This is a genomic window from Saccharothrix sp. (assembly GCF_031180885.1).
GTDB lineage: Bacteria > Actinomycetota > Actinomycetes > Mycobacteriales > Pseudonocardiaceae > Actinosynnema.
Genome location: NZ_JAPSLK010000008.1, coordinates 1 through 227,849 on the forward strand (window position 1 = coordinate 1; position 227,849 = coordinate 227,849).

Sequence of the window (227,849 nt, forward strand, 5' to 3'; positions counted from 1 at the left end):
GGCCTGGGCGCAGCCCAACCACGCTTCGGTCCTTTCCGCAACCACGCTTTACCGGTTGCGGAAAGGACCGAAGCGTGGTTGCCTCCGGCAGGCCGTACGGGGGACGAACCGACGCCCTTCCACCCCCGGGGGCCTGCCGCGCGGCGAGCGCCGCTTTTGATCTTTCAAGCTTTTGATCTTGAAAGCGCGCCAGCGCGTCCTTCTTACAAGCGCGAAGCACGTTCTAGAGCGCGAAGCGCGTTCCTCCTCCACGGGCCGGGGCCGTCGATAGCTGCCGTCCCGTCCGGGCCGGCGTGGCAGGGGCAGGTCGGTCAGGGCGTTGACCTCGGCCAACGACACGTTCGCCCGGTTTGCGAGGGGATGACCCTGCCCCGGTTACACCGCCACCGACCTCAACGGCTTCCGAGGCGTCCGCACGCCACGACAGGGGGCGGCCATCGCGATCCACCTCGCGACCCTGCCCGACGACGGACCGACCGGCGGTTTCTTCGACGACGCCGGACCAGTGCCCTGGTGGCACCACGCCGAAGAGTGAGCTGGGACACACCCCGGAACCCCGGCCGAACGCGGTGCGACCACATGGTGCGTCGGGTGCTTCCCCTTTCTGCCCGGCCACGTGCACGCGTGTCCACGCCGGGTCGGTCCGCCGACTCCGACCGGCCCACCGGCCCGGTGTCACACGCGGCGGCTCAGGGTTGGAAGCGGTAGCCGCGGCCCGGGTCGGTGAGCAGGTGTCTCGGGCGGGACGGTTCGGGTTCCAGCTTTCGGCGCAGTTGGGTCAGGTAGACGCGCAGGTAGTGGCCGGCGTCCTCGTGGCCCTCGCCCCACACCCGGCGCAACAGCTCTCGGCCGGCCACCGGCTTGCCGGCGGCCCGCACCAACACCTCCAGGAGCGCCCACTCCGTGGGGGTCAGGTGGACATCGCCGTCGGGACGGTGGATGCGTTTCGCGGTCAGGTCCACGGTGAAAGACGCCGTGCGCACGGGAGGTTCGCCGGTCAACCTGGGCCCGGTTCGCCGCACGGCGGCACGCACCCGCGCCAGGAACTCGTCCACCCCGAACGGCTTGGTCACGTAGTCGTCGGCGCCCGCGTCCAGCGCCGCCACCTTGTCCGCCGAATCCACCCGCGCGGACAGCACCACGATCGGCACCGTGGACAGCTCCCGCAGCGCCCCGATGACCGCCACCCCGTCCCGGTCCGGCAAACCAAGATCCAGTACCACCACATCGGGTGCGCCGGACGAGAAGACCTCCAACCCTGACGACCCGTCCTGAGCTGTCAGGACCTCGAACCCGTGCGCCGCCAGGGTGATGCGTAAGGAACGCAGGATGACCGGGTCGTCGTCCACGACCAGCACTGTGGTCATGCGACCGCCACCTCCGCGACGGGCAGCGAGATCACGATCGTCAGGCCGCCGCCCGGGGTGTCCTCCGCCGCGATCGAACCGCCCATGGCGTCCACGAAACCCTTGGCAACACTGAGACCCAGCCCGACGCCGGGCGTGTTGTCCCGGTCCCCCAACCGCTGGAACGGCGCGAACACCGCATCGGCCGTGTTCTTCGGCAGACCCCGGCCGTGGTCGACCACCCGCAGTTCGACGCGGTCGCCGTGGGCGCTGGCCCGCACGGCGATCTCCGGTTCATCCGCGCTGATGGCCCCATCACCGTCCACGTCGACCACGCGGCGCGGGGTGAGCCTGCCGTGGCGCAGGGCGTTGTCGATGACGTTGGCGACGACGCGTTCCAGCAGGCCGGAGTCGGCGAGCACCGCCGGCAGGTCCTCGGAGACGTCGACCGACACCGCCCGCCGGTCGTCGATGCCGGCCAACGCCCGCGCCACCACCTCGTCGAACGTCACCGCCCGCATCAACGGCGCAACAGCCCCGGTCGCCAACCTCGACGAGTCCAAGAGGTTGTCCACCAACCCCGCCAGCCGGTCCGCCGAGACCTCGATGGCCTCCAACAGCTCCGCGGTGTCCTCTTCGGACAGTTCGATGTCTCGCGCCCGCAGGCTCCCGATCGAAGCCTTGATCGACGTCAACGGCGTGCGCAGGTCGTGGCCGACGGCCGACAACAGAGCCGTGCGGAGTTCGGTGGTTTCGGCTCGGCGTTGAGCGTCGGCCGTCTCGGCGGCCATCCGTTGTTGCCGCAACGCCATCAGGGCCTGGCCGGCGGCGGCTTCCAGCGCGCGCTGGTCGCCGGCGGGCAGGGTCCGGCCGCGCAGTGCCAGGTGGACGTCCGGAGTCACCGGCACGTCCACGTCCGCCTCGTCGGGCTCGTCGCACGGGCGCGGTCCGACGCACGCCACCCGCTCCCACCCCCCGTTCCGGCGCTCCAGCAGGGCCACCGACTCCAGCCCGAAGTTCTCCCGCACCTTCTCCAACAGCCGGGCCAGCGGGAACGGGCTGGTCAGCACGGTCCGGGCGTAGGAGGCGAGCAGCGCGGCCTCGGTGCGCGCCCGCGCGCCCTGCTCGCCCAGCCGCGCGGCCCGGTCCACGACCAGCGCCACCAGCACCGCCACCACCAGCATCGCCACCAGCGTGACCAGGTTCTCCGGCGTGGCCACGGCAAGGCTGTAGTACGGCGGGGTGAAGAAGAAGTTGAGCAGGCCGGCGCCGAGCAGTGCCGCGCCGACCGCCGGGCCCAGGCCGCCGACCAGCGCCACCACCACCGTGGCCAGGAAGAACCCGACCAGGTCGGTGGAGAAGGTCAGCCCGTCGCGGGACAGCACCCCCACCCCGGTGACCGCGAACGGCAGCAGCACGGCCAGCGCCCAGCCCAGCAGCACCCGGCCCCGGGTCAGCGGGCTGCGGCCGACCCGCCAGCGGGGACCGCGCCGGGCCTCGTCGTGGGTGACCATGTGCACGTCGATCGGCCCGGACTCCTGGATCACCGCCGCGCCGATGCCCTCGTCGAACACCCGCGCCAGCCGCGCCCGCCGGGACGTCCCGAGCACCAGCTGGGTCGCGTTGACCCCGCGCGCGAACTCCAGCAGCGCGGTCGGGACGTCGTCGCCCACGACGGTGTGGAAGGTCGCGCCCACGTCGTCGGTCACCTTCCGGGCCCGGGCCAGCGACTCCGGCGACACCCCGGTCAGCCCGTCACCGCGCAGGACGTGCACGACCAGCAGCTCCGCGCCCGCCCGGGCGGCGATCCGCCGCGCCCGCCGGATCAGGGTCTCGCTCTCCGGACCGCCGCTGACCGACACGACGACCCGCTCCCTGGCCTCCCACGTGTCGGTGATGCGCTGCTCGGAGCGGTAGCGCAGGAGCGCGACGTCGACCTGGTCGGCCACCCACAGCAGGGCCAGCTCGCGCAACGCGGTCAGGTTGCCGACCCGGAAGTAGTTGCCCAGCGCCGCGTCGATCTTGTGGGCCGCGTAGACGTTGCCGTGGGCGAGCCGCCGCCGCAGCGCCTCGGGGGTGATGTCGACCAGTTCGACCTGCTCCGCCCGCCGGACCACCTCGTCGGGCACGGTCTCCCGCTGGCGGACCCCGGTGATGCGCTCGACGACGTCGTTCAGCGACTCCAGGTGCTGCACGTTCACCGTGGACAGCACGTCGATGCCCGCGTCCAGCAGTTCCTCGACGTCCTGCCAGCGCTTGGCGTTGCGCGAACCGGGGACGTTGGTGTGGGCGAGTTCGTCCACCACCGCCACCTCGGGCGCGCGGGCCAGGACGGCGTCCACGTCCATCTCGGTGAACTCAGCGCCCCGGTGGTGCAGGCCCCGGCGCGGCACGACCTCCAAGCCCGCGAGCAGCTCCGCGGTCTTCTCCCGGCCGTGCGTCTCGACCAGCCCGACGACCACGTCGGTGCCCCGCTCCCGGCGTCGGTGGGCCTCGCCGAGCATGGCGAAGGTCTTGCCCACGCCGGGCGCGGCCCCGAGGTAGATCCGCAGCTCACCGCGCTTGCGTTTGCCTTCCACGCCCCTCAGTGTGCTCGCCCCCCGAAAGCGGCTCAGCGCGACCATCACCACACGCAAAGACCCCGTGAAGGCGGAAGTGTTCACCTGGTGTTCGCGCTTCCACACCGCCGGGTGGGACGCCCGCTGACGAATACTCCTGCGCGGGCGCCGTCCGGCCGCGAACGGGGGAGTTTTCGCATGTCACACGACCACGACCACCACCACGAGCCCGTCGAGGGCAGTTGGCGCGACGGCGAGGACGACCGGCCGCTGTCGGTGGCCCGCCGCCGGTTCCTCGCCGGCCTGGGCATCGCCGTCGCCGGCACCGCCGCGCCGGCCGGCACCGCCGCCGCCCACGAGCCGGACGCGCCCCGCCGCCCGGTCAACCCGTGGGGCTCGCGGGACCGCTGGTACGGCGGCGACCACCACATCCACACCAAGTACTCCCCCGACGGCCAGTACGAGGTCGCCCAGCAGGTCGCCAAGGCCCGCGAGCACGGCCTGGACTGGGTGGTGATCACCGACCACGGCGGCGTGGCGCACCAGAAGTTCTCCGTCGACCTGGTCGCGCCGGACATCGAGAAGGCCCGCGCCGAGCACCGGGGCACCCTGGTCTACCAGGGCCTGGAGTGGAACATCCCGGGCGCCGAGCACGCCACCGTGTTCCTGCCGCCGGGCCGGTCCGCTGTGGACATCCTGCGCGCGTTCGAGGCCGCCTACGACGGCGGCGTGCTCTCCGCCCCGGTGGACCGCAGCGGCAAGGGCCTGATCGCCCGCGCGACCAGCGCCGACGGCGAGCCCTACGCGCTGGCGGCGCTGCGCTACCTGGAGGCCCAGGTGCTGTCCGGCCGCACCGAGATCGCCCTGATGTTCGCCAACCACCCGGCCCGGCGCGGCGTGGACAGCCCGCACGAGATCCGCGGCTGGCGGGACGCGGCCCCCGGCGTCGCGGTGGGCATGGAGGGCGCGCCCGGCCACCAGGCGGCGGGCCTGAAGTCCGGCCGCGCCGGCGCGCGCGGCTTCTACGAGGCCTCCCCCAACCAGGACAGCTTCCCCGGCTACGCCCCGACCGCCGCCGAGAACCCGTACCGCACCTACGGCGGCTTCGACTGGATGACCGCCAAGGTCGGCGGCCTGTGGGACTCGCTGCTGGCCGAGGGCCGGCCGTGGTGGGTCACCGCCACGTCCGACAGCCACCAGAACCACCTCGACACCCACACCCCCGGCACCGGTGACCACAACTCCACCGGCACCCGCGGCGCACCCGTCGACACCGGCAAGCCGCAGGTCTACGGCGACTACTGGCCCGGTGTCTACAGCTCCACCCTGGTCGGCGCCGGCTCGCGGTCCTATGTGGACGTCATGCGGGGCTTGCGGGCGGGCAAGGTGCTGGCGGTGCACGGCCGCCTGGTCGACGGCGTGGACGTGCGGGTCCGCTCGGACCTCGACGGGCGGGGCGTCACCACCGGCGGCCGGACGTTCGTCACGCGGGGTCGCGATGTCGAGGTCACGATCGAGGTGCGCCTGGCGCGCCGGCCCAACTTCGGCGGCGAGATCCCGCGCCTGGCCAAGGTCGACCTGATCGGCGGCCCGGTCACCGGCCCGGTGGCCGACCGCGACACCCTGTCCGCGCCGCACACCGAAGTCCTCAAGACCTTCGAGGTCGCCCGGACCGCGCGTGGCGCCATCCGCTTCACGCACACCTTCCGGAACGTGGAGAACGCCTTCTACCTGCGCCTGCGCGGCTCGGACGGCAACCGGCTGACCAGCGACGGCGGCCCGGTGATGGACGTGGTGGGCGACGCGGACCCGTGGACCGACCTGTGGTTCTACGCCAACCCGATCTTCATCGACGTCGTATGAGCCGCTGGCTGCACGCGGTGCCCGAAACCGACCCCGGGCACCGCGCCGCCCACACCGACGCCCTCCTCCTGGCGGCCTTGGCCCCACTGGCGGTGGAAAGCGCTTTCACCCACGTCGACCGCACCACCGTGGTGTCCCGCCTGGCCCTGACCGCACTGGTCACCGGCGAAGCCCCGACAACCGTCCTGGGCGGCCGGGTCGTCGAGGCCGCGGGCCCGCCCCCGGACGGCCGGTGCATCCGATTCCCCGGTCAGGACAGCCTGACCGGCGTCCACACCGCCGAGGCGATCGTCACCGGCTCGGCCATCGACGAGGTCGTGGGCGTCGGCACCGCCGTGTCACCCGATGACCTCGTTGACACCCAAGGCTTCCTCCGCCCGACGCTGACCAACGGCCGGCTGGTCCTGCTGGTCGAACCGGCCGCCGGCGGCGTCCTGCGCCCCATCGAATCCCGCGACCCGCACGAGTGCTGCGGCGGCCACTAAGGCACCAGAAAGGCGACCAGAGCCGCGACCGCCACCAGGGTCGCCACACCCCGACCCATCCGGTACCCGTACCCGGTCAGCCCGCGCACCACGGAACTCCACGCCGTCACCGCCGGCCCCGCCCACCCGGCCGACCGCGCCCGCTCCGCGTACCGCAACCGCTGCTTCTCCACCAGAACGGCCGCCGCCTCCGCCTCCCGCCCGTCCGCGCGCAGCACGGCGGCCAGCTGGTCGTAGGCGTCCGGCGTGAACCGGACCGCCGCCGTCCGCAACTGGAACAACCGGCGCTGCACGGCCACCCGGTCCTCCAGGCGGGGCTCCAACCGCCGGTAGCCGAACCCGGTCAACTCGACACCGCCGCGCGCGCTCCACAGGAACCCGTTGTCCAGCAAGGTCGCGCACCGCGCGTCCCGCAGGTCGACCCGACCCCGGGGCGGGCCCTCCACGGCCAGGTCCAACTCGCAGGTCACCAGGCCGCACGCGTCCAGCCGGGCGCCCAGGTGCGCCCCGCGCAGGTCCACCCGGCAGCGCACGGCCACGCCCGCCAGGCTGACCGCGCCCTCGACCGCGAGGCTCCCCAACCGCAGTTCCCCGCCGACCCGCAGACCGCTCAACTCCAGCGCCCCGGCCAGTTCCGCCCCGGACAGGTCGACCTGGCCCCCGACCTCGGAGCCGGTCAGCCGCACCGCACCGGCACCGCGCAACTGCTCCAGGTCGACGTCCCCGGTCACCCGCGCCCGCATGCCGACCAGGTCGTGCAGCTCCGCGCAGGACGCCCGCAGATCGCCGCCGATGCGGGCGTCGACGAGGCTCACCGCCGAGCGCACCAACGCGAACGCCAGGTGCACGTGCCCGGCCACCCGCGCGCGGTCCAACCCGAAGCTGTCCGCCGAAGCCATGCCCAGCACCAGCGAGCCCCCGACGAACCCGCCCACCAACGACAACGACCGCGCGGACGCCTCGGTCAGGTCCACGTCCCCGGCCAGCCGGACCCGGTCCGCGTCCACCACGCCGACCCGGGACTGGCGCAGGCACAGCGCCCCGCCCACCTTGGCGTCGGACAGCAGCAGCGAGCCCTCGGCGGTGACACCGATGCGGACCTCGTTCTCGCCCAGCACCCCGCCGGCGACACGCGCACCGCGCAGGTCCAGCGACACGCCGTCGACCTCGCCCAGCGCCGCGCCCGCCAGGCGCACGTCGCCGCCCACGGACAGCCGCCGGGCCAGGACCGCGCCGATCCGGCTGTCCTCCACCGACACCTCGCCGCCGACCTCGGCGTCGCCCAGCTCCACCGCGCCGCGCACCACCGTGCCCGCGAGCACCACGTCACCCCGGCACCGCAGCCGCCGCGCGTCCAGCCCCGGCAGCTCGCAGCCGTGGAACTCCAGCCCGCGCACCGCCGCCTCGCGCAGCACCGGCGCCTCGTCGAACGTGCACCGCACGAACCGCAACGTGCTCGGCGGCGCGTCGGTCAGGTCGAGCACACCGGTGACCCGGGCGCCGACGACCTCCACGTCCTCGCCCACGAGCTGTGCGGCCGGGACCTCCCCGGTCGTCATCCCCACCGTCCCCCTTCGGCCCCGGCGTCACCGGGGGTGGGGCGAATGCTAACGGTGCACATGCACCTTCCGCTCCGTTCCGATGCGGAACACGCCCGACACTTCCCTTTAACCCGCGCGCTATCCGCGGCTCGGTAGCGTTTGCGCCCGTGTCCGTTCCGGTACGGCTCAAACCCGCAACTCGGCTCTACCTCGCCGGCGAGTTCGCGGTGGTGTTCTTCGGCCTGGTGATCGCCTACACCCTGCTGTGGCGCGGCACGAGCCCGATCCCGGTGCTGCTGGTGCTGGGCGCGGCGGTGGTGTGGCACCTGCTGCGCACCGGGTTCGACCGGCGCTCGTTCTGGCGCCCGGAAGCCCTGCGGGGGCAATGGCGACCGATGCTCATGTTGTGGACGCTCACCGCGGCGGGCTGCGCGGCGGCGGTCGCGGTGCTCACGCCCGACGCGCTGCTGGTGCTGCCGCGCGAGCAACCCCTGCTGTGGGCGGCGATCGTGGTGCTCTACCCGCTGCTCAGCGTGTACCCGCAGGAACTGCTGTTCCGGGCGTTCCTGTTCCACCGCTACGAACCGGTGTTCGGCCCGGCGGGGACCGCGGTGGCCGGCGCGCTGGCGTTCGGGTTCGCGCACATCGCGTTCGGCAACTGGATCGCGGTCGCGCTGTCCGCGGCGGGCGGCTGGATCTTCGCCACCCGCTACCGCGAGACCCGGTCACTGCTTGTGGTGTCAGTGGAACACTCGTTGTACGGGCTGCTGATGTTCACCGTGGGCCTGGGCCAGTACTTCTACCACGGCACCGTCACAGCGAACTGATCAGCGCGCCCACCGCACCCGCGACCAGCAACGCCGACACCACGCCACGCTTGAGCAGCAACAACCACACCACCGCGCCCGCGAGCACCGCGAACTGCCACGGCTGGTGCAGCGACAGGGCCAGCGGGAGGGTCGAGCCGCCGATCGCGCCGACCGCCGCCGAGCCCGCGCCGGTCAGGAACGCCTGCGCCTTCCTGTTGTCCCGCAGGCGTTCCAGCTTCGGTCCACCGAAGACCACGAACAGGAACGACGGCGCGAACGCCACCACGCTCGCCAACAGCCCGCCGACCAGCCCGGCGGCGGCGTAGCCGACCACGGCGACGGTCTGCACCACCGGTCCGGGCGTGATCTGGCCCAGTGCCACCGCGTTGAGGAACTGCGCGTCGGTCATCCAGCCGTAGGTGTGGACGGCGTCGCGCTGCATCAGCGGGATGATCACGAACCCGCCGCCGTAGGACAGCGCACCGACCTTGGCCGCCACCCAGGCGACGCCGAGCAGCCCGCCGCCGGTCGCGGGCAGCGCGAGCACCACCGGCCACGACCGCCGCGACGAGGGCGCGTGCACGGACACCTCGACCAGTCCGGCGATCAGCAGCACGAGCACCAGCCACGGCCCGGTCACCGCCGCCGCCACCGACCCGGCCACCAGGTAGGCGATCCACCGCAGCCGCGCGGCCCTGTCCACCACCCGCTTCCAACTACCGGGCACCAACCCCCACGCCGCGTGCAACGCCACCGCCGGCACCGCCGCGCCCGCACCGGCCGCCGCACCCGTGACCCAGGCGGGCGGGTTGTCCGCCAGGAACAACGCGGCCAACGCCAGGATCACGATCAGCCCCGGCACGATGAAGCAGAACCCGCCCACCAGCGCGCCGGCCGTGCCGCGCAGCTTCCACGCGCACAGGATCGCCAACTGGGTCGAGGCGGGGCCGGGCAGCAGGTTGGTGGCCGCGATGCCGTGCTCGAACTCGGCTTCGTCCAGCCACTTCCGCCGCGTCACGCACAGGTCGCGCAGCAGCGAGATGTGCGCGGGCGGCCCACCGAACCCGATGCACCCGATCCGCCCCCACTCGCGGGCGATGGTGCCCAAGCCGACCTCGGTCACGCGGCGCTCGCGATCGCCGCGAGCCGGTCGACGCGCTCGGTGAGCTGCACCAAGACGTCCTCCAGGTCTTGTTCGGTGTGCGGGTCGGGGACCGACCAGTGCACCGCGCCGCCAAGCTCCTCATAGGCCTTGTCGCACACCGCGACCACGAGGTCGTCTTCCTCGACGACGTCCCGCACGTGCGCGGTGGTCTCCCGGTCCAGGCGCAGGCCGTGCCGGCGGGCGACGGCGAGCGCGCGCGGGTTGATCCCCGGCCCGGGGTGGGTGCCCGCGCTGGTGGCCGGGATGGTGCTGCGGGTGCGCCACACGGCGGCGGCCAGCGGCGAGCGGGCCCCGTTGCGGGTGCAGACGAACACCACCCGGGGCGCGGTGACCGACGGCGTGACGCGCAGGAGGTCCAGCGGGGCGGGCAGGAGCCGGACGTAGGCGCGCCGCCCGTCCGCGTGCGAGCGGGCGCGGTGCACCAGGCCGACGTCGCGCAGCACCTTCAGGTGGTGGGCGAGCAGGTTGGACGTGAGGTCGAAGGCGTGCGCCAACTCGCCGGGCGACCGGTCGCCCACGGCGAGCAGGTCCACGATCCCCAGTCGCACCGGATCGGACAACGCGTGGTGCAGCGCGGCCCGCACCCGAAGGTTGGTGTCAACTTCCATTGAGGCAATCCTCGCTGAGGTGCTTCGCTGACGCAACAGCCGCCACCGCACGCTCGTAAGTCGACGAAGCTCTGCCTAAAAACCTGCACGCCGTGCAGGTTCGTCGGTACTGTGGGTTACCAACACCCTGAGCAACGACCCGATCACGCACCGGGTCGGGAACAGGACTCGCGGATGACCAGCCCCACCGTGTCCCGTGGACCCAGCCAGGACCGCCTGGCCCTGCGCCTGCCGCCCGAGTACACCGAACGCGCCCCCGGATGCCCGTTCGACCCGTCGACCCGGCTCACCGACATGGGCGCCCAAGGCCCCGTGCACCAGGTGACCATGGGCGACGGCGACACCGCGTGGCTGGTCACCGGCCACGAGGAGGCCCGCGCCGTGCTGGCCGACCCCCGCTTCAGCTCCGACCGCTTCCGCAGCGAACGCGTCCTGCGCAAACTGCCCGAGCCGCTGCGGTCGCGGATGACCGACCCGGCGGTCCGGGCGGGCAACTTCATCACCATGGACGCCCCCGAGCACACCCGCTACCGGCGGCTGCTCACCGGCCAGTTCACCGTGCGGCGGATGCGCCGACTCACCCCGCGCATCCAGGAGATCGTCACCGAGCACCTGGACGCCATGCTCGCGTCCGGCAAGCGCGCGGACCTGGTGCAGGCGTTCGCCCTTCCGGTGCCGTCCCTGGTGATCTGCGAACTGCTCGGGGTCGCCTACGAGGACCGGGCGCAGTTCCAGGAGCGCTCGGGGACCCTGCTGAGCCTCAACGCCCCGCCGGAGAAGGTCGTGCAGGCGTCGGACGAACTGCGTGCCTTCATGCGGGGGTTGGTGCAGTCGAAGCGCGCCGAGCCGACCGACGACCTGTTGTCCGGCTTGATCACCTCCGCGCCGGACCTGACCGACGACGAACTGGTGGGCATTTCCCTGCTGTTGCTCATCGCCGGCCACGAGACGACCGCGAACATGCTGGCGCTGGGCACTTTCGCCCTGCTGGAGCACCCGGAGGAGCTGGAGAAGCTTCGCAACGACCCGTCCCTGATCGACGGCGCGGTGGAGGAACTGCTGCGCTACCTCGCGATCGTCCACCTCGGTCCGGTGCGGACGACGCTGGAGGAGGCCGAGATCGCCGGGGTGCGGGTGCCGGCCGACGAGACGGTGATCATCAACGTGCCGGTGGCCAACCGCGACCCGCGCGTGTACGGGGATCGCGTCCAGTTGGACGTGGGCCGGGGGCGGGTGTCCCACCTGGCGTTCGGGCACGGCATCCACCAGTGCCTGGGGCAGCAGTTGGCGCGGGTCGAGATGGCGGTCGGGTTCACCGAACTGCTGCGCCGACTCCCCGGGCTGCGCCTGGACCTGCCGGCATCGGAGGTGCCGCTGCGGTCGGACATGCTGGTGTTCGGCGTGCACAGCCTTCCGGTCGCCTGGGACTAGCGGCGGAAACCGGCGGCCAACTGGTCGATCATGGTGTTCACCAGGTCGACCAGCGGCCGCTGGTCCCCCGTGTCCAACCACTGGGTGACGACCACGCGCACCGACGCCATCACGGTGGCCGCGAACATCATCGGGTAGAGGTCGACGGCCGGGTCCACCCCGACCCGCTCCCCCACCACGCCCGCCAACGCCCGTTCCTGCGCGTGGAACGCCGCGAGTTGGGCGGGCAGCAGCGTCGGAGTCCGCCTGAGCAGCCGCAACTGCTCCAGCTTCGCCCGGTCCACGTGCTCGGGGAGGATGTCGACCAGCGCCCGCCGCAACGCCTCCAGGACCGGTTCCTCCTCCGGGCGGTCGGCGAAGGCGCGCACGAAGGCCTCGGCGGTGGCGACGTCGCCGGCCACCACCGCTTCCTCCTTCGACGAGAAGTAGTTGAAGAACGTGCGCAGCGAGACCCCGGCCTCGTGGGCCACCTGCTCGACGGTCACACCGTCGACGCCGCGCTCCAGGCACAGGCGGAGCGCGGCGTCGGCGAGGGCGGTGCGGGTGGCCAGCTTCTTGCGTTCCCGCAGTCCAGCAGGTCGGGTCATGGCGCATAACTTAGACCGCTGGTCAACGAGGTGCGGGGTCGGTGCGCGCCGGGTCGGTCGCGCACCGGGTCGGTCGCGCGCCGGGTCGGTCGCGCGCCGGGTCGGTCGCGCGCCGGGTCGCTGCGTGCCGGGTCGGTCGCGCGCCGGGGTCAGTGCGTGCCGGCCATCTCCGCGGCGAGGCGTTCGTCGCCGCTCTGGGTCTTGAGCGGCTTCTCCTTGATGAACAGGACCGCCACCAGGGCCAGCACGGCGATGGGCGCCCGATCAGAAACAGCTCGGCGGTGGCCGTCGCGCAGATGTCCTGGATGATCACCAGGGCCTCGCGGGGCAGCTTGGACAGGTCCGGGACCTCGTTCGAGCCGCCGGCCGGGGGGCCGAACTTCTCGGCGGACAGGCGGTCACCCGGTTGGCCAGCACCGCGCCCAGCACGCTCACGCCGATCGCGCCGCCCAGGGAGCGGAAGAACGTCAGCGTGGACGTGGTCGCGCCCAGGTCCTTGGCCGGCACGTCGTTCTGGGCCACCAGGACCAGGTTCTGCATCAGCACGCCGACGCCGACGCCCAGCACGGCCATGTGCACCGACACCATGAACACGCTGGTCCGGGCGTCGACGGTGGCCAGCAGCAGCATCCCGCCGACCATCACGACCCCGCCCGCGACCAGGAACACCTTCCAGCGCCCCCACTTGGTGATCAGACCGCCGGCCACGGCCGAGGACACCAGCAGGCCCAAGATCAGCGGCAGGCTCATCAGGCCCGCCTGGGTCGGCGTCTTGCCCAGGCCGACCTGGAAGTACTGCGACAGGAACACCGTGCCGCCGAACATCGCGACCCCCACCAGCGCGCTGGCCAGGGTGGTCAGCGACACCGTCCGGTTGGCGAAGATCGACAGCGGCACGATCGGGTCCGCCGCCCGCGACTCCACCCACACCGCCAGCGCCAGCAGCACCAGGCCGCCGACGACCATCAGCGCGGACCAGCCGGACAGCCACTCGAACTGGTTGCCCGCCAGCGTCGTCCACACCAGCAGCGTCGACACCCCGGACACGATCAGCGCCGCGCCCAACCAGTCGATCTCGACCTCCTGGCGGACCACCGGCAGGCGCAGGGTGCGCTGGAGCAGGAAGATCGACGCCAGGGTGAACGGCACGCCGATGAAGAAGCACCAGCGCCAGCCCAGCCACGACGTGTCGACCATGACACCGCCGATCAGCCGCCCGGCGACCGTGCCGACCCCGAACACCGCGCCGAACAGGCCCGCGTACTCGCCCATGTCGCGCGGCGGGATCCCGAAGTAGTTGAAGAACGTCCGCGCCGAGACGTCCGCCGCGGCACTGATGTCTTCGACCGTCACGTGGTCGAGGCCTCGCTCGGCGGCGAGCGTGACGGCGGCCCGTGAGAGCGCGTCCCGGGTCAACCGCTTCTTGCGGTCGCGCAGGCAGGGTTCGCTCTTCACTCGAACAGCGCACGAAGGAAGCTGCACAGACTGCAACTTTGCAGCATGTGCACCTTTGTGATCCTCGCGACTAGGGCAGTCGCGCACTCACTGCCGGGCCGGCAGCGTGTCGATCTCGGGATCGCCGGTCGGGGCCGTGTGCTGCGTGGGTGCGCCGGCCTCCAGGAGCAGGGCGACCGTGGCCGGGTAGTCGCCGTCGTCCGTGCGGTTGTTCAGCGAGCCCCAGATCGCGCAGTCCAGTGGGGTCGGGCCGTCCTCGTCGAACGCCTTGTCCGCCAGGTCCGCGCCGCGCGCCACCAGCAGGCGGACCGTGTCCACGCGGCCGTTCATGGCGGCCTGGTCGAGCGGGGTGAAGTTGCTCCAGCCGCGGGTGTCGACGGGGAGACCGGCGTCCAACAACGCTTCCACCACCGAAACCCGGCCCAGGCCGGCGAACTGGCCGAGGATCCAGCCGTAGTCGTCGCCCTCGGGCAGGCCCAGCGCGGGCGGGCGGGCGCGGGGCAGGGTGGTGGACTCGCCGCGGGCCACGGCGAGCACGGCGCGGTCGACGTCGTCCAGGTCGGCGGTGGCGCCGTGGGAGCGCAGCAGCTCGTACGCCTCCAGGTGACCGCACCGGGCGGCCAGGGCCAGCGGGCGGCGGCCCACGTCCCAGCGGTCCCACGGGAGGTTCACGTCGGCGCCGGCGTCGAGCAGCATGGTCAGGATCCGGGTGCCCCGGCCGCGCACGACGGCGTGGTGCAGGCAGCGGCACTCGTCGACGTCGACGCCCCGGTCCAGGAACCACCGCAGCCCCACCGCGTCCTCGAAGTCCAGCTTGTGGTTGACCATGCGCTCGAACCCGGGCCGGTGGTGCTCCTCCAGCAAGGCCGTGCCGGCGCTCTCGCAGGCGTGGTAGAAGGCGTCCTCGTCGGACAGGTGCGACGTCCCCATTCGCCCGATCGTAGGCCACCCGACCGTGTGACTGTCCACTTGAAACACAGCCGTCGCACGGGAACGCTAGGGTGCCGCCAGGCAGGGCAAGATCGACCAGCGAAGGAGGACGATGCTCCGCAGCACGCGCCTGTTCGGACCGAAACGCCGGGTGACCTTCTCGCTGCCGGCGGACGTCCCCGACGGCCCGGTCAGCGTCGTGGGGTCGTTCAACGACTGGACACCGGGCATCCACGAGCTCGTCCCGCGCCGCGACGGGACGCGCACGGTGACCGTGATCCTGCCGCCGGGCACGCACCGCTTCCGCTACCTCGGCCCGGACGGCTACTGGTTCGACGACGACCACGCCCAGCGGCTCGACGGCGACAGCGCCATCACGATCTAACCCGGCTCGGCGGCGGAACGCGCGACACGGACGGTTGACCCGGCTGTTCGCCGGCTCAACGGGCGAGCGCTCGTCCGGGCATCCCGAGCAGGTCGGCCACCGACCGCAGCTCCGCCTCGAACAGCTCCCCCGCCCGGTCGCCCAGGAACCGCAACTGCCCCATGACCTCCATGCAGATCACCCCGTACAGCCGCACCCAGCAGCGCAGGAACAGGGCGATCGCGGCGTCCGGCACCGGCAGCTCCACCCGCCGCCGGAACTCCGCGATCGTCTCGGGCAGCAGCGCGGCGGAGCCCTCCGGCAACGGCTCCCCGCGCTCCCCGAGGAACCGCGCGACCAGCTCGGCGAACACCTTGCCGAACCGGTAGCGCGCGTCGGACAACCGCGGCTTGGCGGCCTCGGCGGTGGCCGGCGTGACCATCGTCAGCTGGAACTCGAACGCGTGGTCCAACGCCCACGCCCGCAGCGCCCGGCCGGCCAGCACGATGCGCCGCGCGGTCTCCTCGCCGTCCGCCTGCTCCACCACCGCGTCGAGCATGGCGGTCATCTCGTCCAGCACGTCGAGCACGATCGCGTCGGTGAGGTCTTCGAGGCTGCGGACGTGCCGGTACATCGCCGGGCTGCTCATCCCCAGGTCCCGCGCCACCGCCCGGATGGTCAGTCCCTCGACGCCGTCGACGGCGACCCGCCGCCGCGCCGCGAGCACGATGTCCCTGGTCACGCCACGGCAACGCGAATTGTTGTCGCGTCTGTGGTTCGGGACGCCGTACTTCGACACACCGCAACCAAAACACCGTTTCGATCAGTCGTCAAACGCGGCCACCTCGTCGCCGTGGTCCAGACCCCACCGCCCCATCGCGTCGATCGGGCCGAGCAGGCTCTCGCCCAGCGGGGTCAGCGAGTACTCCACGCGGTCCGTGCCGACCTCCCGGGCGACCAGCCCGTAGCCCTCCAACCGGCGCAACGACTCGGTGAGCACCTTCGGCCGGATGCCGCCGATCATCCGGCGCAGGTCGGCGGGCCGGCGCGCCCCGTCGCGCAGCGCGAACACCACCACCGGGTTCCACGTGTTGGCCATCAGGTCGAAGGCCACGCGGGCCTGGCAGTCGGCGAGGAAGCGGGTCATCATCCCCCCTTGCGCGGACACCGTTCGGTGCCCGTCGGGCTTTCTAGCGTTTCCAACAGGAAGCCTAGGCGGGAGGAACGGATGAAGATCGGCGTGCTGGGGACCGGCGGGATGGCGCGGGCCCTGGGCGGCAAGTGGGCGGCGCGCGGGCACGACGTGCTGGTCGGCGGGCGGTCGGCTGAGCGCGCGGCGGCATTGGCGTCGCGCATCATGGCGCGGGCCGGGTCGGTGCGCGAGGCCGTGGCGTTCGGGGACGCCCTGCTGGTGGCGGTGCCCGCGTCGGCGGCGGTCGAGGCGGTGGGCGACGCGCGCGGCAAGGTCGTCGTCGACTGCACGAACTCGATCGAGGACGGGTTCCTGCTGGGCCCGTCCGGGGCGGCGCGGCTGGCGGAGGCGTCAGGCGGGGACGTGGTGAAGGCGTTCAACCTGTGCCACGTCAGCGTGTGGGGCGAGCCGTCGCCGGTGTACGAGGGGCGGCCGTTGGGCGTGCCGGTGTGCGGTGATTCGCCGCGGGCGCTGGACGTCGTGCGGGAGTTGGTGCGCGACGCGGGGTGCGTGCCGGTGGACGGCGGCGGGCTGGCGCGGGCCGCGTTGCTGGAGGCCACGGCGGCGTTCGCGATCGGCGTGTGGGTCGGTGGCGGGGAGGACGTGCGGGCCATGTTCCCGGCGCTGGAGGCTGCGCTAGGGTGATGTAACAGCACTGTTGTATCTGCGGAGGGGGTTGGCGTTGTACCCGGAGATCGAGCCGTACGACCACGGCATGCTCGACGTCGGCGACGGGCACCACGTGTACTGGGAGGTGTGCGGCAACCCCGAGGGGAAGCCCGCCGTCGTGCTGCACGGCGGCCCCGGGTCCGGGTGCAGCACCAACGCCCGCCGCTACTTCGACCCGGACGCGTACCGGGTGGTCCTGTTCGACCAACGCGGGTGCGGCCGGTCCACGCCGCACGCGGGCGCGCCCGTGGTCGACCTGTCCACCAACACCACCGACCACTTGATCGCGGACATGGAGCTGTTGCGCGAGTTCCTGGGGATCGAGCGGTGGCAGTTGTTCGGCGCGTCCTGGGGTGCGGTGCTGGGCCTGGTCTACGCGGTGCGCCACCCCGAGCGGGTGTCCGAGCTGGTGCTGGCGGGCGTGGCGACCGGTCGGCAGGAAGAGGTGGACCTGCTGGTGACCGGCCTGGGGCCGATGTTCCCCGAGGCGCACGCCCGGTTCCGCACGTTCGCCGGGGACGCGGACGACCTGTGCGCGGCCTACGCGAAGCTGCTGCACGAGCCTTCCGTGCAGCAGCAGGCGGCCGACGAGTGGTGCGCGTGGGAGGACGCGATGCTGCCGTTGACGCCCAACGACCCGCGCTGGGACCCGCCGGCGTACCGGCTCGCGTTCGCCCGCCTGGTCACGCACTACTGGGCGAACGGCTCGTTCATCCCGGACGGGTACGTGCTGGCCAACGCCGACCGGTTGGCGGGCATCCCCGGCGTGATCGTGCAGGGCGAGCTGGACCTGGGCAACCTGGTCGGCACGCCGTGGCTGCTCGCGCACGCGTGGCCGGACGCGGAACTTGTCCTGATCCGCGACACCGCGCACGGTGGAAGTGCCAGCATGACCGAAGCCAGGATCGCCGCCACCGACCGGTTCCGGTGACCTCCTGGCCCTTCCGGCCGGGGGTGGGGCGATGCCCGCGACGTTCGACGACCACACGCGCCAAGCCGTCCGGCTCGCCCGGAGCCAGGCGAGACAGCTGCGGCACCAGCGGGTGGGCACCGAGCACCTGCTGGCCGGACTGGTCGAGGAGGACCTGAGCCTGGCCGCCCAGGTCCTCACCTCCGCCGGCCTGACCACCCCCGGCTGCGTCGACCACCTCGTCGAGATCGCCGGCCGGGGCGGCGCACCCTCCCCCGGCGACCCGCCCTTCACCGCACGCGCCGAGCAGGCGATGGAGCAGGCCCGCCACCACGCCGTCTCCCTCGGCCACCGCCGAGCCGGCACCGAACACCTGCTCATCGCCCTGCTGGACCAACCCGACAGCGGCGCCGTCCAACTCCTGACCCGAGCCCGGATCGAGGTCGAGGACGTCCGCGACCGCCTCCAGGCCGCCCTGCACGGCCTGGTCCTCCCACCGCACACCCGCCCCGCCGTGTACCTGAGCTACGCCCGCCCCGACGACCGGCACCTGGCGGGTCGACTGGCCGACCACTTGGCGGACCACGACATCGAGGTCGTCGAGACCGTCCACCGCGCCGACCACCTGCTGGCCCTGATCAGTCCTCTGTGGACTTTGCGCGAGCCGATGCCTGCCGAGTTCGAATCGGCCCTGCGGTACTACGTGCGCGTGGTGCCGGTGCTGGTGGACGACGCCCCGATGCCCGACGTGGAGCCGTTCAACCTGGCAACGTTCCGACAGGTGCTCGAACTGCACCACGAAACCTTCCGCCAGGACGTCGAGCACCTGGTCGAGGCCCTCTCGGAAGGTTTCTAGCGCTCTGACCACAAACGTTTCGGAGCACCGGTTCCGGGCGCGGTTCGTTCGCTACTCTGGCCCGATGGCCGGGAGCAAGCCGACCGACGCGCCGCCGCCCCCCGTGCTCGCCCGCGCGGCCCAGGCGAACCTCGGCGAGTTCGAGCGACGGGTGCGCCGCCGCCCCGGTGTCGGCGGGGCGTTGGCGTGCCTGGTGATCCTCGTCGTCGTGATGAACTTCGTGGTCAACGGACCGGAGAACGTCTGGGGCCGGGGCGTCGTGGTGGTCGGCCTGCTGGTCGTCGCCACCTGGGGCTATGTCTGGTTCCACCGCACGCGTGGTGGGCTCTACCTGTTCTCGGGCGGTTTCGTCGACGCCGCGGGCAGGCGCGTGTTCGCCCTGGCGTGGTCGGAAATCCGGTCGATCAAGGGCCAGATGACGCAGTTCGCCATCGGCTCGCTCCCGACGGGCAGCGCCTTCTCCTACGAGGTGGCGTTCAAGTCGCGGGTGACCGGCCGCGAAGGTGTGTGGACGTTCAACACCACGTACAACGACGTCCCTGCACTCGCCAGACTGATCTCCATGCGCTCCCGTGTCCGGGTGACCGGCCTCACCGACCCGTACCAACTGTGAAGCGGTGCTGCCAACTGTTCAGCCGGTGACCACGCCGCCGGACCCGTAGGCCCGGCGGCGTGTCATCCGGCACCGGGGCACCGACTACGCCTGCGCCCAACCCGGCATCGGGTAAGCGGCCATCAGCTCGGCCACTTCCGCCGCGATCCGGTCCAGCGTCCCCGCATCCCCCGCCGCCTGCACCGCCGCGTCGATCCACGCCGCGACCTGGGGCATCTGGTCCGGACCCAGGCCCCGGGTCGTGATCGCCGCCGTGCCCAGCCGGACGCCGGACGGGTCGAACGGCTTGCGCGGGTCGAAGGGCACGGTGTTGTAGTTCGCCTCGATGCCCGCGCGGTCCAGCGCCCGCGCCGCCGGCTTGCCGCCGATGGCCTTGTTGGTCAGGTCGAGCAGGATCAGGTGGTTGTCCGTGCCGCCGGACACCAGGTCGAAGCCGCGCTGGGTCAGCGCCGCGGCGAGGGCCTTGGCGTTGGCGACCACCGCGTGGGCGTAGGTGCGGAACTCCGGGGTCGCCGCCTCGCCCAGCGCCACGGCGATCGCGGCGGTGGTGTGGTTGTGCGGACCGCCCTGCAGGCCCGGGAAGACGGCCTTGTCGACGGCCTTCGCGTGCGCGGCGTCCGAGAGGATCATCGCGCCGCGCGGGCCGCGCAGGGTCTTGTGGGTGGTGGTCGTGATCACCTGGGCGTGGCCGACCGGCGACGGGTGCGCGCCGCCCGCGACCAGGCCGGCGATGTGGGCGATGTCGGCCACCAGCACCGCGCCGACCTCGTTCGCGATCTCGGCGAACGCCGGGAAGTCGATGGTGCGCGGGATGGCGGTGCCGCCGCAGAAGATCACCTTCGGGCGTTCCTTCCGCGCCAGGTCGCGGGCCTGGTCGAGGTCGACCCGGCCGGTCTCCTTGCGCACGCCGTACTGGACGCTGCGGAACCACTTGCCGGTCGCCGAAACGCCCCAGCCGTGGGTCAGGTGCCCGCCCGACGGCAGCGCCAGACCCATCACGGTGTCACCGGGCTCCAGGAACGCCATGTACACGGCCAGGTTCGCGGGCGAACCGGAGTACGGCTGGACGTTCGCGTGGTCCACGCCGAAGAGCGACTTGGCCCGTTCGACGGCCAGGGTCTCCACCGGGTCGACGACCTGCTGGCCCTCGTAGTAGCGGCGGCCTGCGTAGCCCTCGGAGTACTTGTTGGTCAGCACCGTGCCGGTGGCTTCGAGGACCGCGCGGGAGACGTAGTTCTCCGACGCGATCAGGCGGATCTTGTCGAACTGGCGGCGCGCCTCGGCCTGGACGAGGTCGGCGATCTCCGGGTCGGCCTGGGTGAGCGCGGGGATGGCGGGGTCGTGCACGGCAGCCTCCAGCGAGTGCCGGGCACCCAGGCGCGCGGTGCTCTGTCGGCTACTTCGCTCCCCGGTGGTCGATCCCACCCTCGGCACGCCAGTCGCGAACGCTGTTCATCCTAGCGCCGCCTGTTAGGGCTATTGCCCGCCGTATGGGCGTGATTACATACTGCGTCGGAAAAGTTCCAACAGAAAACGTACCACGTCAGATTTTCCCTGCTCTCCGAAAGGAGCTGACGTGCTCGATCGACGCACGTTCGTGCTCGGCGCCGCCGTGACGGCCGTGGCCGCCACGTCCGTCGGAACCGGAACCGCCAACGCCTCCACTCCCCCGTCCGGCGGCATCGGTGTCGCCACCCTCGACGGGGTTCCCGTGACTCTCGCACGCATCGACGGACGTTGGGCCCTGCTCAGCGACAACGGTTCGGTGCGCATCACCGCCGGCTTGGACAACGCCGACCTGGTCGACCTGTCCGACGACGGCACGCGGCTGGTCGCCGCCGGTTCGCTGGCCGGCGACCCGGTCGCCGCGCTGTGGACCTCGGCGGACGGCGTGACCTGGCGGGAAGCGCGTCGCCTGCACGGCACGCGCTCGGAGTTCACCGCCGTCACCGGCACCCTCGCGCTCGGGTCGGTGGTGCGGCACGAGCGCGCGCCCGAGGTCCGGGTCGCCGCCCGGCGCACGCCTTCGGGCTGGACCACCGCGCCGGTGCGCGGCCTGGCCGACGGGCTGCTCGCGTCCGCCCTGGCCACCACCGCGGGCGGGTTCGTGTGCGCGTCGGTGGACTCCGCCGGCACCCGCGTGCACACCTCGGCCGACGGGGTGGCGTGGAGCGAACTGCCGCGGGTCGACGGGGTCGCGGTGCGCGGCCTGGCGTCGGTGTCCGGTGTCGTGCGGTGGTTCGGCAACGAGATCGCCGGCTCCACACCGCTGACCGGTGTCGTCGGCGGCGCTTCGGGACCGGCGGCCGTGCCCGCCGACGCCAAGGCCCTCGGCGTGACCGGCGCCCGCGCCGCGTGGCTGTCCGCCGGCCGCCTCCTGACCACCGCGATCTGAGGGAGCCCACTGGTGATCACGTTCAGCCGGATCGACGGCACCCCGGTCTACTACTGGCGGTCCGACCGCGGCAACACGACCTTGCGCAACTGGCAGGCGACGCAGGGGTTCTACGACAGCCTGGTGCTGTGGATCCGGGACCTGCGGTCGCTGTCCTCGGCCTACGGCAGCATCACCTACCTGGTGTCGGCCGGGTTCTACGTGAACAAGCCCGGCCAGCACGGCGCCGGCACGGCCATGGACCTGGACTACGTCCGCTGGTCCGGCGGCCAGATCTCCTCCCCGCTGGACCGCCACCACGCCTCCACCACGCTGGCCACCCGCCGCCGGTATCTGGCGGTGGACGCGGTGTGCCGCAGGCGTTTCCGCTACGTCCTGGACGGCTGGTACAACGCCGACCACGCCGACCACATCCACGCCGACTTCGGCGGCCTGCCGGTGCGGTGCGTGAAGAGCTCGGAGTCGGACACGAAGTTCGTACAGGCCCTGTGCAACAACTTCATGGGTTCCGGGTTGGTGGTGGACGGCATCTGGGGCACCAACACCCAGAACGCCTTCAACACCGCCAAGTCCCGCCTGGGCATCACCGGCGACCCGCACACCACGACGTCGGTCTGGCAGTCCTTCCTCTCCGCCGCCGCCCGCAAGGGCTTCGCGAACCAGCCGTTCTAGCGCACGGGCGGGCGCGCCGGACCACCTCCCGCGCGCCCGCCGGTGCTGCCTCGTCGCCTTCCTGCCGGCACCCGGCCCGCCCGGCTGGTGGACTCGACGCCATGTCCGTGAGCACGGTCGAAGTCCGTCAGTGGAAGCGTTGGTACGCGGTGGTTTCCGTCGCCACCGGGATCTTCGCCGTCGTCACCACCGAGATCCTGCCGATCGGCCTGCTGACCTCGATCGGCGGCAGCTTCGCGGTCTCCGACGGCACCGCGGGGCTGCTGATGACCATGCCGGGCTTCCTCGCCGCCGTGGCCGCGCCGGTGGTCACCGCGGTCACCGCCCGGGTCGACCGGCGGATCATGTTGTGCGCCTTCATGGTCCTGCTCACCCTGGCCAACGTCGGCACCGCGCCGGCCCCCGACTACCGGGTGCTGCTCGCCGCGCGGGTGGTCGTGGAGGTGGTCATCGGGGGGTTCTGGTCGATCGGCGCGGGGTTGGGGGCGCGGCTGGTGCCGGGGGCCGGTGCCCGGGCCACCGCGGTGATCTTCGCCGCGGTGCCGCTGGGTTCCGTGCCTACGGAGCGGTGCCCGTGTGCTCGCAGGTGTTGTTCACCAAGGCGCTCCCCGACTCCCCCGAAGCCGCCTCCGTCCTGTTCACCGCGTCCTTCCAAGCCACCATCGGGATCGGCGCGCCGGCGGGCGGAGCTGTGCTGGACCACGCCTCGCCGTCCGCCGTGGTGCTGCTCGCCGCAGCCGTCGCGGCCCTCGCCTTGGTGGTGGTCAAGAGGTAGGTTCGCGCCGTGGGATACGACCTGCACATCACGCGAGCCGAAGCCTGGTACGACAGCGAATCCGCCCCGATCACCCGCGAAGAGTGGGAGGCCTTCGCACACGGCAGGCTGCCGGTCGGCGGCTGGGCCACGCTCCACGACGGCACCCGCCGGCCGATCTTCGCTTGCACGGCCGCCGGCGTGGAGGTCTCCCTGGACTGGCACGCCGGCGAGATCACGATCGCCGGCGCCACCCTCGAAGCGGCACAAGGCCTGCGCTGGATCGCGGACGCCCTCGACGCCCGCCTGGTCGGCGACGACGGCGAGGCCTACTGACCGGCCTCACAGCGGAACGTTGCCGTGCTTGCGAGCCGGAGCATGGCGGCGCTTGTCGCGGAGCATCGCCAACCCCCGCAGCACAGCCGACAGCGTCTGAGCCGGGTCGATCACGTCGTCCACCAAACCACGCTCAGCCGCGTAGTACGGGTGCACCAACTCGTCGGAATACCGGGCCATCAACGTGGCGCGCAGCTCGTCCGGGTCGGCGGAAGCGGCCAACTCCTTGCGGTGGACCACGTTCACCGCCGCCTCCGCACCCATCACGGCGATTTCGTTGGTGGGCCAGGCCAAAGACAGGTCACACCCGATGGACCGCGAGTCCATCACGATGTACGCCCCGCCATAAGCCTTGCGCAAGATCACCTGCACCCGCGGCGACGTCGAGCAGCAGCTCCAGCCGCTCCCGCGCGGTCCGCTTGCCCAACGAGTGCCGGCGCTCGACCGCGGCCCGGTTCCCCAGAGCGACCCGGCTGGTCAGTTCGTCGCGCCGGTCCCGCAACGACCGCATCGTGCGCGGCGGCGGAGTCGGCCGGACGGCGGGCCGGAAGTCCATCTCGGAGATGCTCATCCGACGCCTTTCGCTCCGCGGGCCACTCCACCCCGCATCGCGTCCACTGAGCGGAAAAACCCCTACCGCCCCACTTCGGGCGCTGAAGAACCCTGAAACGACCCCGCCCTACCGGGTGAACCGCCCGGTCGCCCACGCCCGGTCGCCCGGCTCTCCCACCACCTCCACCCGGCGTCCGTCCACGTGGTACTCGACCGGGTCCACCAGTCCCTCCTCGACGGCCGCCGTCCACGCCCGGTGCGGGCCGACGCCCCAGGGGTACCAGGGGATCACGTCGTCCACCACGACCACCGCGCCCGGCCGGGCCAGGCGGCGGGCGTTGACGATGTCGGCGTAGGCGATCTCGAAGGTGTGCCCGCCGTCGACGAACACCAGGTCCGGCCGCGCCCCGGAGTACGCGGGCACGGTCTCGGTGGAGTCGCCGACGACCAGTTCGTGCCGCCCAGGGTAGCGGACGTCCACGAACTCCTTGGCCAGCGCGACCGACCGCCGCTGGTCCAGCTCGAAGGACACCACCCGGGCGTCCGGCGCGCTCTCCAGGAACGCGATGCTGGAGAACCCGATGTTGAACCCGATCTCGGCGATGGTCCGGGCACCCGCGGCGCGGGCGAGCCCGGCCAGGTACTCGACCTCCGCGAGGCTCGCGAACCCCTCGGTGATCGGCCCTCCGCCGTCGCGCACGTGGCCGTAGACGTCCCACAGGAGCTGTTCGAGCGCGCTGGTCTGCTGCACGGCCGTCTCGCTTTCGTCGCCGGGGACCCGCAGCTTGGGCGACCCGCCCGAACGGGGGCAAGGGCGTCCGCGATTTTGCGCTGATCAGGCCGAACACGGCCGGCGAACCTCGCCGCGAGATGAATAGTTGACACTGACTAGTCATAACTGGATAGTTGTTTATGACTACAGGAGGACGGATGGCGAGCAAGCGCAAGGTCGGCAACCTGCTGGCCCTGGCCGTGCTGAGCTACCTGGTCAGGCAGCCCGCACACCCCTACGAGCTGAGCCGCATGCTGCGCGAGCACGGGGACGACCGCAGCATCAAGTTCACCCACGGCTCGCTCTACATGGTCGTCGGGCAGCTGGAGAAGGCCGGGTTCATCGCCCCGCGGGAGACCGTCCGCGACGGCCAGCGCCCCGAGCGCACCGTCTACGCGCTGACCGCCGAGGGGCGGGCCGAGCTGCGCGACTGGATGCGGGAGCTGGTGTCCGAGCCGCGGCACGAGTACCCGCACTTCGTGGCCGCCCTGTCGCTGATCGGGGCGCTGCCGCCGGACGAGGTCGTGCCGCTGCTGCGCGACCGGCTGGTGCGGCTGGCGGCGCAGCGGGCGGAGATCCGCGCGCTGGTCGACGGGGCCGACGTGCACCCGCTCTTCCTGGTCGAGGAGGAGTACCGGATCGCCCTGCTGGACGCCGAGGCGGCGTTCGTCCAGGGCTTCATCGACCGGATCGAGGACCCGGAGACCGGCTGGGGACCCATGTGGGCCGGTTTCCACCAGAGGCTGGAGGGGACATGAACGTGCTGGTGATCGGCGGTGGCATCGGCGGGCCGGTGGCCGCGTTGGCGCTGCGCCGGGCGGGGTTCGAGGCGACCGTCTACGAGGCGTACCCGCGCACGGCCGAGGGCGTCGGCGGCGGGTTGAGCATCGCGCCGAACGGGTTGCAGGCGTTGAGCGTGGTCGGGATGGACGAGGCGGTGCGGGCGATCGGCACGCCCATCACGTCCATGGCCATGCAGAGCTGGACGGGCAAGACGCTGGGCGCGTTCGCAAGCGAGCCGCCGCAGCTCATGGTGTGGCGCGACGAGCTGTACCGGGTGCTGCGCGAGGAGGCGTTGGCGCGCGGGGTGGAGTTCGTGCTGGGCAAGCGGTTGGTGGACGCGTCCTCGTCCGACGACGGGGTGGTGGCGCGGTTCGCGGACGGGTCGTCGGTGCGCGGCGACCTGCTGATCGGGGCCGACGGCATCCGGTCCACCGTGCGCGGCCTGATCGACCCGGCCGCGCCGCGCCCCCGGTACGCGGGCCTGCTCGGGTTCGGGGCGCGGGTGGCGGACACCGGGCTGCCGTCGACCGGTGGGCGGATGTACCTGGCGTTCGGGAAGCGGGCGTTCTTCGGGTACCAGGTGATGGACGACTCGTCCGGCGGGTGGTTCGTGAACCTGCCCAGCAAGACGCCGATGTCGGTGGCGGAGGCGCGGGCCGTGGGTGCGGCGGAGTGGTTGCGGCGGTTCCGGGAGGTGTTCGCGGAGGACCGGGTGCCGGCGGTGCCGATGCTGTCGCGGACGTCGCCGGAGGAGTTGGTGATCACGGGGCCGTTGGAGGACATCCCGTCGGTGCCGACGTGGAGCCGGGGGCGGATGGCGTTGATCGGTGACGCGGCGCACGCCACGTCCCCCAGTTCCGGGCAGGGTGCTTCGCTGGCGTTCGAGAGTGCCGTGGAGTTGGCTCGATGCTTGCGCCATTTGCCTTATGCGGAGGCGTTCGCGGCGTATGAGCGGCTGCGGCGGGACCGGGTGGAGCGGATCATCGCCATGGCGGCGCGGACCAACCAGGACAAGGCGGCCGGTCCGGTGGCGCGGGTGTTGCGCGACTTGATCATGCCGGTGGCGGTGAAGTTCGCGAAGCCGTCGAAGTTCACGTGGCAGTTCGACCACCGTATCGAGTGGGACGCACCGCTAACAACCGCATAGGAAGTGCACAGGCAACGCACAGGATTCGGGGTCACGCTGGATGGCATGACCCCGATCCACGACCGCGGCCTCACCTTCGACCTCGCCACCCTCACCCGCAGGAAGGCGCTTTCTCTGCTCGGTGGAGTCGGCCTCGCCTCGTTGGCGGCGTGCTCCGACAGCGGGTCGCCTTCCTCCGGCGCTTCGTCCGGTACTTCTTCTGCTTCGGCGGGTTCGTGTTCGGACCCGATCCCGCAGGAGACGGCCGGGCCGTACCCCGGTGACGGTTCCAACGGCCCGAACGTGCTGACGCAGAGCGGGATCGTGCGCAGCGATATCAGGACCAGCTTCGGCACGGGCTCGCGCACGGCGGAGGGCGTGCCGCTGACGATCACGTTGACCGTGCAGCGGGGTTGCGCGCCGTATGTCGGGGCGGCGGTGTACCTGTGGCACTGCGACATCGACGGGCGGTACTCGATGTACTCGGAGGGTGTGACCTCGGAGAACTACCTGCGCGGGGTGCAGGAGGCGGACGGCGCGGGCGTGGTGACGTTCACCAGCATCTTCCCGGCCGCGTACTCGGGGCGGTGGCCGCACATCCACTTCGAGGTGTACCCGAGCCTGGCGGAGGCGACCCGGGCCGGCACGAAGATCACCACTTCCCAGCTCGCGCTGCCGGAGGACGTGTGCAAGACGGTGTACGGGACGGCGGGGTACGTGCAGAGCGTGCGCAACATGTCCCGGACGTCGCTGAGCAACGACATGGTGTTCCGGGATGGTCACGACGAGCAGTTGGCCACGGTCACCGGTTCCGTCACTTCCGGTTACACCGCGTCCCTGACCGTGCCCGTATGAGGCCGCGGAAAGCACCTACCCGCCGCCGGTAGGTGCCCTACCATCCGCGCGTACTGCCTGGGTTATCGGCCGGTCGCCTCCTGTGTGCCGCCGTTTTCCTGCTCACCGCCTGTACGACTGTCGCGCCCACGCCGGTGTCGCCCAGTCGCTCACGGAAGTTGGTCCTCCCCCGTCTTCCAGCGGCTTAGGGGTGCATTCGGGCGCCTTTGAGGACTTTGTCGACCACGTTCCGACCGGCGTGGACGGCGAGGCCGACCAGGTCCAGGGCGTCCCGTGACACGGCTCGGACGGCGGCCCGGTTGTCCCGGTCGTTGCCGGTGGCGAAGAGGTCGGAGGTGAAGATCGCGATCGGCAGTTCGCGTGCGACGGCCCGGGTGTGAGCGGCGGTGAGGACTTCTTTGCTGCTGGCGAAGACGAGCACGGGTTGGCGGAACATGGCGAGGTAGGGGGTGGCGTCGGCGTCTTCGTAGGGTTCGCCGAGGAGGTCGGGGTGGGCTGCGGCGAGGGCGCCGGCGAGGAAGGCGCAGACGTTCAGGCCTTGCCAGGGCTGGAGGTCGTCGCGCAGGAGGACAGCGATCTTGGTGTCGAACCTTTCCACGCCGTCAGCGTCCCTGCGTTGAGGTCGGCGCGTCTTGTACGTTCCTTGCATGTCGACCGGTCCGGAGGTGACGGCGTGGCGGCCACCCGTGGCGGGTTTGGCCGAGGTCTTCCACGCCCGTTTCCTGGATCACGCGTACCCCATGCACACCCATGACGCATGGACGTTGCTGCTGATCGACGACGGCGCCGTCCGCTTCGCCCTGGACCGCCACGAACACGGCGCAGTTCAATCTCTGGTCACCCTGCTCCCCCCACACATCCCGCACGACGGCCGCTCAGCCACCCCGTCCGGCTTCCGCAAACGCGTCCTCTACCTGGACACCACCGTCCTGGACCCTTCCCTGGCGGGCCGAGCCGCCGACCACCCAGCCCTCCCCGACCCCCTGCTACGCCACCGAATCCACCAACTCCACAACACCCTGAGCCACCCGGAGGAGTCCCTTGAAGCCCAATCCCGCCTAGCTCTCATCACCACCCGCCTAACCCACCACCTGACCAACCTCCCGGCTCCACCCACCACCTCCCGCGACCCCCGCCTAGCCACCCGCCTACGCGACCTCCTCGACAGCAACATCCAGCAGGGCCTCTCCCTGACCACCGCCGCCCGGGAACTGAACGCCAACCCCACCCACCTGATCAGATCCTTCAGCCGCGAATACGGAATCCCACCCCACCAGTACCTGACCGGCCGCCGAGTGGACCTGGCCAGACGCCTACTCCTGGCCGGCATGCCCCCAGCAGAAGCCGCCACCACAGCAGGCTTCCACGACCAACCCCACCTGACCCGCCACTTCAAACGCCTAGTAGGCGTCCCTCCAGGCCACTACGCCCCCCGCCAAAAGCCCCACTAACCCCCTCCCCCTTGCGCACACCCCTCCGACTGGCACTCCATCCACACTTCGGCGATTCGGACTCCCGCGCCCGGGCGCCGTGGGGATGTGATGGCGCCCCCGCCCGGCGGGATGCGATGGCAACACCCCCAGCGGGGTGGCCCGAAGTGGCGGCACGACGGCTCCGGTGGGCGGCGGCAAGCAGCGGTGGACGGGCGGCGGCGGGTGGCGGCACCGGGCGGTCGCGGCGAGCGGCGGCTGGCGAGCGGCGGCAGCGGTGGGCGGCGGCAGCGGTGGACGGCGGTGGCAGCAGGCTGCGGTGGCAGCGGGCGGGCAGCGCCGGGGAGCGGCTGGGGCGATCGCGGCGACCAGCGGGCAGCGCCGGCGGGCAGCGCCGGCGGGCAGCCGCGGCGGCGAGTGGGCGGCGGGCGGCGGGGGCGAGAGGCAGGGGCGAGCGGCGGTGGGGAGGTTGGGGTGGGTGGTCCTGAGGGGGTGGGGGCCGTTGTCCGCGCTCCTTGTTTTACGGGACGCGTGAGGGGGCGGTTGGTCGCGGATTCTGTAAGTGCACGATCGGGTGATGTTGTTGAAGGCCGCTCGGAGCCACGAATCCGCAGCTCCGAGCGGCCCCGGTCATCGGGTCAGCGGACTCGGTGGGTTCGGGTGGTGGGTTGGTCCTGGGTCTTGATGCGGTGGCCCGGGAGGATCAGGTCCGGGTTGGTGAGGTGGTCGGGGTTCAGGGCCACCAAGGCCTGCCAACCGCCCGCGATGCCCTTCTCCGCGGCGATCGACGCCAGGGTGTCGCCCGACTTGATCGTGTAGTCACCCTTCGGGTTGTCCGACGACGGAGGGCGGATCGGCACCGCGGGCGCCACCGGGGCCTGTCGAACGGGGCGGGTGCCTGCTCGTGGGGGCGTGGTGCGGACCGGGGCGGCTCGGCGGCCGGCGCAGTTCGGCCACGCGCCCGGGCCCTGGGTGCGCAGGACGTTCTCCGCGACGCGGATCTGCTCTTCGCGACTGGCGTTGTGCGGCATACCGGTGCCGCCGTTGGACGTCCACGTGCCGGGGGTGAACTGCAGGCCACCGTAGTAGCCGTTCCCGGTGTTGATCGACCAGTTGCCCCCGGACTCGCAGCGCGCCACGGCGTCCCAGTCCAGACCGGGTTCCGCCGCCGCCACGCCGCTGCCCAAGCCGAGCAGGCAGGCGGTCAGCAGTGCTGCCCGGCCGAGGTGGTGGGTCGTACCGCTGCCGAAGGTGCCTCCGTGATCAGACATGAACCTCGCCGCACCGTCGCGCCGCGCCGGGTCCACAAAGGACGTCCGACCCTCCGTCCCACGGCTTGACCTTCCGTGAGGAGACTCGTCTCCGGGTGGCGCGGTGGACGGAGCGTGGCGCCCGGCCGCCCGGTCGTACCCGTACCCGGTCTGGGACCGGGTCACGAGCGGACCTTAGGAACAGGAGGCCGGAACGGCGCGGCGAGAACGACACCACCAGCCTCGTCACGCGTCAAGTCCACTCGAAACGGTGATCTCCAGCGGTAACGCGTTAATCCGGTCGGGAAATGCGTGACGGCCACCAGACACGCCCGCCGATGTCCACCGCCAACGCCGGCACGAGCAGCGACCGCACGATGATGGTGTCCAGCAACACCCCGAACGCCACGATGAACGCGATCTGCGCCAGGAACAGGATCGGCAGCACCGCCAACGCCGCGAACGTCGCCGCCAGCACCACACCCGCAGAGGTGATCACCCCACCGGTGATGGTCAACCCGCGCAGCACACCCTCCCGCGCCGACCCAGCACACGCGTCTCCTCGCGCACCCGGGTCATCAGGAAGATGTTGTAGTCGATCCCCAGCGCCACCAGGAACACGAACCCGAACAACGGCACCACCGGGTCCGCGCCCGGGAAGTCGAACACCCCGTTGAACACCAACGCCGAAACCCCCATCGTCGCGCCGAAGGACAGCGCAACGGTGGCGATCAGCAACAACGGCGCCACCAACGACCGCAGCAGCAGCGCCAACACCAAGAAGATCACCAACAGCACGATCGGGATGATCACCAGCCGATCCCGCTCGGAGGTGTCCCGCGTGTCGAGCTGGGTCGCGGTCGGCCCACCCACCTTGGCCTCGGCCGCCGGCACCTCCCGAACCGCCGAACGCAACCGCTGCACCGTCTCCAGCGCCGCCTCGCAGTCCGCGGGGTCCTTCAACACCACGTCCAACCGCACCGACCCGTCGACCGAACCCCGCCGCTCCACAGTGGACACGCCGTCCGCCTTCGCCGCCGCAAAGACCTCCTCGGCCGCACCCGCCCGCGCCAACACGATCGCGGGCGACCCGCTTACACTCGGGAAGTGCCGAGACAGCACCTCCTGCCCCACCGTGGATTCCACGTCGGCGAGAAACACGTCCGACTGCGCCACGGCCCCGGCCACGAGCAGCAGCAACCCGTCGATGCCGCCGAAGTCCTCCTTCAGGTCCGCGATCTGCGCGGCCGGCCCGGTGACCAGGACGGTGAGCCCGGCGGGCGGGTTGTCCAACGCGGCCCGCAGGTCCGCCACGGCGTCGGCCGGCTCGGCGGCGTCGATCGCGACCACCACCTGCGCGGCCTGGTCGTCCTGGCGCGACGGGATGACCGGCGAAGCCTTGCCCGGGTAGGCGATGCCGCCCAGGTAGGCGCGGTCGGCCTCGGTGATGCCCGAGGTGCGTTCCGCGACCACGATCGCGGGCAGGTTGCCCTGGTCCCCGAACGCCTTGACCCGCTCGGCGTGAGCCCTTCCGCCACCACCTCCGTCCCGGACCGCCTGGAGTCCTCCGGCCAGGTCGAGCGCACCCGCAGCACCGCCGACCGCCGCAAGGTCGAACTCCGCGTCAACGACAGGCCCTCGACCTGGGCCGCCGCTTCTTCGCCCCGCTCGACGGCGCCTACACCACGGCGTGGGAGTCGTTCAGCGACGACGAACGCACGACCATCGCCCGCTTCCTGACCGCGAGCATCGACGCGACGGTCGCCGCGCGCGGCGAAATCGCCGGCTCCCCCACCGACCGCTGAGCTACAGTCCAGCCGCACGGACGGCGTGTAGCTCAGCCAGTCAGAGCACCGGGCTTCGGACCCGGAGGGCGCGGGGGCGGAACCCGCCACGCCGGCGATGAACGAGTACGCCTTGGGGCGCGCCTTGCGGACGCCTTCGCCACCGCCACCACCCACTCCGACACCGCGACCCGCGAACGCGCCAAGGCACGGGTGCGGCAGTGGGTGGAAGTGCTGCGCGGCATGAGCGACGGCACCCTGCGCATCGGCTCGCGCACCCCGGTCGCCGACCTGCCCGCGTGGGTCACCCCGGAGGTCGTCCGCGGCGGGTTCGCGACCGGTCGCGCATCCGCCGGCGGACCGCTGCTGCCGCACGAAACCGACCGGCTCACCGACTTCGCGCGCGCCCTCACGCCCGAGGGGCAGGCCGAGTTGTGCACCCTGCTCGACAGCGGCGAGTACCGCGCGGACCTGCCGGAAGAGGCCGCGCTGCTGGTGCCGGCGTGGTTGGTGCGCCAGGAGGACTTCGACGCCGCCGAGGCGCTGCTGGGCGAGATCGGGCCGTTCGCCGACCGGCTGCGGTTCTTGCCCACGCCGGACCCGACGAAGCCGAACGGACTGCTGTGGCGGCAGACGGTCGGCGACGCGAGCGCGACGCTGGCCCGGCGTGCGCCCAACCCGCGGGTCGCGGCCATGAACGAGGCGTTGACCGTGTGGAACCCTTTCGCGGACGAGTTGCTGGAGCTGTGGCTGGACTCGTACGAGGACATCCGGATCGGCGCGCGGATCGACGCGGCGTGGCGGGCGCGGGCGGAGGCGCTGGTCGCCCGGTACGCCGAGCTGTCCGCCACCCACACGCTGACCACCAAGCACCGCAACCCCCGGCACAACCTGGCGGTCCTGTTCCGCTGCACGGCCATGTTCGTACGGCGGGAGGCGATCGGGCTGCGCGACCGGCGACTGCTGGAGCACACCATCGAGGCGATGGTGGCCAAGCGCGGACGACCGGGGTCGCCCCGGCACACCGCCCTGCGCGCCGCGCAGTCCGCCCAGGCCGCACGGCCGACGTTCCACGACGCCTGGCGGCAGATGCTGTTCTTCCTGTCCCTGAGCGGCGGGGCGGACGCCTTCGTGGCCGCTCGCTGGGACGACGCGCCGCCGGCGTTGTACATCGCGCTGAAAGGGCTGGAGCGCGTGGTGCGCGGCGGATCGGTGGACGAGTCGCGGCGGCTGCTGGGCTGGACCGTCGGACCGCACTGGATGTGGCGGTAAGCCGGGAGCGAAAATTCAGCGCTCGGCGAAAAAGCCGGCTAGAATCGAACCGGTGAAGATCCTCTTCTCGAGCCTCGGCTCGCACGGTCACACCTATCCCTTACTACCCCTGGCGAAGGCGGCGCGCGAGCACGGCCACGACGTCGTCTACGCCACCACCGCCGACTTCGCGGACGCCATCGGGCGGCTGGGCATCCGGCACGTCGCCGCGGGCATGGACATGCGGGAGGCGTTCGGCGCGCTGTTGGCGAAGCACGGGTCGCCGCAGCAGGTCGGGCAGGAGGAACCGCAGCTCATCGCCGAGGTGTTCGGGTCCACGCTGCCCCGCCGGTTCTACGCGGACCTGGCGCCGTTCGTCGACGAGTGGCGGCCCGACCTGGTCGTCCACGAGCTGGGCAACCCCGGCGCGGGCCTGGCGGCCAAGACCGCGGGCATCCCGGCGCTGTGCCACGGCTTCGGCCGGATGTGGGAGGCCGACGCCGCGCCGTTCGTGCTCGACACGCTGACCAGGTTCACCGATGAACTCGGCGTCGCCGTCTCCGACAAGGACCCGATGCTGCTGGGCAACCCGTACATCGACATCTGCCCGCCCACGGTGCAGGACAAGGCCTTCCTGTCCACCCACGACACCATCCCGCTGCGGCCGGTGCCCTTCGCCGAACCCGGCGAGCTGCCGGACTGGGTCGTCGCGCACGAGCAGCCGCTGGTGTACCTGACCCTGGGCACCGCGTTCGGCCACGCGGAGGTGCTGCGCAACGCGATCGCCAGCCTGGCGGCGTTGGAGGGCACGCGGGTGCTCGTCGCGGCCGGGCCGACGGTCGAGGTCTCGGCGCTGGGTGACGTGCCGGACAACGTGACCGTGCTGCCGTGGGTGCCGCAGGCGGACCTGTTGCCGCACACCGACCTCGTCGTGCACCACGGCGGCAGCGGCACGACCCTGGGGTCCTTCTCGGCCGGTGTGCCGCAGTTGCTGCTCCCGCAGGGCGCGGACCAGTTCAGCAACGCCGCGGCTGTCGTCGAGCACGGCCTGGGCGCGCAACTGCTCGGCGACGACGTGACCGCCGAGGCGGTGACCGCGCACGCGCGCGAGCTGCTGACCGACTCGGCCGTCCGGGACGCCGCCCAGGCGATCGCGGCCGAGGTCGCCGCGATGCCGTCGCCGGCCGAGGTCGCGGCGTCGCTGGCTGACCACGTGCGCTGAGCGTTTTGTCCGACCACGCGGCTCTTGGGGTGTTGTTCTTTCGCCGCGTGTTGAGTGAGTGGACGCGGGCACGGGAACCTTCCGGCCCGCGTTCTTTTCACCCGACCGCTTAACCGCTAAAGCTGACCACGACCGCTGTCCCGGGCGACCCGAGGACGTTGGACCTGGCCGACGGATGGCTCCTGCGCTGACGGCGAACGGACCTGACACCGACCCCCTCCCGGGCGCACGATGTAATCAAGTAATCCCGGGAGGGGTCGCGGTGGACGAGAGCCCGTTGGACGCCTACTCGCGGATCGTGGTCGCGGTCGCGCGGGACGTGACGCCGCACGTGGCGAGCGTGCGGATGCGCCGTGGCACGGGGTCGGCCGTGGTGTTCACCGACGACGGGTTCCTGCTGACCAACGCCCACGTCGTGGGGTCGGGACGGGACGGGACGGCGGTGTTCGCCGACGGCAGCGAGGCGCGGTTCGACGTGGTCGGGGCGGACCCGTTGTCGGACCTGGCGGTGCTCAAGGCCCCGGACGCCCCACCGGCGGCGGTGTTCGGCGACGCGGACGCGTTGCGGGTGGGCCAGTTGGTGATCGCCGTGGGCAACCCGCTGGGACTGGCGGGTTCGGTGACGGCGGGCGTGGTGAGCGCGTTGGGGCGGGCGGTGCCGGTGAGCAGCGGGCGGGTCGGCCGGGTGATCGAGGACGTGATCCAGACCGACGCGGCGCTCAACCCGGGCAACTCCGGCGGCGCGCTGGCCAACTCGCGCGGGGAGGTCGTCGGCATCAACACGGCGCTGGCGGGCATCGGGTTGGGCCTGGCGATCCCGATGAACAGCACCACCCAGCGCATCCTGTCGACGTTGATGGTCGAGGGCCGGGTGCGCCGGGCGTACCTGGGCGTGGTCGGCGTGCCCGCGCCCCTGCCCGACCCGGTGGCCGAGCGGACCGGGCAGAAGGCGGGCGTGCGCCTGGTGCAGGTGGTCCCGGGCGGCCCGGCCGACCGAGCGGGCCTGCACGACGGCGACCTGGTCCTGAGCGTGGCGCGCACGGAGGTCAAGGACGCCCAGGGGATCCAGCGACAGTTGTTCGCAGAGGCGATCGGGCTGCCGCTTCCGGTCACCGTCCTGCGCAACGGCGCGATGGTGGACGTGATCGCCACGCCCACCGAACTCACCGCTTAGATCACCAGGTCGGTCAGCAGCACGAGCGCCAGGCCGGTCACCGAGATCACCGTCTCCATCAGCGACCACGTCTTGACGTTCTGCCCCACCGACAGCCCGAAGTACCCCTTGACCAGCCAGAACCCGGCGTCGTTGACGTGCGAGAAGAACAGCGACCCGGCCCCGATCGCGAGCACCAGCAACGACGTCTCCCCCGGGCTCAACGTCGTCACCAGCGGCGCGAGGATGCCGGACGCCGTCACCGTCGCGACCGTCGCCGAGCCGGTGGCCAGGCGGATGAGCACGGCCACCAGCCACGCCAGCAGCAGCACGGACAGGCCGCTGCCCGCCACCCAGTCCGCGATCAGCTTGCCGATGCCGGTGTCGATCAGGGTCTGCTTGAACCCGCCACCGGCGGCCACGATGAGCAGGATGCCCGCGATCGGCGGCAGGCCCGACTCGACCGACTTCGCGACCTCGCGCACCGACATCCGCGCGCCCCGGCCCAGCGTCACCATCGACACGATCACCGCGATCAGCAGGGCGATCACGGGCGTGCCCAGGAAGTCCAGCACCGACCGGACGACGCTGCCCTTCGCGAGCACGATGTCCGCCAGCGCCTTGCCCATCATCAGCACGACCGGCAGCAGGACCGTGGCCAGCGTGACGCCGAAGCCCGGCTTGGGCCGGTTTGGGCGCTCGTCGGCCTCGAACAGCTCGGGCGCGGGCACGTCGACCCAGCGGGCGGCGTAGCGGGCGAACAGGGGGCCGGCGATGGCGACCGTGGGCAGGGCGATCAGGACGCCCAGGCCGAGGGTGATGCCGAGGTCGGCCTTGAGCGCGTTCACCGCGACCAGTGGGCCGGGGTGCGGCGGGACCAGGCCGTGCATCACGGACAGGCCCGCCAGGGCCGGGATTCCCAGGCGCATCAACGACATCCCGGACCGGCGGGAGATCAACAGGACCACCGGCATGATCAGGACCAGGCCGATCTCGAAGAACATCGGCAGGCCGATCAACGCGCCCACCCCGGCCATCGCCCACGGCAGCGCCCGCCGCGACGACCGGCTGATGATGGCGTCCACGATCGCGTCCGCGCCGCCGGTGTCGGCGAGCAGCTTGCCGATCATGGCGCCCAGCGCGATCAGGGTGCCGACGCCGGCGGCGGTGTCGCCGAAGCCCTTGCCGAAGCTCGCCACCGCCTGCTCCAGGGGCAGGCCCGCGATCAGCGCCACGACCAGCGACGAGATCGTCAGCCCGAGGAACGGGTTGAGCTTGAACCGGGTGATCAGCGCGACCAGCAGCGCGATGCCGACCAGGGCGGCCGGCAGCAGCCGCCCGGCGCTGAGAGCTTCCACGGCGAGGGTCATGTGGGCAGTCCTTCCGCGACGGCGAGGCAGGAGGTGACCAGCGCCTCGACCGGCTGGTCGAGGTCGAGCACGACGCCGGGCTCGTCGGCGTCGAGCGGTTCGAGGGCGGCGAACTGGGAGGCGACCAGGCTCACCGGCATGAAGTGGCCGGGGCGGCCGGCGACGCGGGCGCGCACCACGTCCGGGTCGCCCGAGAGGTGCACGAACACCGCCGGCGCGGCGGCGCGCAACTGATCGCGGAAAACCCGTTTCAACGCCGAGCAGGTGACCACGCCCCCGTCCGCGTGGTCGGCCAGCCACCTCGCGATGGCGGCCAGCCAGGGGGCGCGGTCGGCGTCGTCCAGGGGCGTGCCGGCGGCCATCTTGGCGATGTTGGCGGGCGGGTGGAAGTCGTCCGCGTCGGCGAACGGCACGCCCAGGCGGCGGGCGAGCGCGGAGCCCAGGGTCGTCTTGCCCGAGCCCGACACGCCCATGACCACGATCGGCTGCGACACGCGGCCTCCCTTCGTGTTCGGTGCCGCACAGCCTGAACTATTCATCTGCTTTTTACAACGGGCTGATGCCCAATGATCTGTTCTTTATCGTTCAGGTGGGCCTGACGAGCGCAATCGTGAGAGGATTCCGCGTCGTGGGGACCTCCAAACCGGGCCTGCACCAGACCGTCCTGGACGACCTGGGGCGGCTGATCACCTCCGGGACCATCGCGCCGGGCGACGTGCTGCGCATCGACGAGCTGGCCGAGCGCAACGGCGTGTCCCGGCCGGTGATCCGCGAGGTGGTGCGCGTGCTGGAGTCGATGGGGGTGCTCACGACGCGCCGGCGGGTCGGCGTGACGGTCGCCGAGCGGGCCGCGTGGAACGTGTTCGACCCGCGGATCATCCGGTGGCGGCTGGACGGCGCGGACCGCGAGGCGCAGCTGGAGTCGCTGGGCGAGCTGCGCGGCGGGGTGGAGCCGGTGGCGGCGGCGCTGGCGGCGGCGCGCGCGACGCCCGAGCAGTGCGGCGACATGACCCGGGCCGTGATGGACATGGCCGTGCACGGCAAGGCGGGCAACCTGGAGGCCTACCTGGAGGCCGACCTGCTGTTCCACCGGACCCTGCTGGCCGCGTCGGGCAACGAGATGCTCGCCGCGCTCACCGACGTGGTGTCGGAGGTGCTGATCGGCCGCACCCACCACGGCCTGATGCCCGCGCGACCGAACCCGGCCGCGATCCGCCTGCACGCCGACGTGGCGCAGGCGGTGCAGTCCGGCGACCCGGCCGCCGCCGAGCAGGCCATGCGCGACATCATCGCCGAGGCCTCCGACGCCCTGCGCGGCGCGTAACGGCGGGGCCGCCGGGCGCGACCCTGCGGTATGCGCATCCTGTTCGCCACCACGGCGAACATCGGCCACTTCGGACCGATGACGCCGTTCGCCCGAGCCTGCGCCGCCGCCGGGCACGAGGTCCGGGTCGCCGCGCCCGCGTCGTTCGCCGAGACCGTCACCCGCGCCGGCCTGGCGCACGTGCCGCTCGCCCAGCCCGCTCCCGGCGAGCACGGGCCGATCTTCGCGCGCCTGCCCGGCCTGCCGCGCCTGGAGGCCGACCGGGTCGTCGTCAACGAGGTGTTCGCGGGCATCGACGCCCGCGCCGCCCTGCCGACCATGGTGGCCGCGGTCGAGGAGTTCCGGCCGGACCTGGTGGTGCGGGAGTTCGCCGAGTTCTCGTCGTTCGCGGTCGCGAGCAAGCTGGGCGTGCCGCACGTCGAGGTCGCGATCGGGTTGGCCGAGGCGAGCGCCGTGGCGTGCGGGATGCTCGACAAAGCCACCCTGGACAAGCTCAGCTGCACAGACGACGGCCTGCTCACCGCGCCGCTGATGACGGTCGTGCCGCGGTCGATGGAGCCCGAGCCGACCGACCGGCCCGTGCACCGGTTCAGCTACCCGGTCCCCTCCACCACTCCCCCGCCCCCGGACGTCCCCGGCTCCGGACCGCTGGTGTACGCGAGCTTCGGCACCGTCGCCGCCGTGCTGCCGCCATTCGCCGGGGCCTACCGGGACCTGGTCGACGTCCTGTCCGCCCGCCGGGTCCGGGCACTGGTCACCGTCGGCGCGGCGGGCGACACGTCGCTGTCCACTGTGGATCATGTCCGGGTGGAGTCCTTCGTGCCACAACAGGACGTGATGCCCCACGTCGCCGCCGCGATCGGCCACGGCGGCTTCGGCACCACCATGAACGCCCTGGCCGCCGGGGTGCCGCAGGTCGTGGTGCCGCTGTTCTCGCTGGACCAGTTCCTCAACGCCGACGCCGTGACCCGGTCGGGCGCGGGCGTGGCGGTGTCGACGGTGCCCGAGGTCGGCGACGCCCTGGACCGCGTCCTGTCAGACCCGTCTTACGCCACCGCGGCCCGCCGCCTGGCCGACGAGATGGCCACCCTGCCACCGGTCTCGGACAGCCCGGAGGTGTTCACGCGCGCGGCTCGCTGACCCGCCACCGTAGCGTCCCGAGTATCCGCCGGGTAGCCGGATGGCCACTTCTCGTTGTCCCGTAACGGTTTCCCCCGGCTCGGCCGATGGACAGACCAAAGCGGACCGCGAAGGGGGCCGCGATGAGACTGCGCCCCGGGCTGAAGACAGCACTCCTCACCCTCGCCCTGCTGGCGCCCGCCGTCGTCGCGGTGCCGGCGGTCCACGCCGCGGTGCTGCCGCCGAATTTCAGCGACCGGGTGGTGCTCGGCGGGCTCACCAACCCCACGGCCGTGCGCTTCGCCGACGACGGTCGGGTGTTCGTCGCGCAGAAGAACCACTGATCCCGTTCTCCGGCCGGGCGACCGACACCCGGGACGGCACCGTGCCCGCGTCCGGCTTGAGCTGGACCCTGTTGGTGGGCCACTGCTTCACGACTGCGGACCGCCACGAACACGTCGTGCAGACCTTCAACCGAGTCTCAAGTGGACAGTTCACCGCGCCGGACCACCAGTACCCGTCCTCGCTGCGGCTGCGGTTGACCGCGACCGACTCACAGGGGTTGAGCACGTCGACCACGGTCCGGTTGGAGCCGCAGACCGTGCAGTTGACGTTCAAGACCAACCCGGGCGGGTTGCGGCTGTCGGGCTTGGGTTCAACGAGTCGACGCAATCGACGCCGTTCACGGTGACGGTGATCGTGGGTTCGGCCAACTCGGTGAGCGCGCCGGAGACCCAGGTGGTGAACCGGTCGACGTACACGTTCTCCAGGTGGTCGGACGGCGGACCGAAGGAACACACCATCATCGCTCCGGCGGTGAACACCACCTACACCGCCAATTACCGCAAACGCTTACCTACCAACAAGAATGGGGCCGCTCGCACCCGGCGAGCGGCCCATCTCACTGCGTTACAGGGTCAGGCTCCAGCTGTCGATGTTGCCCGTGTCGTACCGGGCGACGTCCTGGACCCGCAGGGACCACGTCCCGTTGCGCACTTCGGAGGACAGGTTGGTCGTGTACGTGGCGTCCACGTTGTCCGCGCTGTCGCTGCCGCTCGAGTTCTTCAGGCGGTAGGCGGTGCCGTCCGGGGCCACCAGGTCGATGACGAGGTCACCGCGCCAGGTGTGCTTGATGTGCACCTCCACCTTGGAGGTGGCCGAGGCGTTGCCGGCGCAGCCCGACACGGTGATCGTGCTGGTCACGGCCGCGCCCGCGTCCGGGATGGCGACGTCGTTGCCGTTGGTCAGGGTCGCGCAGCCCGCCGCGCCCACGGTCCAGGTGAACGTGGTGCTGCCGGAGCCGCCGGCGGACGCCGTGGCGGTCGCGGTCACCGTGTAGGTGCCGGCCGTGGTGGCGGTGCCGGTGATCTGGCCGGTCGACGAGCCGATGCTCAGGCCCGCCGGGAGGCCGGTGGCGGACCACGTGTACGGGGCGGTGCCGCCGGTCGCGGTCAACTGGAGGTTGGCGGTGCCGCCGACGGCCGTGGTCTGGTTGCCGGGGTTGGCGACCGAGACGCCCGTGGTGCCGCCGTTGACGCGCAGCAGGCGGTTCGGGGTGTTCGCGCCCGGGTTGGTGACCTTGTTCGGGGTCGCCTGGGCGAGGATCGCGCTGTGCACCTCGGCCGGGGTCTTGGTCGGGTTGTCCGCCAGGTACAGCGCGACCGCGCCGGCGACGTGCGGGGACGCCATCGACGTGCCGCTCATCGTGGCCGAGCCCGAGTTGTTCGAGTGCGACGCGGACACGATGTTGGAGCCGGGCGCGAAGATGTCGGTGCAGGTGCCGTAGCTGGAGAACGAGGACCGTGCGTCGGTGTTGGTGGTCGAGCCGACGTTGATGGTCTCGGTGACGCGCTGCGGCGAGTACTTGCAGGAGTCGTCGTTGAAGTTGCCCGCGGCGACGACGTAGGACACGCCCTTGGCGATCGAGGCGCGGACGGCGTCGTCGAGGACGCGGCTGGGCTCGTTCGCGGTGCCGGTGTAGAGGCTCATGTTGGCCACGGCCGGGAACACCGCGTTCGCGGTCACCCAGTCGACGCCCGCCGCCTCGGTGGACACCGAGCCGCCGCCCTGGCAGTTGAGCACGCGCACGGCCTTGAGGTTGACCTTCTTGGCCAGGCCGTAGGACGCGCCGCCGACGGTGCCCGCGACGTGCGTGCCGTGGCCCTGGCAGTCCTTGCCGTTCTGGCCGTCGTTGAACGCGTCGAAGCCGAACGTGGCGCGCCCGCCGAAGTCGCTGTGGTTGTAGTTGATGCCGGTGTCGATGATGTAGGCGGTGACGTTGGACGCCTCGGTGCCGTAGCTGTACTTCTGGTTCAGCGGCAGGTCCGCCTGGTCGACCCGGTCCAGGCCCCACGACGGCGGGTTGAGCTGGTCGGCGAGCACCTGGACGGTGCGGTCCTGCTCCACGTAGGACACGGCCGGGTCGGCGGCCAGGCGCTTGGCCTGCTTGGCCGACAGGGTGACCGAGAAGCCCTTCACGGCGGCGCGGTAGGTGAAGCCGACCTTGCCGCCGTAGCGGCCGGTGAGTTCGGCGACCTTGCCGCTGACGTCGGACTGGGCGAGCCCGTTGTCCTTGAGCACGACGATGTAGCTGTCCGCGACCGCGTTCGGCGCGCTCTCGGCGACGATCGGGCCTTCCGGCGCGGCGGTGGCCGCGCCGGGCAGGACGAACGCGGCGGCGACGGCGGTGGTGACCGCCAGCCCCAGGCCGAGTGTTCGTCCGGGCAGGGTTCGGTCTCGCATCACTGCTCCTCGATGCAGGGCGCCCGGGGAGCGGCCAGCCCTCGATGGCCCTTCGTGTCCCGGGCGGAATGAGGTGTCCTGGTCGGACGTCCCGAGTATTTGCGGCGGCCGGCGCGCCGGACAAGATACTTTCGTACGGTTCCGCCGCACCGGCCCCGGTCGTGAGGGCGGCCGCCCGCCGGCTTCGTCCGCCACCCACCGCTGCTTACCCGACCACCAACGCCGCCATCCACAGCCACGCCACCGCAGGCCGCCGATTGTCGGTCCCCCGTGGGAGAATGGAGACGGGGGCCGGAGGCCACGCCGGCCGCAACGCCGCCCAGCGCCCGCCGCCCACCGCCCGCCGCCCGCCGCAGCACCATCCGCCACAGCACCGCCCGCCGCATCAGCCGGCACGCCCACCCGGCCTGCCCGCCCGGCCTGCGGCGAAGACCTCGTCACTCATCGCCGCAGGATCGGCCCGCACGCCAAGCCCGCAACCGCCGCACCCCGACCGGGCGTACCGGCGCACCAGGTTGGTCGCCACCCCGTACAGCCACACGCGCGCACCCGCCCGCGCCGGTCGAACGTGTGACGCTGCTCCCACAGCACCAGGAACGCCTCGGCCACCAGGTCCTCGGCCACCGAAGAACCCACCCGCCGGGACAGGTACGCGTGCAGCGGCCGAGCGCACGCGTCGTGCAGTTCGGCCAGGTCATCGGGTGTGTCCAAGCGCTCGGTCACCGGACTCCCGAACCGCACGCACCCTTCTTTGCCCGCAACCCTGCCGGGCGTCCCGCGCGCGTCGAACCGCCGCCGACTAGGCTCCGCGCATGGCGAGGTACTTCGACGTGCACCCGGTCAACCCCCAGCGCAGGTCCATCGACCAGGCCGTGGAGCTGATCCGGTCCGACGGCCTGATCGCCTACCCCACGGACTCCTGCTACGCCCTGGGCTGCCAGTTGGGCAACAAGGAGGGCCTGGACCGCATCCGCCAGATCCGCCACCTCGACGACCGGCACCACTTCACCCTGATGTGCCGCGACTTCGCCCAACTGGGACAGTTCGTGCACGTCGACAACACCGTCTTCCGCGCGATCAAGGCCGCGACCCCCGGCAGCTACACGTTCATCCTCCCGGCCACCCGCGAGGTCCCCCGCCGCCTGCTGCACCCGAAGAAGAAGACCGTCGGCGCGCGCATCCCGGACCACCCGGTCGCCCAAGCCCTCCTGGAACAACTCGGCGAGCCGATGCTGTCCTCCACCCTCCTCCTGCCCGACCAGGACGAGCCGCTGGTGCACGGCTGGGAGATCAAGGACCACCTGGACAACGCGGTCGACGCGGTCCTGGACTCCGGCGACTGCGGCACCGAACCCACGACCGTCGTGGACTTCTCCAGCGGCGAGCCGGAGATCGTGCGGCGGGGCGCGGGTGACCCGAGCCGGTTCGAGTGACAGGTGACGGGTGACGCACCGGCCCGGGTCTGCGCCGCTGCTACGGGGCCAGGCCGAGACCGAAGAAGTGCATCCCGGAGTTGGCGGGCAACGTGACCGCGTCCACCGTCTTCGCCGGGTCGGTCGTGACCGAGTGGGCGAAGATCGTGTACCGGTAGGCGGTGTCGCCGTACCCGCTCTGCCGGTTGCGCCCGACGACCGTCGCCACCGCCGTGGCACCGCCCGCCGCCGGCTGCGTCCAGTTGGGGAACGCGATGGTGCCGCGCGCGGTCGTGCCATCGGTGTAGCGGACCACCAACTCACCGCTGGGCAGCGTCCCGATGCCGGAACCCAGCACCACCACCCTGCTTCCCTTGCCGGACAAGCGGATCACCTGTCCGGTCCCGGTGGCGTTGTTCTTCACGCCCACGCCGGTGGGCCACGTGATCGACGCTCCCAACGCCGTGACGGTGGCACCGGGCGCGAGGCCGGCGGCGGTCAGCTTGTCGGCGGAGAAGCTGTTGCCGTCGCCGTCGAAGTTGCCCGGGGTGGTGTTGTTCTCGTAGGTGGTGCCGACGTTGTCGAACGCCGCCGCCAGGTTGGGCAGCGGGGTCGAGCCGCCACCGCCGGGCATGTCGGTTTCGGGCGAGTCCAGGCCGGGGCGCGGGCGTGACCAGTCGCCGCGGGTGAAGTCCGGCACCGGCACCGCCGCGCCGCCGGCGTCCAGGGACAGCACGCTCAACGGGATCGGCGCGCACCACGCGGCCGAGTCGTAGACGTCGATGTCGGGCACCAGACCGGACCGCATGAGCTGCACCGTGCGCCACTGCATGATGCCGTCCATGCCGCCGTGCCCGCCGACCCCGTTGGGGAACTTCCGCCACAGCCAGTGCTTGTACTGCTCGCGGAACGTCCCGAAGTCGCGCCACGCGTGGTTTGTGTGGTCGGGCTCGAAGTAGACGCGCGCGCCTGAGGTGGTGCCCGCGTAGTCCTCGAAGATGCCGCGCGTGCCCGCGATGCTGTTGACGCGGCTGTACGGGCGGGGCGTGCTGACGTCGTGGGCGGTGCGGATGTCGTAGCCCTTGGACGTCTTGATGTGGCACGTGACCAGGTCGCCGTTGACGTAGGTCTCGTTCCACGACGGGTGCGTGCGCGGCACGAACCGCTCTCGGTAGTCCGCCAAGCCGCGCGCCGGGGTGGCGCTCGCGCTGACCGTGGTGAACCGGTCGCCGCGGTTGATGTCCATCGCGGCGGCGACCGGGGCCAGGCCGTGCATGTGGTAGAAGCTGGCCTTGCTGCGGGTGTGCCACAGCCTGCGCCACGAGTCGGTGTAGTAGGTGTCGCTGAACAGCTGTGCCCGCAGGTCGTGCAGGTAGCCGCCGTGGCCGTTGGTGACCTCACCGAACACGCCTGAGTGGGACATCCGCAGCACGGCGAGTTCGTTGTTGCCGTAGCAGCAGTTCTCGGCGAGCATCAGGTGCTTGCGGGTGCGTTCGGACGTGTCGACCAGGCTCCACAGCTCGGACAGCTCGGTCGCGATGGGCAGTTCCACCGACGCGTGCTTGCCGGCGAGCATCGCGTCTCGGCCCTGCGCGTAGTGGAACTCCCAGGGCGTCGCGATGTAGACGAGGTCGACGTCCGTGCGCGCGAGCAACTGCTTGTAGGAGTCGACCGAACCGCCGATAACAGCGGGCCGGGGGTACCCCTGGGCGACCAGCCGGTCGGCGGTGCTCTGCGCCCGGCTGGTGCGGATGTCGCACACCGCCGTGACCACCGCGCCGGGCACCGAAGCCCAGCCGGAAGCCATCGCGCCGCCCCGGTTCCCGAGGCCGATCAGTCCGATTCGGACGGTGTTGTGCGCGGGGAAGGGGACGTCGATCATGGTGGTTTGACCGGGCGGACGGGGCGGGTCGTCCGCGGCCGTGGCTGCCGGGGCGCCACCCAGCGCGACCACACCGGTCGCCATGACGCCGCCGAACAGGGACCGCCGCGTGATGTCGGTCATGAAGGCTCCTTGTGTCGCAGGGGTTATTTGACGGCGCCGAGCGTCATCCCTTCGACGATGCGCCGTCCGAGCCAGACGTAGAGCGCGAGCATGGGCAGGACGAGGATGCAGACCCCGGCGAACAGGGCGCCGTAGTCGGCTCCGGAGTACTGTTGTGTCTGCATGAAACCCAGCAGTGCCAACGGAAGCGTTTGGAGTTCGGTGTCCTGGACGAAGACCAGGGCGATGAACGTCTCGTTCCACAGGCCGATCGCGTTGAGGATCAACGCCGTGATCAGGCCGCCGCGGGCCAGCGGCAGCGAGATCTGGAGGAACGTCCGCAACGGCCCAGCGCCGTCGATGGCCGCCGCCTCCTCGACTTCCTCGGGCAGGGAGCCGAAGAACGCGGTGAGCAGGAAGACGGTGAAGGGCAGGGAGAGCGCGACGTAGAGGATGAACAGGCCGGTCAGGGAGTTGACCAGGCCGATGTTCTCCAGCATCACGAACAGCGGGATCACGATGACCTGCACCGGGATGCCGATGCCCAGCGCGAAGAACAACGCCATCGCCCCGGAGACCCGGGTCCCCGAGCGGGCCAGGGCGTAGGCGGCGGGCGCGGAGATCGCCACCAGCACCACCGCCGACCCGGTCACCAGCAGCACCGTGTTCAGCGCGGCGGCCCCGAAACCGCTGTCGGACCAGGCTTTCGCGAAGTTGCCGAACTCGCCGAAACTCGACAGCGACCAGGGTTCGGCGAAGATCGCGGTGTGGTCGCGCAGCGCGGCCAGGCCCATCCACGCCAGCACGCCGACGTTGAAGACCGCCAGCAGCCACACCAGGCCGACGCCACCCCGGTGGAGCAGCCCGTGACCGTGCCTAGAACTGGATTTGCGCACGGCGCATCACCCTCCGCAGCAGCACGACCAGGACACCGACCACGAGCAGCATCACCACCGCCGAGGCGGAGGCGTACCCGAACTGGTACTGCGGGTTGCGCCCACCGAAGGTGCTGCCGTAGATGAACAACGCGCTGTTCCACACGTCGACCGTGGGCATGTCGTTGGTGGTGCCGCCGAACGCGTAGATGAACTCGAAGATCTTCAGCGACGAGATCGTCCAGATGACCGCGGCGGTGGCGACCACGTCCCAGGTCAGGGGCAGCGTGATGTGCCGGAACCGTTGCCACGCGGTCGCTCCGGCCAGTGCCGAGTCCTCGTAGAGGTCGGCCGGGATGCGGTCGACGCCGGCCATGATGATCGTGGTGAAGAACCCGGTGTTGACCCAGATCAAGCCGATGCAGATGACGGTGAACAGGTTGTCGCCCAACCAGTTCGGGGTGTTCCCGGTGACCCCGGTCCAGAGGGTGGTGAGCAGGCCTTCCGGGGAGCGGAACAGGAAGCCCCACAGCACCGACAGCACCACCGGGGAGACGATGTAGGGGAAGAACAGCACCGCCCGCACGAACTTCCGCCCGCGCATCTCCCGCAGCACCATGGTCAACGCGAACGACACCGCGAACGTCGCCACTCCCACCACGACAAGGATCAGCATGGTGTTGGCGAACGAGTCCAGGAACGTCGAGTCGTCCAGCAGGATCTCGTAGTTCTGCACACCGCGGGGTTCCAGCGCGCCGACGCCGTCCCACCTGTGGAAGCTGATCCACACCGACGCCAGCACCGGACCCACGAAGAACACCAGGTACAGCGCGAGGGCGGGCGCGATGAACGGCCAGAACAGCGCTCGGCGGCGACGGGCCAGCGGCGTGAGCGGTGCGGCGGACGCCTGCGCCCGCCGCACCCGACGCCCGGCGACCGCGGTCGCGGACGCAACCGCCATCAGCCGTTCTTCTTCCAGTAGTTCGCCTGCTTCTCCGCCAGTTGGGACAGGAAGCCGTCGATGTCGGTCTTGCCCTTGATGAGCTGGTCGTTGACCGGGTAGAAGGCCTCCTCGGCGTAGCCGGGGATCTCGTCGATGCCGTCGATCGGGCGCGACACCGGCAGGCTCTCCAGCGCGGTGCCCAGGCCCTTCAGGTCGTCGGGCACGGGCAGGGCCGGGTTCGGGGTGAGGTTCTTGGCCGTGGTCGAGATCTTCGACAGGTGGGTGTCCTTGAGGAAGTAGGCGATGAACTTCTCCGCCGCCGCGGCCTTCTTGGCGGGCTTGGGGATCGCGAACCCGAGGTTGGACACCGGCACGGTGGTCTTCGCGCCCGGCAACGGGGCGAAGGTGAACTGGAAGCCCTGCGCGGCCTTCGGCCCGGTCTCGGACGGCGCCCACGAGCCCATCAGCAGGAAGTCCGCCTGGCGCTGCGCCCACTTCTCCTGCACCGCGGGCCACTTGGAGCCGTCGTAGCCGTCGATGAAGTACTTCTTGTCCACCAGGTCCTTGACCTTGGCCAGGGTGGCGCGGACCTCGGGGGCGTCCCACGCCTTGCCGGTCTTGTCCTTGGCCAGCTCGTCGACTTTGCCCGCGCCCAGCGCGCCGACGGTCCAGTAGGCGTTGTAGTACGGGATGTCGGCGTCCAGCGCGATCGGCGCGCGGCCCTCGCCCTTGGCCTTGGCGAACAGCCCGGCCAGCTCGTCCCACGACTTCGGGGCCGTGCCGGGCAGCTTCGAGCCGTCGAACCACAGGCCGTTGCCGATGATCTCGTAGGGGACCAGGAAGAACTTGCCGTCCTTCTTCAGCGTGCCGGTGTACTTGTCGGCGATGACGTCGGAGACCTTCTTGCCCGACCCGGGCACCTCGGCCCCGTAGACCGCGGTCAGGTCGCGGAACTGGTCGGAGGCGACCAGGTTCGCCCGCACGCCCGCTTCCTCCTGGTCCACCAGGTCCGGCACGTCACCGCCGCGCAGCGCGGGCACGACCTTCTTCAGCACGTCCCGGCCCTGCCATTGCACGGTGACGTCGATGCCGGTCTCCTTCTCGAAGTCGGCGACCGCCTGCGCCAGGACCTGCGCCTGCGGCTCGTTCTCCTTCCACATCGACCAGTAGGTGAACGACTTGCCGTCGTCGCTTGCGGCGTTCCCGCCGCTACAGGCGGTCAGGGCGAGCGCGGCGGCCGTGAGGGCGGCGGCGCGGGGTGGAGCAGCGGTCACGGGGCACTCCCTGAGGGGCTGTGTGGTGCACTGCACACCGCAGGCGCTGGTGAGCAATTGTGCACATACTTCCCCTCGAACGCGCACCGGTCAACAGCAAGTCGTCACCGTTTGAGCACGGTTCTAGCCAGAACAGGCTGTTGGAGATGCAAAATCATGCAGTATGTTCGTGGCTTGAGTGCAGAAATGCGCACTGTCTGGAGGAGAGCCCGTGAGCACCCACGTCGCTGTCGAGATCGCCACCCAGCCGGACTGCTGGCACCGGGCGTCCACCCTGGCCAAGGAGGTCGCGCCGGTCCTGCCCCGCCCCGGTGAGCGGGTGGCCGTGGTCGGCTGCGGCACCTCGTGGTTCATGGCGCAGTCCTACGCGTGGCTGCGCGAGGCCACCGGCCAGGGCTTCACCGACGCCTTCGCCGCCTCCGAGTTCCCCGGCGCGCGGGACTACGACCGCATCGTCGCGATCACCCGGTCGGGCACCACCTCGGAGGTGCTGGACCTGCTGGAGTCGGTCACCGTGCCCACGCTGGCCCTGACCGCCGACGGCACCACGCCGGTCGTCGACGCGGCTGACGACGTTGTCGTGCTCGACTTCGCCGACGAGGTGTCGGTCGTGCAGACCCGCTTCGCGACGAGCGCTTTGGCGTTGCTGCGGACGTCCCTGGGCGAGGACCTGACGCCCGCGATCGCCGACGCGTCGGCCGCGGTGGGGTTGGCGCTGCGCCCGGAGTGGACGTCGGCCACGCAGATCACGTTCCTGGGGCGGGGCTGGACGGTGGGGTTGGCGCACGAGGCGGCGCTGAAGATGCGTGAGGCGGCGGGGGCGTGGACCGAGTCGTACCCGGCGATGGACTACCGGCACGGGCCGATCAGCGTGACGGCGCCGGGGCGGCTGGCGTGGATGTTCGGCAGTGCGCCGGAGGGGTTGGCCGGGGATGTGGAGGCGACCGGGGGGACGTTCGTGACGAGCGGGCTGGACCCGATGGCGGGCTTGGTGGTGGCGCAGCGCTTGGCGGTGCACATCGCGGAGGCCGCGGGCCTCAACCCGGACCAGCCCCGCCACCTGACCCGCTCGGTGATCCTGTCGTAGGTGGTCTGAGCTGCGGGCATCTTCGTCAGGGTCGGCGGCCGCCCCACCAAGGCCGGCCTTCGGCCCCCTCCGCACAGCGGCGAAGGCTCAAGTCGGCCAGGCGCGGCGGTGTTCCACGTGGAGTTCGCGGGCGTTGCCCAAAGTTCCGTCGTTCGAGTGCAGCCTGGCGCACGCGTGATCCGGCCCATCAGGGGATGACGGCCCCTTCAGCGCCAGCTCGCGGAACAAGTGAGCGGTCTCGCGGAACAGGGGCGGGCTGCCGACCAGGAACACCGTCTCCGCATGCACGTGTTCGTCGAACCGATCGCGGTTCTCGCGGTAGTGGCGGCGGGCATATGAGATATCGGATGCCGGCGGGCGGAGGCGGACGGTGTGCGGCAGGCCCTGGCCCAGGCGGGCGCGTAGGGACTTCCACCGCGACGGCGGGAAGCCCAGCGAGTGGTGGAGCAGGACCAGGTCCAGCGGACGGCCCTCGACAGGAGAGGGGTTGGTGCGCATGGGCAGGTGGATCAGGGAGTGGCGGGAGTGCGCGGCCAGCTGCCACAGGGTCGCCAAGACCTGAGCCGCCTCGGTGTTGACGTAGCCGCTCAGCCAACGGTCGTGGTCCAGCAGGACCGCGCGCGTCGGCGGGTGCGCCGGGCGGACCACCCGGTACTCGTCACCGCCCAAGCGGGCGCGGTGGATCAGGACGCGCAGTCGCACCGCGGGAAAGTACCCGAGGGGAACCGCCGGGGTCGGCCTGGTTTCCCGGTGGCCGACGCCGGCGTGGGCGGCTGGAGGAGTCCCGGGGCGCGCCGCGCCGCCGACGGCGCACCCCGCCCTCTTAAGCCGGCCATGTCACGCACCCCGCTGCAGTCACGCCCCAAACGCTAGGCCGTTCAGGCGAAATCGGCTACGTGACGTCCCGCTTCCGGGTGACCGGGTCACAGCGTGCCCGGATCCACCACGTGCCAGGTCAGGGCGCTGTTGTCCCCCGTCGACCACCACACGAAAGTGACCCGCGCGAGCACCGTGCCGAAGCCCGTCGCCAGGTCCGCCGTCCGGTCGGTCCGCGTGTCGTACAGCGCCAGGACACCCCGGCCGTCGTCGACGACCACCGCGAACCGGTCCAACAGCACGACGTCCCCGATCGCCGAACGCACCTCCCGCCCGCCGACCCGCCGCCGCGACGACCCGTCGGGCCGCACCAGGTCCAGCCGCGCCGTCCCGCTCTGCCGCAACACCTGCACCCGGCACCACTCGGCCGTGCAGTCCACCAGCTCGACACCCTCCCCGCGCACGGTCCGCACCTCGCCGGTCCGCAGGTCCGCCAGCCGCGACGACCCCGCCGCCTCGACCTCCGCCGCCGTCGCCCACGGCCACGCGGTCAGCGAGTACCGACCCGCACTCGCAGCCCGGGAGCACCAGTCCCGTGGCGGCGGCCGCACCTTCTTGGCAACCACGCTTCACCGGTTGCCAAGAAGGGCGAAGGGTGGTTGCCTCCGGCAGGCCGTACGGGGGACGAACGACGCCCTTCCACCCCCCCGGGGGCCTGCCGCGCGGCGAGCGCCGCTTTTGATCTTTGGATTTTGAGAGCGCGAAGCGCGTTCATCTTGATAGCGCTGCGCGCACCCAAAGGCACGCGCAGCGCGGGTAGGTCAACGGGGCAAGTACGCGCGGTGGGACTTGGAGAACTCGAAGTTGTTGTGGCGGTCCCAGTTGACCGACCACGTCATCAAGCCGCGCAGGTTGGGGTAGGTCGCCTTGGGCTTGTACGTCCCGCAGTTCGTCCCCTTCATCAGGCAGTCCAGGGCCTTGTGGGTCTCGGCGACCGACGTGAAGCCGTTGCCCGCGTTGACGCTGGCCGGTAGCCCGATCGCCACCTGCTCCTGGCGCAGGCCGGTGAAGAACTTCGTGGCGTCGCCGCGCACCGGGAAGCCGGCCAGGACCATGTCGGCCATCGACACGTGGAAGTCGTGGCCGCCCATGAAGTGGTACCGGTTGTCCAGGCCCATGATCGGGCCCGAGTTGTAGTGCTGGACGTGCAACAGGGTCAGGTCGTCGCGCATGGCGTGGATGACCGGGAGGTACGCCCCGGCGCGCGGGTCGGCGCCGCTACCGCCGCCGTAGTGCTGGTAGCCGACCTGGACGAAGAAGGTCTCGGGGGCCATGGTCAGGACGAACTTGGCTCCGTAGCGGGACTTCAGGGTCTTCAACGCGGAGATCAGGTTGACGATCACCGGGGTCGTGGGGTTGCGGAAGTCGGTGTCGCCGGCGTTGAGGGACAAGGAGTGGCCCTCGAAGTCGACGTCGAGGCCGTCCAGGCCGTACTTGTCGATGATGGCACTGGCGCTGCGCACGAACGCGTCCCGGGCGGCGGTGGTGGTGAGTTGGACCTGGCCGTTCGCGCCGCCGATGGAGATCAGGACCTTGCGGCCCTGGGCCTGCTTCTCGCGGATGGCGGCGATGAACTCCGCCTCGGACTCGACGTTCGGGCACTCCGCCACGGGGCACTGCTGGAACCTCAGGTCACCGGACGTCGCGGAGGTGGGCTCGGCGAAGGACAGGTTGATGATGTCCCAGTCCGGGGAGACGTCCTTCATGCGGATGTACCCGGACCCGTTGGCGAAGCTGGCGTGCAGGTACCCGACCAACACACGCCGCGGCAGCCCAGTCTGGGGCGGAGTGGTGGTCGTCGTGGTGGTTGTACCAGTCGTTGTCGTAGTAGTTGTGGTCGTGGTGGTCGTGGTGGTCGGGGACCCCGTGCAGGGATTGCCGTTCAGCCTGCAATTGGCCGGTGCAGCCGTGCCGGAGGCGTTGAAGCCGAAGGTCACGGTCGCACCGGGCGCGACGGTGCCGTTGTACTCGCGGTTGGTGAAGGTGTAGTGGCCGGACGCATTGGTCTGGAGGGCGTCCCAGTACGCGCCGACCGCCGTCCCCGCCGGCAGGTCGAACTCGACCTTCCAGCTCGTGATCGCCGCGCTGGTCTCGTTCTTGATCGCGAACTGGCCGGTGTAGCCGCTCTCCCACGCCGACGTCTTGGTGAAGGTCGCCGTCACCGACGCGGCGTACGCCGGGGCGAAGCTCACCGCGACGGCGCCCACGACCAGGGCGCACACCGCCGCCACCCGGGCGAACAGGACTCCGCGGGACATCTCATCAACTCCTCGAGCGGGCGGCCTGAGGTGCTGAAATTGGACTAGACCATGCGGATCACTGTCAACACCCGGCCGGCCACCGCGCGCAACCATGCGAATTCCGCCCCACCGGGACCCTTCGGCAAGTTACTTTCACAACGTGCAGGTACCGTGGAGAGCCGCCCCGCGCGCCGCGTTGTCGAGTCCGCTGACGCTGCTGGTCAGCGTGATCACCGCGCTCCTCCTGAGCTTCGTCGTGGCCGCCGCCGTGATGCACTACTCGGCCTCGGGCAGCGCCGCCCTGGACTACCAGCAGAACCGGCTGTGCACCGAGTCGCTGCACCCGTCGCTGGAGACCACCCTCCCCGCCCACCAGGTCACGCCGCTGCTCGACGACGTCCGGGCCAACGCCAACGGCCGCTCCGTGCTGCCCGCGACCTACACCCGTGAGGCGCGCACCGACTTCGGCGGCAAGCAGACCTACGCCAAGTTCGGCTACCGCCCCGGCGCCACCGACCACCTGAAAGTCCTCGAAGGCGGCTCCAAGGACGGCCTGTGGGTGCCGCAGAGCATCGCCCGCACCACCGACCTGCAACTGGGCAAGCGGGGCATGGGTGGCGCGCTGCCGCCGGTCACCGCGATCTACGCCGACGTCCGCGACCCGCTGGAGCCCTACTGGTGCTCCGAGCGCACGTTCGTCATCCCGAACATCCTCAGCCGCAACGACCTGCTGACCTCCGTGGTGTGGATGCCCAGCGCGGAGTCGTTCGCGGCGCTGCCCCCGGAGTTGACCCGGCAGGTCGACGTGACGGTCCGCTTCCCCGCCGAGGTCCCCCGGACGGTGGACGAGGCCGAGCAGCTCATGGCGACCGGCACCGCACTGGTCGAGCCCTACGGCCGGCAGGGCATCCGGGTGGTGTCGCCGCTGGTGCTGCCGATCGAGAACGCCCGGGAGACGGCGGGCAACGTCCGGTCGGCGATCCTCCCCCTCACCCTGATCAGCCTGCTCATCGGCCTGGCCGGGGTCGCGACGGTGACCGCGCAGTGGGCGCAGCGCCGGCACGCCGAACTCCGCCTCCTGTGGGTGCGCGGGTCCGGTCCGGTGGCGCTGGGTGGGCGTGCGGTGCTGGAGTTGGGGTTGCCGCTGGTCGTGGGCGGGGCGCTGGGCCTGGGCGTCGGGTGGCTGCTCCTCCCGGTCTACGCGCCCTCGACCGCCTTGCCGGACGGGACGGTGCCGCGCGCGGTCCTCGCCGTGGTCACCGTGATCGTGCTCAGCCTGCTGGTGACGTGGGCGGCAGCGGCGTTCCGGGCGCATCGGGCGTTCCAGGCGGCGACGTCGGGCAGCGGGGTGCGGCGGGTGCTGACCGCGCTGCCGTGGGAGCTGGCGACCGGCGCGCTGGCGGTGTGGGCGTGGAACCGGGTGCAGCACAGCGGTCTGGCCACGCCGCTCAAGATCGGCGGCCTGCCCCGGATCGACGCGGCGGCACTGGCGTTCCCGCTGCTGGTGGTGCTGACGACGGCGCTGGTGGCGGCCCGGGTGGCGCGGTGGGCGCTGCGGGCCTCGCACCGGGCGTCGCTGTGGTCCAAGCCGGCGGCGCAACTCGCGATCCGCCGGTTGGCCGCCGCGGCGGGGCCGGTGACCGGGGTGCTGCTGGTGGGTGTGCTGGCGATCGGCACGATCGCGGTCGGCACGAGCATCGCCGGGTCGCAGAAGACCGCGCTGGACGTGAAGTCCGGCATGTACACCGGGGCGGAGAGCTACGCGCAGGTCTCGCCGGACGTCCAGTTGCCCGAGGCGTTGAAGGGCAACTCCACGATCGTGGGCCTGAGCGTGCTCGACGACCGGTCCGCGCTGGTGGTGGACCCGGAGACGTTCACCCGCGGCGCGTACCCCAGCGACATCGACCCAGCGCTGCTGATCCAGCCGCTGCGGGTCGGCGACGCCCCGCGCCGGGAGGTCACCCTGCCCGGCCTGCCGCCGATCAACCCGACCGCGCACGTGAAGTCGTTCCCCAGGCTCGGCACGTCCGGGTGGGTGGTGCCGCGGTCGGCGATCGAGGACCCCGGTGACGTCGGTTCCTGGTACGTGTGGTCGTCGCTGCCGCTGGGCGAGCTGACCACGGCGTTGGCGGACAACGGGATCAAGTACCGCAACGTCGGTGAGAAGTCGAAGGCGATCGTCGGGCTGGCGTTCCTGACCATCCAGTGGACGTTCGGGTTCGTCACGGCCATCGGCGCGGTGCTGGCGGTGGTGGCGGCCATCGCGCTGCTGCTGGCGATCGAGGTGCGGCGGCGGCAGAACGCGGTGTCGGGGGCGTTCAGCACGCGGATGGGGCTGCGGCCCTCGGCGCTGCTGTCCAGCCACCTGCTGGAGCTGGGCGCGCTGGCCCTGGTCGCGGTGGCGGTCGGGTTGACCGCGAGCGGGGTGAGCAGCGGGTTCGCCGTGCCCAGGCTGGACCCGGCGCCGCGGATGACGCCCGCGCCGGAGGTGCCGGACGTGGGGCCGCTGCTGGTGTCCACGGTCGCCGGGAGCGTGCTGGTGGTGCTGGTGGCGGCGTGGATCGCGGTGCGCGCGGTCCGGTCGGCGAGGATCGGGGAGCTGATTCGTGGCTGAGACGGTGTTGCGGCTGCGCGAGGTGGGCGTGGCGTACCGGACGCCCGCCGGGTCGGTGACGGCCGTGTCGGAGGTGTCCCTGGCGGTGCCCGCGGCCGGCATCACCGTGCTGGCCGGGCCGTCCGGGTCGGGCAAGTCGACGCTGCTGCGGGTGCTCAGCCTGGTCGAGCGGCCCACGCGGGGCGCGGTCGAGCTGCGCGGGCGCGGCACCACGGGGCTGTCCGCGCGGGCGCGGCGGGCGTTGCGGCGCACCGAGATCGCCCTGGTGTTCCAGAACCCCTCGGACAACCTGATCGGGCACCTGACCGTCGGCGACAACCTGCGCGCCGCAGCCCAGGCCGCGGGCCGCCCGGCCGCCGTGGACGAGGTGCTGGACCGGCTCGGGCTGCCCGGCACGGCCGGGTGGAAGGTCTCCGCGCTGTCCGGCGGCCAGCAGCAGCGGCTGGCGTTCGGGTGCGCCCTGGCCCGGGGCGCGTCGGTGGTGCTGGCCGACGAGCCGACCTCGCAGCTCGACGCGGCCTCGGCGGACCTCGTCCTGGACACCCTGCGCGACCTGGCCGACGGCGGCGTGCCGGTGGTCGTGGCCTCCCACGACCCTCGGCTGATCTCGTTGGCGCACACCCGGTTCGACCTGCGGAACGGAGCGTTGGCGGCATGAGCGCGCTGCGGGCGGTCGGGGTCAAGCGGTCCTTCGCGCACGCGGGCGGGCCGGTGCACGTGCTGCGCGGGGTGGACCTGGAGGTGGCGGCCGGCGAGTTGGTCACCCTTTCGGGGCCGTCCGGGTCGGGCAAGAGCGCGTTGCTGACCGTGCTGGCCGGGTTCGACAAGGCCGACGAGGGCACCGTGGAGCTGTGCGGGCAGGTGCTGACCGACCCGCCGACCTGGTCGGTGTGCGCGCTGCTCCCCCAGGCCCTGGGCCTGGCCGGTGAGTTGACGCTGGCCGAGAACGTGGCGCTGCCGGTGCGGCTGGGGTCGGGCGGGGACGTCTCGCGGGTCGCGGAACTGCTCGACGAGCTGGGCATCGGCGAGCTGGGCGACCGCTACCCGGGCGAGGTGTCGTTCGGGCAGCAGCAGCGGGCGGCGCTGGCGCGGGCCGTCATCGCCTCGCCGCGCGTGCTGCTGGCCGACGAACCCACCGCGCACCTGGACGACGCCAGCGCACCGGTCGCCGTGCGGGTCCTGCGGCGCGCCGCCGACGCCGGGTCGGCCGTGCTGATCGCGACCCACCACGACGAGGTGCACCGCGCGGCCGACCGCACGGTGGTCCTCGCGGGTGGACGGGTGTCCGTAGGATAGGTCGCGATGGTCCGCCGACTCGCCACTGCGCTCTTGGTGCTGCCGCTGGTGGCCCTGCTGGTGCTGGTCTCCGACACGGCGCAACCGCCGCTGGTCGGGCCGGGCCCCGACGCGCCGACCGCCGCCGTCGCGATGGGCGACAGCACGATGTCCGGCGAGGGCGCGGGCACCTACGAGCCCGGCACCGACGGCGAGAACGGCAACTGGTGCCACCGGTCGCTCAAGGCGTCCATCCATAGGGTGAAACTGCCCGTGCCCGTGGACAAGGTGTTCAACCTGGCGTGCTCGGGCGCGAACGCCGAACAGGTCGGGCTGACCGACCAGGTCCGCAACACCGAGGGGTCCCAGGCGCGGCAGCTCGGCAAGATCGCCCGCGAGTACCGGGTGACCACCGTGGTGGTGGCGGTGGGCGCGAACGACGACCCCCGGTTCGCCGACGTGCTCAACACGTGCCTGCAGGCGTGGTTCCAGCGGCGCACGGACTGCTCCAAGGCGCTGACCGAGGACTGGCGCGGGCGCGTGGAGCGCATGGTGCCCAAGGTGCAGAAGGCGCTGCTGGACATCCGCCGCGTCCTGCGCGAGGCCGGCTACACGCCCCGCTCCTACGCCCTGGTCCTCCAGTCCTACGCCGCTCCGGTGACCCCGGACCTGCCGTTCGACCTGCAGAACCTGGCCGGGTGTCCACTTCGGACCGGTGACCTGCGGTGGGTCCGCGACACCGCGGTCGGCGAGCTGTCCTCGGCTTTGCGGCGGGCGGCGTCGGCGGCGGGGGCGCGGTTCCTGGACCTGTCGAAGGCCGGGTTGAAGCACGAGGCGTGCTCCGGCGGGAAGAACCCGGACACCGAGTGGTTCACCCGGCTGACCGTGGACTTCGAGGGCCTGCGCGACGAGGCCCGGGCGCGGCACGCGCTCCAGGAGTCCTTCCACCCCAACGCCCGCGGGCACGAGCAGTTCGCGCGGTGCCTGGGCGAGTTCCTGGGGACCTCGGCCCGGTCGGCGTCGTGCGTGGTCAACGGCGAGGGGACGCTGTCGCCCGTGCCGGACCAGGATTGATCGTGTTGGACGCTCGGTGCGTTTTGGGATCGGAAATGTAGTGAGCGTCCGGGGTGGCCCTCGTGGTCGCCCAGGTGGAGCAGGGTTTCGTAGCGGCCCGGGCCTAGGGTGTGGCGTCCGGTGGTGAGGGTTTCTCGGAGGTCGAGGTCGTCGGCGGGGACGCGGTACATCTCCTGGGCGACCACGTCCGCGAACTGGCGTTCGGTGATCAGGTACGCGCGGGCGGCCGTGGTGCGCGGGAGGTCGGGGTCGTAGAAAGCCTGCCGCCGCCCCAAATGGGTGACTCGGTGGCGAAGTAGACGCCGCCGGGGACCGTGAGGGGTCTTGCGGTGGTGGGTGGGGTCGGGTCGCGGCACAGGGCGAGGTAGCGGGTGAACCGGTCGAGGTGCATGTTCGAGCCGTAGCTGACGTACCAGACCAGTGCCATGGGAGGATCTTCACCCGTGGCCGGGAACCTCAGCCACGCGGACGCGGTGAAGATCCTCGGGGCCAAGGAGAGCAAGCTCGTCTCGGCACTGGACCGGGTCCTGGGTGGCGCGCTGCTCGGTGGCGTGGCGCTGGGTGTGAGCGAGTTGCTGGGGTGGTTCGACGCGAAGGTCCCGCCCCCGCCGGGCTGCACATCCCCACGCTGGCCGACGCCTACATCGACCCCTGCTTCCAGGTCACGGCCGTCCGGGACCCGCAGCCGTCCGTGGCGGCGCGGCTGCCGGCCAGTGACTTCCTGACCGTGCGCGTCGAACTCCGCAGCACGCCGACCGAGGCCGATTTGCTGGACCAGATCGAGCACGGGCTGCGGGCCGCCTTGCAGGAGAACCTGAGCTGGGCGGAGCTGAGTCGGGCGGCCGGGGACGCGCTGCCGGTAGTGCTGTTGGACGGGCTGGACGAACTGTTGCAGGCGACCGGGGTCAGCCAGTCGCGGTACCTGCTGAAGATCGCGCAGTTCCAACAGGGCGCGGTGGGCCGGACCGCGAGCTGGTGGAACTCATCGGCGAGCACTGGGACAGGGTGGGCGTCCCGAACCTCGCGGCGGTGGCTGTGGTGGACGCGTGGTTGCGGTTGCACGAGAGCGGGTTCGTGTTTCGCGAGTCGAGGAACTGCCCGGACGTGGCGGGGCTGCTCGCCGAGGTCGATGTGGAGACCGTCGCGGCGCTCCGGCCGGACCTCGGCAAGCGGATCGGTCACGCCATGCGGGGCTGGGCGCGGACGACGTGTGGCCGCACGACAGCGATCAGGCGTTCATGACCTCGCGGCCCGCCACTCGTCCTCCAGGATCGCGTAGATGAACTCCTCGCCCCATTCGCCCTTGAAGATCTCGTTGTGGCGGAAGTGGGCTTCGCGGCGCATCCCGAGGCGTTCCATGACCCGCCACGACTTGTCGTTGTGGGCGTCGCAGGAGGCGACGATGCGGTGCAGGCCGAGGTTGACGAAACCCAGTTCCAGCATGGCTTTCGACGCTTCGGTGGCGAAGCCGCGGCCGTGGTGGTCGGGGTGGAAGGTGTAGCCGATCTCGCCTTGGCGGTGGGTCTCGCTGAGGTACTTGAGGACCGACTCGCCGATGACCAGCCCGTCGTGGACGACCGCGAGGGCGAGGTGTTCGCCTTCCTTTTCCGGCCAGGTGACGGACATCTTGAGCTTGAGGTTGTCGGTGGTCTCCTCGGGGGTGCGGGCTTCGCCGTAGAGGAAGCGCACCACGTCCGGTCGGGACTGGTAGGCGTGCAGGGCGGCGTGGTCGTCGGGGGTGAAGGGGCGCAGGGTGAGGCGCTCGGTGCGGATCGGGTAGTCGGGCGTGGTCACGTGGGTCAATCTATGGGGAACCCGGTCCTGGGGCGGACCGGGTTTCCCTCGATTTCGCTGTTCGCTTAAAGGTCGGCCAGTGCGGTGATCGGGTTCTCGACGCAGTCCGCGACGAACCGGAGGAAGCCGCCCGCCGTGCCGCCGTCGCACACGCGGTGGTCGAAGGCGAGGGTGAGCTGGGCGACCTTGCGGACGGCGAGTTGGCCGTCGACGGCCCAGGGTCGGTCGATGATGCGGCCGATGCCGAGGATCGCGGCTTCCGGGTGGTTGATGATCGCGGCCGAGCCGTCGACGCCGAAGACGCCGTAGTTGTTGACCGTGAAGGTGCCGCCGGTGAGGGCGGTCGGGGGGATGCGGCCTTCGCGGGCTTGGGTGGCGAGTTCGGTGATGCGGTGGGCGAGGGTGGACGTGGTGAGGGTGTGTGCGTCCTTGACGACGGGGACGACGAGGCCGCGGTCGGTTTGAGCGGCGAAGCCGAGGTGGATCTCGTCGAGGACGGCGACTTCGTCGTGCTCGACGCGGGAGTTGAGTTCGGGGAACTTGCGGAGGCCGAGGACGGTGAAGCGGGCCAGGAGGGCGAGGAGGGAGACGCCGGGGAGGGCGGCTCGGGCGTCGAGGAGGCCGGTGGCGTCGACGTCGACCCAGACGGTGGCTTCGGGGATTTCGCGGCGGGAGGTGGCGAGCTTCTCGGCAACCGCTCCACGCAGGCCGCGCAACGGGATCCGCCGAGCCACCGTGGCGGTGCTGGTCGCTGCCGGCGCTGCTGCCGAGCCTGCTGTAGCCGAGCCTGCTGTAGCCGAGCCTGCTGTGGCCGCCGACGCCGAGCCTGCCGCTGCCGGGGTTGCCGCTGCGGCGAGTTCGCGTTCGACGTCGACTCGGCGGATCACGCCGCCCGGACCGGTGCCTCGGATGGCGTTGAGAGACAGGCCGTGCTCGCGGGCCAACTGCCGGACGATCGGCGAGATGACAGCGGGCGCCAGGCCGGTCGAAGCAGGCTCGGCCGGCGCGGTCGGCGTTGTCGGAGCGGCCGGCGTTGTTGGCGTGGCCGGCGTTGTCGGAGCGGTTGTCGCGGTTGGAGCGGCGCGAGTTGGCGTGGGGCCGGCCTCCGGCCCCCGGTCACCATTGTCTCGCGGGGGTACGACAGTTTCAGGCGTGGCGGGTGTGGAGCGGCGGCGGGGGCGGCGGCGGGTGGGTTCTGAGGTGCCGTAGCCGATCAGGACGTTTCCGCTGTACTCCGACGAGACCTCGCCTACCGACAGGAGGACCGAGCCCACCGCCAGTTTTTCGCCCTCCTCGCCGTGGCGCGCCGTGATGACACCGGCGTAGGGGCAGGGGACCTCGACCACGGCCTTGGCGGTTTCGACCTCGACTACCGGCTGGTCGATGGTGACCGCGTCACCCACCTCGACCAGCCACGTCACGATCTCGCCCTCGGTCAGGCCCTCGCCCAGGTCCGGCAGGCGGAAGTCAGGCACCGCGCACCTCCACGACCTCGTCGTCCCACTGGAGCCTCGCGATCGCGTCCAGGATGCGGTCCACGTTCGGCAGGTGGTGTTCCTCCAGCTTCGGCGGCGGGTACGGGATGTCCCAGCCGGTCACGCGCAGGACCGGAGCGTGCAGGTGGTGGAAGCAGCGTTCGGTCACGCGGGCCGCCACCTCGGCGCCGTAGCCGCCGAAGCCCGAAGCCTCGTGGACCACGACCGCACGTCCCGTGCGGCGGACCGACGCGCACACCGTCTCGTCGTCGAAGGGAGCCAGGGAGCGCAGGTCCACCACCTCGACGTCCCAGCCCTCCTCCGTCGCCGCCTCGGCCGTTTCCAGTGCCGTGGCGACCATGGGGCCGTAGGCGATGAGGGTGACGTCCTTGCCTGGGCGGCGGATCAGGGCTCGGTTCATGGGGATCGGGTCTGACGTGACCTCGCCCTTGGACCAGTAGCGGCGCTTCGGCTCCATGAAGATCACGGGATCGGGTGAAGCGATGGCGTCGCGGAGGAGGCGGTAGGCGTCGTCGGGAGTGCCGGGGGTGACGACGGTCAGGCCGGGGGTGTGGGTGTAGTAGGCCTCGGAGGAGTCGCAGTGGTGCTCTACGCCGCCGATGCCGCCGCCGTAAGGGACGCGGATGACGACGGGCAGCGACACGCGGCCCCGGGTCCGGTTGCGGAGTTTGGCCAGGTGGCTGGTGATCTGTTCGAACGCCGGGTACGCGAAGGCGTCGAACTGCATCTCCACCACGGGGCGCAGGCCGTTCATGGCCATGCCGATCGCGGTGCCGACGATGCCCGACTCGGCCAGCGGGGTGTCGAAGACCCGGGTCGAACCGAAGCGGGCCTCCAGGCCGTCGGTCACCCGGAACACGCCGCCCAGCGCGCCGACGTCCTCGCCGAACACGAGCACGGTCGGGTCCTCGGCCAGCGCGTCGGCCAGCGCCCGGTTGAGCGCACCGGCCATCGAGACGGCGGTCATGCCAGTTCCTCCGCCAGGATCGCGGCCTGCTCGCGCAGGTGTCGGGTGGGGGTCGCGTAGACGTGCTCGAACAACGACATCGGGTCGTGCTCGTGGTCGGTGTTCAGCGCGGCGCGGACGCCGGCGGCGAACTCCTCGGCCTCGGCGGCGACGGCGGCGCGGCGCTCGGGGGTCAGCAGGCCGCGCGCGGTCAGGTACGCCTCGACGCGGTCCACCGGGTCGCGGTCCAGCCACGCGGCGACCTCGTCGGAGGTGCGGTAGCGGGTGGCGTCGTCGGCGTTGGTGTGGGCCTCGATGCGGTAGGTGATGGCCTCGATCAGGGTCGGGCCACCGGCTTCGACGGCTTCCTTGACCACGGCGTACACGGCCGCGGCGTCGTTGCCGTCGACCAGCACGGACGGCACGCCGTAGCCGATGCCCTTGTGCGCCAACGACGGGGCGGCGTTCTGCTTGGACATGGGCACGCTGATCGCGTAGCCGTTGTTCTGCACCAGGAACACGACGGGAGCCTTCCAGACCCCGGCGAAGTTCAGCGCCTCGTGGGTGTCGCCCTCGCTGGTGGCGCCGTCGCCGACGAGGACGAGCGCGGCGGTGTCCTCGCCCTTGAGGCGGGCGGCGTGCGCGAAGCCGACGGCGTGGAGGGTGTTGGTGGCCAGCGGGGTGCACTGCGGGCCCACGCGGTGCTCGTACGGGTCGTAGCCCAGGTGCCAGCCGCCCTGGAGCAGGGTCAGGGTCTCGGCGGGGTCCACTCCCCTGGTCACCAGGGCGACGCAGTCGCGGTAGGTGGGGAACAGCCAGTCCTGCTCGCGCAGCGCCAGCACCGACCCGACCTCGCACGCCTCCTGCCCGCGCGACGACGGGTAGACGGCGAGGCGGCCCTGCTTGGTCAGCGCGGTGGCCTGGGTGTCGAAGCGGCGGCCGACGACCATGCGGCGGTGCAGTTCGAGCAGGACGTCGTCGTCGGGCATCGCCAGCGGCGAGTCCTCGACCGGCGAGCCGTCCTTGCGCAGCAGCGACAGCGGTTCCGCTGTGGGCAGCAGTTCCCTCGTGGGGACCATGGGCTCCTCCGACCCTCATGTGACGAGTGGGGGCATGGTCCGCGTCACACCGGCCAAAGTTCCAGCTTTGGGCCGCACATCTGGACGAACGGTCGCGCAGCCGGGTTACAGTGCGCCACATGACGCCCAGGCCTGGACATTCGGCACCGCTCGACGCCACCGACCGCCGCATCGTGGAGGCGCTGCGGGCGGACGGCCGGCTGTCGATGCGGGCGCTGGCGGAGAAGCTGCACATCTCGCGGGCGAGCGCGTACTCGCGGGTGGAGCGGCTGCACCGGGACGGGGTGATCACCGGGTACACGGCGGTGGTGGACCCGGAGCGGTACGGGTTCGGGATCTCGGCGTACGTGTACCTGAAGATCAGCCAGCACTCGTGGAAGGCGGTGCGGCAGCGGGTGCTGGAGATCCCCGAGGTGTGGCACGGGGCGCTGGTGTCCGGGGACTACGACCTGGTGTTGCTGGTCCGGGCGCCGGACGCGCACAGCCTGCGGGACCTGGTGCTGTCGCGGTTGCAGACCATGCCGGACGTGACGTCGAGCCACACGGTGCTCATCCTCGACGAGCTGCCGACCGACGGCCACCAGCCCAAGCTCTAGAAGGGCCAGGTGGCGGCGCGGCCGGCTTCCAGGAGGCTGATCGCGTGGAACGAGTGGTCGCTGAGCCCGCCGAACGTGTGGCGGTGACGGGTGCCCGAAGTGCCGCGCGAGCGTGCCGCGCGCTCGGGGAGGTCACAACTGGTTTCCCCAGCTACCAACCAAAATTTTGCGTCCAGTACGTGCCATATGAACCGCCGCGGGCCATGCCGACGCCGAGGGTCTTCAGCTTGCAGTTGAGGATGTTGGCGCGGTGGCCCGGGGACTCCATCCAGCCCTTCACGACGGCTTCGGGCGTGCGCTGGCCGGCGGCGATGTTCTCCGCGCCCGGCGCCGGGTAGCCGGTGGCCTTGATGCGGTCGGCGAAGGTGCGGCCGTCCTTGGAGGTGTGGCTGAAGTAGTTCTGGGCGGCCATGTCCGCGCTGTGGCTTCGGGCGGCCTTGTCGAGGCGTTCGTCGACGCCCAGGGCGGGGCAGCCGTTGGCGGCGCGTTCGGCGTTGGTCAGGTTGAACACCTTGGCCTCGGCCGGTTCCACCTCGGTCTTGGTGGGCGAGGCCGGGGGTGTGGGCTGCTGCGGCGGGACCTCGGTGGTGGTCGCGGGCGGCTCGGGTGGGGTGGTGGTGGTGGTGGTTTCGGTGGTCGTCGTCGTGGTGGTGGGGGTGGTGGACGACGACGAGGGTGAGGGTGACGTGGCCGGGGTGCCGGTCTGGGACGTCGTGCGGACCGTCGTGGTGGCCGTGGCGGTCACCATGCCGATCTCCTCGGGGTCGTCGCAACCCGCCAGCGCCAAGCCGGCCAGCGCCACGACAACGGGCAGTGCACGTTTCGAGCGGAACACGCGGAAAACCTCATCTGCATTCGACGGCTTTTCGGGTGCGGCGACCGCACGAGCGCCTTTTCGCAGGGTAGGCACTGCGGTCGCCGCACCGAACGCGGATTGGGGCCACCGGGCAAGGGGGAGAGCGCTGCGGCCGACCTCAATTCCGGAAATGACCTTGCCAACCATTTCCCGGAATGTCAACCAGCGATTTATTTAAGGAACATTTAAAGGTGCCATCAGGTGCGCCAAAGAAAGCGCCGGCTAGCCTTGGTGCTCCGGCAGCCGGGTCAGCCGCAACTGCACCCGGGTGCCCCCGAGCGGGCCGCGGTCCACGACCAGCGAGCCCCCGGTGGACTCGGCCGCGCGGCGGGCGATGTCGAGTCCGAGACCGGTGGAGCCGGCGCTGCTGCTTCCACGGCGCAGCGCCGTCTCCAGGTCCGCGATCCCCGGCCCCGCGTCCTCGATGACGATCACCACCTGCTCGGGCCGGTGGAACAGCGCCACCACGAACCCGGTGCCCTCCGGCGTGTGCCGGAAGATGTTGCCCAGCACCACGTCCATCGCCGCGGCCAGGTCGCTGCGGGTCAGCGGCACGAACGCGCGCCGCTCGGTGCCGCGCAGGTTCCACAGCCGGTTCTGGTCGTCGGCCAGCGCCGACCAGAACACCAGCCGGTCGTGCACGACCTGCGCCGCGTCGCACCGCCCGCCGTCGGGGTCGGCCAACTCCTTGCGGGCGGCCCGGATCAGCTCGTTGACCTCCCGCTCCAGCGCGTGCACGGCCTGGCGGACCCGGTTCGCGGACGGGTCGGTGCCCAGCGTCTCGGAGTCCAGGCGCAGCGCGGTCAACGGGGTGCGCAGCCGGTGCGACAGGTCGGCCAGGATCTCCCGCTCGTTGGCCACCAACTGGCCGATCCGGTCGGCCATCCGGTTGAACGCGCCGCCCGCCTCGGCCAGCTCCGGCGGACCGCTCGGCGTCACGCGCGCGGTCAGGTCGCCCTGCTCCATCCGCCGCGCCCCGTCCGCCAGCGCCTGCGACGCCCGCACCACCCGCGCCCCCAACCGGTCCGCGACCAGCACCGACGCCAGCACCAGCGACACCGCCACCCCGGACAGCGCGAGCCACGCCGACGTGACGCCCCGGGACAACTCGGCCGACGGCACGAACGCCTCCACCACCGCGACCCGGGCCTCCCCCAGCACCACGGGTTGCAGGTGGACCCACCCCTCGGGCACCGGCGCGCTGAACGCCAACCCCTTCTCCCGCGCCTCCCGCAACTGGTCCCCGGTCGCCTTGACCTCGCCCACCACCTGACCGCCGGGCAGGTGCACCGCGACCCGCCCGGAGATCGACGCCAGCGCCTGCTGCACCGTCGCCGGGTCCTGGGTGATCACCAGCACCGGCGTCAGCGCCCCCGCCTGCCGCTCCGCGTCGGTCACCGCCCGGTCCTCGGCCAGCTGCCGCACCACCAGGGCCAGCGGGATCAGGAACGCCAGCGCCACCATCGACGTGACGGCCAGCGACACCAGGGCGAGCGAGCGACGCACGTCACTGCGCCGCGGTCAGCTTGAACCCGACACCGCGCACGGTGTGCAGGTAGCGCGGCTGCGCGGCCCGCTCCCCCAGCTTGCGGCGCAGCCACGACAGGTGCACGTCCAGGGTCTGGTCGTCGTGCCGGCCGGGCAGGTTCCACAGGTTCGCCAGCAGCTCCGCCCGCGGCACGACCTTGCCCTCCCGAGCCGCCAGGTAGGCCAGCAGGTCGAACTCCTTGCGCGTCAGGTTCAGCTCCCGCCCACCCAGCCGCGCCTCGCGGCGGTCCAGGTCGATGGTCAACTGCCCGATCCGGATCGGCTCCGGCCGGTCCTCCTTGCGCGCCCGGCGCAGCACCGCCGACAACCGCGCCGCCAGGTGCTCGCTGGAGAACGGCTTGACCAGGTAGTCGTCCGCGCCCGCGTTGAGCAGCCGCACGATCTCGGCCTCGTCGTCACGGGCGGTCGCCACGATCACCGGCACGTCGCACACCCCGCGCATCATCCGCAACGCGTCCGCGCCGTCCATGTCCGGCAACCCCAGGTCCAGCACGACGAGGTCGAACGTGGCACCCGCGACCTCCCGCAACGCCTCCAGCGCCGTGCCCACCGGCAGCACCGCGTGCCCCAGCCCGGTCAACGCGCGCGACACCGCCGACCGCACCACCGGGTCGTCCTCGACGAGCAGCACCGAGACCATGGCGGGCACCGTAACGCCCCTGGTCGCGACCGCCGGGAATACCCCGCGGATCAGCGGCCCAGTTGACGTATTCGGCACCACGAAGTGCCTGGTCCTTCCCCGCGTGCGCGGACCGGCGTACAGGTCAGGGGCACTGCTTTTCGCACACCGCACCACCGAGAGGGCCGTGATGACCGTTCTCGCTGCCGCGCCGCCGTCCCCGATCGGCGCGCACCAGATGCTCGTGTTCCTGCTCCAACTGGCCGTGCTGCTGGGCGCGGCGTTGGCGCTGGGCAAGCTCGCGGCCCGGTTCGGCTTACCCCAGGTGGTCGGCGAGCTGACGGCCGGCGTCCTGCTCGGCCCGTCGCTGCTGGCCCACGTCCTGCCCGGCCTGTCCGGCTGGCTGTTCCCGCCGGTGGACACCCAGATCCACCTGCTCGACGCGGTGGGACAGCTGGGTGTGCTGCTGCTGGTCGGGTTCACCGGGATGCACATCGACATGCCGATGGTCCGCAGGCGCGGCCGCACGGCGCTGTGGGTGTCGCTGGGCGGGTTGCTCATCCCGCTGGCGCTGGGGGTCGCGGTCGGGTTCGCCCTGCCCGCCTCCCTGCTGTCCGGCGGCAACGAGACCCTGGTGTTCGCGTTGTTCCTCGGCGTCGCGATGTGCGTGTCCGCCATCCCGGTCATCGCCAAGACCCTGGTGGAGCTGAACCTGTTGCACCGCAACATCGGCCAGCTCACCATCAGCGCCGCCGCCGTGGACGACATCGTCGGCTGGTCGCTGCTGTCGGTGGTGTCCGCGATGGCCACCACCGGGCTGCGCTTCGGCCACGTCGCCCTGACCATCGGCAGCCTCGTCGCCGCCCTGCTGGTCGCGGTCCTCATCGGACGCCCGGCGGTCAAGACCGCGCTGACCCTGGCGAACCGGTCCAACGACGCCGGACCGACCGTCGCCGCCGTGGTGCTGCTGCTGGTCGCCTGCGCCGCCGGCACCCACGCGCTGGGCCTCGAACCGATCCTGGGCACGTTCCTGTGCGGCATCCTGCTCGGCACCTCAGGCTTGTTGGGCCGCCGCAAGCTCGCGCCGCTGCGCACCATCACCATGGCCGTGCTGGCGCCGATCTTCTTCGCCACCGCGGGCCTGCGCATGGACCTCAGCCTGCTCGGCCAGTGGCCCGTGCTGGCCTCGGCGCTGGTGGTGCTGGCCATCGCGATCGGCGGCAAGTTCCTGGGGGCCTACCTGGGCGCGCGGCTGTCCAAGCTGACCCACTGGGAGGGTTTGGCGCTGGGGGCGGGGTTGAACGCGCGGGGCGTCATCGAGGTGATCGTGGCGATGGTCGGCCTGCGGGTCGGGGTGTTGACGACCGCCGGGTACACGATCGTCGTGCTGGTCGCGGTCGTGACTTCGTTGATGGCGCCGCCGATGCTGCGGTACGCGGTGAAGCACATCGAGACCACCGACGAGGAACGCCGGCGGGAGCAGACCTTCGCCGGCTGAGGTCACCGGACGCGGTGCAGGACCTCCGTGCGCAGGTCGTGGGCCGCGGTGGTGGCCGGGTCGTCCAGGTAGCGCTCGAAGACCGGCCCGGTCGGGTGGTGGCGGTGCTCGTGCAGCCAGCGGACCAGACCGTGGTAGGCGATGGGCAGCGCGTCGAGCGGACCCTCGTGGACGACCCGGGCGAACCGGCCACCCGGCCACGGCTCGACGCGCAGCCCACCCAACGGTCCGGCGGGAGGGTGGTCGACCTCCAGCCGGACCCGGACGGTGAAGCTGTCGACGAGCTTGAGCGGGTACTCGCCCACGACCGGCGCCCCGGTGTCCGCGCCCGCCCGCCCGGCCAGGTCGAGGAGCCGATCCACCAGCGCCGCCGCGTCGTGGCCGATCGTGTCGGCGTGCGCCGGGCCGGACAGCACCAGGGTCACGCGGTCGGGGCGCTCGGTGATGTCGGGCCGCACGTCCGGCAGGCGCGGGGCGTCCCGGAGCGCGTCGAGCAGGGCCAGGGCGCGTTCGGCCTGCGCCATCCGGCGGCGCAGGCGGACGCGTTCGGCGGCCAGGACCTCGTGCAGCGGGGTACCGCCCACCAGGTGCTCTTTGATGCGGTTCAACGGGGTTCCGAGATCGCGCAGGGTCGTCACGCACAGCACGTCGCCGAGCTGGTCCCACCGGTAGTAGCGGTAGTTCGTGGCGGGGTCGACCCGGGCGGGCACCACCACGCCGAGCGCGTGGTAGTGCCGCAGGGCCTTGACCGTGACGCGCGCGGCCTCGGCGAACACGCCGATCGGCACGAGGTCAGACATAGGAGTCCGCGTGCTCGGCGTCCGGCGGGATCGGCTTGATCACGTCCACCATCGTGCCGCTCGGGTCGAGCGTGATGAAGTGCCGCTGCCCCCAGGGCTCGTCACGCAGGTCCAGCAGCATGGTCAAACCGGCGGCCACCGCGTTCTTGTGGACGGTGTCGACGTCGTCGACCTCGATGGCGATCAGGGTGCCAGCAGGCCGGTTGCGGTGGCCTTCGGGGACGCTGCCGTGGTCGCGCTGGACGACGCCGATCTGGGGGTGCGGCGGTGTTGGCGCCTGGAGCTGCACGTACCAGTCGTTCTCGAAGACCGTGGTCATGCCGAACAGCAATGCGTAGAAGTCGCGGGTGGCCGCGATGTCGTCGGAGCAGATCGTCGGGAAGATGCCGGTGATCATCATGGCGGGAGCGTGGAGTCTCCCCTCGGGGGAGGGTCAACCCGCCGGCTGCCGGCAGGATGGCGCGCGTGATCCGGGGCCTCCAGTACTTCGCGGCGTGGACGGCGTCCACGGCCGTCGCGGTCGCCCTGTCCTGGCTGGGCATCCGGTTCGTGTTGGACGCGGGCGTCCCCGAACGGCCCCGCCTGGTCGCCGGCCCCACCCAGCAGTCCAGCGCGGTGCCCACCACCACGACGACGATTACCACCACGGTCACGACCACAACCACCGTCGTCACCACCACTCCCCCGACGACCACCACCACCGTCCCGCCGCTACCGCCGGAGAACGGGACGTGGAGCGAGCAGAACGGCGAATCCGTCTACCTGCGCAGCTTCCGGCTCCAGGGCGGCGTCGCGGCGATCCGCTTCTCCGCGTCCGAGATCGAACCCATCTCCGCCACCCCGCGCCAGGGCTTCGCCGCCAGCGTCGAACAGCCCGCCGACGCGGTCGTGGTGGAGTTCGTCAGCGCCGGGCACCGGTCGCGGCTGGAAGCGACGTGGATCAACGGGCCGCAGTGGCGCATCGTCGAATCCGGCTGAGGGTCAGCCGGCCAACGCCACGCGACACCCAGCAAAGCCCGTCTTAGCACCATGTCCGCCCCCACTCTTCCGGAGCACAACCGCCCGTGAAGTGGTTCGATCACGTCATGACGCATGCCGGCGAAGCCCACCACGACGACCTGTCCGGACGGCTCAACTGGCTGCGCGCCGGCGTTCTGGGCGCCAACGACGGCATCGTGTCCACGGCCGGTCTCGTGGTCGGCGTGGCCGGTGCGACCACCGACCGCACCACCGTCCTGGCGGCGGGGGTTGCGGGTCTGGTGGCGGGTGCGCTGTCCATGGCGGGCGGCGAGTACGTCTCCGTCAGCACCCAACGCGACACCGAACGCGCCGCGTTGCGGTTGGAGGCGCACGAGCTGCGTGAGATGCCGGAGGAGGAGGAACAGGAACTCGCCGACATCTACGAGGAGAAGGGGCTGTCCCCGGAACTCGCGGCCCAGGTGGCTCGGGAGCTGACGGAGCAGGACGCGTTGCGGGCGCATGCCGAGGCGGAGTTGCAGATCGATCCGGACAACTTGACGAGCCCGTGGCAGGCGGCGTGGGCGTCGCTGGCGTCGTTCGCGGTGGGGGCGCTGATCCCGCTGGTGGCGATCGTGCTGCCGCCGTTGTCGTGGCGGGTGTGGACGTGCGCGGTGGCGGTGATCGTGGGGTTGGTGCTGACGGGGATGATCAGTGCGCGGTTGGGCGGTAGTCCGGTGTGGCGGGCGGTGCGGCGGAACGTGGTGGTCGGGTCGTTGACGATGCTGGTGACCTACTACGTCGGCCTGCTCTTCGGCGTGACCGTCGGCTGAGCGGTTTTGTCGGGGGCCGGCCCCTGCCTGGGCGTTCCGTCAGCCGCCGGCCCCGCGATGTGACGGCCGTCACGCGCCGTGCCCACCGTCCGTCGACCCACGAAAAAAGTTGTCCCTCGGAGGTGTGAAGACCGCACGAAACGGGTAACCGCCCCGGGCTTGACGCCGTTGGGAGCGTCAAGACCAAGAGCGGAGGTGCCAGCCGTGACTCATCCCTCGACCATGCTCCTCGTGCCGCGCAGCGCGAAGGCCGAACGGCGGCTCTGGGTGTTGCTCGCACTGCTCTTCATCCTGGTGGCGGGAGTGAACGGGGTGATCGCGCTGACCGAGGCGCAGGTGTGGCAGGGCGCGCTGGCGGGGGTGTCGATCCTCGCGGCCGCCGGCTGCGGGAGAGTCGCCCAGCGCGTCCCGAGCACGTTTTAGTACACACTGAAGGAATCAAGTGGAATAAATTACTGGTCCGACCGGGCGTAACCTGTTGGTAGGAATGATGTCAACTAGGGGTGGGATTCACCACGACGCCCTGTCGGACTAGAGCCATAACCGCGAATTCACACTATCGTCACAAGACCCCGGCAACCCCGGTGCACCGCCCCGCGTGACCAACCGGCCCGATCAGGCCGCGCGGACACGCGCACAAGGAAGTGCAGTTTCCCGCACAACGGAGTGCGGCCCCACGCCCCCATCTCCCCCGGCGTGGACCCCCAAGCCAGCAGTCCTGCGAGGCCGAGCCGCCGCGCGTCGACGAAGCGCGCGAAGTGCAGCCCGGCCATGTCTGTTTGCCCGAAAACAGCCAAGACAGGCGATGCCACGGGAGGGCCCGTTGTGACCCACCACCACCAGCCGAAGCAAGGTCTTTACGACCCGCAGTTCGAGCACGACGCCTGCGGTGTCGCGTTCGTCGCCGACCTCGCCGGTCGGAGAAACCACGCGATCGTCGCCCAGGCGCTGGTCGCGTTGCGCAACCTGGAGCACCGGGGCGCGCGGGGCGCGGAGCCGGAGACCGGCGACGGCGCGGGCATCCTGATCCAGGTGCCCGACGCGTTCTTCCGCGAGGTCGTCGACTTCGACCTGCCCGAACCGGGCGCCTACGCGGTCGGCACCGCCTTCCTGCCGCACGAGGACGACGACGTCCGCAAGCAGATCGAGCAGATCGCCGAGGAAGAGGGCGCGACCGTCCTGGGGTGGCGCGACCTGCCGGTGGACACCGACCACGTCGGCCCCACCGCCAAGACCACCATGCCGCGCTTCCGCCAGCTGTTCATCGGCGGCGAAGAGGGCATGGAGCTGGAGCGCCTGGCGTTCGTCGTGCGCAAGCGCGCCGAGCACGCCACCGGCGTCTACTTCCCGAGCCTGTCCGGCCGGACCGTCGTCTACAAGGGCATGCTGACCGAGCCGCAGGTCGAGAAGTTCTTCCCCGACCTGACCGACGAGCGGGTCACCAGCTCGATCGGCCTGGTGCACTCCCGGTTCTCCACCAACACGTTCCCGTCGTGGCCGCTGGCCCACCCGTACCGGTACGTGGCGCACAACGGCGAGATCAACACGCTGCGCGGCAACCGCAACTGGATGGACGCGCGCGAGTCCGTGCTCGCCACCGACCTCATCCCGGGCGACCTGGAGCGGATCTTCCCGGTCATCACCCGCGACGCCAGCGACTCGGCGACCTTCGACGAGGTCCTGGAACTGCTGCACCTGGGCGGCCGGTCGCTGCCGCACGCCGTCCTGATGATGATCCCCGAGGCGTGGGAGAACCACGCCGAGATGGACCCGCAGCGGCGCGCGTTCTACGAGTTCCACTCCACCCTCATGGAACCGTGGGACGGCCCGGCGCTGGTGGCGTTCACCGACGGCACGCTCATCGGCGCGGTCCTGGACCGCAACGGCCTGCGCCCCGCCCGCTACTGGGTCACCGAGGACGGCCTGGTCGTGCTGGGCTCCGAGGCGGGCGTGCTCGACCTCGACCCGACCACCATCGTCCGCAAGGGCCGCCTCGAACCCGGCCGGATGTTCCTCGTCGACACCGCCCAGGGGCGGATCATCGACGACGAGGAGATCAAGGGCGAGCTGGCCGCCGAGCACCCGTACCAGGAGTGGGTGTCCGACGGCATCCTGCACCTGGCCGACCTGCCCGCGCGAGAGCGCGAAGTGCCGACGCACGCGTCCCTCGTGCGCCGTCAGCAGGTCTTCGGCTACACCGACGAAGAACTCACGCTGCTGCTGCGGCCGATGGCCAAGTCCGGCGCGGAGCCGATCGGCTCGATGGGCAACGACGCCCCGTTCGCGCCGCTGTCCGACCGGCCCCGGCAGCTGTTCGACTACTTCACCCAGCTTTTCGCGCAGGTCACCAACCCGCCGCTGGACGCGATCCGCGAGGAGCTGGTCACCTCGCTGCACGCGACCCTGGGCGCGGAACCCAACCTGCTGCAGGCCGACGCGTCCTCCTGCCGCCGGATCTCGCTGCCGTTCCCGGTGCTGGACAACGACGAACTCGCCAAGCTGGTGCACGTCGACGACGACGGCACGCTGCCCGAGTTCCGCACCTACACCGTGCGCGGCACCTACGACGTCAAGGGCGGCGGCGACGCGCTGGTCGGCCGGCTCGCGGAGATCAAGGTCGAGGTGTCGGCGGCGATCCGGGAGGGCGCGCGGCTGGTCGTGCTGTCCGACCGCGGGGTCGACGAGGACCACGCGCCGATCCCGTCGCTGCTGCTGACCGGCGCGGTGCACCACCACCTGGTGCGGGAGAAGACCCGGACCCAGGTGGACCTGATCGTGGAGTCCGGCGACGCCCGCGAGGTGCACCACATCGCGCTGCTCATCGGCTACGGCGCCAAGGCGGTCAACCCGTACCTGGCGATGGCGTCGGTCGAGGAGATGGCCGACCTCGACCCGAAGACCGCCACCCGCAACCTGATCAAGGCGCTGGGCAAGGGCGTGCGCAAGACGATGTCCAAGATGGGCGTCTCGACCGTCGCCTCCTACACCGGCGCGCAGATCTTCGAGGCCATCGGCCTGGGCGCGGAGGTCATCGACTCCTGCTTCACCGGCACCACCTCGCGCCTGGGCGGCATCGGGTTCGACGTGATCGCCGAGGAGGTCGCGCGCCGGCACCGGCTCGCGTTCCCGCCCGACGGCGTCCGCGCCCACCACCGGGAGCTGGAGGTCGGCGGCGAGTACCAGTGGCGCCGCGAGGGCGAGGCGCACCTGTTCAACCCGCAGACCGTGTTCAAGCTCCAGCACTCCACGAAGACCGGTCGCTACGACATCTTCAAGGAGTACACGAAGGCCGTGGACGACCAGTCCAAGCGGCTGATGACGCTGCGCGGCCTGTTCGAGTTCAAGGACGGCGTGCGCCCGCCGGTGCCGATCGACGAGGTCGAGCCGGTGTCGTCGATCGTGAAGCGGTTCGCCACCGGCGCGATCTCCTACGGCTCGATCTCCCAGGAGATGCACGAGACCCTGGCCATCGCGATGAACCGGTTGGGCGCCAAGTCCAACACCGGCGAGGGCGGCGAGGACCCGGAGCGGCTCTACGACCCGATCCGCCGTTCGGCGATCAAGCAGGTGGCCTCCGGCCGGTTCGGCGTGACCAGCGAGTACCTGGTCAACGCCGAGGACATCCAGATCAAGATGGCGCAGGGCGCGAAGCCCGGCGAGGGCGGCCAGCTGCCCGGCGCGAAGGTGTACCCGTGGATCGCCCGCACGCGGCACTCCACGCCCGGCGTCGGCCTGATCTCGCCGCCGCCGCACCACGACATCTACTCGATCGAGGACCTCGCCCAGCTCATCCACGACCTGAAGAACGCCAACCCGGCGGCCCGCATCCACGTGAAGCTGGTGTCCGAGGTCGGCGTGGGCACGGTCGCGGCGGGCGTGTCCAAGGCGCACGCGGACGTCGTGCTGATCTCCGGCCACGACGGCGGCACGGGCGCGTCCCCGCTGTCGTCGATCAAGCACGCCGGTGGTCCGTGGGAGCTGGGGCTGGCCGAGACGCAGCAGACGCTGCTGGCCAACCGGTTGCGCGACCGGATCGTGGTGCAGACCGACGGCCAGCTCAAGACCGGCCGGGACGTCGTCATCGCGGCCCTGCTGGGCGCGGAGGAGTTCGGTTTCGCCACCGCTCCCCTGGTCGTGTCGGGATGCATCATGATGCGGGTCTGCCACCTCGACACGTGTCCGGTGGGCGTGGCCACGCAGAACCCGGCACTGCGCGCGAAGTTCGCGGGCAAGGCCGAGTACGTGGTGAACTTCTTCGAGTTCGTGGCCCAGGAAGTGCGCGAGTTGTTGGCGCAGCTGGGTTTCCGGTCGCTGGAAGAGGCCGTGGGCCACGCCGAGCTGCTGGACACCCGCAAGGCCGTCGACCACTGGAAGGCCGCCGGGCTCGACCTGTCGCCGATCTTCCACGTGCCCGAGCTGCCGGAAGGCGCCCCGCGGCACCAGGTGGTGGAGCAGGACCACGGGCTGGAGAAGGCGTTGGACAACACGCTGATCCAGCTCGCCGAGGGCGCGATCGCCTCCGGTGACCGGGTGCGGCTGGAACTGCCGGTGCGCAACGTCAACCGCACCGTCGGCACCATGCTCGGCTCGGAGGTGACCAAGCGGTGGGGCGGCGAAGGTCTGCCCGACGACACCATCGACGTGACCTTCACCGGCACCGCCGGCCAGTCGTTCGGCGCGTTCCTGCCGCGCGGCATCACGTTGCGGCTCATCGGCGACGCCAACGACTACGTCGCCAAGGGCCTGTCCGGCGGGCGGATCACGGTGCGGCCGGTGGCCGACGCCCAGTTCACCGCCGAGCAGCACATCATCGCGGGCAACGTCATCGGCTACGGCGCGACCGGCGGCGAGATCTTCCTGCGCGGCAAGGTCGGCGAGCGGTTCTGCGTGCGCAACTCCGGCGCGCTGGCCGTCGTCGAGGGCGTGGGCGACCACGGCTGCGAGTACATGACCGGCGGCCGGGTGGTCGTGCTCGGGCCGACCGGGCGCAACTTCGCGGCCGGCATGTCCGGCGGTGTCGCCTACGTGCTGGACGCGCGCGAGCAGCGGGTCAACCAGGAGATGGTGGACCTGGACCCGCTGGACGACGCCGACCGCGACTTCCTGCGGACGGTCGTGGAGAAGCACTACGCGGAGACCGATTCCGCGGTGGCGCGCGGGCTGCTGGCGGACTGGGACCTCGCGGTCGACCGGTTCACCAAGGTCATGCCCAAGGACTACAAGCGGGTGCTGGCCGCGCGGGCGCGGGCCGAGCAGGAGGGCCGCGACGTGAACGAGGCGATCATGGAGGCCGCACATGGCTGACCCGCGCGGTTTTCTGACCACCGAGCGCGAGACCCCGCGCAGCCGGCCGGTGTTCCTGCGGCTGCGCGACTGGCGCGAGGTGTACGAGGAGTTCGAGCGGCCCAAGCTGGAGAAGCAGGCCGGGCGGTGCATGGACTGCGGCATCGCGTTCTGCCACCAGGGCTGCCCGCTGGGCAACCTGATCCCCGAGTGGAACAGCCTGGTGTGGCAGCAGGACTGGCGTGACGCGATCGAGAGGTTGCACGCCACCAACAACTTCCCGGAGTTCACCGGGACGTTGTGCCCCGCCCCGTGCGAGGCCGCTTGCGTGGTCGGGATCAACGGCGATCCCGTCACGATCAAGCGGGTCGAGATCTCGATCGTCGACCGCGCCTTCGACGAGGGGTGGGTCACGCCCCAGGAGCCCCGGACCCGCACCGGTTTCAAGGTGGCCGTGGTGGGTTCGGGGCCGGCGGGCCTGGCGGCGGCGCAGCAGCTGACCCGCGTGGGCCACGACGTGGTGGTGCTGGAGCGGGCGGACGCCATCGGCGGGCTGCTGCGGTACGGCATCCCCGAGTTCAAGATGGAGAAGTGGCGGCTGGACCGCCGGCTGGACCAGATGCGGGCCGAGGGCACGGAGTTCCGGACCAACGTGAACGTCGGCGTGGACGTCACGGTGGAGGAGCTGCGGGCAGGCTACGACGCGGTGGTGCTGGCCGGTGGCGCGACGGCGTGGCGGGACCTGCCGGTGCCCGGCCGCGAGCTGTCCGGGGTCCACCAGGCGATGGAGTACCTGCCGTGGGCCAACCGGGTGGCGCGCGGCGAACTGCCGGACTCGCCGATCTCGGCGGCGGGCAAGCACGTCGTGGTCATCGGCGGCGGCGACACCGGCGCGGACTGCGTCGGCACCGCCCACCGCCAGGGCGCGGCGTCGGTGACCCAGCTGGAGATCATGCCGCGGCCGGCGGAGACCCGGACCGACGCGCACCCGTGGCCGACCTACCCGATGCTGTACCGGGTGACCTCCGCGCACGAGGAGGGCGGCGAGCGGCTGTACTCGGTGTCCACGGTCGAGTTCCTGGGCGACGCCGACGGCGCCGTGCGGGCGTTGAAACTGGTCGAGGTGGACTCGAAGTTCCAGCCGGTGCCCGGCACCGAGCGGGAGCTGCCGGCGCAGTTGGTGACGCTCGCGATGGGCTTCCTCGGGCCGGAGAAAACCGGGCTGCTGGAGCAGTTGGGCGTCGAGCTGGACGCGCGCGGCAACGTGGTGCGCGACGAGCAGTTCAAGACGTCCGTGGACGGGGTGTTCGTCGCCGGCGACATGGGCCGCGGCCAGTCGCTGATCGTGTGGGCCATCGCGGAGGGCCGCTCGGCCGCCGCGGGCGTGGACGCGTTCCTCACCGGCCGGCAGGTCCTGCCGCGCCCGATCGAGCCGACCGACCGGCCGATCGCGTGAGCCGGTCCCGCGGTGGTCGGACAACGGAGTCCGGCCACCGCGGGGCCACCACGCTCAGCGGGTTTCCGCCACCGTCACCCCGGTCAGCAGGGCTGCCGCCGCGGCCAGCACGCCGATGTCCCCGAACCGCCGCTTCCGCTCCGGAGCGCTGGTCGCCGCCTCGGCGATGGCGGCCACGGTGGCGTCGTCGGGCTCGCGGTCCCAGTCGCGCCCGAGGGCGCGCAGTTCGTCCTCCAGCCGCTCAGCCACGGTCGTCCCCGCCTTCCAACTGCGCCCGCAGCCGCTTGAGCGCCCGGGCGGCCCGCGACTTCACCGTGCCCTTCGGCCACGCCGGCACCAGGGCGGTTTCCTCCTCCGACAGGTCCAGCACGTACCGGCAGCCCAGGACCTGCCGGTCCTTGTCGGATAATCGCCACAGCGCCGCCCACAGCGCTCCCTTGCGCTCGTCGGCCAGGACGAGGTCCTCGGGTTCCTCGGGCATGGGCGGCCGAGTGGTGGGCGCGCACCAGGTCCGCGAACGCCGTCGGATCGCCGTCCCGGGCGCGGATCACCAGCCGTGCCTCGTCCGTGGCGGTTGCCGTCATGCCCCCTCTACACCGCACAGGGGTCGAAGGTTCCACATCAGCCCACGGGGGCCAGCTCGATGTCGGCCACGCGCAGCGGCCGCCCCACGAACTCCCGCCCCGACCACTGCGCGTCCGAGCCGGTCCAGGACACCGAGCCGCAGGTCATCGTCACTGTGGTCCGCCCAGGCTCAGGCGTGCCCGGGAAGGCGAACGTCTTGCGAATCGTCCCGCCGCCCGGGACATCGAGGAAGAACGGCTCCCGCAGCACGTCGAACAACCCGTCGAGCCGAAACTCCGCCTGTCCCGCGATGAGCCGGCACGAGTCGACCACACTGACCTTGGCCGCGATGGCGCTCCGGTTGACGGCCGTGAACGTGACCTTGGTGAAGTTGTCGGTGACCTCGACCTTCTCCACCTTGGCCACCAACGGCCCCAGCGTCCCTTCCACCGGCGCCCCCAGCCGCTGTGCCCGCACGGTTTCGTCGCTGGTGATCCGATCAATGGTCCACGACAGCACGTAAGCCGTCCCACCACCCACCACAAGCAGCACAAACGCCGCCGCCGCAAACGGCCCCATGGTCGCCCCCCGCGCCCGGCGACGCTCAGGCAGTTCCCGCAACAGGTCGATGATCAACGGCACCGCCCCCAACGCCACCGCGAGCCCTGCGGTCAGCAGCGGGGTCATCGACGGCAGGAGGAGCTTGACCACGCCCCCCACCACCAGCGCGATCCCCACGAACAACACGGCGCGCCCCAGCGTCAGGAACCTCTTCCGCCGCCGCGGCGCAGGCCCCGTCCGCCGCACCGCCGCCCGCCGCTGGTCCCGCCGATCCTGCGAAGTGCCCACCCGCACCCCCACCCCGATGTCGAACGTCCACAGCAGACACCAGCGTGCGCTTCGATCATGCAATCGGCCTCCCGACGTGCGGAGAAACCACTCGGAAGGGGGTCAGCCGCCCCGCCACCTTCCGCCCGCCACCTTCCGCCCGCCACCTTCCGCCCCGCCGCATGCCCCCGCCGCATGCCGCACCTGCCCACCCGCCACCCGCCGGCCCGCCGCCCGCACCGCCCAGCCGGCCGCCCGCCGCACCTGCCCAGCCCCCCGCGCACCAGCCCGCCACCCGCGCCCGCCCGGCCGGCCACTCGCCGCCCGCCGGCTCGTCCCACCCGCCGGCTCTGCTCGCGGCGATGACCCACCCAGGCCGTTCCACCCGCTGTGGAAGAATCTCGATCATGACGGGCGGACAGACCGGGCGGTGGATCGACGTCAGTCGCCTGCCCCAAGACGTCGTGGCCGTGATCGAGGCCCTGGCCCCCCGGCGAGGACCTGCTGGTCAAGCGGGACGGCCGGCCCATCGCCACCATCACCGGCTCGATCGACCCCGTCGACACCGGCACCCCGGTCGAGTCGGCCGCCTACGACGACGTGACCGTCGTGGCGACCGCGATGAAGCTGTCCCCGTCCGCCCGCGCATCGCTGTCCGACCAACTGGGCCCCGACTACATCGTGCTGGACATGAACTCGGCCCCGGAGAGCGCCGAAGTCCTGCTGATCCCGCCGGTCAGCCCGCAGCTGATCGGGATCATGCGCGGCAAGTTCCCCAAGGCCCGGGTGGTCATCGCCGAGGTCGAGGACCGGGAACTCGGCATCACCTACCAGGGCCCGCTCGGCCGCCTGATCAACGCCGGCGCCGACGTCTACGTGCCACCCAGCACCATCCCGCGCCTGGCCCAGCAGCTCGACCGGGCCGTCACGCAGCTGAACCAGCTCACCGGCGACACCCCGGCGACACCACTGGTGATCGAGGCCGGCCCCTTGGAGTAGCAGATCAGCGGTCCGCCGCGTACCGGATGCCGCCCAGCAACAGGGACCGGAAGTCCGGGTCGGCGTAGATCTCCACCGTGTGACCACTGCCGGTGTAGAACGACCGCCCCTCCCCCACCGTCTTGCACCAGGTGTGCGGGTGATCAGGTCCCATCATGCCACCGGAATACGTCGATTCGTCCACTGTGGACAGAACGCGGACCGCGTCCCGGGGATTGGTGCGGTAGTCGTACCACTCGTCGGTGATGTCCCAGGTCGGACCCAGGTGGGCGGTGGCCGGGTGGGCGTGGTCGGTCACGCGGACGGTGGCCGGCTGGACCTCCGGGTGCGAGGCGAAGTACGCGCCCACGACCTCGCCGTAGAACGGCCAGTCGTACTCGGTGTCGGCCGCCGAGTGCACACCGACGAAACCGCCACCGCCCCGGATGTACGACTCGAAAGCGTCCTTCTGCGCGCCGTCCAGCACTTCGCCCGTCGTGTTGAGGAACACCACCGCGTCGTACCGCGCGAGGCTGTCGACCGTGAAGCGGGCCGAGTCCTCGGTGGCCGTGACCGAGAAGCCGTTGGCCGCCCCCAGCGCTTGGACGGCCTCGATGCCGGCCGGGATGGAGTCGTGCCGGTAGCCGGTGGTCTTGGAGAACACCAGCACATCCATGTCGTTCTCCTCCACGGTCAGTGTTGGTCGAACTGCACGTTCGTGCGCTGCACGACGTCCGGTTTGACCGCCAACGGGGCGATTTCCAGGCGCTGGCCGTAGATGTCGGTGACCGCGACCCCACCGCCACAACCGGCGCCGTCCTCGGACAGGAAGTAGTTGTATTCGGTGCGCGACAACGACTTCCAGCCGCTGGAGGTGCGAACCTCCAGCCGCGCCACCGGGTTGCGGTGGTCGATCACCTGGATCCCGCACCACCACTGGCTCGACCCGGTCTTGTAGCGCAGCGCAATCTTCGAGGAGAGCACGGGACTCACCAACTCCCAGGTGATCGGGATCTCGCCCCGGTTCGGCTCCGCCAGCATCGCGAACGCCTCAGCGCTCAGGTCGAGTTGCCCCACCCGGCACGGCTGCGGGCACAGGTTGGTGATCCGCACCGTGATGCTGGTGCCGTTGGCCGCCCGGACCAGGACGTACGCACCGCAGGCGTTGCTGTTGTCGTAGTCCGCCCAGTTCATCGCGGCGGTCAACGGGTCGGGGCTCGGGTCGTACAGGCACGCGCCGCCGCCGTCCGAGTCGTAGAACGTCGCCACGCCCTCGCGCGTCACCCCCGGCTTGATCCGCCCGGCGAGCGCGGCCTCAGCCGGCGGCGCGACCGACGAGGACACCGTCGTGGTCGTGGTCGTCGTGGTAGTGGTCTGCGTCGTCGTGCTCGAAGGCGTCTCCGTGGCCGAACCGACCTGCGTGGCCGAGCCGACCTGTGCGGCAGCCACGGCACGCCCCGTCTCCCCCGCCCGGCCCGGCAACACGACCACCACCGCACCCACCGCGACCAGCAACCCGGCCACCACCGAGGCAACCACCCACCGCTTGGGCACCAGGCACTCCACTTCAGCCGATCCGGAGGCGACAGTCCGGCATGTTAGCGCTCACAGCAGCTCCGGCACACGCTGCCGATCCCGCTGTTCGGGAATGTTCATTTCCCGCCCAATCCTTTCAACCACGCCACCACACCGTCCAAACTTCCGTTGCCCTGACCCACGATCCACCAGGAGCACGCGATGCGGTCCTTCCCCCAGAACGCCGAGACAGCCCCCGACTCACGTTTCCGGTGGTCCCGCAGGTGGTTCCTGGCGGCCAGTGGCACCGCCGCCGCGACGTCGTTGCTGCTCACCCCGCGGGCCGGCGCGGCAACCGGGTTCGAACACCTGCGCAAGAGGTGGCGCGACCTGATTCTGGGCACCGGTTTCGACGCCGCCGCGGAACCGTTCGCGACTCAACTCACCGCTCTCGGCACCACAGCCGCGCAATTGCGCACCACGATGAACCCATCCACCGGTTCACTGTGGCTCGACGCGGTGTTCGCCGACCCGGAACCCGACCTCGACACCGAGTCCTACCGCTTCTCCTCGGCCATCCAGACCAGCTACGGCCGACTGCTCACCATGGCCACCGCGTACGCGCAACCAGGCACGGGTCTCACCGGGGACACCGGGCTGCGCAACGACATCCTGACCGGCTTGGAGCACATGTACCGGCAGGTCTACAACGAGCGGCAGGCCCGCTACGGCAACTGGTACAACTGGCAGATCGGCGGTCCGCAGGCCCTGCTGGACGTGTGCGTCCTGCTGTACGACCACATCCCGGCCGACCGCCGAACCAGCTACCTGGCGGCGGTGGACCACTTCGTGCCCGACTCGGCGGTGGCGAACTACACCGGCACCAGCACCGGGGCCAACCGGGTCGACCTGTGCCGGGTGCTGGCCCTGCGCGGCGTGGTGGGCGATGACGCGGCGAAGCTGTCGCTGGCGCGCGATGCCCTGTCCCCGGTGTTCCCCTATGTGTCGCGTGGGGATGGCCTGTACCGGGACGGGTCGTTCGTGCAGCACCGGAACGTGGCGTACAGCGGGTCGTACGGCTCGGTGTTCCTCGGCGGGTTGGGGTTGTTGTTCGCGTTGCTGGCCGACTCGCCCTGGCAGGTCACCGACCCGAACCGGCAGATCGTGCTGGACTCGGTCGAACGGGCGTGGGCGCCGTGGCTGTTCAACGGTCTCATCGCCGACGCGGTGTGCGGCCGGGCGATCAGCCGGGGCGCTCCGGGTGCCGACGGCGAGGACGACCACTCGCGCGGCCACGCCGTCATCGCGTCCATCGCCCTGATGGCCCAGGGTGCGAGCGCCGCCGAGCGGTCCCGTTGGCAGCAGTTGGTCAAGGGCTGGATCGACCGCGACCACTACCGCCCGATCCTCACCGACCCGCTGCTCCGCGTCCCCGCACTGGCCCGCCTCAAGACCATCTGGGACGACGACTCGATCACTCCGGCCGCCGAACCCGTCGGCCACCGGCTGTTCGCCGCGATGGACCGCGCCGTGCACCGCAGGCCGGGCTGGGCGGCGACGCTGAGCATGGCGTCACGGCGGATCGCGCACTACGAGTACGGCAACCAGGAGAACGCCCGCGGGTGGCACACCGGGTCGGGGATGCTCCAGTGGTGGCGGGCCGAGGTCGACAACGGCCAGTACTCCGACGACTTCTGGCCGACCGTCGACCCGTACCGGCTGCCCGGGACCACCGTGTCCACCAAGCGGTTGGCCGACGGCGAGGGCGGCAACTGGGGTCAGCCGGCGCCGGCCGCGGACTGGGTCGGCGGCGTCACCGACGACACGTTCGCCGTTGTGGGGCAACACCTTCGCGGCATTTCCAGCACGCTCAGCGCTCGCAAGTCGTGGTTCTTCACCGACGAGGCCGTGATCTGCCTGGGCGCCGGCATCACCGCCCAGGACGGCACGACGGTCGAAACCGTCATCGACAACCGCAACCTGGGCGCCACCGGCACCGCACCGCTCACCGTGAACGGCAGCCGCAAACCCACCGCTTTCCCGTATTCCGCAAGCCTGACCGGCGTCCGCTGGGCCCACCTGACCGACCACGGCGGCTACCTGTTCCCCGACACCACGACCGTCCACTCCACCCGCGAAACCCGCACCGGCCGCTGGCGCGACATCAACGCCAACGGCTCCGAAGCCGAAATCACCCGCCGCTATCAAACCCTGCACCTGAACCACGGCACCAACCCCGTCGACGCCGGCTACCAATACGTCCTGCTCCCCGGCGCCACCATGGCCCGCACCGCGACCCTGTCCGCCACCGCCTCCCGCTGGCTCCGAATCCTGTCCAACACCGCAGACGCCCAAGCAGTCTCCCTACCCCACTTGGGTCTCACCGCAGTGAACTTCTGGGCCGCCGGCTCAGTCGCCCCGTTCCACGCCGGCGCCCCCTGCTCAGTCCTGCTCCACATCCGCCCCGACCACACCGCGACACTGTGCGTCTCCGACCCAACCCGCACCCTGCGCTCCCTGCACCTCACCTACAGCCGCCCGGTCGCCGCCGTGCTGTCCCAACCGGCCACCGTCACCGCCACCCGCACCGGTGCGGGCTTGGAGGTCGAGTTCGGCGACCTGACCGGCACCATCGGCACCACCCAACGCCTCGAACTCCTCCTCGCCTAACCCGCGCCGGAACCCCGGACGACCGGCATCCTGAACAGATGCCACACTCCCTCCCGCTGGAGGGCGTCCTGTCCACCAGCGAAGCCGACCTGGTGTGGGCGGCCCAGGACTTCGGCCGGGTCGTCCACCACCGTCCGCTGGCCGTCCTGCACGCCGCCTCACGACACGACGTCGCCGCCGTCCAACGCTTCGCCCAGACCCACGACCTCACGGTCGTCCCCCGCGCCCAAGGTCACTCCACGCACGGTCAAGCCCAGGCACCCGGCGGGATCGTGCTCAACCTCAACCACCTCGACACCGTCCACCACGTCTCCCCCGATCGGATGGTGGTCGACGCCGGGGCCACGTGGAGCAAGGTCGTCACCGCCGCGCTCGCCCACGGCGCCACTCCCCCGGTCCTCACCGACTACCTGGAACTCTCGGTCGGCGGCACGCTGTCCGTCGGCGGACTCGGCGGTGCCAGCCACCGCCGCGGCGCCCAGACCGACAACGTCCTGGAACTGGACGTCATCACCCCGGACGGCACCCTCCGCACCTGCTCGCCGGCCCTCCACCCCGACCTCTTCGACGCCGTCCGCGCCGGATACGGCCGGCACGGCGTCATCGTCCAAGCCGCCCTCCGCCTGGTCCCCGCCCCGACCCACGCCCGCACCTACCGACTGCGCTACCGGCACCTGCCCGACCTCCTGGCCGCCCAGCGCCGGCTGGTGACCGACCAGCGCTTCGACTACCTGGAGGGCCAGGCCAAACTCGAGGACGACGGCACCTGGACCCACCTCCTGGAGGCCGCCCACTTCTTCACCCCTCCGGCCCAGCCGGACGACACGCGGCTACTCGCCGGACTCCCGACCGCCGAGCCCGAGATCACCGACACCACGTACTGGGACTTCGCCAACCGCCTCGCCGACGACGTGGCCCTCCTCCGCCGGATCGGCCCGTGGCAACACCCCCACCCGTGGAACAACCTCCTGCTACCGGACAACGCCGTCGAAGAGGTCGTCACCACGGCATTGTCCGAAGTGGACCGCGAAGGCCTCGGCGACAGCGGCCTGGTCCTCCTCTACCCCATCCCCCGCGACCGACTCCGCACGCCGCAACTCCACGTGCCCAGCACACCGATCATCTTCCTACTAGCCGTACTCCGCACCGCCCCACCAGACTCACCTGCCACCCTCGGCCGGATGCTCGAACACAACCAGCGAACCCAGGACCTGGCCATCACGTCGGGCGGAACCATCTACCTCCGCTCGGTGGACGGGACTGGCGGCGGCAACGGGACGCCGGTCGCGGATCGTGCCGGCGATCGCTGACCGGCTCCGTCATGGCGTCACTCGCCCGCGCCGGGAAGTCGACCTCGTCGAGGCGGGCGCGGCCTCCGGCCCCCGTCTCCATTGTCCCACGGGCCACCGACACAACCGTGCGATGAGGGCTGCTGAGGCGGTCAGACGCCGCCGTCGCCGAGCGTGACCACCCGGAACACCTCGTCGAGGTCGGCGTACTGGGTCGGCGCGATGTCCCGCAGGGCCTGCACGGCCGTCGGGTCGCCCTTGCGGATGGCCGCGTCGACCAGGTCGTTCTTGCTCGCCGGGAACGCGACCTCCGCCAGCGCCTCGCGCAGCGCGTCCCGAGTCGTCGCGGCCATCGTCCCTCCAGTGGTTGGCACACCGAACCGTCGTACTGCGCAGCGGTACCCGCGTACCCCCGCCCGAAACCCATCGCCACCCGATGGTGTGAAGGTCGTCCGCGGTCCCCGGCGGTGCCGCGTTTCGTCGGACCTGCGTCGGGCACCCGACCACGGTGACGCACTCGATCCTGCGTGGTGCGGCGGCGGGCGCGGCCGGGACCACGGCGTTGAACGCGGTGACGTTCCTCGACATGCTCGTGCGCGGGCGACCGGCGAGCCGCACGCCCGAGGACAGCGTCCGCCGCATGTCCCGCAAAGCCGGGGTGGACATCCCCGGCACCCCGCGCCAACGGAAAGCCCGCGTGTCCGGGCTCGGGTCGCTGCTGGGCGCGGTGACCGGCGTGTCCGTCGGTGCCGCGTACGGGGCGCTGCGCGGGCTGGGTTGGCGTCCCGGTGCCCTGACCGCGACGTTGGCCACGACGGTCGGCGCGATGGCCGCGGCCGGGGTGCCCATGTCGGCGCTGGGCGTGTCGGACCCGCGCTCGTGGAGCGTGGGCGACTGGCTCAGCGACGTCCTGCCGCACCTGGCCTACGGCGTGGTCACCGTCGCCACCTACGCCGCCACCGACCACGGAGGACCACACGATGCCTGACCCCGAAAGCCGGCCCCCGCAGCACCAGGAACCGCCCGGCACCACCGCGGCCATGCGCCCGCAACCCCGGGACTCCATGGCGGACTACGTCGGCCGTGGCCTGCTCGACGGCCGAAAAGCGCTGGTCACCGGCGGTGACTCCGGGATCGGGCGGGCCGTGGCGATCGCGTTCGCCAAGGAAGGCGCCGACGTCGCCATCGCCTACCTCAGCGAACACGCCGACGCCGAGCACACCGCCCGCGAGGTCCGCGCGGCGGGCCGGGACTGCGTCACGCTGCCCGGCGACCTCGCGGACGGCGCCCACTGCCGGGGCGTGGTCGACCAGACCGTCGGCCAGTTCGGCGGCCTGGACCTGCTGGTCAACAACGTGGCCACGCAGAACCCGCTCGACTCCCCCGACGAGCTGACCGAAGAGCAGTGGCTGCGCACCTTCGAGGTCAACATGCACAGCTACTTCCGCGTCACCGCCGCCGCCCTGCCGCACCTGCGCGAAGGCAGCGCGATCATCAACACCTCCTCGGTGAACGGGTTGCGCGGCAACAAGTCCCTCATCGACTACTCCGCCACCAAGGGCGCGATCATCGCCTGGACCTACTCGATGGCCCAAGCCCTGGCCGACCGGGGCGTCCGCGTCAACTGCGTGGCACCGGGGCCGGTGTGGACGCCGCTGATCCCCTCCACCTTCGACCCCGAGCACGTGGAGAAGTTCGGCACCAACGTCCCCCTCGGCCGCCCCGCGCACCCCGACGAACTCGCGCCCACCTACGTCTTCCTGGCCGCCAACCAACTCTCCTCCTACTACACCGGCGAGGTCATCGCCGCCCTCGGCGGCGAAACCCTGCCCGGCTAGGCCAGGAGCCGTCAGGACCCACCGCGGCCGGCTCGCCGTCGATCTCGATCCGGCCCGCCGGCGCGCTGCCAACGGCTCGGCTCGACCCACCGAAGCGTCCCAGCCCCCGAATCCGAACCCGCCGATCTGGTCACCCCGGTGCGCGGGTTGCCCGGGGGCGCTAGTTTTGGCGTTCATGAGCGACTCCCCGGACATCAAGCCGCGCAGCCGCGACGTCACCGACGGACTGGAGCGCACCGCCGCGCGCGGGATGTTGCGGGCCGTGGGCATGGGGGACGAGGACTGGGCCAAGCCGCAGATCGGTGTCGCCTCGTCGTGGAACGAGATCACGCCGTGCAACCTGTCGTTGGACCGGCTGGCCAAGGCGAGCAAGGACGGTGTGCACGCGGCGGGCGGGTACCCGTTGGAGTTCGGCACGATCTCCGTGTCCGACGGCATCTCGATGGGTCACGAGGGCATGCACTTCTCGCTGGTGTCGCGGGAGGTGATCGCGGACAGCGTGGAGACCGTCATGCAGGCCGAGCGGCTGGACGGCTCGGTGCTGCTGGCCGGCTGCGACAAGTCCCTGCCCGGCATGCTGATGGCGGCGGCCCGGCTCGACCTGGCCAGCGTGTTCCTCTACGCGGGCTCGATCCTGCCCGGCCGGGTCACGCTGTCGGACGGCAGCGAGCGCGAGGTGACGATCATCGACGCGTTCGAGGCGGTCGGCGCGTGCGCGCGGGGGCTGATGAGCCAGGCCGACGTGGACCTGATCGAACGCGCGATCTGCCCCGGTGAGGGCGCCTGCGGCGGCATGTACACGGCGAACACGATGGCCAGCGCGGCCGAGGCGCTGGGGATGTCGCTGCCCGGCAGCGCCGCCCCGCCCGCCACGGACCGCCGGCGGGACACGTTCGCCCGGCGCTCGGGCCAGGCCGTGGTGGAGATGCTGCGGTCGGGCCTCACGGCCCGGCAGATCATGACCCGTGAGGCGTTCGAGAACGCGATCGCCGTGGTGATGGCGTTCGGCGGGTCGACCAACGCGGTGCTGCACCTGCTCGCCATCGCGCACGAGGCCGAGGTGGAACTCTCGCTCGACGACTTCGCCCGCATCGGCGCCCGCGTCCCGCACCTGGCCGACGTCAAGCCGTTCGGGCGGCACGTGATGACCGACGTGGACCGCATCGGCGGCGTGCCCGTGGTGATGAAGGCCCTGCTGGACGCGGGCCTGCTCCACGGCGACTGCCTGACGGTCACCGGCCGGACGGTGGCCGAGAACCTGGCCGACATCGCCCCACCCGACCCGGACGGCCGCGTGCTGCGCGCCCTCTCCTCGCCGATCCACCGCACCGGCGGCATCACGATCCTGCGCGGATCCCTGGCCCCCGAGGGCGCGGTGGTCAAGTCCGCGGGCTTCGACACGGAGGTGATCACCGGCACCGCCCGGGTGTTCGACCGGGAGCGCGCCGCGATGGACGCCCTGGAGAACGGCACCATCAAGGCCGGTGACGCCGTGGTGATCAGGTACGAGGGCCCCAAGGGCGGCCCCGGCATGCGCGAGATGCTCGCCATCACCGCCGCGATCAAGGGCGCGGGCCTGGGCAAGGACGTCCTGCTGATCACCGACGGCCGCTTCTCCGGCGGCACCACGGGGCTGTGCGTGGGGCACGTGGCCCCGGAGGCGGCGGACGGCGGGCCGATCGCGTTCGTCCGCGACGGCGACCCCATCACCCTCGACGTCGCGACCGGCACGCTGGACGTCGGGGTCGACGCCGCCGAACTGGCCGCCCGCCGAGAGGGCTGGGAGCCGCTCCCGGCCCGGTACACGCGCGGTGTCCTGGCGAAGTACTCGCGCCTGGTCGGCTCGGCCAGCGGAGGCGCGGTCTGCGGCTGAACCCCGAGCCTCTAGTGTGCGAGTCCCGGTGCGGCACGCACCTCTGGCCAACCGGTAGTTCGACCGTCACCCAGAGAATCCACCAGGTCTGCACGGAGACATCGGGTGCGCCAAGGCGATGACACCGCGACCCGCCGCGTCGAACTTCGCGCCGCCGTCCACCGCCCAGCTACCTGCTGCGCCGCAACACCCGTTCACCCAGACCGACGTCCCGCACCGCTTGGCCGCACCCGGTGGACCGCGTCGCGCGGTTCAGCTCAGCCGTGCTCCAGGGCTTCCCGGTCCCTGATCCGCGTCGCCGCCACACCCAGTTCCCTGGCCAGGCCCCGGGCCACGTCCCGCAGGTGCCGGCTGGGCCCGCGCCGCTCGACGTCGAAGAACTCGACCACCGCGACCAGCTCACCGTTGGCCCGCACCGGCAGGGCGAAGCACGACAACGCCTGGTCCCCCAGCAGGACCGTCGTGGTCGTCGGCTCGTCGGCCGGCTCGCCCCGGCGCACGCCGCCCGACGCGGTGGCGCCCCGCCAGGCTCCCGGACCCGACGCGCGCCAGACCCGCTCCACCGCCTCGCGCAGTGCCGCGCAACGGCTCTCGTCCAGGCAGTGCCACAGGTCGGTGGACACGAGGGTGTCGTCCCCGGGCCCGGCCGGGACGGCGATGTGACCGATGGGCCAGCCGTCGTGCTCGCACACGGCGGTGACGCACGCGCGCAGTGCCATGCGCAGGTCGGAGGCGTGGCGGGCCACCGACGCCACCCAGTTGTGCACCTCCACCGCGTGGGCGGAGCGCAGGTCCTCGAACCGCCGCTCGACCTGCAGGGCCACCGCCGCGAGCGCCCGGACGTCGGCGGGGAGGAACTCGCGGTAGCCGGTGTCGGCGACGAGCAGCACGCACACGCTCCGACCGTCGTCGAACCGGATCGGGACCCCGACGAAGCCGCGGACCCCGCGGCCGTCCGCGCCGCGGGGCCGGTTGAGCACGACCGGTTCGCCGGCCTCGGCCGTCTCCCGGCACATCTCGCGCAACTCACGCTCCAGGTGCCGTGCGTCCCCGTCCCCGCCCAGCAACGACAGCCGGCCCGGCCCGGTGGCGAACAGACCGGCCAGCGGCGCCCGGCACGCGGCGGCGGCGATCGGCAGCACGTCCGCGCACAGGTGCTCCGATGGGTCCCGCCACGGGGGCGGGCTCGTCGTGGTGCTCATCGCGCCACCGCCGACGGTTCCCTCGGCCGTGCCGCGGGGAACAGCAGCGACTCCTCGATCAGCCGCCACAGCCGCACCGCGTCGCGGTGCACGACCTTCAGCACCACGGACTGGCGCCGGGCCGGCGACCCGCGGGCGTCCAGCAGCACCCCCGCGTAACCGACCACGCTGGTCATCGGGGTCACAGCCTCGTGCCACGCCTCCCGGGAGGGGTCCGTCCCGAGGCTCATCTCCGCCGCTCCTCCCGGTCCGCCGCCGGTGTGGGTCGTGTCAACCGCCGTCGCCGCCCAGCACGACGCGACCCGGTGGTGGCGCGTGATGAAGTGGTGGCGGAGCGGGGTCGGGACGTCCTTCTCCGATTACCGGTGCTGTGGCCAAACGGCACCCCCTACGACGTCTCGCGGGCGGGATCGTGGCGACCTCCGGCGAACGTCGCCCACGGGCCGATGGTCGCATCGAACACGCCCGGGAAGCGCCGCCCGTGGTCCGATTTGGCCATGACCGGACGATGACCGCGCGGGAAGGCGATCCCGGTCGAACCGACAGCGGTCCACAGTGGACATCACACGATCGATGACGCCCGTTGGCCGCCTCGGCGCCAGGCAGCCGGCTCCCCACGAGCCGCAACCCTCGTGAGGTACAACCATGTCCGCCGGCACGCGGCAGTCCGACCCGGCGCACGGCCCGCGACCGTCCTCACCGGGGTGCGCCTTCCCCATTTTTTGCTACACGCCTTGGCTCCCCGCGCAGCCGCCGACCACCATCGGTGGCCGTGACGAAGCCCGGGAGCAAATCCACCCCCACCGGACGCCACGACGGGGGGCGGCCGACCTCCCCGCGCTGGACAGGCGCCCCGGAGGCGCCCAACGTCGCCAGGGTCCGCGACTACTGGCTGGGCGGTTCCCACCACGGCCCCCGTGACCGCAAGCTCGCCGAGCAGTTCACGGTCTGCGCACCGCACCTGCCCTACCTGGTCCGGACCCAGCGGGCGTTCCTGGCCCGCGCGGTGCGCTACCTCGTCGAAGCGGGGATACGCCAGTTCCTCGACCTCGGTTCCGGTCTGCCGACGATGGGCAACGTCCACCAGGTCGCGCAACGGCTCGACAGGTCCGCCCGCGTGGTGTACGTCGACATCGACCCCGTGGTGGCCGCGGAATCGGCGTTGCTGCTCGACGGGCTGGACAACACCGCCTACCTGTGCGCCGACCTCACCGAACCCGACGCGGTGCTCCAGGCCCCGGAAGTCCGCCGGCTGCTCGACCCGGACGAGCCGACCGCGGTGTTCCTGATCGACGTCCTGCACATGGTGCCCGACGCGCTCCAGCCCGCGGAGACGATCTCGACCTACGTGAACGCCTTCGGTCCCGGCAGCCACGTCGCCATCTCGCACATCTGCCGGGACGAGGGCCTGCTCGCCGCGGTGACGATGTTCCAGCAACTGTTCGGCATCCCGGTACCGGAGTTCACCTTCCGCTACCCCATGGACGTCGTGGACCTCCTGGCCGGTCTCGACATCGTCGAACCCGGCGTGGTCCCGATCCCCTTCTGGCGGCCCAACCGCGCGCCCGAGGAGGACCAGAACCCGGAGAACTTCCGCACCTGCGTGGCTGTGGCGCGCCGCGAGGCGTGATGACCGGGGATCAGGCGACGAGCGGGACCGCCGCCAACGCGACGTTCGCCAGCACCGCACGCACCATGTTGCCGGGTCTTCGCAACCCGGTCGGCATCATCGACCACAACCGCGGCCCGGAGGACCGGAGGAGGACCTGGTCGACGAGGACCAAGCCGCAGACCGCGGCGGCCACCAGCGCGGGCACCGCGCCCAGCCCGGCCCACACCCCGGCCACCACCAGCACGGCGCCGAGCGCGTTCGCCCACACGGCCGCGCCGACCGTCCACGAGGTGCCGCGCAGGACCGCCGGCGTGATGATCCCCGTGACGCGGTCGGCGCCCACGTCCGGCACCGACCACCACAACGCGCGGCTCACGGCCTGGGCGGCGAACCCCGCGGCGACCACCAGCGCCCAGCCGGCCACCTCGGGCACCGCCGCGTGGTGGGTCATGAGGAACGGCAAGGCCCCCAGTTGGACGCCCAGGGCGATCTGGCCGACCAAGCCCCGTCTCTTGAGGCGCAAGGGTTCGAGGTTGTACGCGACCTGGCCTGCGACGAGCAGCGCGGCGATGAGCACCAGCAGCGGTTTTCCGGTGGACACCGCCGCCCACGCCGCCAAGCCCAGGCACCCCGCGATCTCGACCGCGGCCCACCGCGACAGGCGTCTCCTGCCCAGCCGTCGGGCCGCGTGGGCGATGTGGCGCTTGTCGCCGCCGGCCGCGTCGGTGTCGACGTCGGCCCCGGAGTTGAGCAGGTTGCCCGCGACGATCCCGAGCAGGTTCGCGACCACCACGAGCACCAGGGACCCGTCCGGGCCGGATCGCGGGTCCAGGGCCGCGTAGCCCGCCCCCCAGGTCGCGTAGCACACATATTGCAGCAGCAACGGGTTTTCGAGCCGATGGCAGCGCAGCAGGTCGGACCAGCCCCACGCCGCGTGGCCGGTCAGGGGTGACATGCGGTCACCACCACCCTGAGCCCGTGCCCGGGCGCGCTCGTGTGCCCGCGCACGGAGGCCGCGGCCTCCGACACGTCGAGAAAGCGCAGGCGCGTGCGGCGCAGGACGGCGACGACGACCATCCGCAACTCCAGGGTCGCCAACTCGGCGCCCAGGCAGCGGCGCAGGCCGCCGCCGAACGGGAAGTAGCGGTCGCCGGGGATCGTGGTGCGGTGGAACCGCCCCGCGTCGAACCGCAGCGGGTCGGGGAACTGGCGCGGGTCGCGGTGCGCCAGGTGGATCGCGGGCGTCAGCACCGTGCCCGGCGTCACCCGCACGCCCAGGAACTCGTCCTCGTCGACCACCACCCGGTTGCCCGCCCACAGCGCGGGCGGGTTGAGCCGCAGCGCTTCGTGGACCACGGCGTCCAGCAGTGGCACCGCCTCCGCGTCCGCGCCGTCGTCCGCCGCCGCCTCCGCCTCGGCCCGGACCTCCGCCAGGAGAGCGGGATCGCGGTGCAGGTGGTACAGGACCCACGCCGCGGCCGAAGCCGTCGTCTCGTACCCGGCGAACAACAACGTGACCAGGTTGTCGCGCAGTTCCCGCTCGTCGCGCGCGACCTCCCGCAGCAGCGTCGCCAGCGCGGTGGAGCCCGTTCCCCCCGCCGCGGACGCCGCTTTCACCAGCTTCTCGTCCAGCCACGGGTCGCTGCGCGTCCGCCTGCCGCGCGACCGGCGGCGCACCAGGTTCCGCCAGCCGGAGACCAGTTCCCGGTGGATCCACGAGTCGAAGCGCGTGGCCAACGCCTCGTCGCCGGTTCCCAGCACCACCCGCACCATCACCCGCAGGGAGATCCTCCGCATCCACTGCGTCAGCGCGACGACCGACCCCACCACCAGCTCGTCCACCGCGGCCTGGACGACGCCGTCGATCGTGTCCCGGTAGCCGTCCAGTCGGGTGCCCCGCAGCACCGGCAAGAGCCCCCTGCGGTACGCCGCGTGGCGGGGGCCGTCGGCCCACACCAGGGACCGGCCGCCGAGGACCGCCGCCAGCGTGCGGCTGCCCGGGTGCGCGAAGCGCGCGTCACCGCGGAAGATCCACCGGATCGCCGCCGGGTCGCTCACCAGCAGGCGCCGGTGGGGGGTGGAACGCAGTTCCAGCACACCCGGCGAGCGGGCCGCGTGCCGGTCCAGGAAGGCCAGGGGACGCGCGGCGAGGTGGAGTTCGCGGAGGTTCACCGCGGCCCTCCCCCGAGGCCGCGAGCGGCCGGGAGAACACCGGTGGGGTCAGCGGTGCCGAACCGGACCCGGTCCGCGCCGCGGTGAAAACCCCCTTTGCCCGATCGGCGCGGGACAAAATCGGCAACGGCCGTGGTTAATCCTTCGTCCAAGTCGCACACGCAAACCTCCACAGCGACCTACCCGCCCCGGTGAAAAACGTGACACCATCAGGCGACGAGGTGCGAACCGGCACTGCGAAGGTAGGGTGCGGGTGAGCCGGGGGGCAAGAGCCTTACCCTTTTGGCGCACAGCGTGGACCCGGATGCCGGAATGGATCGCACGCGGAGTGTCGGGCTGATTCCGAGTGATCGGAAGTGCCCGGGCGGCGGAGCGGTGATTTCCACTCCGGCCGGAGCCGCACGAGTTCGCGGACATGGCAAAACTCCCCCGGCCGCCGCTGCGACCGGGGGAGTTCCACCGCCATCACCGACCGTTCCGGGAGGACTCCAGGAACCCCCGAATTCGCCACACCGCGCCCCCCGAAGAAGCGCGGCCGACACCGACCGGCCACGTGGCGGTCGGCGGTGATGAACGTCATCGCCACCCAGCCGGAGCGGGCGGGGTCGAGTCGACCACCGCGCCCGGAAGGGCGGATTCGACCTCGGTCACCCGCTTGCCGCGCGTGAGGGGTCGAAGGGTCGGGTGGCACCCCGTCGGACCAGCGGGGTGCCACCCGGGTCACCCGGTGGGGTCAGGGGCAGAGGTTCGCGCCCACCACCCCCAGCGCCAGGACGTCGAGGTCGACCGCCGCACCGAGGCCGACCACGACACCGGCGTCCAGGCCCGCGATCGCGAGCACGTCGAGGTCGGTGCCGTCGACGTCGGCCGAGGTGTCGTCGGCGCACACCGAGTCCACGTCGGCGGCGCAGTCCAGCGCGGAGATCCCGAGGCCCGCCACGGCGGTCAGCGCGGCGTCGACGTCGACGTCCACCGCCAGTGCGACAGCCGCGTCCAGGTCCACACCGGCGACGACCACACCGCCCAGCGCACCCGCTCCCTCATGGGTCGAGGTGGCCGTGGTGTGCGTGTCCTGCGTGTCCTGCGACTCCAGCACGTCCGGCGTCTCCTGCACGTCCGGCGTGTCGGTGTCCTGCGAGTCGACCGCCGTGCCGGCGTCGGAAGCCGAGGTACCGGCCTCGGGTGCCGCGGACGCCTCCTGCGGCGTGGGCGCGGCGGACGCGCTGTCCACCGCCTGCGCGTTCGCTACACCGAACCCGTTGGCGAGTACCGCGAGCCCCGTCGCGGCGGCCACCACGAGCCCGTTGACAAACTTGCGCTGCATTCTTGTCCTATACCTTCCGTTCGGTGAGTCACCGCGAACAGCCCACGCTCGAACCGCGCTCGACAGGCCGTAGCACCCATGCGGAGATTGCCGGCGCGCACACCCTCAATGGTTTCGAGCCCCGTGAACTCCCCGCTGAATTGAACGCTGGTGCCGGGCCGAACGCTAACCAGGACAACTCCGCGCGGACAACGAGAGTCGTCAACTTTGGGGAGCCCGAGCCGGTTTCAACCGATCAGTGGGCGATGTTTTCCGATCGCGCGTCGAACCCGTTCGAGCGAATAGCCCGACAACAGCCGGGAACGCCTTGACAGCGAACAGCGGGGCGGGGCAGAGTGCCGCGCAACACAAGACCACGCGGGAAAGCGGGACGGTTTGCGCATGGGCCGTCCCGCGTCCCTTGGGGCCGGCGGCCGATCCGGCGTCGTCGCGCCGACATGCGATCGGCCGCCGGGAGCGGGGCGTGGGGGGGCCCGCGGCGCGGGGGCGCGCCCCCCCCCCCCCCCCCCCGGGGCCGGGGGGGCGCCCCCCGCCCGGGGGGGGGCCGGGGGCCCGCCCCCGGGCCCCCCCCCCGGCCCGGGGGGGGGCGGGGGGGGGGGCCCGGGGGCGGGGGGGGCCCCCCGGCCCCCCGCCGCACAGCGGGTCGCCGGGAAAGCTCCCCGGCCGGCGGCGGACGCGGGTCGCGACCACCACGACGGACCTCGTGGGAGGCGGCGGCTCAGTCGAACACGCAGATCCCGCCGTGGACGACGACGGGCAGCCCGTCCGCTCCGCGCTGGACGTGGCCGACGATGCGCGCCTTGCGGTCGCCGAAGCTGGACGCGATGCCGACCTGGACGTCCATCGGCGTCCCGCGCCGGAGCAGGTCCCGCCACTCCTCGACGGTGGACAGCACGGACTCGAGCCGCGCCAGCGGGTCGGCCGGGGTGTCGGCGCCCGGCTCGACGCCGAACAGCCGGTGCAGCCCGGCGGAACCGACGAAGCGCCCGGTGAGCAGGTCCAGCGAGTACACGCCGACCCCGTCGTCCGCGAGCCCGTCGACCGCCGCCGCCAGGGCCAGCCGGTCCGCCACCGAGCCGGCGTCGCCGTGGGCCGGCGCACGGGTTCCCGCCAACCACCCTGGGAGCCAGGTGCACACGTACACCTCGCCGACGCGGGTGAGCCGCACCGCGATGGTCGCCGTGCGGCTCAGGTCGGTCAGGACGTCGGGCGCCGCGGCGGCCCGGTAGACCGGCTCTCCGGACTCCGCCGCCTCGGCGCACAGCCGCGTGAGCGCCGCGACGAGGTCGGCGGGCAGCAGATCGCCCAGCATGGCGCCGGTGAACCCGGCGGTGCGCAGGCCGAGGGCGTCACCCGCCGCGTCGTTGACGGCGATCACGGTGTAGCCGGGGCGGGCGTGCGGCCCGGTCACCTCGGTCCACACCAACGCGGGTTCCTGCATGAGCGCGATGGCATCGCGCGGATCGGACGAGCCGGGGGCCCCGCCGATCGGCACCATTCCGGATTCCCGCCCTGGCAAGGCCATCACTCCGCCTGACGGCACTGGTGACGGGCTGCCGGGCGCGTCGACTCTCCGCCGGTGGAGTCCTCGCCATCTCGCCGTTCCACTTGTCCAGACCTCCGCACAATGTTCCAGCCTGAGGCTTCGAGCGTAGGCCCTCCCGGGTGCTCAGCGCATCGATCGAAGGATATTTCGGACCGAAACGTGTGCCGGCCCAGCCACCTCGCCGCGCGACGACTGCACCCCGCAACCTCTCGCCCCACGACGCCCGGCGGGTGCGGAAACTTCACCCTCCGATGGATTAAATCTTTCGGGTGTAGAAGGCGACAATCCGTGGCCACTCGCGGACGGCCGCGCCGTCCGACCGGCGGCGTACGACTACGCCGGCGCCACGAGGTCGACGGCGACGGCGCGGGACGAGACACCCGGTCCCCCGCCGCGCGGGTCCGGAGCGGTCGACGGGCCCGCCGTCAGCGGCACGCCCCGCCTGAGCTGAGCCACGAGGTCCGTCGCCTCGCGAGCCGCCTCGGCGCACCGGCAACAGGTGGACACGTGCTCCTGGACGCGCCGGCGCGCGGCGCGGCCGAGCCGGCCGCACACCCACGCGGCGAGGTTCTCGGCGGACCCGCGGCAGCGTTCGTCGACACCGACTTTGACGTGCATCTGCACGTAGGCGACGCGAAGGGCCTCCCGGGCCCGGTAGGCCAGCGCGGAGACCGCGTTGGGCTGGATGTCCAGCGCCGCCGCGACTTCGGCGATCGGCCGCTTCTCGATCTCCAACTGCACCAGGACGGTGCGCCACCGCTCGGTGAGGGCGTCGAGCGCTCGTAATGCCAGGTCGGCGTCGAGCTTCTCGATCACCGGGTCGCCCGGGGCCACCTCCAGCGCCATCTCCGACGCCTGCGCCTGCCGGTCGACCAGGCGGTCCTCGGCGAGCTGCTTGTAGAAGGTCGTGCGGACCGTGGTGAGCAGGTACGAGCGGAAGGCGTTCGTCGGACCGCCGCCGGACAGGATGCGGTGCAGCACCTTGGTGAACGCTTCGGCCACCACGTCGTCGGCGCCCTGCGCGCCACCCAACAACCGGTAAGCCAGGTTGTAGGCCGACGTGTAGTGCATCCGGTACAACTCGCCGAACGCATCGCGGTCGCCGGATCTGACGGCCCTCACGAGCGAGGCGTCACGACGCCCATCGCGCTCATCGAGGTGATCGGTCATCTCATCAGCACCTTGGTCTCTCCCCACGAGCGGCGTGCCGGCCACCCGGGGGCTCACACCACCCGACGCCGTGCGTTGGACGGCCCTTGATCTCGCGTCACCAGTCGGCCACCGGAATGGCCTGCGCAACACTGCGAAGCAATTTCAGGTATACCTTCCCTAATCCGACGCCCGCCACCCGACGAACTGGCTTGGGACGCTACATCGGCGACCTGAGCCGACGCGCCCTCGGACACACGGTTTCACACTAATAGTGGAGTCGAATAGCGACAGGTGCGCCGCCCGCCCCGACATAAGGCGCCCGGCGCCATCCGATCGGGCGAATTCGACTCCAATGATCGACCGCTGGGCTAGACTCTCCGTGCACCAGCGGTATCGCCCATCAGCGATCGACATCGGACGAGCGCCCACCCAATACGAATTCGCCGACGCAATAGAGAGATGCCGGTCGCAATAGCTTCGGGGCGAGTGGGTGGCCGTGCGGAGGCAGCTCCCGCAATGCGGCTATCGCTTCGCGTATTTCGCCCGTGAACTCCCACAGGACCACGGGCCGTCCCCGGCGCACGACGCTGTCCTCCGTGCGCAGCCGCACCACGGTGACCGCCTCCGGCGACCGCAAGGTGATCGTCTCGGTGACGGGCGGATCCTCCTTCATGCCGTAAAGGCACTCCTCCTCGCCGATGACCGCCGTGATGAACCGCCAGCCGGGGTCCTCGCGGATCAGGTCCGCAAGGGCGTCCAGACTGGGATAGGCGGCCAGCGCCGCCGCAACGCGGGGGTGTGTCACGCTCCACTTCCCACACTCGACCCGATCCTCCACCGCGGTCCACGCGCCCGGGTCACCGCCGGCCGGGTCGGACTTCGACCAGCCGGCACCGAGCCCGCCCGCCGCGCACCGCGCTGACGGTGACGCTGTGGAGCACGTCGACCGCGACGGGGTCCAGGTGCCGCCGGCACCAGTCGACGAGGTGCTCGGTCAGCCTCGCGGGCGTCGGGTCGCCCTTGACGAGGTCGTTGAGGTGGGACCCCTCCAGCTCGCTGACGACGTAGTTCCGCAGCGGTTGCAGCATGACGGCGTCGGACGGCGCATCCGTCGGCGCCAGCTTCGACACCAGCAACACGACCTCGACCGACCACTTGTGCATGTGGACGCCGTGGCACGCGTGCGAAGCCGGCAGACCGGCGATCTCGTGCGTCGCGACGAAGTCGTGCTGTTCCATGATCTCGTAGACCATCGTCGCGATCAGCACGCCTCCAATGCGCGGGCGCGCCTGATGACCGCCGCCACGGTCTCCGGCTGGTACTCGTGCACGGCGACCACCTGCCGAGGCCGGGGCACGGCCGTGTTCGGCGCGGGTTCGGGGAACGCCGGGGGTGCGGTCTCCGCGAGCAGGTGGCCGCCGCCGAGCCGGTCGAGGTCGAACACCGCGTCCCGCAACGCGGCGCGCAGCCTGCCGACCTGGAGCGGTGAGAGGTACAGCAGTCCGATCGACGGGCACTCCAGCGTGACGTAGCCGGGGCCGAGCCTGACCTGCAGGAGCGAGTTGCGCCCCCGCTCGTCGAGGCATCTGGTGGCCGACTTGCTCGAGTCCCGCCGCCACCCCAGGCGCGACAGGACGGACAGCAGCGGAACGCCTCGACGATGACGACTCATGCACCAACTCCTCCTTGGGCCAATGCGGGAACGCGCGTGCCGAGCCGGCTCCGGGTCGCCGGCTCGCACCGCATGGGGCTGGGCAAGGTGCACCGGGCCGTGGTAGCGGAACTAGGGGGGACCGGAGACCACGGCCCGGTGCGCGACGGCAGCCCCCGGATCCCAAGGTCAGGTGGGAGTGTCCCCGTGGGGGTACCGTCGCCATGTCAGACCGTGCCGCGCCCCCTCCATTACGAGCGCTCCCCCACCATCACCCGGACGGGGCGCGATGGCCCGGGGTCAGCGAGGCGGCGGCCTCCGCGGGGAGCAGCGAGAACTCGTACGCCTTGGCGACGGCGTGGGCGCGGTCGCGCGCACCCAGCTTGCGCAGGATGTGGGTGACGTGGCTGCGGACGGTCTCCGCCGAGATCGCCAGGCGCGCCGCGATCTGCACGGCGGTGCGCCCCTCCGCGATCAGCCGCAGGACCTCCAGCTCGCGCCGCGACAGCGGTCGGCCCGCCTCCTTCACCGGCACACCGGGCACCGCCGCGTTGCGGAACACCGGATCCACGAAACTGCCGGTCTCGACGGTCCGCCGGATGGCGACGACCAGCCTGGCCGCGTCGGCCTCCACCGGGACGAGGGCACGTGCACCGTGCAGCCTCGCCCTGGCCGCCGCCTCGGGGGTCCTGCTCTCCGGCCCCAGCAGGGCCACCACGGTCAGGCGGCGGAACAGGTGGGTCAGCGTCTGGCAGATCCGCCACGACGGATCGCCCGCGGAGCAGATCAGCATGACGTCCGGGCGTGCCGACTCGCACAGGGCGATCGCGCCGCGCAGACCGTGCACGTGGTCGACCCACTCCAACACGGGATCGGCGGACACCACGCTCTGCACCCCGCAGGCGAGCAGGGGCAGCGTCCCCACCAGACCGACCCTGACCGTGGATTTGGCCGGGTCGTGCCACGCGCTCGTCGCCGGCTCGGGGATCGGCCTCACCGCCGCCTCCCCCGCGCCGCGCACCGCGGAAGCCCGCGGTGACCACCCCGTCCGGGCGCCGTCCGGCTGAGCTGGATCCGGGTCACCGTCCCGACACGCCCAGGTTCGCCGACACCGTCACGAGGACGCGGTCGTCCGCGGGCCGGACCGGAACGGACACCTCGACACCGTGCAGCGGCACCGGGGTCGTGGCCGCGGTCGACGTGGGCGCCGGGGTGGACGGGGCGGGCGCGGACGGCTGCCCCGCGGCCCGGCCGGCCACCGGCGGCGTGTGCTGGTCGGTGCAGGGCGCACCGACGAGGGTGCGAGGGCTGCTCGCGCTGCCGGCGGGGTTCGCGTCCGTCTTGGCGGTGAGCCCCGCGACGGCGCCCAGACCGCCGATCGCCTCCGGCGACGCGGGCCTGCGGTTCCAGTCGAACATCACGGAGCACGCGATCATCGCGACGGGCACGACGGTGAGCGTGGCGAGCGTGTGCCGGGTGCACCGGCGGCACGGCGTTCGGCCCCGCTTGTTCTCCAGTCGGTGCTTGCCCGTCTTGCGCAGCGACATCCTGGCTTCTCCCTAGGGTGGATCAAGACCGCGGTCGCCCGCACCACTTCGCCGGCACGACCGTTCGACAAAGTCGTCTGACCCGGGAACGGCTTCCGCTTACGCACCGCCGGGGAAGTTCGCCCGACCAGAGGAGTCCGACGTCGTCGGCGACCCGGCGCCCGCGCCGTGCCCACCCCCGTCCGGGTGAACTCGGTGTGCTCGCGCGTAAGCGCGCACGTGGTTGCGGATCTTCCGTCAGCGTCGCCGGTCCGGGCTCACGCCTCGCGACCGGCGTCGGCCGCGCGGGCACGCCGCCCGCGCCGACCCACCACCGGAAGGAACCTCCCTTGAGTGCTGCGCTACCACCCTCGTTGCGGGTGTCACTGGTGAGTGCGACCCCCGCGCTGGAGAAGGGCGTCGCCCAGGCCCTGTCCCGGACCACCGACCTGCACTGGGTCGGCGCGGCCCCGGACGGGAGGTCCGCGGTGGAGTTCTGCCAGTCGGTCCAACCCGATGTCGTGCTGGTCGACTCGGTGGTCGACGTCAAGTGGGACTTGTGCCTGCTGCTCACGTCGATGTTCCGCGACCTGGATGTCGTCGCCCTGTTGCGCCGGAGGTCGCTCAACCCGGTGTCGGCCGCGTGGGCTCGACTGCACGGCGCGAAGGGCGTCCTGGGCGTCGACGCGAAGCCGCACGACCTGCTCACCGCGATCCGCGCGACCGTGTCGGTCGGCCACTACGTGCATCCCGCGCTCGTGGCCGCGTCGCCCTCGGCGCCGCCACCGACGCCGGCTGCGCCGTCACCGACGCCGTTCCTCCGGTAGCCGTGCGGCGTCCCGCGCCCCGCCGCGCCGCTCGGAGCCGGGACGCCTCGGACGGGCGAGCACGACGAGCGCGACGCCCAGCGCCATCAGCCCCGAAGCCAGGACCGACACCGGCCCGGCGTTCGGCTCGGAAGGTCGCGGTGGCCCCGTGGCACCGGGGCCACCGCCCTTCACGCGGTACCGGGGCCGACCAACGCGACGCGGTCCGCCACCACGCGGTGCGGCGCGACGCGGTCCGGCGCGACGCGGTTCGCCACCACGCCGTCCGGCGCGACGCCGTCCGGCGCGGCGGCCACCGCGAACCGGGGCGTGGGGAACTCCGTGGCGGCGCGCACCGGCCCGGGGCCGACCAGGGGCGCCGCCAGGGCGGGCGCCACCGCCGTCGACCGCACCCCCGTCGTCCGCCGCACCGGTGCCATGGGCCTCTCCTCCCGCGAGCAGTGGGCGGGACATCGGTCGACCGAGACGAAAGAACATCGACGTGCTCGAAGTAGCCGAACCAGCCGATTTGACCGGAACGTTCGTGGTGGCGCTCGGCGAACGTCAGGGAACGCTGTTCGTGATCTTCTACGACACCGCGCGCGATCGGGAGATCCAACTGGACGTCGACTCGGATTGGCAGTTGCGCACCGACGCCGGCGAGGCGTGCGTCTACCTCCACGGGCCCGGTCAGTGGCGCATCTCGTTCGCCGACCACGACGTGCGGGGCCCGTACCGCCACCGCCACCGGCCCGACCACCACCTGGAGGTGCTGTCGCTGGTCCGCGGCCTGACCGTCGAGCAGGCGCGGCTCGACAGCGATCTGGCGCTGCGGATCGGTTTCACCGCCGTGGGCGCCGAGCGGATCAACCTGACCGTCCACGGGAAGTGCAAGCCGAACACCACCCACGTGCCCTGGCAGCTGACCTGGAACCAGCCCGCGTCCGCGACGAGCACGTTCGGCCGCGGCGGCCACGCGGACGTCCCGTGGTCCACCGCTCGGCACCGGACCGGTGGATGAGTTCACCGGTCCGGTGCCGAGCGCACCGGTTTTCATCGCCGCCCGGGAGCGGACGCCCGGTCACCCGGTGAGGAATTCCGACGACAAGGGCTCGCGACGGACGACAACGCAATTCGTCGAAAGCCCGGTCGTTACCGCCCGGCTTCGACTTCGCGGTCGATCGGGCGCGGACCCCGCGCACGGCCGGCGGTCGCCGGCCGGGGTTCACCCGGCGACGCGGTGGGCGATTTCCAGGACCCGATCGGCCACGTCCGCCACCGCCTCGTCCACCGGGATCGAGGGATCGACCACCAGCGTGCCGTCGGCGACGGCCACGGTGCCGTCCGGGGCGCCGACGACCACCACGACGTCGGGTGGGCGGACCGCCCGCTCGATCGCCCGGGCCGCGGGTGTTCCCGCGCGAGGCGCCGTCCGCGGGTCGGGCGGCCACCCGTCACTGATCACCACGCCGCCCAGCCACCGGTGCGCCGCGACGACCGTGACGTGGCGCCAGACGTGGCGGATCGCGTGGTTCGCGCCGAGCCGGCCACGCCCGCCCGGGGCGACCCGGCCCGCGGGGGTGACGGTGCGCCCGGCCGCCCCGGTGAAGCGGGCGGTCCGGGTTCGGCAGCCGTCGGCGACGAGGGTGGCGGCCAGCTCCGCCGCGACGCGCGCTCGGTCGTCGGCGTCGATGCCGACGACGGCGACGACGACGCCCCGGGTGTCCAGGTCCAACGGGCCGCGGCGAACAGGCCGCAGCAGCCGGTCCCCGAGCCCCGGAGGGGCCGGGTCCGCCGACCCGACCATGCCCGCCATGCCCGCCCGCGCCGCCCTGACCAGAGCCCGCCGCGGCTGATTCCAGCCGTCCAGCACCACCGCGAGGCCGGCGGAGAAGCGTCGGCCCAACTGCACGCGCATCCGCCACAGGAAGTCCTCCCTGGTGCGGATCGGGAGCGCACGCCATGCCCGTCGCCCCGCCGCCAGGCACCACCGGTCCGGCACCCGCCCTTCGACCAGCGGGCGCACCACCGCGTCGGCGACCGCGGCCTGGCCCGTCAGGGTGGCGGTGCGGTCGTCGACGGTGACCTCGGCGGCGGGAACGACGAGCACCGGCCCGACCATGAAGTCGCCGGTCGTGACGTCGACCAGGGCGAGGCCCTCGGTGACGCGCACGGCCAGCGCCACGTGGCGGCGCCGGTCGAACCGCGTGGCAGAGCCGACCACCGCACCGCCCAGGGCGGCGCGGAGCGCCGCGAGCACCCGCGCCGGATCGCCGTCGCACCACAGCCTCAGCGCTGTCGCGTCCCCCCGGGTCGCCGGCCCGGCGGAGCCGGGTTCGCCCCATCTGAGCCCCGCCTCGTCGAGCGCGGCGACCGCCGCCTCGGCCACCCGACAAGTGGTCATCCGCGACGAACCGGGACGAGTCGGCCGATCGGTCATGGTGTGGGCATCGGCCGCCCGGCGACCGCGCTTGATCCCCAAAACACGGGACGGGTGTCCTCGGACCGAACGTGACGACAGCCCCGCCGGCGAATTGCCGCCACCCGCGCGGCGCGCCCACCCCGAATGGCGGAAAAACAAGATCCGGTCGAGCGGGCGACAATCACGGGCGGTAGCGGTGACACACTACGCCGCATACCGGACCGCACCCGCGCGCGCGGCCTCACCGCCAGCATCGTGCCTGATAGGACCCATGCCCCACAGGTCACGCCACGATGATTGCAGCCAACGGCGCACCTGAACCAAAATGCCTGGTCAATTTTGACCAATGCATTTGCGGGAGCCGCCCACCCGGTGCCCGGAAGCGGCTGACCTACCGATGGCGCCGCCAATCCTCTGCTAGCCTCCCGGCTGCCTCGAGTCGCATTTCTTTCCACAACCCGGCCGAACGATGTCCGACCGGCACGAACGTGGGCAGGTACTCATGTCAACCACTCGTCCGGATTTCACGTCTGCGCGCGGGGCGATCGCGAGCCTGATCACGGCGCTGACCGTCGTACTGCTCGCCTTCGCCTCGGCGGCGGCAGCGCGGCACCCGTTGCGGGAAGGCGCTCTGTCGGCGTCCTCGGCAGACCTCACCGCGGGGTCCACGACAACGGTCGACGGTGCGGGGTTCGCGCCCGGCACCCCGGTCTCCCTCGACGTCCGCTTCAGGTCCCTCCACCTGGCGGAGGTCACGGCGAACGGAGCAGGTCGGATCACGGCGACCGTGACGCTCCCGGTGAGCCTGCCCCCGGGCCCGCACGAGCTGCGTGCCACCGGCACGACGCCCGACGGCGGCACGCTGGTGCTCAAGACGCGGTTCGACGCGGCAGGCGACGGCGGTGCCGCGAGCCCCGCCGAACCGCTCGCCGCGACGGGTGCCGGGGTGGGGTGGATCGCGGTGCTCGGCGCCGGACTCGTGATCGCCGGTGTGGTGGTGGTCCCGGCGGTGGTGAAGCGTCAGGACGTCGCACGACGTCGTAGCCGTGACTAGGCGACCCGCCTCGCCGACCGGGGCGTGCCGGCCCGCGCACGCGTCCGCCGCACGACCACGACGGCGGCCTGGCACCGCCCGTGCCGCCCACGCGCCCTCCCGCCACCGGTCACCACACCCGGACCCGCACCATCCCCCGGCCCGACGGCCCGACCCCGCTATCGCAGAGGTGTTCCAGTGCGAGTGCTCATGTTCAACCGGAAGTTCATCGACCACCCGGCAGCCGGTGGCGCCGAGGTCTACACCCGCGAGGTGACACGGCGCTGGGCAGCGGCCGGCCACGACGTCACGCTGTTCTGCTCGGCGCTCGGCGGCACCCCCGACGACCGGGTGGTCGACGGTGTCCGCGTGGTGCGCAGGGGTGGGCGGTTCGGCGTCTACCGGGAGGCGCGCCGGTTCTACCGCACCGAGGGCGTGGGCCGGTACGACCTGGTGGTCGACGGCGCGAACCCCCGTCCCTTCGGCTGCGCGGCGTGGGTGAAGGACGCCCGGGTCGTCGCGTTGTTCCACCAGGTGCGCCGGGAGATCTGGTTCCACGAGCTGCCGCTGCCCGTCGCGCTGCTCGGCCGGTACGTGCTGGAACCCCGGTGGTTGCGCCGGTACCAGGACGTGCCGGCGCTCACCGTGTCCCCGTCGAGCAGGGATTCCCTGTACGAGTACGGGTTGCGCAACGTCGTGGTGGTGCCGGTGGGACGCGACCGCGTCCCGCGTCCGGAGGTGCCGCGTGAACGGCTGCCCACCATCGTGTTCCTGGGCAGGCTCACCTGGAGCAAGCGGCCCGACCACGCCCTGGCCGCGGTCGAGACGTTGGCCAGGCAAGGGTTCTACGCCCAACTGTGGTACATCGGCGACGGCCCGCTGCGCCACGACCTGGAGAAGGCGGCCGACGACTGCGGTCTGCCGGTCCGCTTCTACGGCAGGGTGACCGACGGCATGCGCGACCTGCTGCTGGCACGGGCGCACGCGTTGGTCGTGACCTCGGTGCGCGAGGGGTGGGGCCTGGTCGTCGACGAGGCCGCCGCGATGGGCACGCCGACGGTCGCCTACGACTGCCCCGGCCTGCGGGACTCGGTGCCCGCGGCGGGCGGTGTCCTGGTCGACCCGCATCCGGCGGCCCTGGCCACGGGCCTGGCGAGGGTGCTGCCCGGCTGGGTCGCCGAGCCCAGCTCGCACGGGTGGCTCGGCGGCGCCGCAGACTGGGACGCGGTGGCCGACGCGGTGCTCGCCGCGGCGATCTTCCACACCACTCCCGCGACCGGGTACGTCGACTCCCCCGTGCGCGAGGCCGATTCCTGACGGCCACCCCGGGTGGGGACCGTTGTGGTCCCCACCCGGGACGACGAGCGCACACCCCACCGGTGCCCGGCCGGGCTGTCGCTGAGCGAGCCGGAGGCGGGCGCGATCCGCCTCGCCGCCACCGCGCACGCCGCATCCGTGCCGGCACCGGTCCGGTCGCCGCCGGATCGGGTTCGCGCACCTGACCACGTCGGGCGAACCGGCGCGGACGGCCTGTGGCGAGGAGGTTCTCCAGACCTGCGCCGCCGAGCCGGCAACCGGGCCGGACGCGCAACCGCAGGCGCACCCGGGCTTCGCCCGGATCGTGCCGGACACCCAGCGGCTCCGGCATTTCCTCCACCCCGACGGCGACCTGGTCACCTACCGCGACAGCGTGTGGAGCCGCCGCGCCGCCTCCCGGTCGCGTCACGGGGCGGGATGCGTCGAGCATTTCACACCCCGCCGGCAAAGAGGCGGCCGGACGGCACAGCAAGTGACGCCCGACACCGCAACGAGGTGTCCGCCGAGCAGACCGTCGCCGTGCGCCCGCGCGCCGGAGACGGCCGAAGACCGGTATGCGACGGGCACGACACTGTGGTTGGGTACTCGATCGTCGCGTGGACGATCGTTGCGTGCACGACTGCCGACTGGAGGGGCAGCGGCGCCCTCTGTCCGGAGGAGGCGATGTTGAGGAGTCCCGACGAACTTGCCGCCCGCACGATGTCTCACCTCATGAACGGTGTCGCCCAGGACGACTGGGGACGCATCAGCCCCTCGGTCTACGAGACCGCCCGCGTGCACCAGTGGGCTCCGCACCTGCCCGACGACGCGGTGCGCGCCGACTGGCTGCTGTCCCGTCAAGGACCCGACGGGCTGTGGGGCGAAGGCCCGTTGCCCTACCGGACGCTGCCCAGCCTGAGCGTGGTCGCGGCGTTCCTCGACCGGCTGGTCCACCACCGCGACACCCTGACCCCCGACACCGCCCTTCGGCTCACCCGGGCGGTCGACCGCGGACTGGCCGCCCTGGCGGCACTGCCCGGCGACGGCCCGCACCCCGACACCGCCGCCATCGAACTGCTCGTGCCGCTGCTCATGGCGTCGATCAACCGGATGCTGGGCACCACCGGCCGCCCAACCGGTCCTCGACTCGGCGTGATCCACGGGCTGCGCGCCGACGCCGCCGGGCACATCGCCCGCAGGATCGCGGACATGCCCAGCCTGCGCACCAAGTTCCACCACTGCTTCGAAGTGCTCGCCCCGCTGTGCCCACCGCGACTCCTGCCGGCCCCCTCAGGACTGCTGGGCGGTTCCCCGGCGGCGACCGCGGCCTGGCTGGCCACCACGCCCGCCGACGCCGACCGCGACGCGGCGGCCGAGGCACTGCGCGCCGTGAGCCGCCACTACCGCGGCCGGTTCCCGGAGACGGCGCCGTTGGCGGCGTTCGAACGGCTGTGGGTGCTGGCCGCCCTGCACCACGCCGGCCTGCTGACCGGCGCGAGGGACGTCGCGCGCAAGTGGTTGGCCGCGCTGGTCGAGCCCTGCGGCGTCCGCGGCGCGCCCGGCCTTGACCCGGACGCCGACGACACCGCCATCGCGGTGCACCTGGCCGTCGAACTCGGCGGGCACCACGGCCCCGACCTGCTGGCCCCGTTCCACACCGGCGACAACTACTCCTGCTACGTCGACGAGGACACCGCCTCGGTCACCACCAACGCGCACGTCCTCATCGCCCTGACCACCTGCCTGCCCCGGCACCCGGAGCAAGCCGACAACGCCACCCGCCTCGCCCGCTGGCTGGTGGAGCGGCAGCACCCCGAAGGTTGGTGGACCGACAAGTGGCACGCCTCCCCGCTGTACGCGACCAGTCGCGTCACCAGGGCCCTGGCCCGCTCCGCCGACCCCGTGGCCGTCGCCGCGGTGCGCCGCGCCGCCGCGTGGGCCACGTCCGCCCAACAGCCCGACGGGTCCTGGGGTGTCTGGGGTCCCACCGCCGAAGAAACCGCGTACGGGGCGCAGATCCTCTTGAACGCCCGACAACCCCGAGCCGAGGCGCTCGACCGCGCGAACTCCTACCTGCTCGACCGCACGGGCGACGGGGCGCACGACCACCCACCCCGCTGGCACGACAAGACGCTGTACGCGCCGGCGGCTGTCATCGTGGCCGAACTGACCGCCACCGCGCACCTCCTCGCGGCCAGGCACCGTGGTTGACGCACCGCACACCGCCGGACCGGCCGTCTCGCCCGTCGCCATGGTCGGCTCCCCGTCACGCTCGACGATGCGCGGCCTCGAACGCCGCGACGATGCCCGGTGCGATACGGCCGCGAGTGCCCACGACCAATCCGTTGCGCCAAGCCCACTCCCTGATCTCCTGGAACCGGGCCCGTTTCCCACTGCCCCGGGCAGACCGGCGGATTCGGCTCGGCTCGTCCCAGTCGACCAGTTTGCCGACCCTTCGCGCGTGCATGATGAAAGTCGACAGGCGCTCACGGAGCTCGGCCGCGTTCTCCGGGCACAGATCGATCTCGTAATGCACGCCGTCGAGGCCGAAACTGACGGTTTGACCATCCGCGGCGGGCCTGCCGTCGAGGTCGTCGACCAGTTGGACGTACAGCTTCCGTGCCATTGGCGGCGGACCCTCTCGACCTCTGTCCGGATGCAACCTGGCCGAGGCTAGCAATAACGCCGCCCCGAACGGCAGTTCCAGTCCCCAATATTGACCACGCCGACGACATCGGGGAAAAACACCGACCGCAATCGTCGTACCCGAAACACATGAATGCGGGTGGACCGTCGGCCCGACGACCGGGGTGAGCTGCCACCCGCCGACGTGGCCCTTGTCCGGGGCTCCGGTGCCCGGCGCGTTGCCGGTGAGGCCGGTGACGGTCAGCGGTCGACCGGCCGGCGCAGACCCACCGCACGGGACACCGGCAGTCCTTTGTGGACTGCCGGTGCGAGGTCGTCACGACCCGGGAAGAGCTCCGGGCCCGGTGTTCGATCGCCCGTGGCGAAGAACGAGCCGGGACGCCGGGATCAGAACTGGAAGACCACGCCGGTGTGCGCCAGCATCGAGCAGTTGTTGACGTAGGTCTCCTTGAACCTGACCGGCTTGCCACGCCACGTGCCCACCGCCGCGGCGGTGACAGGGGCGTACTCCATCGTGCAGATCACGTCGCGCGGGTCTTGCGCCAGGCGCCCTCCCCGCTCATTCAACTCTTGGCACGCCTTGACCTTCTGGGGATGGCTCCCTCGTGGCGGATGGCACTTCAACACCGCTGAACGGTCTCGTCCCGCGGTGGTGCCGCCGCCCGAGCGGCTGACGGTGAGTTTGAGCTCGGACCGGTCCGGCGGTGGCGCCACGGCCGCGCCGGGAGTCGCGAACAGGACCGAGAGGACCGCCCCGGCGAAGGTGGCGGTGAAGAGCTTGAGCACGTCTTCCCACTCCTATCATCCACAAAGGACTGACCGGCCGGCTCGGCCGACAGCGACCCACGCCGTTCCGGTTCGGCACTGCGCGCGGTGTCACCGGATCGAGCCCGGTGCCGCTTCCGCGGCGTGCACCTGGAATTGCCGCCAGAGCTGGTTGGCGCCGCCCCGGCAGTCCCACATGCCGACCCGCGCGCCGTTGTGCGGGTTGAACCGCAGCAAGTCGAGGCACTTGTGGTTCATGGAGCTGCGGATCTGCCCACCGTCCCGGTACCACATCTGGTTGGCGCCGCCCCAGCAGTCCCACATGCCGACCCGCGCGCCGTTGTCCGGGTTGAACCCCAGCACGTCGAGGCACTTGTGGTTCATGAAGCTGCGGATCTGCCCACCGTCCCAGTACCACGTCTGGTTGGCCCCACCCCAGCAGTCCCACACGCCGACCCGCGCGCCGTTGTCCGGGTTGAACCCCAGCACGTCGAGACACTTGTGGTTCATGGCGCTGACCACCTCGACCAGCGGGAACCTCTCACGCGACGAGTCGGCCAGTGCCGACGGCACGGACAACGACACAGACGCCGCGGTGGCGACGATCGCCGACACCGACATCCGCACAAGTCTTCCCGATGAACGCATACCACTCCCCTTTGACCGATTGCACAACGGAAACAGACGTCCCGCGACAAGTCACGTCCGATGTGGTGACAATGCCGCCGATCCGCCCCGGGCGAATCACCCGGTGGCGAAGAGCGCACCAGGGCGCACCCCGGTGCCGAAAAAGTCGTGCACCTCCGCCCGCGCGGCCGGCGCATGTTCGGGATGTGCGAGCCCGGGGACCTCACCTCTCAACCAGGAGCCCCTCGACGCTGGACGTACCAGCGGACCACGGTCGACGTGGCCGCGTACGGAGTCTGCCGCCCGCAAGGCAGTTGGACAATGCCCTGGAAGAGCCGGGGTTGCCATTTCGCCCGAAACGGTGAACAGCGGGCCGGGAAAATCACGACCACCGGACGATCGGCACACCAATCGCCCACCCTGACGGCCGATTCCGCGCACGGAAGCGCTATCAACAACATTGACTAGCACAATCTTGTGACGGCCACCGCCGTGCGGCCCGCGTCGCCGCCGAGAAGTCGTCCCCCGCGCCTCATCGCTTGGCGGCGCCACCGGACGCACACCGGGACCGTCGGCGCACCACGACCCTTCCCTGACCAGGCGCGACCCGTCGCGGCCCGCGGAGCGCACGGGCAGCGGTCACCCGGCGTCGCGGCCACGACGGCGGCACGGGCCGGGTCGTGCGCCCCGTCGGGCACCCCCATCCCCATTTTTTGGGGGTTTGCCGTCCACACTTCGCGACCGACTGTTTTCCGACGGGTGGTTCCGGCCACGCTTTTTAGCCACCGGGCCGTTGAACCGAATAGCTGTCACGCACCGTGGCGCGGCACTCGAACGAGTGCTCTTGCTGTCGTGTTCGCCACAACTGGTGCAGAGTGTGGTTCGGGGTCCGACGCGTTTCCGATGAGTTACGGCAAGCCTCGCGTCGCCCCCGAACAACCCCATGCGACTGTTCGCATGATTGTGGAACATCGGACAATCGACTCGATACACACAGAGAGAGCGAGCCATCAATGGCCGGCACGCAATACACGCTCCGCGTGGTCAACGACTCGACCAACCTCACGGACATGTGTGTGTACCAGCAAGACCCCAACATCGGCGCACCGAACGTCATGTCCCTCGCGTGGTTCACCAAGCCCGCATACCCGACCACGACCGTGGTGTTCCGATGGACCATCGACTACTCGTTCATCTGGTCCGAGACCGGACAGCTGAAGCCGGGTGTCTTCTTCGACGCCTCGCAGATCTGGCCGGCGGACCCGAGCATCATCGGCGTGGCGAGCGAGCGCAAGGCCGGTAACCAGATCGGGTTCTCCCACCCCTCGGAAGGCGCGTACACGTTCACGTCGACGCCCACGGCCAACGCCCAGCGCGGCACGCTCTACATCGACGAAAACGCGACCATCCCGCTGAAGGAGGCATCGGTCGGCATCGGCATGTCCGGTTCCGGCACGTTCGCCACCCAGGCGCAGCCGAACATCCACCTCAGCTTCACCCCCCACCCGACGTACTGGCTGACGGCGGGCACCTACCAGCAGGGCGAGGTTTTGGACGTCCAATCCATCACCAACCCGGTGGAGATCCACTTCCCGCCGAACGTCTACTCGATGACCGCGACCCTTCACGAGGACAACTCATGGACGGTGGACCAGACGAGCAAGTCCAGCGCGCTGAAGTACAAGCAGGTGATCGACGCCGGTCGCCGGCGCCTCGCGACGACGCGGTAGCGGCTCGCCGCGGAAAGGACGTCGACGATGACGAGTCCCGAAGGCCGGTACACGGATGTGAACGTGGTGCCGATCCAGGGCGGCCGGGGATCCCTGATCGGCGGTACCGGAACGATGTCGTCCTTCTTCATGTTCTCCGCCGGTGAGTTCACGGTGGGCGATCAACCGGAGGTCGGCGAGTACTACAACATCTCCGGCGTGCACAACGGACAGCGCTACGGGTTCCCCCGGTGGAAGTGCACGCACTCGGGCGGAACGAGCGACTTCTCCGAGGGCTGACCGGCGAGCTGGAGGTCGGCGACAACCGGGCGCACGGCCGTCGCCCGGTTGTCGCCGACCTCCGGTCGCCTCCCCCCGCAGCCGATGCGGCCCGCCGTCAGCCCGCCCCCGGCGGCGTGAAGCCCAGCACCTTGTGCAGGTACAGGGCCGACAGGAACACCCGCGAGGCCCCCGGTGACGAACCCCCGCGGACCCGCGAAGCCGCCCCCGCCGACGCTGCGGCGGCCCAGGACCGCCACCGGCACCAGCGGGCCGCGCGACACGCTTCCCCCCACTCAGAACGTGAGCAGCAGCAGGGCTGCCACCGCCGGCGAACGGCTACGCCACTCTGCCGTCGCGGTGCCGGCTGCCCGTCATCTCCGCATAGACCACGATGTTGTCCCGATAGCCTCCCGCTTCCCGGTCGAATCGCCCACCGCAGGTGACGAGCCGCAGCTCGGGGCTCTCGACATGGCCGTACACCGCTTGCGTGGGGAAACGGTCCTTCGGGTGCTGCTCGACCCGCCGGACCGTGAACGACGCGGCCCAGCCGTCCGCCCGTTCCACCACCACCTGATCGCCGGGCCTCACCTTGCGCAGATCGTAGAACTTGCCTTTCCGGCCCTGCCAATCGAGGTGTGCCGCGAGCAGGGCGGGCCCGCTCTCTCCCGGAGTCGGCGAGTTGGTGTACCAGCCAACGGTTTCGGCATCGGTCGGGACTTCCAGGGTGCGGTCGGCGCGCAGCCCCAGATCGGTGATGCCGGCGGCGTCGACGCCGATCGCCGGGATGGTCAGCCTCGTCGGGCGAGATGCGCCGAGCACCACCTTCCGCGGTGGGTTCCGCGGTGCGTTCGGCGTGGGCGCGAAGACCGTTCCGGCCGGGTCGGCTGGGTGGCCGGGGTCGGCCTGGTGGACGGTGTCGGTGTCCGTCAGAACCGCCAGGCACAGCACCGCCGCCATCCCCACCAGTACACGGGCTGCTGCCCGGCGGGCATGGCGGCGCGAGCGGTAGCGCATGGCGCTAGCTGGTCCTACGTGCACGCCGGGCCGCGACAGCAGCCGCTGCGGCACCGAACCCGGCCAGCCCGAGGAAGAGCGGCAGGGTACCCGAGTCGTCATCGGTCGGGACGTCGACGGTGGAGCCGTCACCTGTGTCGATCCAGCCAACGGGCGGCTCGTGGACATGGGTGTGATTGGGTGTCGGGACATGACTGGGTGCCGGAAGGTGCTCGCAAGCGATGCCGTCGTTGTCCGCGTCGAGCCCGTGGAGGTCGCGCGGGGCGGACTCGAAGAACCGCTGCGCCTCGGCTTGGTTGCTGAAGCTCTCGCAGTCGCGATCGCCGAGCGCGTTGGCAACTCCGACGATGGGCAGTGTCGCACTTGCCGCGAGAACAGCGGCGCCGGCCAACCTCGACAGCAGCATGGTGCACATTCCTCTCATGCGGGACGAAAGAACGTCTTTCGTGGTGAAACGGCTACGTCTGGCAGCCGCAAGATCTCCCGGTGACCCGATGCAGGGTCGGCGACTTCCATGACGGCCGCGCCACCTGATGTCCCCTGGCCGCTCACCTGTTCCTGGCCGGCGACGCCGAATCATCGAGGGTGGCCCGCACCGCGTCGGGGCGGGCGATGGCCGAGACCGTAGGCGCCGCCAGACTCACCTCACCTCACCTCACCTGATCGGGTTCGCCGGCTGGAGTCGGCTCGTACCCGTCGTGGGCGGGTGGCGCCACGAACCGGCGGCGCCGGCGGCGCAGGTCGACAGGAATTTCTCCGAACCGAGAACCCCGTGCGGCTGCTTCCCTCATCGCCACCATGACCGAGCCCGGCCCAGGTTCGACACGAGTACCGACCGATCGGCCCAGTGGAGCCGAGGTGCCGTGAGGTGGCGGGTGTCGCGGAACTCAGCCGCACACCGAGGCGACACAGACCTGGACGTCGCCCACGCTGATGTTGATGGCGGGGTTGAAGGACTGGTACGTCACCACGACGACGTTCTTGATGACCGCCGCGTCGACCCCGGCGTTGTTGAGGTTGTTCTTGAGGACGACGATCTCCTGATGAATCAGAGACCGCTTGCCGGTGATCTTCACAACGACTTTGTCAATGATGTCGTTGCAGGACACGACGTTGTTGACACCGTTTGAGCAACTGTACTTGCCGGCCGCCGCCGCCACTGCGCCGCTTCCGGTGGTCAGGGCTGCCACCAGGCCGAGCGTGGCGACAAAAGGCGTGAACCTCTTCATGGAACACCCGTCCTATCGTTTGACTGCACTTGACCGACATCGCCGGACGGCGACGCTTGCCGCACTTTTATGGGGCATGTCCGACGTGTATTTAACAGCAGCGGCGGTCGGCGCGTAAGGTTCACCGACCCGGACGAGCACCAAACCGCTCGTCCAGAGGACGACCATCCCCAAATATGGGTACCCATTCTTCGGGTCACTCAGGCGCGCAATCAGCTACCAGGGACGATGTCGTGTCCCCCGAAAGCTCCTGTGTTGGTGACGGACTGCAAGGAAGGGAAAGCCGGGTGGGACGTTCGTGATCCAGCGCGCCCGGTCCCCGAACAGGCGACCACTGGAAGCAGAAGGTCCGCGAGGCCATCCGTTCCGGGGCGCTGGTGTTCCCCGCACGCTCCCCGTGCAGGCGCGGGGCAGGCCGAGGTCGTACATGGACGAGGAACTCGACATCGCCGTCACCTCGGCGCCGGCCGAACGCCCAGCGACCTCGACCACGCTGACCTGTCCGGCGACAAGTGCGCACTGCGGGCTCATGGTCATCGGCGCGACGATCGGTAGCGCGTGTTCCGCGGTCGGTGGTCTCGGCGTCGGCCCCGCCTTCCGGCGGTACCCCTGCGTCGCGCGCGGCGACGACCGTCCTCGGATCATGTCGGCCTTCGCGTGGTGTTCGGTCGCCAGCGGTGTTCGCCGCGGACGACCGGCGTGGCCGTGGGATCGGTCGTCTACGCGGCTCTCTCGGGCGCGTCGTGGGGGTTGCCGCGACGACGTCTCAGGGCACGGACGGCGAGCACGGTTCGGCAACGGCATCCGGGCACCTGGAGTTCCTTCTTCCCATCGGGTCACTTGGCGGCTTCGCCGGAACAACCGGGCCGTCGACTCGGGGACTCGACCTGCCGCAGCACTCGGCGGCGCAAGAGGATCCAGGATGCGAACGACAGTCCTGTGTAGAGGAACACCGTCCCGACCGCCACGCCGGTGGCGCCGGCCAGGTTCGCCGACAGCAGGTGACACCCCACCGAGGCGACGCAACTCACCAGGCCGAACGCGCCGGCGGCCTTGGTCCACCCGCCGCCGAGCAGGCCGAGACTGGCGACTTCGTACGGCGCGAAGCACAGTTCAGCGACGGCGAGGATCAGCAGCAGGTCCCGCGCGGCGGCGAACTCCGGGCCGAAGACCGGCACGATCCACAACCACCCCGCCAGCACGACGACGAGGTTGGCAGCAGCCGTCACCAGCACGGACAGCAGCAACCACGGGGCCATTTGGCCACGTCTGTTCCGCAGCCTGACATCGCGCATGAACAGCTGCCCCATCGCATGCGGGAACAGGCGGGGTATCTCGGCCAGGCTCGCCGCGAGCGCGAACACACCGACCGCGGCGGCGTCGACCGTGGCGCCCAGGACGTACCGGTCCGCGCGCAGGGCGATGGCCATGCCCAGGCCGAACCCGAGGGTCGGCAGGCCGGTGACGGCAAGCGCGCGGATTTCGTGGAACCGGGGCCGCGACAGGGACAGCAGCGTCGCCGCCCGGCACTTGGGGGCCAGGAAGATCCAGGTGACGAGCACACCGGCACCCTGGGCACCGAGCAGCGCCGCCCCGGTGGGCCACGCCACCGCGGCGGCGAGGAGTCCGGCCAGCCCGCCTGCCGTCATGACGGCCCCGAAGCCGGCCGCGCGCCGGAAGCCGCCGTCGGCGTACCAACCGTCGATGGTCTGGAAGTTGACGACCTGCGCCGCGGTGAACACGCCGACCGCGGCGAGGAAGCCGAAATCGGCGAGCGCGGGATCGACGACCGTCGCGGAGATCGCGGACACCGCCGCCGCGGCCACCGCCGCGAGGCAGGCGGCACCGATCGTCCACCAGCTGTACGCGGACACGAGCCGGTGCCTGCCGGCGCCGGTGGCGGCCGGCAGGAGCAGTCGGAACGCCATCCTGGCACCGAAGCCGGCGACCAGCGCGACGACCGCCGCGATCGTCGTCCCCAGCACCATCACGCCTCGCTGCGCCGCTCCGAGGACGCACGTGGCCACCATCGCGGCGGCGGCGTTGGACACGAGTCGGAGCACGCCGGCGCCGGTCAGGTAGCCGATGTTGACCCGCCACCGGGAGCCCCCGACGTCCGGCAACCCGTTTGGTGCGGTCATCGGGTTCCCGCGCCGGAAACGCCGCCTGACGAACGCCGCGACGCCCACGCTCCCACATCCCTGATCCCTGTTCGTTGCCCGCGCATCCGGGGGACCACCGCGCTGGTGGCGACGCTCAGCCATCCGGCCCACCACAACCGCCGGACATCGACCGCCCGGGCCGGTCCGATCGTCGAACCGCCGCGACCTGACGATGACCCGGCGCAACGCGAGACCCGCCACGTCGGGCGCGGCCATCCGACCGAGGTGGCTCGGCCTCCGGTGTGACACCAACCGTCATCCGCTGTCCCCCGGGCCCGCGTCGCACCCGGCCGCCGACACCGAACCGCCCGTCCGGACACGGCCTGGCGAGGAACTGCCGACGCCCTGGACGCGAGTGCGGCAACGTTCACGCCGCTCGGACAGATTCCAGGTTCGGCGGGCGATCACCCGATCTCCATCTTCCCTTGACCTGTCGTGCTTGTCGGTGGACACCTCGCCGTAGGCGGCAGTGAACCGATCCGAATCCGGCGGAGACCCCGAGGTGCGCGAACTCGACAGCAGATGACAGACGGCGAAGAACGCCGCCCCATAAGCGATCACCTTCATGAGTTGGAGACTGTCCCCGCGCAACGAGTACATGAGCGTCGCCACGAACAGCACGTTGAGGTAGGTCCACCAGTCGGAACGATCCGACCGGTTGACGATGAACCGGTGCACGAGTGTGATCAGGAAGAACACCACCGGGATCGCGGGCAGCCCGAAGTTGAGGTACGCCTCCCCGGTGAGCGAAAAGCCGTAACCCCCGCCCGATCCGGGCGCGTGCAGGCTGACCAGCCACTCGCCGAGGGACGGCGCGCTCTTCACGCTCAGCCAACTCGGCAGGACACCGAGCAGGTTGTCGAGATAGGTCGCACCACTGTAATACGGCACGTAATGTGGCACGATATTCATGACGAAGGTGTCGACAAATGTGATGGACCCCTGGTTGAGCGCTTGTTCCATGCTGACGTCCTGGGACTGGCGAGCTGCCGCCAGAAAAGAGGCCAGGACGAAGAACCCCACGCCGGCGAGCACGATCCGCGTCGATCCGGCGCGGTTCTTCAGCAATTGGGCCTGAATCAGCAGGCTGAAGAAGATGAAGATGAAATCGCGCTCAGCCGTCGCCAGGCAGTACGCGAGGTACAGCCCGGCGTTCACCCAGTAGACGTTACGTGTCAGCCGGGTCCTCTTGGCGATGAAGTACATCGACAGGGCGAAAGCCTCCAGCAACAGGTAGCCCCCGTGCCACGGGCCCGCCAGCGCCAGCCGCTCCAACTTGTCGAGGTCGATCATGTCCGGGCCCTTGCTGACCACGACGAAGAGGGCGTACACGGCCAGGCCCGCCAACACCACGGGCAGCAGTTCGTACGCCTTCGCGGGCCGCGCGAGCCGCGCCTTGTCGAACGTCCGTCGTTGCGGCGCGACCAGGTCCCCGATCGCCATCGCGACGAGGGCGAGCGCGAACCCGGTCGACGCTCTCGGGATCTGCTCCGTCACGATTCCCTCGTACACGGAGGTGCCCACGACGAGGTTGATCAACGGGCCGAACGAGAAGAACACGAAGACGGCGGCGACGCTCACCAGGACGTTCCGCGTCCCGCCTCGCAGGTAGAGGCGGACAAGGACGGCCAGCGAAATGGCGAGGTTGATCAACACGACCGTCATGCCTTGTGTGGTCAACCGAACCTCTTGTACCCGTCCGTGGCCTCAACGGCAGAGGCGCATACCGACATGTGGTTACTCCGTGATCGTTCCTGCGATGAGGTGCGCATTGCGACGTGGTGGTCGATTCGGGGTGGAGCAGGGCCTGGCCGCGCTAGCGGACGCGGGCGGCCAGCGGCGCGGCGGGTGAGCCGATCACGACCACCTCGCCCGGCACATCGCGAGTCACCACGGCCCCCGCACCCACCACGGCGCCCACGCCGACCGTGCGGCCTTGCAGTACGACGGCACCGGAACCCACTACGGCACCTTCCGCCAGGGTGACGTTCCCGGCGACGTTGGCACCGGGCATGACCGTCACGTGGTCCGCGAGCGTGGTGTCGTGCCCCACCGTCGCGTTGTAGTGCACCTGGCAGTGGGAGCCGATGGTGACGCCGCTCGACACCATCACGTTGGCCTGGACGATCGCGCCCGGACCGATGGTGGTCTCCGGGCAGACCACCGCTCGGGGGTGGACGAGATTGGTCGGCCGCAACCCGCGCGCGTCCAGCAGTCGCGAGAGCCGCACCCGCGCCGTGGGGGAGGCGATCGCCACGACGTACGCCGCGCCGGACACCGCGTCGCCCGGCCTGCGCACGTCGTGGCCGCGCACGACCTGCCCCGCGGCGGAATCGTCGAGGAACGCGATGACCTCGCGACCGAGTGCCATGCAGATGTCCAGCGCTTCGCGGCCCGCACCACCCGCACCGACGACGTAGACAGCTGCCCCTTTATGCGCCATGCGACTCCGTTCAAGGTTGGGGAGGGATCGGGAAGCCGGGGTTGGTTCCGCCCGCACCGACGATGCCGCGCGGCCGGACGAGGTGGCCGATGGTGCGCAGGACGATGCGGAGATCGACTCGCCAGCTCCGGTTCTCGATGTACCACAGGTCGAGTTCGATGCGCTCGGGCCAGCTCAGCGCGTTGCGGCCGCACACCTGGGCCCAACCGGTGAGGCCGGGGCGCACCACGAGGCGTCCCCTTTGGCGGGGGCTGTAGTGGCGCACCTGCTCGGGCAGGGTCGGCCTTGGGCCGATGATGCTCATCTCGCCGCGCAGGACGTTCACCAGCTGGGGCAGTTCGTCCAGGCTCATGCGGCGCAGCGCGCTCCCCAGCCGGGTCTCGCGTTGGCAGTCGGGCTGGCCGGGTCGGTCCGGTTCGCGCATGGTGCGGAACTTGAGGATGGTGAACTCCTTCCCGTGCAGCCCGCAGCGGCGTTGGCGGAACAGCACTGGCGAGCCGAGCCGCCAACGGACCAGCCCGGCGACCACGGCGATCACCGGCGCGAGAGCCACCAGGAAGGCCACCGCGAGCACGATGTCGAGTGCCCGTCGGACGCGATCACGGGAGATGTCGGTCCCCCGGGAACGGGAAGGACCGGTCATGCCGTCGCCTCCCCCAGCACCTTGGTCAGCGCGGTCGCCGTGTCGACCATGTCCGCGGATCCGAGCGTCGGGTGGACGAGCAACTCCAGTGATGTCCGCCCGAGCCGTGCCGCCACGGGTAGCTTGCTCGGTGTTCCGGGTACGGCGTCGAAAGCGCGTTCGCGGTAGATCTCGGTGCACCCGCCTTGCCGGCAGGGGACGCCTTCCGCGCGGACGGCGTCGACGACCCGGTCCCTGGTCCACCCGGCGGCGAGGCGTTCGATGCGCAGGCGCACAGGGAACCTGTAGTAGGCGTGCTCGACACCCGCGGGTGGCTCGGTGAGCTCGACCGCGGGTTGGCCGCGCAACACCTCCCGCAACACCGCCGCGTTGGCTCGGCGTTGTCCCACCCAGCCGTCGAGCTTGCGCAGGTGGTTGCGTCCGATCGCGGCCTGCAGCTCGGTCATGCGGGCGTTCGTGCCGAACTTCTCGTGCAGCCAGCGGAACCCGGACGCGTGGTCGATCCGGTGGACGGCCGACCAGCTCTTGCCGTGGTCCTTCAACTCCCAGCACCGGCGCCACAGCTCGTCGTCCGACGTCGTGACCGCCCCTCCTTCACCGGCCGTGGTGAGGATCTTGTCCTGGCAGAACGACCAAGAGGCGATGTCGCCGAGGCTGCCCACCGGACGTCCCCGGTGGACGGCTCCGTGCGCCTGGGCGCAGTCCTCCACGACCCGCAGGTCGTGGTGTCGAGCGAGTTCGAGGACGGGATCGACGTCGGCCGGGTGCCCGGCCAGGTGTACCACGACGATCGCGGCGGCGCGGTCGGTGATCGCCGCCTCGACGGTGTCCGCGGTGAGGCACCCGCTGACGGGGTCCACGTCCACGACGACGGGGCGCGCTCCGCATGAGACGACGGCGGAGGCGGTCGCGATGAAGGTGGCGGCGGGGACGATCACGTCGTCGCCGCGGCCGACCCCGATGGCCCGCAGCGCCAGTTCGAGTGCCACGGTGCCGTTGGACAGGGCGACGGCGTGGCGGGTCCCCACGGCGGCGGCGAGCTCGGCTTCGAAAGCTCTGCCGTGGTCGCCGGTCCAGTAGTTGACCCGGCCCGAGGCCAGCACCGCCCGTGCGGTGTCGAGGTCGTCCTCGTCGAAGTACGGCCACGGTGGCACGGGCGCGGTCCGCACCGGCGTCCCGCCGTCGATGGCGAGCCGGCTCATCGGAGACCTCCATGCGGTTGGCGTGCGGTCCACACAGTCCTCCACCACTGGTCGTCCGAGGAGATCGCGAACGGGGAGAAGCGGACGCCCTCACTGATCAGCGCGCGCTCGCAGTCCGGCGTCTCCGCCAAGGCCAGCGCGCTGTACGCCCACACCAGCGGTCCGGCCTCCAGCGGCAGCACGGTGATCCCGCACAACTGCGTCGCGAGTTCGCGCAACCCTGGCAGGTCGGACGCGAGCACGGGCACGCCCGCGGCCAGGGCTTCCAGGACGACGTTGGGCAGCCCCTCCCGGCGCGACGGCAGCAACAGCACATCGGTCGCCGCGAGCACGTCCTCCACCCGATCGGTGTGGCCGATCAGGTGCACCGACCTGTCCGACGCGACCGTCGGCGAGACCGCCTCCAGGTCGGCTGTGCCACCGGGTCCGACGAAGGTCAGACCGACGTCGGGGTGCAGCCGTCGCGCCTCGGCGTGCACCTCCAGCAGGAACGCGCGGTTCTTCTCCGGCGAAGCGCGTCCGACGTGGGTCATCATCACCGGACCGCCGTCCGCGCCCCGGGACGTCCGGCACACTGAGGCGAACCGGTCGACGTCGACCTTGTTCGGCACCACGCTGAACCGGGCGTCGCCCTCGGGCGGTGCGGCGAAGGCCAGTGCCGCTCGGGTGACACCGAACACACTGGTGGCCGCCCGGCGCAACAACGCGCGCAGTACAGCGCGCCGTGCGCGGCACGCCATGGTGTCGGGGCGTCCATCGCCTTCGCTTCTCATTTGGGCTATCCGCACGTCGACACCGGCGAACGCCGCGACGGTGAGCACGAGACCGCTCACGAGACTCACATGCGACTCGACCACGTCCGGCCTCAGCGCGCGCAGCAGACGCCACAACCGGAAAGGGAACGTCCACTTAGGACTCAACGGGCACCGGTGGATCCGCGCCCCCGCCGCTTCGAACTGCGTGGCGAGCAGACCTTCGCGCTCCCCGAGGGTCACGAAAGTCAGGCGGGCCTGGTCGGGCGGAATGGTGCGGCACTGCCTCAGCGCGATCGTCTCGACGCCACCGCGATCGAGTGTGCCGAGGACGTGGACCACCTCGACCGGAGTGGCGCCGTCGCTCACGTGGCCCTCCCCTGTCGTGCTCCGCGCACCTGCGCGAGCCACGCCGAGAACTGCTCGTCCAGCAGCGACGACTCGAAGGTGCGGGCGAGATCGAGGTTGCGGCGCGACTGGCATTCCCACGCCTGCGCATCGGTCAGCAGCCACCGCATGACCCGGGCCAGCGCCTCGTGGTCGTCGGCGTCCACGAGGCAACGGGGGTCGAGCAGTTCCGGGATCCCGCCCACCCTCGTCCCCACGGCGGGCAGCGCACGGGCCATCGCCTCGACCAGCGCCCGGGGCAGCCCTTCGGTGCGGGACGGCATCACGAACAGGTTCGCGGCGTCCAGCAACTCGATGACGGACCGCCGGTCGTGGACCGTGCCGGTGAAACGCACGCGCTCGGCCAAGCCGAGCGACGACGCGAGGTCGACCAGTTCGCCGTGTTGCCTGCCTCCGCCCACCACGACCGCCCGCACGTCGAGCCCTTCGCCCGTCAGCCGGTGCAGCGCTCGGAGAAGCACATCGTGCCCCTTGTAGTGCTGTTCATGGCTGCCCACGGCGATGACGTCGAACGACGACGGCGACCACACGCGGGGGGACTCGACGAGCGACTCGGACCTGATGACGACGCCGGCCAGTCCGATCGTCCGCGCCCCCGCAGCGGCGGGATAGCGCTGCTGCAACGTGGTTTGGGTGACGTACCGCACCGCCGACGCGCCGCGCACGACCCACCGCATCTGCGCCCGTGCCGACCGCGCCGCGGCCCGGCCCGCCCGCCCGAGCGTCCCCGAGGCCAGCACGTCGTACGGGTCGCCGACCACCTCGACCGCATAGCTGCGGCGCAGCGCCATGCACACCAGCGCGGCGACGGACCCGATCGCACCGGGCATCCGCAGGACGACCACTTCCGCATCGGCGACCTCGCGGGTCACGGCGGGCACCAACCGCGGCAGCGCGCGCACGAACCCGGCGGCGCCGCGGTAGTCCGGCAACGGCCGCACCGTGGTCCCGTTCCCTTCCACCGGGCACCCCGCGCCGCCGGGTTCGCCGCCCGCCCGGGCGACGATCCGCAACCGGTCACCGCCTGCGGTGTACCTCGCCCAAGCCTCGCGCCCGCTGACGAACTCACTGGCCGCCCACCGCCCGTCGCGGCCGCGCCCGAACCGCGCGTCGAGGAACAGGCTGACGCGTCGACCACCTGCCTCACCACCTGTGGCGGAACGCCGGACAGCCACACCCGCGGCGTCCTCGATGACGTCAGCGACCGCGACCGCCGCGCGTGCGCTGTCGAAGCGGCGAAGCACGTGTTCGCGCACGTGGTCACCGCGATCGCGCAACCTGCCGGCCGCGTGCTCGGTGTACGCGTCGTCCAGAGCGGCGGCCAGGGCATCGGGGTCGTCCGGCGGCACGATCCAGCACGACCGGGTGTCGACGGCTTCCGGCAGCGCCCCGACATCGCTGACCACGCTGGGGAGGCCCATCGCGCCGGCCTCCAGTGCGGCGCCGTGGTTGTCCGACAACGATGGTGACACGCTGAGGTCCGCGGCGGCGTAGTACGGCCGCACGTCCTCGACGGTGCCCAGCCACGTCACGGAATCGTCGCCGTCGACCCGGAACCGCGCGATCAGTTCCCGGCGGTGTCGTTCGCCCGCTTCGTCGAACCCGCCGCCGACGAGCAACAGGTGGCTGTTCGGGTGGGTCGCGCGGAACCGCTGCCACGCCTTCAGGAGCACGTCGTGGCCCTTGATGCCGCGCCCCGCGTGGAGGACCCTCTTGGGCGCGTACACCAAGGCGACCATGATCACCACGAAGTCGTAGGCGCCGGCATCGATCGCCGCGCGCACCGTGGTGCGATCGGTGCCGCTCATCGGCCGGAACTGCCTGGTGTCGACACCGTAGGGGATCACCGGCGTCTGCTCGGCCGCGCGGCCGAGTTCCCGGTAACGCCGGCCGGTGAACTCGCTGCCGCTGATCGTGACGGTGTCCAGGCGCACCAGGAGCCGTTCGACGGCCCGGATGACCCCGGACTCCATGTGGAGGGGGCCCGCGACCATGTGCACGCGCGCCGCGCTCAGCCCCGTGGAGGCGAGGCGGGCCGCCAGCGCGGACGCGTAGAGGTGGTAGTGCACCACGTCCGGCGCCAGCTCACGGAGCCGGCGGCGCAGCTCCACGAGGCCGGTGAGGGTGCGGATCGAGGGTCGGAAGCGGAAGTCGAAAGGGCTGTCCACCACGGGCACACCGCGCCGGGTGAACTCGGTGCGCAGTCGGCCGTCACCCGGCGGCAGCACCGCCACGACCCGATGTCCGCGCGCGGTCAGCGCATCGACGTGCGGGATCGTCCACATGGCTCCCTGGTTGGTCTTGAGCACGAGGACGACCCGCAATTGTCGCGTACCGGCGGACGCGGGCACACCGCGTGCGGTCGCTTGGCGCGAACGGGTCACAGGTACTCCACCTGCGCGCCGGTGAGGCGGTGACGGGTGTCGATCACGCAGTCGGCGACCCGTTCGACGAGGGCGTAGTCGACGTCCTCGTGGTCGGCGAGCACCACGACCACGTCGGCGTGCCGCAAGCCGTCCGCGGACAGCGTGACGAGCTTCACCTCCGGCGGGCACCGGTGCGGTTCGACGTGCGAGTCGACGACCTCGACCTCGGCCCCTTGTTCCTGGAGGAGCTGGACGACGCGGATCGCGGGTGATCCGCGCATGTCCCCCGTGTTCGCCTTGTAGGCGATGCCGAGGAGCAAGATCCTGCTGCCGCGCAGCGACCTGTGGCGCCGGGTGAGCGCTCGGGAGACGCGCTTGACCACGTAGTCCGGCATGTGGTCGTTGATGTCGTTGGCCAGCGCCACGAAGCGGAATTCCCGGTGCAGGTGCCGGCGGATCTGCCAGGACAGGTACACGGGGTCCACCGGCAGGCAGTGGCCGCCCACGCCGGGACCCGGTGTGAAGCGCATGTACCCGAACGGCTTGGTCGCCGCGGCGTCGATGGCTTCCCACACGTCGACGCCGAGCTCGTTGGCGAACACCGCGATCTCGTTGACCAGCGCGATGTTGACGTGCCGGAAGGTGTTCTCCAGCAGCTTGGCGAGTTCGGCCTCCTTGGGCGCGCACACCGGCACCGTCTTGTCGACCAGCCGCGAGTACAGCGCGTCGACCGCGATCAGCGAGGACTCGTTGATCCCGGAGACCAGCTTGGGTGTGTTGACCAAGGTCCACACCGCGTTGCCGGGATCGATGCGCTCCGGGCTGTAGCCGACGTCGAAGTCCTCCCCGGCGACAAGCCCGCTGCCCACCTCCAGCAGCGGGACCAGCAACTCCTCGGTCGTACCCGGGTACGTGGTCGATTCCAGCACGACGAGCGCACCGCGGGTCACGTGGGGCGCGATCCCCCGGGCCGCGGCCTCGATGAAGCTGAGATCGGGCTTCCCGTCCTTGAGCGGTGTGGGAACGGTGATGATCGCCGCGTCGAATCCCGCAGCGTCGTCATAGGACACCGACGTGCGGTAGCGCCCACTGGCCAGCGCCGCGGCGAGCTTGTCGTCGGACACGTCCTCGATGTACGAACGCCCCGTGTTCAGGCAGGAGACCCGACGGGCGTCCACGTCGAGGCCGAGGACGGAGAACCCGACCTGCACCGCCCTCATCGCGATCGGCAGACCCACGTAACCCTGCCCCACGACGACCAGTCGCGGTGCCGGCACCGGTGCGGGTGCGGCGGTCATCGCCGGTGCGGCGGTCATCGGGGGTGCCGCGGTCATCGCCGGTGCCGCGGTCATGCCGGGACCGTCGACCGCTGCGCGGTCGTCTCGACGAAGGACTGCATCCACTCGACGGTCCGGCACAACGCCACCTCCAGGGGCACGGGTTCGCTCAGCGGGAAAAGGCTGCGCAGCGCCGCTCCGGACGCCTGTGAATGCCGCACGTCACCGGTGCGCGGCGGGTGGTGGACGACGTCGAGGCGGCGGCCGAGCACCGCGGACAGCACGGCGATGATCTCGTTGATGCTGGTCCGCGTGCCGAACGCCAGGTTGATCGGATCGTCGTGGGTGACACCGCGCACCACGCTGTCGGCCAGCACCTCGACCACGGAGTCCACGAACGTGAAGTCGCGGCTCTGGTCGCCGTCGCCGAAGACGGTGAGAGGTTCTCCGCGCAGCGCCGCCCACACGAACGCCGGGATGACCGCCGCGTAGGCGTGGTCGGGCATCTGTCGCGGCCCGAACACGTTGAAGAACCGGAACGCCGTGCAGCGCAGGCCGAAGCAATGCTGGTAGGACAGCGCGTAGGACTCCGCCGCCAGCTTGCTCGACGCGTAAGGGCTCATGGGCCGGCACACCATGTCCTCCGACTTCGGCAGCACGGGGTTGTTGCCGTAGACGGAACTGGACGACGCCAGCACGACGTGCGCACCCGCGTCGCGCGCCGACTCCAGGACTTCCAGCGTGCCGGTCACGTTCACGTCGTGGCTTCGCCGCGGGGCCACCAGCGACCGCGACACCGACGGCACGGCCGCGAGGTGGACCACCGCGTCGGCTCCCGCACAGGCATCCGCGACCGCGTCGCGGTTCAGCACGGAGTCCACGCGCAGATCGACGTCGAGGCCCTCGAGGTGGGTCCGCCGTCCGGTGCTGAGGTCGTCGAGCACCACCGTCTCGACCCCTCGTCGCGCCAGCGCGCGGCACAGGTTGGCGCCGATGAAACCCGCGCCCCCGGTGACGGTGACCTTCACTGCGTCACGCTCCCGTCGCGGTGGTGCGCCCGTGGGACCGGCACGGTCCCGGCGGGCACGGTCCCGGCGGGCACGGCAGCGGCGGGCACGGCGGCGGCCGGCAGCGGCTGCTCCGCGCAGCACTCGGCCATGGCCTCGACCTCACCCAGTTCGAGCGCGAGCGCCCACAGGTGTGCCGGGTCGAGCGGGCGCGTGCTGACGTGCGAGATCGCCGGGTGCAGCGGACGGGTGTCGAGTTCACCGGGCCCGAAGAGTTCCTCGTGCAGCTTCTCGCCCCCGCGCAGTCCCGTGTAGACGATCTGGGCGGACTTGCCGGACTTCTCCACCAGGTGGCAGGCGAGGTCGGCGATGCGCACCGGGTCGCCCATGTCGAGCACCAACGCCTCTCCGGAACGCCCGATGGCGGCCGCCTGGATCACGAGTTGCACCGCTTCCGGGATCGTCATGAAGTAACGGGTCACCTCCGGGTGCGTGATCGTGATCGGACCGCCTTGCACCAGCTGTTCCTTGAAGGTGGTGAGCACCGATCCCCGGCTGCCCAGCACGTTGCCGAACCGCACGGACAGGTACCTGCCCTCGGAACGGGTGGCCGCGTCGGCGGTGAGCCGCTCACCGATGCGCTTCGACTGCCCGAGCACGCTCGTCGGGTTGGCCGCCTTGTCGGTGGAGATGTTGACGAAGGTGCTCACGCCGACCGACCGCGCGGCTTCCAGGACGTGGTGCGTCCCCAGGACATTGGTCTTCCACGCCTCCAGCGGGTACTGCTCCAGCAGCGGCAGGTGCTTGAGCGCCGCGGCGTGGAACACCACGTCCGGGCGGCAGGTCTCGAAGACGGCTCGGACCACCTCGGGGTCCCGGATGTCGGCCAGCACGACGTCCGAGGAGTCCAGCAGCGCCGAACCGTGGATGGACAGCCGGACGGTGTGCAACGCGGACTCGTCGCGGTCGAGCATGAACAGCTCGGCGGGGCCCAGCCGGTGGATCTGCCGGCACAGTTCGGAGCCGATCGACCCGCCGGCACCGGTGACCATGACCCGCTTGTTCGCCAGGACGCCGCCGATCGCGTCGATGCGCGTGTCGATCTGCCGTCGGCCGAGCAGATCGCTGACGTCGAGTTCGGGCAGGTCCGTGACGCCCGACCCGGGCCGGAACACGTCGCACAGCGGCGGCAGGACCCGCACGCCGACGCCCAGTTCCTGCGCTTTCCGGTAGAGCTCTTGCAGCAGAGCCGCGTCCGGGTCGCGCACCGCGATCACGAGGAGGGTCGCGCCGGTCCGCGCGACCACGTCCGCCAGGTCCGAGCGCCCTCCGCTCACCGGCACGCCACAGATCCGCAGCGTGCGCCGCGAGGCGTCGTCGTCGAGCAGCGCCACCGGCAGGTAGCCGCTCTCCGGATCGCTCAGCATGGAACGCACGAGTTGCCACCCGTTGCGCCCGGCCCCGAAGATGATCACCCGTTGCGCGGACGCCTGGTCCGGGCGCCGGGTGCGTTCGTGCGCCCTGCGAAGGGCGTACCGCATCCCCCACGCGGTGACGAGTGCGGCGAAGGCCGAGGTGAGGGGGACGGACCGCGGCACGAGCGGGACCGACAGGCCCGAGTCGACCACGAGGGCGACGAGTCCGACGACGATCATCACCCGCGCGAGCTGCGCCGCCTCGTCCTGGCTGCCCACCCAGTACCGCCCGCGGTACAGGTGCGCGGCCAGACCGACCGCCCACTGCAGGACGAGCACGAGGAGCAGGAACCGGACGAGGTTCGAGCCGTCGACCTGCGTCGCCTCCAACTCGAGTCTGAACCACGTCACCACGACCAGGGCGACGGCCCACGCCAAGCCGTCGACCGCCACCAGCAGGAGCCGGAGCCTCCAACCTCGCCAGGACACGGACAGCACCTCATCTCTTTCATCGTGGTCGCGCGTGGTCGACAAGCGGGGCCATCGGGAAAACCGGAAGCGAGGACCTCCGCCAGGCGTGTTCGGCACACCTTTGAGATACCGGCGATCCTCCGATGCTTTTCCCGGATGGCCACGACCGTTCGCGGGCGACGAAAGTTAGGACACGCGACGAGCGCCCCACTTACGCGGGGTCACACGAAAGAGTCGAGCAATCGTCCCCTTTTCGACCGGCGGTGCCACGCGCGCCGGGCAGGCCGGACCGCCGCAGCCAGCGATGTTCCGACACCGGTCGCGACGGTGCCGCGTAGTCCTTTTTCGGGTCGCCCTTTCGGCGGAACGACGGGTGGTCCACCCGGTTGCCCCAACGCCTCGCCTGAGCCTCTGACGTGCAGATACCGTGACTTCGGCATCGACCGGCCGGGTCACCGGGCTCGACCGGCATCACTTGTGGTCGCAGCGGGGTTGCGCTTGCATGGGTGCACGTGGAAATTCAACCGAGCTTAGTCTCGATAACGCACCGTAGACGTCATCGACATTCCAGTCGACGCCCGCACATCAAAAGGGGACCAGTGTCTCTGCGTGGATATCTTCAGGTTCTTCGAGAGCGCTGGAAGCTCGTGCTCACCGGACTTCTGCTCTGCCTTGCCGTTGCCGCAGCGGCGACGTGGACCGCCACGCCGCGCTACGCGGCCGAAGTCACGTTGTTCGTCGCCGCCAGGGGCATGAACGGAGACGCCGCCGAGGCTTACCAAGGCAGTCTCCTGTCACAGCAGAAGGTCAAGTCCTACACCCGACTCGTCACCAGTGAGCGCATTCGCCGGGATGTCGAACGCCGGGGCAGGGCAGTCGACCCGGCGACGATCGACGCGTCCGTCCAGCCGGGCACGGTGCTGCTCACCGTCACGGTCACGGACTCCTGGCCGGAGCGGGCCCGGGACATCGCCGACGCGGTGGCCGAGGCGTTCGCCGCGCTGGTCGCGGAACTGGAGAGGCCCGCGGAAGGCGGCCGGCCAAGCGTCACGGCCACACTCGTCGAACCCGCGCAGACGCCGACCAGCCCGGTCTACCCGCGCCCCGTCAACAACCTCCTGCTCGGTGCCCTCGCCGGACTCGTCCTGGGCTTCGCGGCCGCCCTGGCCCGCAACGCCCTCGACACGACGGTGAAGTCCACCGAGATGATCCAGAACCTGGTCGACGCGCCTGTGCTCGGCTCGGTCATGTTCGACCCCGACGTGCCCAACCTCCCGCTGATCGTGCACGGGAGTCCCGGCTCGCCGCGCTCCGAGGCACTGCGGCACATCCGCACCAACCTGCAGTTCATCGACGTGGACGAGCCGGTGAAGACCGTCGTCGTGACCAGTTCGCTGCCGGGCGAGGGCAAGACCACGACGGCGTGCAACCTCGCCATCACCTTGGCGCAGGCGGGGACGAAGGTCGTCATCGTCGATGCCGACCTGCGCCGACCCCGCATCGGGGAACTCCTCGGCGTGGAGTCGGCGGTGGGCCTGACGACCGTGCTGATCGGCCACGCCGGGCTCGACGAGGCGCTGCAGCCCTGGGGCCACGACGGCATGGCCGTGCTGGCGAGCGGCACGCTCCCGCCCAACCCGAGCGAACTGCTCTCCTCCCAGCACATGGCCGACGTGCTCGACGAGCTCAAGCGCCGGTTCGACGTCGTCCTCATCGACGCCCCTCCGGTGCTGCCGGTCACCGACGCCGCGGTGCTCGCCAGTCGCTGTGACGGCGTGATGGTGCTCGTGCGCCACGGCAAGACGACCAGGAACCAGGTGCACGCCACGACCGATGCGCTGAAGGCCGTGTCGGCACGCCTGCTCGGCACGGTCATGACCATGACGCCCAAGTCCGGTTCCGGTGAGGGCTACCAGTACAACTACTCCTACGGGTACCGGACCGACCCCGTCGAAATCCTGGACGGCGAAGAAGACCCGTGGCGGCAGGTCGAGGGCACCCGCACAAACCCACGGCACCAGGTCGAGATCCGCGAGGCCGCGATCGACTGACGGCGGCGGACCGCAAGACCGGCCCGTCGGGCAGCGCACGTCGTCCTGGTGGACGAGGGATCCACCGGTCCACTCCACTGGAGGTCAACCATGGCAGCCGGACAGTCCGAGCACTCCCCTGCCGGATCCGACGACGCTGGGCCACCTGGAGACGAACAGCCGCCCCACCGCCGGCATCGGCTCCGTCGTTGGAAGGTCGTCTCGACACTCGCGCTCGTCCTGTTCTGCGTCGCGCTGGGCGGTCTCTACGCGACCACCGAGCGCCTCGCCGGCAACGTGAGCCGAGTGCCCACGGTGTTCGCTCCGCTCGACCCGGCGCAGCGCCCGACGCCGGCGCCGCCGGCACCGGGAAGCGGAGCGCGACGCTTGACCTTCCTCATCGCGGGCAGCGACTCCGGCTCGCCCGACGACCACACCACGGGTAGCGAGGCGCGGGACGAGGGTTTCGACCCCCGCGGCCTGCGCAGCGACGTGATCATGCTGACCAGCCTCTCCCCCGACCGCACCGCGGCCACCGTCGTGTCCATCCCGCGCGACAGTTGGGTCACGGTCCCCGGGCACGGGAAGGCCAAGGTGAACGCGGCGTACTCGTTCGGAGGGCCGACGTTGATGGTGCAGACGGTGGAACTGCTCACCGGCCTTCGGATCGACCACTTCGCCGCGATCGACTTCGCCGGGTTCGAGGCGCTGACCGACGCGGTCGGCGGCATCGACGTGGCCGTGGCCCAACCGACCACCTTCGGCGCCATCACCTTCCACCGCGGCGTCAACCACCTGAACGGCCGCCAAGCGCTGGCGTACGTCCGACAACGCAGCGGTCTGCCCGGCGGCGACCTCGATCGCGTCCGGCGGCACCAGAGCGCGATGCGGGCGTTGATGTCGAAGGTCTTTTCCACCATGTCGCTGTCCAACCCCGTCGACACCTACAACGTCGTCGACCTGTTGACCAGGTACGTTTCCGTCGACGACACGCTGACCAACGAGAAACTGCGATCCCTCGCGTTCGAGCTGAGCGACCTCCAACCCTCGGCGGTCACGTTCATGACCGCACCCGTCAGCGGTCTGGGACAGGTGGGCGACCAGTCGGTGGTCCACCTCGACCACGGACGCGGGGCGATGCTGTGGCAGGCGTTGAGCCAGGACCGGATCGCCCAGTACCTGGAGACCAACAGGGGCGACGTGCTCGGCAGTACACCGCGGTGACCGGGAACGGCTACCGGATCCTCTTCGTGTGCACCGGGAACGTCTGCCGCTCCCCCTTCGCACAACTGCTGACCCAGTACCTGCTGGCCAAGTGGTTCCCACCGGCGGACGCCGCACGTTTCTCGGTCCGCAGTGCCGGTACCCGGGCGACGGTCGGTGCCGGCATGGACCCGTCGACCTACGCCGAGCTGGCCCGGTGGGGGCTGCGCGACGTGGCGGGCGACCGGCACTTCGCGCGTCAACTGGACCGGACCACCGTGGCGTCGGCGGATCTCGTCCTGACCGCGGAGCGCAGGCACCGTTCACAGGTCGTGGCGTTGCACCCCCCGGCGCTGCGCACGACGTTCTGCCTGCGGGAGTTCAGCCGCCTGTTGACGTCCGTGACGATGGACTCGGCTTGGCACGACCCGGTACGACGCGTGCGCGCGGCCGTCGCCGCCGCCGCGCTGCAACGAGGCATGACACCGCCGGTCGGCATCGCCGACGACTCCGTGCCCGACCCGGTCGGCCAACCACCCGAAGCGCACCGTCACAGCGCCACGCTGATCGGCACCGCGGTGTGCTCGATGGTGAAGGTCTTCATCGGGGACATCGACCCTTCCGCGGACCCGTTCGCGCCGGAGCAATCGTGATCAGCGGAGTTCCCCCGCGGTCGTCGTCGACGGACGAAGCCCTTGAGTCGCAATTGATCACACGAAGATCAGGGAGGTAGGCAGATGAACAACAGCCGGTTGATCGTCAACACGTTGCAGCGGCGGCTCGACCCGCGGTTGGTCGCAACGCTGGGCTCGGTGCTGCTCACGGTCAGGCGGCGCGAGCGCTGCGTGGTCCGTTACGCGGAGGGCAACTGGGCCCACCACTACACCAGCGGCATCGTCGTGCGGCCCGAACTGGGTGGCGCCTCGGCGCGACAGGAGGATCGAGCAAGCTGGGACACCTTCCTGTTCGGCTACCAACCCCGGGTCGGCGACACCGTGCTCGACATCGGGGCCGGCGTGGGCAGCGAGACCCGGCTGCTGTCCCGCCTGGTGGGGCGGTCGGGGCGGGTGATCAGCGTCGAGGCCCACCCGCGCATGTTCGCCTGCCTGTGCCGCACGATCGAGCTGAACGGGCTGGAGAACGTGACCGCCGTGTCGGGCGCGATCGCCGGAAGGCGTGGCACCGTGTACATCCAGGACCTGCCGAACCACGCGTCCAACGCGATCACCACCCGCCCCGGCGAGGGCTTGCCGGTGCCCGCGGAGACGCTGGGCGAACTCCTCGACCGGCTGGACGTCGACCAGGTGGACCTGCTGAAGATGAACATCGAGGGGGTCGAGCACACCGTCCTGGAGGCCGCCCAGGACGTCCTGGCCCGGGTGCGCAACATCGTCGTCTCCTGCCACGACTTCAAGGCCGAGAGCGACGGGGGCGACTGGCAACGCACCCACGCCGAGGTGCGCTCCCTGCTGATCGAATGCGGCTACCGGCTCCTGCCTTCCCGTCGTGATCCTCGACCGTGGATCCCCTACTACGTCTACGCGTCCCGACCGCAGCCACATTGAGGACCGACGCCGACGGGCACCAGGTCGGGCAGCCGCGTTCCTGCCGCGAACACCCAGCACAACGCGGAGGAGAGGTCGTGGAAACGGGCGGGAAGAGCGCGCCGATGTCCGTGGAAGGCCGTCGCCGCCGCGGTCGACCCGCACGACGGCCCGGCCAACGGCGTCGCACTCGACCACGCCCCTGGGCCCGGGCGCCGACTCCCCCGGGGCCGCCGATTCCATGCCCGAGCGGTACCCGCCCGACGCAGGACCAGCGCCCAACGCGGCGCGTTGCGGTCGTGTTGGGTCTTGAGGCGGACGCCGTCGGGCAATTCACAGGTCCCCTGACCACCGGCGAACCCGTGTTCCCGGAACACGGCGTCGAATTGCCCGACCACCGCGTCGACATCCGCCTTCGTCACGTCGGTCCCCGAACCTCAGGCCGGGCCGGCGGCGACCACGCGGCGGATGAGTTCCACCAGGAGAGCCCGTTCGCCCGCGTCCAGCACCTCGAACCACCGCGCCTCCCGCGCGTTCTGCGTCGGGAACACCCCCGACACCGCCTTCCGCCCCTCCTCCGTCAGCGCCACGAACACCACCCGCCGGTCCTGGTCGTCCCTCGACCGCACCACCAAGCCCACCTTCTCCAGCGTGTTGATCAGGTTCGACATCGCCGACCGGGTCGTCCCCGACAGGTCCGCCAGGCGCGCCGGCTGGGTCGGGCCCAGGATCCACAGCTTGAACATCAGCCGGAAGCCCGGCATCGTCCAGCCCTGCTCCCGGTGCACCAGGGCCTCGTAGTCGGTGATCAGCTTGTACGCCAGGGTCAGCACGTTGTAGGAGACGCCGAAGGCCTCGGCGTCACCACCGGATTCGGCGATGCGGTGCCGCGCGAACCGCTCGTAGTCCAGTTCGGTCACCACGTCCTCGGCGACGGGTACGTCCTGCTCAGCCACCCGCGCATCCTCGCAGGGCTCACCCCTCCGTGGAACGCGAATGCGGCACACTTGGCCGGTGCACGGGACACGGCGGTTCGGCGTCACGGCGGCGTTGGTGCTCGTCTCGGCTGCCGCCGCCTCCCTGGCGGCGAGCTTCGACGTGGTCACCGGTCAGGCCGCGGTCGCGTTGGACGACCTCGCGCAGTTGGCCACCGGGTTGTTCGCCACGGGTGCGTGCTGGTTCTCGGCCCGGCGGACGTCCGGGCCGGACCGGGTGTGGCGGGTGCTGATGGGGTTCGGGATGCTCGGCTGGTCGGTCGGGCAGTCCCTGTGGACCTGGTACCAGCTCGTCGAGGAACGCGCGGTGCCCTCGCCGTCGCCGGCCGACGCCGGGTACCTGAGCATCGTGCCGTTCGCGTTCGCCGCGTTGCTGGTGATCGGCAGCCACCGCCGCTCGGGCACGCCGGACGCCCTGCTCGACCACCGGTCCCGCTACGCCCGCCTGGTGCTGCTGCTCGACGGCGTGATCGTGACCGGCTCGCTGTTCGTGCTCACCTGGACGACCTCGCTGGGCGGCCTGGTCGAGGCGGGCAACCCGAGCACGGCGGCGTTCCTGGTCGCCATCGCCTACCCGGTGACCGACCTGGTCCTGCTGGTGATCGTGCTGGTGCTGGCGGCGGACCGGAAGGTCGTGCTCAAACCCCAGCTCCACCTGCTGGGCCTGGGCATCGTGGGGCTCGCCGCGTCGGACAGCGCGTTCGCCTACCTGGTCAGCATCCAGGCGCCGGAGGTGCCGCCGCTGGCCAACGCGGGTTTCGTGATCGGTCCGGCGCTGATCGCGTTGGCCGCGCTCGTCCCGCCCATGCCGCACGCGGCGCCCAAGCACATCGCCCGTGCCTGGCAATGGGCCTACCTGCTGATGCCGTACCTGCCGCTGCTGGTGTGCAGCGCGATCGTGTTGCGGCGCACGCTGATCGGTGACCTCGAACCGGCGGACGCGGTGGAGATCGGGTGCGGCTTCACGGTGTTCGTCGCGGTGATGCTGCGGCAGCTCACGACCATCGTGGAGAACACGCGGCTGGCGGCGATGCTTCGGGAGTCCGAACGCGACTTGGCGCACGAGGCCCACCACGACGCCCTGACCGGACTGGCCAACCGCGCGCTGTTCGAACGCCGGCTGGACGAAGCCATGGCCGCGCACCACGAGGGTGTCCCCTTCGGACTGCTCTTCGTGGACTTGGACGACTTCAAAGCGGTCAACGACGAGTCGGGCCACGCGCACGGTGACGCGGTGCTGGGACGGGTCGCGCAACGCCTGCGCGAGTGCGTCCGCGACACCGACGTGGTCGCACGCCTGGGCGGCGACGAGTTCGGCGTGCTCGTGCAAGGCGTGGAAGAGCCGGAGAAGGTCGCCTTCCGCGTCCTCGACGCGCTCAGCGAGGTGATCAGCGCCAGCGTGGGCGTGGTGATCTGCGCCGATCCCGACCCCGAGGACACCGCCCAGTCCGTCCTCCAGCGCGCCGACAAGGCGATGTACGAGGCCAAAAGGGACGGTGGGCGGGGCCTGGTCATCCACCCGTGATGCGCGCGGCCAACTCCTCCGCTTCGGCGGGCGTGAACCGGCCGGTGATCTGCACGCCGCCGCCGGTGCTCACCTCCACGACGGTCGGCGCGGCCACCACGGTCGTGTTGAACACGAGCGCGACCTGGCAGCCGACGTGCCGGCTGGTGAGGTCGGCCCACCGCACGCCGCCGGGGATGGTGAAGCCGACGTCGACCACCTCACCCGACGCCTCCGCCCGTTCGACGTGCTCACGGGTCAGCTCAGCCGGCCCCGGCACGCGGTCGTGCAGCCGGTCAGCAGCAGCGGCGGGATCGCCGCGAGGGCTCTCACCGCTTGGGCACGAACGCGTAGACGCTGGCCGGGGAACCGGAGCCGCGCCGGTTGATCGTGCCGCCGACCAGGACGTGCGCGCCGGTCTCGGGCAGCTTCGCCAGGTTCGCCAGCACTTCCAGGCTGATCCGGTGCTCCCGGTACAGCAGCTTGGACACCGAGTAGGACGTGTCGGTCGCCGGCTCCGGGCTGAACGTGTCGGTGCCCAGCGCACCCCGCCGCCCCAGCCGCCCGGTGTCCACCAGCCACCGCACGGCGGCCAGCGAGAACCCGGGCTGGTGCATCTGCCCGGCCGAGTCGTAGTTGTAGAACGCCGGGGTGCCCCAGCGGTCCTCCCACCCCGTCCACAGCACGACCGCCGCCTCGTTGGGGATGCGGCCGTGCCGCTTCTCCCACCGCTGGAGGTCGGCGACGGTCACCTGGTAGTCGGCGTCCCGCTGGGCCTGCTCCCGCACGTCGACCTTCACGGCGGGCAGGAACAGGTCCTCGGCGTCCAACTCGTCGGCGTAGGGCTGGTCGTCGTTGAAGTGCGCGGGCGCGCCCCAGTGGGTGCCGGTGTGCTCGCCCTGCTGCGCGTACTGGAGGTAGAAGCCGTCCTCGGGCACGGTCGTGACCGTGGTCAGGGTGAACTCCGGGTCGCCCGGGTAGACGTTGGTCCGCGCGGGGTCGTTGACGTGCGCCAGGTTCACCAGCCTGTAGTCGCCCAGCCCGCGCGGCGCGGCGGTCGCCGACCCCGCGCCCGCCACGGCCATGCCGCCCACTGTCGAAACCACACCCGCGAGCATCGACCGCCTGCGCACCGCCGACCACTCCCCTGCCCGCTAGATCACCCGATTCGGGCAACTTTAACGGCAGCGTTGATCACAGGACGACGACCTGCCGGACGGCATCCCCTGCCGCCAAACGGGTGAACCCGGCGTTGACCTCGTCCAGCGCGAGCCGCCCGGACAGCAGTCCGTCCACGGGCAACCTGCCCGCCCGGTACAGGTCGACGAACCGCGGCACGTCCCGGCGCGGCACGCACGAACCCAGGTAGCTGCCCTTCAACGTCCGCTCCTCGGCGACCAGGCTCAGCGCGGGCAGCGTCACCGTGCGGTCCGGGTGCGGCAACCCCACCGTCACCGTGGTGCCGCCCGCCGCCGTCGCCAGGTAAGCCTGTTCCAGCACGGCCGCCACGCCGGTGGTGTCGATGACCTTGTCCGCGCCGCCGCCGGTCAGGTCCCGCACCGCCGTCACCGCGTCCGGCCCGCCCGCCGCGTCGTGCGTCGCGCCCAACGTCCGCGCCAGCGCCCGCTTGTGCTCCACCACATCGACGGCGACCACTTGGGACGCTCCCGCCGCGACCGCGCCGAGCACGGCGGCCAACCCGACGCCGCCCAGCCCGAACACCGCGACCCGGTCCCCCGGCACGACCTGCGCGCTGTAGAACGCCGCACCCGTGCCGGTCAGCACCGCGCACCCGAACAGCGCCGCGACGTCCAGCGGCAGGTCGGGGTCCACCAGGGTCGCGGACTTCTCCGACACCACCGTGTACTCGGCGAACCCGGACACGCCCAGGTGGTGGTTGGGCCGCGTCCCGTCGGGCAGCCGCCACCGCCGCGCGCCGCCCAGCAGCGTGCCCTCCCGGTTGGCCGCCGCACCGGGCTCGCACAGCGCCTGCCGCCCGGACACGCACCGCCGGCACGCCCCGCACGCGGGCACGAAGGACAGCACCACGTGGTCGCCCACCGCGAACTCCGCGCCCGGCCCGGTCTCCACGACCTCGCCCGCGGCCTCGTGCCCCAGCACCATCGGCAACGGCCGCAGCCGCGAGCCGTCGATCACCGACAGGTCCGAGTGGCACAACCCGGTCGCGCGCACCCGCACCAGCAGCTCGCCCGGCCCCGGCGGGTCCAGCTCCAACTCCTCGATGGACAGCGGCCCGCCGACCGCCGTGAGCACCGCGCCCCGGGACTTCACGCGACCACCAGCCCTTCCATCGCGGCCCGCAGGTGCGCGGGGATCTCCACCGGCTTGCGCGACTCCCGGTCCACGAACACGTGCACGAAATGCCCTTCGGCCACCACGTCGTCGCGGTCCTCGGGGTAGAAGCCGACCTCGTAGCGCACGCTGGACCGGCCCAGGTGCCCGACGCGCAGACCCGCGTCCACCGCCTCCGGGAAGGAGATGGCGGACTTGTAGTTGCAGTGGGACTCCACGCACAGACCGATCGCGGGGCCGTGGTGGATGTCCAGCCCGGCCTTCTCGATCAGCCACGTGTTGATCACGGTGTCCATGAACGCGTAGTGCACGACGTTGTTCACGTGCCCGTACACGTCGTTGTCGGCCCACCTCGTGGGTATCCGCTGCCAGTGCCGGTAGTCCGCGCGCACCCGACCTCCCTATCCGATCATCCTGGTCAGCTCCACCCGCGACCGCACGCCCAGCCTGGTGAACATGTTGCGCAGGTGGTGTTCCACCGTGCGGTGGCTGAGGAACAGGCGCGCGGCGATCTCCCGGTTGGTCGCGCCCTCGGCGACCAGGCGGGCGATGCGGGCCTGCTGCGGGGTGAGGTCGGCGGCCTGGCCGACCGGGGCGGTGGTCTCGCCGGCGGCGCGCAGCTCGGCGCGGGCGCGGTCGACCCAGTGGTCCGCCTCGTAGGACTGGAAGATCTTCAGCGCGTCGCGCAGGAGTTCCCGCGCCGCACGGGGTTTGCGGGTGCGGCGCAGGCGGTGCCCGTACAGCAGTTCGGTGCGGGCCAGTTCCATCGCGGTGCCGCTCTCGCGGTGCAGCCGGATCGCCTCGCGGAAGTGCTCGTCGGAGCGGGGCCCCTCGGACAGCAGGCCGTGGCAGCGGTGGGACAACGCCATGCGCGCCGGGCAGTTCGTGGCGCCGGCCCACTTCTCGAACCGTTGGAGCGCTCTGTCCGCTGTGGACGGTCGACCGCACCCCACGGCGGCTTCGACGACCTGCGGCGCGGCCATCACCCTGATGCCCGCGTGGACGCCCGTGGCCTTGAGCCGGAGGCGGTCCAGCGCGTCGGCCGGGCGGTCCAGGGCGAGGTCGACGCAGGCGAACGCCCACGCGCCGAACGTGCCGGACCGGCCCAGGCCGCGGCGGACGATCTGCTCGTTGGCGGCGTCGATGTTGTGCAGGGCGGTGTCGGTGTCGCCGCGGAAGGCCGCGAGCAGGGCGAGGATCGTCAGGTGGTCCACCACGGCGTTGTGCTGGCCCAGCGCGGTGGCCGCGTGCGCGCCCTCTGTGGCGGCGGACAGCGCCACCGCGTGCTGGTCGAGCAGCAGCGCGGACAGCGCCCGGTAGACCAGCGCCCACGACACCAGGGCGGTGAGACCGGACTCGCGGGCGGCGGTGACCGCGCCCGCGGCCAGTTCGTGGGCGCGGGCGGCGTCGCCGAGGACGTAAGCGGCCTGCGCGCCCCAGATGCCCGCCTGCGGGTGCGGGACCCGGTCGGCCAGCTCGACCACGGACCGCAGGTGCGGCAGGGCCTGCTCGTGCCGGCCCGCGAAGGTGGCCGACATGCCGACCAGGTGGTCGAGGGTGATCCGGGTGGCGGGCGGCTCGTCGGGTGCGCGGACGCGCTCGGCGAACGCGGCGATGTCGGCGTGCCGCTGGTGGTCCCCGGCGATGCTGGCCGCCTCGCCCGCGAAGCCCAGGGCGGCGATCGCGAGGGCGCGCCGGGTGCCGACCAGGCCTTCGGCGGCGCGGACCAGCCGGCGGGCGGCGACGTCGGGCAGGCCGTCGCCGAGGTCGATGCCGCCGCGGACGAGGTCGGTGAGCGCGCGGAGGTCGGGGTCGTCGGTGAGCCGTTCGGCCACGCGCAGGACGGCGCGGGACCGGTGTGCCGCGCCCATCGCCCAGTGGTCGGCGGCAGCGGAGACCAGCCGGTGCGCTTTGAGGCCGGGATCGCCGGTGAGGGCCGCCGCCCGGTCATGATCACGGGCGGCGGACACGTGGTCGCCACGCAACCGGGCTCGCTGCGCCGCCTCGAAGAGCTGGTCCGCAAACGCCTCGGCAGCAGGGCGATCGGCTAGGCGATCGGCGGCGGGCTGATCGGCGGGACGGCCGGTGTTCGGGTCGCGGGCCGCGGCCGGGGTGGTGGCGGCATGGTGCCAGGTGCGGCGCGGTCCGGGTGGCAGGGCGGCGGCCAGGGCCTGGTGTGCCTCATAGCGCGCGGTGGGCGGCAACTCGGTGCGCAAAGTCGAGCGGATCAGCCGCCGAGGATCGAGCAGTTCGCCCGCCTCCTCCACCGCGCGCGGGTCGACGCCCAGAACCAGGAGCGCGTCGGCGTCGACCTCCTCGTCCACCGCAGCCATCGCCACCGCCCGCACCGCCTCCGCGCTCAAGGCGTCCAGGCGCGCCCGCAGACGGGTCCGCAACGCGCTGTCCGAAGGCAGGGTGGTCGGCGCGGGCGCGGTGCCGCCCAACTCCGCCGAGGTCAACGCATCGGCCAGCTCCACCAGGGCCAACGGGTTCCCGCAGGCCAGGTCCACCAGGTCCGCCGCGAGTTCGGCGGGCAGCCCCGGTCGCCGGTCGTGCAGCACGCGCAGGCTCGCCGCCCGGTCCAGCGGGTCCAACGTCACGCCGGGCAGCCCGTGCGGCGGCCCCTCGGTCGCGATGAACACCGCCGCCCGGGTGCCCTCGACCTCCCGCGCCAACGCCAACAGGTCGGTCAGGTCGTCGCACTCGTGGGCGTCGTCCACGCACAGCGCCGCGGGGTACGAGGCGGCGTGGGCCAGCAGCGCGGACTTGCCCGACCCGGGCTCGCCGCGCAGCACCAGCACGCCGCCCCGGCCGGCCCGGGCACGGTCGAGCACCGCGTCTACGGCGACGCGCTGCCGATCACGTCCGTGCAGCACCGGGCCAGTCTCGCCGGACGCCGCCGCCGGGCGGAAGACCTGCGGCGAAAATTATCTACCAGCGTTAGTTTTCGGCGTGCACACCGGTGGTTCCACCGATGCGCGCCCGGCCCCGGCCGGAGCAGGGTCGAGGCGTCCGTTTCCCTGCGCAAGCGAGGTGTACAGCGACGTGCAACTCCGCAGACTGATCCCCGCGGTCGCCCTGCTCCTGACCGCGGCGACCCCCACCGCCCAGGCCGCCGAGAACCCCTACGAACGGGGCCCGGCGCCGACCAACTCCAGCATCGAGGCCGTCCGCGGCCCGTTCGCCACCGCGTCGACCTCGGTGTCGTCACTGGCGGTGACCGGCTTCGGCGGCGGCACCATCTACTACCCGACCAGCACCGCCGAGGGCACCTTCGGCGCGGTGGCGATCTCGCCCGGGTTCACCGGGACGCAGTCGAGCATCTCCTGGCTCGGCCCACGCTTGGCGTCCCAGGGCTTCGTGGTGTTCACCATCGACACCAACTCCATCTACGACCAGCCCGACAGCCGCGCGTCGCAACTGCTGGCCGCGCTGGACCACCTGACCCAGCGCAGCACGGTCCGCACGCGCATCGACGCCACCCGGCTCGGCGTCATGGGCCACTCCATGGGCGGCGGCGGCACCCTGCGGGCCGCCGAGACCCGGCCGGCGCTCCAGGCGGCGATCCCGCTGACCGGCTGGCACACCGACAAGACCTGGGGCAGCGTCCGGGTGCCGACCCTGGTCATCGGCGCGGAGAACGACTCCATCGCCCCGGTGTCCTCGCACTCCGAGCCGTTCTACACCAGCCTGCCGTCCACGTTGGACAAGGCGTACCTGGAGCTGAACAGCGCGGACCACTTCGCGCCCAACACCTCCAACACCACGATCGCGAAGTACAGCATCTCCTGGCTCAAGCGGTTCATCGACAACGACACCCGCTACGAGCAGTTCCTGTGCCCGGCACCGGGCCGCAGCACCTTGATCGAGGAGTACCGGGACACCTGCCCGCACTCCTGATCCACTGCTCCGCGCTGCCGCAGCCGTCCCCACCGGGGCGGCTGCGGCGTTTGGCGTGCGCCCTATGGCTGATTTTCGGACCGCACATTTGCGGTGAACCCACCGCACGGACACTTCCGGCACCCGTCAACAGCACCTTCGAGTGAATTCCGCCGGAGCGAAAGAGTTACACATTCCACGTGAAAACGAATATGACTCCAACGCCGACGAAAATCACCCGATAATACTTGCCGACGCCACTACCTGCACCCGGTGTACACGCAGCGCAGCCGCATAGCACTATGGGAGGTCGCCGTATCGGCCCCTTCCGGACGCCTATTCGGCGTCACTACCGTCAATCCGGCCCAATGAACAAATCCGATTGGCGGTGTACTGGTGACTGTGACCGATTCCGAACTGGACGTCGAGCAGCCACGGCTAAGCCTCGGCACAGCGGCGGCCCGGAACCTGGCGACCACCACCAAGTCCGTTCCGCAGATGCAGGGCATCACCTCCCGGTGGCTGCTCAAAGTCCTCCCCTGGGTGGAAGCCTCCGGTGGCGCCTACCGGGTCAACCGCCGGCTGACCTTCGCCGTCGGCGACGGGCGGCTCACCTTCACCAACATCGGCGCGGACGTCGACGTGGTCCCGCAGGAGCTGTGCGAGCTGCCCTACCTGCGCGGCTTCGAGGACGTCGAGGCGCTCGCCGCGCTCGCCGAGCGGTTCCAGCAGCACGAGTACCAGCCCGGCGACGTGATCGTCGAGCGCGGCCGGCCGCGGGACCAGGTGTGGCTGATCGCCCACGGCAAGGTCAACAAGATCGGCCGGGGCGAGTACGGCGACCAGACCGTGCTGGGCGTGCTGGCCAACGGCGAGTACTTCGGCGCCGAGGTCCTGGCCGGGCCGCAGGGCGAGTGGGAGTTCACCGCCAAGGCCGTCACGCCGGTCATCGCGCTCTCGCTGAGCTGGGAAGACTTCGAGCGGATGAACGGCAACGCGGGCGGTCTGCGCGCGCACATCCAGCGCCTGTCCGCGCCCGGCGCGCGCAAGCAGAACCGCCACGGCGAGGCCGAGATCGACATCGCGTCCGGCCACGACGGCGAGCCCGACCTGCCCGGCACGTACGTGGACTACGAGCTCAAGCCCCGCGAGCTGGAGCTGAGCGTCGCGCAGACCGTGCTGCGCGTGCACAGCCGCGTCGCCGACCTCTACAACCACCCGATGGACCAGGTCGAGCAGCAGTTGCGGTTGACCATCGAGGCGCTGCGCGAGCGCCAGGAGTACGAGATGGTCAACAACCGGGACTTCGGCCTGCTCAACGCCGCCGACCTGCGCAACCGCATCCCGACCCGCAACGGCCCGCCCACCCCGGACGACCTCGACGAGCTGCTCGCCGTGGTGTGGAAGCAGCCGACGGCGTTCCTGGCCCACCCGCGGGTGATCGCGGCGATCGGGCGGGAGTTCAACAAGCGCGGCATCAACCCCGACGCCGTGGACCTCGGCGGGCACCGCGTGCCCGCGTGGCGCGGCGTGCCGATCCTGCCGTGCAGCAAGATCGAGATCAGCAAGCACCGCACCAGCTCGGTGATGCTGCTGCGCGCCGGCGAGAACAACCAGGGCGTCATCGGCCTGCACCAGACCGGCCTGCCCGACGAGTACCAGCCGGGCCTGAACGTGCGGTTCATGGGCATCAGCGACAAGGCGATCATCTCCTACCTCGTCAGCACGTACTACTCGGCGGCGATCCTCGTGCCGGACGCCCTGGGTGTGCTGGAGCACGTGGAAATCGGCCGCGAAGACTAGTCCCCACGACGAGATTGGGTACCTGACGTGACCGTGACAGACCCCGGCCTCAGCGCGGAAGAGGCCGAGCAGCAGCGGCAGAGCCTCAGCACCAGAGCGGCGCGGAACCTGGCCAGCACGACCAAGTCCGTGCCGCAGATGCAGGGCATCTCCCCCCGGTGGCTGCTGCGCAAGCTGCCCTGGGTGCAGACCCAGGCCGGCACGTACCGGGTCAACCGGCGGCTCACCTACGCCGTCGGTGACGGGCGGGTGACGTTCACCAGCACCGGCGCGGACATCCGGGTCATCCCGCAGGAGCTGCGGGAGCTGCCCGGCCTGCGCGACTTCGACGACGAGTCGGTCCTGGCGGCGCTGGCCGACCGGTTCGAGCAGCACGAGTACCAGCCCGGCGACATCATCGTCGAGGTGGGCCGCCCGGCCGACGAGATCTACCTCATCGCGCACGGCAAGGTCAGCCGGGTCGGGCGCGGCGAGTACGGCGACGAGCACAAGCTCGACACGCTGGCCAACGGCGAGTACTTCGGCGCCGAGGTGCTCGCCGGCCAGGAGATCCAGTGGGAGTTCACCGCGAAGGCGGTGACCCCGGTGATCGTGCTGCGGCTGCCGCTGCGCGCGGTGCGGCAGCTCAACGGGCACGCCGAAGCGCTGCGCACGCACCTGGAGAACTTCGCGCGGGGCCGGTCCAAGCCGCAGAACAAGCACGGCGAGGCGGCGATCGACATCGCGTCGGGCCACGAGGGCGAGCCGGACCTGCCGGCCACGTTCGTGGACTACGAGCTGCACCCGCGCGAGTACGAGCTGAGCGTCGCCCAGACCGTGCTGCGGGTGCACACGCGCGTGTCCGACCTCTACAACCACCCGATGAACCAGACCGAGCAGCAGTTGCGGTTGACCGTCGAGGCCCTGCGCGAGCGGCAGGAGTTCGAGATGGTCAACAACAAGGAGTTCGGTCTCCTGCACAACGCCGACCTCAAGCAGCGCATCCACACCCGGAGCGGCCCGCCGACCCCGGACGACATGGACGACCTGCTGTCCAGGCGCCGCAAGACGGCGTTCTTCCTGGCCCACCCCCGGACGATCGCCGCGTTCGGGCGCGAGGCGTCCAAGCGGGGCCTGTACCCCGGGACCGCGCTGGTGGACGACACGCACGTCTCGACGTGGCGCGGTGTGCCGATCCTGCCGTGCGACAAGATCCCGATCACCGAGCACGGCACCAGCTCGATCATCGCCATGCGCGTGGGCGAGGACGACAACGGCGTGATCGGCCTGCACCAGACCGGCATCCCCGACGAGTTCCAGCCGAGTCTGAACGTGCGGTTCATGGGCATCGACGAGAAGGGCATCATCTCCTACCTGGTCAGCGCGTACTACTCGGTCGCCGTCCTGGTGCCCGACGCGCTGGGCGTGCTGGAGCACGTCGAGATCGGCCGCTACTAGCGCACAGCCCCGGTGCCGGCGGCCGGGTGCGGCGCACCCGGCCGCCCGGTCACTCCCGCGCCCCCAACAGTCCTTTGTGGACTGCCGGGAGCTTCCCCCGAACACGGAGCGGAGTCCATGACCGACCTGGACGCGACCCCTGCGCGCCGGTCCGCGCGCGAAGTGCTGAGCTGGAGCCGCGCCGGGGTGGACCCCGCGCTGCGCACGGCGGTGGACCGGCTGCCCGACTCGATGCGCGCCATCGCGGGCTACCACTTCGGGTGGTGGGACGAGCACGGCCACCCGACCGGCGCGGACCCCGGCAAGGCGATCCGACCGGCGTTCGCCCTGCTGGCCGCGCAGGCCGTGGGCGGCGCGGCGGCGACCGCGCTGCCCGCGGCGGTGGCCGTGGAGCTGGTGCACAACTTCTCCCTGCTGCACGACGACGTGATGGACGGCGACACCACCCGGCGGCACCGGCCGACGGCGTGGAGCACGTTCGGCGTGAACGCGGCGATCCTGGCCGGCGACGCGCTGCTGACCATGGCGCTGGACGTGCTCGCGGGCAGCGGGCACCCGTCGGCGGCGCGCGCGATCCGGGTGCTGTCCGACGCCACCCAGCGGCTCAACGACGGCCAGGCCGCCGACCTCGCGTTCGAGGAGCGCGGTGACGTGCAGGTCGGCGAGTGCGTGCGGATGGCCGAGAACAAGACCGCGGCGCTGATCGGCGCGTCGTGCGCGGTCGGCGCGCTGTTCGGCGACGGGCGGCCCGACCAGGTCGAGCAGCTGCGCTCGTTCGGCGAGCTGGTGGGCCTGGCGTTCCAGTTCACCGACGACCTGCTGGGCATCTGGGGCGACCCGGCGGTGACCGGCAAACCGGTGTACTCCGACCTGCACAACCGGAAGAAGTCCCTGCCCGTGGTGGCCGCGCTGGCCGCCGAGACGGCCGACGCGCGCGAGCTGGACGCGCTCTACCACTCCGACGCGCAGCTGACCCCCGCCGAGCTGGAACGCGCGGCTGAGCTGATCGAGGCCACCGGCGCCCGCGCGTGGAGCCTGTCCCAGGCCGAGGACCTGCTGGCGCGGGCGCGGGTCCACCTGCGGGCCGCCGAACCCGACGAGCGCGCCGAAGCGGAGCTGGACGCCCTGGCGCGCCTGGCCACCCGTCGAGACCACTGAAGGAGCACACCGATGGTCCTGCCCGTGGTGCTGCTCGCGTCGCCCCGGTCGTTCTGCGCCGGGGTCGAGCGGGCGATCGAGATCGTGGAGCGGTTGCTGGCGCAGCGCGGCGGGCCGATCCACGTGCGCAAGCAGATCGTGCACAACACCCACGTCGTGGCCGAGCTGGAGGCGCGCGGGGCGGTGTTCGTCGACGAGCTGGACGCGGTGCCCGACGGCGCGACCGTCGTGTTCTCCGCGCACGGCGTGTCCCCGGCGGTGCGCGCGGAGGCGGCGCGGCGCGGCCTGGACGTGGTGGACGCGACCTGCCCCCTGGTGACCAAGGTGCACGCCGAGGCGCGCCGGTTCCTGGCCCGCGGCGACACCGTCGTGCTGATCGGGCACGCTGGGCACGAGGAGGTCGACGGCACGCTGGGCGAGGACCCGGAGCGGATCGTGCTGGTGGAGAGCGCCGCCGACGTCGCCGCGCTGGAGGTGCCCGACCCCGACCGGGTGTCCTACCTGACCCAGACCACGCTGGCCGTGGACGAGACGACCGAGGTGGTCGCGGCGCTGAAGGCGAGGTTCCCGGCGCTGAAGGGGCCGGCGTCGGACGACATCTGCTACGCCACCACCAACCGGCAGGACGCGGTGCGCGAGATCGCGGGCGAGGCGGACCTGGTGCTGGTGGTGGGGTCGGCGAACTCGTCGAACTCGGTGCGGCTGGTGGAACTGGCCCGCCGGCAGGGCGTCCCGGCGCACCTGGTGGACGACGTGTCCGACATCCGGCCCGAGTGGCTGGAGGACGTCCGGGTGGTGGGGCTGTCCGCGGGCGCGTCGGCCCCGCCGCGGCTGGTGGACGAGGTGATCGAGGCGCTGGGCGCGTGGGACGTGCAGGTGCGCGAGACCGCCCGGGAGACGATCACGTTCACCCTGCCGACCGCGGTGAGGACACGATGACCCTGCTGGAGGCCATCGCCGGGCCGCGGGACGTGCGCGCGCTGCCGTCCTCGGCGCTGCCGGTGCTGGCGGGTGAGATCCGGCGGTTCCTGATCGAGCGGGTGTCGCGGGCGGGCGGGCACCTGGGGCCGAACCTGGGGGCGGTGGAGCTGACCATCGCGGTGCACCGGGTGTTCGACTCGCCGCACGACGTGCTGCTGTTCGACACCGGGCACCAGGCGTACGTGCACAAGGTGCTGACCGGTCGGGCGGCGGAGTTCGAGACGCTGCGCAAGGCCGGTGGGCTGTCGGGCTACCCCTCGGCGGCCGAGTCGCCGCACGACGTCATCGAGAACTCGCACGCTTCCACTGGACTGTCCTATGCGGACGGTGTGGCGAAAGCGCTGCGGTTGAAGGGTTCTTCGCGGCGAGTGGTGGCCGTGGTGGGTGACGGCGCGCTGACCGGCGGGATGGCGTGGGAGGCGTTGAACAACCTCGCGTTGTTGGAGCACCCGGTGGTGGTCGTGCTCAACGACAACGGCCGGTCGTACGCGCCGACCCGGGGCGGGTTGGCGGCGCACCTGGCTTCCCTGCGCGGTGGGCGTCGGCCGACGGTGTTCGAGGAGCTGGGGCTGGGTTATCTCGGGCCGGTCGACGGCCACGACCCCGTCGAGTTGGAAAACGCTTTTCTGGAGGTGGCGTCGTACGGGCGGCCCGTGGTGGTGCACTGCGTGACCCGCAAGGGCAAGGGCTACCCGCCCGCCGAGGAGGACCCGGCCGACTGCCTGCACGCGGTGTCGGCGGCCGGGTCGGGCGGGCGTGCGACGTGGACCGACGTGTTCGGGGCGGAGATCGCCCTGCTGGGCGCCGAGCGGCCGGACCTGGTGTGCCTGACCGCCGCCATGCAGGGGCCGACCGGCTTGGACGCGTTCGCCGCGCGGTTCCCGACGCGGGTGTTCGACGTCGGGATCGCCGAGCAGCACGCGGTGACGTCGGCGGCGGGCTTGGCGATGGCCGGCTTGCACCCCGTGGTGGCGGTGTACTCGACTTTCTTGTCGCGGGCGTTCGACCAGGTCTTGCTGGATGTCGCGCTGCACCGGCTGCCGGTGACGTTCGTGCTGGACCGCGCCGGGGTGACCGGTCCGGACGGCCCCAGCCACCACGGCATGTGGGACGCGTCCCTGCTGCCGGTCGTGCCGGGCCTGCGACTGGCCGCGCCGCGGGACGCTTCGCGGTTGCGGGAGTTGCTGCGGGAGGCCGTGGCGGTGGCGGACGGGCCGACCGCGTTGCGGTACCCGAAGGCGTCGGTCGGTCCGGACATCCCGGCGCTGCGCCGGGAGGGCAAGGTCGACGTGCTCCGGTACGAGCCGGAGGCGGTGGGTTTGCTGATCGCGGTCGGCCCGATGGCTGAGGCCTGTCTTTCGTCAGCTGAGGAGTTGGCCGATCACGGCGTGCCGGTGACGGTCGTGGACCCGCGCTGGATCGCCCCCTTGGACCCGTCCCTGGTCAACCTGGCCGCCGAACACCGCTTGGTGCTGGCCGTCGAGGACACCTCGGCGGTGGGTGCGTTGGGCGGTCGGCTGGCGCAAGCGCTCGCGGTGGTCGGCGCGCCCACGCGGGTCGGGACGTTCGCCCTCCCGTCGAGCTTCCTGCCGCACGGCAGCCGCGCGGAGATCCTGCGGGCACACGGCCTCGACGCGGCCGGCATCACCACGACCGTCCTCAAGCGACTCAAGGAGCACAGTTGACCACGTTGCCGCTCGCACCCCCGGTGCGCCGCCGCCGGCCGTCCCGCAAGCTGCTCGTCGGCAACGTGCCGGTGGGCGGGGACGCCCCGGTCAGCGTCCAGTCCATGACCACCACACCGACCGCCGACGTCGAGGCCACCCTGCGCCAGATCGCGGAGTTGACGGCGGCGGGCTGCGAGATCGTCCGGGTCGCCGTGCCGTCCCAGGACGACGCCGACGCTTTGCCTGCCATTGCTGCGAAGTCGCCGATCCCGGTGATCGCCGACATCCACTTCCAGCCCCGGTACGTGTTCGCCGCCATCGACGCCGGTTGCGCGGGGGTGCGGGTGAACCCGGGGAACATCCGGGCGTTCGACGACCGGGTGGGCGAGATCGCTGCGGCGGCGGGCGCGGCGCGGGTGCCGATCCGCATCGGTGTCAACGCTGGGTCGTTGGACCAGCGGCTGTACCGGAAGTACGGCGGGGCGACGCCGGAGGCGCTGGTGGAGTCGGCGCTGTGGGAGTGTTCGCTGTTCGAGGAGCACGGGTTCACGGACTTGAAGCTGTCGGTGAAGCACCACGACCCGATGGTGATGGTTTCGGCGTACCGGCAGTTGGCGCAGGCGTGCGATTACCCGTTGCACTTGGGGGTGACGGAGGCGGGGCCGTTGGTGCAGGGGACGGTCAAGTCGTCGGTGGCGTTCGCGTTGCTGCTGGCGGAGGGCATCGGGGACACGATTCGGGTGTCTCTGTCCGCGCCTCCCGTGGAGGAGGTGAAGGTCGGCTCGCAGATCTTGGCGGCGTTGGGGTTGCGGCCGCGGAAGTTGGAGGTTGTTTCGTGTCCGTCTTGTGGGCGGGCGCAGGTGGATGTTTATCGGTTGGCGGACCAGGTGAGTGCGGCGTTCGAGGACTTCCCGTTCCCGCTGCGCGTGGCGGTGATGGGTTGTGTGGTGAATGGGCCTGGTGAGGCTCGGGAGGCGGATCTGGGGGTGTCGTCCGGGAACGGGAAGGGGCAGATCTTCGTGCGGGGGGAGGTGGTGCGGACGGTCGCGGAGTCGCAGATCGTCGAGGCGCTGTTGGAGGAGGCCCTGAAACTGGAACCAGCCCGAGCCCCGGTTTCCGCACGTTCCACCTGAAGGCAGAGGCGCTCCTGCCGCATCCGCCGATACTGCCGGCCACTAATGCGGCCAAATGTCGTACCCCAGTGGGACAATGGTGACCGGGGGCCGGAGGCCAGCCCCCACCGGTGACCGGGGGCCGGAGGCCAGCGCCCACCCCCACAAGCACACCACTCCCGCCGTCCACCGCCGCTGCCCACCACCGGCCGCCTCCCCGCACCCGCCGCCCACAGCCAGCCGCCCACACCACCACTGGCTGCGCTCACCACCGCCAGCCGCTCTCCGCCTTCGCTGCCCACGGCTAGCCTTCTCCACCTCGACCGCGGCTTCTTACCGCTGGCCGCCTCCACCGCCGCAGCCTTCGCCCCTGGCCGCCGTTGCCTCCGAGCGGCTGCGGCAGTGGAGAGCGGCATGCGGCAGCCGAGAGCGGCATGCGGCGGCTGCGGCAGCCGAGAGCGGCATGCGGCGGCGGGTGTGGCCTCCGGCCCCCGGTCACCATTGTCCCACCGGGGTACGACAAACTACGGCGAACGCCCCGCCGAAGAAGTCCGGCGGGGCGTTTCGGTCGGGCTCGAACCGTCTACTCGTACGAGATCGCCTGCAGCACGTTCAACCTCGCCGCCCGAATCGCCGGCAGGATCGCGGCCACCACGCCGATCACCGCCGCGATCAGCAGATAACTACCCATCTGCGCCCACGGAATCCCCAGATCCGTGAACCCCTCGTCCTTCAGCGCCCGAACCGCCCCAACCCCCAGAGCCGTCCCGACGCCCAACCCCAACAACGCACCGAACACCGAGATCACCACCGACTCGACGGTGATCATCCGCATCACCTGAGCCCGCCGCATCCCGATCGCCCGCAGCAACCCCAGCTCCCGCGTCCGCTCGATCACCGACAGCGCCAAAGTGTTGATCACCCCGAGCACCGCGATCAAGATCGCCAGCGCCAGCAAGATCTGGATCATCAGCAACACCGTGTCCAACTGCGACGCCTGCTGCTTCACGAACGCACTGCGGTCCTGCACCGTGATCTCCGGGTTGTCCGCGAACAACGGCTCGACGCGCTTCTGCACGTCCTGCACCGCCACCCCCGGCGACACCTGCACGAACGCATTGCTCAACTGCTCCACCCGGAACTGCTTCGCCGCCCCCTCCGGCAGCACGATCGCGTTCACCAGCACGTTGTTCTTCGCGTACACCAACGCCACCGCGTACGTCCGCGCCTCGCCCTTGGTCGTCTGCACGGACACCGTGCTGCCCTGCTTCACACCAAGCGCCGCAGCGGAGTCCTCGTCCAACGCCAGCGTCCCGTCCGCCAACTCCGCGAACGCACCCTCCTTGGCGGACAAGCCGAACTGCTTCTGCATCACCGGCACATCGGTCACCGCGATGCCGAACTGGGGCTTGCCGTCCACCAGGATCCGGTCCGAGTACCAGCCGAACGAAGAGTCCACACCGGACAGTCGCGCCACCTCGTCCAACCGCCCCGGCTGGAAAGTCGCATCCCCACCCGGACCGCTCGCCTCGCCGGACACGATCAGGTCCGACTTCACCTGCCCCTCGGCGACCTTCGTGATGCTCGTCGTCGCCGACGTCAGGACCACACTCACACCCGTGATCAGCGCGATCCCGACCATCAGAGCCGCCGCGGTGATCGCGGTGCGGCGGGGGTTGCGGGCGGAGTTGCGGCGGCCCAGAGTGCCGGGCATCGACCACGACAAGAGCTTGCCGATCACCGACACGACCGGGCGGCTGATCAGCGGGGTCAGCAGGGCCACGCCGATGAACGACACCAGCAGACCCGACATGATGAACCACAACGCACCCTCGGCGAACCCGTACCACAGCAAGCCGCCGCCGGCCGCGGTCAGCGCGGTACCCGCGATGGTCGGACGGGTCAACGGCCGGTCGGGGGTGGCGGCTTCGCGCATCGCGGCCACAGGCGGGATGCGCGACGCGCGCAACGCCGGCAACACGGCCGCCAGCACCGTCACGACGATGCCGACCGCGAACGCCGAGATCACCGCGCTCAGCGGCACCGAGATGCCCTCCAGCCGCAGGCTGCCACCGCCCACCGTGCTGAAGATGTTCGCCAGCAACGCCCCCACGCCGATGCCCGCGCCCAACCCCACGACGGACGCGATCAACCCGATGACCACGGCCTCCAGCACGACCGTGCCGATCATCTGCCGCTGGCTCGCGCCCATCGCCCGCAGCAGCGCCAACTCCCGCGTGCGCTGCGCGACGATGATGGAGAACGTGTTGAGGATGATGAAGACGCCGACGAACAGCGCGATCCCCGCGAACCCGAGCAGGACGTAGTTGAAGAACGACAGCCCCTCGCCGACCTGGTCGGCGGAGTCCTTGCTGAGCTGCTCCCCCGTCTTCACCTGGTACGCGTCGCCCAGCTTGTCCTGGACGCGTTGCCGCAGCACGTCCTCCGCCACGCCCGGCGCCGCCTGCACGGTGATCCCGCTGTACGCGCCGGGCTGGCCGAGCAGCAGCCGCTGCGCGGTGGCCTCGGTGAACGCCGTGGTCAGCTCGCCGCCCAGCGAGTCGCGGTTGCCGGGGTAGCCGAAGATGCCCGCGACGGTGAAGGTCTTCTTGGGCTCCAGGGTGATCAGGGAGATCTGCTCCCCCACCGAGAACCCGCCGGTCTTGGCCAGGTAGGCGCTGATGGCCACCTCGTCGTCGCGCACGGGCGCGCGGCCCTCGCGCAACTGCTCCTGCCCGCCGTCGCGCCAGGCGGTGCCCAGCCGGGGCGCGCCGGAGGTGGTGAGCACCTTGCCGTTCTCGCCGATGGGCCGCGCGGACCCCACCACGTCGCCGACGACCCGGCCGGCGCCCTCGACCGACTTGACCTTCGCCAGGTCGTCACCGGTCAGCGTGCCCGCCAGGGCCTGGTCCGGGTCGTCGGAGCCGACCTTGGGCTTGACCGCGACCTGCACGTCCACGTCGGAGTAGATCGTGGTGAACAGGCTCTTGAACGACCGGTCCAGGGTGTCGGTCAGGACGAACGAGCCGGACACGAACATCACGCCCAGCACCACGGCCAGCCCGGACAGGACCAGCCGCAGCTTCCGCGACAGGACGCTCTTGAGCGTCGCCTTCAACATCGCTACACCACGACCAGTTCGTCGCCGTCGAGGTGCTTCATTGTCTCCAGCACGGCGTCCGCGGTCGGCTGGTGCAGTTCGCGCACGATCCGGCCGTCGGCCAGGAAGATGACGCGGTCGGCGTAGGACGCGGCGTTCGGGTCGTGCGTGACCATGACGACCGTCTGGCCGAACTCGCGCGCCGACCGCTGGAGGAACCCGAGCACCTCCGCGCCGGACCGGGAGTCGAGGTTGCCGGTCGGCTCGTCGGCGAAGACCACCTCAGGCCGCGACACCAGCGCGCGGGCGCACGCCACGCGCTGCTGCTGGCCGCCGGAGAGCTGGGTGGGCCGGTGGCTGAGCCGGTCGCGCAGGCCGACCGTGTCGACCACGGTGTCGAACCAGGCCCGGTCGACCTTGCGGCCGCCGATGGCCGGCGGCAGGGTGATGTTCTCCTCGGCGGTCAGCGTGGGCAGCAGGTTGAACTGCTGGAAGATGAAGCCCACCTTGGTGCGCCGCAGGTCGGTGAGACCCTTGTCGCGCAGGCCGTTGACCTTCGTGTCGCCGATCCACACGTCACCGGAGTCGATGGTGTCCAGGCCCGCCAGGCAGTGCATGAGCGTCGACTTGCCCGAGCCCGAAGGCCCCATGATCGCGGTGAACCGCCCCCGTTCGAAGTCGACGCTGACCCCGCCCAACGCGGTGACCGCGGCTTCACCGGTCCCGTAGGACTTCCACACGTCCACCGCCCGCGCGGCGGACTCCGTCTTGCCCGTCACCAGATCCTCCACAGCCCCTCATGACGGCGCGCGCCGTCCCCGCGCCAATCGTCCACGGGCAGGGCTGAGAGCGGCTCCGGTGTGAACCCTGAACCGTTCTCAGGGAGATCCCCGGGCCGAACATCAAACCTTCGTCAACAAGTGTTGTGAGACCGCTCTACGTGCTCCTAGCGTGCCGGTCGTGACCTCCAACGCGACGCCCATCGGCTGACGACCGATCATCCCACCGTTAGCAGGCCGGTTCAGACACACTTGGGAGGCAAGAGAACACACACCGTGGCGGCGACACGCGATCTTTCCCACATGCCGGGAAAACCGAGACAGCGGGCACTGTCGGGGTTAAGTTCTGGCACCGTCAGCGACCCTGACCGCGCATGTGGACAAGATCGTGAGCCGACCGCTTGAGGAGCCGGTGGTGTCAACCTTCCGGGTGCGCCCCTACACCAGGACCGGCGGGCGGACGCGCTCGACGACGACACTGGCCATCGAGACCATCGTCTCCACCAACGACCGGGTCGACCGCGACGCCCTGACGTCCACGGCGGAACACCGGGCGATCAGCGACCTGTGCCGGCACCCGCACTCGGTGGCCGAGGTGGCCGCCCGGCTCCGGTTGCCGTTGGGCGTGGTGCGCGTGCTGCTGGCGGACATGTCCGCGATGAGCCTGATCAACGTGCACGAGCAGGTGGGCGCCGCCCAGGACGGGCGCCCGACGCTGGAACTGATGGAACGAGTCCTCATGGGACTGCGCCGCATCTGACGCCCGCCGGATCCGACGCCCGCCAGGTCTGACGCCCGCCAGGTCTGACGCCGGGCAGCCCGCCCGATTGGTCCAGACTGGACGGTCAGCCCGCGGTGGGCAGGCGGACCAGGGTCGCGCCCTCCTTGGTGTCGCGCACCATGAACTCCGAGATCTCGTGCCACTTCATGCCGACCGAGGCGTTGAGCCGCACCGGGTCCTTGTCCTTGTCCGGACCGGTCGACCCCACCTGCCACGAACCCACGACCATCGTCTCACCGCCCCGGCCCCGCGCCACCAGTTCGCACCGCGTGGGACCCTTGGCGCCCTTGACTTCCAGCACCACGGCCGTGCCCCACGGTTCGGGTGTCGCATTGATCCGCGCCCACACGCCGGTGGACGGGTCGGTCCGGGTGACGGTGCCGGAGACGTCGGACTTCGCCACCGCGCTCGGCCCCGGCACCGTCGACGACGTTTGAGCCGCGAGGTCGTCGCCCGACGACCCCGACGACAGGCCGACCGCCACCACGGCGGTCAGCGCCACCAGCAACACGGCCGCGGCGGCGGCCAGGAGCACCGTGTTGCGGCGGCGACGAGCCCGGTCCTCGGACACGGAGTCCAGCATCGCGCGCACCGACCGGCCGTCCGGTCGTTCGCCCGCGGCTCCGCGCAGCATGCCGTTCGCGTCGGCTTCGTCCAGCAGGTCCGGCAGCACGGCGAAATCGCGCAGGTCCAACGCGCACCGGCGGCATTGGGCCAGGTGGTTCTCGAAGGCGTCTACCTCGTCCTCGTCGAGGATGCCAAGGACGTACGCCGCCACGTCGACGTGGTCCGGACGCGAAGTCACCGAAGTCAGCCCCGATCCTGCAACGCCCGCCGCAGGGCGCGAAGTGCGTAGTAGACCCTGGACTTCACCGTGCCCGGCGGAACCCCGAGCACCGCTGCGGCTTCCCCGACGGTCCGATCCCTCAAGTACGTCTCGAGAATAGCCTCCCGGTGCTCCTCCGTCAGTCCGTTCATCGCCTCTGCCACCACTATCGCCGCCAGGGTGCGGTCCGCTTCGTCCCGCACCGGGGCCTCGTCGGACGGCGTCAACTCCGACTCCTGCGGTCGGACGCTGCGCTTGCGGCGGTCGTCGATGACCAGCCGCCGGGCGACGGTGAACAGCCAGGAGCGGAGCAGGACCGGGTCCCGTTCCAGCTTCTCGGCGTTGCGCCACGCCCGCACCAGCGTCTCCTGCACGATGTCCTCTGCCCACTGCCGGTCACTGCCCGTCAACCGCATGGCATGCCCGAGCAGCGCGCTGCCGAACTCCTGGTAGAGCCTGCGGATCAGCTCGTCTTCCAGGCTGAGGTCCGGCCAAGCGTGTTCTCTTGGGGGTTGAGTGCTGCGTCTGTGCCGCGCCACGCCGAGCATCCAAGCGCGCCAACCGGTTCCACGTCGAGGGTTTCGGGTGAGAAAAAGTCGCCGATCTGTTTTTGAACCGTCACCGCATCGTGTCCGTACTCCCCGGTATCCGCTTCGAAGGCACAGCCGGAACACCGGACTGCTGGTCCCTTCGGCGGAATCCGCCAGCAGGAGAAAGGACGAACGATGCGCGGTCGACGTTTCCGGGTGGCACGGCGCGCCGTTCCGGCCGCCGCGGCGTTGCTGCTGGTCAGCGCCTGTGGCGCGACCGGCACGGGTGCCGGTGGCGGTCAGGACGGCGCGGTCGGCGCCGGCTCTGGCACGACGACTCTCCAGCAACAGCCCGAATTCAGCAAGGAGCCGCACCAGATGCTGTCGGCGACCGAGTCGAAGCAGGTGGGCTGGTTCGTCGCGGACGCCGGCGGGTTCGCCCTGTACCGGTACGACAAGGACACCGCGAAACCACCGAAGTCCAATTGCGACGGGGATTGCGCGAAGACCTGGCCGCCGGTGCTGGTCGGCGAGCACACCATGACGTCCGGTGTGGACCCGACGACGGTCGGCTCGGTGACCCGCGCGGACGGCAAGAAGCAGGTCACGATCGCCGGCTGGCCCCTCTACCGGTACACCGGCGACAAGAAGGCCGGGGACATCACCGGCCAGGGCAAGGGCGGCACGTGGTTCGCCGTCACCCCCGAGGGCAAGAAGGCGCAGGCCAACGACGGCGCCGCGCCCGCGCCGGGCGACGGCTACTGAGGGAAGACCCATGTCAGCCAAGCGATTCGCGGCACTCGTGCTGGCCGCGCAACTCCTGCTCGCCCCGGCGCTGACCGGCACGGCCACCGCCGACGACCCGCCCGCGTCGGGCGCGATCACGCAGACCCCGCTGGGGCCGATCACCGAACTGGACAAGGAACTGCTGGTCAAGGTGCGCCTCGCGGGCCTGTGGGAGATGCCCATGGGCGAGGAGGCGCAGACCCGGGCGGGCAGCCAGCGGGTCAAGGAAGTCGGCGCGCAGCTCATGAGCGACCACACGTTCCTCGACGAACGGGTGGTGCGGTTGGCCGGGCAGATGGGCGTGCCGATCCCGGACGAGGCCAACGCCGACCAGCAGTCCTGGATGGCCGAGATGCGCTCGCGCACCGGCGCGGCGTTCGACGAGTCGTTCGCCAACCGGCTGCGCGCGGCGCACGGGTCGATCTTCCCGGCCATCGGGCAGATCCGGGCGGTGACCCGCAACGAGGCCATCCGGCAGTTCGCCCAGGTGTGCAACCAGATCGTGCTCAAGCACATGACCCTGTTGGAGAGCACCAACATGGTCACCGAGATGGGGCTGTCCAAGCCGGTGCGCGCCGGCGGCGCGGCCCCCGTGCAGGGGGCGGTGAACGCCGACCCGCAGCGCACCGCCCAGGTCGGCGCGACCGGCCCCGACCCCGTGACCGTCCTGCTCATCTGCCTGGTGGGCGCGGTGGTGACCATCGCGATCCTGCGCCTGCTGCGGCCCAAGGCCGACGTGAAGTGAAAGGAGGTTGTCACCGGAAAGCACACCCCATCGCACCGGAGAAGTTCACACCCCTCACCCCGCCCGGAACGGTCGTGACCACTCCTGCGCGGCCGTCCCGGGCGGGCCGCCTCGAACCCCTCCTCCCGCCAACCCGGAGGTCGACAAGTGTTCTCCCAGGTCCCGCTGCTGGTCGCGCAGGCGACCGGGGGCGACCACGACGCCGGGGTGCGCCACGTGGCGCAGATCTCGGCTCGCCTGGCCTACGCGTTCATGTGCGCCACCCTGTGCTGGGGCGTGCTGATCGCGACCGGCTGGGCCAACAAGCTCACCGGTAGACAGGGGCTGCGCAACAGCCACATGGTCCTGGCGACCGCGGCCCTGTCCTTCGGTTGCCTGCACGCCTTCGCGTTCACCCTGCTCAAGCTCGCCCCGTTCAGCTTCGTCGGGATCGCGGTGCCGCTGGTCGGCGGCGGCCTGTTCCGGCACGCGCTGGGCATCGTGGGGCTGGAGGTCATGCTGGTCATCGCGTTCACCGCGGGCCTGCGCAAGAAGATCTACTACCGCAAGTGGCTGCGGCTGCACCAGCTCGCCTACTTCGCGGTCGGCATCGCCGTGGTGCACTCGTGGCTGGGCGCGATCGCCAACGGCAACCTGGCCGTGCTGTGGCTGGCCGGCCTGACCATCCTCATCCCCACCGTCACCATCGCCCTGGCCCGCTTCCTGCCGCCGCACGTGCTGGTGCGGCTGGGCATGCTGGAGCCGGAGCCGGGGTTCGAGCCCGAGCCGGACGGCGCGGGCGGCAGCGCGCTGGACGTCAGCGTGGACAACGAGCGCTGCCACCGCTACGGCATCTGCCAGGCCGAGGCGCCGGGCCTGTTCCAACTCGTCGACGACGAACGGCTGCGCTACGAGCGCCGGCCCCCACCCGAGCTGTTCGCGAAGGCGCGGGCCGCCGCGCGCGCGTGCCCCATGCGCGCCATCGAACTGCGGGAGCGTGTCAGGTGACCACCGACTTGCGGGGCGGTGCCCGGTGAAGAACGAGGAACGCGTCGTCATCGCGGGCGGCGGACTGGCCGGGCTGCGGGCCGGGGAACGGTTGCGCGAGCTGGGGTTCCAGGGCGAGATCGTGATCGTCAGCGCCGAGCGCCACCTGCCCTACCACCGGCCGGCGCTGTCCAAGGAGGCCATCAACGGCGAGCTGCACGCCGCCGACCTGCGGCTGACCATCAGCCGCGAGCTGAACGCGATCTGGCGGCTGGGCACCGCGGCCACCCACCTGGAGACCGACCGGCGCGTGGTCGGCCTGCCCGGCGGCGAGGAACTGCGCTACGACGGTCTGATCATCGCCACCGGCGTCGAACCCCGGCACCTCCAGGGCGCGCCGCGCCAGGACTCGCGCATCCACGTGCTGCGGACCGTGGACGACGCGATCGCGATCAAGCAGGCCATCAACTCCACGCAGGGCCTGGTGGTGGTGATCGGCGGCGGCCTGATCGGCTGCGAGATGGCGGCGTCGGTGAAGACGATGGGCCGGGACGTGGCCATCGTGAGCCGGTCCAACACGCTGCTGGGCAGCGCGGTCGGCAAGAACATCGCGGACACCGTGACCGAGGCGCACCGGGCGCGCGGCGTGCGGATGGCGATGGGGGTCAAGATCCGGCACTGGATGCCGCAGGCGGGCGGGGTGGCGATCCACCTGTCCGACGGCCAGGTGTTCGTCGCGGCGGTCGTGGTGATCGCCGTCGGCGCGTCGCCGTCGGTGGCCTGGCTGCGCGGGTCCGGGCTGGTGCTGGAGGACGGGGTGCTGTGCGACCCCACGTGCCACGTGGTCGGGGCGTCCGACATCGTGGCCGCGGGTGACGTCGCGCGGTGGCCGAACCTCCGGTTCGGAGGGCAGCCGCGTCGGGTCGAGCACTGGCTCAACGCGGTGGAAATGGGGCGGGCGGCCGCGGAGAACCTGTTGGCGGGCAGGGAGAGTTCGCGGCCGTTCACCCCCGTTCCGCGGTTCTGGACCGAGCAGTACGGGATGCGCATCCAGGGGTCCGGGCTGCCGTCGATGGGCAAGGACACCACGACGCTGGCCGGGTCGAAGAAGGACCACCGGACCATCACCGGGTTCATCGACGGCGGGCGGCTGGTGGGCATGGTGGGGCTGGACGCGCCGACCGCGATGATCAAGCTGTCGATGGAGCTGTGGCGGCAGAACCGGGTGCCCGAGGCGGAGCGCACCCGGCGTGTCCCCCAGCACCTGGCTCCACCCGAGCGGTTGGCCGACGCGCAGAACCCGGCACCTCAACCGGGGTTCACCGAGCCGCAGGGCTCCGGCTACGGCCGACCGGTCGCGCCGGACGCGGCGGCGGCCGAGCCGGGGTTCGCCGGCGCACAGGGCTCCGGGTTCGGCCGCCCGGTGGCCCCGGAGCCGGCGTCCGGCCACGGTCCCGCCGTCGAGCAGCCCCGGCAGCCCACGCGGTCCGAGCAGAGCGGGCGGCACGAGCTGCCGAGCTTCGAGTTCCCCCGCCAGCAGCAGGACTCGCAGCCGCTGCCGATCCCGCCGCACGCCCCCGTCGTCCGCTCCCGGCCCCACCCGCGCTCCCTCGCCCGCACCGGACCGAGGGCAAGACCCCGGTGAGCTGTTACCTCACCGCCGTGTCCCCGTAACCCGGGGCACCAAGCATTCGGACCCATGAACCGAACCACCGTCGTCGGCATCCCGGCCCGCGACGAGGAGCGCACGGTCGGCGCGGTGGCCCGGGCCGCCGACGCCGGCCTGCACCTCGCCTTCCCCCGCGGGAGAAACGTCGTCGTGCTCGCCGAGAACGGCAGCACCGACGGCACGGTGCGGCGGTTCGCCGAGACACCGCTGCGCGCCCGCAAGGTGGTGGCCAGCTCGCCCGGCGCGGGCACCGGCAAGGGCACCAACGTGTTCGCGATCGTCGACCGGGCGCTGGACCTCGACGCGGACCGGGTGCTGCTGCTCGACGCCGACGTCCGGTCCACCGAGCCGGAGTGGGTCGGCCGGCTCGCGGACGCGGTCGACGGCGACGAGCCCGCGCTGGCCGTGCCGACCTACCGGCGCAACCGGTTCGAGGCCAACACCACCAACCACCTGGCCAGCCCGTTGCTCGCGGCGGTGTTCGGGGTGCACGTCGAGCAGCCCATCGGCGGCGAGTTCGCGTTCAACCGGGCGTTCCTCGACCTGGCCCGGACCTGGTCGCGGCCGGACAGCGCCTACCTCTACGGCATCGACGTGTGGCTGACCGCGAACGCGCTGCGCGAGCACGTGCGGGTGGTGGAGGTGCCGCTGGGGCGCAAGCTGCACAACTCGCCGTTCCCCAAGATCCTGCGGCTCCCGCAGCAGGTGCTGGACTCGCTGTTCCACGTCGTGCTGACCACCGACCGGCTGCGCCCGCCGGGCCCGGACGTGCCCCGCGCGCGGGCGGCGGTGGACGGCGCGGCGGTGCGGCAGGACCCGGCGGTGGTCTCGCGGGTGTCCGCGTCGGTGGCCCGCTACCTCGACGCGCACTTCGCCGACGTGCGGACGTTGTTCCCGGCGGCCAAGGAGGTCCGGCCCGCGCCGTGGGGCCTGCGGGTGACCGCGGAGGACTGGCCGCACGTCCTGGCCGACGCGGTGGCGGCGGTGGCGGGCGGCCGGTTCGAGGCGGCGCGGGACCACCTGGTCGCGCTGTACGTGAACCGGGTGATGACGTTCTGGGAGGAGATCGACGGGCTGGCCGGCGCGGAGATCGACCGGCTGCTGGACCGGCAGGCGGCGCGGACCGTGGAGGCCGTGCAGGGCAGGCGGATCGAGTTGGGCGGCGGGTCCGGGCCGGGTCGGTTCGACGTGCGGCACTGGGCGGGGTTCAACGACGAGGCGCCCGTGCCCGCGTGAGTAACGACCGGGCGCTCGTGAGCGCTGTTCAGGTCATGAGATCGACGCGGGAGCGGTCGCTGGTGGCGCTGGCCGTCGTCTTCCTGGCGGTGGCGGCGTTCAACGGCGTCTTCGCGCTGTTCGACCACGTGGCCTGGCGCGGCGTGATCGCCGCCGGCTGCGCGGTCGCCTCCGCCGGGCTGCTGTTCGCGGCGCTGACCGAGCGGCGTCGCTGACAGCTGTTCACACACCGTTGGGCAGGTGTGAAATCTTCGGACATTAGGGACAGATTGACGCCCTGTGTCGGACTCCGCCAGGCTCCGAAGTCCGTCCCCTCGCAGTCTGGAGGTCCCTGTGCTCCAACGCTTCGGATCGATAGCAACGGCGTTGTCCATCGTCCTCGTCGGCCTCGTGTTCGGCTCCGCACCGGCACAGGCAGACGGCTGCTACACCTGGACGCGCACCCTCTCCCAGGGCGCGACCGGCGCCGACGTGCGCCAGCTCCAGATCCGCCTGTCCGGCTACCCCGGCTACGGCGGCGTCCTCGCCCTGGACAGCGAGTTCGGCCCGGCGACCCGCTCCGCCCTGATCCGCTTCCAGCAGGCGTACGGGCTGGCCGCCGACGGTGTCGCGGGCAGCGCCACCTACAGCAAGCTCTACGCCCTGCAGGACGACGACTGCACCCCGGTCAACTTCTCCTACGCCGAGCTGAACCGCTGCAACTCCGACTGGTCGGGCGGCAAGGTCTCGGCGTCCACCGCCAAGTTCAACGCCCTGGTGTCGATGTGGAAGCTGCAAGCCATGCGGCACGCGCTGGGCGACCAGCCGATCACGGTGACCAGCGGGTTCCGCAGCATCGCGTGCAACAACGCGGTGGGCGGGGCGGCGGACTCGCGGCACCTCTACGGCGACGCCGTCGACCTCGGCGCGGGACCGCACTCGCTGTGCCGGCTGGCCCAGCAGGCCCGCTACCACGGGTTCAACGGCATCCTCGGGCCGGGCTACCCCGGTCACGGCGACCACACCCACGTCGACCACCGGTCCAGCCGGTTCTGGTCGGCCTCGCAGTGTGGAATTTGATCTGGGTGGAATTTGATGTGGATGGGATTTGATCAGCGTGTGAGCTTCGCGTTTCCGGATACCCTGGGCGTGTGATCTTCCTCGGCGTCATGCTCGCCGCGATCGGGGCGTCCACCCTGGTGTGGCGCGATGCCGACCTGTTCGGGCTGCCCCCGGTCGCGGTCGGCATCGCGCTGCTGGTCCTGTCCGCCGCCTCCTTGACCTACGGCGTCGTCCGCCGCCGACGCCGGTGGACGGTGGGCGGCGAACCCGCGCCGGTCGGCTCGATCGTCGACCGCGCCAAGGCCCTGCCCCGGCTGCTCAAGCGGCGCAAGGAGTACGGCCTGCCCGGAAGCCGCCTGGCCCAGTGGGGCTTCGCCCTGGTCTACCTGGTGTCGCCGATCGACATCCTGCCGGAACTGCTGCCCGTGGTCGGCATCACCGACGACGCGGGCGTGGCGGTGTGGCTGCTCACCAGCCTGTCCACCGCCGCCGGCCAGTACCTCAACTGGGAGCGCTCAAAACAGCGCCAGCGCGAGCCCTAGGGCCGCCAGGACGTTCACGCCGGTCGCCGCCGCGAAGGCGCCCACCGGCCGCCACCCGGCCTGCTTGAGCGCGCCGACCCGGAACTCCAGGCCGATGCTGACGAACGTCAGGATCAGGAACCACGTCCGCAGGTCGTTGACCACGCCGATCGCCGCCTTGCCCGACGGCACTGCCGCCAGGTGGACGGTCGCGATGATCGAGGTGGCCAGGAAACCCAGCACGAACTTGGGGAACCGGTCCCACAACTGCCGTTTCGCCGACACCCCGACCGGCTTGCGCTCCACCTTCAGCGCGAAGTACACGGTCAACGCCACGGCCACGACACCGAGCAGCGCGTTCTGGGTGACCTTCACGATCGTGGCGATCTGCAAGGACTCCTCGCCCGCCAACGTGCCCGCCGCCGTCACCGCCGCCGTCGTGTCGATGTTGCCGCCGATCCACGCGCCGGTGGTCGCCGGGTCCAGCCCCAACGCGGTGGCCGCGACCGGCAGCACGAAGATCGACGGCAACGCGAACACGATCACCAGACTCGCGCTGTAGGCGAGCTGCTCCCGTTTGGCCTGCACCGCACCCGCCGCCGACAGCAGCGCCCCGCAACTTCTCGTCCAGGCCGAGCTTCCCGCCCAGCCACCAGGAGAAGCCGAACACGACGGTGATCAACACGACCGACCGGACGATCGCCGGCCCCGCGTTGGACACGATCACCGACAGGTTGATCGACGCCCCCAACAGCACCAGCCCGGTCTTGATGAAGAACTCGGTGCGGAACCCACCGGACAGCCGCTCCCGCACCCCTGTCGCCGACAGAACCGCGTTGCCCAGCAGTCCCAGGAGGATCGCGTAGATCGGGAACTCGATCGAGGCCCCGATCCCCGCCAATGCCGTGCCCTTGGTCGCCTTGGGCACTTCGGACGACAGGTACCGCGCCACCCACGACAGCGCCAGCACGACGACAACACCCAAAGCCGCGTGCAGCAAGGGTTTCCGGGTTTGTTCGGAGGTGGTCATCAGGGCACCAGCCCCGGGGTGACGACGCCGGTGAGGGCCAGCGCGAACAGCGCCAACCCGACGATCACGGCCGGCCAGTCCTCGTTCAGCGCCTTGCGGGGTGGTTCCTCGGCCATCGCTCACGCTCCACCATGCGGGACAGCAGGGAGCTTCGAACGCCAGCGAGGGCAAGGAACGTCGTCACCGCTTCCCAGGGTGTGGGAGGTCCCGGACGCCGACGAGCAGATCGGTGACCGCGTCCATGATCCGTGTGGTGGCTTCGTCCAGGACGGTCTTGCTCAGCCGTTGGTCGTACAGGTCGGAGAGGTCGACCGGCGCGCCCGCCACGACGTGCACCTTCGTCCAGGGCCGGGGCAGGAACCGTCCAGGCGGCAACAGCCGGCGCGTACCCCACTGCGCCACCGGCACCACCGGCGTGCGGGTCTGCAGGGCGAGCCGGGCGACGCCGTTCTTGCCCTTCATCGGCCACCCGTCGGGGTCGTCGCTGAAGGTGCCCTCCGGGTAGACGATCACGCACTGGTCGTCGGCCAACGACTCCCGCGCCGCGTCCAACGCCCGCCCGGCCCGGACCGTGCCCCGGTCGACGGGGATGTGCTTGCCACCCGACATCACCCATCCGATGACCGGGGCCTTCCACAGGCTGGCCTTCGCGAAGTAGCGCGGCACCCGCCCGGAGGCGAGCGCGAACGCGGTCAAGGTCACCGGGTCGGCGAACGACAGATGGTTGGACGCCAGCAGCACCGCGCCCTTCCGGGGCACGTTGTGCCGCCCGACCATCCGCATCCTGACGAAGAAGACCACGAACGGCCACAACACGTCGATAGCCACCGAGTACCAGAACCCCCGCCCACGCCGGGGCAGCCGCGGGGTCAACGCCACCATCTGCGAGAAGCTCACACCGCCATCTTCGCTCCCCCGCACCCGGTGACCGCGCGGACCCGCCATTCCCCACCCGATCCGCACTCCGCCAACCCCGCCGGGCGACCACCCACCCACCCGGACGAACGCAACCCGCCGAACCGCGTGGGGCGCGGGTGATCGCTGTTCGGCTAGGGTCCCATGCCGTGACTGGGTTCAGCGGCGCGGACCGCATCACGGTGCTGCTCGTCGAAGACGACGAGGGCGACGCCGTGCTGGTCGAGGCGCTGTTGGAGGAGGTCGGCGCGGACGTCGAGCTGCACCGCGTCCGCACCCTCCGGGAAGCCACCCGGCTGCTGGCCAAGGTGGACTGCGTCCTGCTCGACCTGGGCCTCCCGGACACCACCGGCCTCGACGGCCTCACCCGGCTGCTGTCCGTGTCCGCCCCGCCCGCCGTCATCGTCCTCACCGGACTCAACGACGAACTCCAAGGCGAGCGCGCGGTCGCCGCCGGCGCCGAGGACTACCTGGTCAAGGGCCAGGTGGACGGCCCCCTCCTGCTCCGCGGCATCCGGTACGCGGTCGGCCGCAAGCGCGCCGAGGAAACCCAGCGCCAACTCCGCGACGAACAGCTCCACGCCGCCGAGAAGACCCGCCTCGAACGCGGCCTGCTGCCCACCCCGATCCTGGACGACTCAGACCTCCTGGAAGTGGTGGTCCGCTACCAGCCCGGCGGGAGCCGGATGCTGCTCGGCGGCGACTTCTTCGACGTCGTCCGCACCCGTGACGGCACGCTCCAGGTCCTGATCGGCGACGTCTGCGGGCACGGGCCGGACGAGGCCGCGCTCGGCGTCCTGCTGCGCATCGCGTGGCGGGCGCTGGTGTTCGCCGACCAGGAGCCGTCGCGGACGTTGCGCACGATGCACGAGATCCTGGAGCACGAGAGACACCAGCCCGGCCTGTTCACCACCGCGTGCATGGTCTCCATCTCGCCGGACCGCAAGTGGGCCCGCGTCTACCTGGCGGGCCACCCCGAACCCATGCTGCTGGTCGGCGACCGGGTCACCGAACTGCCCCGCGACCGCGCCGGCCTGCCGCTGGGCGTGCTCCCGGACAGCACGTGGAGCGGTCTGGACGTGCCCCTGCCGCCGGGCTGGTCGCTGCTGCTCTACACCGACGGCCTGGTCGAGGGCCGGGTCACCGGCGACACCGAGCGGCTGGGGTCGGAGCGCCTGATCGGGCTGATCGACGACATCACCCGCGACCGCCCGGACTGGGCGCGCGACCCCGAGGGCCTGCTGGACTCGCTGATCGCCCGGGTCAAGGCGCTCAACGGCGGTGAGCTGGACGACGACATGGCCGTGCTGCTGATCTCGGACCAGGGCTGATGGACTACCGCACCCGCTGGCCGGCCAGCCGGCTGCTCATGGCCGCCGTGGCGATCCTGATCATCGTGTGCGCGAGCGCGATCGGCGGCGTGGCCGTCGCGCTGATGGGCCTCAAGGACGCCCGGGGCGTCCTGCTCGACCAGGTCGGCCCGGCCCGGCGCGCGGTGCAGGAGCTGGACGGGGCGCTGGTCGACCAGGAGAGTTCCGTGCGCGGCTTCGCGCTCACCGCCAAGGAGGAGTTCCTCGACGGCTACCGCGCCGGGCAGGAGACCGAGGCCGACTCGCTGGACACCGCCCGGCGGCTGCTCGGCGAGGTGCGCCCCGACCTGGTCGCGCGGGTCGACGCCATCGGCCGGCTGACCGCGAACTGGCGCGCCCAGTACGCGGAGCCCATCGTCGACCGGATCCGGGCGGCCGGCTCGCCGCAGGTCGACGTGGCGGGCACCGAGCGCGGCAAGGAGGTGTTCGACAACCTCCGCGGCACCGTCTCGGTGCTGGAGGCCGAACTGGCGGGCGACTCGGCCAAGGCCCGGGCGGACCTCGACGCCGTGGCCGACCAGGTGTTGTACCTGGTGATCGGCCTGGGCGTGCTGCTGGTGGTGATCATCACGGCGGTGGCGATGGTGCTCTACCGGATCCTGATCCGGCCGCTGTCGGTGCTCGCGGACCAGGTGCGGGAGGTCTCGTCGGGCGACTTCGAGCACGTCGTGGAGACCGGCGGGCCGCGGGAGACGGTGATGCTGGGCGAGGACGTCGACGCCATGCGCACCCGCATCCTGAACGACCTGGAAGACCTGCGGCGGTCCAACTCGGAGCTGGAGCAGTTCGCCTACGTCGCCTCGCACGACCTCCAGGAGCCGCTGCGCAAGGTCGCGAGCTTCTGCCAGCTGCTGGAACGCCGCTACTCCGGCCAGCTCGACGAGCGCGGCGAGCAGTACCTGCGGTTCGCGGTGGACGGCGCCAAGCGGATGCAGGTGCTGATCAACGACCTCCTGGCGTTCTCCCGGGTCGGCAGGCTGACCCGCGAGCACACGCTCGTCGACCTGAACGAGACCCTCGCGCAGGTGCTGGACAGCTACTCCGAGGCGATCGAGCGGACCGGCGCGACGATCGAGTCGGCCGAGCTGCCGACCGTGCGCGGCGAGGCGTCGCTGCTCGGCGGCGTGTTCGGCAACCTGGTCAGCAACGCGCTGAAGTTCCGCGGCGAGGACCCGCCCGTGGTGCGCATCGGGGTCGAGCGGACCGATGCGCACTGGACCTTCACGGTGAGCGACAACGGCATCGGCATCGACGCGGAGTACGCTGAGCGGATCTTCGTGATCTTCCAGCGCCTGCACCACAAGGACGACTACCCGGGCACCGGGATCGGCCTGGCGATGTGCCGGAAGATCATCGAGTACCACGGCGGCACCATCTGGCTGGACACCGGTGGCGGCACCGGCACGACGTTCAAATTCACCCTGCCGGCAGTAGAGGACACCGAGGACACCGATGAATGACTCCCTGAGCGTGGTCGACGTGCTGCTGGTCGAGGACGACCCGGGCGACGCCCTGATGACCCAGGAGGCGTTCGAGCACCACAAGATCCGCAACCAGCTGCACGTGGTGCGCGACGGCGTGGAGGCCCTGGAGTTCCTGCGCCGCGAGGGCAAGTACGCCGACGCGCCGCGCCCCGGCCTGGTCCTGCTGGACCTGAACCTGCCGAAGGTGGACGGCCGCGAGGTGCTGGCGCAGGTCAAGGCGGACGAGTCGCTGCGCACCATCCCGGTGGTGGTGCTGACCACGTCGGAGGCGGAGGAGGACATCCTGCGCTCCTACAACCTGCACGCCAACGCGTACGTGACCAAGCCGGTGGACTTCGACCGGTTCATCGAGGTCGTGCGCCAGATCGACGACTTCTTCGTGACCGTGGTGAAGCTGCCCCGCTGACTCACCGCTCCCGGAAGCTCTCGATCTCCTCCTCGGTGCGCCGGGTGGCGAGGTCGAGGAACCGCAGCAGCGCCGCCCGCTGGTCGTCGTCGAGGTCTTCGACATCGGCGCGGTGGCGCTCGTTCAGGCTGTCGTAGAGGCCGCCCACGCGCCGCACCGCCTCGTCGACGGGCTCGACGACCAGCCGCCGCCGGTCGAACGGGTCGGGCACGCGGCGGACGTAGCCGGCCCGTTCCAGCCGGTCGATCATGCGCGACGCCGAGCCGCTGGTCAGGTTGACCCGCTGGGCCAGCCGGCCGGGCGTCGCGGGGCCCTCGTTGGCCAGCACGTACAGGGCTTGCAGGTCCGTCCAGGGCAGTCCCAGGTGTTCGGCGATCATGCCGTTCAGCTCGATCACCGGGATCTGCCAGCGGGCGATGGCGCGCAGGACTTCGTCGGCACTCACGGGTCGCAGTATAACTGTGTTGCGCAGTCACTGCGTCATGCAGTTATCTTGGTGCAAACGATATCGTGGAGGTCGTCATGCCCTGCCCGTTCGCCGCCCGCACCCACTCGCTCGACGACCCCGTCGAGGTGGGCGAACCCGTGGTCGTGGCGGAGGCCCCGGCCGGTGGACCGGTGCGGATCGTCACCGACCCGGAACTGGCCCGTGCGGTGCTGGCCGACCCGCGCTTCGCCAAGGACCCGGCCCTCGCCCCGCCGCACTGGGACGCCCGGACCGCCGGCCTCGAACCGACCGCCGCCGACCAGCTGTCCGTGACCACGCTCGACGGCCCGCCGCACACCCGGCTGCGCAGGGTGTTCGCGCCGCTGTTCAGCGCGGCCCGGATGCGCGCGGCCTACCCGATGATGGTCGCCACGGCCCGCCGACTCCTGGCCGCCCTGGGTGCCGAGGCCGACCTGGTCGAGGACTTCACCACCCGCTACCCGCTGGCCGTCCTGTGCGACCTGCTGGGCATCCCCGCCGACCGCGTCGACCACGCGATGACCGCGTGCCGGCTCGTGCACACCGACTACCCCGACCACGTCGACCAGGCCATGGCCGCCTTCGCCGACCTTGCTTCGGTGGCGGTGACCGGCGGCGTCGAACTGGCCGACCGGATGCCGCCCGGGTCCACCGACCGCGACCTGCACTACCAGGTCTTCACCATCCTGTTCGCCGGCCAGCTGACCACCGACCCCAGCGTCGGCTTCCTGATCGCCCGCCTGCTCAGCCCTCCCCCAGCTCCCGACACCCACACGGCCCCCGACGACCCCGCCGCGCCCGACGACCTCGTGGACGACACCCTCCGCCGATACCCACCGGCCCCGTACACCCTGTGGCGCTTCACCTCGACCGAAGTGGACCTGGCCGGCGAACTCCTGTCCGCCCGCACCCCGGTCCTGGTCGACATCCGCGCCGCCAACGCCGGCTCGGGTGACCTGACGTTCGGCACCGGCCCGCACTACTGCATCGGCGCGCAACTGGCCCGACTGGAGCTGCGGGCGGTGGCCGAGGCCTTCCGGACCGACTACCCGAAGGCCCGCCTGACCACCCCGTACCGGAACCTGGTCGCCGCCACCCCCGGCGGCATCATGGGCAGCCGCCTCCTCACCCTGCCCGTGCGCTTTCAGACGCCGTAGAGCTTGAGGAACGCGTCCACGGCCGTGTCGGCGAACCGGTGCAGTTCCTCGACCGGACAGGGCTCGTCGTCGAACATCGCGCGGTTTAGCGGCACGGACAGCACCAGCCACAGGAAGTGCCGGCCCGCCGGCAGCGGGTCCGGGGTGTCGAGCCGACCCTGCTCGCTCAACCGCGCGAACTGGTCCGCGAGCTGGTGGTAGCTGCGCTCCGGTCCGGCGGCGTACCAGGTGCGGGCGAGCAACGGCCCGATGGACGCCCTCGCCGACGCCTTGGCCTCGGACTTCACCGTGCTCACCTACGACCGGCGCGGCCGGGGCGAGAGCACCGACACCCCGCCTTACACGATCGGGCGGGAGGTGGACGACCTGCGGGCGGTGGTGGACGCGGCGGGCGGGTCGGCGTTCGTGCACGGGTTCTCGTCGGGTGCCGTGCTCGCCCTGCACGCCGCGGCGGCCGGTGCGCCGATCACCCGGTTGAGCCTGTTGGAGCCGCCGCTGGCCGAGGGGCCGGTGCCGGACGCGGACCTCGTGGCCGAGCTGGAGCAGTCGGTGCGGGAGGGTCGGCGGGGTGACGCCGTGCTGCGGTTCAACGAGGCGATCGGGGTGCCGGAGGAGACGTCTCAGGCGGCCGAGTAGACGTCGACCCCGTCCACCGCCTCGACCCGGACCAGGCCGCGGCGCGCCAGGACGTCCAGGTGGGCGGCGGTCTCCCCGGTCGCCAGGACGCGGTTGAACAGGTCCAGCTCGTCGAACCGCCGGTCGCGCCGGGTCCAGCCGAGCTTGCGGGCGGTCTCGAGCGCGGTGCCGGTGCCCGACCGGACGGCGGCCAGGGTCGCGTCCAGCCGCTGCTCGTGGTGGGCCAGCAGCTCGTCCACCCGGGCGTGGCTGGACTCGGTGACCGGGCCGTGCGCGGGCAACAGCCGCAGGTCCGGGTAAGAGCGAACGAGCCGAAGCGAATCGAGGTAGTCGCCCAGCGGCAGCTCCGGTCGGGCCGGCTCGAACCCGATGGACGGCGTGATGTGCGGCAGCACGTGGTCACCGGCGAAGAGCAGGGACGACTCGACGTCCACGAAGACCACGTGCCCGCGCGTGTGACCAGGCGTGGGCAGGACGCGAAGAACCCGTTTCTCCAGCCCGAGGTCGGTCTCGGTGAGCCACTCGTCGGGCTCCTCGTAGTCCCGCAACTCGGCCTCACCGACCGCCAGCACCGCCTTCCGCCACTGCGGCGCCAACTCCGCGCCGCCCCAGCGCAGCAGGTTGCCCAGCTGACCGTCCCGGGTCCGGCTGATGACCCGCCGCAAGGAGGGCTGCTCCCCCAACCCCAACCCGACCCGAGTCCCGAACCGCCGCCGCAACAGGATCGCGAGCGTGTAGTGGTCCCGGTGCAGGTGCGTGACGAGAAACCGCCGAACGTCCCCGAAGTCCCGCCCCAACTCCCCCAGGGCCGCCTCAAGCGCCCGCTCACCTTCTTCGAGCGCCCAGCCGGCGTCGACCAGGACGAGCCCGTCGCCGTCCTCGATCGCGTAGACGTTCACGGTGTGCAGGCCGTCGTTGGGCAGGGGCAGCGGGATCCGGTGCACACCGGGCGCGACCTCGAAGACTCCGGACTCGGTCCACTCCATCCCCGGATACTACTTGCCGGTAACCACCCGCTCGGGAGGTCAGGCCTCGGGATGCCGCTCCAGGTACCCGCGCACGAACGGGCACTCCGGCACGACCTCCAACCCCCGCTCCCGCACGTCGGCCAGCGCCTGCTTCACCAGCGCGCTGCCCAGTCCCTTCCCCTCCACCGCGACCTCGGTGTGGGTGAACACGATCCGGCCGGGTTCGAGGGTGTACTCGGCGAACCCGCCGAGCTGCCCGTCCAGGTGCACTTCGAAGCGGGACTCTTCGCGGTTGTCGGACACGGTGACGACGTCATGATCGAGGCTCACGAAGACCACGTTATCCGCGCGGTGCAAGATTGCGCGATGGACGTCTACCTGCTGATCCTGGGCGACCACCTGCCGGACCCGAGGACGGGCCGGGTGGTGAGCGAGGCGGAGCGGCTGCGGGCGATCGTCGAACAGGCCGTGGTGGCCGAGGAGGCGGGGTTCACCGGCGTCGCGATCGGGGAGCACCACTTCACCCGCTACATCGTCTCCGCGCCCGAGTTGCTGCTGGCCACGATCGCCGAGCGCACGTCCCGACTCCGCCTGTCCACCGGCGTGACCCTGCTGGCGCACCACGACCCGGTCCGGGTGGCCGAGGAGCTGGCGACCTTGGACGTCCTGTCCGGCGGACGCGCGGAGATGATCGTCGCCCGCGGCGTGTCCCAACGCACCGACGCCGCCTTCGGCGTCCAAAACGACCTCCGCGCCCGTTTCGACGAAAACCTCCGCCTACTCCTACGGCTGCTGGAAGAACCGCACGTCACGTGGAACGGCCGCTTCCGCAGCCCCCTGGTAGACGTCACCACAACCCCCCGCCCACTCCAACACCCGCGCCCGTTGGTGTGGATCGGCAGCGGCTCGGCAATCTCAGCGGACCTTGCCGTCGAACTTTCCCTCCCCCTGATGCTCCCCAGCACCCTCCGCGACCCCAGCACCCACCGCACCGTCGTAGACCGCTACCGCACCGCCATGCACGGCACCGGCCGCGTAGCCCTCCCCAGCCACGTCTTCGTAGCCCCAACCACCACCCGAGCCCGCGAGCTGTGGCGCCCCCACCTGTCGGCGTACGCCCACTTCGCCGACCCGTGGCGCGGCGACGGCGACGTGGACATCGACGCACTCATGGACGGCGCAGCAGTCTGCGGCGACCCATCGGAAGTAACCGACCGCCTCAACGACCTCGGCCGCTTGCTGGGCTTGGACGCCCACCTGGTCATGGTCGACATCGGCGGCCTCCCACACGAGGCAGTCTTAGACACGATCCGCCTATTCGGCGACCAAGTCCTCCCCAACCTGAAAACCCCCACCACCTCCAACACCTGACACCAACTCAACCCCCAACCCCAGCCAACGCCTCCAGGCACCGGCCGCTGCGCTGCCGCACCACCCGGCAGCGGCACACGCCACCGGGCGGCGGCAGGCGCAGCGCCGTTTACGAGCGCCGCGGGTGAAGTCAGCGGAGGGCGGCTGCGGCGGATAGGTGGGTGGTGGTCGGGTCGGCGCGGCGGACTACTACCAGTTCTCGGGTGGCTCGGGTCAGGGCTACGTAGCGCTCGGCGGGCGTCATGCGTTCCGGTTCGACGACCACCACCACGTCGAACTCCAAGCCCTTCGCGGCTCGCGGGGTGAGGGGGCCGTCCGGCGAGATCACCGCGAAAGTTCCGGAATCGGCGCGCAAACGCGACACCACCGACAGGTCGGACACCACCATCTCGACCGGCGCCGCACCCCGGCGCACCGACCGCGGCGGCTCTGCCGAAGGGTCGATCTCCGCCAGCGCGCCGGCCGCGTACGACATGATCTCCGCCGGCGTCCGGTAGTTCACCGTCAACCTCCGGTACACCCACCGCTCCCCCACATGCGGTCCCAGCACCGCCTCCCACGACCGCACCCCGGCCTCCGCCTGCCGCTGCGCCAGATCACCCACCACCGTCATGGAACGGTTGGGACACCGCCGCACCAGCACCCGCCAGTCCATTTCGGACAGTTCCTGCGCCTCGTCCACCACCACGTGCCCGTACGTCCACTCCCGGTCCGCCGCCGCCCGCTCGGCCAGGGTCCGGTGGTCGCGCGCCGAGTGCCGGTCGGCCAGCCACTCGGGGTCGAGCAGGTCGACGGCGCGCAGCTCGTCGTCGACGTCGTCGTACCCCTCCATGTCCAGCACCTCCAACACACCCCGCGCGTACTCGACCTCCTCCGCCCGCTCACGCGCGGCCGCCCGCACAACCGAGGAAGTGGTGCCGAGCAGTTCCGCGGCCTCGTCCAACAACGGCACGTCGGACACCGTCCACGCCCGCCCGTCCTCCCGGTACAACTCCGGGTAACCCAGCGCCAGGCACCGCCCCTCATAAAGATCGGCCAACAACGCCTGCGGAGTCAGCACCGGCCACAGCGCATCGACCAACGCCCTCAGATCCGCATTGCGCCCCAACTCCCGCCGCACGTCCGCCGCCAACTCCGGCCAGTCGTGCCCGATCAGCGCCAACGCCGGCTCGACCAGCACGTCGACCAAGGCCGAGAAGAACACCGCACGCGCCTCGTTGTGCCGCAACCCGCTCGCCCGCGCCCGCTCCCGCGCGACCGCCACCAGCTCCGCGTCCACCGGCACGGTCACGTCCTCCAACTCCACCGGCACCGGCTCGACGGGCAGCTCCTGCCGGTCCGCGACCGCCTCGCGCACCAGGTCCACCGCCGCCGGCCCGCCCTTGAGCCGCTGCGCCTCGGGCGGGTCCTCGCGGCTCGTCCGCACCCCGGGGAACAGCTCCCCCGGCGTCGCGAACACCACGTCGGTCTCCCCCAGCGACGGCAGCACGTCGCCGATGTGGCGCAGGAACCCGGGATTGGGCCCGACGACCAGCACCCCCTGCCGCGACAGCCGTTCCCGCTGCGTGTACAGCAGGTACGCCACCCGGTGCAGCGCGACGGCCGTCTTGCCGGTCCCCGGACCGCCCTCGATCACCAGCACGCCCCGGTGGTCGAGCCGGATCACCTCGTCCTGCTCGGCCTGGATGGTCGCGACGATGTCCCGCATCGTTTCCGCCCGGGGCGCTTCCAGGGCGTCCAACAACGCCGTCGCGTCGAGGTGGAGGTCGTCGTCGTGGAATCCCTCCAACACCCTCCCGCGGGTGCGGAAGTGCCGCCGCCGGGTCAACCCCTCGGGATTGGCGCCGGTGGCCGTGTAGAACGGGCGGGCGACCGGTGCGCGCCAATCGGTGAGCAGCGGCGCGTAGTCGTCGTCGGGGTCGAACAACCCGATCCGGCCGATGCAGGAGCACGTGCCGTCGACCCGGTCGATGCGCCCGAAGCACAACCCCTCGTCCGCCACCCGCAACCGGCTGACCTGCTCGGACAGCGTCCGCACCGCCACCTCCCGGTGCCACCGCTGCTCGTGCGCGTCGAGCAGCGCGGCGTCCAGCCGGGCCTTCGCCGCGGTCCGCTCCCGGTCGAGCCGCTCGTACAGGAAAGAAATCCGTTGCCGTTCCGTGGACAATTCCCCTGCCGTCACGCTTGCCCCCTGTGATACAATGGATTTGTATCGCATTCCAGCCTCATTCCCGTTTTGAGGCGAATTCCCTTTTTACCACGGCCCCGGCCATTCCCGGCGTTTCCGTTCGGGTGATTTGCGCAAGCGCATTGCGGCACACTGCGGGCATGGGATTCCTCGACGGCAAAGCGGTCGTGATCACCGGCGCGGGCAGCGGCCTGGGCGAGGCCTACGCGCGGCACGCGGCCCGGGAGGGCGCGTCGGTCGTGGTCAACGACCTGGCCGGAGCCGAGCGCGTGGTCGCCGACATCCGCGCGGAGGGCGGCACGGCCGTCGCGCACACGGGTTCGGTCACCGAGACCGCCGAAGAGCTGATCGCCTTGTGCCACAACGAGTTCGGCGCGGTCGACGGCCTGGTCAACAACGCGGGCACCACGCACTTCGCCGCGCCCTGGGACGACGACCCGGAGACGGTCCGCCGGGTGATCGAGGTCAACGTCCTGGGCACGATGTTCTGCGGCATCGCGGCGGCGAAGGTCATGCGCGGCGGCTCGATCGTCAACGTCGCCTCGGGCGCGATGCTGGGCCGCGCCGACGCCGCCGCATACTCCGCGTCCAAGGGCGCCGTCGCCGCACTCACCGGCTCGTGGGCGGGCGGCCTGGCCGAGCGGGGCGTGCGGGTCAACGCGGTGTGCCCGCTGGCCTGGACCGGCATGATGGAGCGCGACCCCCGCAAGGACACCTTCGGCTCACCGCAGTCCACCCCGGCCGCGCGGATGGCGCCCCTGGTCACCTACCTGCTCAGCGACGCCTCCCGGCACGTCACCGGCCAACTGGTCCGCTTCCTGCCGGACAAGCTGCACGTGATCGCCCAGTACGCGGTCAAGCAGCCGGTACTGGTCCGCGACGACTGGGACACCGACGCCATCGCCGCCGCCTTCCACCCGGACACCGGCGACCTGCGCCCCGAACCTCCCGGCCGCGACCGCTGGCGCGCTTGAACGACCACCGGGACGCGACGCCGGAGCACGCGACGGCCAGGACCCGACTCAGGAAGCGACGGCGACTCGCTGGCGGCGCAGCGGCACGACCATCGGCGTGCCCGTCTCCGGGTCCTCGATCACGCGGCACGGCAGGCCGAACACGTCCTCCACCAGCTCTGCCGTCACCACGTCCGCCGGGTCGCCCTGCGCCACCACGCCCTCGCCCGGCTTCATGGCGATCAGGTGCGTGGCGTACCGGCACGCCTGGTTGAGGTCGTGCAGCACCGCGACCAGCGTGTGCCCGCCGTCCTCGTGCAGGTCGGCGCACAGGTCGAGCACCTCGATCTGGTGCGCGATGTCCAGGAACGTCGTCGGCTCGTCCAGCAGCAGGATCGACGTCTGCTGCGCGAGCACCATCGCGAGCCACACCCGCTGCCGCTGCCCGCCGGACAGCTCGTCGACCTGCCGGTCCGCCAGGTTGTGCACGCCGGTCAGCCGCATCGCCTCGGCGGTGATCCCCTCGTCCTCCGGCGACCACTGCCGCAGCAACCCCTGGTGCGGGTACCGGCCGCGCGCGACCAGCTCCCCCACCGTGATCCCGCCGGGCGCGATGGACGACTGCGGCAGCAGCCCCAGCCTCCGCGCGACCTCCTTCGAGCGGTAGGACGCGATCGCCGCGCCGTCCAGGTAGACGGTGCCCGCGCGCGGCTTGAGCATCCGCGCCAGCGCCTTGAGCAGCGTGGACTTCCCGCACGCGTTCGGGCCGACGATGACGGTGAACGACCCGTTCGGGATCTCCACGTCCAAGCCGGTGGCCACCAGCCGTTCGTCGTAGGCCAGCGTCAGGCCCTCGCCGCGCAACCGAGCCGTCATCCACCCGCTCCCTGGTCCGAACGTTTAGGCGAGGCTAACCGAACACCGGCCCGTTGTGGAGCCCGACCCCTCGACCGGAGAACATCAGTCCACAAAGGACCTAACTGCTGGTCGCCGCGTACGCGGGCTGCTCCGGCACGGCCGGCTCCCGGCGCTCCAGCACCGACGACAGGATCTCCGCCACCCGCACGGACGTGTTGGACAGCAGCGACGACGAGATGCCGTGCGTGTGCTCGGTCCCGCCCTGCAGGTAGAGCCCGCCCTCGACGCCGTCGTCCGTGGCGACCCGGTAGTCCCGCCCGACCCGCAGCCGACCGTCCGCGTCCCGCCGGCACCGCCCCGCCAGCTCCCCCAGCAGGTCCGACGGGTCCGCCTCGCGGTACCCGGTGGCGTAGACGATCGCGTCCGCCTCCAGCACCTCCCGCTCACCGCTGGACAGCGACTCCACGGTCACCCGAACGCCGTCCGCCGTCTCCACCAGATCGGCGATCCGGGACAGGTTGAGCACCCTCAGCCGCCGCACGCCCAGCACCTTCTCCCGGTACACCCGGCGGTACAGCTCGGCGATCAGGTCGTTGTCCACCACGGCGTAGTTGGTGTTGGCGTGGTAGCCCATGAGCTTGCGCTTCACGTCCTCGGGCGCGGCGTAGAAGTCGTCCACCGCGTCCGGGTCGAAGATCCGGTTGGCGAACGAGCTGTCGTCGGCCGGGCTGTACCCGTACCGCGCGAACACCGCGCACACCTCCGCACCCCGGAACCGCTCGTGCAGGTGAGCCGTGATCTCGGCCCCGCTCTGCCCCGCGCCGACCACGACCAGCCGCCGCGGGTCGGTCAGCGCCTCGACCTTCTGCAGGAAGTCCCGGTTGTGCCACACCCGTTCGGACGCCTCGACCCCGTCCGGCAGGCTCGCCCGCAACCCGGTCGCCAGCACCAGGTTCCGCGCCCGCCGCACCTCGACCTCGCCGGTGGACGTGCGCGACCGGACGTCGAAGTGCGTCACCACCCCGTCCTCGACGACCGGCCGCACGGACACCACCTCGTGGTCGTAGGACACCAGGTCGTCGACCTGCTCGGCGGCCCACTCGAAGTAGTCGTGGAACTCCACGCGCAGCGGGAACAGGTTCTTGTGGTTGACGAAGTCGACCAGCCGGCCCTTGCCGTGCAGGTAGTTCAGGAAGCTGAAGGGGCTGGTCGGGTTCCGCAGCGTCACCAGGTCCTTGAGGAACGACACCTGCATGGTCGCGTCGTCCAGCAGCATCCCGCGGTGCCAGCCGAAGCGGGGCTGGCGCTCCAGGAAGTGGGCGGTCACCACGTCTTCGGGGCGCGCGGCGGCGTTGTACTCGGTGACGGCGATCGCGAGCGCCAGGTTCGAGGGCCCGAAGCCGACGCCGAGGACGTCGAAGACAGGTGGCTGTGGCATGGCTGTCCCATCGGTGCGACAACAGGAGATCGAACTTTGGTTACCCTAACCTAAGTCCGCGCACGGTGGGAGTGATCCGGACCTCTCCAGAGATTAGGCTAGCCTCACCTTCCGCATCGGTGAAAGGGCACTTCGGAGGACGCCCCACACCCGGTCGGCCCAACGCAGGTCCAGCGCCGGTCGCCTCTCGGTCCCGCCGTCTGCCCTGCGTCGGCCCACCGTCGATCCCGCACCGGCCCCGCCGTCGGTCCCGCGTCGGTCCAAGGCCGGTCCAGGCTTGGTCCCTCGTCGGTCCGAAGTGGACGCCGGATCAGGCCGACCGGCGCGGGACCAGGGTGGTCGGCAGGACGGCGGGCTCGGGCGGCAGGGCGTTGCCGTCGAGGCGGGACAGCAGCATCCGCGCGGCCGTGCCGCCCATCTCGCGCATCGGCTGGCGGACGGTGGTCAACTCGGTGTGCGCGGCGACCGGTATGTCGTCGAACCCGACCACCGCCACATCCCCGGGCACCGCACGACCCGCCGCCTGCAACACCCGGATCACGCCGAGCGCCGAGAGGTCGTTGTGCGCGAACACCGCGTCGAACGGCAACCCCGAGCCCAGCAACTTCTCCGCCGCCACCGCGGCCCGGTCGGTGCTGAAGTCGCCCTCGACCACCAGTCGGGGATCGACGTGGACGTCCTGCTCGGCCAACGCGTCGAGGAACCCGTCCAGCCGCTCCTTGACGCACCCGAAGGTCAACGGCCCGGTGACCACCGCGAATCGGCGACGCCCAGCCGCCACCAGGTGCCGCGCCGCGTCCCGCGCCCCTTCCCGGTTGGTGGTCGCGACCGAGGGGAACCCCGGCCGGCTGCCCCGGTCGTCGATCATGACGACCGGGAGGCCCTGGGTGTGCAGGGTCTCGATGTAGCTCAAGGTGTCCGGCGGCTCGATGACCAGCAGCCCGTCGAACGCCTTCGCCGACACGTGACTCGCGAACTGCGCCAACGACTCCGCACCCCGGTTGACGGTGTAGAGCAGCAGCCCGTACCCCTCAGCCTCGACCTCGTCGACCGCGCCCTGCACGACTTCGCTGGTCCACGGCCAGGTCAACGAGGGCACCAACATGCCCACGGTCCGCGCCCGGCCGCGCGCCAACCCGACGGCCCGGGCGCTGGGCACGTAGCCGACGTCCGCGATGACCTGCCGCACGCGGGCGGCCGTGGCCGCGTCGACGTCGGGTTTGCCGTTGAGCACGCGGGACACGGTCGCCTTGCTCACCTGGGCGCGTTGGGCGACTTCGGCGATCGTGACTCGCACTGGACACTCCCCACGACGTTGTGGATGTCATCCGGAACCGGTACCGAAACCGGTTACGACCACGTAGTGAACCGCGCCCGACACACAGGGTCAAGGCCTGTTCACACCTGCGGCCCACCCCCGACCAGGCGAGCGGTCGAGGCAGAGGGGACGCCGAGCCGGACGGGCTGGCGGGCCGGGCGAGTTGGCGGAGCCGGGCGGGGTTGCCGGGCCGGAGGGTCAAGCAGGTCGGGGAGCAAGCCGGGTGGGTCGGGCGCCGAGTGGACCACGCTGTGCCCGCGCGGCCGGGGCGGGTGAGTGCGGCCGGGCCGGGATAGCGCCGCGGGGGCGAGGTAGTGCGGCCGAGGTGGGTGGGTTAGTGGGTCGGCGGGGCTTGGGGTGCCGACCCCGGTCGAGTACCCGAGTTGCTAAGCCAGCAGGGCCAGGCCGGCCGGGGTGATCTCCGCCGGGACCCACGGACCGTCACCACCCCGCCCCGCCGGACGGACCAGTCCGGCATGGGCCAACTGGCGGGCGGTTACCTGGTCGCTGCACAGCAGCCCGTCGACCCGCAGGTCGGGTTCCTGACTGTGCGTCACTTCGGCACGGCCGGCCGCGACGGCCCGCAGGACCGCCCGCGCTCGGTGGGTCAGTTCGTCGTCCATGATCTTTCACCGTCGTTCCACAGGGCTTGCAACGGCTTTATCGCCGCGACCCCGCGAAGTCTTACCGTTTAGGCTCACCGATCATGGGGACAGTCGAAGCAGTGAGCCGTAGCGCGGAGTACACGTTCACCAAACCGAACGAGGACGCCATCCGACTCGTCGCGGGCCTCGGCGTCGACGGCGACGTCCACGCGGGCGAACTGGTCAAGCACCGCTCCCGCGTCCGCCGTGACCCCACGCAACCGAACCTGCGCCAAGTCCACCTCATGCACGCCGAGCTCCACGACGAACTCAACGCCCTCGGCTTCGACGTCACCCCCGGCGCGCTGGGCGAGAACGTCACCACCCGCGGCGTCGACCTCCTGGCCCTGCCCACCGGGACCCTGCTGCACCTCGGACGAAGTGCGATCGTCGAGGTGACCGGGCTGCGCAACCCGTGCCCGCAGATCGACGCCTTCGAAGACGGCCTGCTCAAGCACGTCGTGGGCCGCGACGCCGAAGGCAACCTCGTCCGCAAGGCGGGCATCATGTCGATCGTCCTGGTCGGCGGCGAAGTCCGTCCCGGCGACCCGATCCGCGTCGAACTCCCGGCCGCCCCGCACACCCCGCTCCAGCCGGTCTGATGGACCTCACCGGCACCACCGTCCTGGTCACCGGCGCCAGCGGCGGCATCGGGGCGGGAGTCGCGCGTCGGTTCGCCGAGGCCGGGGCGACGGTACTCAAGCACGCACACCGGGCGGACGGCGATTTCCTGCGCGCCGACCTGACCGACGAACGCGCCTGCGCGGACCTGTTCGCCGAAGCCACCGGCACGCTCAACGCCGTCGTGAACTGCGCGGGCGTCCAACCCGACCAGGACCTCGACGGCATGACGGTCGCCGACTGGCGCGCGGTCGTCGACACCAACCTGGTCAGCGCCTTCGCCATCACCCAGGCGGCGGCGAAGGCAATGCGCGACAACGGCGGCTCGATCACGCACATCGCGTCCATCCAAGGCACCCAACCCGCCGCCGGCCACGCCCACTACTGCGCCTCGAAAGCCGCGCTGATCATGCACGCCCGAACCGCCGCGCTGGAGTACGGCCGGTTCGGCATCCGGGTCAACACCGTGTCGCCGGGCCTGATCGACCGACCCGGCCTCGCCGACGCCTGGCCCGACGGGGTCGCCCGCTGGCACGCCGCCGCACCGCTCGGCCGCCTGGGCACACCCGAGGACGTCGGCGACGCGTGCGTCTTCCTGGCCTCGCCCTACGCCCGCTGGATCACGGGGCACGACCTCGTGGTGGACGGCGGGATGAGCGCGCGGCCTACCTGGTGAGACGTATACGAGGTGTTGGACGATCGCGTTGAAAAAGGGCTCGGAAATACGCGAGCGTCCAACACCTCGACATGGTCATTCCGCCAGGATCGGCTGGGCGACGGCGAACGCGCGGTTGGCGGCGGGAACGCCCGCGTAGACGGCGACCTGGAGCAGGACCTCCTTGATCTCGTCGCGGGTCAGGCCGTTGCGCAGGGCGGCGCGGACGTGCATGGCGAGTTCCGCGTCGTGGCCGAGGGTGGCGAGCATGGCCAGGGTGATGCAGGAGCGGGTCCGGCGGTCGAGGCCGGGGCGGGTCCAGATCTCGCCCCAGGCGTAGCGGGTGATGAGGTCCTGGAAGTCCGCGGTGAACTCGTCGGTGCGCGCGATCGCCCGGTCCACGTGCTCGTCGCCGAGCACCTCGCGGCGCACCCGCATGCCGTCCGCCCGCACCCGCGCGCCGTCCGCCCCCGCCCGCATGTCGTCCGCCTGCGTCCGCATGCCGTCTGCCCCTGGCAGCGTGTCGTCGGTCATCGGGCCGCCAAGTGGTCGAGGAGGATGGCGGTCACGGCGTCGGCGGCCTCGACGTTGGCCAGGTGGGCGGCGTCGACCGTGTGGAGGACCGCGTCGGGGATGGCGTCGGCGATCTGGCGCTGGTGTTCCGGCGGGGTCGCGATGTCGTGCCGGCCCGCGATGACCGCGGTCGGGGCCTCGATCGCGGGGAGGACCGAGCGGAGGTCGAGGGCGGCCAGGGCGTCGCAGCAGGAGGCGTAGCCCTCATCGTCCACAGTGGACACCATGGTCTCGAAGGTCCGGATCACGTCGGGGTTGCGGGCCGCGAAGTCCTCGGTGAACCAGCGGCTCACGGCCACGGCCGCGATGGAGGAGGTGCCGGCGGCGCGGACCGCGGCGGCGCGGTCGTGCCAGGGTTGGGCGGAGGCGAAGGCGGCGGTGGTGCAGCACAGGACCAGGCGGTCGATGCGTTCCGGGGCGTGGCCTGCGAGCCACATGCCGACCATGGCGCCCAGGGAGACGCCGGCGTAGGAGACGCGGGACAGGCCGAGTGTGTCCAGGAGTTCCAGGACGTCGTCGGCAAGGTCGTCCAAGCGGTACGGGCCCGGGGTGGTCGGGGTGCCGCCGTGGCCGCGGTGGTCGAAGCGCAGGACGCGGAAGCGCTCGACGAGGGCGGGGAGTTGGGCGTCCCACAGGGCGGTGGTGGTGCCCAGGGAGTTGCCCAGGACCAGGACGGGGGCGTCCGGTGGGCCGGTGAGGTCGTGGTGGAGGGTCATCGGCCGGGCCTTTCGCGGTGTGCGGCGAGCGCGCGGTCGACGAACTCGCCGGCGCTGCCGATGTAGCCCGCCGGGTCCAGGGCCTCCGCGATCTCCTCGGGGGACAGGTCGATGCGCAGGTCCGCCTCCAGCGCGACGCGCAGGGAACGGCCGGACAGCACCGCCGTGCGGCACACCTCGGCGACCAGGTCCTGGGCCTCGGCGCGGCCGATGCGGGCGGCCAGGCGGACGGCGACGTTCTCGGCCATCAGCAGGCCGCCGGTCAGCTCCAGGTTCCGCCGCATCCGGTCCGGGTCGACGCGCAGCCGGGACAGCAGCTCCCGCACGCCGCGCACCCCGCCGCCGACGAGTCTCAGCAGCTCGGTGACGGTCTGCCACTCGCTGTGCCAGGCGCCGACCGCGCGCTCGTGCTCCTGGGCCATCGCGGACAGCACGGTCGAGACGAGCGCGGGGACGCGGCGGGCGCAGGCGTTGACCAGGACGGCGCGCACCGGGTTGTGCTTGTGCGGCATGGCGGACGACGTGCCGCCCTCGGCCTCGGCGACCTCCGCGACCTCGGTCTGGGCGAGCAGCACGACGTCCTGCGCGATCTTGGCCAGCACGCCGGACACCGCGCCCAGCGCGCCCGCCAGTTCGGCGATGCGGGTCCGGTTGGTGTGCCACGGGATCAGCGGCGCGGCCAGGCCGAGTTGGGCGGCGAGCTGGTCGGTCAGGCTGGGGTCGTTGACCGCGGCCAGGGTGCCCGCCGCGCCGCCGAACTGGACGGCCAGGCGCTCGTGCCGGACGCGGGTGAGGTTGTCGACGGCCTCGTCCACGGCCACCAGCCAGCCCGCGCACTTGAGGCCGAACGTGGTGGGCAGCGCGTGCTGGGCGAGCGTGCGGCCCGCGATGAGGGTGTCGCGGTGGCGCTGGGCGAGCCGTTCGCACTCCTTGGCGACGCCGCGCAGGCCGTCCAGGACCGGTCCCAGCGCGCGGAACGCGACCAGGGACAGGGCGGTGTCCAGCACGTCCTGGCTGGTCGCTCCGTTGTGCACGGCGGCCTTGCCCTCAGCCGTGACGTGCGCGCCGATCGCCCGCACCAGCGGCACGACCGGGGTGCCCGAGGTCAGCGCGCCGGCGCCGAGTTCGGCCGGGTCGTAGTGGCCGACGTCGATCGCCGTCACGACCATCCGCGCCGCCTCCTCGGACACGATGCCCGCGCGGGCCTGCACGATCGCCAGCGCGCGTTCGAAGTCGAGCATCGCCCGCAGCCACGCCCCGTCGCTGATCTCGGCCTCCACGGCCGGGTCGGTGAACAGCGGGCCGAACAGGTCAGACGTCGAAGAAGACGGTTTCATGCTCCCCTTGCAGCCGGATGTCGAAGTGGTAGCCGTACGGGGCGGCGGCGGCGATGAGGGTGGCCCGCGCGGCGGGGTCGAGGGTCGTCAGGACGGGGTCGTGGGCGTTGGCCTGCTCGTCCGGGAAGTAGATCCGGGTGACCAGGCGCACCAGCACGCCCCGGCAGAACAGGGACACGTTGAGGTGGGGCGCCTCCCATCCCCCGTCGCCGGTCGGCAGCGGGCCGGGCTTCACGGTGAGCACACCGTAGCGGCCGTCCGGGTCGGTCGCGCACCGGCCGAAGCCCCGGAAATCCTTCCACCGCACCGCGCCGCGCGGGTCGTCGGGGTGGTCGAAGCGCCCCTCCGGGTCGGCCTGCCAGGTCTCCACCACGGCGTCGGGGACGGGGTCGCCGTTGCCGTCCAGGACCTTGCCCTCGATGCGGAACGCGCCGGGCGTGCCTTCGGGGACGACGAACGGGCCGTCCTCCCAAGGCAGTCCGACGGCGAAGAACGGGCCGACGGTCTGCGACGGCGTGGTGATCAGGGACGGCGTGGTGATCAGCGGTTCAGTCATCGTCGCCCTCCTCCTCCAGCGGGGTCGGGGTCTTGCCGCGGAGCACGATGTCCCACCGGTAGCCCAGGGCCCATTCCGGCACGGTCGTGTCCAGGTCGAAGCGGGCGACCATGGCCTCGCGGGCCTTCGGGTCGCGGACCGAGTTGTAGACCGGGTCCTGGAAGAACAACGGGTCTCCGGGGAAGTACATCTGGGTGATCAGGCGCTGGGTGAACGCGGTGCCGAACAGAGAGAAGTGGATGTGCGCCGGCCGCCAGGCGTTGTCGTGGTTGCGCCACGGGTAGGCGCCGGGGTGGATCGTGGTGAAGCTGTAGCGGCCGTCCGCGTCGGTCAGGGTGCGGCCCACGCCGGTGAAGTTCGGGTCCAGGGGCGCGGGGTGGCGGTCGCCGTCGTGGCGGTAGCGGCCGGCGGCGTTGGCCTGCCAGACCTCCAGCAGGGTGTTCGGGATCGGGCGGCCGTCACCGTCCAGGACCCGCCCGGACACGATGATCCGCTGGCCCTGCGGCTCGCCGGCGTGACCCGCGGTGAGGTCGTTGTCGTGCGGGCCGACGCGGCCCTCGCCCAGCAGCGGGCCGGTGATCTCGCCCAGGCGGTGCGGGACGAGCACCAGCGGCCGGTTGGGTGCGCGCAGGGCGTTGGACCGGTAGTCCGGCCAGCGCACCGGGGGCTGGGACTCCGGGTCCCGGCGGTACTGCGGCGTGGTCTGCGATGGCACCGCGGGCTCCTGTTCGTCCGGGGCTGGTTCCAAGATCGACCGTAGGTTTCGGCGTCCGCGGCGGTCAACGGACGCTTCCACTCACCGGAAGACCAACCCCTGACTCGTGAACCGGGCGCGACCCCTACGTTCTGAACCGGAGCCCTCCGGTGCCCGAACAGTCAGGTGTCTGCACGCTCGCCGATGAAGGGATCGAGCATGTCCACACCGCTCACCAGGCGCCGGACCACGCGCGTGGCCGCCGCGCTCGCCGCGGTCGGCGTCGCGGCCACCGCCGCCGGCCTGGTCGGCGCGCCGGGTCCGGCGGGCGCGTCGAGCCACCGCGAGGCGCCGCTGATCGCCGGCGACCCGGCGGTCGACAACACCGACGTCTACGCGTTCGTCAGCCCCGACCACCAGGACACCGTCACGCTGATCGCGAACTTCGCGCCGTTCCAGGAACCCAACGGCGGCCCGAACTTCTACCCGTTCGCGACCGACGCGCGCTACGACATCAACGTCGACAACGACGGCGACGCCAAGGCCGACCTGACCTACCGGTTCACGTTCCAGACCGAGGACAGGCGCGGCAAGTCCACGTTCCTGTACAACAACGGGGCCGTCACCTCGCTGGACGACGAGAACCTGCTGTTCCGCCAGTTCTACGCGCTGGAAGTGGTCGACCAGCGCGGCAACGCGAAGAAGTTGGTGCAGCGCGGCAAGGTCGCGCCGTCCAACACCGGCCCGAAGTCCATGCCGGACTACGGGGCGCTGCGCGACCAGGCGATCACCGCCGTGCCCGGTGGCGCGAAGGCGTTCGTGGGCCAGGCCGACGACCCGTTCTTCCTGGACCTGCGGGTGTTCGACCTGCTGTACGGGGCGGACCTGTCCGAGGTCGGCCAGGACACGCTGCGCGGGTTCAACGCCAACACGATCGCGTTGCAGGTGCCCAAGAACTGGCTGGCGCTCAAGGGCGACGCCAAGCGCAACCCGGTGATCGGGGTGTGGAGCGACACCGAGCGCCGGTCGATGGAGATCAGCCCCGGCCGGGCGCGGGCGCACGGCGAGTGGGTGCAGGTGTCGCGGCTGGGCAACCCGCTGGTCAACGAGGTCGTGGTGCCGGCGGCGCTGAAGGACACGTTCAACTCGCTGACGCCCGACCAGGACGCCAAGGTCGAGGAGCTGGTGGACCGGGTCACCGAACCCGAGGTGCCTCGGCTGATCGAGCAGATCTACAAGATCCCCGCGCCCAGGGGGAAGCGGGACGACCTGGTCGAGATCTTCCTGACCGGTATCACCACCAAGCTCGGCGGTCCGATCAAGGCAGACCTGAACTCGCAGGTGAACAACGCGGACGTGAACCCGCGGAAGTTCGTGCCGTCCGAGCAGTTGCGGCTGAACATGGGGGTGCCGGTGTCGGGTGACCAGAACCGGTTGGGCGTGCTGGCCAAGGACAACCAGGGCTTCCCCAACGGCCGGCGGCTCACCGACGACGTGGTGGACATCGGGTTGCAGGCGCTGGAGGGTGCGACGGTCAACGGGGTCGTCGAGGGGTTGGCGGCCGGTGACAAGGTCGATGCGAACGAGAACGCGTTCGGCAAGCAGTTCCCGTACGTGGCGCTGCCGAACAACACCGCCGTCAACGCGGGCGGCGGCGAGGTCGCGATCAAGCCGACGGCGGGCGGGTCGATGCCGACCGCACCGCTGTGGGGCGGGCTGCTCGCGGTCCTGCTGATCGGCGCGGGTTTCTGGATCTTCCGCAACCGCGCCCGGCAGGCCGCCTCCCCGACCGAGTAGCCCGCGAGCCCGGCGGGGACGCACCTCCCCGCCGGGCACTCCCCCGCCGGGCACTCCCCCGCCGGGCACTCCCCCGCCGGGCACTCCCCCGCCGGGCCCCGCCCCAGCTCCACACCCCGCCCAGCCACGCCGGCCAGGCCACGTCCGCCCGGCGGCCCCACCCGGCAACACACGCCCGCCCACCCACGCACCGGTGGCCTCGCCCGGCCCAGCCACGCCCCGCCCTCGGGTCACGCCCGCCCCCAGCCACGCCCCGCCCCCAGGTCACGCCCGCCCCAGCCACGCCCGCCGCCGCACCCCACCCGCGCCGCGCCACACCCACGCCGGCATCCCCGCCCCGCTACACCCACTCGCCACTCCCCGCCGCTGCCCGTTCCCGGAGGTCTTCCGCATGATCCGGCTCGTCGCCGTCACGGCCATCGTCGGCGGGATCGCGCTCCTGGTCACCGCCGTGTCCGCACTGTCCACCCCGGACGCCGACCCACCACCCGCCCCCGCCGCCGTCGAGTCCGCGCTGCACCGCACGATCACCGCCGCCCGCGACAAGCTGCGCCGCACCCCGACCGATGCGCGCACCTGGGCGACCCTCGGCACCTCGTACGTCGAACAAGCCCGGGTGACCGGCGACCCCACCTACTACGCCAAGGCCCAAGGCGCCCTCGACGAATCCCTCAAGCACCAGCCCGACAACGGCTGGGCCCTCCTCGGCCTCGGCGCCCTGGCCAACGCCCGCCACGACTTCACCACCGCCCGCGACCTGGCCCGACGCGCGGCGGTCGTGCTGCCCGACACCGCCGAGGTGTACGGGGTGCTGGCGGACGCCCAGACCCAGCTCGGCGAGCCGGCGACCGCGACCGTGCAACGGATGCTGGACCTCGAACCCGGCGTCCCCTCCTTCACCCGCGCCGCCTACGACCTGGAGCAACGCGGTGACGTCGACGGCGCCCGGTCGGCGCTGGAGCGCGGTCTGGAGGCGGCCGTGGTGCCCGCGGAGGTCGTGTTCTGCCGGTACCACCTGGGTGAGCTGGCGTTCGACAACGGCCGGCTGGACGAGGCCGAGTCCCACTACGACCAAGGCCTGCTGGTCGACCCCCGGGACGTGATGCTGGCGCAGGGCAAGGCGAAGGTGGCCGCCGCGCGCGGTCGGTTCGACGAAGCCCTCGGCACCTACCGGGATCTGGTGGCCCGTGCGCCGCTCCCGCAGCTGTTGCACGAGTACGCGGTGTTGTTGCGCCGGGCCGGACGTGGCGAGGAGGCGGTGCGGCAGTACGACGTGCTGACCCGGCAGTTCGAGCTGTTGGCGGCGGCGGGCGGGTCGGACGACCTGGCGGCGTCGGAGGTCGCGGCGGACCGGGGTGACGCGGTGACGGCACTGCGGTTGGCCGAAGCCGAGTGGGGGCGGCGGCAGAACGTCCTGGTCGCCGACGCGCTGGCGTGGGCGCTGCACCTCAACGGTCGTGACGCCGAGGCCTTGGAGTTCGCCACCCGCGCGGCGGCTTCGGGTTGGCGCAACGCGGAGTTCGCGTTCCACCGGGGCACGATCCTGGCCTCGCTGGGACGTCCCGAGGCGGCGGACGTGCTGGCGGCGGCGTTGGAGATCAACCCGCACTTCCCGGACGCCGGCGCGGCCCGGGCGACCCTGGCGGGCCTGCGGTGAAGTGGTTCCTCGTGGTTCTCCTGGGACTGCTCTGCGGGGCGGGGACGGCGTCGGCCCACCCGCTGGGCAACTTCACGGTCAACCACTACCACGGGATCACGGTGTCACCCGACCGCGTCGTGCTGCGGACCGTCGTGGACACCGCCGAGATACCGACTCTTCAGGAGCGACTGTCCGAAGTGGATGGTTATGCGCCGCGCGAGTGCGCCGTCGTGGCCGCCGCGGTGGTCGTGGAGGTGGACGGGCGGGCGGTCGCGACGGCGGTGCGGTCCAGCGCGGTGGAGTTCCCGGCGGGCGAGGCCGGTTTGCCCACCACGCGGCTGACGTGCGTGGTCGAGGCGGGGGCGTCCGGGGAGACCGTGGTGGTGCGGGACGGGTACCGGGCGGACCGCGTCGGGTGGCGCGAGATGACCGCCGTGGGCGACGGGGTGGCGCTGGTCGACCCGCCGGTGCCCGCGGTGAGCGTGACCGGGGAACTTCGGACGTATCCGGAGGACCTGCTGGCGGATCCGTTGGACATCCGGTCCGTGACGTTGCACGTCCGACCGGGCGACGGCGGGTCCGCCGCCGGCACTCCCCTGGCCGGCGGCGGACCTTCCCTGCTGACCAGGGCGACCTCGGCGTTCACGTCGTTCGCCGGGAGCCGGGACCTGACGCCGTGGGTAGGTGTGCTCGCGGTGCTGTTGTCACTGGTCCTGGGCGCTTCCCACGCGGCGTTGCCGGGGCACGGGAAGACGGTCATCGCGGCTTACCTGGCGGGGCGGGACGGGACGCCCCGGGACGCGGTGGTGGTCGGGGCGACGGTGACGCTGACCCACACCGCCGGGGTGTTGGCGCTGGGGTTGGTGATCAGTGCGGCGGGGGCGTTCGCGGGTGAGGCGGTGCTGCGCCGGCTCGGCGTGGTGAGCGGCCTCCTGGTGACCGCCATCGGCGCAACCCTGCTGCGGTCGGCCCTGATCCGGCGGCGGGCCGCTCGGGAACTCGTCGGAGCAACCCACGGCCACGGACATGGGCACGGTCATGGCCACGGCCACGGCCACGGACATGCGCACGGACATGCGCACGGACACGGGCATGGGCATGGGCATGGGCACAGTCACTGGCCCGGTGGGCTTCGGCTCGGGCGTGGCGGCCTCGTGGGGATGGGGATCGCCGGTGGTCTGGTGCCGAGTCCGTCCGCCCTGGTCGTCCTGCTCGGCGCGGCAGCCCTCGGGCGCACCTGGTTCGGTGTCGTGCTCGTCCTCGGCTACGGGTTGGGCATGGCCGCGACCCTCACCGCCGTCGGCCTCCTCCTGGTCCGCCTGCGCGACCGCCTGGCCGCCGTCGAACGCCTGCGCGACCGGTTCACCGCACTGCCCGTCCTCACGGCCAGCCTGGTGCTCGTCGTGGGTGCGGGACTGGCGGTGCGCTCGATCCTCGGCTGAGCACGCCGGTGGACGTCAGTCCTGCTCCAACCCCAGGTAGAACGCGATCAGCCGCAACAGGTGCTCCGTGTCCACGGGCTTGGTCACGTAGTCCGTCGCCCCCGACGCCAGCGACTTCTCCCGGTCGCCCTTCATCGCCTTCGCCGTCACCGCGATCACCGGCAGGTCCGCGTACCGCGACATCGCCCGGATCGCCGCGATGGTCGCGTTGCCGTCCAGTTCCGGCATCATGATGTCCATCAGCACCAACGACACGTCGTCGTACTGCTCCAGCGCCCGCACGCCGGTGATCCCGTTGTCCGCGTAGATCACCTCCAGGCCGTGCAGCTCCAGCACGCTGGTCAGCGCGAACACGTTGCGCAGGTCGTCGTCGACGATCAGCACCTTCTCGCCGTGGAACCGCATCGGCGCGGGCGGCAGATCGTCCGGGGCCGACGTCACCTGGGTCGGTTCTTCCACCGGGGTCAGCAGTTCGGGCAGTTCCGGCTCGACCGGGGTCGGGACCAGGCTGTGGTCGCCCAGCGGCAGGTACAGGGTGAACGTCGAGCCCACGCCCGGTTCGCTGCGCACGTCCAGCCGGCCCTCCAGCAGCGCCGCCAACTCGCGGCTGATCGACAGGCCGAGGCCGGTGCCGCCGTACTTGCGCGATGTCGTCCCGTCGGCCTGCTGGAACGCCTCGAAGATGACCGACAGCTTGTCCGACGGGATGCCGATGCCGGTGTCCTGCACGTCGAAGGCCACCGCGCCGTCGGCCAGCCGGATGCGCAGGCGGATCGCGCCGTCGTGGGTGAACTTCACCGCGTTGGACAGCAGGTTGCGCAGGATCTGCTGGAGCCGGTGTTCGTCGGTGTGCAGGGTGGACGGCACGTCCGGCTCGACGGTGACCTCGAAGTCCAGGTCCTTCTCCGCGGCCAGCGGCAGGGTCAGCGCCTCCACGTAGTTCACCACGTCCGACACCCGGACCGGGTCGGTCTGCACCTGCATGTGCCCGGACTCGACCTTGGTCAGGTCCAGGATGTCGTCGATGAGCTGCAACAGGTCCGTGCCCGCCGAGTGGATCGTCTTCGCGAACTCCACCTGCTTGGGGTTGAGGTTGCCGTCGAGGTTGTCGGCCAGCAGCTTGGCCAGGATCAGCAGCGAGTTCAACGGCGTGCGCAGCTCGTGCGACATGTTCGCCATGAACTCCGACTTGTACTTCGACGCCGACGACAGCTGCCGCGCCCGCGCCTCCAGCTCCACCGAGCCCGCCCGCAGCTCCTCGGTCAGGCGCTGCGACTCGGCCAGCAGGCTGTCCGTGCGGGCGTTGGCGAGCATGGTGTTGACGTTGACGCCGATGTTCTCCTTCAGCTGGTCCAGCAGGTCCAGGTGGACCTCGGTGAACTCGCTGAACGACCCCAGCTCGATCACGCCCAGCGTCTCGCCCTGGAACACCACCGGCAGGATCACCAGGTTCAGCGGCGGCGCGGAACCCAGGCCCGACCCGATCTTTAGGTAGCCCGGCGGCACGTCCCGCACCAGCACGGTCTTCTTCTCCACCGCCACCTGGCCGATCAGCGACTCGCCGCGCGCGAACCGGGTCGGCCGGCCGCCGCGCGGCTGGTAGGCGTAGGTGGCGGTCAGCTCCACCGCGTCGGACTCGCCGTCGACCAGGAAGAACGCGCCGTGCTGGGCGGAGACCAGCGGGGCCAGCTCGCTGATCACCAGCGACGCCATGGCGTGCAGGTCGCGGTGGCCCTGCATCATGCCCGACAGCCGCGCCAGGTTGGTCTTGAGCCAGTCCTGCTCCTGGTTGGCGCGGGTCGTCTCGCGGAGGTTGCTGATCATCCGGTTGACGTTGTCCTTGAGTTCGGCGACCTCGCCGGACGCGTCCACGGTGATCTGCCGGCTCAGGTCGCCCGCGGTCACGGCGGTGGCGACGACCGCGATGGCGCGCACCTGGCGGGTCAGGTTCCCGGCCAGCTCGTTGACGTTCTCGGTCAACCGCTTCCAGGTGCCGGACACGCCCTCGACCTCGGCCTGGCCGCCCAGCTTGCCCTCGGTGCCGACCTCCCGGGCCACGCGGGTGACCTCGTCGGCGAAGCTCGACAGCTGGTCGACCATGGTGTTGATGGTGGTCTTCAGCTCCAGGATCTCGCCCCGCGCGTCCACGTCGATCTTCTTGGACAGGTCGCCGCGCGCCACGGCGGTGGTGACCTGGGCGATGTTGCGGACCTGGTTGGTCAGGTTGTTCGCCATGAAGTTGACGTTGTCGGTCAGGTCCTTCCACGTGCCGGCCACGTTCGGGACGCGGGCCTGGCCGCCCAGGATGCCCTCGGTGCCGACCTCGCGGGAGACGCGGGTGACCTCGTCGGCGAACGCGCGCAGCGTGTCGACCATGCCGTTGATCGTGTCGGCCAGGGCCGCGATCTCGCCCTTGGCCTCGACGGTGATCTTCTTGGACAGGTCGCCGCCCGCGACCGCCGCCGCCACCGCCGCGATGCTGCGCACCTGGGTGGTGAGGTTGTCGGCCATGACGTTGACGTTGTCGGTGAGGTCCTTCCACGTGCCCGCGACGCCGGGGACGCGGGCCTGTCCACCCAGCCGGCCGTCCGTGCCGACCTCGCGCGCCACGCGGGTGACCTCGTCGGCGAAGCCGGAGAGCTGGTCGACCATGGTGTTGATGGTCGACTTGAGTTCCAGGATCTCGCCCCGCGCGTCGACGGTGATCTTCTGCGACAGGTCGCCGCCCGCGACGGCCGTGGTGACCTGGGCGATGTTGCGGACCTGGGCGGTGAGGTTGTTCGCCATGAAGTTCACCGAGTCGGTCAGGTCACGCCACGTGCCGGCCACGCCGGGCACCTGGGCCTGACCACCGAGGCGGCCGTCCGTGCCGACCTCGCGGGCGACTCGGGTGACCTCGTCGGCGAAGCTCGACAGCTGGTCCACCATCGTGTTGACGGTGTCCTTCAGCTCCAGGATCTCGCCGCGGGCGTTGACGGTGATCTTCTGCGAAAGGTCGCCTCGGGCGACGGCGGTGGCGACCTGGGCGATGTTGCGGACCTGGCTGGTCAGGTTGCCGGCCATGAAGTTCACCGAGTCGGTCAGGTCGCGCCACGTGCCGGCCACGCCGGGCACCTGGGCCTGGCCGCCCAGGCGGCCGTCGCTGCCGACCTCGCGGGCCACGCGGGTCACCTCGGCGGCGAACGACGACAGCTGGTCGACCATCGTGTTGATGGTGGTCTTGAGCTGGAGGATCTCGCCGCGCGCGTCGACGTCGATCTTCTGCGACAGGTCGCCCTGGGCCACGGCGGTGGTGACCTGGGCGATGTTGCGGACCTGGCTGGTCAGGTTGCCGGCCATGAAGTTGACCGAGTCGGTCAGGTCGCGCCAGGTGCCCGCCACGCCCGGGACCTGCGCCTGACCACCGAGGCGGCCGTCCGTGCCGACCTCGCGGGCCACGCGCGTGACCTCGTCGGCGAAGCTCGACAGCTGGTCCACCATCGTGTTGATGGTGTCCTTGAGTTCGAGGATCTCGCCGCGCGCGTCGACCGTGATCTTCTGGGACAGGTCGCCCTGGGCCACGGCGGTCGCGACCTGGGCGATGTTGCGGACCTGGCTGGTCAGGTTGTTCGCCATGAAGTTGACGTTGTCGGTCAGGTCGCGCCAGGTGCCGCCGACGCCGGGGACCTGGGCCTGACCACCCAGCCGGCCGTCCGTGCCGACCTCGCGGGCCACGCGCGTGACCTCGTCGGCGAAGCTCGACAGCTGGTCCACCATCGTGTTGACGGTGTCCTTCAGCTCCAGCATCTCGCCCGCGACCGTGACGGTGATCTTCTGCGACAGGTCGCCTTGCGCGACGGCGGTGGCGACCTGGGCGATGTCGCGGACCTGCGCGGTCAGGTTGTCGGACATGAAGTTGACCGAGTCGGTCAGGTCCCGCCACGTCCCCGCCACGCCCGGCACGTTCGCCTTGCCGCCCAGCCGGCCCTCGGTGCCGACCTCGCGCGCCACGCGCGTGACCTCGCCCGCGAACGTCCGCAGCGTCGCGGTCATCGAGTTGAAGCTCTCCACCAGCGTCGCGACCTCGCCCCGCGCGGTGACCGTGATCTCCTGGGACAGGTCGCCCTCGGCGACCGCCGCCAGCACGCGGCTCAGCTCGGCGGTCGGGCGGGTCAGGTCGTCGATCAGGCCGTTGACCGCGTCGGTGGCCATCGACCAGCCCTGCGGACCGGCGCCGGGCGGCAGGCGCTCACCGAGCCGGCCCTCCTGGCCCACCGCCTGGCGCACCCGGACCAGCTCGCCGACCAGCCACTGGTTGCGCTCCGCGATCTCGTTGAACACCTCGGCCAGCTCGCTCGCCGGGCCTTCGGGCACCACGAGCCGGCGCCGGAAGTTGCCGTCCCGCATCTCGCGCATCGCGGACAACAGCCGGGCCAGGGTCACGTCCGTGTCGTCCTGGGCGGTCGTCACGTGGGCCTCCAACGTCTGCGGATGTGCGCCAAGCCTGCCACTGTTGAACGCGGCGTGTCCGCTAGGTTGGGCACGACCCGACACATCAGGAGCCGCGATGGCCCAAGGCTACCGGCAAGGTGCCGACGCGGGCCTCGACCTGGACGCGTGGCGCCGCCTCGTCGACGGCTTCCACGAGGCCGTGGTGGTGTGCGACCCGGAAGGGGTCGTGCGCCTGGCCAACCCGCTCGCGGCCGTGCTGTTCCCCGAGGCCAGGCCCGGTGCGCCGGCGACCCCGCACGGCCGTGCCCAGGACCTGGGCGGCGGCTGGACCGCGTGGTACCGGGGTGTCGAGGACTTCCTGGAGCGCGCGTCCCAGCGGCTCGCGGTGTTGACCGACCGTGACGAGACGCTGCGCACGGTGGTCGAACTGGCGCCCTCGGACCACCCCGTCGTGGTGGTGCCGGGTCCGCGCGGGCGGCTGGAGTGGTGGCGCCGGGACGGCTCCGACGTGGCCGTCGCGCGCACGGCGCGGCAGGTCGCGGGCACGGTGCCGGGGCTGCTGGACGTGCTCGACGGGTCCGCGCCGCACGCCGAGATCACCCAGCCGGGAGCGGCCCCGTGGGGTCGGCCGGCGGGCGGTGGGGTCGCGGTGTCGTTCGAGGGGCACGGTGCGCTGGTGAGCTTCGGCCCGGCGCGGGACGTGGAGCTGCTGGAGCGGTTCGCCGAGCGGGCGTCGGCGGCGCTGGACGCGAGCACGCGGTTCAGCGAGCAGGAGAAGACCGTGGAGACGCTGCGCGCGGACCTGCTGCCGCTGCCGCTGCCCACGCTGGCGGGCGTTCGGCTGGCGCGGGTCTACGAGCCCGCGCACCGGCGCAACCTGGTCGGCGGCGACTTCTACGACGTCCACCCGCGCGAGGACGGCAGTGCCGCGTTCGTGCTGGGCGACGTGGCGGGCAACGGGTTGGAGGCGGCCGTGCACGCGGGGCGGGTGCGGCGGTCGCTGCACACCCTGCTGCTGGTCGAGCAGCGGCCCGCGCAGCTGCTCTACCTGCTGAACTCGGCGCTGCGGGCGGCGGGCAGCAGGCTGTTCACCACGCTGGTGGTCGGCAACCTGGTGCCGGTGCAGGCGGGCGGCCTGCGGGTGACGCTGGCCGCCGGCGGCCACCCGGCGCCGCTGGTGCTGCGGTCCGGCGGGCGGGTGGACGAGGTGGCGGTGCACGGCGGGATCGTCGGCGTGCTGCCGGAGGTGAAGTTCCAGCAGACCACCGTCGCGCTGGCGCCCGGCGAGACCCTGCTGATCTACAGCGACGGCGTCACCGAGGCCCGCGCGCACCGCGACCGCGAGGACCTGTTCGGCGACGTCCGGCTGAAGGCGGCGCTCGCCGAGTGCGTGGGGCTGTCCGCGACGGCGGTGGCCGAGCACGTGCGGCGGGTCGTGTTCGACTGGCTGGGCGCGGCCGAGCACGACGACCTCACCATGCTCGTCGTCCAGGCGGAGGACTAGTGGGTGGCTTCGTCGACCGTGTCGTGGATGTGCATGACCTCGGTCAACTCGGTGAGGCGGAACAGCTTGTGCACGGACGGCTGCAGCGAGGCCATGCGGAACTGACCCCCGGCTGTGTCGAGGCGGCGGTGCCAGTCGAGCATCAGGGACAGCCCCGTGGTGTCCATGAACGGCACGCCGGTCAGGTCCACCACCACCCGCTGTCCCGGAGTCTCTTCGAGGTGGTCGGAGAGCACGGGCACGGTGTCCGCGTCCAGCTCGCCCGTCACCGCGACGACCGTCCAGCCGCCGCGCACCTCACTGCGCACCTGCAAGTCCATCGCGTCCGCGCCTTCCCGCACGACGGGTGCCGTGCCGCTACAGATCGTGCAGCACGCGGCTTCCCGACGCGACCACTGGGTGGTCGAAGCGGCGAATGTGCGACGATGCGGTAACGGCCGATCAAGGGGAGCGGATTGTGCGCAACGAGCCAGCGACGCCGGTGGCCGTGACGCTGCCCGCCACCGCCGGCGCGTCCGCGCAAGCCCGCCGCATCGTCGGCGAGGCGGTGGCGGCGTGGGGTGTTCCGCCCGACGTGGCCGAGGACGCGGCGCTGGTGGTCACGGAGATGGTGTCCAACGCGGTGGACCACGCCGCCGGTCCGGTGGAGCTGTCGGTCAGCCGGACGGAGACGGGCGTGCGGATCGAGGTCTCGGACTCGTCCCCGACCCAACCGACCCCCAGACCGATCGAGGTCGACTCGGCGCGCGGGCGCGGGTTGATCATCATCGCCGCGCTGAGCCGGGAGTGGGGAACGACACCCACGGCGAACGGGAAGACGGTGTGGGCGGAGTTGCCCTAGAGGGCGCTGCGGGGATCTTCACCCGATCGAGCGACATGCAGGATCCGCGACTTTTCCCGGCCTCGCGCGTCCCGTAAACGAGGAGCGCGGCACAACGGCAGGCACCGCCCGGGCAGGATCTCGGATGCCACCCTGCCGGCCAGCCTCCAACCCGCCCCTCGGCACTCGCGGAGCCACCGACCAACGCCGCCGCACCCACAACCCGCCATCCCGCCGCCGCACCACGCGCCGCCGCACCACGCGCCACCCAACATCCGCCGCCACAGCACCCGTTGCCACGCGGCAGGTCCGCCGCACCGAACTCGCGCCGCACTGTGCACCACGCCACCGCCCACCACAGCGTGCGCGGCTGTTCTGTCGTTGCTCTACAGAGTTTCGCTGCTCTGTCAGGTAGGCGCTGATCTGCCGCGCCAGCATCTTCCGCGGCACGCCACCCCGCCACAGCGTGCGCCACGCCAGCGGCCGCCGCAGTGCCCGCCACGCCAGCGCTCACCACGCCACACGCCGCCGCGCCAGCGCCCACCGCAGTGCACGCCACGCCACACGCACGCCGCGCCAGCCGCACCACCGACCTCGCGCATTCGGCGGCCGCGGATTGGGCCGCCGGGAGAGGCGGCTGCGGCGGTCGGGGCGGCTGCGGCGGTCGGGGCGGCTGCGGCGGTCGGGGCGGCGCGGCGGCGCATGCACGCAAGCGGCTGGCGGCTGGCGGCTGGCGGCTGGCGGCTGGCGGGAAGCATGGCAGCGAGCGGCTGGCGGCGAACGCTGATGGGCGGCGGGCGCTCTGGCGGGCGCTCTGGCGGCGAGCGGCTGGGGTTGAGCGCGAACTGGTGGGCGGGAGTTGGGGGTTGGCGGGTGCGATGTGGGTTGGGGCGTGTCGGTGGTCGCGGAGTCGCATGTGGCCGGATGTTCGTCCGGCCCTGGTGAGCGGTGGTGGTCCCCGGACGAAGGGGAGTTTCGCGTTCGAACCAGTGGCCAAGGAGTTGGGCTGGAAAACGGCCTTCGCACCGGAAGGCAACCCGGAAGCGGACAAAGTCACCTGCTCCGAACCACCCGAACCGGCCACCGAAGTCACCGTCGTCGTGGTCGCCGACTTGAAGCCCGCGCCGACGCCCTGGTACTGCGTGTCCCCGTTGACGATCGGCAAGGTGGCCTTGTCCAGCGTCACGTCGCGCGAGGTGTCGTTGAAGTCCTTCTTGCCGTACCCGAACCCCAGACCGCTCTTGCCGGGCACCGCCAACCCCGAGTCCGCCGACGTCGCGAACGACGCGTACCGGCCGCCGCGCACGGGGATGTCGTCGGCGACCGTCACCACCGCGACGTCGTAACCCTGGTCGAAGTTCACGTACTTCGGGTGCTTCTTGTACTCCACGACCCTCGTGCGGAACCCGCCCGGCGCGTTCAGGTCGTCCAGGCCGTACAGGAAGCTCTTCTCGCCGGCCGCGTCCGCGCAGTGCGCGGCGGTGAGGATCTTGCGAAGCGCGACGACCGAGCCGGTGCACGACTGGCCTGGGGCGGGAGCCGCCCTCGCGCAGGCCGGCGATGACGGCGGGGAACTCGTCGACGGCGGCGTCCTGGCCGTTGTAGAACAAGGCGCCGGCGTCGGACGGGGTGGGGACGGTGTCGCCCTCGAAGTTGGCGGCGGGCGCGTTCCCCGGTGCGGCGGACGCTCCCGTCAGGGGCAGGAGCGGTAGCAGGACGGCCGCCGCGACGAGGGGCGGGAGGGCCCCGGGACGTGGTCGTTTCACGGTGCTTCCCTTCCAGGCGAGGTGCCACCCCGGCAGGGGTCGGGGCGGCACGCCCCACTGTCGGGCGACGCCGGGACGCCGAACAATCAGGGAAGTGATCCGCAGGGGTACGGCACTTGTTCGCGGGTATCCCCGTGGTGGACGCAGTCGGTTCGGAAGGAGGACAGGTGTCCACCACCCAGGAGACCGGCCAGGTGACCGGTACCAAGGACAAGGACTACAACATCATCTGGTTCGTGGAGGCGTGCCTGAGCAACGCCCTGCGGCTGGAGACCTACATCGCCGACGCCGAGCGCGCCGGTGACAACGAGCTGGCGGAGTTCTTCCGCCGGGCGCAGGGCGAGAGCCGCAAGGGCGCCGAGCAGGGCAAGCAGCTTCTGGCCGCGCGGCTCTAGCCGAACGTGCGGAACGGGGCCGTCCCCGCCGAGACGGCCCCGTTCGTCGTGCCGGACCACCGGAGTGCCGGACTAACGGACCGCTACTGCTGCTGCTCGCCGAAGTTGCGCAGGCCCTCCTTGGCCTTCTCGGTGCCCTGCTGAATCCGTTCAGAGTGCTGCCCGCCGGTCTTCTCGTCGACGAACCCGCCGGCCCGGTCGACGCCCTGCTCGGCCTTGTCGCCGTGCTTGCCCAGCGCGTCCTTGGCCTTGTCCTTCATCTCGTCGAACTTGTCGCCGATGCCCATGGTGGGAACACCTTCCTGACGCTGACGATGACGCTGAGGATGAACGTTTGACGCTTTCCCGAGTGTCCGGCGTGGACACTCCGAGCGGGGTTACCCGCTCCTCCCGGGACCTGACCCGGGACTCACCCCATCGAGGGATGCGCCAAGGAGTGACCAGGCACTAGACCTTCAGGCGGCGGAAGGAGCACGGTGACCGACCTGGCGACGCTCTCGGCGGACTACTTCGCGGACCTGCTCGAGTTCGACCCCTTCGGCGCCACGGCGTTCGGCGTGCCGGGCCACGACGACGCGGTCCCCGACCCCAGCCGGGCGGCCGACCACGCGCGCCTGGACCGGCTCGCCGGGTGCCGGACCCGGCTGAACGCCCTCGACCCGCACGCCGGCACGCCCCAGGACCGGGTCACCCGCGACATGCTGGACCGCCTGCTGGCCGACCAGGAGGCGGAACTCGCGGCGGGCCTGGGCGTGGGCGCGTTCGAGGTGGGGGTCACGGCCACCATCGCCGGGCTCCAGAACGCCGTGTTCGCCGTCGTGCCGGCCGTCCGACCGGCCGGCGAGGAGGACTTCGCCGCCTACCTGCGCCGGCTGTCCGCGCTCCCCGGCTACTTCGACGCCCTCGGCACCCGCTACGAGCAGGCCACCCGCGAGGGCAGGCACTCCACCGCCACGGGCGTGCGGCAGGCGGTCGACCAACTGCGCGCCTACCTGGCCTCGCTGCCCGCGCAGGACCCGTTCCTGCGGCCCGCGGCCGGCGACCCGGACCGGCTGGACCGGGTGGCGGCGGTCGTGGTCCGGACCGTGCGGCCCGCGGTGGCCCGGTTCACCGGCACGCTGGCCGGCCTGGCCGGGCGCGACGACGACCGGGTGGGCATCTGCCACGTGCCGGGCGGCGAGGCGGCGTACGCGGCGGCCACCCGGTCGCACACCTCGACGTCGCTGAGCCCCGAGGAGATCCACCGCATCGGGCTGGACCAGTTGGCCCGGGTGCACGAGGAGTTCGCGGTGCTGGGCGAAAGCGTGTTCGGCACCAGCGACGTCACCGAGGTGTTGCGCCGGCTGCGCGAGGACACCTCCCTGCGCTTCGACACCGCCGACCAGATCCTGGACACCGCCACCACCGCCCTGCGCCGCGCGGAGGACGCGCTGCCGGGCTGGTTCCGCCGGTACGACATCGCGCCGTGCGAGATCAAGCCGATGCACCCGGTGGAGGCAGAGAACTCCGTCCTCGCCTACTACGGGGCACCCGCCGCCGACGGCTCACGACCCGGCGCGTACGTCGTGAACACGCACCACCCGCGGTCACGGCCGAGGTTCGAGTACGAGGCGCTGTCGTTCCACGAGAGCGTGCCCGGGCACCACCTCCAGTTGGCGCTGGCCCAGTCGTTGCGCGACCTGCCGGGCTTCCGGCGGTTCGCCTACATCACCGCGCACGGCGAGGGCTGGGGCCTGTACTCGGAGCGGCTGGCCGACGAGATGGGCCTGTACACCGACGACCTTGCGCGCATGGGGATGCTGTCGTTCGACGCGTGGCGCGCTTGCCGGCTCGTGGTGGACACGGGGATGCACCACTTCGGCTGGTCCCGCGACCGGGCGCTGGCGTTCCTGCGGGACGGGTCGGCGCTGTCGGACGTCAACGTGCGCAACGAGATCGACCGGTACATCGCGTGGCCGGGCCAGGCGACCGCGTACCTGGTGGGCCGGCTGCGCATCGAGGAGTTGCGGGAACGAGCCCGGCGGACCCTGGGCGCACGCTTCGACATCCGCGACTTCCACCACCACGTCCTGGCCAACGGCGCCGTCCCACTGGACACCCTGACCACCATCGTCGACCGCTGGATCGCCGCCGGCCGATGAGCCTGCGGCCATCGGGCGTTCACCTGCGCTTCGCTTGTGCGGGCTACAAAGCGCGGACCGTCGAAGGTGGGAGGTCCGGGTGGCGCGTCGGGTTGGTGTGCTGGCGGGTGTGGTGGCCTGCTTGGTGTCTTCGGTGTCGCCCGCCGCGGCGACCGCGCCCGAGCGGTTCGAGCGGGTGGCCACGTTGCCGGTGTTCCGGAACAGTGATGCCGCGCAGCACACCGCCGCCGAGATCGCCGCCGCCACCGCCGACGGCCGGACCGTCGTCTACACCGACTCCCCCGCCGAACGCATCGGGTTCGCCGGGGTCGACCGCGACGGCCGCCTGACCCCGCGCGGCGTGCTGGCCGTACCCGGCGAGCCGACCTCCGTGGACATCGTGGGCCGGCTCGCGCTGGTGGCCGTGCGGACAGGGACCGCGTCCGGTGAACTCCTCGTGGTGGACGTCGACACGCGGGCCGTCGTGGCCACGCACGACCTGGGCGGTCAACCCGACTCGATCGACATCTCGAAGGACGGCCGGTACGCGGCGATCGCCATCGAGAACGAGCGCGACGAGGACGTCAACGACGGCGCGTTGCCGCAGGCGCCGGCCGGGTTCCTGGCCGTGGTGGACCTGGTCGGCCCGTCCACCGCGTGGACCGTGCGCCGGGTCGGGCTGACCGGGCTCGCGCAGGTCGCGCCGGAGGACCCGGAGCCCGAGTACGTCAGCGTCAACGGCCGGGACGAGGCCGCGGTCACGTTGCAGGAGAACAACCACATCGCGGTCGTGGACCTGCGGACCGGCACTGTCGTGCGGCACTTCCCCGCCGGGACCGCGACCGTGGCCGGCGTGGACGTCGCCGACGACGGCCGGATCGACCCGACCGCGACCGTCACCGCCCCGCGCGAGCCGGACGCCGTGGCGTGGCTGGACGACCGCACCCTGGCCACCGCCGACGAGGGCGACTACCGGGGCGGCTCGCGGACGTGGACGGTGTTCGACGCCGGGTCCGGGCAGGTCGTGTTCTCGTCCGGCAACGAACTGGAGCAGGTCGCGATCCGGCAGGGCCAGTACCCGGACGGCCGGTCGGACAACAAGGGCGTCGAGCCGGAAGGCCTTGCCGTGGCGACCTTCGGGCGGCACCGCTACGCGTTCGTCGGCATGGAGCGGGCCAACCTGGTCGCCGTCTACGACGTGGACAACCCGCGCAAGCCCCGGTTCGTCCAGGCGCTGCCGACCGGTGTGGGACCGGAGGGCCTGTTGCCGATCCCGGCGACCGGGACGCTCGTCGTGTCCGCCGAGGAGGACGCGGCCGACGACGGCATCCGGTCGTCGCTGACGTCCTACCGCCTGACCCACAAGCCGCTCGCGGTGTCCTTGGCGCGCAACGAGGGCGCGCCGTCGATCGTGTCCGACGGCATCGGTTTCGGTGCCCTGTCCGGACTTTCCGGCGTCCCCGGCGACTACCGGAACGTGGTCGCGGTGACCGACTCGGCGTACCGGCCGACCCGCGTGCTGACCATCGACACCACCGCCGCGCCCGCCCGCGTCCGGTCCGAGCTGACCGTCACCAAGGACGGCGCGCCCGCCTCCTACGACGGCGAGGGCATCGCGGCCAAGCCCGGCGGCGGGTTCTGGCTGGCCGCCGAGGGCAACGGCAAGAAGCTGCCCAACCTGCTGGTGGAGGTCGACGCGTCCGGGGCCGTGGTGCGGGAGGTGCCGCTGCCGGCGGAGGTGGCCGCGACCGCGTCGAGCAACGGGTTCGAGGGCGTGGCCCTGGCCAGCGAACACGTGTGGGTGGCCGTGCAGCGCGAGTGGAAGACCGACTTGCCCGGCCAGGTGGCGCTGGCCCGGTTCACGCCCGCGACGGGCGAGTGGGCTTTCGTCGCCTACCCGCTGGACGCGCCGACCACCGGCTGGGTCGGGCTGTCCGAGCTGACCGCGTTGGACGACCGGACGCTCCTGGTGCTGGAGCGGGACAACCAGCGCGGTGACGCGGCCGTGACGAAGAAGGTCTACCGGGTCGACGTGTCGGCGGTGACCCCGGTGCCGTTCGGCCGGCCGAAGCCGTTGCTGCACAAGACCTTGGCCCGCGACCTGCTCCCCGCGTCGACCGCCGGCGGCGGCACCGCGCACGACAAGCCGGAGGGCCTGGCCGTGGTCGGCTTCGGCCCGCTGCGCCGCCTGGTCGGCGCGGTGCACAACGACGGACTGGACGACGCGCCGGGCGAGTCGGTCTTCCTGCGCCTGGGCTGGATCCGCTAAGCGCTTACCGTCCGGCGGCGCGCTCCAACGCCCGCCGGACCTTTCCTCCCGCGAACGCATCCCGCAGGTGCAGCACAGAACCGTCCACAAAGGACAGCCTCACCACCGGCGGCACACCAAGGCCGTGGCCGGCGAACACCGAGTCCAAGCGGGCAACTTGCACCGCAGGCACCTCGGCGAAAGTCGTGAACACCGTCTGAGGGTCCTTGGGCTGCAACAACTTCGTCGGGTACACCACGGCCACCCGCCGGTCGCTGACCGCCAGCCGCGCCTGCCCGCGCGAGTGCGCGAAGTGGTCGGCCAGCCGGACCGCCGCGTCGGAGTTCTGCCGGGCCAGGACGAAGTAGCCCACGCTCAGGTCGTCCACCCAGTCGACGTCGGGCTGCGCGGTGACGTGCTCGGTGGGCAGCGGCCAGTGCTCCTTGCCCAGGTCCAGCTCCGGCACCTCGCCGACCGCCCGGAACGGCACCCGCACCTCCGCGCCCACCCGCGCGGCCACGTGCGCCTCGATCGGCGGCAGGCCCAGCACCAGGCGCTCACCGGGCGCGAGCCAGAACTGCCCCAGCTCCCGCTCCACGATCTCGTCGTTCACGTCGAAGGTCGTCATCGCGCACCATTCGTCAGCTCGACCGCCCGGTGCACGAACTCCGGCGCCGCGAACACGAAATCCACCCCGGAACCATCCACAAAAGACACTCGAAGACAGGGCTTGCCCTTGCGCTCGGACGGCGCGACCCCCGCGATCTGCCCGCGCGGGAACTCGTGCACCTGCGCCATCTCCGGCACCACCACCGGCTCGCCGGACGTGTTCGGCCCGTAGTCGTGGTAGCTGCCCGCGACGATCTTGGCCACGTCCACGCCGAAGTCCACGACGCTCTTGCCGAAGCTCATCGTCTTGCCCAGGAACGACTTCTCCGGCTCGGGCTCTGCCTGCGGCACGACCACCCGGGACACCACGAGCCGCTGCGGGGTCAGCGTCCACACCGAGCCGTGCCGCTGCCCGGGTGTGCCGATGGCGGGCACCGCCTGGTGCGCCAGGCACCCGGGCCCCGGCCCGAACACCAGGTGGTCGGCCACGGGCTTGTTGTTGCTCCCGCTGTCACCCTCGCTCGGCCCGAACACCATCGAGCCGACGAACTCCACCGCGAACTCGCCGACCCCGCGCCCCACGGCGCGCGCACCCCGGCCGAGCAGGCTCTTGCGCGGGTTGCCGACCTCGTCGAGTCCTTCCACGTCCAGGTAGAAGGCGCTGCGGGCGGTCGCCCACAACAACTGCTCGCCGGGACGGCACACCCGGAGCCGGGACACCAGCCCGGCCCCGGGCGCGGCGCTGAAGTTGCTCACTCGTACTCGAACCCGCGGTTCATGGCGTCCTGCCGCTCCTCATCCGAAGACGGGTCCTGCGCCTTGTCGTAGCCGTACTTGATGCCCTGCTCCATCGCCAGGCCGGGCGCGTTCTCCATGATGCCGTTGGTGATCGCGGTCGGCACGTGCGTGGTGCCGGACATGCCCGCCATGCGCAGGCCGGCCTCGGCGAGGTTGGTGGTCAGGGCGTTCGCGCCGTCGCCGTCCACGCCGTAGCGGGCCGCGAACCGGTTGCCGGTCTTGGACGCCATGGTCGCGGCCTCCTCGACGCCGTTGACCATGCGCGGCGACGCGTCGGCCTTGGTCACGATCTTGGCCAGCGGGTTCGCGTCGATCTGGCGGGCCAGCCACTTCTGCGCCATGTTGCCGTCGCGCAGCCCCTCGGCCTGCTCCACCAGCTTCTTCAACGGACCCTTGCGCAGCGCCTGGAGCATGTCCTCCAGGCGCTTGATCAGCGGCATCAGCTTGCTCAGGAGCTGGCTGACCTTCATGCCGAGCCGGCCGCCCGCGATCGACACCTGGGCCGTGGTCATCGCGCCCGCCGCGCCGAGCGAGCCGCCCGCGGTGATCCAGGACGCGGCGATCGCCGCCAGCCACTCGATGATGAGGCCCATCACGAGTTCCTGGAGGATGTCGATGCAGATCTCGACGAACGCGTCGAACAGGTCCGCCGCGATCTCCAGGATCTGCTGGACGTTGCGGATCTCGTTCGCGAACGCCTTCGCACCCTCGGCGAACTCGCCCATCTGCTGCCGGAACTTGTCGCCGGCCGCGCCCTTCCACGCCTCCGCGGTGGCCTGGGCGCGGTTGTTCTCGTGCTCACCGGCCTGGTCCAGCCACTCGGCGACCTTCGACCAGCCCTGGGCGGTGCTGCGCATCTGCTCCGGGTCGCCGATCGCCGGTTCCAGCACGAACTCCACGATCGGGCTGATCACCAGGCCGATCAGGAAGCCCAGGCCGTTGTCGACGAACGACTGGCCGGGGCTCATGACCAGCTGGAGCTGCTCCATGCGGGCGTTGACCGCGGCGATCGCGACGTCCGGCGGGCTGCTCGCGCGGGCGACGTCGCCCGCGGTGCTGACCCACGAGCTGCCGTAACCGGCGTGCTGCTCCAAGAATCCCTTGCTCTTGCTCGCCCCCGCGCTGTTGAGGCTGCCGAGGCCACCCGGGCCGCTCATGCCCTTGTCGAGGTCGGTGAACGCGGACCGGATCAGGTCCTCGACCTCCAGGTAGGTCTGCGCGGTCTGCTCGGCGCGCTCGGCGACGCCCTCCATGAACGTCTTGGCTTTGTCAGCCATGTCCTGGCATTCCTGGAGGCTGTCGAAGTACTTGAACGCCATCAGCTCGCCCAGCGGGCCGAAGCAGTCGTCGGACACGCGCGCCTGCTCCAGCAGCGTGGCGAGTTGGCCGAAGTTGCCCGCGGCCTCCTGCGAGCCCCTGCCGTGCGCGAGCAGCGCGCCGCTGTCGACGTCGTAGCCGGTCACTGTCCCCCCGTTACCTCAAGATCGATCCGAAGCCCTCGTCGTCGTCTCCGACTTCCGGGGCGGGCGGACGGTTCCGCGTGACCGGCGGTCGGTTCTGCTGCTGCCACGGCGCCTGCGGCGGTCCGGCCGGCGGCGCCTGCGGCACGGGCGGCCTCGGCGGCATTTGCGGCGGTGCGTTCGGCGGGACGTTGGTCACCGGTTCCGGGCCCAGCGGCTGGATCGGCGAGTGCGCGCCGAACGCTTCCCGGAACTGCGCGGCCTTGTCGCCCAGCACCGGCCCGACGGTGTCCTGGAGGGCCTGCGCGGCGTTCTGCGTGGCCTGCCGGATGGTGCCCAGGATCTCCTGCTGGAGCTGGGTGTGGCTCATCCGCATGGCGTTGGGCGAGAGCTGCAACCCGAGCACCGCGCCGGACGGTGCGACGGTCACCACGACCGACCCGTCCCCGTTGCGCGCCTGGCCGCGCAGTTCCGCCAGCTTGTCCTTGATCTGGGCGACCTTGCCGGCCTGTTCCCGGAAGGAACGGATGGCGTCGTCCAGCCGTGCCCTGCGATCCGGCACCTGTTCGTCCCCCTGTCACCGCAGGCGTTGCCCCATCGGGCGCAACCGTAGCAATGCCGTGGCGGCCGCGTGACCGGAACGGGGTCGGTCGGCCGCCTAGGCTGTCCGGGTGAATCCCGACTGCGCGTGCCTCGTGTGCCGCGACCACGGCCGGAAGGGCCTGGACGCCGTCGACCGCGAGCTCGTCAAGGACGTCCGCCGGCTCGGGTGGGGCGTGATCATGATCCCGGAGGACGACATCAGCGCGGGCTGGGCGTTCACCGTCGGCCTGTGGCACTCCTTCCGGGTGCCCGAGGTCGCGATGTTCGGGCTGGACACGGACGTGCTGCACCCCGTCCTCAACGCCGTCGGCGAACTGGTGCGGGAGGGTCGCGCGCCCGCGGCCGGCGACCGGGTCGAGGAGGTGCTCGGCGGCGGGTACCGCGTGTTGTTCGCCGACGTCCACGCGGACTGGCCGAAGACGTTCTTCGGCACCGCCCTCGGCTTCTACCGCGACACGGAGGGCCTGCGGTTCGTCCAGTGCCTGTGGCCGGACAAGGCCGGGAAGTTCCCAGGCGAGGACGGGTTCGCCGAAGGACTCGCCGACCTCCAGCCCCACCTGTGGCTGGACCGCGCGCGGCACCCCGAAGGGCCGTGGACCGCCCCGGACGCGTGAATTGTCAACGAACTTCGTTCATCTGAAGTCAACCATTGCCAACACCGGCTCGTTCGCGCTTGACTGGGGCACCAGTTGGTTGCTCCCGACAACCGGTGGAGGTGGACGTGATCACCCGGATCGCGGTGGCCGTCGGCGTGCTCGTCGGCGTGCTCCTGGCACCCGTGCCCGCGGGCGCGGCGCTGCCCGTCGTCAACATGGAGGCCGTCCTCAAGGCGGCGCAGATCGACCCGCGGCGGGCCGACTCCGCCATCACGCCCGGCAGCGGCGAGAGCGTGCTCCAGGTCGAACGCGCGCTCAACGCCAAGGGCCTGCTCCCCTCGACCTACGTGGACGGCCACTTCGGCACCCGCACGGTCGACGCGTACGCGGCCTACCAGCGCTCCCTGGGCTACACCGGCCTCGACGCCTCCGGGTTCCCCGGCCCCACGTCCATCCAGAAGCTCGGCGAGAACCGCTACACGGTCACCCGCCTGGTGTCGGCGGGCAGCCGCACGACCTACCACAACGCCACCATGAACACCCGCACCAAGGCCATGCTGGTGGAGGCGGAACGCCTGCTCGGCCGCACGCTCGGCATCACGCAGGGTTCGTACAACACCAGCAACCCGGGTTCGGCCGGCACCCACGACGGCGGTGGCGCGCTGGACATCTCCGTGTCCGGCATGACCGCGACGACCCGCACCACGGTCGCCCGCGTCCTGCGCCAGGTCGGTTTCGCGGCCTGGATCCGCACACCGGACCAGGGCTTCGCCTACCACATCCACGCCATCGCCCTGGCCGACCCGGACCTGTCCACCGCGGCCCAGCACCAGGCCGGCGACTACTACCTGGGCTACAACGGCCTGGCCAACCGGGGTCCCGACGACGGTCCCGTGGTCACGCCGAAGGAGACCTGGGAGGAGTACCAGCGCTGATCGCCCGATCGGGGAAACGATCAAGCGTGCGAACCTGTGCGCACCCCGCCCGCAAGCCCGCACAGGAGCACCATGCGAAGACTCTTCGCTCCCCCGACCTCCGCCTCCCCGGCTTTCGCCACACCCGCCCTCGCCTCCCCGGCCGTCGTCGTCCCGGCCGTCGTCGTCCCGGCCGTCGTCGCCTTGGTCCTGGCGACGACGGCCGCCGCACGTCCGTCCATCATGGACTTCCGCAACGGCGGCCTCCCCTGCGCCGCCACCGTCCACACCCACCCCGACCGCTTGGCCGTCCGCGTCCTCGAACCCGAGCCCCACCAGACCGTCGACTTCGCCCTGTGGCCGCAGGACAACCCGGACGAACGCATCGAACGCCCCGCCGTGCCCGTGACCCCGTCCGGCGTCGCGTGGACGTCCATGCCCGGTCCGTTCCCCCACGGCCGCGCGTACTCCTGGCATGCCCGCCTGCCAGGCGTCCCGTGGTCCCCGCCCTGCCACTACACCGTCGACACCGTCCCCCCACCCCACCCCGCAGTCACCTCCCCCAACTACCAACCGGCCTCCAGCGGCCCCTCCCCCGCCGACGAACCGGGAGTCTTCGTCCTCGACGGCGGCGGCAACCCGGACGTGGCGGGCTTCGAGTACGGGTTCGAGGAGGAGACCCCGGGCCAGACCTGCCAGGTCCAGGCGTACGACGAACTGGTGTGCGCAGAGCCCTTCTCCGCCCCAGGCACCATCCGCGCCGATAGCCCCGGTGGCCGGGTGGAAGTTCGGGTGGAGCCACCGGGCGGGTTCGCCCAGCTGTACGTGCGCTCGGTGGACCCGGGCGGACTGCGCTCGGAAGCGGTCGTCTACGAGTTCATCACCTGACCGCGGAAAGGCGGGCGGTGGCCTTGTGAGCCACCGCCCGCCTTTCCACCGGCACCGGACAGTTGGACTAGAAGGTGATGCTCCACCCGTCGATGTTCCCGGTGTCGTACGAGTACACGTCGGTCACCCGCAGCTTCCACGTGCCGTTCTTCGTCTCCGACGACGTGTTCACCGTGAGCGTCTCGTGCACGCCCGCCGACGACCCCACGCCGCCGGCCTTGCGCAACACGAACACCGCACCCGACGGCCCGACCAGGTCGATGGCCAGATCACCGGTGTACGAGTGGTTGATGTCCACCTTCACAGAAGTGGACGCCGTACCAACACCATCACAGCCGGACACCACCACCGACGACGTCACCGCCGCACCCGCGTCCGGGATCGCCACGTCGTCGGTGTTCGAACCGCCGCCACAAGAAGGCGGGCCGCCGATGAAACCGGTGTAGAGGAGCTTGTTCGGCGAGCCCGAACCCGCGTTCTTCACCACGCCGGCGGTGGCGTTGCCGGTGAGGGCCGAACGCCGCCGGGCAGGCGGTGACGACCCGTCGCCGGGTCGAGCGATCTTGTCGCATCGGGGGTTCTCCGTTCCACTCGGCCGTCCAGCAGGGGTTGGTGAAGACCGACGGCCACGTGGAACCCACCTTCGGGCGACGCGGGAACGTGAACAATCCGGGTAGTAGTACGTAGGGCTACGCAAACTAAAGCGTGGTTTCACCCGATGTCGCGGTGGGCATCCCTCGTACCTCGTCGAGTCGCGGTTGGCGGTAACGCAATGTCCGAAGGCGGGAGACAGATCGGCGTGCTTGACGTCGGCTGCTTCAGCGCGCACCTGCTCGTGGTCGCCGACCACGGGCTGCGACCCGTGCTCAACCACAAGGTCAGGTTGCGGCTCGACCAGGCCCTCGACGACGCCGCGCGGGTGCGCCGCAAGGGGATCGAGCAGGTCGTGGGCGCGGTCCGGGAGTCGCTGGCGGTGGCCGATCGGGCCGGGGTGACGCACGTCCTGCCCTATGCCACGTCGATCCTGCGGGACGCGCCCAACGCGCCCGAGGTGTTCGCCGAGATCGCGGCCGGCACCGGGGTGGCGCTGCACGTGCTGTCCGGCGCGGAGGAGGCGCGGCTGTCCTACCTGGCCGCCCGGCGCTGGTTCGGCGCGGGTCCGCTGCTGGTGCTCGACATCGGCGGCGGCACGGTGGAACTCGCGGCCGGTGACGGAGCGGAGCCGGTCGTGGTGGGGTCCCTGCCGTACGGGGCGCGGGCCGTGACGCGCCGGCCGGTGTCGATGAAGAAGGTCCGCCGCCAGGTCGCCGACCTGCTCGGGGACGTCCGCGACCACCGGGCGGTGGGCTGCTCGAAGGTGTTCCAGCAGCTCGCGCGGCTCGCCGGGGCCCGCCCGCAACGCGACGGCGTGGCCGTGCCGCGCTCGCTGCACGTGACGGACCTGCGCCGCTGGATACCGCGCCTGGAGTCGATGCCGCCCGCCAAGCGCGCGGCCCTCCCCGGCATCTCGCGGCACCGCGCCGGGCAGGCGCACGCGGGCGCGGTGGTGGCCGAGACGCTGATGCGCGCGACGGGGCACGACGAGGTGGTGATCTGCCCGTGGTCGAGCCGGGAGGGGCTGCTGCTCACCCTCCTGGACGACGCGGGCACAGGGGCTTGCCGGGTGGCGTGAAGGGACTGGCGGGGGATGCTGGCGTTGTCGGTCGAGGCCCACCGGACGGGGTGCGCGGTGGTCGTGGCGACCGGGGAGTTGGACCTGGCGGGCGCCCGCCGCGTGCTGGACAAGCTGGACCGGCTGGTCACCGAGGGCCGGGACCGGATCGTGCTGGACATGTCCGGGGTGGCGTTCTGCGGGGCGCAGGCGATGAGCGCGCTGGTGCGGACCCGGGCGCGGGCGCAACGGGCGGGCGGGTGGCTGCGCTTGGCCGCGGTGCCGCCGCACGTGCGGCGCGTGTTCGGCAAGACCGACCTGGACCGGTTGTTCCCGCACTTCCCCGACGTCGCCTCGGCGGCGGCCGGACGGGCGGTGCCCGAACAACGCACCGCATCCGACGCGCACGGCCTCACCGCCGCACCTCCGAGCGACGGCGCTTCGGGCGACGGGAGCAGCGGCTCGGCATATGAGGGACGTCCGCCGGGTAACCCGGCCGAGTGACCACGCACAGACGCGACATCCCGGCGCTGCCCGACCTGGTGTTCGCGGCGGCCGTGGAGCCCCAGCGGCTCGCCGACTGGTTGCCGCCGCCGCTGGACGTCGTCGGGCTGGCCGAGGACGACATCCTCATCCTGCGCCACCAGGGCCGGCTCACCCAGGTGCGCCTGGCCGCCGACTTCGACCACCTGCGCCTGACGTGGGAGTCCCTGGCCGACCCCACCCGCCGCGGCGCGCTGACCGTGAGCCCGCTGGGCGCCGGCCACAGCGTCGCCGAACTGGAGGTGGAACCGGACGACCAGGAGTTCGCCGGCCGCCTGCTCGACGCCCTCGCGAAAGAAGTTGAGGCCACCTTCACCGCCGGCTGATCATGGCCGCGTGCACGTCCGCCCCGCCCGATCCGACGAGTTCCCGCTGTTGCGGGCCATCGAGGTCGCTTCCGGCGAACCGTTCCGCGCCGTCGGCATGCCCGAGATCGCCGACGACGACCCGATGCCGTTGGACGCCCTGGCCCACGCGCACGTGTGGGTGGCCGCGGACCCGGACCCCGTCGCCTGGGTCGCCGCGGTGGAGGTCGACGGCCACGCCCACGTCGAGCAGATCAGCGTCCACCCCGACCACGCCCGCCGCGGCATCGGCGCGACCCTCCTCGACCACGTCGAGACCTGGGCCACGGCCCGCGGCCTGGCCGGCCTGACCCTCACCACGTTCCGCGACGTCCCGTGGAACGCCCCGTACTACCGGCGCCTGGGGTTCCACGAGGTCACGGCCCCGACGCCGGGCCTGGCGGCGATCGTCGAGGCGGAGGCGGCCCGCGGTCTCGACCCGGCGACGCGCGTGTGCCTCGCGAGGGGTCCTCGGCGCGGGGTTTGAGGGTGATACTGAACGGGCAGACCTCCCATCGCAGCCCGTTCGGAGGTTCCCCGGTGGTCGATTTCGTGCACGAGGCACTGCTCTACCGCGACGCGGAGCAGTTCCTCACCGGCACGGTGCCGTTCGTGCGCGACGGCCTGGCGGCCGGCCAGCCGGTCCTGGTCGCCGTGCCCCAACCCAACATCGACCTGCTCCGCGACGCCCTGGCCGCCGACGCCGACCACGTCGAGTTCCTCGACATGCGCACCGCCGGCCGCAACCCCGGCCGCATCATCCCCGGCGTCCTCACCACCTTCACCGACACCGCCCGCGGCGATCCCGTCCGCATAGTCGGCGAACCGGTCTGGGCCGACCGGACGGAGCTGGAGTACCCGGCCTGCGTCCAACACGAGGCTTTGATCAACACGGCCTTCGAGGACCGACCCGCGTGGATCCTGTGCCCGTACGACGCGAGCAGCCTGACTCCCGACGTCCTGGGTGACGCCGAAACCACCCACCCGGTAGTCCTGGAGGGCACCCGCCGCCGCCCCAGCCACGCCTACCGCGAGCCGTTCCTCACGGCCGAGGACTTCAACCTCCCGTTGCCGCCCCCTCCGTCCGACGCGGTGGCCCGGCGCTTCGACCTGGACACGCTGGTGGAGATGCGGCAGTTGGTCGCGTCGTACGCGGTCGAGGCCGGGCTGACCCCGAACCAGGTCGAGGACCTGGTGCTGGCGGTGAACGAACTGGCGACCAACAGCGTGGTGCACGCCAACGGGCGCGGGACGTTGCTGCTGTGGCGCGAGGGCCCGACGGTCGTGTGCGAGGTCCGGGACCGGGGCCGGTTTGCCGATCCGATGGTCGGTCGAGGCAATCCGGGGCCGCACGCGCGGGGCGGGTTCGGCGTCATGCTGGTGAACCTGCTGTGCGACCTGGTCCGACTCCACTCCCGGTCGGACGGCACCACCATCCGCGTCTACATGGGCTAACCCTCGCTGACCCGACCGCTTTCAGCCGGGCAACAGCTCTTTCGCCGCGCAGCGGCGCTCTTTCGCCGCGCAGCCGCCCGCCTTTCGCCGCGCAGCGGCTGCTTTTTGCGCCGCGCTCCGCGCGGCGGGCTGGCTCCCAGCCACGGCGGGGCTTCGGTTCCCCCACCGTATGGCCTGCCCGAAGGGCACCACAGATTTCCCGGGTGCGGCCAAAAAGTTTTGCGAGGAACGAGCGAAAGTTTTTAGCGGCACCCGGGAAATCTGTGGTTGGCTTTGCCAGGCCATGCGGTGGGGGAACCGGCGCCCTTCCCCCCACTGGCGGCCTCCCAAGCCGGCTTTTTTCCTTAGAGCGCGTCAGCGCGTTCGCTTGAGAGCGCTACGCGCGTTTCTCGAAGAGTGGTAAGAGCTTTAAGATCTACGCGGGCCGACGTCGCACGATCGGGTGAGATGTCGTGGGTGTGTCACGTGCCTGCCACATTCTCGTCATCCCCGTCTGGTTGTCTGGACGATCCCAACCAGCGAGGCCGCCCATGACCCAGTTGAGTTCCTTGGACGTGGCATTCCTCTGCATGGAAGACGCCACCAACCCCATGCACCTCGGCGCCGTCGCCACCTTCACCCCGCACACCCCCGTCCACCCGGCCCGAATAGTGTCGCTCCTCTCCGAACGAGCCCTGGAAATCGACGCCCTGCGCCGCCGGGTCCGCTTCTCCTGGGTGCCGCCCGGCGGTGCGACCTGGGTCGACGACCCGGGCTTCGCGGTCGAGGACCACGTCATGGGCCACCACCTCCGCGGAAACGACCGGAGCGAACGATTCGGCGCGGTGGTTTCGCATTTGATGAGCAAGCCCCTCGACCTCGACCGTCCACCCTGGGAAGTGCACGTCGTCACCGGACTGGGAGGGGGCCGGTTCGCGGTGGTGGTGAAGATGCACCACGCGTTGTGCGACGGCATGAAAGCGGTCGGGCTGGGGCTTCGGTTGTTGGACGGAATGGAGCGCGGCCCGGCCATCCCGACAAGTACCGACCGGCGAACCGGGTTGGTCGAGTCGGTCAAAGAAGTCGCGCGGGCGGCTTCCATCGCATCGGACGTCGTTCGCAGTGCTCGACCGCCAGTCCGGAGATCGCCCGTCGTCTCCCTCTCCACCCGCCGACGACAGGTGGTGATGGCGCGGATCGGGGTGGACGAGGTGCACCGGGTTCGGCGGGAGTCCGGCGGCACGGTCAACGACGTGATGCTGGCGCTGGTGACCGGAGCACTGCGCCAGTGGCTGGCCGCGCACGGATCCGCAGACGAGGGCACCACCTTGCGGGCCTTGGTGCCGGTGGCGCGGCGGGGAACAACCCAAGCCGGCAACCGGATTTCGGGATACCTCTGCGAGTTGCCGGTCGGAGAAGCCGACCCGCTCCAACGCCTCCGACTCGTCCGCGAAGAGATGGCGCGGCACAAGGCGGCGGGGGCGGAGCGCGGCGCGGGAGCCTTGCCCTTGCTGGCGGAGCGGATCCCGCCCGTGGTGCACCGGATCGCCGCGCCGATCGCGGGCAAGTGCGCGCCGCTGCTGTTCGACGCGCTGGTGACCAGCGTTCCGCTCCCCGCCATCCCGTTGCGGCTCGACGGTGCCGAACTCCGCGAGGTCTACCCGGTGCCGCCGGTCGCGGCCGGGCACGCGGTGGGAGTCGCGTTGTCGTCCTACCGGTCCGGGGTGCACGTGTGCCTGCACACCAACCAGCCGTGGCTCGCCGAGTCCCGCCGCCTCCAGCACGCGCTGCGCACCGAACTCGCCGCCCTGCACCGCCGAGTCCCGGCAGAATCGCGGAGGTGACCTCAGCTCTCGTGCTCGCCCACGGCGCCGGTGGCTCCGTCCGCGCCAACTTCAGCCCGCTGATCCCCGTCCTGTCCCGCACCCGCAAGGTGTTCTCCGTCGACTACCCAGGTTCCGGCACCACACCGCGCGCCGCCGGTCCGCTGTCCCTGGACGACCTGGCCGACCGCGTGGTGGCCTCGGCGGGCGACACGCCGACGTTCGACGTCCTGGGATACTCGCTGGGGTGCGCGGTCGCCGTCCGCGCCGCGGTTCGGCATCCCGAACGAGTGGCGAAGCTGGTCCTCACCGCCGGCTTCGCCCGGCTCGACGACGAGTCGCGGGCGCGCACCGAGACGTGGCGGCGGCTGCTGAAGGGCGGCGACCGCATGGAACTGGCGGGGTTCCAGATGTCGGTGGTGCTGGGCGAGCCGTTCGAGCGCGCCATGCCCGCCGACCAGCGCGAGGGGTTCCTCGAACTGATGTCGCTGACCGTCCCGCCCGGCACCGACGAGCAGCTCGAACTGGTGGAACGGGTGGACGTCACCGACGACCTGCCGCGGCTCGACGTGCCGACCCTGGTCGTCGGCACCAAGCACGACCGCCTGATCACACCCTCGTCGACCCGTGCGCTCGCCGACGCCATCCCCGGCGCGCGGTGGGCCGAGCTGGACAGCGGGCACGCGCCGTCGCTGGAAGCCCCGACCGAGTGGATCCGGCTGGTCCAGGAGTTCCTCGGCTAGCGCGCCGGTTTGCCGGTGCCCCGACCGGGCTAACCACGGCGGTATGAGCAACACGCTGGTCCTGGACGTGGACGGCACCCTCGTGGACACCAACTACCACCACGCCGTCGCCTGGTTCCGCGCGTTCCGCCGGTTCGACATCACCGTGCCCACCTGGAAGCTGCACCGCGCCATCGGCATGGGCGGCGACAAGCTGGTCGCCGCCGTCGCCGGGCAGCACGTCGAGGACGAGCACGGCGACGGCATCCGCAAGGCGTGGGAGGCCGCGTTCGAGCCGATGCTCGCCGAGGTCCGGCCGCTGGAGGGCGCGCACCGGCTGGTGAAGGCCGCCCTGGAGCACGACTTCGCCGTGGTGCTCGCCAGTTCCGGCAAGCGCCACCACGTCGACCACTACGTGAAGCTGATCGACGCCCAGGGCGTGGTGTCCACGTCCTCGGACGACGTCGAGGAGTCCAAGCCCGCGCCCGACCTCATCGAGGTGGCGCTGAAGCGGGTCGACTCGTCCGGGCGCGCGGTGGTGATCGGCGACTCGGTGTGGGACTGCGAGGCGGCGCACCGGGTGGGGCTGCCGGTGGTGTGCCTGCGGACCGGCGGGTTCGGCGAGGCCGAGCTGCTCGACGCCGGCGCGTCCACCGTCTACGAGGAACTCGACCAGTTGCGGGCGGACCTGACCGACCTGCCGATGGCCTAGGAGAGGACCGTGCGGATCGGCTACACCCTGATGACCGAGCAGGCCGGGCCGAAGGCGCTCGTCGCGCACGCCGCGCGGGCCGAGCGGGCCGGGTTCGACTTCGAGGTCATGAGCGACCACTACTTCCCGTGGCTGGACGAGCAGGGCCACGCGCCGTACGCGTGGAGCGTGCTGGGCGCGGTGGCGCAGGTGACCGACCGGGTCGAGCTGATGACCTACGTGACGTGCCCGACCATGCGCTACCACCCGGCCGTGGTGGCGCAGAAGGCGGCGACCGTGCAGTTGCTGTCCGACGACCGGTTCACGCTGGGCCTGGGCGCCGGGGAGAACCTGAACGAGCACGTCGTGGGACGCGGGTGGCCGCCGGTGAACGTGCGGCACGAGCTGCTGCGCGAGGCGGTGGAGATCATCTCGCTGCTGTTCGACGGCGGGTACGTGAACTACGCGGGCGACCACTTCCGGGTGGACTCGGCGAAGCTGTGGGACCTGCCCGCACGACGGGTGCCGATCGCGGTGGCGGTGTCCGGCAGCCGGTCGGTGCAAACGTTCGCGCCCCTGGCCGACGCCATGGTGGCCACCGAGCCGAACGCGGAGCTGTGCCGCGACTGGGACGTCTTCCAGGGCCGGACGGCGCGCAAGATCGGCCAGGTGCCGGTGTGCTGGGACCCGTCGGAGGACGAGGCCGTGAAGCGGGCGCACGACCAGTTCCGCTGGTTCGCGGGCGGCTGGAAGGTCAACTCGGAACTGCCCGGACCCGCCGGGTTCGCGGGCGCGACGCAGTTCGTGCGGCCGTCGGACGTGGCCGAGCAGATCCCGTGCGGTCCAGACGTCGGGCCGATCGCGGAGGCGGTGCGGGAGTTCGCCGAGGCCGGGTTCACCGATCTCGCGCTGGTCCAGATCGGCGGCGAGAACCAGGAGGAGTTCCTGGAGTTCGCCGAGTCCGACCTGCTGCCGGCGTTGCGCTGACCCGGGTCAGCCCCGGCCGCCCACCTTGGGTGACGGTGGTTCCGGCGTCGGCGGTTCCGGGGTCGGCGGTGACGTCGTGCGGCGGGTCCGGGTCGTCGTGTCGGTCGGGTTGACGGGTGCGGGGTCCGGGTCCTCGTTGATCGTGGTGGGCTTCGGCTGGCCGCCGGGCTGCTCCAGCACCGTCGTGGTCACCGTGGTCACCACCACCGTGTGCGGGTCCTGCGGCGGGCCCGCGATGAGCTTGCCCGATTCGACCACCGTCACCGTCGACGGGTTCGACCCCACCTGAACGTGCCCGGCGGGAGTGCTGGTCTGGGCCGGCGCGTCCAGTTGTTGGCGCAGGTCGGACGGGTCCGGGCGGGAGATCAGGGTGGCCGCGTGGACCAGGGCCACCACGCCCAGCAGGGCCGCCCCGGAACCCACCAGGAGAGCCGTGCGGCGGCGCTTGCCGGTCGGGACGGCAGCCGCCGGGGGCTGTTCGACGCGTTGCGCGACCTCCACGCCCACCAGGGGGCGCAGGCCGGTGCTGGCGCGTTCGGCCACCGCCAGCATCTCGGCGCACGCGGCGGCCGTGGGGCGCTTGCTCGGCAGCGTGTGGGTCATCGCGGTCAGCACGTCGACCCACTCGGCGGGCAGGTTGGCCGGGATGCGCGGCTCCCGGTGCAGGCGGGCCAGGGCCGCCTCGGTGTCGCCGCCCGGGTACTCGGGCCGGCCGGTCAGGCACTCCAGCAGGACCAGGCCCAGCGCGTAGACGTCGGCGGGCGGGCCGACCTCCGCGCCCCGCACCTGCTCCGGCGCCAGGTACCCGGCGGTGCCCACCAGAACACCCGACCGGGTGACGCGGGTGACCTGGGCCTGGAGGGCCAGGCCGAAGTCCGCCAGGTACGCCCGCCGCTCGTCGGCGGCCAGCAGGATGTTCGACGGCTTCACGTCCCGGTGCACCACGTCCTTGCGGTGCACGTGCGCCAGGATCTCGGCGACCTGCGACCCGATGCGCGCCACCACCTCGGGGGCCAGCGCCTCGCGCATCCGCCGCCGCAGGGTGCCACCCTCGATGGCCTGCATGACGTAGAACGGCCGCCCCCGGAAGGACCCCGTCCCGTACACCGCGACGACACCGGGGCAGTCCAGCTCGGCGAGCATCTGCGCCTCGCGGTCGAGGCGGATCTGGTCCTCGGGCGTCGCGGTCCCCTGGAACACCTTGATCGCGACCTTGCGGTCCAATCGGGTGTCGAAGGCCCGGTAGACCTCGGCCATCCCGCCGGACCCGTAGAGACCGCCCAGGGCGTACCGCCCGTCGACGACCTCACCGGTCAGGTCCCCGTCCCACATCCGGCTGACCTCCGCTGCCCCGACAGAGCCGTGCCCGGGAAACTACCGGCACGCCGGCAGGAGTAGCTACCCGGTTCGACATTTCGGGTACAACTACCCGTAGTGCTCTCGTCACAAACAACTGTTCATTCCCAGTTGACATTTATGCGGTCAACGCGAACCACAACTCGGCGCGCACCCCGGGCGAGTCCAAAGAGCGGCCCAACAACTCCTCCACCCGCCGCATCCGGTTGCGCATGGTGTGCCGGTGCACGCCCAGCCGCGCCGCCGCCGGGTCCCACTGGCCGTGGCACGCCAGCCACACCCGCAACGACTCCCGCAGCCGCTCGTCCAACGGCGCCAGCAACGTCTCGGCGTGCGCGGCGGCGTCCGGCGCCAGCAGGCCCGACCCGGGCACGTCCTCGAAGAACGCGACCCGCTCCTCCCGCGCCCGCAACGCCTCCCGGTACCCGCGCGCCACGCTTTCCGCATCCACCGGGCTCGACGCGTGGAACGGCCCGTCCACCCGGTCGCCGAGGACCACGAAGTCGCCCTCGTGCTCGGCCCAGAACGGCTCCCCTCGCGGCACCAGGAACACCCGGAACTCCCCCGCCGGCACCCCCGCCACCGGCACCCCGGCCAGCAGCAGCCGGAACTGGGCGGTCCGCAGCTCCCGCCGCACCACGTCCACCGCGTCCGACCCGGCCAGCGCGAGCGTGAGCAGCGACGCGGCCGTGTTGACCGCGGTCCGGTCCACCGCGTCCAGCGGCTCGGGCGTCGCCACCGCGAGGTAGCCGTGCCGGCCCAGCACCTGCAACGCCAGGTGCCGCTCCCCCGCCCGCCACGCCGAGCCCGCCGGCCCGCGCCCGAGCCGGGCCGCCTCCGCCCGCAGCTCCGGCAGGTCACCGCTGACGTGCACGAACTCGCCGTTCGCGTCGAGCAGCGCCGCCGAGCCGCCGAGCAACCCGGCCAACCGCCGCACGACCGCCGCCGGCGAGGTCAGGGCCGCCCGGGTCAACGCCCGCTGGGCTTCACTCGTCCGGGTCAGCGCCGCGTACTCGTCGGCCGCGACCGCCCGCGACACCGCCTTGGTGATCGCGATGAACGGCACCGCGCGCGGCACCTCCAACACCGCCAGCCCCGCCGACCGCGCCGCCTCGACCAACTCCCCCGGCACGCTCGCGTGGCTGAGTCCACTGCCGAAACCCAAGCCGACCACGCCCGCGTCCGCCAGCCGCCGCGCGTACGCCCGGTACGGGCCGAGCGCGATGCCGGTGGTCAGCAGCAGCTCGCCGCCCTCCAGGAACGGCGTCGGGTCGGCCAGCTCGGTGCTGTGCACCCACGACACCGGCCGGTCCAGCCCGGTGTCGACGTGCACGGTCAGCCCGACCTCGCGGGCCAGGCGCGCCAGCGTCAACGGCATGGACACTTTGTACATGCCGTGGCCGGAAGTTATCCATTTCGGTCACTGTGCGGCAGGCCCGTGGACCCCCGATGCTCGAACCATGACCCGACTGCTCACCCAGATCCCCGGCCCCCGCTCCCAGGAGCTGACCGCCCGGCGCAAGGGCGCGGTGTCGGCGGCCGTCGGCTCGACCCTGCCGGTGTTCGTCGACCACGCCGAGGACGGGCTGCTGGTCGACGTGGACGGCAACCGGCTCATCGACCTGGCCTCGGGCATCGCGGTCACCGGCGTGGGCAACCCGGCGCCGCGGGTGGCCGAGGCCGTGCACCGGCAGATCGACCGGTTCAGCCACACGTGCTTCATGGTCACCCCGTACGAGGGGTACGTGGAGGTGTGCGAGCGGCTCAACGACCTCACGCCCGGCGCGCACGAGAAGCGGTCGGCGCTGTTCAACTCGGGCGCGGAGGCCGTGGAGAACGCGGTGAAGGTCGCCCGGCACGCCACCGGCCGCCAGGCGGTCGTGGTGTTCGACCACGGCTACCACGGGCGCACCAACCTGACCATGGCGCTGACCGCGAAGAACATGCCCTACAAGCACGGCTTCGGGCCGTTCGCGCCCGAGGTGTACCGGGTGCCGGCGTCCTACCCGTCGCGCGACGGGCTTTCCGGTGAGGAGGCCGCCGCGCGGGCGGTCGAGGCCATCGAGAAGCAGGTCGGTGCGGACAACACGGCGTGCGTGGTGATCGAGCCGATCCAGGGCGAGGGCGGGTTCATCGTGCCCGCGCCCGGGTTCCTGCCCGCCCTGGCCACGTGGTGCCGGGACCGGGACGTGCTGCTGGTGGCCGACGAGATCCAGACCGGGTTCTGCCGCACCGGCTCGTGGTTCGCCAGCGACCACGAGGACATCGTGCCCGACCTGGTCACCACCGCCAAGGGCATCGCGGGCGGCCTGCCGCTGGCCGGCGTCACCGGGCGCGCGGAGCTGATGGACGCCGTGCACGTCGGCGGGCTGGGCGGCACGTACGGTGGCAACCCGGTCGCGTGCGCCGCCGCGCTGGGCGCCATCCACACCATGGTGGAGAAGGACCTCAACGCCGCCGCGCGCCGCATCGAGGAGTTCGCCGTGCCCCGGTTGCGGGCCGCGCTGGGCTCGGCGGGCGAGGTGCGCGGGCGGGGCGCGATGCTGGCCGTGGAGTTCGCCGAGCGCACGCCCGCCGTGGCGGCGCGGGTGGCGGCGGCGTGCCACGCGGCGGGCGTGGTAGTCCTGACGTGCGGGACGTTCGGAAACGTCCTGCGCCTGCTGCCACCCCTGGTCATCCCGGACGACCTGCTGGCCGAGGGGGTCGCCGTGCTGGAGCGGGCCATCGCCGGAGGAGTCGCACGATGAACTACTGGGTAGCCGGGCGGGCCGCGTCGAGCGGGGACCTGGTGGAGGTGCGGAGGCCGCACGACGGCGCGCTGGCCGGCACCACCTCGTGGGCCACGCCGGAGGACGTGGAGCGCGCGGTCGCGGCGGCCCACGCGGTGGCGCCGGAGTTCGCGGTGCTGCCCGCGCACGCCCGCGCGGCGGCGCTGGACCACGTGTCGCGGCGGCTGGCCGAGCGGGCGGACGAGGTGGCGGAGCTGATCACCGCCGAGTCGGGCAAGCCGGTGAAGTGGTCCCGGATCGAGGTCAACCGGGCGGTGTCCACGTTCCGGTGGGCGGCCGAGGAGGCGCGGCGGTTCTCCGGCGACCTCCAGCGGCTGGACACCGACCCCGGCGCGACCGGCCGGCTGGCGCTGGTGCGGCGCGCTCCCCGGGGTCCGGTGCTGGGCATCTCGCCGTTCAACTTCCCGCTGAACCTGGTGGCGCACAAGGTCGCACCGGCGATCGCGGTGGGCGCGCCGATCATCGTCAAGCCCGCGCCCGCGACGCCGTTGGTGGCGCTGCTGCTCGGTTCCCTGTTGGCGGAGACCGACCTGCCCGCCGGTTCGTGGTCGGTGCTGCCGGTGCCCAACTCGTCAGCCGGCGCCCTGGTCACCGACCCCCGCCTGCCGGTGGTGTCGTTCACCGGCTCGGGCCCCGTCGGGTACTCGATCCTGGAAACGGTGCCGCGCAAGCACGTCGTGCTGGAACTGGGCGGCAACGCGGCGGCCATCGTCTGTCCTGATTGGATGGACCTGGACTGGGCGGCGCAGCGGATCGCGACCTTCGCCATGTACCAGGGCGGGCAGTCGTGCATTTCCGTGCAGCGCGTGTACGTGCACCGGGACGTGTACGACGCGGTGGCGGATTCCGTTGTGGCGCATGTTCGCAAGCTGGGGACGGGCGCGCCGCAGGACCCGGCCACCGACGTCGGTCCGCTGATCAACGAGGCGGCGGCGGAGCGGGTCGAGGCGTGGGTGTCCGAGGCCGTCGAGGCCGGGGCGCGGGTCCTGACCGGCGGCACGCGCGAGGGTGCCGTGTACGCGCCGACCGTGCTGGCCGACGTGCCGGAGGGGTGCAAGGTGGTGGACGAGGAGGTCTTCGGGCCGGTCGTCGTCCTGGCTCCGGTCGACTCCGTGGAGGAGGCGTTCGAGCGCGTGAACGCGTCCCGTTTCGGTTTGCAGGCCGGGCTCTTCACCCACGACGTGCGCCTGGCGTTCAAGGCGTCGGCGCGGCTGGCGGTGGGCGGGGTGATCATCGGCGACGTGCCGAGCTTCCGCGCCGACCAGATGCCGTACGGCGGGGTGAAGGAGTCCGGAACCGGCCGCGAGGGCGTGCGGGCGGCGATGGACGACCTGACCGAGCAGCGCGTGCTGGTGCTGACCGGTCTGGAGCTATGACGGGGGTTTCGCCGGCAGCGCCGGTTTCGAGGTGAGGAAGGCGTCGGCCCACCGGGCTTTCGGGTCGACGTCCACCAGCAGCAACTTGGCCAGCAGGGTCAGCGGGATCGCCAGGATCGCGCCCAGCGGCCCGATCAGCCACGCCCAGAACAGCAGCGTCAGGAAGGTGACCGTGGTCGACAAGCCCACCGAGTCGCCCACGAACCGGGGCTGGATCAGGGTCTGCACCACGAAGTTCAGCACGCTGTAGACCACGATCACCCACAACGCCAGTTCCCAGCCGCTTTCCAGCAGAGCCAGCAGCACCGGGGGCACCAGGCCCAGCACGAACCCCACGTTGGGGATGTAGTTGGTGATGAACGCCAGCAGCGCCCACAGGATCGGCAGCGGGATGCCCATGATCGCCAGCGCCACGCCGTCCAGGACCGCCACGATCAACCCGAACACAGTGGACACGACGAGGTACTTGCGGGTGGCCGAGGCGAACCTCCCCAGTGCTTCGGCCACCTCCGGCCGATCCTTGGCGATCAACGCCATCCGCGCGCCCGCACTACCCGCGTCCACCGACAGGAACACCAACAGCGACAACAAGAACACGATGTTGGACGCCAACCCGCCGACCCCGCTGAGCACCGTGCCCAGCACCCCGGCCACCCGGCCGATGTCCAGGCTGTCGGCGACCTGCCGCAACTCGTCCACCCCGACCCCGAACCGGGCCAGTTGCCCCACCACGGAGTCGGCGAGCGCACGGGCGCGGTCCGCGTACCGCGGCAGCTGAGTGGCCAACTGCGCCACCGACACCACCAGCACCACGACCAGGGACAGCAGGATCGCGTAGACCCCCAGCACCAGTGCCGTGGCCGCGACCCAGGTGGGCAACCCCTTGCGCCGCAACCAGGAGTGCACCGGGCTGACCGCGATCACCAGGGTGAGCGCGAGGAACACGGGACCGATCAACCAGGACAGCGCCATGATCCCGGCCCCGACGACCACCGCGGCGGCAGCCCCGAGCAACACCACAAGTCCCCTGGGCAACTCCATGCCGGAAGCCTAGGGCCATTTCCCCCGCCCCACCGGGTACCGTGACGCGGTGGCGAAGATCCATCCCGGTGCGACACTGACCCCCGGCTTCCGCGACTTCCTCCCACCGTGGATCGCCCGGCAACCCTGGTACCGCGGCCCTGAGACCCCAGAACTCCGCCCCGTCGGCTTCTACCGCCTGGAGGACCCGGAGGGCGAGGTCGGCATGGAGTCCCACCTGGTGTCCGACGGCACCGACCTCTACCACGTCCCCCTCACCTACCGGGGCGCTCCCCTGCCGGACGTCCGCCCCGATGCCCTCCTGGCGACGCCGGAGCACAGCGTCCTGGGCACCCGCTGGATCTACGACGCCGAGGTCGACCCCACCTGGCAGTCCTGCGTCCTGGACCTGGTCCGCACCGCCGGCGTCTCCGACCCCGCCGGCCGATCCGGTGTCGGCCCCGCCGAAGCCCGCGGCCTCCCGCGCGCCCCTCTACCCGACGGAGCAACCATCGAAGTGGTCCGCATCCTCACCCCAGACGCACTCCCGGACGCCTCCAGCCTCCTACTCGGCACCTGGCACCCCAACGGTCCCGACACCACTCCCGCCACCGGCTGCCTGGCCGTGGTGGTGAGCGCCTAAGCCGCTTCCAGCACGAAGAACAGGAAGCTGAGGAACGCCCCCGACGGGAACCGCGCCATTTCCTCCGCGAACACCTCACGGGCCTCCGGGGCCGCCGGCGGTTCGCTGACGACGGCGATCCGGAAACCGGCCGCGGTGAAGGCGTCGGTCATCGCGTGCAGCGGCCGGTGCCAGTACTCCAACACCGCCTTCTGCCCCGCGAACGCGTACTCGTCGGACCACTTGACGGTCGCGAAGTAGTCGGCCGAGGGGTTGATCATCTTGTAGAGGATGGGGTGGTTCACCGCCAGGATGAGCCGCCCACCGGGCCGCAGGACGCGCCGCAACTCCGCCAGCGGCCCGGTCCAGTCCTCCAGGTAGTGCAACACCAACGCCGCGACCACGTCGTCGAACTCGCCGTCGCCGTACGGCAGCGGCCGCCCCAGGTCCGCGACCCGGAGGTCCGCGTCCGCCCCGAGCCGACGCCGCGCCACCTCCACCATCGTCGTGCTGGCGTCGAAACCGGACACCACCGCACCCCGCTCACGCAACGCCGCGAACAACGGCCCCGACCCGCACCCGGCGTCGAGGATGCGCCGACCGGCCACGTCCCCGGCCAGGTCCACCATCGCGGGCAACGTGTAGTACGCGTTGACCAGGCTGCTCTCGTTCTCGACCGCGTACGCCTCGCCGAAGCTGTCGTAGCCGTTGGCCACGACGTCGGCACTCCCCAGATTCGCAGACATGCACCCCATGCTGGCACGGGAAGCCGATCACCGATGTCCTGTCCGGCCGAACGTCTTCCGGGACCGGTCCCGTGCGGTATCCCCCATTCTGCCGTCGTACCCACCACCGGAGGTAGCGATGAGCACGACGGTCAGCCGAGCGGTACTCGGGGCATTGGCGGGGCTCACCGCCGTTGGCGGGGCGCTGCTCGTGGTGGAGACCGTCATTTACTTCAGCGCCGGTGGTGTGTTCGGGTCGGGTGCGCCGGAACTGTCGGACGTCGGTGGGTGGGGGATCGTCACAGGGATCGTCGCCGTCTTGGTTTACGCGGTCGGACACCTTCCCGTGCCCCTCGCAAAGCGAATCGCCCTGGGGTGCGTGTTCGCGGTTGTCGGTCGCTACGTGATCGAAGCGATCGCGTCGCTTGCCGCGGAGGTGATCGACGTGGTGCCGGGCAGCGAGGAGGCCAGGCTCGAGGACGGTGTGGTCGGAGGCCTCTGGCTCCTTGCCGGCGCGTTCATCGTCTGGCGCGTGGTCAGCGGCCGGTGGCCGGTGGCACGGTCCGCCGTGTAGCGCGTCGCCTCCGCCGGATCGTCGTCTGCGGTCAGGCATGTGGTGGTTACGATCCCAAGGTTGTCACGGGGCAATCACAGAGAGTATGGTCTAGACCTGCCGCCGCGTTGGGTGAACGTCCGCCCGAGCGGCGCAGGCTGCTTCCGGGTCGGGCGCGCCCAGCGACGTCTCCGCCCCACCCGAAAGGAGCTGACCATGGCACTTCGCCGCAGGATCGCCGCGTTGGCGGCCGGCGTCCTCGCCGCGCCGCTGGTCGTCGTCGCCCTGCCGACGGCGCAAGCGTTCGCCCACGGCTACGTGTCGTCACCGCCCAGCCGGCAGGCCCAGTGCGCCCGGGGTCTCGTGCAGTGCGGCGACATCAAGTACGAACCGCAGAGCGTGGAAGGCCCGAAGGGCCTGCGCAGCTGCCACGGCGGCGTGGCGCGGTTCGCGGAACTCAACAACGACAGCAAGGGCTGGAAGGTCACCAGCGTCGGGCGGACCGTCACGTTCAACTGGGTCTTCACCGCCCGCCACCGCACCGCCAGCTACGAGTACTACGTCGGCAGCCGCCGGGTCGGGTACTTCGACGGCGGCAACGTGCAGCCGCCCTCGACCGTCTCGCACACCGTGAACCTGGGTGTGACCGGCCGCCAGAAGGTGCTGGCGATCTGGAACATCGGCGACACCGCCAACGCCTTCTACGCCTGCATCGACGTCAACGTCGGCTGAGCGGGCAGGTGGGGCCGTGCCGAACCTGTGGGCACGGCCCCACTTCACCGCTAGGCCGTGAACCCGCCGTCCACGTTCAGCTCCGCCCC

219 protein-coding genes, 1 tRNA gene, 5 pseudogenes and 1 riboswitch (1 of these 226 running past the window's edge) are annotated in these 227,849 nt (G+C 71.5%); of the genes and pseudogenes, 111 read left to right on the top strand and 114 right to left on the bottom strand.

All coding sequences use genetic code 11. From position 1 onward, the window contains the following. Window positions 1–689: 689 nt before the first annotated feature. Together RIN75_RS12945 and RIN75_RS12950 are read right to left on the bottom strand one after the other, a co-directional pair. A complete protein-coding gene (locus tag RIN75_RS12945) occupies window positions 690–1,367 on the bottom strand; it encodes a response regulator (protein WP_309112120.1) in 678 nt (225 codons plus the stop codon). After that, complete coding sequence (locus tag RIN75_RS12950) at window positions 1,364–3,925, bottom strand: sensor histidine kinase KdpD (protein WP_309112121.1); 2,562 nt, start codon at window positions 3,923–3,925, stop codon at window positions 1,364–1,366. The genes RIN75_RS12945 and RIN75_RS12950 overlap by 4 nt, the downstream gene beginning before the upstream one ends. A 177-nt stretch (window positions 3,926–4,102) precedes the next feature. Here RIN75_RS12950 and RIN75_RS12955 point away from each other — a divergent pair, with 177 nt between their 5' ends. After that, window positions 4,103–5,767 (top strand): PHP domain-containing protein, encoded by a 1,665-nt coding sequence (locus tag RIN75_RS12955; protein WP_309112122.1) that lies wholly within the window; start codon window positions 4,103–4,105, stop codon window positions 5,765–5,767. After that, complete coding sequence (locus RIN75_RS12960) at window positions 5,764–6,252, top strand: hypothetical protein (RefSeq protein WP_309112123.1); 489 nt, start codon at window positions 5,764–5,766, stop codon at window positions 6,250–6,252. The genes RIN75_RS12955 and RIN75_RS12960 overlap by 4 nt, the downstream gene beginning before the upstream one ends. Here the strand turns inward: RIN75_RS12960 and RIN75_RS12965 are convergent. Continuing rightward, on the bottom strand, window positions 6,249–7,811 hold the full coding sequence (locus RIN75_RS12965; protein WP_309112124.1) for a hypothetical protein: 1,563 nt from the start codon (window positions 7,809–7,811) through the stop codon (window positions 6,249–6,251). The genes RIN75_RS12960 and RIN75_RS12965 overlap by 4 nt on opposite strands. 149 nt (window positions 7,812–7,960) lie before the next feature. Here RIN75_RS12965 and RIN75_RS12970 point away from each other — a divergent pair, with 149 nt between their 5' ends. Next, window positions 7,961–8,620 (top strand): type II CAAX endopeptidase family protein, encoded by a 660-nt coding sequence (locus RIN75_RS12970; protein WP_309112125.1) that lies wholly within the window; start codon window positions 7,961–7,963, stop codon window positions 8,618–8,620. Here RIN75_RS12970 and chrA read toward each other — a convergent pair. Together chrA and RIN75_RS12980 are read right to left on the bottom strand one after the other, a co-directional pair. Beyond that, on the bottom strand, window positions 8,607–9,725 hold the full coding sequence (chrA, locus tag RIN75_RS12975; protein ID WP_309112126.1) for a chromate efflux transporter: 1,119 nt from the start codon (window positions 9,723–9,725) through the stop codon (window positions 8,607–8,609). The genes RIN75_RS12970 and chrA overlap by 14 nt on opposite strands. Next, window positions 9,722–10,375 (bottom strand): helix-turn-helix domain-containing protein, encoded by a 654-nt coding sequence (locus tag RIN75_RS12980; protein WP_309112127.1) that lies wholly within the window; start codon window positions 10,373–10,375, stop codon window positions 9,722–9,724. Before RIN75_RS12980 ends, chrA begins: the two co-directional genes overlap by 4 nt. 174 nt (window positions 10,376–10,549) lie before the next feature. Between RIN75_RS12980 and RIN75_RS12985 the strand changes: the two genes are divergently transcribed. Further along, window positions 10,550–11,806: a cytochrome P450 gene (locus tag RIN75_RS12985; protein WP_309112128.1), complete on the top strand. Its 1,257-nt coding sequence runs from the start codon at window positions 10,550–10,552 to the stop codon at window positions 11,804–11,806. Here the strand turns inward: RIN75_RS12985 and RIN75_RS12990 are convergent. The 3 genes from RIN75_RS12990 to RIN75_RS13005 all read right to left on the bottom strand — a co-directional run bounded on the left by RIN75_RS12990 (window position 11,803) and on the right by RIN75_RS13005 (window position 14,778). Next, window positions 11,803–12,393: a TetR family transcriptional regulator gene (locus RIN75_RS12990; protein WP_309112129.1), complete on the bottom strand. Its 591-nt coding sequence runs from the start codon at window positions 12,391–12,393 to the stop codon at window positions 11,803–11,805. The genes RIN75_RS12985 and RIN75_RS12990 overlap by 4 nt on opposite strands. 309 nt (window positions 12,394–12,702) lie before the next feature. Further along, window positions 12,703–13,848 (bottom strand): MFS transporter, encoded by a 1,146-nt coding sequence (locus tag RIN75_RS12995; protein WP_375295946.1) that lies wholly within the window; start codon window positions 13,846–13,848, stop codon window positions 12,703–12,705. A gap of 87 nt (window positions 13,849–13,935) precedes the next feature. Beyond that, entirely contained in the window at window positions 13,936–14,778 is an 843-nt protein-coding gene (locus RIN75_RS13005; protein WP_309112130.1) for an ankyrin repeat domain-containing protein, read from the bottom strand. A 112-nt stretch (window positions 14,779–14,890) separates the two neighbouring features. Here RIN75_RS13005 and RIN75_RS13010 point away from each other — a divergent pair, with 112 nt between their 5' ends. Next, window positions 14,891–15,163, top strand: a complete 273-nt coding sequence (locus tag RIN75_RS13010; protein ID WP_309112131.1) for an isoamylase early set domain-containing protein — start codon at window positions 14,891–14,893, stop codon at window positions 15,161–15,163. A 55-nt stretch (window positions 15,164–15,218) separates the two neighbouring features. Here the strand turns inward: RIN75_RS13010 and RIN75_RS13015 are convergent, their stop codons facing one another. Then, window positions 15,219–15,884, bottom strand: a complete 666-nt coding sequence (locus tag RIN75_RS13015; RefSeq protein ID WP_309112132.1) for a TetR/AcrR family transcriptional regulator — start codon at window positions 15,882–15,884, stop codon at window positions 15,219–15,221. Between the two features lie 81 nt (window positions 15,885–15,965). Next, on the bottom strand, window positions 15,966–16,289 hold the full coding sequence (locus tag RIN75_RS13020) for a winged helix-turn-helix transcriptional regulator (protein ID WP_375295947.1): 324 nt from the start codon (window positions 16,287–16,289) through the stop codon (window positions 15,966–15,968). Between the two features lie 81 nt (window positions 16,290–16,370). On the opposite strand from RIN75_RS13020, the gene RIN75_RS13025 reads away from it, so the two are divergent. From RIN75_RS13025 to RIN75_RS13040, 4 genes are all read left to right on the top strand, one after another. Beyond that, window positions 16,371–16,979: an NAD(P)-binding domain-containing protein gene (locus tag RIN75_RS13025; RefSeq protein ID WP_309112134.1), complete on the top strand. Its 609-nt coding sequence runs from the start codon at window positions 16,371–16,373 to the stop codon at window positions 16,977–16,979. Window positions 16,980–17,016: 37 nt separating this feature from the next. Further along, the gene (gene pip, locus RIN75_RS13030) at window positions 17,017–17,934 is read left to right on the top strand and encodes a prolyl aminopeptidase (protein WP_309112337.1); all 918 of its coding nucleotides are present in this window, start codon (window positions 17,017–17,019) and stop codon (window positions 17,932–17,934) included. 31 nt (window positions 17,935–17,965) lie between these two features. After that, window positions 17,966–18,769: a Clp protease N-terminal domain-containing protein gene (locus RIN75_RS13035; protein ID WP_309112135.1), complete on the top strand. Its 804-nt coding sequence runs from the start codon at window positions 17,966–17,968 to the stop codon at window positions 18,767–18,769. A gap of 64 nt (window positions 18,770–18,833) precedes the next feature. Further along, window positions 18,834–19,382, top strand: coding sequence for a hypothetical protein (locus RIN75_RS13040; RefSeq protein WP_309112136.1), 549 nt, complete (start codon window positions 18,834–18,836; stop codon window positions 19,380–19,382). Window positions 19,383–19,466: 84 nt separating this feature from the next. Here the strand turns inward: RIN75_RS13040 and glyA are convergent, their stop codons facing one another. Further along, on the bottom strand, window positions 19,467–20,729 hold the full coding sequence (gene glyA, locus RIN75_RS13045; protein WP_309112137.1) for a serine hydroxymethyltransferase: 1,263 nt from the start codon (window positions 20,727–20,729) through the stop codon (window positions 19,467–19,469). 17 nt (window positions 20,730–20,746) lie between these two features. Further along, a riboswitch (ZMP/ZTP riboswitch) is annotated at window positions 20,747–20,835 on the bottom strand. Between the two features lie 123 nt (window positions 20,836–20,958). Between glyA and RIN75_RS13050 the strand changes: the two genes are divergently transcribed. The 5 genes and pseudogenes from RIN75_RS13050 (at window position 20,959) to RIN75_RS13070 (ending at window position 23,539) form a co-directional block, all read left to right on the top strand. Beyond that, a complete protein-coding gene (locus RIN75_RS13050) occupies window positions 20,959–21,777 on the top strand; it encodes a hypothetical protein (protein ID WP_309112138.1) in 819 nt (272 codons plus the stop codon). 12 nt (window positions 21,778–21,789) lie between these two features. Then, window positions 21,790–22,449, top strand: a complete 660-nt coding sequence (locus RIN75_RS13055; protein WP_309112139.1) for an extensin family protein — start codon at window positions 21,790–21,792, stop codon at window positions 22,447–22,449. Window positions 22,450–22,550: 101 nt separating this feature from the next. Then, window positions 22,551–22,946: pseudogene (locus tag RIN75_RS44070) on the top strand (MFS transporter); the annotation flags it as partial. 77 nt (window positions 22,947–23,023) lie between these two features. Further along, a complete protein-coding gene (locus tag RIN75_RS13065; RefSeq protein WP_309112141.1) occupies window positions 23,024–23,224 on the top strand; it encodes a hypothetical protein in 201 nt (66 codons plus the stop codon). 9 nt (window positions 23,225–23,233) lie between these two features. Next, window positions 23,234–23,539, top strand: coding sequence for a hypothetical protein (locus tag RIN75_RS13070; protein ID WP_309112142.1), 306 nt, complete (start codon window positions 23,234–23,236; stop codon window positions 23,537–23,539). Window positions 23,540–23,545: 6 nt separating this feature from the next. On the opposite strand, the pseudogene RIN75_RS13075 reads toward RIN75_RS13070, so the two are convergent. Together RIN75_RS13075 and RIN75_RS13080 are read right to left on the bottom strand one after the other, a co-directional pair. Beyond that, a pseudogene (locus tag RIN75_RS13075) lies at window positions 23,546–23,932 on the bottom strand (carboxyl transferase domain-containing protein); the annotation flags it as partial. A 286-nt stretch (window positions 23,933–24,218) separates the two neighbouring features. Then, the gene (locus tag RIN75_RS13080) at window positions 24,219–24,842 is read right to left on the bottom strand and encodes a class I SAM-dependent methyltransferase (RefSeq protein ID WP_309112143.1); all 624 of its coding nucleotides are present in this window, start codon (window positions 24,840–24,842) and stop codon (window positions 24,219–24,221) included. A 179-nt stretch (window positions 24,843–25,021) separates the two neighbouring features. Here RIN75_RS13080 and RIN75_RS13085 point away from each other — a divergent pair, with 179 nt between their 5' ends. The 3 genes from RIN75_RS13085 to RIN75_RS13095 are packed head-to-tail and all read left to right on the top strand — an operon-like array spanning window position 25,022 to window position 27,627. Further along, window positions 25,022–25,621: a PadR family transcriptional regulator gene (locus RIN75_RS13085; RefSeq protein ID WP_309112144.1), complete on the top strand. Its 600-nt coding sequence runs from the start codon at window positions 25,022–25,024 to the stop codon at window positions 25,619–25,621. Beyond that, window positions 25,618–26,793, top strand: coding sequence for an NAD(P)/FAD-dependent oxidoreductase (locus RIN75_RS13090; protein WP_309112145.1), 1,176 nt, complete (start codon window positions 25,618–25,620; stop codon window positions 26,791–26,793). The genes RIN75_RS13085 and RIN75_RS13090 overlap by 4 nt, the downstream gene beginning before the upstream one ends. A 45-nt stretch (window positions 26,794–26,838) precedes the next feature. Beyond that, window positions 26,839–27,627: an intradiol ring-cleavage dioxygenase gene (locus tag RIN75_RS13095; protein ID WP_309112146.1), complete on the top strand. Its 789-nt coding sequence runs from the start codon at window positions 26,839–26,841 to the stop codon at window positions 27,625–27,627. Between the two features lie 184 nt (window positions 27,628–27,811). On the opposite strand, the gene RIN75_RS13100 is transcribed toward RIN75_RS13095, so the two are convergent. Further along, entirely contained in the window at window positions 27,812–28,276 is a 465-nt protein-coding gene (locus tag RIN75_RS13100; RefSeq protein WP_309112147.1) for a DUF2000 domain-containing protein, read from the bottom strand. On the opposite strand from RIN75_RS13100, the gene RIN75_RS13105 reads away from it, so the two are divergent. Then, a complete protein-coding gene (locus RIN75_RS13105) occupies window positions 28,275–29,078 on the top strand; it encodes an AraC family transcriptional regulator (RefSeq protein WP_309112148.1) in 804 nt (267 codons plus the stop codon). The two genes, RIN75_RS13100 and RIN75_RS13105, sit on opposite strands and share 2 nt — an antisense overlap. A gap of 617 nt (window positions 29,079–29,695) precedes the next feature. Here RIN75_RS13105 and RIN75_RS13110 read toward each other — a convergent pair. Both RIN75_RS13110 and RIN75_RS13115 read right to left on the bottom strand, forming a co-directional pair. After that, complete coding sequence (locus RIN75_RS13110) at window positions 29,696–30,328, bottom strand: transglycosylase family protein (RefSeq protein WP_309112149.1); 633 nt, start codon at window positions 30,326–30,328, stop codon at window positions 29,696–29,698. Window positions 30,329–30,599: 271 nt separating this feature from the next. Next, window positions 30,600–31,825, bottom strand: a pseudogene (locus tag RIN75_RS13115) (MMPL family transporter); the annotation flags it as partial. Between the two features lie 3 nt (window positions 31,826–31,828). On the opposite strand from RIN75_RS13115, the gene RIN75_RS44075 reads away from it, so the two are divergent. From RIN75_RS44075 to RIN75_RS13135, 5 genes are all read left to right on the top strand, one after another. Further along, window positions 31,829–32,047, top strand: coding sequence for a MarR family transcriptional regulator (locus RIN75_RS44075; protein WP_375295948.1), 219 nt, complete (start codon window positions 31,829–31,831; stop codon window positions 32,045–32,047). An 86-nt stretch (window positions 32,048–32,133) separates the two neighbouring features. Then, window positions 32,134–32,207: transfer RNA gene (locus RIN75_RS13120), tRNA-Arg, on the top strand. Window positions 32,208–32,334: 127 nt separating this feature from the next. After that, complete coding sequence (locus tag RIN75_RS13125) at window positions 32,335–33,363, top strand: hypothetical protein (protein WP_309112150.1); 1,029 nt, start codon at window positions 32,335–32,337, stop codon at window positions 33,361–33,363. Between the two features lie 52 nt (window positions 33,364–33,415). Beyond that, window positions 33,416–34,564: a glycosyltransferase gene (locus RIN75_RS13130; protein ID WP_309112151.1), complete on the top strand. Its 1,149-nt coding sequence runs from the start codon at window positions 33,416–33,418 to the stop codon at window positions 34,562–34,564. Between the two features lie 262 nt (window positions 34,565–34,826). After that, window positions 34,827–35,738, top strand: a complete 912-nt coding sequence (locus tag RIN75_RS13135) for a trypsin-like peptidase domain-containing protein (RefSeq protein ID WP_309112152.1) — start codon at window positions 34,827–34,829, stop codon at window positions 35,736–35,738. Here RIN75_RS13135 and RIN75_RS13140 read toward each other — a convergent pair. Next, a complete protein-coding gene (locus RIN75_RS13140; protein ID WP_309112153.1) occupies window positions 35,735–37,087 on the bottom strand; it encodes a gluconate:H+ symporter in 1,353 nt (450 codons plus the stop codon). The two genes, RIN75_RS13135 and RIN75_RS13140, sit on opposite strands and share 4 nt — an antisense overlap. Beyond that, window positions 37,084–37,581: a gluconokinase gene (locus RIN75_RS13145; RefSeq protein ID WP_309112154.1), complete on the bottom strand. Its 498-nt coding sequence runs from the start codon at window positions 37,579–37,581 to the stop codon at window positions 37,084–37,086. Before RIN75_RS13145 ends, RIN75_RS13140 begins: the two co-directional genes overlap by 4 nt. Before the next feature lie 116 nt (window positions 37,582–37,697). On the opposite strand from RIN75_RS13145, the gene RIN75_RS13150 reads away from it, so the two are divergent. The 4 genes from RIN75_RS13150 (at window position 37,698) to RIN75_RS13165 (ending at window position 40,221) form a co-directional block, all read left to right on the top strand. Beyond that, the gene (locus tag RIN75_RS13150; protein ID WP_375295949.1) at window positions 37,698–38,411 is read left to right on the top strand and encodes a FadR/GntR family transcriptional regulator; all 714 of its coding nucleotides are present in this window, start codon (window positions 37,698–37,700) and stop codon (window positions 38,409–38,411) included. Window positions 38,412–38,441: 30 nt separating this feature from the next. Next, window positions 38,442–39,551 (top strand): glycosyltransferase, encoded by a 1,110-nt coding sequence (locus RIN75_RS13155; protein ID WP_309112156.1) that lies wholly within the window; start codon window positions 38,442–38,444, stop codon window positions 39,549–39,551. A gap of 122 nt (window positions 39,552–39,673) precedes the next feature. Further along, window positions 39,674–39,874 (top strand): hypothetical protein, encoded by a 201-nt coding sequence (locus RIN75_RS13160; protein ID WP_309112157.1) that lies wholly within the window; start codon window positions 39,674–39,676, stop codon window positions 39,872–39,874. 56 nt (window positions 39,875–39,930) lie between these two features. Then, entirely contained in the window at window positions 39,931–40,221 is a 291-nt protein-coding gene (locus RIN75_RS13165) for a hypothetical protein (RefSeq protein WP_309112158.1), read from the top strand. A gap of 218 nt (window positions 40,222–40,439) precedes the next feature. On the opposite strand, the gene RIN75_RS13170 is transcribed toward RIN75_RS13165, so the two are convergent. Then, the gene (locus RIN75_RS13170) at window positions 40,440–42,272 is read right to left on the bottom strand and encodes a S8 family peptidase (protein WP_309112159.1); all 1,833 of its coding nucleotides are present in this window, start codon (window positions 42,270–42,272) and stop codon (window positions 40,440–40,442) included. A gap of 441 nt (window positions 42,273–42,713) precedes the next feature. Continuing rightward, a complete protein-coding gene (locus RIN75_RS13175; protein ID WP_309112160.1) occupies window positions 42,714–43,013 on the bottom strand; it encodes a sigma factor in 300 nt (99 codons plus the stop codon). Between the two features lie 71 nt (window positions 43,014–43,084). Here RIN75_RS13175 and RIN75_RS13180 point away from each other — a divergent pair, with 71 nt between their 5' ends. Then, the gene (locus RIN75_RS13180; RefSeq protein ID WP_309112161.1) at window positions 43,085–43,705 is read left to right on the top strand and encodes an L-threonylcarbamoyladenylate synthase; all 621 of its coding nucleotides are present in this window, start codon (window positions 43,085–43,087) and stop codon (window positions 43,703–43,705) included. 619 nt (window positions 43,706–44,324) lie between these two features. On the opposite strand, the pseudogene RIN75_RS13185 reads toward RIN75_RS13180, so the two are convergent. The 4 genes and pseudogenes from RIN75_RS13185 to RIN75_RS13200 form a co-directional block, all read right to left on the bottom strand. Then, a pseudogene (locus RIN75_RS13185) lies at window positions 44,325–45,689 on the bottom strand (Gfo/Idh/MocA family protein); the annotation flags it as partial. A 23-nt stretch (window positions 45,690–45,712) separates the two neighbouring features. Then, entirely contained in the window at window positions 45,713–46,564 is an 852-nt protein-coding gene (locus RIN75_RS13190; protein ID WP_309112163.1) for a carbohydrate ABC transporter permease, read from the bottom strand. Beyond that, window positions 46,545–47,504: a sugar ABC transporter permease gene (locus RIN75_RS13195; RefSeq protein ID WP_309112164.1), complete on the bottom strand. Its 960-nt coding sequence runs from the start codon at window positions 47,502–47,504 to the stop codon at window positions 46,545–46,547. The genes RIN75_RS13190 and RIN75_RS13195 overlap by 20 nt, the downstream gene beginning before the upstream one ends. Continuing rightward, window positions 47,504–48,760: an ABC transporter substrate-binding protein gene (locus RIN75_RS13200; protein WP_309112165.1), complete on the bottom strand. Its 1,257-nt coding sequence runs from the start codon at window positions 48,758–48,760 to the stop codon at window positions 47,504–47,506. Before RIN75_RS13200 ends, RIN75_RS13195 begins: the two co-directional genes overlap by 1 nt. A 211-nt stretch (window positions 48,761–48,971) precedes the next feature. On the opposite strand from RIN75_RS13200, the gene RIN75_RS13205 reads away from it, so the two are divergent. Then, window positions 48,972–49,847 carry an SIS domain-containing protein gene (locus RIN75_RS13205; RefSeq protein WP_309112166.1) on the top strand — a complete coding sequence of 292 codons (876 nt, stop codon included), beginning with the start codon at window positions 48,972–48,974 and terminating at the stop codon, window positions 49,845–49,847. Between the two features lie 87 nt (window positions 49,848–49,934). On the opposite strand, the gene RIN75_RS13210 is transcribed toward RIN75_RS13205, so the two are convergent. From RIN75_RS13210 to RIN75_RS13220, 3 genes are all read right to left on the bottom strand, one after another. Beyond that, window positions 49,935–50,549 carry a hypothetical protein gene (locus tag RIN75_RS13210; protein WP_309112167.1) on the bottom strand — a complete coding sequence of 205 codons (615 nt, stop codon included), beginning with the start codon at window positions 50,547–50,549 and terminating at the stop codon, window positions 49,935–49,937. Between the two features lie 221 nt (window positions 50,550–50,770). Continuing rightward, window positions 50,771–51,289 carry a hypothetical protein gene (locus RIN75_RS13215; RefSeq protein ID WP_309112168.1) on the bottom strand — a complete coding sequence of 173 codons (519 nt, stop codon included), beginning with the start codon at window positions 51,287–51,289 and terminating at the stop codon, window positions 50,771–50,773. Window positions 51,290–51,484: 195 nt separating this feature from the next. Then, entirely contained in the window at window positions 51,485–52,981 is a 1,497-nt protein-coding gene (locus tag RIN75_RS13220) for a cellulose binding domain-containing protein (protein ID WP_309112169.1), read from the bottom strand. A 142-nt stretch (window positions 52,982–53,123) separates the two neighbouring features. Here RIN75_RS13220 and RIN75_RS13225 point away from each other — a divergent pair, with 142 nt between their 5' ends. From RIN75_RS13225 to RIN75_RS13240, 4 genes are read left to right on the top strand one after another with little or no spacing between them, the layout of a single operon-like run. After that, window positions 53,124–55,577: an FtsX-like permease family protein gene (locus tag RIN75_RS13225; protein WP_309112170.1), complete on the top strand. Its 2,454-nt coding sequence runs from the start codon at window positions 53,124–53,126 to the stop codon at window positions 55,575–55,577. Continuing rightward, window positions 55,570–56,235 carry an ATP-binding cassette domain-containing protein gene (locus RIN75_RS13230; protein WP_309112171.1) on the top strand — a complete coding sequence of 222 codons (666 nt, stop codon included), beginning with the start codon at window positions 55,570–55,572 and terminating at the stop codon, window positions 56,233–56,235. The genes RIN75_RS13225 and RIN75_RS13230 overlap by 8 nt, the downstream gene beginning before the upstream one ends. Beyond that, window positions 56,232–56,873, top strand: a complete 642-nt coding sequence (locus RIN75_RS13235) for an ATP-binding cassette domain-containing protein (RefSeq protein ID WP_309112172.1) — start codon at window positions 56,232–56,234, stop codon at window positions 56,871–56,873. Before RIN75_RS13230 ends, RIN75_RS13235 begins: the two co-directional genes overlap by 4 nt. Before the next feature lie 6 nt (window positions 56,874–56,879). Continuing rightward, on the top strand, window positions 56,880–57,926 hold the full coding sequence (locus tag RIN75_RS13240; protein ID WP_309112173.1) for a GDSL-type esterase/lipase family protein: 1,047 nt from the start codon (window positions 56,880–56,882) through the stop codon (window positions 57,924–57,926). 208 nt (window positions 57,927–58,134) lie between these two features. On the opposite strand, the gene RIN75_RS13245 is transcribed toward RIN75_RS13240, so the two are convergent. Next, the gene (locus tag RIN75_RS13245) at window positions 58,135–58,353 is read right to left on the bottom strand and encodes a hypothetical protein (RefSeq protein ID WP_309112174.1); all 219 of its coding nucleotides are present in this window, start codon (window positions 58,351–58,353) and stop codon (window positions 58,135–58,137) included. Between RIN75_RS13245 and RIN75_RS44080 the strand changes: the two genes are divergently transcribed. Further along, window positions 58,352–58,651: a hypothetical protein gene (locus tag RIN75_RS44080; protein WP_375295950.1), complete on the top strand. Its 300-nt coding sequence runs from the start codon at window positions 58,352–58,354 to the stop codon at window positions 58,649–58,651. The two genes, RIN75_RS13245 and RIN75_RS44080, sit on opposite strands and share 2 nt — an antisense overlap. Here the strand turns inward: RIN75_RS44080 and RIN75_RS13250 are convergent. Beyond that, complete coding sequence (locus RIN75_RS13250) at window positions 58,566–58,922, bottom strand: hypothetical protein (RefSeq protein WP_309112175.1); 357 nt, start codon at window positions 58,920–58,922, stop codon at window positions 58,566–58,568. The genes RIN75_RS44080 and RIN75_RS13250 overlap by 86 nt on opposite strands. Here RIN75_RS13250 and RIN75_RS13255 point away from each other — a divergent pair. Further along, the gene (locus RIN75_RS13255; protein WP_309112176.1) at window positions 58,902–59,168 is read left to right on the top strand and encodes a hypothetical protein; all 267 of its coding nucleotides are present in this window, start codon (window positions 58,902–58,904) and stop codon (window positions 59,166–59,168) included. The two genes, RIN75_RS13250 and RIN75_RS13255, sit on opposite strands and share 21 nt — an antisense overlap. Here RIN75_RS13255 and RIN75_RS13260 read toward each other — a convergent pair. The 4 genes from RIN75_RS13260 to RIN75_RS13275 all read right to left on the bottom strand — a co-directional run bounded on the left by RIN75_RS13260 (window position 59,163) and on the right by RIN75_RS13275 (window position 63,241). After that, window positions 59,163–59,720: a GNAT family N-acetyltransferase gene (locus RIN75_RS13260; RefSeq protein ID WP_309112177.1), complete on the bottom strand. Its 558-nt coding sequence runs from the start codon at window positions 59,718–59,720 to the stop codon at window positions 59,163–59,165. The two genes, RIN75_RS13255 and RIN75_RS13260, sit on opposite strands and share 6 nt — an antisense overlap. Window positions 59,721–59,785: 65 nt before the next feature. Further along, entirely contained in the window at window positions 59,786–61,195 is a 1,410-nt protein-coding gene (locus tag RIN75_RS13265; RefSeq protein ID WP_309112178.1) for a dihydrolipoamide acetyltransferase family protein, read from the bottom strand. After that, window positions 61,188–62,183, bottom strand: coding sequence for an alpha-ketoacid dehydrogenase subunit beta (locus tag RIN75_RS13270; RefSeq protein WP_309112179.1), 996 nt, complete (start codon window positions 62,181–62,183; stop codon window positions 61,188–61,190). The genes RIN75_RS13265 and RIN75_RS13270 overlap by 8 nt, the downstream gene beginning before the upstream one ends. Then, window positions 62,180–63,241, bottom strand: coding sequence for a thiamine pyrophosphate-dependent dehydrogenase E1 component subunit alpha (locus tag RIN75_RS13275; protein ID WP_309112180.1), 1,062 nt, complete (start codon window positions 63,239–63,241; stop codon window positions 62,180–62,182). Before RIN75_RS13275 ends, RIN75_RS13270 begins: the two co-directional genes overlap by 4 nt. 119 nt (window positions 63,242–63,360) lie before the next feature. Here RIN75_RS13275 and RIN75_RS13280 point away from each other — a divergent pair, with 119 nt between their 5' ends. Further along, window positions 63,361–63,837 carry an Lrp/AsnC family transcriptional regulator gene (locus RIN75_RS13280; protein ID WP_309112181.1) on the top strand — a complete coding sequence of 159 codons (477 nt, stop codon included), beginning with the start codon at window positions 63,361–63,363 and terminating at the stop codon, window positions 63,835–63,837. Window positions 63,838–63,988: 151 nt separating this feature from the next. On the opposite strand, the gene RIN75_RS13285 is transcribed toward RIN75_RS13280, so the two are convergent. The 3 genes from RIN75_RS13285 to RIN75_RS13295 all read right to left on the bottom strand — a co-directional run bounded on the left by RIN75_RS13285 (window position 63,989) and on the right by RIN75_RS13295 (window position 66,881). Continuing rightward, window positions 63,989–64,672, bottom strand: coding sequence for a CAP domain-containing protein (locus RIN75_RS13285; RefSeq protein WP_309112182.1), 684 nt, complete (start codon window positions 64,670–64,672; stop codon window positions 63,989–63,991). A gap of 243 nt (window positions 64,673–64,915) precedes the next feature. Then, window positions 64,916–66,199 carry a HAMP domain-containing sensor histidine kinase gene (locus RIN75_RS13290; RefSeq protein WP_309112183.1) on the bottom strand — a complete coding sequence of 428 codons (1,284 nt, stop codon included), beginning with the start codon at window positions 66,197–66,199 and terminating at the stop codon, window positions 64,916–64,918. Between the two features lies 1 nt (window position 66,200). Then, window positions 66,201–66,881: a response regulator transcription factor gene (locus RIN75_RS13295; RefSeq protein ID WP_309112184.1), complete on the bottom strand. Its 681-nt coding sequence runs from the start codon at window positions 66,879–66,881 to the stop codon at window positions 66,201–66,203. A 169-nt stretch (window positions 66,882–67,050) separates the two neighbouring features. Between RIN75_RS13295 and RIN75_RS13300 the strand changes: the two genes are divergently transcribed. Then, the gene (locus tag RIN75_RS13300) at window positions 67,051–68,358 is read left to right on the top strand and encodes a cation:proton antiporter (RefSeq protein WP_309112185.1); all 1,308 of its coding nucleotides are present in this window, start codon (window positions 67,051–67,053) and stop codon (window positions 68,356–68,358) included. A gap of 2 nt (window positions 68,359–68,360) precedes the next feature. Here RIN75_RS13300 and RIN75_RS13305 read toward each other — a convergent pair whose 3' ends face one another. Then, window positions 68,361–69,158: a MerR family transcriptional regulator gene (locus tag RIN75_RS13305; protein WP_309112186.1), complete on the bottom strand. Its 798-nt coding sequence runs from the start codon at window positions 69,156–69,158 to the stop codon at window positions 68,361–68,363. Beyond that, on the bottom strand, window positions 69,151–69,558 hold the full coding sequence (locus RIN75_RS13310; RefSeq protein ID WP_309112187.1) for a VOC family protein: 408 nt from the start codon (window positions 69,556–69,558) through the stop codon (window positions 69,151–69,153). The genes RIN75_RS13305 and RIN75_RS13310 overlap by 8 nt, the downstream gene beginning before the upstream one ends. A 65-nt stretch (window positions 69,559–69,623) precedes the next feature. On the opposite strand from RIN75_RS13310, the gene RIN75_RS13315 reads away from it, so the two are divergent. From RIN75_RS13315 to RIN75_RS13335, 5 genes are all read left to right on the top strand, one after another. Continuing rightward, entirely contained in the window at window positions 69,624–70,136 is a 513-nt protein-coding gene (locus RIN75_RS13315; protein WP_309112188.1) for a hypothetical protein, read from the top strand. A 107-nt stretch (window positions 70,137–70,243) separates the two neighbouring features. Further along, on the top strand, window positions 70,244–70,948 hold the full coding sequence (locus RIN75_RS13320) for a VIT family protein (protein WP_309112189.1): 705 nt from the start codon (window positions 70,244–70,246) through the stop codon (window positions 70,946–70,948). Between the two features lie 204 nt (window positions 70,949–71,152). Next, on the top strand, window positions 71,153–71,371 hold the full coding sequence (locus RIN75_RS13325; RefSeq protein WP_309112190.1) for a hypothetical protein: 219 nt from the start codon (window positions 71,153–71,155) through the stop codon (window positions 71,369–71,371). A 402-nt stretch (window positions 71,372–71,773) separates the two neighbouring features. Then, window positions 71,774–76,252, top strand: coding sequence for a glutamate synthase large subunit (gene gltB, locus RIN75_RS13330; protein WP_309112191.1), 4,479 nt, complete (start codon window positions 71,774–71,776; stop codon window positions 76,250–76,252). Further along, the gene (locus RIN75_RS13335) at window positions 76,245–77,687 is read left to right on the top strand and encodes a glutamate synthase subunit beta (RefSeq protein ID WP_309112192.1); all 1,443 of its coding nucleotides are present in this window, start codon (window positions 76,245–76,247) and stop codon (window positions 77,685–77,687) included. The genes gltB and RIN75_RS13335 overlap by 8 nt, the downstream gene beginning before the upstream one ends. 54 nt (window positions 77,688–77,741) lie before the next feature. On the opposite strand, the gene RIN75_RS13340 is transcribed toward RIN75_RS13335, so the two are convergent. The 3 genes from RIN75_RS13340 to RIN75_RS13350 all read right to left on the bottom strand — a co-directional run bounded on the left by RIN75_RS13340 (window position 77,742) and on the right by RIN75_RS13350 (window position 79,100). After that, a complete protein-coding gene (locus tag RIN75_RS13340) occupies window positions 77,742–77,936 on the bottom strand; it encodes a hypothetical protein (protein WP_309112193.1) in 195 nt (64 codons plus the stop codon). Then, window positions 77,929–78,168, bottom strand: a complete 240-nt coding sequence (locus tag RIN75_RS13345; protein ID WP_309112194.1) for a sigma factor-like helix-turn-helix DNA-binding protein — start codon at window positions 78,166–78,168, stop codon at window positions 77,929–77,931. Before RIN75_RS13345 ends, RIN75_RS13340 begins: the two co-directional genes overlap by 8 nt. Window positions 78,169–78,308: 140 nt before the next feature. Then, window positions 78,309–79,100, bottom strand: coding sequence for a hypothetical protein (locus RIN75_RS13350; RefSeq protein ID WP_309112195.1), 792 nt, complete (start codon window positions 79,098–79,100; stop codon window positions 78,309–78,311). Between the two features lie 579 nt (window positions 79,101–79,679). On the opposite strand from RIN75_RS13350, the gene RIN75_RS13355 reads away from it, so the two are divergent. Further along, the gene (locus RIN75_RS13355) at window positions 79,680–80,078 is read left to right on the top strand and encodes a hypothetical protein (RefSeq protein WP_309112196.1); all 399 of its coding nucleotides are present in this window, start codon (window positions 79,680–79,682) and stop codon (window positions 80,076–80,078) included. Between the two features lie 4 nt (window positions 80,079–80,082). Here RIN75_RS13355 and RIN75_RS13360 read toward each other — a convergent pair whose 3' ends face one another. Beyond that, window positions 80,083–80,733 (bottom strand): ThuA domain-containing protein, encoded by a 651-nt coding sequence (locus tag RIN75_RS13360; protein ID WP_309112197.1) that lies wholly within the window; start codon window positions 80,731–80,733, stop codon window positions 80,083–80,085. Window positions 80,734–80,750: 17 nt separating this feature from the next. Further along, window positions 80,751–81,611, bottom strand: coding sequence for an expansin EXLX1 family cellulose-binding protein (locus RIN75_RS13365; protein WP_309112198.1), 861 nt, complete (start codon window positions 81,609–81,611; stop codon window positions 80,751–80,753). A 183-nt stretch (window positions 81,612–81,794) separates the two neighbouring features. On the opposite strand from RIN75_RS13365, the gene RIN75_RS13370 reads away from it, so the two are divergent. Together RIN75_RS13370 and RIN75_RS13375 are read left to right on the top strand one after the other, a co-directional pair. Further along, window positions 81,795–84,242: a polysaccharide lyase 8 family protein gene (locus tag RIN75_RS13370; protein ID WP_309112199.1), complete on the top strand. Its 2,448-nt coding sequence runs from the start codon at window positions 81,795–81,797 to the stop codon at window positions 84,240–84,242. Window positions 84,243–84,280: 38 nt separating this feature from the next. After that, entirely contained in the window at window positions 84,281–85,552 is a 1,272-nt protein-coding gene (locus RIN75_RS13375) for an FAD-binding protein (RefSeq protein WP_309112200.1), read from the top strand. A gap of 131 nt (window positions 85,553–85,683) precedes the next feature. On the opposite strand, the gene RIN75_RS13380 is transcribed toward RIN75_RS13375, so the two are convergent. Then, the gene (locus RIN75_RS13380; protein WP_309112201.1) at window positions 85,684–85,884 is read right to left on the bottom strand and encodes a DUF2795 domain-containing protein; all 201 of its coding nucleotides are present in this window, start codon (window positions 85,882–85,884) and stop codon (window positions 85,684–85,686) included. Window positions 85,885–86,039: 155 nt separating this feature from the next. On the opposite strand from RIN75_RS13380, the gene RIN75_RS13385 reads away from it, so the two are divergent. The 3 genes from RIN75_RS13385 (at window position 86,040) to ilvD (ending at window position 89,242) form a co-directional block, all read left to right on the top strand. After that, entirely contained in the window at window positions 86,040–86,519 is a 480-nt protein-coding gene (locus RIN75_RS13385) for a hypothetical protein (protein WP_309112202.1), read from the top strand. Beyond that, on the top strand, window positions 86,512–87,369 hold the full coding sequence (locus RIN75_RS13390) for an SDR family oxidoreductase (protein ID WP_309112203.1): 858 nt from the start codon (window positions 86,512–86,514) through the stop codon (window positions 87,367–87,369). Before RIN75_RS13385 ends, RIN75_RS13390 begins: the two co-directional genes overlap by 8 nt. Before the next feature lie 175 nt (window positions 87,370–87,544). Further along, complete coding sequence (gene ilvD, locus RIN75_RS13395; protein ID WP_309112204.1) at window positions 87,545–89,242, top strand: dihydroxy-acid dehydratase; 1,698 nt, start codon at window positions 87,545–87,547, stop codon at window positions 89,240–89,242. A gap of 257 nt (window positions 89,243–89,499) precedes the next feature. On the opposite strand, the gene RIN75_RS13400 is transcribed toward ilvD, so the two are convergent. Next, window positions 89,500–90,444: a GAF domain-containing protein gene (locus RIN75_RS13400; RefSeq protein WP_309112205.1), complete on the bottom strand. Its 945-nt coding sequence runs from the start codon at window positions 90,442–90,444 to the stop codon at window positions 89,500–89,502. After that, a complete protein-coding gene (locus RIN75_RS13405; RefSeq protein WP_309112206.1) occupies window positions 90,441–90,674 on the bottom strand; it encodes a hypothetical protein in 234 nt (77 codons plus the stop codon). The genes RIN75_RS13400 and RIN75_RS13405 overlap by 4 nt, the downstream gene beginning before the upstream one ends. Before the next feature lie 542 nt (window positions 90,675–91,216). Here RIN75_RS13405 and RIN75_RS13410 point away from each other — a divergent pair. Then, window positions 91,217–92,074 carry an SAM-dependent methyltransferase gene (locus tag RIN75_RS13410; RefSeq protein WP_309112207.1) on the top strand — a complete coding sequence of 286 codons (858 nt, stop codon included), beginning with the start codon at window positions 91,217–91,219 and terminating at the stop codon, window positions 92,072–92,074. A gap of 10 nt (window positions 92,075–92,084) precedes the next feature. Here the strand turns inward: RIN75_RS13410 and RIN75_RS13415 are convergent, their stop codons facing one another. The 10 genes from RIN75_RS13415 to RIN75_RS13460 form a co-directional block, all read right to left on the bottom strand. Then, entirely contained in the window at window positions 92,085–93,011 is a 927-nt protein-coding gene (locus RIN75_RS13415) for a UbiA family prenyltransferase (RefSeq protein ID WP_309112208.1), read from the bottom strand. Continuing rightward, entirely contained in the window at window positions 92,999–94,228 is a 1,230-nt protein-coding gene (locus tag RIN75_RS13420) for a cytochrome P450 (protein ID WP_309112209.1), read from the bottom strand. The genes RIN75_RS13415 and RIN75_RS13420 overlap by 13 nt, the downstream gene beginning before the upstream one ends. A gap of 733 nt (window positions 94,229–94,961) precedes the next feature. After that, complete coding sequence (locus RIN75_RS13425; RefSeq protein ID WP_309112210.1) at window positions 94,962–95,552, bottom strand: hypothetical protein; 591 nt, start codon at window positions 95,550–95,552, stop codon at window positions 94,962–94,964. Between the two features lie 718 nt (window positions 95,553–96,270). Further along, window positions 96,271–96,993, bottom strand: a complete 723-nt coding sequence (locus tag RIN75_RS13430) for a hypothetical protein (protein ID WP_309112211.1) — start codon at window positions 96,991–96,993, stop codon at window positions 96,271–96,273. A 438-nt stretch (window positions 96,994–97,431) separates the two neighbouring features. Next, window positions 97,432–98,220 carry a sigma-70 family RNA polymerase sigma factor gene (locus RIN75_RS13435; protein ID WP_309112212.1) on the bottom strand — a complete coding sequence of 263 codons (789 nt, stop codon included), beginning with the start codon at window positions 98,218–98,220 and terminating at the stop codon, window positions 97,432–97,434. Between the two features lie 430 nt (window positions 98,221–98,650). Next, on the bottom strand, window positions 98,651–99,055 hold the full coding sequence (locus tag RIN75_RS13440; RefSeq protein WP_309112213.1) for a hypothetical protein: 405 nt from the start codon (window positions 99,053–99,055) through the stop codon (window positions 98,651–98,653). Window positions 99,056–99,107: 52 nt separating this feature from the next. Continuing rightward, the gene (locus tag RIN75_RS13445; RefSeq protein ID WP_309112214.1) at window positions 99,108–99,518 is read right to left on the bottom strand and encodes a 6-carboxytetrahydropterin synthase; all 411 of its coding nucleotides are present in this window, start codon (window positions 99,516–99,518) and stop codon (window positions 99,108–99,110) included. Further along, window positions 99,512–99,922: a hypothetical protein gene (locus tag RIN75_RS13450; RefSeq protein WP_309112215.1), complete on the bottom strand. Its 411-nt coding sequence runs from the start codon at window positions 99,920–99,922 to the stop codon at window positions 99,512–99,514. Before RIN75_RS13450 ends, RIN75_RS13445 begins: the two co-directional genes overlap by 7 nt. 250 nt (window positions 99,923–100,172) lie before the next feature. Further along, a complete protein-coding gene (locus RIN75_RS13455) occupies window positions 100,173–100,898 on the bottom strand; it encodes a response regulator transcription factor (RefSeq protein ID WP_309112216.1) in 726 nt (241 codons plus the stop codon). An 82-nt stretch (window positions 100,899–100,980) separates the two neighbouring features. Then, window positions 100,981–101,448 (bottom strand): hypothetical protein, encoded by a 468-nt coding sequence (locus tag RIN75_RS13460; RefSeq protein ID WP_309112217.1) that lies wholly within the window; start codon window positions 101,446–101,448, stop codon window positions 100,981–100,983. 368 nt (window positions 101,449–101,816) lie between these two features. Between RIN75_RS13460 and RIN75_RS13465 the strand changes: the two genes are divergently transcribed. Continuing rightward, window positions 101,817–102,254: a hypothetical protein gene (locus RIN75_RS13465; protein WP_309112218.1), complete on the top strand. Its 438-nt coding sequence runs from the start codon at window positions 101,817–101,819 to the stop codon at window positions 102,252–102,254. Between the two features lie 170 nt (window positions 102,255–102,424). On the opposite strand, the gene RIN75_RS13470 is transcribed toward RIN75_RS13465, so the two are convergent. After that, window positions 102,425–102,673, bottom strand: coding sequence for a hypothetical protein (locus RIN75_RS13470; RefSeq protein ID WP_309112219.1), 249 nt, complete (start codon window positions 102,671–102,673; stop codon window positions 102,425–102,427). 62 nt (window positions 102,674–102,735) lie between these two features. Between RIN75_RS13470 and RIN75_RS13475 the strand changes: the two genes are divergently transcribed. Then, window positions 102,736–103,254, top strand: coding sequence for a hypothetical protein (locus RIN75_RS13475; RefSeq protein ID WP_309112220.1), 519 nt, complete (start codon window positions 102,736–102,738; stop codon window positions 103,252–103,254). A gap of 204 nt (window positions 103,255–103,458) precedes the next feature. Here the strand turns inward: RIN75_RS13475 and RIN75_RS13480 are convergent, their stop codons facing one another. After that, window positions 103,459–104,637, bottom strand: coding sequence for a hypothetical protein (locus RIN75_RS13480; RefSeq protein ID WP_309112221.1), 1,179 nt, complete (start codon window positions 104,635–104,637; stop codon window positions 103,459–103,461). Between the two features lie 520 nt (window positions 104,638–105,157). Here RIN75_RS13480 and RIN75_RS13485 point away from each other — a divergent pair. The 3 genes from RIN75_RS13485 to RIN75_RS13495 all read left to right on the top strand — a co-directional run bounded on the left by RIN75_RS13485 (window position 105,158) and on the right by RIN75_RS13495 (window position 109,195). After that, window positions 105,158–105,709 (top strand): hypothetical protein, encoded by a 552-nt coding sequence (locus RIN75_RS13485; RefSeq protein WP_309112222.1) that lies wholly within the window; start codon window positions 105,158–105,160, stop codon window positions 105,707–105,709. Between the two features lie 177 nt (window positions 105,710–105,886). Further along, window positions 105,887–107,005, top strand: a complete 1,119-nt coding sequence (locus tag RIN75_RS13490) for a glycosyltransferase family 4 protein (RefSeq protein ID WP_309112223.1) — start codon at window positions 105,887–105,889, stop codon at window positions 107,003–107,005. A 711-nt stretch (window positions 107,006–107,716) separates the two neighbouring features. Continuing rightward, window positions 107,717–109,195, top strand: a complete 1,479-nt coding sequence (locus RIN75_RS13495) for a prenyltransferase (RefSeq protein ID WP_309112224.1) — start codon at window positions 107,717–107,719, stop codon at window positions 109,193–109,195. 55 nt (window positions 109,196–109,250) lie between these two features. On the opposite strand, the gene RIN75_RS13500 is transcribed toward RIN75_RS13495, so the two are convergent. From RIN75_RS13500 to RIN75_RS13510, 3 genes are all read right to left on the bottom strand, one after another. Continuing rightward, window positions 109,251–109,610 carry an Lsr2 family protein gene (locus RIN75_RS13500; RefSeq protein ID WP_309112225.1) on the bottom strand — a complete coding sequence of 120 codons (360 nt, stop codon included), beginning with the start codon at window positions 109,608–109,610 and terminating at the stop codon, window positions 109,251–109,253. Window positions 109,611–110,017: 407 nt separating this feature from the next. After that, window positions 110,018–110,416 carry an SSI family serine proteinase inhibitor gene (locus tag RIN75_RS13505; protein WP_309112226.1) on the bottom strand — a complete coding sequence of 133 codons (399 nt, stop codon included), beginning with the start codon at window positions 110,414–110,416 and terminating at the stop codon, window positions 110,018–110,020. Between the two features lie 90 nt (window positions 110,417–110,506). Then, window positions 110,507–111,043 (bottom strand): RICIN domain-containing protein, encoded by a 537-nt coding sequence (locus RIN75_RS13510; RefSeq protein ID WP_309112227.1) that lies wholly within the window; start codon window positions 111,041–111,043, stop codon window positions 110,507–110,509. Between the two features lie 992 nt (window positions 111,044–112,035). On the opposite strand from RIN75_RS13510, the gene RIN75_RS13515 reads away from it, so the two are divergent. After that, window positions 112,036–112,752, top strand: coding sequence for a hypothetical protein (locus RIN75_RS13515; protein ID WP_309112228.1), 717 nt, complete (start codon window positions 112,036–112,038; stop codon window positions 112,750–112,752). Between the two features lie 27 nt (window positions 112,753–112,779). Continuing rightward, window positions 112,780–113,031: a hypothetical protein gene (locus tag RIN75_RS13520; protein ID WP_309112229.1), complete on the top strand. Its 252-nt coding sequence runs from the start codon at window positions 112,780–112,782 to the stop codon at window positions 113,029–113,031. Between the two features lie 318 nt (window positions 113,032–113,349). On the opposite strand, the gene RIN75_RS13525 is transcribed toward RIN75_RS13520, so the two are convergent. From RIN75_RS13525 to RIN75_RS13585, 13 genes are all read right to left on the bottom strand, one after another. Further along, on the bottom strand, window positions 113,350–113,970 hold the full coding sequence (locus RIN75_RS13525; RefSeq protein WP_309112230.1) for a class F sortase: 621 nt from the start codon (window positions 113,968–113,970) through the stop codon (window positions 113,350–113,352). A gap of 61 nt (window positions 113,971–114,031) precedes the next feature. Next, window positions 114,032–114,433 (bottom strand): excalibur calcium-binding domain-containing protein, encoded by a 402-nt coding sequence (locus RIN75_RS13530; RefSeq protein ID WP_309112231.1) that lies wholly within the window; start codon window positions 114,431–114,433, stop codon window positions 114,032–114,034. 481 nt (window positions 114,434–114,914) lie between these two features. Further along, on the bottom strand, window positions 114,915–115,256 hold the full coding sequence (locus RIN75_RS13535) for a hypothetical protein (protein ID WP_309112232.1): 342 nt from the start codon (window positions 115,254–115,256) through the stop codon (window positions 114,915–114,917). 836 nt (window positions 115,257–116,092) lie between these two features. Then, a complete protein-coding gene (locus tag RIN75_RS13540; protein WP_309112233.1) occupies window positions 116,093–117,397 on the bottom strand; it encodes a hypothetical protein in 1,305 nt (434 codons plus the stop codon). A gap of 276 nt (window positions 117,398–117,673) precedes the next feature. Next, window positions 117,674–119,083: an O-antigen polysaccharide polymerase Wzy gene (gene wzy / locus RIN75_RS13545; protein ID WP_309112234.1), complete on the bottom strand. Its 1,410-nt coding sequence runs from the start codon at window positions 119,081–119,083 to the stop codon at window positions 117,674–117,676. Between the two features lie 151 nt (window positions 119,084–119,234). Further along, a complete protein-coding gene (locus RIN75_RS13550) occupies window positions 119,235–119,861 on the bottom strand; it encodes an acetyltransferase (protein WP_309112235.1) in 627 nt (208 codons plus the stop codon). 10 nt (window positions 119,862–119,871) lie between these two features. Next, on the bottom strand, window positions 119,872–120,504 hold the full coding sequence (locus RIN75_RS13555) for a sugar transferase (protein WP_309112236.1): 633 nt from the start codon (window positions 120,502–120,504) through the stop codon (window positions 119,872–119,874). Further along, a complete protein-coding gene (locus RIN75_RS13560; protein WP_309112237.1) occupies window positions 120,501–121,706 on the bottom strand; it encodes a DegT/DnrJ/EryC1/StrS aminotransferase family protein in 1,206 nt (401 codons plus the stop codon). The genes RIN75_RS13555 and RIN75_RS13560 overlap by 4 nt, the downstream gene beginning before the upstream one ends. After that, a complete protein-coding gene (locus RIN75_RS13565) occupies window positions 121,703–122,827 on the bottom strand; it encodes a glycosyltransferase (protein WP_309112238.1) in 1,125 nt (374 codons plus the stop codon). Before RIN75_RS13565 ends, RIN75_RS13560 begins: the two co-directional genes overlap by 4 nt. Beyond that, a complete protein-coding gene (locus tag RIN75_RS13570; protein WP_309112239.1) occupies window positions 122,824–125,250 on the bottom strand; it encodes a glycosyltransferase in 2,427 nt (808 codons plus the stop codon). Before RIN75_RS13570 ends, RIN75_RS13565 begins: the two co-directional genes overlap by 4 nt. After that, the gene (locus tag RIN75_RS13575; protein ID WP_309112240.1) at window positions 125,247–126,584 is read right to left on the bottom strand and encodes a nucleotide sugar dehydrogenase; all 1,338 of its coding nucleotides are present in this window, start codon (window positions 126,582–126,584) and stop codon (window positions 125,247–125,249) included. Before RIN75_RS13575 ends, RIN75_RS13570 begins: the two co-directional genes overlap by 4 nt. After that, window positions 126,581–127,537, bottom strand: a complete 957-nt coding sequence (locus tag RIN75_RS13580) for an NAD-dependent epimerase/dehydratase family protein (RefSeq protein ID WP_309112241.1) — start codon at window positions 127,535–127,537, stop codon at window positions 126,581–126,583. Before RIN75_RS13580 ends, RIN75_RS13575 begins: the two co-directional genes overlap by 4 nt. Beyond that, on the bottom strand, window positions 127,534–129,420 hold the full coding sequence (locus RIN75_RS13585) for a nucleoside-diphosphate sugar epimerase/dehydratase (protein ID WP_309112242.1): 1,887 nt from the start codon (window positions 129,418–129,420) through the stop codon (window positions 127,534–127,536). Before RIN75_RS13585 ends, RIN75_RS13580 begins: the two co-directional genes overlap by 4 nt. A 581-nt stretch (window positions 129,421–130,001) precedes the next feature. Here RIN75_RS13585 and RIN75_RS13590 point away from each other — a divergent pair. From RIN75_RS13590 to RIN75_RS13605, 4 genes are all read left to right on the top strand, one after another. Further along, on the top strand, window positions 130,002–131,453 hold the full coding sequence (locus tag RIN75_RS13590; RefSeq protein ID WP_309112243.1) for a polysaccharide biosynthesis tyrosine autokinase: 1,452 nt from the start codon (window positions 130,002–130,004) through the stop codon (window positions 131,451–131,453). Window positions 131,454–131,819: 366 nt separating this feature from the next. Next, entirely contained in the window at window positions 131,820–132,656 is an 837-nt protein-coding gene (locus tag RIN75_RS13595) for an LCP family protein (RefSeq protein WP_309112244.1), read from the top strand. Continuing rightward, window positions 132,653–133,288 (top strand): hypothetical protein, encoded by a 636-nt coding sequence (locus RIN75_RS13600; protein WP_309112245.1) that lies wholly within the window; start codon window positions 132,653–132,655, stop codon window positions 133,286–133,288. The genes RIN75_RS13595 and RIN75_RS13600 overlap by 4 nt, the downstream gene beginning before the upstream one ends. Window positions 133,289–133,372: 84 nt before the next feature. Continuing rightward, entirely contained in the window at window positions 133,373–134,200 is an 828-nt protein-coding gene (locus RIN75_RS13605) for an FkbM family methyltransferase (protein WP_309112246.1), read from the top strand. Between the two features lie 416 nt (window positions 134,201–134,616). Here RIN75_RS13605 and RIN75_RS13610 read toward each other — a convergent pair whose 3' ends face one another. Then, window positions 134,617–135,135, bottom strand: a complete 519-nt coding sequence (locus RIN75_RS13610) for a MarR family transcriptional regulator (RefSeq protein ID WP_309112247.1) — start codon at window positions 135,133–135,135, stop codon at window positions 134,617–134,619. 58 nt (window positions 135,136–135,193) lie between these two features. Here RIN75_RS13610 and RIN75_RS13615 point away from each other — a divergent pair, with 58 nt between their 5' ends. Further along, on the top strand, window positions 135,194–136,699 hold the full coding sequence (locus RIN75_RS13615) for a GGDEF domain-containing protein (RefSeq protein WP_309112248.1): 1,506 nt from the start codon (window positions 135,194–135,196) through the stop codon (window positions 136,697–136,699). Here the strand turns inward: RIN75_RS13615 and RIN75_RS13620 are convergent. The 5 genes from RIN75_RS13620 to RIN75_RS13640 form a co-directional block, all read right to left on the bottom strand. Next, window positions 136,686–136,958, bottom strand: a complete 273-nt coding sequence (locus tag RIN75_RS13620; protein ID WP_309112249.1) for a DUF6692 family protein — start codon at window positions 136,956–136,958, stop codon at window positions 136,686–136,688. The genes RIN75_RS13615 and RIN75_RS13620 overlap by 14 nt on opposite strands. Before the next feature lie 49 nt (window positions 136,959–137,007). Further along, window positions 137,008–137,784, bottom strand: coding sequence for a cyclase family protein (locus tag RIN75_RS13625; protein ID WP_309112250.1), 777 nt, complete (start codon window positions 137,782–137,784; stop codon window positions 137,008–137,010). Between the two features lie 88 nt (window positions 137,785–137,872). Then, on the bottom strand, window positions 137,873–138,970 hold the full coding sequence (locus tag RIN75_RS13630) for a zinc-binding dehydrogenase (RefSeq protein WP_309112251.1): 1,098 nt from the start codon (window positions 138,968–138,970) through the stop codon (window positions 137,873–137,875). Further along, entirely contained in the window at window positions 138,967–139,383 is a 417-nt protein-coding gene (locus RIN75_RS13635) for a thioesterase family protein (protein WP_309112252.1), read from the bottom strand. Before RIN75_RS13635 ends, RIN75_RS13630 begins: the two co-directional genes overlap by 4 nt. Before the next feature lie 9 nt (window positions 139,384–139,392). After that, the gene (locus tag RIN75_RS13640; protein ID WP_309112253.1) at window positions 139,393–141,867 is read right to left on the bottom strand and encodes a LuxR C-terminal-related transcriptional regulator; all 2,475 of its coding nucleotides are present in this window, start codon (window positions 141,865–141,867) and stop codon (window positions 139,393–139,395) included. Window positions 141,868–142,051: 184 nt separating this feature from the next. On the opposite strand from RIN75_RS13640, the gene RIN75_RS13645 reads away from it, so the two are divergent. The 7 genes from RIN75_RS13645 (at window position 142,052) to ispG (ending at window position 151,049) form a co-directional block, all read left to right on the top strand. Continuing rightward, window positions 142,052–142,891 carry an alpha/beta hydrolase family protein gene (locus RIN75_RS13645; protein ID WP_375295952.1) on the top strand — a complete coding sequence of 280 codons (840 nt, stop codon included), beginning with the start codon at window positions 142,052–142,054 and terminating at the stop codon, window positions 142,889–142,891. Between the two features lie 375 nt (window positions 142,892–143,266). Beyond that, window positions 143,267–144,673, top strand: coding sequence for a family 2B encapsulin nanocompartment shell protein (locus tag RIN75_RS13650; protein WP_309112255.1), 1,407 nt, complete (start codon window positions 143,267–143,269; stop codon window positions 144,671–144,673). 27 nt (window positions 144,674–144,700) lie between these two features. Continuing rightward, entirely contained in the window at window positions 144,701–146,110 is a 1,410-nt protein-coding gene (locus RIN75_RS13655; RefSeq protein WP_309112256.1) for a family 2B encapsulin nanocompartment shell protein, read from the top strand. Between the two features lie 117 nt (window positions 146,111–146,227). Further along, window positions 146,228–147,268: a family 2 encapsulin nanocompartment cargo protein polyprenyl transferase gene (locus RIN75_RS13660; RefSeq protein WP_309112257.1), complete on the top strand. Its 1,041-nt coding sequence runs from the start codon at window positions 146,228–146,230 to the stop codon at window positions 147,266–147,268. Window positions 147,269–147,280: 12 nt separating this feature from the next. Then, window positions 147,281–148,207 (top strand): 4-hydroxy-3-methylbut-2-enyl diphosphate reductase, encoded by a 927-nt coding sequence (ispH, locus tag RIN75_RS13665; RefSeq protein WP_309112258.1) that lies wholly within the window; start codon window positions 147,281–147,283, stop codon window positions 148,205–148,207. Continuing rightward, window positions 148,204–149,934, top strand: coding sequence for a 1-deoxy-D-xylulose-5-phosphate synthase (locus tag RIN75_RS13670; protein ID WP_309112259.1), 1,731 nt, complete (start codon window positions 148,204–148,206; stop codon window positions 149,932–149,934). Before ispH ends, RIN75_RS13670 begins: the two co-directional genes overlap by 4 nt. Then, entirely contained in the window at window positions 149,931–151,049 is a 1,119-nt protein-coding gene (gene ispG, locus RIN75_RS13675; RefSeq protein WP_309112260.1) for a flavodoxin-dependent (E)-4-hydroxy-3-methylbut-2-enyl-diphosphate synthase, read from the top strand. The genes RIN75_RS13670 and ispG overlap by 4 nt, the downstream gene beginning before the upstream one ends. Before the next feature lie 562 nt (window positions 151,050–151,611). On the opposite strand, the gene RIN75_RS13680 is transcribed toward ispG, so the two are convergent. Beyond that, a complete protein-coding gene (locus RIN75_RS13680) occupies window positions 151,612–154,149 on the bottom strand; it encodes an ABC transporter permease (protein WP_309112261.1) in 2,538 nt (845 codons plus the stop codon). Between the two features lie 2 nt (window positions 154,150–154,151). After that, window positions 154,152–154,907 (bottom strand): ABC transporter ATP-binding protein, encoded by a 756-nt coding sequence (locus RIN75_RS13685; RefSeq protein ID WP_309112262.1) that lies wholly within the window; start codon window positions 154,905–154,907, stop codon window positions 154,152–154,154. Window positions 154,908–155,322: 415 nt separating this feature from the next. Between RIN75_RS13685 and RIN75_RS13690 the strand changes: the two genes are divergently transcribed. Further along, window positions 155,323–155,667, top strand: a complete 345-nt coding sequence (locus RIN75_RS13690; RefSeq protein WP_309112263.1) for a DUF742 domain-containing protein — start codon at window positions 155,323–155,325, stop codon at window positions 155,665–155,667. Window positions 155,668–155,752: 85 nt separating this feature from the next. Here RIN75_RS13690 and RIN75_RS13695 read toward each other — a convergent pair whose 3' ends face one another. Both RIN75_RS13695 and RIN75_RS13700 read right to left on the bottom strand, forming a co-directional pair. Further along, window positions 155,753–156,493, bottom strand: a complete 741-nt coding sequence (locus tag RIN75_RS13695) for a zf-HC2 domain-containing protein (RefSeq protein WP_309112264.1) — start codon at window positions 156,491–156,493, stop codon at window positions 155,753–155,755. A gap of 5 nt (window positions 156,494–156,498) precedes the next feature. Then, window positions 156,499–157,062: a sigma-70 family RNA polymerase sigma factor gene (locus RIN75_RS13700; protein ID WP_309112265.1), complete on the bottom strand. Its 564-nt coding sequence runs from the start codon at window positions 157,060–157,062 to the stop codon at window positions 156,499–156,501. A 177-nt stretch (window positions 157,063–157,239) separates the two neighbouring features. On the opposite strand from RIN75_RS13700, the gene RIN75_RS13705 reads away from it, so the two are divergent. The 8 genes from RIN75_RS13705 to RIN75_RS13740 all read left to right on the top strand — a co-directional run bounded on the left by RIN75_RS13705 (window position 157,240) and on the right by RIN75_RS13740 (window position 164,029). Further along, window positions 157,240–157,809, top strand: a complete 570-nt coding sequence (locus RIN75_RS13705) for a hypothetical protein (protein ID WP_309112266.1) — start codon at window positions 157,240–157,242, stop codon at window positions 157,807–157,809. A 10-nt stretch (window positions 157,810–157,819) separates the two neighbouring features. Beyond that, window positions 157,820–158,575 (top strand): DUF4142 domain-containing protein, encoded by a 756-nt coding sequence (locus RIN75_RS13710; RefSeq protein ID WP_309112267.1) that lies wholly within the window; start codon window positions 157,820–157,822, stop codon window positions 158,573–158,575. 147 nt (window positions 158,576–158,722) lie between these two features. Then, entirely contained in the window at window positions 158,723–159,562 is an 840-nt protein-coding gene (locus RIN75_RS13715; protein WP_309112268.1) for a ferric reductase-like transmembrane domain-containing protein, read from the top strand. A gap of 25 nt (window positions 159,563–159,587) precedes the next feature. Continuing rightward, window positions 159,588–161,186, top strand: a complete 1,599-nt coding sequence (locus RIN75_RS13720; protein ID WP_309112269.1) for an FAD-dependent oxidoreductase — start codon at window positions 159,588–159,590, stop codon at window positions 161,184–161,186. A 54-nt stretch (window positions 161,187–161,240) separates the two neighbouring features. Then, a complete protein-coding gene (locus RIN75_RS13725) occupies window positions 161,241–162,446 on the top strand; it encodes a family 2 glycosyl transferase (protein ID WP_309112270.1) in 1,206 nt (401 codons plus the stop codon). 35 nt (window positions 162,447–162,481) lie between these two features. Beyond that, window positions 162,482–162,661, top strand: a complete 180-nt coding sequence (locus RIN75_RS13730; protein WP_309112271.1) for a hypothetical protein — start codon at window positions 162,482–162,484, stop codon at window positions 162,659–162,661. Window positions 162,662–162,812: 151 nt separating this feature from the next. Continuing rightward, window positions 162,813–163,505, top strand: coding sequence for a D-Ala-D-Ala carboxypeptidase family metallohydrolase (locus RIN75_RS13735; RefSeq protein WP_309112272.1), 693 nt, complete (start codon window positions 162,813–162,815; stop codon window positions 163,503–163,505). Window positions 163,506–163,576: 71 nt separating this feature from the next. Continuing rightward, window positions 163,577–164,029 carry a YkvA family protein gene (locus tag RIN75_RS13740; RefSeq protein WP_309112273.1) on the top strand — a complete coding sequence of 151 codons (453 nt, stop codon included), beginning with the start codon at window positions 163,577–163,579 and terminating at the stop codon, window positions 164,027–164,029. On the opposite strand, the pseudogene RIN75_RS44085 reads toward RIN75_RS13740, so the two are convergent. Together RIN75_RS44085 and RIN75_RS13750 are read right to left on the bottom strand one after the other, a co-directional pair. Next, window positions 164,003–165,038, bottom strand: a pseudogene (locus RIN75_RS44085) (YeiH family protein). The gene RIN75_RS13740 and the pseudogene RIN75_RS44085 sit on opposite strands and share 27 nt — an antisense overlap. Window positions 165,039–165,218: 180 nt before the next feature. Further along, the gene (locus RIN75_RS13750; RefSeq protein ID WP_309112338.1) at window positions 165,219–165,920 is read right to left on the bottom strand and encodes a lysophospholipid acyltransferase family protein; all 702 of its coding nucleotides are present in this window, start codon (window positions 165,918–165,920) and stop codon (window positions 165,219–165,221) included. Between the two features lie 182 nt (window positions 165,921–166,102). Between RIN75_RS13750 and RIN75_RS13755 the strand changes: the two genes are divergently transcribed. Genes RIN75_RS13755 through RIN75_RS13765 form a run of 3 tightly spaced genes read left to right on the top strand, consistent with a single transcriptional unit; the run spans window position 166,103 to window position 169,213 of the window. Further along, complete coding sequence (locus RIN75_RS13755) at window positions 166,103–167,284, top strand: SpoIIE family protein phosphatase (RefSeq protein ID WP_309112275.1); 1,182 nt, start codon at window positions 166,103–166,105, stop codon at window positions 167,282–167,284. Continuing rightward, entirely contained in the window at window positions 167,284–168,783 is a 1,500-nt protein-coding gene (locus RIN75_RS13760) for an ATP-binding protein (RefSeq protein ID WP_309112276.1), read from the top strand. The genes RIN75_RS13755 and RIN75_RS13760 overlap by 1 nt, the downstream gene beginning before the upstream one ends. Continuing rightward, entirely contained in the window at window positions 168,776–169,213 is a 438-nt protein-coding gene (locus RIN75_RS13765; protein WP_309112277.1) for a response regulator, read from the top strand. The genes RIN75_RS13760 and RIN75_RS13765 overlap by 8 nt, the downstream gene beginning before the upstream one ends. Window position 169,214: 1 nt before the next feature. Here the strand turns inward: RIN75_RS13765 and RIN75_RS13770 are convergent, their stop codons facing one another. Next, window positions 169,215–169,658, bottom strand: coding sequence for a MarR family transcriptional regulator (locus RIN75_RS13770; protein ID WP_309112278.1), 444 nt, complete (start codon window positions 169,656–169,658; stop codon window positions 169,215–169,217). Window positions 169,659–169,735: 77 nt separating this feature from the next. Between RIN75_RS13770 and RIN75_RS13775 the strand changes: the two genes are divergently transcribed. After that, entirely contained in the window at window positions 169,736–170,836 is a 1,101-nt protein-coding gene (locus RIN75_RS13775; RefSeq protein ID WP_309112279.1) for a cytochrome P450, read from the top strand. Here RIN75_RS13775 and RIN75_RS13780 read toward each other — a convergent pair. Continuing rightward, complete coding sequence (locus tag RIN75_RS13780) at window positions 170,824–171,123, bottom strand: TetR/AcrR family transcriptional regulator C-terminal domain-containing protein (RefSeq protein WP_309112280.1); 300 nt, start codon at window positions 171,121–171,123, stop codon at window positions 170,824–170,826. The two genes, RIN75_RS13775 and RIN75_RS13780, sit on opposite strands and share 13 nt — an antisense overlap. On the opposite strand from RIN75_RS13780, the gene RIN75_RS13785 reads away from it, so the two are divergent. After that, the gene (locus tag RIN75_RS13785; protein ID WP_309112281.1) at window positions 171,086–171,472 is read left to right on the top strand and encodes an alpha/beta fold hydrolase; all 387 of its coding nucleotides are present in this window, start codon (window positions 171,086–171,088) and stop codon (window positions 171,470–171,472) included. The two genes, RIN75_RS13780 and RIN75_RS13785, sit on opposite strands and share 38 nt — an antisense overlap. Here the strand turns inward: RIN75_RS13785 and RIN75_RS13790 are convergent. Both RIN75_RS13790 and RIN75_RS13795 read right to left on the bottom strand, forming a co-directional pair. After that, the gene (locus tag RIN75_RS13790) at window positions 171,457–172,458 is read right to left on the bottom strand and encodes an MBL fold metallo-hydrolase (RefSeq protein ID WP_309112282.1); all 1,002 of its coding nucleotides are present in this window, start codon (window positions 172,456–172,458) and stop codon (window positions 171,457–171,459) included. The genes RIN75_RS13785 and RIN75_RS13790 overlap by 16 nt on opposite strands. A 39-nt stretch (window positions 172,459–172,497) precedes the next feature. After that, the gene (locus RIN75_RS13795; RefSeq protein WP_309112283.1) at window positions 172,498–172,770 is read right to left on the bottom strand and encodes a GNAT family N-acetyltransferase; all 273 of its coding nucleotides are present in this window, start codon (window positions 172,768–172,770) and stop codon (window positions 172,498–172,500) included. A gap of 36 nt (window positions 172,771–172,806) precedes the next feature. Here RIN75_RS13795 and RIN75_RS13800 point away from each other — a divergent pair, with 36 nt between their 5' ends. Then, the gene (locus RIN75_RS13800; RefSeq protein WP_309112284.1) at window positions 172,807–173,811 is read left to right on the top strand and encodes an LLM class flavin-dependent oxidoreductase; all 1,005 of its coding nucleotides are present in this window, start codon (window positions 172,807–172,809) and stop codon (window positions 173,809–173,811) included. A 130-nt stretch (window positions 173,812–173,941) separates the two neighbouring features. Here RIN75_RS13800 and RIN75_RS13805 read toward each other — a convergent pair whose 3' ends face one another. Further along, entirely contained in the window at window positions 173,942–175,993 is a 2,052-nt protein-coding gene (locus RIN75_RS13805; RefSeq protein ID WP_309112285.1) for a UvrD-helicase domain-containing protein, read from the bottom strand. 146 nt (window positions 175,994–176,139) lie between these two features. Between RIN75_RS13805 and RIN75_RS13810 the strand changes: the two genes are divergently transcribed. Beyond that, window positions 176,140–176,973, top strand: a complete 834-nt coding sequence (locus RIN75_RS13810) for an SDR family oxidoreductase (RefSeq protein ID WP_309112286.1) — start codon at window positions 176,140–176,142, stop codon at window positions 176,971–176,973. 48 nt (window positions 176,974–177,021) lie between these two features. Here RIN75_RS13810 and RIN75_RS13815 read toward each other — a convergent pair whose 3' ends face one another. The 4 genes from RIN75_RS13815 to RIN75_RS13830 all read right to left on the bottom strand — a co-directional run bounded on the left by RIN75_RS13815 (window position 177,022) and on the right by RIN75_RS13830 (window position 181,189). After that, complete coding sequence (locus RIN75_RS13815) at window positions 177,022–177,828, bottom strand: ABC transporter ATP-binding protein (protein ID WP_309112287.1); 807 nt, start codon at window positions 177,826–177,828, stop codon at window positions 177,022–177,024. Window positions 177,829–177,928: 100 nt separating this feature from the next. Then, window positions 177,929–179,248 carry a lysine N(6)-hydroxylase/L-ornithine N(5)-oxygenase family protein gene (locus RIN75_RS13820; RefSeq protein ID WP_309112288.1) on the bottom strand — a complete coding sequence of 440 codons (1,320 nt, stop codon included), beginning with the start codon at window positions 179,246–179,248 and terminating at the stop codon, window positions 177,929–177,931. Window positions 179,249–179,558: 310 nt separating this feature from the next. After that, the gene (locus RIN75_RS13825) at window positions 179,559–180,545 is read right to left on the bottom strand and encodes a LacI family DNA-binding transcriptional regulator (RefSeq protein ID WP_309112289.1); all 987 of its coding nucleotides are present in this window, start codon (window positions 180,543–180,545) and stop codon (window positions 179,559–179,561) included. Between the two features lie 407 nt (window positions 180,546–180,952). After that, the gene (locus RIN75_RS13830) at window positions 180,953–181,189 is read right to left on the bottom strand and encodes a hypothetical protein (protein ID WP_309112290.1); all 237 of its coding nucleotides are present in this window, start codon (window positions 181,187–181,189) and stop codon (window positions 180,953–180,955) included. A 101-nt stretch (window positions 181,190–181,290) separates the two neighbouring features. On the opposite strand from RIN75_RS13830, the gene RIN75_RS13835 reads away from it, so the two are divergent. Together RIN75_RS13835 and RIN75_RS13840 are read left to right on the top strand one after the other, a co-directional pair. Next, a complete protein-coding gene (locus RIN75_RS13835) occupies window positions 181,291–181,812 on the top strand; it encodes an MOSC domain-containing protein (protein ID WP_309112291.1) in 522 nt (173 codons plus the stop codon). Next, a complete protein-coding gene (locus tag RIN75_RS13840) occupies window positions 181,812–182,507 on the top strand; it encodes an SDR family NAD(P)-dependent oxidoreductase (protein ID WP_309112292.1) in 696 nt (231 codons plus the stop codon). Before RIN75_RS13835 ends, RIN75_RS13840 begins: the two co-directional genes overlap by 1 nt. 75 nt (window positions 182,508–182,582) lie before the next feature. Here RIN75_RS13840 and pcaC read toward each other — a convergent pair whose 3' ends face one another. Genes pcaC through pcaH form a run of 5 tightly spaced genes read right to left on the bottom strand, consistent with a single transcriptional unit; the run spans window position 182,583 to window position 186,383 of the window. Continuing rightward, on the bottom strand, window positions 182,583–182,987 hold the full coding sequence (gene pcaC / locus RIN75_RS13845; RefSeq protein ID WP_309112293.1) for a 4-carboxymuconolactone decarboxylase: 405 nt from the start codon (window positions 182,985–182,987) through the stop codon (window positions 182,583–182,585). Between the two features lie 29 nt (window positions 182,988–183,016). Further along, window positions 183,017–183,775, bottom strand: coding sequence for a 3-oxoadipate enol-lactonase (gene pcaD, locus RIN75_RS13850; RefSeq protein WP_309112294.1), 759 nt, complete (start codon window positions 183,773–183,775; stop codon window positions 183,017–183,019). Beyond that, a complete protein-coding gene (pcaB, locus tag RIN75_RS13855; RefSeq protein ID WP_309112295.1) occupies window positions 183,772–185,112 on the bottom strand; it encodes a 3-carboxy-cis,cis-muconate cycloisomerase in 1,341 nt (446 codons plus the stop codon). Before pcaB ends, pcaD begins: the two co-directional genes overlap by 4 nt. After that, window positions 185,087–185,668 (bottom strand): protocatechuate 3,4-dioxygenase subunit alpha, encoded by a 582-nt coding sequence (gene pcaG / locus RIN75_RS13860; protein WP_309112296.1) that lies wholly within the window; start codon window positions 185,666–185,668, stop codon window positions 185,087–185,089. The genes pcaB and pcaG overlap by 26 nt, the downstream gene beginning before the upstream one ends. Next, window positions 185,661–186,383, bottom strand: a complete 723-nt coding sequence (pcaH, locus tag RIN75_RS13865; RefSeq protein WP_309112297.1) for a protocatechuate 3,4-dioxygenase subunit beta — start codon at window positions 186,381–186,383, stop codon at window positions 185,661–185,663. The genes pcaG and pcaH overlap by 8 nt, the downstream gene beginning before the upstream one ends. Before the next feature lie 198 nt (window positions 186,384–186,581). Here pcaH and RIN75_RS13870 point away from each other — a divergent pair, with 198 nt between their 5' ends. The 3 genes from RIN75_RS13870 (at window position 186,582) to RIN75_RS13880 (ending at window position 191,240) form a co-directional block, all read left to right on the top strand. Then, window positions 186,582–188,159, top strand: coding sequence for a DUF4331 domain-containing protein (locus tag RIN75_RS13870; RefSeq protein ID WP_309112298.1), 1,578 nt, complete (start codon window positions 186,582–186,584; stop codon window positions 188,157–188,159). Between the two features lie 391 nt (window positions 188,160–188,550). After that, entirely contained in the window at window positions 188,551–189,816 is a 1,266-nt protein-coding gene (locus RIN75_RS13875) for a tetratricopeptide repeat protein (protein ID WP_309112299.1), read from the top strand. 11 nt (window positions 189,817–189,827) lie between these two features. Continuing rightward, window positions 189,828–191,240: a High-affinity nickel-transporter gene (locus RIN75_RS13880; RefSeq protein WP_309112300.1), complete on the top strand. Its 1,413-nt coding sequence runs from the start codon at window positions 189,828–189,830 to the stop codon at window positions 191,238–191,240. A 15-nt stretch (window positions 191,241–191,255) separates the two neighbouring features. Here RIN75_RS13880 and RIN75_RS13885 read toward each other — a convergent pair whose 3' ends face one another. Continuing rightward, complete coding sequence (locus RIN75_RS13885) at window positions 191,256–195,689, bottom strand: HAMP domain-containing protein (RefSeq protein ID WP_375295951.1); 4,434 nt, start codon at window positions 195,687–195,689, stop codon at window positions 191,256–191,258. 97 nt (window positions 195,690–195,786) lie between these two features. Here RIN75_RS13885 and RIN75_RS13890 point away from each other — a divergent pair, with 97 nt between their 5' ends. Continuing rightward, entirely contained in the window at window positions 195,787–197,175 is a 1,389-nt protein-coding gene (locus RIN75_RS13890; RefSeq protein WP_309112301.1) for a PP2C family protein-serine/threonine phosphatase, read from the top strand. On the opposite strand, the gene RIN75_RS13895 is transcribed toward RIN75_RS13890, so the two are convergent. Further along, window positions 197,172–197,495: an STAS domain-containing protein gene (locus RIN75_RS13895; protein ID WP_309112302.1), complete on the bottom strand. Its 324-nt coding sequence runs from the start codon at window positions 197,493–197,495 to the stop codon at window positions 197,172–197,174. The two genes, RIN75_RS13890 and RIN75_RS13895, sit on opposite strands and share 4 nt — an antisense overlap. A gap of 137 nt (window positions 197,496–197,632) precedes the next feature. On the opposite strand from RIN75_RS13895, the gene RIN75_RS13900 reads away from it, so the two are divergent. Further along, on the top strand, window positions 197,633–198,016 hold the full coding sequence (locus tag RIN75_RS13900; protein ID WP_309112303.1) for an ATP-binding protein: 384 nt from the start codon (window positions 197,633–197,635) through the stop codon (window positions 198,014–198,016). On the opposite strand, the gene RIN75_RS13905 is transcribed toward RIN75_RS13900, so the two are convergent. Beyond that, a complete protein-coding gene (locus RIN75_RS13905; RefSeq protein ID WP_309112340.1) occupies window positions 197,940–199,484 on the bottom strand; it encodes a trypsin-like serine protease in 1,545 nt (514 codons plus the stop codon). The genes RIN75_RS13900 and RIN75_RS13905 overlap by 77 nt on opposite strands. A gap of 444 nt (window positions 199,485–199,928) precedes the next feature. On the opposite strand from RIN75_RS13905, the gene RIN75_RS13910 reads away from it, so the two are divergent. Further along, window positions 199,929–200,156: a hypothetical protein gene (locus RIN75_RS13910; protein WP_309112304.1), complete on the top strand. Its 228-nt coding sequence runs from the start codon at window positions 199,929–199,931 to the stop codon at window positions 200,154–200,156. A gap of 83 nt (window positions 200,157–200,239) precedes the next feature. Here the strand turns inward: RIN75_RS13910 and RIN75_RS13915 are convergent, their stop codons facing one another. Further along, window positions 200,240–200,443 carry an antitoxin gene (locus RIN75_RS13915; RefSeq protein ID WP_309112305.1) on the bottom strand — a complete coding sequence of 68 codons (204 nt, stop codon included), beginning with the start codon at window positions 200,441–200,443 and terminating at the stop codon, window positions 200,240–200,242. Between the two features lie 189 nt (window positions 200,444–200,632). Here RIN75_RS13915 and RIN75_RS13920 point away from each other — a divergent pair, with 189 nt between their 5' ends. Then, the gene (locus tag RIN75_RS13920; RefSeq protein ID WP_309112306.1) at window positions 200,633–202,297 is read left to right on the top strand and encodes a DUF885 domain-containing protein; all 1,665 of its coding nucleotides are present in this window, start codon (window positions 200,633–200,635) and stop codon (window positions 202,295–202,297) included. Window positions 202,298–202,376: 79 nt separating this feature from the next. Then, on the top strand, window positions 202,377–204,545 hold the full coding sequence (locus tag RIN75_RS13925; RefSeq protein ID WP_309112307.1) for an esterase-like activity of phytase family protein: 2,169 nt from the start codon (window positions 202,377–202,379) through the stop codon (window positions 204,543–204,545). Between the two features lie 4 nt (window positions 204,546–204,549). On the opposite strand, the gene RIN75_RS13930 is transcribed toward RIN75_RS13925, so the two are convergent. Genes RIN75_RS13930 through RIN75_RS13945 form a run of 4 tightly spaced genes read right to left on the bottom strand, consistent with a single transcriptional unit; the run spans window position 204,550 to window position 207,953 of the window. Then, window positions 204,550–205,152 (bottom strand): hypothetical protein, encoded by a 603-nt coding sequence (locus RIN75_RS13930; protein ID WP_309112308.1) that lies wholly within the window; start codon window positions 205,150–205,152, stop codon window positions 204,550–204,552. Further along, entirely contained in the window at window positions 205,149–205,889 is a 741-nt protein-coding gene (locus RIN75_RS13935) for a hypothetical protein (RefSeq protein ID WP_309112309.1), read from the bottom strand. The genes RIN75_RS13930 and RIN75_RS13935 overlap by 4 nt, the downstream gene beginning before the upstream one ends. Continuing rightward, window positions 205,886–207,394, bottom strand: coding sequence for a WXG100 family type VII secretion target (locus RIN75_RS13940; protein WP_309112310.1), 1,509 nt, complete (start codon window positions 207,392–207,394; stop codon window positions 205,886–205,888). Before RIN75_RS13940 ends, RIN75_RS13935 begins: the two co-directional genes overlap by 4 nt. 10 nt (window positions 207,395–207,404) lie before the next feature. Continuing rightward, the gene (locus RIN75_RS13945; RefSeq protein WP_309112311.1) at window positions 207,405–207,953 is read right to left on the bottom strand and encodes a YbaB/EbfC family nucleoid-associated protein; all 549 of its coding nucleotides are present in this window, start codon (window positions 207,951–207,953) and stop codon (window positions 207,405–207,407) included. A gap of 109 nt (window positions 207,954–208,062) precedes the next feature. On the opposite strand from RIN75_RS13945, the gene RIN75_RS13950 reads away from it, so the two are divergent. The 3 genes from RIN75_RS13950 (at window position 208,063) to RIN75_RS13960 (ending at window position 210,392) form a co-directional block, all read left to right on the top strand. Beyond that, window positions 208,063–208,608, top strand: coding sequence for a DUF4262 domain-containing protein (locus RIN75_RS13950; protein WP_309112312.1), 546 nt, complete (start codon window positions 208,063–208,065; stop codon window positions 208,606–208,608). A 110-nt stretch (window positions 208,609–208,718) separates the two neighbouring features. Further along, the gene (locus RIN75_RS13955) at window positions 208,719–209,525 is read left to right on the top strand and encodes a peptidoglycan-binding protein (RefSeq protein ID WP_375295953.1); all 807 of its coding nucleotides are present in this window, start codon (window positions 208,719–208,721) and stop codon (window positions 209,523–209,525) included. Window positions 209,526–209,597: 72 nt separating this feature from the next. Next, window positions 209,598–210,392 carry a hypothetical protein gene (locus RIN75_RS13960; protein WP_309112313.1) on the top strand — a complete coding sequence of 265 codons (795 nt, stop codon included), beginning with the start codon at window positions 209,598–209,600 and terminating at the stop codon, window positions 210,390–210,392. Between the two features lie 67 nt (window positions 210,393–210,459). Here RIN75_RS13960 and RIN75_RS13965 read toward each other — a convergent pair whose 3' ends face one another. Then, entirely contained in the window at window positions 210,460–210,876 is a 417-nt protein-coding gene (locus tag RIN75_RS13965) for a proprotein convertase P-domain-containing protein (RefSeq protein WP_309112314.1), read from the bottom strand. 288 nt (window positions 210,877–211,164) lie between these two features. Here RIN75_RS13965 and RIN75_RS13970 point away from each other — a divergent pair, with 288 nt between their 5' ends. From RIN75_RS13970 to RIN75_RS14010, 9 genes are all read left to right on the top strand, one after another. Beyond that, complete coding sequence (locus RIN75_RS13970; RefSeq protein ID WP_309112315.1) at window positions 211,165–212,064, top strand: exopolyphosphatase; 900 nt, start codon at window positions 211,165–211,167, stop codon at window positions 212,062–212,064. 15 nt (window positions 212,065–212,079) lie between these two features. Beyond that, window positions 212,080–212,547 (top strand): STAS domain-containing protein, encoded by a 468-nt coding sequence (locus RIN75_RS13975; RefSeq protein ID WP_309112316.1) that lies wholly within the window; start codon window positions 212,080–212,082, stop codon window positions 212,545–212,547. Further along, window positions 212,544–212,912 (top strand): SRPBCC family protein, encoded by a 369-nt coding sequence (locus RIN75_RS13980; RefSeq protein WP_309112317.1) that lies wholly within the window; start codon window positions 212,544–212,546, stop codon window positions 212,910–212,912. Before RIN75_RS13975 ends, RIN75_RS13980 begins: the two co-directional genes overlap by 4 nt. Window positions 212,913–212,922: 10 nt before the next feature. Then, complete coding sequence (locus RIN75_RS13985) at window positions 212,923–213,417, top strand: GNAT family N-acetyltransferase (RefSeq protein WP_309112318.1); 495 nt, start codon at window positions 212,923–212,925, stop codon at window positions 213,415–213,417. A 53-nt stretch (window positions 213,418–213,470) separates the two neighbouring features. Beyond that, window positions 213,471–214,385, top strand: a complete 915-nt coding sequence (locus tag RIN75_RS13990; protein WP_309112319.1) for a sensor histidine kinase — start codon at window positions 213,471–213,473, stop codon at window positions 214,383–214,385. A 530-nt stretch (window positions 214,386–214,915) separates the two neighbouring features. Then, complete coding sequence (locus tag RIN75_RS13995) at window positions 214,916–216,208, top strand: wax ester/triacylglycerol synthase family O-acyltransferase (RefSeq protein ID WP_309112320.1); 1,293 nt, start codon at window positions 214,916–214,918, stop codon at window positions 216,206–216,208. Beyond that, the gene (locus RIN75_RS14000) at window positions 216,205–216,930 is read left to right on the top strand and encodes an alpha/beta hydrolase (RefSeq protein WP_309112321.1); all 726 of its coding nucleotides are present in this window, start codon (window positions 216,205–216,207) and stop codon (window positions 216,928–216,930) included. Before RIN75_RS13995 ends, RIN75_RS14000 begins: the two co-directional genes overlap by 4 nt. Window positions 216,931–216,973: 43 nt before the next feature. Continuing rightward, window positions 216,974–217,621, top strand: a complete 648-nt coding sequence (locus RIN75_RS14005) for an HAD family hydrolase (RefSeq protein WP_309112322.1) — start codon at window positions 216,974–216,976, stop codon at window positions 217,619–217,621. Window positions 217,622–217,630: 9 nt separating this feature from the next. Then, a complete protein-coding gene (locus tag RIN75_RS14010) occupies window positions 217,631–218,587 on the top strand; it encodes an LLM class F420-dependent oxidoreductase (RefSeq protein ID WP_309112323.1) in 957 nt (318 codons plus the stop codon). Between the two features lie 6 nt (window positions 218,588–218,593). Here the strand turns inward: RIN75_RS14010 and RIN75_RS14015 are convergent, their stop codons facing one another. Together RIN75_RS14015 and RIN75_RS14020 are read right to left on the bottom strand one after the other, a co-directional pair. Beyond that, entirely contained in the window at window positions 218,594–219,919 is a 1,326-nt protein-coding gene (locus RIN75_RS14015; protein ID WP_309112324.1) for a serine/threonine-protein kinase, read from the bottom strand. 142 nt (window positions 219,920–220,061) lie between these two features. Beyond that, the gene (locus RIN75_RS14020) at window positions 220,062–221,321 is read right to left on the bottom strand and encodes a PucR family transcriptional regulator (protein ID WP_309112325.1); all 1,260 of its coding nucleotides are present in this window, start codon (window positions 221,319–221,321) and stop codon (window positions 220,062–220,064) included. Window positions 221,322–221,403: 82 nt separating this feature from the next. Here RIN75_RS14020 and gabT point away from each other — a divergent pair, with 82 nt between their 5' ends. Both gabT and RIN75_RS14030 read left to right on the top strand, forming a co-directional pair. Next, window positions 221,404–222,690: a 4-aminobutyrate--2-oxoglutarate transaminase gene (gene gabT, locus RIN75_RS14025; protein WP_309112326.1), complete on the top strand. Its 1,287-nt coding sequence runs from the start codon at window positions 221,404–221,406 to the stop codon at window positions 222,688–222,690. Continuing rightward, on the top strand, window positions 222,687–224,108 hold the full coding sequence (locus RIN75_RS14030) for an aldehyde dehydrogenase family protein (protein WP_309112327.1): 1,422 nt from the start codon (window positions 222,687–222,689) through the stop codon (window positions 224,106–224,108). The genes gabT and RIN75_RS14030 overlap by 4 nt, the downstream gene beginning before the upstream one ends. Here RIN75_RS14030 and RIN75_RS14035 read toward each other — a convergent pair. Beyond that, window positions 224,103–225,149: an AI-2E family transporter gene (locus RIN75_RS14035; protein ID WP_309112328.1), complete on the bottom strand. Its 1,047-nt coding sequence runs from the start codon at window positions 225,147–225,149 to the stop codon at window positions 224,103–224,105. The two genes, RIN75_RS14030 and RIN75_RS14035, sit on opposite strands and share 6 nt — an antisense overlap. Window positions 225,150–225,198: 49 nt before the next feature. Between RIN75_RS14035 and RIN75_RS14040 the strand changes: the two genes are divergently transcribed. Beyond that, window positions 225,199–225,771 carry a hypothetical protein gene (locus tag RIN75_RS14040; protein ID WP_309112329.1) on the top strand — a complete coding sequence of 191 codons (573 nt, stop codon included), beginning with the start codon at window positions 225,199–225,201 and terminating at the stop codon, window positions 225,769–225,771. Here RIN75_RS14040 and RIN75_RS14045 read toward each other — a convergent pair. Beyond that, window positions 225,768–226,496, bottom strand: coding sequence for a methyltransferase domain-containing protein (locus RIN75_RS14045; RefSeq protein ID WP_309112330.1), 729 nt, complete (start codon window positions 226,494–226,496; stop codon window positions 225,768–225,770). The genes RIN75_RS14040 and RIN75_RS14045 overlap by 4 nt on opposite strands. Before the next feature lie 118 nt (window positions 226,497–226,614). On the opposite strand from RIN75_RS14045, the gene RIN75_RS14050 reads away from it, so the two are divergent. After that, window positions 226,615–227,049, top strand: a complete 435-nt coding sequence (locus RIN75_RS14050; RefSeq protein WP_309112331.1) for a hypothetical protein — start codon at window positions 226,615–226,617, stop codon at window positions 227,047–227,049. A gap of 195 nt (window positions 227,050–227,244) precedes the next feature. Further along, window positions 227,245–227,760: a lytic polysaccharide monooxygenase gene (locus tag RIN75_RS14055; protein WP_309112332.1), complete on the top strand. Its 516-nt coding sequence runs from the start codon at window positions 227,245–227,247 to the stop codon at window positions 227,758–227,760. A gap of 50 nt (window positions 227,761–227,810) precedes the next feature. Here the strand turns inward: RIN75_RS14055 and RIN75_RS14060 are convergent, their stop codons facing one another. After that, window positions 227,811–227,849, bottom strand: the end of a protein-coding gene (locus RIN75_RS14060) for a 3-oxoacyl-ACP reductase family protein (protein ID WP_309112333.1). It continues 690 nt past the right edge of the window; only the last 39 of its 729 coding nucleotides appear in the window; its start codon lies beyond the right edge, outside the window; it ends in the stop codon at window positions 227,811–227,813.

What these genes read in the sequence shown, in the direction of transcription:
- RIN75_RS13800 (WP_309112284.1), top strand. Translation starts at nt 172,807, where the DNA reads ATGGACGTCTACCTGCTGATCCTGGGCGACCACCTGCCGGACCCGAGG.
- RIN75_RS14050 (WP_309112331.1), top strand. Translation starts at nt 226,615, where the DNA reads ATGAGCACGACGGTCAGCCGAGCGGTACTCGGGGCATTGGCGGGGCTC.
- RIN75_RS13560 (WP_309112237.1), bottom strand. Translation starts at nt 121,706, where the DNA reads ATGAGCCGGCTCGCCATCGACGGCGGGACGCCGGTGCGGACCGCGCCC.
- RIN75_RS13310 (WP_309112187.1), bottom strand. Translation starts at nt 69,558, where the DNA reads ATGATGATCACCGGCATCTTCCCGACGATCTGCTCCGACGACATCGCG.
- pcaD (WP_309112294.1), bottom strand. Translation starts at nt 183,775, where the DNA reads ATGACCCTCCACCACGACCTCACCGGCCCACCGGACGCCCCCGTCCTG.
- RIN75_RS13160 (WP_309112157.1), top strand. Translation starts at nt 39,674, where the DNA reads ATGAGACTGCGCCCCGGGCTGAAGACAGCACTCCTCACCCTCGCCCTG.
- RIN75_RS13515 (WP_309112228.1), top strand. Translation starts at nt 112,036, where the DNA reads ATGGCCGGCACGCAATACACGCTCCGCGTGGTCAACGACTCGACCAAC.
- RIN75_RS13020 (WP_375295947.1), bottom strand. Translation starts at nt 16,289, where the DNA reads ATGACCCGCTTCCTCGCCGACTGCCAGGCCCGCGTGGCCTTCGACCTG.
- RIN75_RS13090 (WP_309112145.1), top strand. Translation starts at nt 25,618, where the DNA reads ATGAACGTGCTGGTGATCGGCGGTGGCATCGGCGGGCCGGTGGCCGCG.
- RIN75_RS13360 (WP_309112197.1), bottom strand. Translation starts at nt 80,733, where the DNA reads ATGGATGTGCTGGTGTTCTCCAAGACCACCGGCTACCGGCACGACTCC.
- RIN75_RS13335 (WP_309112192.1), top strand. Translation starts at nt 76,245, where the DNA reads ATGGCTGACCCGCGCGGTTTTCTGACCACCGAGCGCGAGACCCCGCGC.
- RIN75_RS13895 (WP_309112302.1), bottom strand. Translation starts at nt 197,495, where the DNA reads ATGGACTTGCAGGTGCGCAGTGAGGTGCGCGGCGGCTGGACGGTCGTC.
- RIN75_RS13025 (WP_309112134.1), top strand. Translation starts at nt 16,371, where the DNA reads ATGAAGATCGGCGTGCTGGGGACCGGCGGGATGGCGCGGGCCCTGGGC.
- RIN75_RS13915 (WP_309112305.1), bottom strand. Translation starts at nt 200,443, where the DNA reads ATGGGCATCGGCGACAAGTTCGACGAGATGAAGGACAAGGCCAAGGAC.
- RIN75_RS13705 (WP_309112266.1), top strand. Translation starts at nt 157,240, where the DNA reads ATGCGCGGTCGACGTTTCCGGGTGGCACGGCGCGCCGTTCCGGCCGCC.
- RIN75_RS13760 (WP_309112276.1), top strand. Translation starts at nt 167,284, where the DNA reads ATGGACTACCGCACCCGCTGGCCGGCCAGCCGGCTGCTCATGGCCGCC.
- RIN75_RS13300 (WP_309112185.1), top strand. Translation starts at nt 67,051, where the DNA reads ATGACCGTTCTCGCTGCCGCGCCGCCGTCCCCGATCGGCGCGCACCAG.
- RIN75_RS14015 (WP_309112324.1), bottom strand. Translation starts at nt 219,919, where the DNA reads ATGTGGGACGGGGACCTGACCGGTGAGGTCGTCGACGGGCGGTACGCC.
- RIN75_RS13725 (WP_309112270.1), top strand. Translation starts at nt 161,241, where the DNA reads ATGAACCGAACCACCGTCGTCGGCATCCCGGCCCGCGACGAGGAGCGC.
- RIN75_RS13235 (WP_309112172.1), top strand. Translation starts at nt 56,232, where the DNA reads ATGAGCGCGCTGCGGGCGGTCGGGGTCAAGCGGTCCTTCGCGCACGCG.
- RIN75_RS13510 (WP_309112227.1), bottom strand. Translation starts at nt 111,043, where the DNA reads ATGCGTTCATCGGGAAGACTTGTGCGGATGTCGGTGTCGGCGATCGTC.
- RIN75_RS13040 (WP_309112136.1), top strand. Translation starts at nt 18,834, where the DNA reads ATGGCCGGGAGCAAGCCGACCGACGCGCCGCCGCCCCCCGTGCTCGCC.
- RIN75_RS14035 (WP_309112328.1), bottom strand. Translation starts at nt 225,149, where the DNA reads ATGGAGTTGCCCAGGGGACTTGTGGTGTTGCTCGGGGCTGCCGCCGCG.
- RIN75_RS13095 (WP_309112146.1), top strand. Translation starts at nt 26,839, where the DNA reads ATGACCCCGATCCACGACCGCGGCCTCACCTTCGACCTCGCCACCCTC.
- RIN75_RS13105 (WP_309112148.1), top strand. Translation starts at nt 28,275, where the DNA reads ATGTCGACCGGTCCGGAGGTGACGGCGTGGCGGCCACCCGTGGCGGGT.
- RIN75_RS13530 (WP_309112231.1), bottom strand. Translation starts at nt 114,433, where the DNA reads ATGCTGCTGTCGAGGTTGGCCGGCGCCGCTGTTCTCGCGGCAAGTGCG.
- RIN75_RS13470 (WP_309112219.1), bottom strand. Translation starts at nt 102,673, where the DNA reads ATGGCACCGGTGCGGCGGACGACGGGGGTGCGGTCGACGGCGGTGGCG.
- RIN75_RS13240 (WP_309112173.1), top strand. Translation starts at nt 56,880, where the DNA reads ATGGTCCGCCGACTCGCCACTGCGCTCTTGGTGCTGCCGCTGGTGGCC.
- RIN75_RS13970 (WP_309112315.1), top strand. Translation starts at nt 211,165, where the DNA reads ATGTCCGAAGGCGGGAGACAGATCGGCGTGCTTGACGTCGGCTGCTTC.
- RIN75_RS13930 (WP_309112308.1), bottom strand. Translation starts at nt 205,152, where the DNA reads ATGACGACCTTCGACGTGAACGACGAGATCGTGGAGCGGGAGCTGGGG.
- pcaB (WP_309112295.1), bottom strand. Translation starts at nt 185,112, where the DNA reads ATGAAACCGTCTTCTTCGACGTCTGACCTGTTCGGCCCGCTGTTCACC.
- RIN75_RS14045 (WP_309112330.1), bottom strand. Translation starts at nt 226,496, where the DNA reads ATGTCTGCGAATCTGGGGAGTGCCGACGTCGTGGCCAACGGCTACGAC.
- RIN75_RS13810 (WP_309112286.1), top strand. Translation starts at nt 176,140, where the DNA reads ATGGGATTCCTCGACGGCAAAGCGGTCGTGATCACCGGCGCGGGCAGC.
- RIN75_RS13890 (WP_309112301.1), top strand. Translation starts at nt 195,787, where the DNA reads ATGGCCCAAGGCTACCGGCAAGGTGCCGACGCGGGCCTCGACCTGGAC.
- RIN75_RS13535 (WP_309112232.1), bottom strand. Translation starts at nt 115,256, where the DNA reads ATGAAGAGGTTCACGCCTTTTGTCGCCACGCTCGGCCTGGTGGCAGCC.
- RIN75_RS13245 (WP_309112174.1), bottom strand. Translation starts at nt 58,353, where the DNA reads ATGGCACTGGTCTGGTACGTCAGCTACGGCTCGAACATGCACCTCGAC.
- RIN75_RS12985 (WP_309112128.1), top strand. Translation starts at nt 10,550, where the DNA reads ATGACCAGCCCCACCGTGTCCCGTGGACCCAGCCAGGACCGCCTGGCC.
- RIN75_RS13710 (WP_309112267.1), top strand. Translation starts at nt 157,820, where the DNA reads ATGTCAGCCAAGCGATTCGCGGCACTCGTGCTGGCCGCGCAACTCCTG.
- RIN75_RS13550 (WP_309112235.1), bottom strand. Translation starts at nt 119,861, where the DNA reads ATGGCGCATAAAGGGGCAGCTGTCTACGTCGTCGGTGCGGGTGGTGCG.
- RIN75_RS14030 (WP_309112327.1), top strand. Translation starts at nt 222,687, where the DNA reads ATGAACTACTGGGTAGCCGGGCGGGCCGCGTCGAGCGGGGACCTGGTG.
- RIN75_RS13140 (WP_309112153.1), bottom strand. Translation starts at nt 37,087, where the DNA reads ATGACCCTCGCCGTGGAAGCTCTCAGCGCCGGGCGGCTGCTGCCGGCC.
- RIN75_RS13830 (WP_309112290.1), bottom strand. Translation starts at nt 181,189, where the DNA reads ATGGACGACGAACTGACCCACCGAGCGCGGGCGGTCCTGCGGGCCGTC.
- RIN75_RS13405 (WP_309112206.1), bottom strand. Translation starts at nt 90,674, where the DNA reads ATGAGCCTCGGGACGGACCCCTCCCGGGAGGCGTGGCACGAGGCTGTG.
- RIN75_RS13480 (WP_309112221.1), bottom strand. Translation starts at nt 104,637, where the DNA reads ATGACCACTTGTCGGGTGGCCGAGGCGGCGGTCGCCGCGCTCGACGAG.
- RIN75_RS13430 (WP_309112211.1), bottom strand. Translation starts at nt 96,993, where the DNA reads ATGCAGGAACCCGCGTTGGTGTGGACCGAGGTGACCGGGCCGCACGCC.
- ilvD (WP_309112204.1), top strand. Translation starts at nt 87,545, where the DNA reads ATGAGCGACTCCCCGGACATCAAGCCGCGCAGCCGCGACGTCACCGAC.
- RIN75_RS13700 (WP_309112265.1), bottom strand. Translation starts at nt 157,062, where the DNA reads ATGCTCGGCGTGGCGCGGCACAGACGCAGCACTCAACCCCCAAGAGAA.
- RIN75_RS13280 (WP_309112181.1), top strand. Translation starts at nt 63,361, where the DNA reads ATGACGCCCAGGCCTGGACATTCGGCACCGCTCGACGCCACCGACCGC.
- RIN75_RS13730 (WP_309112271.1), top strand. Translation starts at nt 162,482, where the DNA reads ATGAGATCGACGCGGGAGCGGTCGCTGGTGGCGCTGGCCGTCGTCTTC.
- RIN75_RS13125 (WP_309112150.1), top strand. Translation starts at nt 32,335, where the DNA reads ATGAGCGACGGCACCCTGCGCATCGGCTCGCGCACCCCGGTCGCCGAC.
- RIN75_RS13540 (WP_309112233.1), bottom strand. Translation starts at nt 117,397, where the DNA reads ATGACCGCACCAAACGGGTTGCCGGACGTCGGGGGCTCCCGGTGGCGG.
- RIN75_RS13305 (WP_309112186.1), bottom strand. Translation starts at nt 69,158, where the DNA reads ATGTCTGACCTCGTGCCGATCGGCGTGTTCGCCGAGGCCGCGCGCGTC.
- RIN75_RS13425 (WP_309112210.1), bottom strand. Translation starts at nt 95,552, where the DNA reads ATGCAGCGCAAGTTTGTCAACGGGCTCGTGGTGGCCGCCGCGACGGGG.
- RIN75_RS13960 (WP_309112313.1), top strand. Translation starts at nt 209,598, where the DNA reads ATGCGAAGACTCTTCGCTCCCCCGACCTCCGCCTCCCCGGCTTTCGCC.
- pcaG (WP_309112296.1), bottom strand. Translation starts at nt 185,668, where the DNA reads ATGACTGAACCGCTGATCACCACGCCGTCCCTGATCACCACGCCGTCG.
- RIN75_RS12990 (WP_309112129.1), bottom strand. Translation starts at nt 12,393, where the DNA reads ATGACCCGACCTGCTGGACTGCGGGAACGCAAGAAGCTGGCCACCCGC.
- RIN75_RS13520 (WP_309112229.1), top strand. Translation starts at nt 112,780, where the DNA reads ATGACGAGTCCCGAAGGCCGGTACACGGATGTGAACGTGGTGCCGATC.
- RIN75_RS13555 (WP_309112236.1), bottom strand. Translation starts at nt 120,504, where the DNA reads ATGACCGGTCCTTCCCGTTCCCGGGGGACCGACATCTCCCGTGATCGC.
- ispH (WP_309112258.1), top strand. Translation starts at nt 147,281, where the DNA reads ATGGTCCTGCCCGTGGTGCTGCTCGCGTCGCCCCGGTCGTTCTGCGCC.
- RIN75_RS13375 (WP_309112200.1), top strand. Translation starts at nt 84,281, where the DNA reads ATGCCACACTCCCTCCCGCTGGAGGGCGTCCTGTCCACCAGCGAAGCC.
- RIN75_RS13195 (WP_309112164.1), bottom strand. Translation starts at nt 47,504, where the DNA reads ATGGCGGTTGCGTCCGCGACCGCGGTCGCCGGGCGTCGGGTGCGGCGG.
- RIN75_RS13110 (WP_309112149.1), bottom strand. Translation starts at nt 30,328, where the DNA reads ATGTCTGATCACGGAGGCACCTTCGGCAGCGGTACGACCCACCACCTC.
- RIN75_RS13670 (WP_309112259.1), top strand. Translation starts at nt 148,204, where the DNA reads ATGACCCTGCTGGAGGCCATCGCCGGGCCGCGGGACGTGCGCGCGCTG.
- RIN75_RS13460 (WP_309112217.1), bottom strand. Translation starts at nt 101,448, where the DNA reads ATGTCGCTGCGCAAGACGGGCAAGCACCGACTGGAGAACAAGCGGGGC.
- RIN75_RS13485 (WP_309112222.1), top strand. Translation starts at nt 105,158, where the DNA reads ATGTCAACCACTCGTCCGGATTTCACGTCTGCGCGCGGGGCGATCGCG.
- RIN75_RS13270 (WP_309112179.1), bottom strand. Translation starts at nt 62,183, where the DNA reads ATGACCGCCGTCTCGATGGCCGGTGCGCTCAACCGGGCGCTGGCCGAC.
- RIN75_RS14005 (WP_309112322.1), top strand. Translation starts at nt 216,974, where the DNA reads ATGAGCAACACGCTGGTCCTGGACGTGGACGGCACCCTCGTGGACACC.
- RIN75_RS14055 (WP_309112332.1), top strand. Translation starts at nt 227,245, where the DNA reads ATGGCACTTCGCCGCAGGATCGCCGCGTTGGCGGCCGGCGTCCTCGCC.
- RIN75_RS13840 (WP_309112292.1), top strand. Translation starts at nt 181,812, where the DNA reads ATGGACCTCACCGGCACCACCGTCCTGGTCACCGGCGCCAGCGGCGGC.
- RIN75_RS13085 (WP_309112144.1), top strand. Translation starts at nt 25,022, where the DNA reads ATGGCGAGCAAGCGCAAGGTCGGCAACCTGCTGGCCCTGGCCGTGCTG.
- RIN75_RS13275 (WP_309112180.1), bottom strand. Translation starts at nt 63,241, where the DNA reads ATGGTCCCCACGAGGGAACTGCTGCCCACAGCGGAACCGCTGTCGCTG.
- RIN75_RS13605 (WP_309112246.1), top strand. Translation starts at nt 133,373, where the DNA reads ATGAACAACAGCCGGTTGATCGTCAACACGTTGCAGCGGCGGCTCGAC.
- RIN75_RS13750 (WP_309112338.1), bottom strand. Translation starts at nt 165,920, where the DNA reads ATGGTGGCGTTGACCCCGCGGCTGCCCCGGCGTGGGCGGGGGTTCTGG.
- RIN75_RS13995 (WP_309112320.1), top strand. Translation starts at nt 214,916, where the DNA reads ATGACCCAGTTGAGTTCCTTGGACGTGGCATTCCTCTGCATGGAAGAC.
- RIN75_RS13680 (WP_309112261.1), bottom strand. Translation starts at nt 154,149, where the DNA reads ATGTTGAAGGCGACGCTCAAGAGCGTCCTGTCGCGGAAGCTGCGGCTG.
- RIN75_RS13790 (WP_309112282.1), bottom strand. Translation starts at nt 172,458, where the DNA reads ATGGAGTGGACCGAGTCCGGAGTCTTCGAGGTCGCGCCCGGTGTGCAC.
- RIN75_RS13575 (WP_309112240.1), bottom strand. Translation starts at nt 126,584, where the DNA reads ATGACCGCGGCACCGGCGATGACCGCGGCACCCCCGATGACCGCCGCA.
- RIN75_RS13775 (WP_309112279.1), top strand. Translation starts at nt 169,736, where the DNA reads ATGCCCTGCCCGTTCGCCGCCCGCACCCACTCGCTCGACGACCCCGTC.
- RIN75_RS13170 (WP_309112159.1), bottom strand. Translation starts at nt 42,272, where the DNA reads ATGCGAGACCGAACCCTGCCCGGACGAACACTCGGCCTGGGGCTGGCG.
- RIN75_RS12955 (WP_309112122.1), top strand. Translation starts at nt 4,103, where the DNA reads ATGTCACACGACCACGACCACCACCACGAGCCCGTCGAGGGCAGTTGG.
- RIN75_RS44080 (WP_375295950.1), top strand. Translation starts at nt 58,352, where the DNA reads ATGGGAGGATCTTCACCCGTGGCCGGGAACCTCAGCCACGCGGACGCG.
- RIN75_RS13870 (WP_309112298.1), top strand. Translation starts at nt 186,582, where the DNA reads ATGTCCACACCGCTCACCAGGCGCCGGACCACGCGCGTGGCCGCCGCG.
- RIN75_RS13345 (WP_309112194.1), bottom strand. Translation starts at nt 78,168, where the DNA reads ATGCCCGAGGAACCCGAGGACCTCGTCCTGGCCGACGAGCGCAAGGGA.
- RIN75_RS13415 (WP_309112208.1), bottom strand. Translation starts at nt 93,011, where the DNA reads ATGTCACCCCTGACCGGCCACGCGGCGTGGGGCTGGTCCGACCTGCTG.
- RIN75_RS13765 (WP_309112277.1), top strand. Translation starts at nt 168,776, where the DNA reads ATGAATGACTCCCTGAGCGTGGTCGACGTGCTGCTGGTCGAGGACGAC.
- RIN75_RS13495 (WP_309112224.1), top strand. Translation starts at nt 107,717, where the DNA reads ATGAACGGTGTCGCCCAGGACGACTGGGGACGCATCAGCCCCTCGGTC.
- RIN75_RS13320 (WP_309112189.1), top strand. Translation starts at nt 70,244, where the DNA reads ATGACGCATGCCGGCGAAGCCCACCACGACGACCTGTCCGGACGGCTC.
- RIN75_RS13370 (WP_309112199.1), top strand. Translation starts at nt 81,795, where the DNA reads ATGCGGTCCTTCCCCCAGAACGCCGAGACAGCCCCCGACTCACGTTTC.
- RIN75_RS13005 (WP_309112130.1), bottom strand. Translation starts at nt 14,778, where the DNA reads ATGGGGACGTCGCACCTGTCCGACGAGGACGCCTTCTACCACGCCTGC.
- RIN75_RS13975 (WP_309112316.1), top strand. Translation starts at nt 212,080, where the DNA reads ATGCTGGCGTTGTCGGTCGAGGCCCACCGGACGGGGTGCGCGGTGGTC.
- RIN75_RS13450 (WP_309112215.1), bottom strand. Translation starts at nt 99,922, where the DNA reads ATGAGTCGTCATCGTCGAGGCGTTCCGCTGCTGTCCGTCCTGTCGCGC.
- RIN75_RS13785 (WP_309112281.1), top strand. Translation starts at nt 171,086, where the DNA reads ATGGACGCCCTCGCCGACGCCTTGGCCTCGGACTTCACCGTGCTCACC.
- RIN75_RS13400 (WP_309112205.1), bottom strand. Translation starts at nt 90,444, where the DNA reads ATGAGCACCACGACGAGCCCGCCCCCGTGGCGGGACCCATCGGAGCAC.
- RIN75_RS12960 (WP_309112123.1), top strand. Translation starts at nt 5,764, where the DNA reads ATGAGCCGCTGGCTGCACGCGGTGCCCGAAACCGACCCCGGGCACCGC.
- RIN75_RS12980 (WP_309112127.1), bottom strand. Translation starts at nt 10,375, where the DNA reads ATGGAAGTTGACACCAACCTTCGGGTGCGGGCCGCGCTGCACCACGCG.
- RIN75_RS13390 (WP_309112203.1), top strand. Translation starts at nt 86,512, where the DNA reads ATGCCTGACCCCGAAAGCCGGCCCCCGCAGCACCAGGAACCGCCCGGC.
- RIN75_RS13875 (WP_309112299.1), top strand. Translation starts at nt 188,551, where the DNA reads ATGATCCGGCTCGTCGCCGTCACGGCCATCGTCGGCGGGATCGCGCTC.
- RIN75_RS13035 (WP_309112135.1), top strand. Translation starts at nt 17,966, where the DNA reads ATGCCCGCGACGTTCGACGACCACACGCGCCAAGCCGTCCGGCTCGCC.
- RIN75_RS13100 (WP_309112147.1), bottom strand. Translation starts at nt 28,276, where the DNA reads ATGCAAGGAACGTACAAGACGCGCCGACCTCAACGCAGGGACGCTGAC.
- RIN75_RS12965 (WP_309112124.1), bottom strand. Translation starts at nt 7,811, where the DNA reads ATGACGACCGGGGAGGTCCCGGCCGCACAGCTCGTGGGCGAGGACGTG.
- RIN75_RS13500 (WP_309112225.1), bottom strand. Translation starts at nt 109,610, where the DNA reads ATGGCACGGAAGCTGTACGTCCAACTGGTCGACGACCTCGACGGCAGG.
- wzy (WP_309112234.1), bottom strand. Translation starts at nt 119,083, where the DNA reads ATGACGGTCGTGTTGATCAACCTCGCCATTTCGCTGGCCGTCCTTGTC.
- RIN75_RS13155 (WP_309112156.1), top strand. Translation starts at nt 38,442, where the DNA reads ATGCGCATCCTGTTCGCCACCACGGCGAACATCGGCCACTTCGGACCG.
- RIN75_RS13010 (WP_309112131.1), top strand. Translation starts at nt 14,891, where the DNA reads ATGCTCCGCAGCACGCGCCTGTTCGGACCGAAACGCCGGGTGACCTTC.
- pcaC (WP_309112293.1), bottom strand. Translation starts at nt 182,987, where the DNA reads ATGCGGACGCAGGCGGACGACATGCGGGCGGGGGCGGACGGCGCGCGG.
- RIN75_RS13525 (WP_309112230.1), bottom strand. Translation starts at nt 113,970, where the DNA reads ATGGCGGCGGTGCTGTGCCTGGCGGTTCTGACGGACACCGACACCGTC.
- RIN75_RS13220 (WP_309112169.1), bottom strand. Translation starts at nt 52,981, where the DNA reads ATGTCCCGCGGAGTCCTGTTCGCCCGGGTGGCGGCGGTGTGCGCCCTG.
- gabT (WP_309112326.1), top strand. Translation starts at nt 221,404, where the DNA reads ATGACCCGACTGCTCACCCAGATCCCCGGCCCCCGCTCCCAGGAGCTG.
- RIN75_RS13820 (WP_309112288.1), bottom strand. Translation starts at nt 179,248, where the DNA reads ATGCCACAGCCACCTGTCTTCGACGTCCTCGGCGTCGGCTTCGGGCCC.
- RIN75_RS13180 (WP_309112161.1), top strand. Translation starts at nt 43,085, where the DNA reads ATGGCGAGGTACTTCGACGTGCACCCGGTCAACCCCCAGCGCAGGTCC.
- RIN75_RS13815 (WP_309112287.1), bottom strand. Translation starts at nt 177,828, where the DNA reads ATGACGGCTCGGTTGCGCGGCGAGGGCCTGACGCTGGCCTACGACGAA.
- RIN75_RS13660 (WP_309112257.1), top strand. Translation starts at nt 146,228, where the DNA reads ATGACCGACCTGGACGCGACCCCTGCGCGCCGGTCCGCGCGCGAAGTG.
- RIN75_RS13380 (WP_309112201.1), bottom strand. Translation starts at nt 85,884, where the DNA reads ATGGCCGCGACGACTCGGGACGCGCTGCGCGAGGCGCTGGCGGAGGTC.
- RIN75_RS13295 (WP_309112184.1), bottom strand. Translation starts at nt 66,881, where the DNA reads ATGGTCTCGGTGCTGCTCGTCGAGGACGACCCGGTGGTGCGGTCGGCG.
- RIN75_RS14020 (WP_309112325.1), bottom strand. Translation starts at nt 221,321, where the DNA reads ATGCCGTTGACGCTGGCGCGCCTGGCCCGCGAGGTCGGGCTGACCGTG.
- RIN75_RS12945 (WP_309112120.1), bottom strand. Translation starts at nt 1,367, where the DNA reads ATGACCACAGTGCTGGTCGTGGACGACGACCCGGTCATCCTGCGTTCC.